The sequence below is a fragment of the Bradyrhizobium sp. 147 genome (assembly GCF_023073935.1).
Classification (GTDB): domain Bacteria; phylum Pseudomonadota; class Alphaproteobacteria; order Rhizobiales; family Xanthobacteraceae; genus Bradyrhizobium.
The window spans coordinates 1-230,686 of record NZ_JADPKL010000025.1 but is presented as its reverse complement, the minus strand read 5'-3'; the positions used below and the strand labels follow the sequence as shown (position 1 = coordinate 230,686).

Sequence of the window (230,686 nt, the reverse complement as noted above, 5' to 3'; positions counted from 1 at the left end):
GGCAGGATGTCGGGGCGTGATGTGATGTTCAGTATCGGGGTTGAGCGAACGATGGAGATGGAGAGCTCTCTGCCCGCGCCTAGATTTGGTGGCCCAACGCGTATCCTCATTGTAGATCTCCCAACTGTCGGCGGGTTCGATGACGGACAGGTCGCGTGTAACCAAAATATCCAAAATCATCTGAAGATGTCGGCGGCGAGAGCGAGCTCACGACGTCCACGATGACGCCGCCCGCTTCAGAAGAGAACGCTTGCAGATTTGGAATCAGAATAGAGAAAGCAAAAGCCGATAGTGATGTGCGAACGACAATCCGATTAGTGCCTGCGGCCGCTCGCCGCCGCATTCTCTTGGCGGTGAAGCCGACTGTCTCGAGCGGTTCAGAGACTGCGTTAGCGAATAACCTTCCGAACTCGGTCAAATCACTGCGCCGCCCACGCCGCTCAATGAGATCCGCACCAAGATAGTCCCGCAGGAAGGACAAATAGCGGCTGACCGAGCTCTGCGTCGTTCCCGGGCTGGCGGCGGCGCGCGTGACGCTGCCTTCGCGTGCGACGGTCACAAAAGCGCGGATGGCATTTAAAGGAACTTCATCGTCTTGAGCCGCCATTGTCTGCTCCGGCGCCAGAATGAACATCCATCACATTATTCGATGTCAACAGCGGGATTGCCGCATATCAAGGGCCGGCTGCGCACAAAATCGGCGTGGGAGCATTAATACTTGGTCACCGCACAAGATCGGCGTCAGCGGCTCGGTGCTGTCAGGGCGGCTAGGTCCTTTTGTGGCGTGTCGGCTTCGGCTTGCGACCTTTAGGTAAGGTCGCGGGTGGCGGCGCACCCTTGGATGGCCGAACAAAGAGCTCGGAGACAGCAACGTCGAGAGTCTCGGCAAGGCGATCGAGAAGATCGATTGTCCGGTTTGCCTGTTGGCGCTCGAGACCGCTCATATAGGAGCGATCAACACCTGCATCATAGGCCAATTGCTCTTGCGAATACCGCGCTGGACGCGGATCCGGCGTACATTGTAAGCCACAAGCGCACGAGCTCTCATGCGCGAAAGCAGCCATTTCGATGGTCATCAAACCAGGCTATAACCTACATAAAATGGTCAAGAAATTGGGGGGGCGATCGAATTATTCGATGAGTGTCACCGAATCATGCCTCGACGCTACTGGGCAGCCCGCATAGGCGCTGGTATGTCGCCCCTATCAATTGCGGCGGCGCAGGTTTGCTGCGCTGACCGGAGCTCAGCCGTTCCGCTGGCTCGGCAGCCGTTCGATTCCGCTGCCCCACTTGCGCGAACGGCCCCGAGCCAAGGACAAAGATACTAGACTAGCTGAGAGGGAGCCGATGGCCCTCCATTCAACGAAATGGAGTGCTGCCCTCAAGAATGAGCCGGCTCAAACCATCGAGATTGCAGCGACAGCGTGCGGAAAGGCGCGCGAATTGCCTCAGATGAACCCTGAATGTCGCGCGCCATGGAAAACTGCCCCCTCAGCGTCACGAGGAATTGCCCCCTCCTCGGATAGCTGAGGAGAGGCCGAATGAAGCGGGAACGAATCACTGAAGGCTCGCCGTGGAATGATCCACGGGGGCAGGTGATGAAGACGCCGGATGACGTGGCGGAGATGATGCGCCTGAGGGCGTGCGGGTGGGGCGTGAAGCGGATTGCGCGGCAGCTGGGCTGCAGCCATCACACGGTGAAGGACTATGTGGCGGCGGGCGGGGTGAAGCCGTTCAAGTCGCCTGAGCGGCCGAAGCGTCTCGACGGCCTTGAGGGTTGGCTGCGCGAAAGGCTCATTCGGCATCGCCGCAATGCCGACGTGGTGCGCCAAGACCTGTTGGCTGAGAAAGGCGTGGCCGTCAGCCGGCGGACACTGCAACGCGCCGTGCAACCCTATCGCCAAGCGCTGAAGGCGGAGGCGCTGGCGACGACGCGATTTGAGACGCCGCCGGGCCGGCAGCTGCAGATCGACTTCGGGGAGCGCCTGGTCGAGATCGGAGGGGCGAAAGTCAAGGCATTCGTGTTCGTGGCAACGCTTGGACACTCGCGACGGCTCCATGTGCGTGCGTTCCGGGCCGAGAGGCAGGAGCATTGGTTCGCCGGGCTCGAGAGCACATTCACGACCTTCAGCGGTGTGCCGGAGGAAGTGCTGATGGACAATCCACGCGCGCTTGTGGTGCGCCACGACGCGGTGAGCCGGTCGGTTCAGTTCAACGACAAGCTGATCGCCTTCGCAAAACATTGGGGCTTCCGCCCTCGCGCCTGCGCGCCATATCGGGCGCGCACGAAGGGCAAGACGGAGAACGGCGTCGGCTACGTGAAGAAGAACGCGATCGCCGGTCATTCCTTCCCAAGTTGGGAAGCATTCGAGGCGCATCTCGACAGATGGGAGCGTGAGGTTGCGAACGTTCGTATCCACGGCACGACCGGCGAGGCGCCGATCATCCGCTTCGCGCGTGACGAGATACATCGGTTGAAGCCGCTCGGCGGGCAGCCCTCGTTCGGATCCTTGCGTGAACTGACCCGCGTCGTCGGCAATGATTGCGCCGTCGAGATCGACACGAACAGCTACTCAGTACCGTGGCGCCTGATTGGCGAGCGCGTGGCGGTAACGATCTCGGCCGGCGAAGTGCGGATCCGCCATGGATTGCACCAGGTTGCGGTCCACAAGCAATCGGAGGGTCGCCGGCTGCGGATCATCGACTCCGCCCATCTCGATGGTGTTGCTGGTCGCAATGGCGCGGTCCGCCGAGCGGAGATCGCGGCGGCGGTGCTGGCGCCGTCCTCACCGCCGTCGTTGTTACGTCCTCTTGCCGAATACGAAGCCGTGGTCGGAGGAAGCTTTTGATGACGCGGGCAAAAAAGGTAATGGAAGCAACGACCGATCCGCTAGATGCCATGCTGGCGCGATTGCAGCTCTCCGGGATCCGCGATCAGCTCGACAGCCTGCTCGACGAGGCGGCGCGCGCGAACCTGTCGGCGCGTGAGACGCTGATCTTGCTGTGCGAGCGAGAGATCGCACGCAAGGACCATCGCCGCATCGAGATGGCGCTGAAGCTCGCACACTTCCCGGCCGTGAAGGAGCTTGCTGGCTTCGACTTCGAGGCGCAGCCGTCAATCGATCCAAAGCAGATCCGCGATCTTGCCGCGTCACGTTGGATCGCCAACGGCGAGAATGTGCTGCTGCTCGGGCCGCCAGGCGTCGGCAAGACGCACTTGTCGATCGCGCTGGGGCGAGAGGCAATCCTGGCCGGGTACACCGTGCAGTTCACCACGGCGACGACGCTGGTCGCAGGTCTTGCCAAGGCGCACGGCGAGCGACGCCTGGACGAGAAACTGCTCGCGCTGTCGAAACCAAAGCTGCTCATCGTCGACGAACTCGGCTACTTGCCACTTGAACCTGACGCGGCGCATCTGTTCTTCCAACTGGTCAGCCGGCGCTACGAAACCGGCGCCATGCTGATCACGTCGAACCGCAGCGTTGCCGAATGGGGCGCAGTGTTCGCCGATCCCGTGGTCGCCACCGCGATCCTCGACCGGCTCCTGCACCACAGCCATGTGCTGACGATCCGCGGCGACAGCTACCGGCTCCGCGCCAAGCGCAAAAGCGGCCTCATCAAGACGCCGACCGCCGGTGACGGCCCTCCGGTCGGCTCCGCCTCCCTCCGGCCCGTCACCGGCGGAAACAACCTTCAACCGAGATCATAATCCCGATGGTGGGGGCAGTTCTTCATGACGCAAAGGGGGCAGTTCCGGATGGCGTTTGACACCCTGAAGGCCGGACAGCGTCTCGACAGCTGCATATTGCGCGATCGAGCTCCTTTGGGAAAAGGTTCGACTCTGGACGAGATTGATTGGCCTCGACAAGGGTCAAAGGTCCTATGCCGTACAGAACGCACCAGCCGGTCATTGTTGCCCCAGTCCCGAGGCTTGCAAACGTCGCGTTGAAAACGACCTGCTTCGCGCCGCAAAAATATGGTCTAATCGATACTGGAATTGAGCCCGTGATCGCGACTGAAATCTCGCTGACTGGCCGGGGCAGCTGTCTGCTCCCTACGAGCGCGGTGCCTTTCGTCGGCCGACGTGGATTGCGCAGATGCCGGCCTCGCAGGCAGCAAATGAGGTTTCGAAATCGGATTCGCCCTGACCGAGTGTGATCACGTCCGCGGGCGCGGCGTCTGCATCTCATTGAGTAACGGCCGCGGTTCCGTTGCCGCTGATGCAGATCTAGCGAAATGTAAGGGGCGACTGTGGTTGCTGCGGCGGAATACGATGCGAATTACACGTCCGCAGCTGTATAGCCATAATACAGGCGTTGTTACTATGAATAGGGCGTGCTTCGATTTCGTCGCCGATCGGCATTGCGGGGCGCCGCGTACCACTAGGCGAGGTGAGATCATCGGCGCGTAACGCGCTTGAGAGCTTGACGTCTGGTCGGATCCCAATGTCAACGTTGTGATCGTTCCGTCCGCCCTGCGGCGGACGCGGCGGTTGTACACCCGTCGCAAATTGAAAGTGTGGTGATCCGAAGCGGCTTTGGTACTGAAGTCGTGGTCATCGGCGGCGTACACGGTGTGGGACGGACACGAAGACCGCAACTAGAGAAAGTAAACGCATTCCGAGAGTGGGTGCTGGTCGACGTTGCACGGTACTCTAGCGCTCTGCTCTGCGGGTTCAACCAAGTTCGGCGATCTTACGAAGCTTAGCTAGCTAAGAACTGCCATTCGCGGGACCACCAATGCCAAGGTTCCGTTCTTCGATGATCTAGCGGATTCGAGCCACGAGCTGAATATGTTTGCGGCGCACGCCGCGATCCGGGAGTTTCTGAGTATCGCTGCGAATGAGATGGCGTTAAGCCCGCGAACGCATTCCACCTCGAGATAGCCCGATGCAGGTGAAGCCGACTAGTTTCGTTGAGTCGTGCGCTATGCTTGCGTAATGAAGCACGTGCCAAATGGAACAGTCGATGGTTCCTCCTTCTCTCATCTTAAATCGTCGCACCGAACGAGACAGGACGGCTAAAGTTCAGGTTCATAATGATGGGACGCTCATTGAGCGGAAGCAATGATTGGCCGGTGATTGTCGGCCGAGAAAACCTCCGGCGGAAAGCCTGTGGGTTGCCTACTTGAAGGTTGAGGTGCGCACGTTCAAGAACATCGGTTAGCGAATGCAAGGCTTCGACGGCTCGGCGGATGCAGAAGGGCGGTCAATTCTTCGTGTTCTGCAGTTCACGGCCTAGGAGTATCGAGCTCGATCTCACGCGCGACTTCGATGATGCTCTGGATGGTGTCGGTTCTTGAAAGGAGCACATTTCAGAGCTTCAGCGCGGTTGATAAGAAGCCCGCCAAACGCGCCCCGCTTTCGCGGGCAACCCAGTTAGCGGTACGATTTCTGCCGGCAAAAACAATCGGCGGAGCGCAGGCGCTTGAACGGGAATCGAGGATCTCAATCACCATGCTCCTCGGTGGGCATGACAGCTCACACTCATGTGAAACAATCCATTGCGGAGGTGCTCCGGCTTGTGATCGTCATGCGACTGTCGATCCATCGTGCTGCCCACATCGCAGCTTTTGGAACGAGCATCAGCGACTTCAAAGTTCGGCTGTTGGCCAGCAGTTGGCTGTGTTCTTGGCTGGGCGGCTCAACCTGGAAGGAATAGCTCAAACGGAAACGGAGTTCTCCTATCAGTTCTGAGAAGAGGCGTTCGGCGAGTATGCGCCGTCGGAGCGCGTCACGGTGAAGCGTACCGTGTGTGTGCTTGCGGGGTGTCACTGTTGATTTTTGGGCGCGACGATGCAGTCGACGCTTAAGGTCTTGGGAGCGCATTGATACTTGGTCACCGCACAAGATGGGCACGGGGGTTTTGATCGAATTATCCATCGAGTGTCACTGAATCGTCTCCCCCGGCTCTAATAGGGCGGGCCGCAGAAGCGTTGGCATGTCGGCCATCTATCAAAGCGGCCGCACAGGCTCGCGCGCTGACTGGAGCTCAGCCGTTCAGCTGGTCAGCAGTGGCTCATGCTCAGCTGTGTAACGATGTAACACGCGCATCGAGCGGAAGCAATGATCGGCGGATGATTGTCGTCCGACACGGGCTCCGAAGAAAGCCTCTGGGCTGCCTAGTTGAAGGCTGAAGTGGGCTCGCTGAAGAAATCGGCTGGCCGCGGTTGAACCTGCGATGATGAACGAGTGACCCCGGCTTTGAGTGGTCAGCAGGTGCAGAAGAACGATCACATTGTTATATTCTGCAGTTCACGGGCTGGGAATATCAAGCTCGATCTCACGCGTCGCTTCGATGATGCTCTCTGGATGGTGTCCGTTCTTGAAGAGAGCGTATTTCAGAGCTTCAGCGCGGTTGATAAAAAACCCGCCAAACGCGCCCTGTTGTTCACGGGCAACCCAGTTACCGGCCCGATTTTTCCCGACGAACACAATCGGCGGAGCGCAGTCACTTGAATGGGAGGCGAGGACCTGAATCATCATGTCCTTTGCGATGACAGCTCACATTCATGTGGAACAATCCATTTCGGAGGTGCTCCGGCTAGGGATCGTAAAGCGATTGTTGAGCTTTGGTGCTACTCACATCGCGGCATTCGAGAACCAGCATCTACGACTTTAAAGTGTGGCTATTGGCCACCAGTCGGCTGTGGCCTTCGCTGCGTGGCCTGGAAGGAATAGCTCAAACGGGAACGGAGTTCTCCTATCAGATCTGATGACCTGCCACTGAGTATTTCCTCCAGAAGGAGTTAGAGTCCGGCCCGAAGAAGGACGGACAGATGAAGCGAGCACGGTTCACGGAAGAGCAGATTATTGCGGTGCTGAAGGAGCATGAGGCGGGGGCGAAGACGGCCGATCTGGCTCGCAAGCACGGGATCTCCGAGGCGACGATCTACAATTGGAAGGCAAAATTCGGCGGCATGGATGTTTCTGAGGCGAAGCGGTTGAGGGCCCTGGAGGAGGAGAACGGGAAGCTGAAGAAGCTTCTGGCCGAGCAGATGCTCGATGCAGCCGCACTTCGCGAGCTCCTTTCAAAAAAATGGTAGGGCCCGCCGCCAAGCGCGCTGCGGTCGCGCATCTGCAGGCCGTCATGAGCCTGTCGGAACGGCGGGCCTGCTCGATCGTGGATGCGGATCGGAAGATGATCCGCTATCGCTCCAGCCGCCCGCCGGACGCAGTTCTGCGTGGCCGATTGCGCGATCTCGCCAACGAGCGGCGGCGTTTCGGCTATCGCCGCCTGTTCGTCCTGCTGCGGCGGGAGGGCGAGCCATCGGGAATCAACCGGATCTACCGGCTTTATCGCGAGGAAGGGCTCACCGTCCGCAAGCGGCGTGCTCGCCGCAAGGCCGTGGGGACCCGGGGCCCGATCCTGGTCGAGGCCAAGCCAAATGCCCGCTGGTCGCTGGACTTCGTCCACGACCAGTTCGCCAATGGCCGACGCTTCCGCATCCTCAACATCGTCGACGACGTCACCAAGGATACCTGGGCGCCATTCCGGAGACGTCGATCTCGGGGCGGCGCGTGGCCCGCGAACTCACGACGATCGTCGAGCGACGCGGCAAGCCAGGAATGATCGTGTCCGACCATGGCACCGAGTTCACCTGCAACGCCATGCTGGCTTGGTGCAAGGACGCGGCCATCGACTGGCGCTTCATCGCACCGGGAAAGCCGATGCAGAACGGCTTCGTCGAGAGTTTCAACGGCCGGATGCGCGATGAGCTACTCAACGAGACCCTGTTCTTCGATCTCGACGACGCGCGCGCCAAGATCGCCAATTGGGTCGCCGGCTACAATCTCCAGCGGCCCCACTCGTCGCTGAAATACCTGAGCCCCGCGGCCTACGCCGCCCACCTCACCGCAACGGACGATCGGCTACGCAACCCCGACCAGCTCCGCCGATCGTCCGTTGCTCCACCCGCGCCACTTGGCGTACAAAACCCCGAGACTCTAACTGCCGCTGGATAAAAATTCAGTGGCAGGTCACTGAGGAGAGAGACCGGACGGATGAGGCGCATGCCTTCGGCGGCCAAATAGATTGGTCGAATGAATTGCTTAGATTAGGTGCGGAGGAGGTCATCGGACATCTCGTCAACACTGAACATAAAGCCTGCGGCACCGGGGCCCGATCCCGGTGGTCAGTTCATCGCTCAGCATATTCGCCGCTGAAGCCAAATCCTCCACAGTTTGCTCTGGGCAGATCAGATCCACCAAGCTGCCGGGCAGAGTCCAGCTTGTGGGCAGCTCCGTTACGTCGATGGTCATGAGGTCCATGGACACGAAGCCGACGATTGCCACACGAGTACCACGTATGAAGACGTGCCCCCGATTGCCCAGAATACGCGGAAATCCACCGGCATAACCGATAGATGCGGTGGCGACACGCATCCGTGTCTTCACCTTGTACGACATATGGTATCCGATAGCTTCCCCATGCGTCAGTTCACGGCATTGAATGATCTGCGTTCGCAGACTGACGACTTGCGAGGGCTTGAAGCAGGGGTGATCGGATGTGGAAAAGCCAAAAAGCCCCCCACCGGGCCTTATCAGGTCAAAATGAAATTGACGGCCGGCGAATAGTCTTGCCGAGTTCGAAAGAGAAAGAATAGCTTTCGGAAACAAATGGGTCAGTTTGCGAAAGCGACGTAATTGTTGACGACTGACCTCATTTTTCCACTCTGCGCAAGCAAGCTGACTCATGAATAGCGCTGTGGTTAGTTCGGACAACCCCATTTCTTTCTCGGCGAGTGCCTGCAACTCATCCATGGGAAAACCCAGCCGAGACAGGCCAGTATCAACATGGATACCCGCCGGCAACGCTCGATTGCGACGTCGGCAATGCCGCAGCCATGCATCCAACTGTTGCCTGCTGTTCAGGATGGGCAACAAATCATGCTGCTCGGCAGCCGGCTCCATACCTGGCATCACGCCGTGAAGCACGTAGATCTTGGCAGATGATGGTAGCACAGAGCGTATGGCAATGCCTTCCTCGACATTGGCTACGAAGAAATGCGTGCAGCCAAGGTCAGCAAGGAACGGCGCTATACGTCCCGCGCCGAGACCGTAGGCGTCTGCCTTGACAACTGCGCCGCAACTGCTGCGGGGCGCAAGCGCCTGAAGTTTCCGATAATTGGATCGAATGGCGCTCAGATCAACAATCATGGTCGATCTCGAGGTCTCGCCATAACCGATGTCCGCAAGATCATGAGGGAGGTTTGCTTCGATATTGATCGTATCAGGCATAAGCCTTCACATCATGTCGTGGTGACGACACCGCGATACGGGAAATACAGGGACCTTATTGCCTCTTCCGCACATCCGGGCCCAAAACGAAACCCATTGCCTGCACCACCGCCAATAATTTGCAGACCAGCGACAGTATTGGCTGGGCGGGAGAACGGGACCCCATCGTCGGAGTAGCAATCGCAGAACACACGTGCTGATGCCACCGCGGGCACGTCGCACGAGAACCACTTGGCCAAGATCGCGGTTGCACGCGCAAGATCAGCCGAGCTGACATGCAGCTCATCGGTGTCCGCCCTCACATCCCATTCCTGCGAGGTAAAGCTGAACAGCCAGTATCCTTCCTCAATCATGGGAATGAGGAAAGCGTAATCATCGAACAAGCCGATCATTGGACATTTGGGGGTAGGGCGTGCCGCGAGATGAAGCGCGACGACCTTCTTGACGCGCAATCGCGGTGTGTCTGTGAGATGCGCAAGCAACGGTGAATCGGGTAGCCATGGACCAATTGCGAGGACGGCCCGTCTCGCCAAAAGTTCTCTATTATCCAAGGTTTGAAGAAGAATATTGCTTGGTCCCTGCCGTATCCCTTTAATAGATGTCCGTTCGTACAGAGAGACCCCGGCTGCCTTGAGCCTTTGGGCCAGATCCTGAACAATGCGATCTACTGGACTGTAAGAACCCCGATCCAGTTCCACGGCGGTATCGCTGGGAACAAAGAAATGGGGCAGAGAGGAAAGCCTCTGCTTCAGTGCGGAAGAGGTTGATGGGGTCGTACCGCCCACGCTACTCAGACGCGCGAGCTCTTTGGGATTACGTGCCAGCCAAAACACATCACAGTTGCGACCGACGGGCCAAAGCCCATGGGGATAGATCCCTTGCCAGAATTTCGAACTATGATTGATGAGCTGTCTTTCCCTCTCGTTACGACAGATGTTGATTTGGATGCCGGGCGCAAACCGACTGGCGCCTGCCCCAACGATATCTCGTTCGAAGATGACGAGTCTGTCCCGTGGGCGATTACGCGCTGCGATGAAGGCAGCGCTGAGGCCCATGACGCCGGCGCCAATGATCGCGAGGTCGTAGGTCTCGTTCGTCATCGAGTTGCCATCCAGGAGATAGACAGAGCGCTTAGAATCTCGTTGGCGAGATTTTCCAAATGATGGATCCGATCTGGTCGCAGAAACACAAGGTCGCCTGCCTTGATTGGCAAAGCGGCATCCTCGGTTATGACCTGGCCGTAGCCGCTCGTGATGCGCCAGATCTCCGTGGCAGGATGGGAATGGGGTGTCGAGGCGGCGAACGGATCCAACCGGAATTCAATGAGGTCGACGGGGCAAGTGGTCTGGGGATCGCCTAATCCTTTGACAGTCTGCATCAGTACGCCAGGGCTGTAGACCGTGATGTCACCTAAGGTAATCAGCTGTGCATTCTTCATAGGGTCTCTCAATCGACATGGGCTGGATCGCGGCACGCTGGCTGCCTGCTCGCCGATGAATGGGAGTCCTCGATGCCCGAGCTATACCAGTCGACGACGCCCCGTGCAGGCCCGCAATCGTAAGCTATGCGGCCGATAATAGAATTGAGGACCGTCGAAGCGCGCCAAGGAGTCAAACTGAGATTTGTATCAGCGATGCCATGTTGAAAGCGCGCGCCATTTTGTACGTACAAATGACAGTTTTCGGGGCCATCGAAACGAGCTGAATAGTCCTTCTCAACCAGGATCTCTTGAGAGCCACCAGGCGCACTCACAACCGTGAGGCGGTTTGCGATTGGCTCCAAGAATGAGGGGATTTCGGTGCGATAGCCTGTGGCTAAGACGACAGTATCAGCAACATGTTCTGAACAAATGCCTGTCATCTGTTGACGCAAGCCCAGTAGAAAGGGAGACGCGCCGCTCAACTTGTCTGCGGTGGTGTCGACGCGTATTTGTACGTGAGTCGGGTAGGAACCTCGATGAAACTCGCGATCGTAAAGTGCGTTGTAGATGGCGCGAAGCGTCGAACAGTTGACGCCATCGCTCGCCAACGACTGTTGTTCGAGAAGCCGCGCCCGAGTGGAGCCGACTTGCTCAAAGAACCAGCCACCATATTGCGGAAAGAACCATTCATTGACGAAAGGACTGTCCTCGCGCGCAAATATGTTTGCGCGGCGCGTCACCCAAGTCAGGGATCCCAGCGCGCCGCATGCGCCCGTCAGGAGATGAAGAAAGATTTCGGCGCCGCTTTGGCCGCCACCTACGATCACAACGCGCTTGCTCGTAAGTTCGCGACGTTGAGTGAGAAAGGTGCTTGCGTGAAACACCTCGTTCGGCGGTGCATTCCTGCCCCAATCAGGAATAGAGGGCACTCTACCCACGCCGATGACGGTCGTATGCGTTTGATACTCGCGGCGGTTGGTTATGATGTTGAGGGACTTGCCACGCAATTCGACCGCAACAACCTGTTCGCCGAATTGAACGTTGCCGAGCTTTTCCGCTGCCCATCGCAAATAACCGCCAAATTCGCTCCGGCTAACATGCTCCAGCCCACGGACGATAGCTTGATAGAGTCGCCGCTTTTCATGCAGGTAGGCGAGGAAGCTGTATGCGCTCGTCGGGTCAGCCGGTGTCACCAAATCCTTTAGCGGGCTGGTTTGCATAACGGCGCCTTCTACGAGCAGACCGGGATGCCAGCTAACCGACTCTGACTTTTCGAGTATGTGCAGAGAAATTTCCGGAATCGGGGCCGAGAGTGCTGCCAAGCTTAGATTTGCCGGCCCTGCACCGATTGCGATGACGCCATAACTGTCGCTGTGCTTCAGCATCGCATGATCCCTACGAGGAGCCACTCAATGCTTCCGGTTGGTTGAGAACGTATGAACTGCAAGAAGGACGCCATTCGCTGCGATAAGCATCATCATGCCGATCAGAAGACAATCGAAATTGCTGGCTTTCACAATTTGCCCAGCGACGTATGGAAAGCCGAACAGGCCAATGAAGTAGGAGAGCGTGAATACCTGAGAGGAAATGGCGAAAGCTGTCTCATCAATGTCTGCAATGTGGACAATCATACTATTCAGCGTCGAATAGCTGAGGCCGTATCCCAGCGCGAAGAAGGCCGCCCCGAGAATGTAAATGGCCGTACTATCGACATTGAAGAAGAGAATGAATAGCCCTGCAACAGTGCATGCAAGGAGAAGTGCGGCTACGCGTTCAAGGCGAAATCTTCCAATTATCGGCGCAACCGCGAACCGGAAGAAGACGGCTGTCACCGTGAAGACTAAAAAGAATGTATCGGGAGACTGTGCTCGCGATGTGGCGTAGAGCGATTGAAACGTGGAGAGACCGGCGAAAACGCAGGCGCCAATGCCGATCATGATGATCGGATATCGCGCGTTCGACTTGAAGGCTCTTACCACGCCTTTAAACGTCAGTCGTACAGCAGGCATTTTGATCTGAGGAGCTTGCGCCAGTGCCCTCCCAGCGAAGTCCAAAAGCATCGTACCAAGGATACATGCAACGGCAAATAGAGCGTAAACTGCAATGTAGGATCCAATGGCCTCCGCAGCGGTTCGGGCGAGGGGGGCAGCGAGCCCGATGCCCAGCATTTGAGATCCTGAAAGTAAGGTGAGATACTTGATACGGGCTTCAGCTTGCACGTGACACATGACCTGAAGCGGCGCCAGGATATAGAATACAGACCATCCAATGCCGAGAAGAAGTCCGCCGATGTAGGCGAATAGCGGCGAAATCGATGCGGATGCGAAACATATCATCGCTGCTGCAATCATCGCCGCGGCAAAGGTGATGGTTCGCATCAAGCCTAGTAAATCCGCGATGCGACCAGCTACAAGGGAACTCAGGATTGTCGCGATCGTACCCGTTGAAATAACGGCCCCGGCGGTCGTGGCGCTTTGTCCAATGGACCGCAAAGCTTCAACGAGGAAGAAGCTCGAGCCATAGGAAGCGGCCAAGCTGGCACTGCCAAGCATGAAGGGGAGTGACACCTCCAATGAGACTGCGGTGGGCAGTTTCTCCACGAGGGCGGTTTCCGGGGAGGGTGTCATGCTACGACCTTTCCTGGAGGGCTTTGCTCAATTCTACAGTCACCAACCTGCGCCCATCGATCTTTGGTACTGGTCCGCTTCGCTGGGAGGAGGGCGTCGAAGCGCATGCGGCAAGGGGATGTCCCGCATGACCGAGCCAGCGCCACAAGGCTTCTGCTATTCTGGGCATCAGTGGCCAAGCCAGTATGCTGAATCCCATCAACCATGTATAAGCGGTCTGAAGGTCCGGCGTGGCGTCGAGATAATCGACCCATTCGAGTACCGACTTCGGAGCTCGCGATACTCGCAAGTTATCTATCGAAAGGGCGGCACATTGTTTGCAGTAGAGCCGATCCAACGTGGTCATCATCGTGCCATCGACGGAGCACTCCGTGAGTGCCGGCATTGCGTTTATGCACGCGGTGCAACGATCGATGGCTGCAGTTATCTTGTCCAGAAGTGCATTGTAGCGGTCGACCAACTGTCCTGGCACTAAATTGGTCTCGGTGTCTTCCGGGCAAATTTCGGACAGGTACACTCTAAGAATATCGATGGAAAGATTTGGAGTTCGAGCGATTGCACCCGCCCAGATCACGTGTCCCCGACTGGTGGAGAACTTCGATCCGTTCAGCCGAAGGAAGTGATTAAAGAAGATCCGATCAAATGGGCGAAACGAGTTCTGGCCCAATGCGCATCCGGCAACGCCGACAAGCATCGGAACCGTGTTATCGATGCCGGTAGCGCTAATGAGGAACGCATCGGAATCGCGAGAAAACGGGCTTGGCTTCCCGGAGCCCGCCGTATCTTTGTCGCCGCAATAAAGAGAATGCGCGTAGAGCAGAGAGGAGTAGCTAAACAATATCTGCCGAGTGTTGAAATGCCGCGAATTCCAAGCCAGCCCGTGCAATCCCGGTACAGTCACCCGGATTTGCTGCCCTTTGCGTGCTACATACCGCTTTCCTATCTCCAGAAAGCTGGATTCGACGGCCGCGTCGTGCCACGCCCGTAGAAGTCGGTCTGTTCCCGAAATCGAAAGATAGGCGGAAATGTTGTCCGTCCATTCTACGATCCGCCCTCGCCTCGATACTGGTTTCAGTGCTTCATCAGGTTCGAAATGATGGCCGCATTGTTCGCAGAAGAAGCTACCCGCAGATGCCCCGCAGATAGGACAAGTTGCACTAAGCCAGCCCCCAATGCAAAATCGCTCTTCTTTTGGTGTGGCAGCAGAACCCGCATCGTCCATTGGCAAGCGCACTGCGCGGAAATGTAGAGAGCCAGCTGCGTATAACGCATCCATCAGGGCGTTGCTGACATCCGCAAATCGCTGCAGATTGCTGCCATGCGCTGGATCGTCGAAATGATCGAAAACGATCCCGACCGAGGCGAGATCGTCAAGAATCTTGATATGGAAGCCATGTGCCATGTCCGACGGGTCAATGTTCTCACGAGCCGCTCGGACCAGAACATGGTTCTCGAAACCATCGGTCGTGAGCCCAGAACGGACATGATGCCCCGCCCGCTTCAGGTGTCTCTGTAAAACATCCATTCTGAGAAATGGTCCAGCGGCGTGCCCAAGATGTGCTCTGCCATTCGCTGTCAAGTTGACGGGGGAAATGTATACATCAGCAGGATGCGGATAGGCTACATCTATCCGTGGGATAGGTGGGCTTCTGCTCATGTTCATTCATCCCATAAATGACTCCACGAAGACATGGTGACGCGTGCCAACGGCGTGAGAGCCGTCACCATCATACGTCAGATGCTCGATGCAAATCGTTTCTTCGTAGCAGACGGCGTAACAGCGTAAATGGACCAGCGTTCGCTTTAAGATCAATTACCAGGGTTGGTAGTTGATCGGAGCGTATCTGGTGATGAAGGTGCAGTCGGGGCGGCGGCTTTCCCTCCCTCATAGGGCGCCTTCAGAACTGAAAGGCACCCATCGTCAAGAGTCGGTCAACTGCATGGTGCATCTTCAAAGACTCTCGGCGTCCTGAGATCGCCTGACGGGCTCGTTCTACCCGCCCAGCGGCTGCTAAGAGCGTTTGACAGGGAATTCGAGAGGATATTGTAGTCGCCGACCGGCATTGCGATGGCTCCTTACGACTGGAGGAATTGTGTTGTTGAATTCTATTTGTAGCCAAGATGGCTGAGTGTTTCGTCGTCAGAGCCAGGATTGCGTTGCTGATCAGCGGTCTGAGCCAATCGGCCAGCGGCTCCGAGTCCACCTCCACGCGCCTGCGAAGGCAGAGTGTTAACAGGTACAGTCAGCGCTCGCGCAATAAGCAGCACGAGACATCTTGGCTGTTCCTCCTCTCAAGAACAATGAACTCAATATGCCGCTTCGCAGCCACCTGGTGTCGTCGCCTTTAACCTGCAGGCGCGATACGTTTGGGGTAAGTGCAAATGCGCTTTAATGTATTCGATGTTGTGCGAGCGCTGAGCTGCTTTCTGCCATCGTGGGTGTCTCAGTCATTAGGCGCCTATGCTCAATATGCCGCGACGTGCCTATTGCTGGCGGGCATCATGGGAGGTTTGATCATCAGCGGCAAGCGCGTCGCTCATGCAATTGATGACAGAATGACAGCGCTTTGGCGCAGAGCCGTCGCGCCAACGCTTCGCGCACTCAATATTGCTCGAAGCTCAGCGTCCAATGGACGTGACCTCATCCTGAGGGGATTGCGTTCGGGATGGCCCCATTACATGTGTCCAGCGCTTCCGGTCGTTGCCATCGCTTATCTAGGAATCACCGTGGGCAACCGCCTTGTGTTCACAGCCGTGGATCAAGCTGGCTTTTTTGCAAGCCGACGAAGAACCGCCTGCATCCCGGATGCAGGTGCGCTGGTCTCGTTTGAGACCTCCAATATTTGCTTTGCCACGGGCTACAAGGTCGCTCGTCTTGAGCGATACTATGTCTGAACCAATCCCGATCCGGCAGCCCTTGCCAGGCAGTACAAGGATTATGCGACCAGCAAGGACACCTGCAAAGTCACCGCGGCGACCGCACCCTCGATTGTAGCGAACGGTGGCGTTGAGACGGACGCAAGAGGGTACTCGACCTTTCACAATCAAGATGACGGCACCGAGCTCTCCTGGAGAGAGAACTGTTCACATCCTCATATTGCCACTTCGGCGCTACTTATTCCACTCTTGGTTCCAGCCGGTGGCGCGCTACGGGCTGCTCGGCAGCGAAGTGGACTTCCTGGAGCCTGCCCCGGCGGGCGCGTAAAGAACATGTCTGCTTACGTCAGGCCCAAGGTGACAGGGAGCTGTTCTCTTACGTGAACGATGCAGTCCTCGCCCTCCCGCGTCAGTATCAGTGGCTCTACAAGGACAATGCGGGATGCATCTCATTCTTCATCAAGCCGTCGAAGTCGCCTTTACGGACGGACGTGGGGACCTGGTGGGCTCCGTAAATGGGAACTGGCCGCCCCTGGCGTAGCGACGATTGGCTGTCACCATGCGAACTATAACCTGAAGCTGCGCTGAACGAGGAAATTGCTCCTTTGAATGAGTCAGGTTCTTCTCTAGGCTTCAGGACGGTCGCCTTTAGCGGGCCCACGACGTCCGGCAAGCCCGCTCTCGATATCTATTCGCGAGAGCGTCTGGATCATCGACCTCGGCTTCTCGAACTGCAGGGCTTAGCTCGGTTGATACGCCTCGGAGAGCCGTAAGCGCAGTACTCACCTCGAACCGCTTGAGGTGATCGAGACTCGTCGCGGCGGTGCTGGTCGGATGACGAGAAGCTGCGAATCGTCATCGGATGGTTGTGATAATGCTCGAGCGGCAGGGTTTTAAGCCTGACGTGGCGATCTGTGAGCGAACGGCTCGTTACGGCTCACGCCAGCTTGCGCATCACCTTGGCTTTGAGGTCGGCGAGTCTGTGAAGTTCCTGCCAGTAACAGCGCGGGATGATTTGCACCGCCACTTTTCACCTTCGCCTTATCGCGCGGCTTGCGCGGACGCATAGGCAGGATAAAGGTGGCGTGATCTTGGCCAGCTCCTCGTTAGGTTGGCGAGCTCATAGCGACAGATGGCGGTTACGCCGATCTCAGAGCGTCCCAGCCGATCGCCGTCGCCCCGCCGATCGCCCGCCAAGCATTTAACGTGCATCGCAATCCGAATCAGCTACCGCTTGCGACCAGCGCGCCGTGGCAAACGTGCGGTTGGATGCTCCAGCAGGCGACGAAGACATGGGCCAGCTGCTGCGGGCCGGTCCCGGGCCTCGAACACCGGCACCTTGTGCCCGCGAAGCCGAAGAACAGCTTCTCTCCAGGCCCATGCGCCTGGCGCACTCGGCGAGGTCATCTCGCTCCACGCCGGTAGGGGTTGCAGGATCGGCTGTAGCCAGCGGTCGGGTGCTCCGCGCGATATTCATCCATACTGTAGATGCATCCCATCAAAACTATGCATTTTACAGCTCGTGGAGCCTCCATATAGGACACGTTGAGGGCGGCTGGGGCCAATCTAAGGGAGCGACTCTGGAATGAAAAAATTGGCTTTTGTAACGGCGAGCGTCGTGGCGCTTGCAACGGCGGTACCCACTTTCGTCCCTGACGTTGCCGCGCAACCGGTCGACACCAAGGCGCGGGTAGCCAATACACACTACCCTCAATGCGATGAGATGCCCTTGGAAGGGTTCTGCGACCTCATTTTCTGTATGGCCGACCCGGATTGTACGGCGCCAGGAATTGAGGACTGATCAGTGTTTTCGAGAAGGGATGCTCTGGTTCATCAGGCCTCGCCGTCACAGCGTCTGAGACAAATTGACGGTTTGGCCGATGAGGGATTTCTGGTTCATCGTAGCCACCAGAAGCATCGATGAAACAGAAATCCGGACCGGGCAAGTGCCAGCAGAACGAGTACCAAAAGACATTCGGCGCCAGAACATGCCGGAATATCCGTCGGCAGAGAAGATGCTGTCGTCCAATAAGGACTGCAGAGCGACGAGAATATGTTTAGAGCTCGGCCAGCCCAGGTATTGCCGCCTCAATGTACATGGCGGGTCCAAGGACTTCCTCGGGACCGATAGACATCGCCTGGCGGCGATACGGCGCGTGTGGCAACTTCTGGCGCGGTGAAGGATCTGCGTCGTGAGACGACGGCGCTGAAAGAAATGGTGGCCGACTTTTCGGGAAAGCGGTCGCTCAAAAACGTGAACGGGGATGGGGAGAACGAGGCATGAGATCTCCTGCGCCCGAGGAAAACCGAATGCTCTCGCTGGTGGAGCAATCGCATGTCTGGCCAGGCGGGACAGGCTTGGTATCCCACGTGCCACATTCTATCACTGGTATTGGGGGTACCGGGAGGGCGGCAGCGACATGCTGGCCGACCATCGATCTCAACCGGAGCAGGTCTCTGCGAAGTCGTGGACTGCTGTCAAACGCTGCTTTTAGAATGGACCCCGAGGACAGCCTCATCTGGTCTTCGGTCTCGGTGACCACGACATCATGGCTACGGCAGCGAGAACCTGGTGGAGCTCATCAGGATACACAAGGACAACCTGAACTCCTCAAGCGGCGAAATCGGTGGGTCCATTGTCCGCCCCCGGTGAGTTTGCGGCAGTTGCGAAATTGACGTGAGCGGCTTGGGCAGCAAGTACAACGCGCGTGCCTGAGGAGTGTTATTTCTTTCTGCTACGTGGGGGTACGGGCTTTCGACCCTTACGCAACGGCTTGGGAGGCGTCGCCCCTTTGGGCGGCTGAAGAAAGAATTCAGACAAATGAACCCCAAGCGTTTCCGCGATACGGTCGAGAAGATCGATCGTCGGGTTCTCCGATTGCTGCTCGATACCGCCCATATAGGAACGGTCGATCCTGGCATCGTATGCCAATCGCTCTTGCGAAACACCGCGATCTACGCGGATCCGGCGCACATTCCAGGCGACAAGCGCACGAGCTTTCATGCGCTAAAGCAGCCATTCCGACGGCCATCAAACCACTGGCTATAACCATACTATTGCGGTACGTTCGCCCAAAATGCAGATGAGCAGAGTCCGCGCGTAATCCGAATGAAGGAGCGGTACTGGATTCAGGTGGCGCACCGAATCAGCCTGTGCTGACGAGCTACGACGAGCTGCGTCCCATTTCGCCTCTTGATTCGAAAGGCTGGACGACAGTTCTGCTGATCGAGCGGAATGGACTGCGATCAGATGCATTCGGACGATGGTCGGAGCGAACGAATTGAAGGGAACGACGGCAGTTAGGTATTCATTGACTTTGGCAAGAATGCTCCCACAGGCCGCGACAATCGGCTCTCTACGAAAAGGTTCTGAATACGGCTACCGTCCCTAAAATCGAGGCTTCTCAATCTGTTAGGACTTTCAGGCCGTGCCGTCCGATCCCAAGATCGCAGATTTCGCGCCTAATGCGCCGCAGCTCACGCCATATGACGAGCAACATGCCGTCACGTATATGCGTCTGCTGGATGCCGAGGCCGATAACGCTGATTGGCGGGAAGTTGCGCGCATTGTGCTTGGTATTGATGCCACCCTGGAGCCGGATCGCGCCCGACGTACCTTTGAAAGCCATCTGGCTCGCGCCAAGTGGGCGGCACGTCATGGCTTTCGGCAGCTCCTGCAGCGCGGTTGGCCGAAGAGTGAGGAATAAGTGCGTTCGAATCGGACGTCCCTTCTGGTGATGACCGATCGCAAAATTAGATCGTCATATCGCGCAAACTGCATCAATCGCGAAGACCTGCATTGGGTCAACCAGAAATAGTCACATTCGTCGGGCTGCAATTCCTTGCATGCGCGTTATGAACATACGGGGAAAGTGGTGCGATGCCGGGTGCAGACTGGAGATCAGAGAAGGCCTATCCCGAAGCCAACAAAGCAGAAGCTGCGGACATAGCGTGGGAGTGGCTGCGCCGCAATGGCGAGTACCAACGGGACTATATGGCCCTCGCCATGAGCGAACGATTCGGCGCGATGGAGGACCATTTCCGGCAGCAGTGGGGACTGTGTTTTCGCAGCTGATCCGCAAAAGACCTTCGACCAACAAGCCATCTTCTGGGCGCCCGAAGTGCTCGCGACCGTGCTGCCCTTGCGCGCGGCTGTCCGCGCGGCAGCGTGGTACGATCTGGATTTCAGCAAACTGGCGGGTAGCGAGCTTCGTTATGCGCCGGATGGATGGCATGCCATCGTGGCGCTCGGAGGAGCGAAGCATCGCCTGTGGCTAACAGAACTTCCACCGAGCGGCTCATCCCTTGCCGTCGACCTGCCGTTCGACAGCGGTTTCGAGCTTCGTTTGCGGGCAGCACATCGTTTTTGGCTGGCGCTCGAACGGCGGCCCATCGGACCACCGCCTCTGACGCTGCCAATCTTGACCCGCCGTCGGCTCATCCTCTCCTTGCGTGCAGTCGATGGGTCTTTGGAAGGACACAGCTATCGCGAAATCGCGCAAGGCTTGTTCGGCAAGCATCGCATTCCCGATCGCGGCTGGAAAACGCACGATCTGCGCAGCCGGACCATTCGCCTGGTCAAGACCGGGCTGCATCTGGTGCGAGGCGGCTATCTGGCCTTGCTCCGTCGCAAGCGTAAAGGCGAGGACGACCCGTCCTGAGCTTTGGCTGATCGGCTAGCCCGTATCTGACAAAACCATCGTAGTCGGCCGTTTGAATGCGAAAAGAGGGTTTGGCAGGGCGCGATTAACGTCTTCACTTCGCGGGCTGGCCGCGGTGCTCGCTCAACGACGGGCTCGCCGGCGTTCGGAACAGTCTGCATGTGCAAATGGACGCGCTAAGATTCCAAAAATTGATCAAACGTCTGCCGTCACGCAAATACGCGATTAGGCGGCTTCCGGAATCGCGGCCTTCTTACAGAGCCGCGCGACCCATCGGCAAAAGGCGCGAGCGACTTCGAGATTGTCACTTCGGTCCACCGCATAGGCCCGATATTGCATGCCGCTTGAAGTACGCGATCCCGGTATGACATGGAGCGCCCCTGTACGCACGAGATCGCTGACAATGATTTCCGGCGCCACCAGCAGGCATTTCCCGGTTATGACGGCGGGCAAAGCAAGGTAATTATGATCGTATCGCGCCCCCGACTTGATGTCCTTCGCGGTCAAGTTCATGGCTCTGAGCCAGGTGGGCAGTATGTCGGGCCTCGATGTGATATTCAGAATCGGCATGGAGCGGGCAGTGGAGAGCGTTTTTCCCATGACGTGATTTGGAGCGCCTACGCATACGAGCATCTCATTGTAGATCGCCCAATCGTCGGCCGGTTCAGCGACACAAAGATCGCGAGTAAGCAGGATGTCGAAATTGTCGGAGGATCTCGGTGGAGACAATGAACTGATCACGTCGACGACGACGCCGCCCATCTCGGCAGAGAACGCCTGGAGATTGGGTATCAGGAAGGAGTAGGCGAAGGTGGAAAGAGAGGTGTGGACTACGATTCGATTGGCGTCCGTTCGGTTCCTCCGCCGCATTCTCTTCGCGGTGAAACACACTGTATCAAGCGGTTCGGCCACGGCGTTCGCAAAGAGCCTTCCAAATTCTGTCAATTCACTGCGTCGGCCCCGCCGTTGGACGAGATCCGTGCCAAAGTAGTCTTGCAACACAGCCAAATAGCGGCTGACCGAGCTCTGTGTCGTTCCCAATGTGCTCGCCGCACGCGTGACGCTTCCCTCGCGCGCAATGGTCACAAAGACCCGGATAGCATTGAGGGGCACTTCATTGTGTTCGGCAGCCATTTTCTGCTCCGGTAGCTTCTGGGCTCTGCGCTGATTGTCACGGCGGCCATTGCCAGAAGCTCCATCACATTATTCGATGTCTATAGCCGGATTGCCGCTTATAAGTGATATCTCGTGCACAAAATCTGCCTTCTCGAGGATTCGGGCGATCTGGCTCGGCGACTTCCATTGCTGTCGACGGCTTTCTAACAGGTGATCTCCAGGTGCCGGCAAGGGGGATGACTGCTGATATCGCGATCGACATCGAGGGCCGTTGAGATGACAGGCGCGAGACTTCTTAGGTGCGTTCAGGATTGCGTGCGAATCAGAGCTCGCTGCTGAGTGCCGTCTCAAAATCTCGCTGGCAGGCATCGGTTCAGCGTTTAGCGAAGGAAGCGAGCTTCAGCCGCCTTGGCCTCTTCCATCTTCTGGATTCTGAAGATCTCATCCACCGGCAGAATATCCTTGTGGACATTCTGGACGCCACCATCCGCGATGATCCGGCGGAAGGTCTCCTGCATGGCGGTTGCAGCAGCACGAATGCCGTAATTGCCATAAATCATCCTGCGGATGTTGCCGAGCATTTTGACCCGTTTGGCATAGAGGTCAGGGTAGGCGTTCGGCACGATGACCAGCGGCACCGTTCCGGTCCAGGCGCGCGCAAAGCTTTCGATCTCGCAAGGAGTCTTGCTTTTCGAATGGATCAGGATCATGTCCGCGCCAGCTTCCATATAAGCATGTGCCCGATGCAGAGCCTCCACTTCGACGAGGCCGGCGATCAGGGCTTCTGTGCGGGCGATGACGAGGAAATCCGGATCTGATCTTGCCGAGATGGCAGCCTCGATCTTCCCCTGGAATTCTTCAATGCGCAACAGGTCCTGGCGGCCCTCGGCAGCAAGGCTCGTCACTTTTGGAAAAGTCTTGTCCTCGTTGACAACGGAACTGGCGCCGGCCCGCTCATATTCCGTGATAGCGTGAATGACGTTAATCGCATTGCCATAGCGTGTATCAATGTCCGCGACGAGCTCAAGCCTCGTGCGCCCGGCGATCGCCCGCAGCATGTCGAGATGCTGTGTCATTGAGATCAGGCTCATATCCGGCAGCCCATAAAGCGCAGATAGCTCGAAGCCGGACGCCCACACTCCGTCGAATCCGGCTTCTTCAGCGAGCATCGCTGAGAATGGGCTGTGGGCGGCCATGATATGGACAAGGCCAGTCTCGGCCAATGCGGGCCCGGAGGCGTTTGGCAGAGGACATCGGAAAATCCTTCAGGACAGGCTCGCGCAGGCGGCGATGATCCGGTCGCAGGCGCGCGTGAGGTCCTCGAGCGAGGAAGCATAGGAGATGCGGATATAGGGCGAAGCCATGAAGCCGCTGCCAGGCACGACAGCCATGGCAAACGCGTCGAGCAGATACATGGCAAAATCACTGTCGGTCTCGATCATCTTGCCGTCGGGCGTGCGCTTGCCAATGACCCCCGCGCAGGAAGGGAAAACATAAAAGGCACCATCCGGCACACGGCAAGCAAGCCCCTTGGCCTTGTTCAGCTTGGCGATAACAAGATCGCGTCGCTGCATAAACGCGCGCGCGAACTCTGTGATATGGTCCCGTTTCCCTGACAGCGCCTCCAGCGCGGCATATTGAGAAACCGAGCTGGTGTGCGAAGAGGTCTGGCCCTGGATGAGGTTCATGGCCTTGATCAGCGCCAGAGGCCCGGCACCGTAGCCGACGCGCCAGCCGGTCGTCGCGTCTGCCTTGGACACCCCGTTGACCGTTAAGATACGCTCGCACAGGTCCGGCGCGATTGCGGCCATCGTTGCAAAGTCGGCGTCATAGGTGAGCTTTTCATAGATGACGTCGGATAGCACATGCACCTGGGCATGCTTGCGCAATACCGCCGCGAGCGCGAGCAAATCGCTTCGGCTGTAGACCGCACCGGTCGGATTGCATGGCGAATTCAACATCAACCATTTGGTGCGCGGCGTGATCGCCTGGTCTAGTGCCTCGGGGCGCAGCTTGAAGCCATCGCGTTCACTGCAGGCGACGAGCACCGGCTTGCCGCCGGCCAGAACCACCATGTCTGGGTAGGAGACCCAGCATGGCGTCGGGATCACAACCTCGTCGCCAGCATCGAGGCTGGCAAATAGTGCGTTGAACACAACAGCCCACCGTGATCTGGTCGATACCGTAGTTGAGGCCATGATCGCGACGGAGGCTCTCGCCAATTGCTGCCCGCAATTGCTTGTTCCGGCGACCGCCGTGTACTACGTCTGCCCGGCACGGATGGCCCGGATGCCAGTTTCACAGATGACGGACGGCGGATCGAAATCCGGCTCGCCTTGGCTGAGCGTGATCACATCGGTTCCCTGATCTCGCAGCTCGGCGGCGCCAGCCGTCATGACCTTGGTTTGAGAGGGACGCACGACCTTGAGCCGTTCTGAAACGAGAGACAAGACACAATATCCTACGCGTTCGAATGAGCGATTGGGGATCTATCCGAACTCGAACGGCCAGACGAGCCAGGTGATCGCGGCTTTGGATATAATCATCGAAGATTACGATAATTGTATCGCTTCTTCGTGCGGCTCTGTTGGGGCTCGCATGAGGCCTTTGCGTCTCAGCTCCTCCTCATCATCGGCCTGCCGATCATCGGATAGTTGCAAGCACACATCGACTTATTCGATGTGTGTCATTCTGGCGTAGCAGTTCAGGCTTTTAAGCTCGCGCACAATCGCGAAATTGAGCAACACAAGCGCTCGATTTCGGGGATCGAGAGTCTGTGCCGGTCGAACAAATCGCGGGCTGGCATTCGCATCAATGAACGTGGAAGGCGGAGGCGGTGATGACCCGTATCGATCTGACGCGACGGCAAGCCATCGCAGGTAGCCTTGCCGCAAGCGTGGTAGCCAGCACAGGCGCCGGCGCTGCGGAGAGGGAGCCTAAGACATTGCCGCGTCGCCGCCTCAAAGTCGGCATGTCCGGATTTCCGCGATCGTTCGACCCGGTTATCGCGACCGATACTGCCATTCGTCGGGTCGTGCCGCAGCTTTTTGATACGCTGATCAGAGTAGACCATGCTCACGACATGACGCTACGGCCGGGCTTGGCCGAGCGTTGGGAGCGGATCAACGCGCAGTCGTTGCGGCTGTTCTTGCGCAAGGAAGTCGTTTTCCACGATGGGGCGCCTTTGACGGCTGAAGATGTTGCCTTTAGCCTTGGTCCTGACCATCTGCTGGGACCTGGACGCAGCGGCATGTCCGAGGCGCTTCAGTCGCTTGATCGGCTCGAGAAGGTCGAAATCGTCGATCCTTACACCGTCATTGTGCATGCAAAGGGTAGCGACGCCCTCCTCGAGCAGCGTCTGGCTGCTTGGGGATCTGAGATCGTGAGCCAGCGCGCCTTTTTGGCCGCGGGCTCGTGGGCGCGCTGGACCACTGCCCCTGTCGGAAGCGGTCCCTATAAGCTCGTCGATCACAAGCTCGATATTCGTGTCTCATTGAGCGCCCACGATGCGTATTGGGGCGGGCGGCCGCCATTCGATGGCATCGAATACCGTATCATTCCCGAGCTTTCCGCGCGCGTGAACGGCCTGCTCGCCAGCGAGCTCGACATTGCCACTGACATTCCGCCCGACCAGTTCGCGGGCATCCAGAAGCGTGCTGATCTCGAGATCGTGGGTGGTGCCGTGCAGAATATCCGCTCGCTCGCCCTCGATCAGACTGATCCCATTCTGAAGGATGCGCGTGTTCGCCGTGCGATGAGCCTTGCGCTCGATCGCAAGCTGATCGTGCAAAGCTTGTGGGAGAACCGGGTCCCGATTCCGAACGGCTACCAGCTGCCGAGCTACGGGGAAGGCTACATCCACGAATTCCCCTCGCTTGCCTACGATCCCGGCAAGGCCAAGGAGTTGCTGGCTGATGCGGGCTACAAGGGAGAGCAGATCACCTATCGTCTGCTCAACAATTACTACCCCAATCAGGTCTCTGGCGCGCAAACGATGATCGAGATGTGGCGCGCGGTTGGCCTGAACGTCAAAATCCAGATGATGGAAAACTTCACGCAAGTTCAGCGCCAGCCGGTCCGTGCCATCTTCGATACGTCGAATACGGCGCTGTTCCTCGATCATCTCGGCCATCCCTGGCGTGAATTCGGACCCAGCGGCACTCTGCCAAGGTCGATCGGAGTCTGGAGGAACGAGGAATATTTTGCGCTCGGCGCCAAGCTCCTGGACACCGTGCAGAGCGAACAGCGCCGGCCGATCATCCGTCGCATGCTCGAGATCATCAACGAGGTCGATCCCCCTTGCGTGATCCTGCACGTCTCAGGCCAGTTCTATGGCAAGCGCCGCGATGTCCCATGGCTGCCGGGACTGACGCTCGACCTCAATTTCGGCCCATTCAACAGAGCTCTGATCCGGACCTGATCGCGATGACGCATACCTTGAATCGGATTAAAGCGGATGCGGCCAATATGATGGACGAGCAGGGGCCTTGCATGGAGGCGCTTCTTCATATCGCAGGTTTACGTGTCGCGTTCGACGGTGTGCCGACGCTGCGCGGAATCAATCTCACGCTCGCGCGCGGCGAGTCGCTGGGCATGGTCGGTGAAAGCGGTTGCGGCAAATCGGTGACATGGCTTGCTGCGCTTGGACTGTTGACGCGGCGCGCTAAAGTAACGGGCAGCGTACGCTTGGCCGGAGAGGAGCTGCTCCATGCACCAGCCTCCCGCCTGGACAAGATGCGAGGTGGGCAGATCGCCATGATTTTCCAGGACCCGGCGAGCGCGCTTAATCCTGTGCACAGGGTGGGCGATCAGATCATAGAATCCTTGCGGCTTCATCGTGGTATGGATCACCGCACGGCGCAGGCCGAAGCGCGACGTCTGCTCGACCAGGTCGGCATACCCGATGCAGCGCGCCGGCTTGGCGCCTATCCGCACGAACTCTCCGGTGGGCAGAACCAGCGCGTCATGATCGCCATGGCGCTTGCAGGACAGCCCGACATCTTGATCGCTGATGAGCCTACCACCGCCCTGGATGTCACTATTCAAGCGCAAATGCTTGAGCTTCTGCGGCAAATCCAGCGCGAGACGGGCATGGCGCTGGTCTTGATCTCGCACGATCTCGGTGTCGTCAGCGAGATCTGTGAACGTGTCATGGTCCTTTACGGGGGGCACATCGTCGAAGAATTGCCCGCCGACCGCCTCTTGAACCAACCTGCTCACCCATATACGAAAGGTCTTCTTGCGGCTCTTCCAAGCCTGGATGGGGCCGCGGCAACGCCTCTTCGCCATTCCCGGTGTCGTGCCAAACGCAGCCGCGTTTCCGCCAGGCTGTCCTTTCGCCCCTCGATGCGATCGGCGGATCGGACGCTGTCGTGAATGGGCGATTGAGCTCGCCTCGCTGGATGGCGACATCAGACACAGGGCTGCCTGCTTGCATGTCACGAGCGAACGGCCCGCGGGCGAGGTCGTGGCTGCATGACCGGGGCTGCTCCGCCGATCCTCCAAGCAGACGGGCTTGTCCGAAATTATCGATTGCGGCAGGGCCTTTTCCAACCTCCAGCGGTGGTCCACGCGGTCAATGGGCTCTCTCTGCAGCTGGCTCCCGGCGAAACTCTCGGACTGGTTGGCGAATCCGGCTGCGGTAAGTCGACTGCGGGCCGGCTCCTGATCGGCCTGGACCGGCCGGATGCCGGCAAGGTGACCTTCGGCGGAGAAGCTTTGCCCGCTATTGGCGATAGTCGATGGCGCCGGCTCAGGATGCGAATCCAAATGGTGTTCCAGGATCCGCTGGCTGCGCTCGATCCGCGCCTGACGATCGGCGCGCAAATGGCCGAGCCGCTCGAAATTCATCGGCTTGGCAGCAAGTCTGAACGAGAGGAGCGGGTCAATGCGCTTCTTACGGATGTGGAGCTCAGGACCGACCACCTCGGGCGCTTTCCGCACGAGCTTTCAGGCGGCCAGCGCCAGCGTGCCGTCCTGGCTCGTGCGCTGGCCACCGATCCGGATCTCCTTGTCTGCGATGAGCCAGTATCGGCACTCGACGTCTCGATCCAGGCGCAAGTGATCAATCTTCTGCGGGACCTGCAGGAGCGGCGGCGCATGGCGATGATCTTCATCAGCCATGATTTGCGAGTGGTCCGGCTGATCAGCAATCGGATTGCTGTGATGTATCTCGGCAGCATCGTCGAGGAAGGATCGTCTGAGGCGGTTCTTCTGGATCCTTTGCATCCTTATTCGCGGGCGCTCGTTTCCGCGGTGCCGAGGCCAGGACGACATCGCTCTCGCACCATCGTTCAAGGAGATCCGCCCAATCCGGCTGCGCGACCGGACGGCTGTGCATTTCATCCCCGCTGCCCGGTCGCTCTTCCGCTTTGCGCGCGGCTCGCTCCAGAGCTCAGATACGCTCCTGACAGGCGGCGCGTGGCCTGCCATCTGATCGGCGATCATGGTGCCGAACTCGACAAGGAGACATGATGGCTCGTTTTGTTCTGGTCCGCTTGGCGCGCGCGTTCCTGACCATCGCAATTGTGGTTACATTCGCATTCGTGGTGCTGCGCGCCTCTGGCGATCCCGCCCTGGCGTTGTTGTCGCCGGAAACGCCGGCGGAAGCGGTCGAGGCCTTCCGAAAGGCCTGGGGGCTCGATGCGCCACTCTGGGTTCAATACGTCAGATACCTCTTTGCCGTCGTGCATGGAGATCTTGGCCAATCGATGCGTGACGGACGTGCCGCGATCACCATCGTTGCCGAGCGCATTCCTATCACGCTGATGCTGACTGCGCCGGCGCTGATCCTCAAGCTGATGATCGGCATTCCGGCCGGCGTCTACGCGGCCCTCAAGCGGGATAGTCTAGCGGATCGCTTGGTGATGATGGTCGCCGTCATCGGCTTCACCGTGCCATCTTTCGTCCTTGGCCTCGGGCTCGTACTCGTTTTCGCAGTCGAGCTCCCCTGGTTCCCCTCGGGCGGCGCCGGCACTTGGCACCATGTGGTGCTGCCGGTCATCACGCTCGGTCTGGGCGGCGCGGCCGTTCTCGCCCGCTTCAGCCGCAGCGCCATGCTCGAGGTGCTTGGACAGCCCTATATTCGTGCGGCCAGCGCCAAGGGCGTGCCTTGGGCCAGGGTCGTGACCGGTCACGCTCTGCCCAACGCCGCGATAGCGGTGCTGACCATCGTCGGCTTCATGGTCGGCAATCTCATCGCGGGAACGGTGCTGGTTGAAAGCGTGTATTCGTGGCCAGGCATTGGCAGTCTGCTGGTCGTGTCAGTCGCCAGTCGCGATTTGGCTGTCGTCCAGTGCATCCTGCTCGTCGTGGCCGCCGCCATGATCACCACCAATCTTACGATCGATCTGCTCTATGGCATGCTCGATCCACGTTTGCGCCAGTTGCACTTTGGGAGGCGATAATTGAGCATTTTCGCAGACCAGGTTCTGCCGTCTTCAAAGATGCGAAAGGTGTGGTGGTGGCGCGACCGCGGGATCGGAATAGCAGTCGCCTGGCTGGTTTTCATGCTTCTTGTCGCGATATCTGCAGATCACCTCGGTCCGTATGACTATGCAGCCCTTGACCTTCATCATCGCCTTGCTGCACCTCTTGGCCTTGGCGGAACTATCGCGCATCCCTTCGGTTCAGATGAGCTCGGTCGGGACGTACTGGCACGCCTCGTCATATCCATTCGAATCAGCCTCCTTATTGCTTTCGGGGCGACGTTGATCGGCGCCATCCTTGGCATCACGCTCGGCTTTTTGGCCGCTCACTTCCGCGGCTGGGTAGAGCAGGTCATCCTCGGCTGTGTCGATTTTCAGGCAAGCATGCCGTTTCTCGTTCTGGCGCTCGCGGTGCTTGCCTTCTTCGGCAACTCTCTGCTCCTGTTCGTTGGGCTCATCGGTCTCCACGGATGGGAACGCTACGCCCGCGTCACCCGCGCGCTTGCGATGAGTGCCAACGAGCAAGCCTATGTGATCGCCGTACGGCAGCTTGGCGCAAGTCCATGGCGTCTCTACCTGCGCCACATCATGCCGAACATCGCTTCGACGTTGATCGTCACCATGACGCTTGCCTTTCCAGACATCATTCTGCTCGAGAGCGGCCTTAGCTTTCTTGGACTCGGGGTGCAGCCGCCGCTGACTTCCCTTGGCAATATGGTCAGCTATGGTCGTGACTATCTGACCCGTTCTCCCTGGATCCTTATTCTGCCTTCGCTGGTCATCTCGCTTACGACCTTGTCGATTTCCCTGGTCGGCGACTGGCTGCGCGACCGGATCGACAAAACATTGTCGTGAGACTTTGAAAAGCGAGATCGAAGATATCTCATTGCTCGCAGGGGAGACGATCGTACTCTTTCGGCACCATAGCAGACAAGTTAATGCCTTCGTCGGACCTTTCACGTCTCAAGGTGATTTGTTCTTGCAATGGCAAGGCAAGAGAAGCGCCGGGCGCCCGGTTCGGCTTGGACTTTCCTGGCTGGTAAACCTGAAGACGCGTGTTTCACCAGCCGGGCTTGTTCCTTTCCGTGCGTATCAGTTCGACAATGAATCTTCATCAACGATACCGCTCAGGTGGCTTGAACGTGCAGCAAAGCGCGTTTGCTTCGTGCCGACCTCGATCTCGATTTGCATGCTGTTGTAGCCTGATAGGGGTCGCACGCCGCGGCCTCGAGCGCGCAGTTTGGCTCAAGCTGATGTTGGATGCTGTAAAGCGGCTTGCTGTGCGCGGGTGCCCGCACGAGCCGTCCAGGTACTTCGCGGGATACTTATTCCAGTCGAGCCTCTCCCACTGTATGCCGCAGGGAAGCGTAGCAAGGCGATGTTGAAGGTTATTCAGAATTCGTAAGACGTCGCAAACCTCCGAAAGGAGCGGTGGTCCCTATGCGCAGGGCATGCTTTTTGGCAACCTTCACAAGGTGCGTCGGTCCTGTCTTTCAACAAGCTTTCGCATTATGAGTGGGGCTCGACGCGAAAGAACCAGTAAAGCCTTGCGCAAATTGCCGGTCGAGACCTGCACAATACCAGCCTTCTTAAGGCTTGGCGCGTGCCACGCGACTCGTGGCGCTCATCGCGCTCACTCGGTATTCTGGCCGGGCGCGCCTTTGCGTTGCTTTTCATGAGGCCTTCCTCAATGGCTGAATGGAGGTAATGGGTCAGTTTTAATATGACGCAGCCCTTACGAGGGGATGCCGTCAATTGCTGTTTCTATCGGGAGAAAAAACGTTCTTGATCCCATCGGACTCTCGATAAATTCGGCATCCGTCCAAAAGGCGGCGGCCTTTTCATCGATGGCATGCACCAGAATAGCGCGGATGCCGATCGTTTCTGATGCGTGTACGATTTGATGTAGCGCGTGCTGAAGCAGGTCTTGGCCAAGACCTTTACCCTTATAGGTAAGGTCGCGAGCCAACCGTCCTATGATGGCGACTGGCACTGGATTTGGCAGGCCATGTCTTTTCATCGGAGGCTTTGGGATCGCTGCCCGTTGAACGCTGCCAGATGCTATGCGGTATAGCCAATGATTACATTGTCCTCACACACCACGTATGTGCGAGCAGTTTTGCCCTCGCTTTCGAGAGAGCGGTTTTTGAGCCAATCGTTCAGCGCTTCATTGCCACAGCCAAAACGGCTGAAGTCGTGCGTAGGCTTGAGAAGCGTGGGGGCTGTCATGCCCGCACGCTTCCCCGGACCTTGGATTACTTCTGCCAAAGCGACTTACGCTTCATCAGTGCCTTCAGCTTGTGATCGGCCACAACGCAGCCGCCGCGCTCCGTGCCGCCAGGAATTTCAAATTCCTCCGGGAAAAGCGACTCGAATGGATAGCCCTTTACCTTGCTAGTGATCGGGAAAAGAAGGCAAAGGCGGGAGAATTGATTATATTTGCGGGGCGACACCACTAACGCGGAGTGTCGTCCCGCCATTTCACGACCAGCCTGCGGATCGAAGTTGAGCCAGATAATATCACCGACGTCTGGGCAATACGGCTCTTTAGGAGCCGAACTCTTCACCGACTGCAGCAGTCGTGTTATATTCCTCATGCAAGTTCTCGGGAGTCATGCCAGCTAGAAGCCCGTCTAACGTGTAAACGGGAGTCTTGCGCGGTTCTACGACTAATCTGCCGTTTTGAACCGTGATTTCGGCTTCCCGACCCGCGAACGCATGGATTTCCTTTGCGTAGGCGCTCGGAATGCGGAGAGCCAAGCTATTGCCCCACATTGCAAACTGAACGACCATCGCTACCTCCAAACGAGATACCCGGCAGATATCAACAACGAAGATACACGAATAAAGTTGCTGCGCAACTAGATAGTGTAGATACATTGTATCGACAGGAGGACCAAGGTTCGATGTAAATAAGACTATAACGAATAATTCAACTATGGAACCCACGAATGAAGGCCCAAAAGGCGAGAAGCGCCACGCCGACACCGTACATCGGCAGGATTGCGACCGGTGAGGTCGCGGACACGCCCAGCAAGGCGCCGGGACGGGCTGCCGGCGGCCGCGGGAGGTCCTAAGCGCGGCTTAGTTGGCTGGAAGGCTCCGGCCGCCAAAATGAGTGCTGCCGACCCGAAAACCCTCTGCGCTTAAGCTATTCGAGCGCGCTGGCCGGGCCAGGGGAGATAGGTTCGAGCCAGTCCTCGGCTTTGGGGCGTCCGACATCGCCTCCTTGTCCTCTTTCCAGTTCCGGCCCGATACCATTCCTTGAGCCCTGCAGACCATGCTTGGCCAGATTTGCCTGGGCGGCGAAACCAGCCGGCGTATGTCCCGTAGCCGGCGCATAGCGCTTCTGGGCAGCGCAGATATATCGGGAATTCCAAACCTCTATTGCCTCAAATCGGGCTTACAGGGTGATCTGTTTTAGCAGATCAAATGCCAGTCGCGATCTGTTTTACACCTCCGAACGGCCCGGGAGGCCATCGGCTTGAGTCAACGCGATCTGAGTGCCCGGATCACAGTACCGCAGAGCCACATTTCCAAAATCGAGAGCGGCGGCGCCGATCTGAGGCTCTCCAGCCTCGTCGAGCTCGCGCGCGCTCGACCATGAAGTGGTTCTGGTGCCGCGGAAGCTTTTGCGGGCGGTCGAGGCTATCGTCCGGAACGCTTCGTCTGCACTTTCCGATGACGCGCGCTTGCGCTCCAGCGTGCTGAGCCGCGCGCAGGCAGCCGTAACCAGGCTAAATCGACTGCATCAATGCGACGGGCCTAGAAGGCCTGAACCAAGCCTTACGCGAGCTCGCAAATTTGCAACTCGGAAGCTCAGAACTTGAAGCGATCCGGCGCATCACCGACCGGTTGATGAAGTTGCCGACGGGTCCGAACGCGCTACCTATGGTCCAGAGCGCCTCAAAACAACTGAGAGAGTTGCGCAACCGCATCGCCCACGCGTTGCCGGAAGCGCCGCGCCCGGCTTACGCACTCGACGAGGAGGAGGACGATGCCTGATGTTTCCGTCCTCGACGTTCTGCTGTATGGAGAGCAAATCGGACCCCTGACACTCGTCCAAGGCACTCAAACGCTATGCACCAATGAAGTCGATGGACATCATTGCAGCCCTAAAAGCCGACGGTTGGACGCAGGTAGCCCAGAAAGGCAGCCAGGTTCAGCTCAAGCATCCGACCAAACCGCGCGTGACGGTCCCTCGTAATTTTTTCCTGCTTATCGCGGCGGCAGAACTCGGTACCTCAGCTTCGTTTGGCTCGGGGCAAATGATCATCGCTCTCGCTTGCATAAGCTTGAGCTGATGCCATCGGGACAAAGCCGATTTGGAGGCCGAAGGCCTTACCAATTTTGGCAAGAGTCTCCGCAGTTGGCTTGGCTGTCCTTTTCCTCAAAGCCCTTCCACTTTTCGCGCTTGATCAACACCTTTAGCGCGGCGTCGACAATTGCGAAGTAAAGTGTCGCCGCTTCAGCAGGACCGTTGCCTTCGACGAAGTTCATCGGCAGGTACGCCATGGACGCTTCCTTCAAGCGATCGGTCGTGGCGGCGCAGCCGGCAACGGCAGTCTCTCATCGCCCAGCTGTCCCCTCGGCCTGTCCCTGGGGCTGTCCTTTCGTCACAGATTCATTGAGCTTCTCGGCGGCGCCAAGGACCTCAAGCCTCTCGAGGATCTTTCGTCCATGCGCAGTGATGATCCAATATCCTTCCTCCCGCTCGATCAGCCTTTGTCCAAAGATATCGAGGTTCGGCTCGCGGCTCGCGATGCGCTTCATGCGCGCTGGCCACGCGGGCCCACTGGTGTAAAAGATCGCCAAGTGCTGTTTGACGAGTTCAAGACTGGCTCGCCCGGTTGCCCGGCAAGTATCTTCAGGATGGACAGCTGAAAGCTCATGTGGGCACGTAATGATTCAACGAAAGCGAGACAATGCCGGCGTTACCAGAGGCACGTAGCGCACATCATCGGTTTTCAAACGGAAACCTTGCCGGCTAGGCCAGAGTACCGCATTGCATGTGCAGCTTTCGAGCGTTCATGTACCCTTGCAGCTCGGAATCGTGCTGCTTGTCGGAGCCGAGCTGCGCGTCGCCTCACGAGACTGCCGATCGGAGACCTGACTCTTCGTTCATAATTTGTTCTCATGGCCTCGGCGGTCGATCCGCAAGCTGGCGCATGGCATCGCCGACGGGCGCGAGATCGTCGTGGCGCGATGGAGCATGCCGCCATTGCACCAATCGCTACTGGACGCCACTCAGAAATAGAAGATCGCGAACGGCAAGACAGTCGATCCCAAGCAACTGCTTCGCATAGGCCCGGACAGTGGCCACCAATTTAGCGTCAACAGCGCGCATTGGAGGCGCTGACTTGGTCAGGAGCACCGGTGGCTCATGCCGTTCGCGAGCTTCAAGCCAATACGATGGGATTGACGACAGGAAGGTGCCGGTCTGATTCGCCCCAGACAAGACCCGTGCCGCGCTCGCCTTCGCCGGGCCGTCATCGAGGCCGCGCAGCTCATCGATATGACTACATATCGATATCTGTGATCCAGTCGAGCAAGCGCGAACATTCAGAGCTCGTGATGATCATCCCGGCAGGTCTTCATAACCGGTGAAAATCGCCACTCACTGTGGTCGCATTGGCGCCCACTCGGGCTGAACGTGCGATGCCGATCGTCTTATTCGCGACATGCTGTCGATCCCCCGACAGGTCGGTTTGGGATGAATGCAAGCATCCAGCTGTCGCAGTTGGCACGAGCTTTGAAGGATTGGGATCTCATCGATCGCTCAGGAATGCAGGAATGGCTTACGGGATGATGAGCCCTCAGTTCATCGGATTGATCAGGTCCAAGTTCGGTCCTCCAACCTTTGGCATCAACTCAGGACCTCGCGCATGAATTCGCCTCCCTGATCGAGCTCGCTCGATTCCGATGCGCGCCGTCACCATTGCGCGAGTGGTAATCGGCCAATCAGTTTGAGACGGCATCTGCAAGCTCTCCTCTACTTATCGCATGCGACAATCGCTGGCCGCGCTGGTCGAAGCCCAGCGCGAACGTATCGTCGACTGACCCACGAGTTCACGTCAGCACGTGGATGCTTTCGAGAAAGAGGCAGTGCTTCGCTCGCCGAGCCAAGCGGCGCCATGATGACATGGACAAAATAGCCGAGACAAAGCCGACATCGAATTTGCGCCCAGAAGTGACGAGACGGGCGGCCATGCATTGTCTCGCTGTCGAGCTCGGCGAAATCGCGAAACTCGCGTGGCCAATGGTGCTGACGCAGGTTGGGCAGATCGCGATGATGTCGACTGATCTTGCCTTGATCGGTCGGATCAGCGCCGAGGCGCTTGCTGCGGCCGCGCTGGCAGGCCGGTTCTATCTCATTAGCTTCGCCTTCGGCGCGGGGCTACTAAGTGCCATCGCGCCGATGGCGGCGCGGGCATTTGGGGCAAATAATCTAGCCGCAGTACGGGGTGCGCTGCGCATGGGGTTATGGGCCGCCATGATCCTGTCTTTCCCAATTATTGCTGTGGCGCTGCGAGCAGAGCAAATACTGCTTGCGTTGGGCCAAGCCCCAGATGTTGCGCGGCTCGCCCAGCAATACCTCTTTGGATTAGGATTCGGCGCCGCGCCGGCACTTTCGTTCTTGGCCATCCGCAGTTTCATGGGCGCGGTCAATCGGCCACAGCCGGTCTTGTGGATTACGCTATCAGCGACTCCCCTGAATGCTTTGCTGGTCTATATGCTGGCCTACGGAAAGCTTGGACTGCCTCGGCTGGAGCTGCTGGGGGCAGGTCTTGCGACCACGCTGGTGAACTGCAGCATGTTTTTAGCCGGCTTGTGGTTCGCTGCACTGCGTCGTCCGTTCCGTCACTACCATGTACTTGCACATCTCTGGCGTTTCGATTGGCGCACAATGCGACAGCTCATCGCAATCGGAGTGCCGATATCAATGGCTTCATGGATCGAGTCGGGACTATTTTGGGCCACATCGATTCTGGCGGGCTTGATCAGCACCAGTGCACTGGCCGCTCATCAGATCGCTGTACAGATCGCCGCGATCCTGTTCATGATTTATGTGGGCGTTGGCACGGCCGCAGCCGTGCGCGTTGGCTATGCGGCCGGCCGCAACGACATTGCAGGCGCCAAGCAGGCATATCTGGCAGCGATGCTGATCGGTATTGTCATAGCTGCTTCGTTAACGCTCGCACTGATCGCCGCGCGCTTTGAGATCGTCGAGCTGTTTCTGGGCAGATCGGCCGGTTCTGCGGCAACGATTAGCCTTGCTGCAGAGCTCCTCGTGGTCGGCGCAACGCTGTTTATCACTGACGCTGTCCAGTGCATTGCGGCGGGCGGCCTGCGCGGACTAAAGGACTCGCGAATGCCGCTTCTGTTTGCGATCATTGGTTGGTGGCTGATCGGCTTTTCCCTCAGCTATTGGCTCGGCTTGAAGGTCTGTCTTGGCGCCACTGGTATATGGATCGGCTTGTCGACCGGAACGACAATCTATGCGGCGCTTCTCGTCCTGCGATTCCGCAACTTGACAAGCCGCGCTCACTGATGCGGGCGTATCGCTGATGCCAAGCGGCGACGATATGCCAGGATACTTGCACTGGCCGATACGAGCGGGTCGAAACTCGAGATTGGCTGAAAAATTGGACGTTGCTCCTGATGGCGCGACTGCAAGCGTAAAGAGACGCCTAGCATCGCGTTATTTGATCATTCCGTTCCAAAAAAGCGATACGCAAAGTGGTTAGCTCGTTCGGGAGCCAGTAGGACTCCTCAAGGCGTCCTTCGCAATTCGCGAGCTTTCCAACTTGTCACCCCCGACAGAATGGCTCAACGGGTCCTCCCTTCGAAAGCGTTGCTGTGACAGGTAGCCACATGCACGACGCACTGACGCGATGACTCTCAATCAGGGCATATCGACTTTCCACACGCCGGCCGTTGACTGCGAGCTCCGCAGCCGCGGAATTCCTGCCAAGCACCCGCGATATATCGCAATCGCCGGAATCAAGCTGTCACACAATCCGCGGCAGCAGCAGTCACAACGCCGGGCTCAACCGCAATGTCGACCAGATCAGGATCGGCTACTGCGCCGAGCGAGCTTGATTCGACGAAGCATTTGTTATTTTTGTTTGCGAGGCAAGGCTACCCTTGGCTTGTTGGATGTCTCACCTGACGTCCTCGCTCAGAAGCCGCTAGCGATGCAGTCGCTGTCCAATCTCACCCGGTGCAGTCTACGACTGAGGAGAGCTGCTGGCGCTCGCACGCCACTGATCCCGGCACGGTGCCGGTCGGCACGCCGGCCAGGCGTTGGTCGGCATGACTGGGAGCTCCATACCGGCATCACCCTCGCGCAAGCGATCAGCGTCCATCCCGAAGACAATGGCGCTAGGCTGCGTCAGGTCAGCCAAGCCCCGGCCGATCCGCTACGTCCCAGCTAGACGAAAGCTTACGATCATGTTCAACCGACCGGACCGGTATCGGGTTCTCATCGTGCTATTTGATGGGCTTCGGCCGGATCTCATCAAATCATCGCTGACGCCGAATCTGGTCAGGCTTCAGCGCCGCGGTGCGGTGCTGGCCCGGCAGCGCACCGTTTATCCCAGCGAAACACGGACAGCGCTCACGAGCCTCATCACGGGCGTAACGCCGGATCGCCACGGCATTGTTGGCAATCAGTATCTCGACCGGCACTTTCCGGCACCGCGCTTGGTCGACACAAGTAATGCGCGTCTGATCGAGGACCTCGATGCCGCGAGCGACGGCCATCTACTCGGTGTGCCGTCACTTGGCGAGATCCTCGCGGCGAACGGCAGGACATTGTCAGTCCTGGCATCCAACTCGGCGGGAGCAACCCGTCTGCTGAACCATAAGGCCCGAAAGTTCGGCCAGGTGACGCTCTCCGGCCACTTCCCTTCTATCGCGACCTCGGCCGAGATGCTCAGACAGGTGGAGAGCCTGCTTGGGCCGACGCCTGCGACGCCACCCCCCGGCACCCCGGATCTTGCCTCTCAAGCCTTTCTGACTTCAGCGTTCCTCGACGTCATCTGGCCTCAAATTCGGCCCGACGTCGCAATCCTCTCGTTCGGCGAACCCGATAGTTCCTCCCACGATTGTGGAACCGGCGCGCCAAGAACTCTGGAAGCGATCAGCTTTGTCGATTGGCAGTTTGGCCGCGTGCTCGATTGGTGGGAAGCTGAAGGCGTGTGCCAGGGCGTGCACCTGATCGCAGCCTCCGATCACGGGCACCTGACGGTGCATGCGCGGGCCGATCTCTTGCAGACGCTCGAGGCTGCGGGGCTGCGCTGCGGCCCGGCACCGGCGGCTGGGATCGACGCCATCGTCATACCTGGGCAGGTCGGAGCAATTTACCTCGCCGAGCCCTCGCAGTCCGTTATCCGCCGCGCCGTCGGGGCAATGATCGAAAGGCCCTGGTGCGGTCCGGTGTTCACCGCTGGCGGCGCGGTCGACGGCATTGCACCCGGCAGCTTCGCCCGTCATCTCGTGTTCGCCGACCATGCCCGATCGGCAGATATCCTGTTCTCGTTTCGATCCGATGGCGGCCTTGATCGTTTTGGTCTTATCGGTCGCAGTTGGAGTGCGGATGGGCCAGTCGGCTTCGGAGTGCACGGCGGGTTGCATGCCAAGGAGATGTCGTCTGTCGGCATTTTGGCAGGACCGCTCGTCAAAGGCGGCTTCGTCTCAAAAGTCCCCTCAAGTATTTGCGATTTTGCGCCCACAGTGCTCGGTCTTCTGGGCATCTCGCGGCCAGCAACGATGACCGGCCGCGGCCTCACTGAGGTCTTCATCGACGAGGGAGGGGACGTGCCTCGGACGATCGAAAAGGTCTACGAGACCAGCAGCGGCGCATACCACCAGCACCTCCGTCATGTGCAGGTCGGTGAGGCAGTCTATCTTGATTCTGCTGACGTGGTGGGTCGTCCCAACAATCTCGCATAAACTGAGCGTCGATCCGCAGGCCTCATCAGGGCGATAACACGCAGAAATCTTTCTTTTTGCTGCGTAAGCGCATCGGTCGAACGTGATCGGCAGCCATGGCAAGCGTGGCGCGCAGGTGTCGCCATGTCACAGACGCGCAAGAAAGTGGCGTCGGGGAAGGGCAGCGCAAGCGGAGAGCCACGGCGGATCATGCGCTGACAGTGTACGCAAGAAGACGGGCAGGAGTGCCAGTCGCGGCCGCCGTTTAGCGTAGAAAAGCTGTATGCAGCAGCTTGGCTGCCTCGATCAAGCCGCCGGTGAAGTCATCGCTGCCTTGGGACGCGGCGGAACGACACCGGGCCGGTGGCCGCCAACGGTACGCCCGGCGCTCAGGGCGCCAAGCCAGCGCTATGCAGCAATCTTCCGCGAGCGATCCAAGTTGTGTCAGAGCGCCGCAGGGTTTTTGCCCGCCCCGCCGGCCTTCCTCTATTTCAAATCGATAAAATCAGTGGTTGTATACGGTGATTTCAGCGACCGCGCTCGCTCTATCGTTTTTTGGAGTTATCGATGAATTACACAGGCCTGAGGTGGATCAAGGACGACAAGCAGCGCCAGAGGATTGTTGCGGGGCTCAGCAAACTGCGCACCGGGCTTAAGAAGAAGGTGCCCGCCAAGAGTGACGGTACGCTGCTGCTGGCAACCTGGAATATCCGCGAGTTCGGCGGGACCAAGTATGGCGGCCGAACGACCGACGCAATGTACTACATCGCGGAGTGCATAAGCCGCTTCGACTCGATCGCGGTGCAGGAGGTACGGGCCGACCTCAAGGCGCTCAAGGAAATTCTACGCCTGCTTGGCCGGCAGTGGGACGTCATCTTCACAGACGTCAGTTTCGCCGACGGCGGCAATTTCGAGCGGCTCGCTTTTGTCTACAACACGGCCAAGGTCAGCTTCACCGGACTTGCCGGCGAACTGGTTCTGCCGAGCAAGACCGCCACCGAGCGAATGAGCCAGGTCGCCCGTACCCCCTTCGTCTGCGGTTTCCAGGTGGGCTGGGCCAAGTTCAACCTATGTACGGTCCACATCTACTACGGTACCGCCAAAGCGGAGGATCCGCGGCGTGTCGACGAGATCAACGCGCTTGCCAAGCTGCTTGCCACCAAGGCCAAGGATTACATCAACACAAGCGCCCCGGCCGACTACTCGCCCGAACACCTCGTACTGCTCGGCGACTTCAATATCTTTTCCCGCACGGATAAGACTTACGAGGCGATCACCAGAAACAGGTTCGAGGTCCCGGCCGAGCTGCAAAAGCTGCCAGGGAGTAACGTGGACCAGAACAAGTTCTACGACCAAATCGCATTTTTCAAGCAGAAGGTAGGTGTGAAAAGCACTAACGCAGGCGTTTTCAATTTCTTCGACTATGTCTTCGACGATCCGAAGGAATTCAGAGGCGGTAAAGGCGCGCCGACCGCTAACATGTTCAGGCAGTGGCGCACCTTCCAGATGTCGGACCACCTGATCATGTGGTGCGAGTTCAGCGTTGACCAAACAGATGCCTACCTGAAGGCGTTGGCCGGTTGGAACGGCAAGTAGGACGGCCGATCGCAGCTGGGTCTCTCGTTACGTTCGGCAGAAGAGGGCGTTGCGTGTCCCGCTGAAAAGACGATCGCGAAAATAGCGTCTTACCTCGGACGCTGCTGATGGACGACGGTATTTCTAGTTTCAGATCTGCCGAGTCTGCTGTTGGAGGCTGTGAAGAGGTACCGTCCGGTTCCGTGCGCGATAGGCGTTGCGGGCGTCGGTGCCGCCGCAGCTATGTCTATACTGCGTTAAAAGAGGACAGCAGAAGCGCCGCCAACAGCCCGGCTATCATGCTGGGCTTCATGATCGTGCTGCTTGTGTTCGCGAGCCTGATGCGAACAAAGAGCACCACATACGTTCTGCGGGCTTTCCTCATGATGTGGGTGATGGTGGCATGCTTCTGCACCATCTTTGTGCAACTGAGTTCATTCATTTTTCGGTGGCCAACGGTTAAATTTGGCGCCGGCGAGTCTTTGGAGTGCCAGGAAAGCAGAAGAAAAAGCTGCGGACATCGGCTTGTCGGACAGTTCAACAGATCAATGCGTCCTCACGTATAGGAGTTCCTCTTTCCTCAAAAGCGGCTCGCCTAATGACTGGCAAAGGCTGACCGAAAAGGCGAGGACCTACGTAAGATCGGTTAGCCAGCTCCCAGTCAGATGGCCAGCGAGCCTAACCTGTATGCAGCGCTGGCGGGCGCGCGTTTCACGCACTTCAATCAACTGCTGGATCGGAAGAGTGGGCTGGCCGTCGATTCACTATTGTGGAATGCGGTACCGCCGCTTGAACTCCGACGCTTAGAGAGATAGCGGATGAGCTGAGGAATAAAGCCGCTGTCATTTGACGAGACCCTCGCGCGTATCCTCGCGGCGGTAAGAGCGAGGAGGCGCTCGAGTCGACGATCCTTCGCTCAGACATGCCGATTGAGTACGAGTCGTGTGAGAAGAAACCGCCGAGGAACACGGAGAGCCGCTCACCGCTCACCGCACATCTGACAACGCCTAAAAGGCTTGCGGGTCGAGGCCCGAACCAGCAAGGTACTCTGCGGTCTTCCTGAGCGCCCTTGCGTCGCCGTCTCCGAGCTCGTCGCCTGCGATGTGGACGTCCTCATCGGCTTCCCCGGCGTCCGGGACGGCCGAGCCGTGCGACAGCCGAGGAGTGTGGAGCAAGAGAAAGGGCTCTTCGCGGGAGCATTCACCACCTATCCGAACGGCCGGAGCCGGCGTGCAGCATGCGTTTCGTGTCCGACCTCAGACGCTCGGCCCGTTTCAAAATCCACCGATCTTGTTGCGAAGACAACATCGAGGTCGAAAACCGCAGCGAATGCGCATTGCGTCCGCTGGCCTAGATCCTGCAAACCGCAACCGCTGTGGAAGCGGCGCTAACAACGTCGGCCATTTGGCTGTCGTTGCAAGGTGGCGCGCGTCTGTGTTCGTGAGGTGAAATGCGGTCCCAACTTCTTTTTTACGCTGTCGCAACAGCTGCGCTCATTGCAGGCGGCGCTGTGAATTCGGCCGATCTCAAGCCGGCAGTAAAGGTCCCACTCGCCGTCTGGAGCTGGACCGGAGGATATCTCGGCGGGCACGTCGGTGGGGGCTACGGGCGAACATCATTCAGCGACCCCTATGGCCAGTCACTCTATGGTGACGTTGTCGACACCTCTGTGTTCCTGGCCGGAGGTCAGATCGGCTACAACTGGCAGAGGGAACGCTGGGTTTTTGGCGTTGAACTGGACGCCAGTCGCGCTGTCTCAGACGGCAGAAACACCTGTCTTGCCGCCTCCAGCTCTGTCATCAGCGCAAACTGCAGCGCTGGTCCAAGCGTCTTTGCGACCGGGACGGGTCGCCTTGGGTATGCGTTCGGCCCGCATGGCCAAACACTTGTTTATCTCAAGGGGGGCGTGGTCTGGCAGCACAATAGCGGCGTTGTGGCCAATAATAACGAATTCCGTAGCAGAAGTCACCCATTTGGCTTGGCGCCACAGAATGCCACCGATTTCGATTATGGTCGAGTCGGTGGCACGATCGGCCTGGGCGTCGAGCAAGCACTCGCGAACGCATGGTCCGTGACGTTTGAGTACGATTATCTGGGATTCACCGGTCCAAGTGTCGCGACCCCTCCGACCCTACAGAGGCCGCCCTTGGCAACCATCCCCGCCAACACCACCAGCCTGTCCAGCAGCTATCACATCGTAAAGCTCCGTCTGAACTACCATTTCGACGCACACCCACGGACGCCAGGATGGTCAGATACGCCGCTATACGCAACGAAGCCGACCGTCAGCGCCTCGCCGATTGGCTTCGCTGATGGGTGGTCGCTGGAAAGCGGCACACGGCTGTGGTTAAGCCGCGGAAGCTTTCAATGGGACCACGGGAGTACTGATCTAGTATCAAAGCTCACCTACCATGGGCAGGATGGGATTTCCGGTGAGTTGTTCGAACGGCTGGACAGCCCCTGGGGAATCTTCCTGAAGGGCAATATCGGGTTTGGGCGCTTCAGCAATGGAAAGATGAACGATGAAGATTGGGGCGTGGACCCGCTCGCTTATCAAAACACACTATCGGGCCAGGGCAACGGAAGGTTCACGTACTTCACCGCGGATGCCGGTTACGATTTCCTGCATGGCAGCACCTACAAGGTTGGTGGGTTCATGGGCTGGAGCTACTACGGCCAGAAGTCTGACACGATCGGATGTGTGCAGACCGCCTCCCCCAACGTTGCACCTTGCCTTGTTCCGGGCGATAGAAGGATTGTCGGCAGCCAAGACACTGATTGGAATGCGCCGCGCATCGGCCTTAGCGCTGAGACCATGTTGTTCGATCGCTGGCGCGTAAGTGCCGACGTTGCTTACTTGCCGTGGACGGACTTCCGAGGGCGCGACAACCATCTGATGCGCCAATTCACGACCTTCCTTGATCAACGCGGGAGTGGTGGCGGTGGTGTGCAGGTTGAGGCAGCCCTATCCTACTTTATCACTAAGAACGTCAGCGTTGGCTTCGGTGGCCGCTATTCGGCTATGTGGACGCCAAACCAACGTAAGACGCTCGCTACCGGAGCCAACCAGGAGAACCGCCCTCCTGCTACTCTGGGCCCCTTCCGGGGGACTATCGCATGGAACGATGGGGCACGTTCTTACAGGTCTCCTACAAGTTTGACTGAACTGCTTGCTCCTTGCTCTAAGCGTCGAACGGCATTATGGCGCGGATACTGGTTACGCCTCCGTATTCTTCGCGGATGCGGAGGGCGTGATCACGAAGCCGATCTGGAATGCGAACGCGGGTCCGATTTTGTGAAGCGCCTCTGAGGTCGGATTGGCCACACGCGTTCGATCTCGGCTCGGATCCGACGCTCCAGTGTGCGACGGGTGCCGGCTCGGAGTTCGGCATGGCGCCGAAACATCTCCTCGAAGATCCCGACGGGCCGCAGCCCGGGATCGGCCTTCAGCATCGGCACCATCTCTGTCTCAAACACGCTGGCCAACGGGCTCAGCCGGCGACGGCCGCGGGGAGCCTTCTCTGCGATGGAAGCCGGGGATCCTTCTCGATCCGGTAAGCGGTCGAGGTGCTCAACGACGCCTTGCCGCGGCCGCTGGCGGGCTATCGGTCTACGGTACTTCATGTAGAGCCTCAGCGCTGTCTGGCTGTTTTGAGGGGCGAGCGCCGGAAGGCCACTAGCTTCGCTCCCTCGGAGCGGAGGCTGTGCCTTTCAATGGCGAAGGATGTCTCAAGTCTCGAATGCTCGGTGACTGAAGACAAGTTGCGCTAATCAGCAACTTCTTTCAATGCTTCCACCAAGAGTTTATTGTCTTCCTCAGTGCGGCATGCGATGCGCAAGAACCGCTTGCCATTTTGAAGCGTCTTTCCGCCACTGTGCCTGATCAATATGCGTCTATCTTTTAAAAGCGTTGAGGCGATCACGTCCCCATCCGGCCAGTGGGGCGGCAGTTCGCAGAACACGAAATTCGCGTCGGGCTTTAGAACTCTCATTCCGTCGATGCTGCGCAGGTCTGCGTATAGTTTGTCTCTGTCGCTGCCTACCCTCATCCAACTCTGCTGTGCCGCGTGCGCGAGGTGAGGGAGCCTGCTCAGAAAAAACTCGCCAACCGTATTGACATTCCACGTGGGGAGCGCCGCTCTAATTTCCTTCATCATCTGTTCATTTGCGGATGCCGCATACCCCATCCGCAAACCGCATGTCCCGTAAATCTTTCCGAGGCTTTTGAGAACGATCACATTGGGAAATTCGAGCAAGTGATTTTCCAGGCTAGCACTTCGTCCGAGCTCACTAAACTCTATAAATGACTCATCGATCAGTAGCAGTTGCTGTTGAGCTCGAAGCGCGGAAGCGAGATATAGTAAATCCGCATAGGGAACCATCCGCGAAGTGGGATTATTCGGCGATATCACGACTGCGCCGTTGACGCCATTTGTACGCGCAAATGCTGCGTAGCGGTGCACATCGAGTTCAAAATCTGGCGGTGACAGAAAAAAGCGTGACAACCGCCCGGGCAAGGCGGTGGTTTCATAAGGATTGAAGGTTGGGACCGGGACAGCAATCCTCATTCCCAGTCGACCAAGAAAGATGGGAATGAGTTCAGCCACGCCATTGCAAATGACAAGTTTATTCGCTGGCGTCTTCACCGCATCCGCAAGAAGCTGGACCATCTGCGCATTAGGAGAGGGATAGCAGGTAATTAGCCGCGGTAGCGCGTTCTTAAGTTCGTCAAGGAACGCCTGCGGCGGAAAATAAGGGTTTACCAGAAGGACGAAGTCCTTGATGTCATATTTCCAATAGCCGCCGGGGAATCCGTTGATCAGGTCAGAGACCTCGTCCGACCTAAGGGGTGGGTCCATTTGTGCTGCCCTCTTCATGCGTGCGACTAGCTCAACATTTCAGGACAAACGAAAATTGCAAGATGGTCGCCATCTCTCGACAAGCTCACGGCGAACAAGCATCGAGCAGTGCCGATTGGTGCGGAAATGCTCTCGGCAACAAGTCTGGTGCACGCCGCGGTTGGCGAGACTACACGTCATCATGTGACCTGCATGGAGGGAAGCCTGCAACACGAAGAAGGCAGTCGCTGGATCATACTTCCATCCGCAATCAAAAGGAGCGACTGGCTAAAACCACCGACGACGCGACGGCGAAGATGCTTATTGCCGTATACATTGTTGCGCCCAGTGGTGGCACGCGAACAGGCGCGACATGCGCTGTAGCGAGCAGCAAGAAGCCAATGTTTACGACGTCAGGAAATGCTTCAGCAGGAATAAGAGGCTTAAAAAGAAATAGGAGCGCCAGGAGCGGCACGTCGTATGACAAGGGGACGCCCAAGAAGCGTCCATCGCGCGATCTGCCGAAGTTCGCGAAGTAGCTAAGCCTTATTGCTCCCGTCACCAGTAGAGCGGTTGCGGTCGCAAGCGCGAGTTGTGAAGCTTGGCTGACTTGTACCACAACTACCGCAGGCACAACGGCTCCATAGACGATATCTGCAAACCCATCGAGGCTCGCTCCCATTCTTGCGACATCTGGATCGCGACCTTTCGTGCGACCTGCCACAACCCCGTCGAGGTGGTCCGATAGAACGGCCCAAAGCGCTGCTGCCACGGATAGCTCAAGGCGGTCAGAGAGAGCTAAAAACAGGCTGGCGGAGGAAAAGAGAAGACCTGTGATCGTTATGGCGTTCGCTGGATCCCAAAGGTATTTTAGCATTGCACTCTCACCTCGTTTGCAAATCACGTCTCGCCGTGTAGGCCTTCGTTCGGCCCTTGAAAATGCGCTCGGCAATCTCCAAATCGTCAGCGTTATCAATTTCGTACCAGCTGAGGCCATCGCATCGCGCCGCTGCGAGCTGGAGGCCTCGCCTCTCTATCAGATAACCCAAAAGTTCTTCGGTGTAGGTCTGCCGAGCTCCAGCGGCGATGACATCGTCCAGTGTCGGAACGATCGTTGCCTTGAGTGTCGGCGCCGAAAGCCGTAGAAGGTTCATCGTCTTGAAAAGCTGTGGGCCATCCGCAACAAGATTTGCCGCGGTTTGTTTCAATCGAAAACCTGAGATGAAGCCGTTCTGCGACAACAGAACGGCCGACCCTTCCATTGAATCATCGAAGGGAACGACTGCAGCTACGTCTGTCCCCCGGCAGACCATCAACTGTCGCAGCGCATCCTCTTCGAAAAAGACGTCGCCCTCGAGAAGAAAGCAGTCTCCGGAGAGAAGAGCGTCGCGCGCCAGCCACAAAGAATGGGCGCTTCCGGTCCGGTCGAAGACGGTCGACTCGACATATTTGATTTTGAGTTCGCCAAAGTGGCTACCGCAGGCATATTGAATGGCATCTTTGCGGTAGCCCACCACGATCGTCACCTCTTCCACGCCCACAGATTCCAGATTGCGCAGAGCGTTGTGAAGAATCGAAGTGCCGTTGACCTCGACCAGCGACTTCGGCCGCAGATCTGTCAGAGGACGCAGGCGAGAGCCGCAGCCAGCGGCGAGAATGACGGCGTTCTTGGGAGCATCGGTCACCGTTTAGTTCCTTTTTCGTCGCGCCTCTAGGGTGAAACACCGACAGCTTCTTCGTCGCCAGCGTAGGCATGCTGAAGCGACATCAGGTCTGCGGAGCCATCTGAAAATGGAGCCCAAGCGTGAAGACAGGCAAATGGTCCTGGTCGGTCCTTTCTCCAGAGAGAAGGAAGGCGCTGGATCCGGTGCCTCGAGCTGCCGAGATGGCAAAGTGCGCATTTCGGCTGAGTGAGGCGTGCTACGCCATCTAAGGACATCTCAGTGCAATGGTTAGGGATTTGAGATTGCAGTCGAACCTGGCCAGCTAGGAGGAAGTCCAGGACAGGAGGTCTTCGACCATGACTATGCGCTCCTGTGTCGACGAAACCCTATTTGCGCAGTTCAGCGTCGGGCCGCAAATATCGCGTTTCCGCACGGGCTAGTTCGTCGTACTTGAACAGTTCGAAGACTTCCTCGAGAGTAGCAATATGCGGCTCAATGCTCGCGGTGCTTTCCTCAGCGATGATGCGACCGCAGACTTGACGCATTGCCGCTGTTGCCGCTCGCATGGAGTGGTTGGCCCAGATCACCGTAGAGATGTTGGCTTTGCGGTATGCAGAGATCGGTGTTCGATAGTATTTCGTCGGAACGATCACGACCGGCAATCTGTTCTGCCAAGCGCGCGCGAACGAAAGGATTTCGTCCGCGGTTCTCTTTCGCGAATGAATAAGGATCGCATCGGCTCCCGCGTCGGCGTAGGCGTGAGCGCGCGAAAGTGCTTCGTCCATCTCATGCCCAGCGATCAATGCCTCGATCCTTGCCACCAAGATCAAGTCGTCCGCGACTGTATCCTTCACTGCCCGGAGGCGGCCAGAGAATTCGTCGATGTCGGCGAGGGGGTGCCGATCCCCAACAAACGAGTTCATCTTCGGAAAACAGCTGTCCTCGAGCGCGACGCCGGCTGCTCCACGCTGACGGAGCCTGCGTGTCACGAGGCGTGCATTGTTGAAATTCCCGAAGCCGCCATCTCCGTCAACGAGCACAGGCAGTTCGCTCGATTCCACGATCCGCTCGACTACGTCTACGAGTTGGCTCCACGACGCTTCGTTGGCATCGCGGTAGCCCAGGGAGCAGGCAATAGACAGGCCAGACGCCCAGAGGCCTTTGAACCCTGCGCGCTCAGCGATCGCGGCGGAGAGACCATCATGCGCTTCCATGAGGAACGATAGCTCTCTGCGGGAGCAGATTTCGGCGCGCAGGATTTCAGCACGTGAGGAACCGGCGGATTGATCAGGGCCGTTGGCGAGAACAGATGGTAATCGGTGTTGCATGCCAATTCCTTGTGATGACCGGCGTAACGTGGAGACCGGCCGATTTCATCAATCGATAGGTGACATGCTTCCGTCATCTAGATCAATTACGAGGGTTGGTAGTTGATCGGGCCCGCAAACCTGTTCCGTCTCGCAGTGCTCGAGGATCACTGCTAAGCTCCGCCGATCATTTGAGTGATGGCACAAATTGAAAGCACAGTTGTGCCCTGGTCGAGGCGCCGACCAACGGCATCATCGATCTTGCATTTGTCCACGCGGTTTTGAGACTGCACGATCTGCGCGAAGGCTTCTGAAGTCGATAGCATTCTAGAGAGTGCGGGCTCAAGCAAGTCAGGGCGCGAATTCATTGTGGACGCGCGCGCCTTTAAGGTTTGGGGAGGGCGCAGTGCGCCAAATTCTGATCCCCGCAGCGGCGGCATACCATGGCGACCGTCGCTTTCTAGGGGCGGGAGACGCCTCGGTGGCATACTGAGAAAATTGGTGGCTCAGTGCCCCGAACTTGAAGAGAGCTCTTCAGCCAGCTTTAATTCGAGGATCGGGATGATGTTCGCGCTGAGGGTATTATGGACTCGCTTCCTTCGGGGCATGGAAGCACGGCGCGGTTTACTTCAGCCGGAGATTCGGCGGTCGATCGGGCGGGCGAGGAAGGCCTTCACCTTGTCGTCGATCTCGCCACACAGCCGGCTGACCTGGCTTTGGAGATGCCAGTCATGCCCATCGCCTGCACCAGATCGCCCGCCGAACGGGTCGAGACGCCCTGCACATAAGCTTCCTGCATGCGGTGAGCGCCTTCTCGGCCATGCGGCGCGGCTCCAGGAAACCCGGAAAGTAGGAGCCTTTGCGCAGCTTTGGAATGCACAGTTCGACCGCGCCGGCGCGGGTCTCCCAGATCCGCTCCCGGTAACCGTTGCGCTGGGCCAGGCGCTCGGGCTCTTCTCGCCGTAGCTCGCCCCGGTCTGGCCCTCGACTTCCAACTCCATAGACGCTGGGCGGCAAAGCCGATCATCTCGCGCAGCAGATCGGCATCAGGGTTTTCTCTACGAGTGTGCGCAGGTTCATCATGCCGTCGGTCGCTCGGTTGGGTTGGCGTGTCGCAACCCGATCTTACCGGAGAACTGCCGGTGACCAGCGCACGACCGCCCGCCCGCTACGGCGCTATTGGGGGCGCGTCCGGGCGGCTTTGCTCTACCGAGCTACACCACCACCGGGAACACGACCCGGTGTTGCCCTGCTGAAGGAATTAAAGTCAATACCGTGGCCGTCGTCGAACCGCAATTCGGAAGTGCCTTCAACTGGTCTCACATTGTCCAAGATTGCCGAGTTCGAGAAGGCGCATGCGGGCGGCGATTGAGCAATGGCATTCGCATCTTTCAGCGCCCGGAGCCAATTCCCGAAGGTGTCTGTCTGGCAGACTCGAGCATGCGTCCTAATACACAGGGCAGCCGGGAAGTTGGCGGCTACAACACACAACCGAGAGGAGGGTCCTTCCATATTCCCAAATTTCTGAATCACCTTGGCGTTCCCCAACTCGACGCTCGATGGATCGGTCGTCCTTGAGAAGGCGAGGGTGCAGGCAGACCTAGCTTGCGCGAGAGAGCTGCGGCGTGCCTGACAGTCGCTTGGCGCTGAAACATTCCGTCGCCTTCCGGGCGCGTTGCCTTCGTCAGAGGGGGCGAAGGACAAAGCAAGTAGTAAGTCACTTCAGACATCAGTCGTATCCGCGAGCTAAGCGCGCCTCTTTCAGGGTACTCACTCGATAGTCCCTCCACATGGAGTCCAGCCGATCTGATAGGATGTGTATTGAGCCAAATCGTAGATCCCCCGGTTCATCCCGCCGCGCAGTTTGCAAAGAAAGCGATGGGATACCCCAGCCTACACTGCACGCGAACTCCAAAACCGTTGACGGCCCCTATGAGCTTCTGTTGATGATCGCGAGTTTCAAACCGTTTGATGAGTTGCGTCTCGAAATTGCCCACCAAAACAAGGGGGCGACAGCATACTTGGTGTAGGGCAAGTATGCTTTGCGAGCGTCCTCTGCTAGGCCGCTTGCAGAGAAGGACAGTCGGATGATTGCGCCGATTCGACGTAACTGGAATCCAAAAGACTTTTTCGATGAGTTGACGCCGGCGATGTTCACGGCCGGACCATCGACTGTGCGCGCACGTCGGGACAAGTTGTGGCCTGAGTTATATACTGAATACGACGCGAGGCACTTAAAACAAGAATTGTTCAACCGAAATCTGATCGCCACCAACGAAGCTGAGGCGTTCTTTAGTGCCTGGGCCGCGGATGAAGAGCGCCACACCGATGCTTTCATCCGGATCATGGAGCTTGTCGCTGGTGAATCCGAAAAAGATCTTCGAGACAGATTGGAAGCTCGATCGCATAGTTTTTCTGCAATCAATGAATACTTGAAGGACGAATTCTCTCTGATCGTTATGATCGCATTTGATGAGATGTGTACTTGCCGCGCCTATGCTGCGGATAGAGAGTTCTATGCCGGACTTGGCAGCAGCTTCCTTCGTTGCCTGAGAGAGGTGATTGCCGACGAGGCAGTTCACTCGATGAACGCTGTTAATGTTCTCCGTGCCCGTTACTGCGAGCGCATTCCCGAAATCGGCGAGATTCTCGACAGCATAATCTGCAGCGTGGGCGATGATCCGGATTATACCGGCACCTTCGTGCTGGATTACTTCGGCGGGAATTACACGAAGCAGATGTTTGTCAACTGCCGCGCCGCTGTCCTGAGAAACGTTGCTAAGCCGCTAAAAGCCGCAGTGACGGATTGAAGCGTCGGCGCGCAAGTGGACCAACGAGCGTCTGCGCCTCATCTCCTGTCGGTGCCTCAGAACTGCATGTATTGGTCGGTCAGAGCGGATCGGCTCATAGATGAGTCAGATAGCCTGCCTGCGCTGCCCTTGAACGTTTCCGCTTGTTTCAAGTTTCTTGGCAAGCCACAGGCAATAATGAGCGATCCAGCGGTGCCTTGCACAAGGGGTACCGATCAGACGTCAAGAGAAAATTCAGTCAGGCAATCATCACGAACAACCAAGCCAAATGGCGCTGTCGGCTTTCCTCCTGATGTCGCGAATACTTCAACGCACGCGCCCGCGGAATCTATCCAAATCCTCAAGTCATTGTCGTTAAATACGATTTTTTGGGCGGTGCAACTGGTACGACACTTGCTGTTCTCATCGCCAGGTTCTCGCCCTTCCGGAGATGCGTATGCAAAGTGCCCTCTGCACCAAGCAGAATTTTCATGCTCGCCGGCAAGCCGAACATCGGCGGTGACACCGGCCTCCTTGAGCTCGGGATCACGGAGCGGCTCGGCGACGGATTGGAACTTGCCTCCGCTCAAAACCAGCTCAATTGAGCGGCGCAATACCGACCTTTCGGGCCAGCCTGCTGAGGCGCCACAAATGGATCTTTTCAGCTTCACCGAATGCGCGACGCGAACACAATGCCTCAGACCGCTTTTCGAGCTTCTCGTGAGCTGTGCGAGCGACGAAGGCTTCAGCGAAGTCTCTTACGGAGCGCTCAATTTCGCGGAGCCACTTCGTCTACCGGAGTATCCGCCACCGGCGGTGGCCGTAAAGTGGCCGCCCGAATGGTGTGAACGATATTTTAAGCGAAAGTACCACAAAATCGATCCGGTAGTCCGGCGGACACCGACGCTTTCGCGGCCCTTTCTGTGGGATCAACTCGCCGAGCAATATCAACTACAGCCCGACGAACGGCGCGTACTTGATGAGGCCAGAGAGGCCGGTCTCAAGCACGGCATGAGTGTACCGTTGTTTGGGCCATTGGGTCGGTTATCCGTCGTATCCTTTGCATCTCGGTTCGACGATGCCGATCCTCAACATTCCAAAGGCCATCTCAACGCACTAGCCTGGCACTTTCACACCGCTTGTGTGGAGATCACACGTCCGGCCGAAGATAACTGCAATATGAGAGTTGCGCTATCGCAGCGGGAACTAGATTGCCTACGGTGGGTGGCAGAGGGCAAATCGTCATGGGAAATCGGGAGGATATTACAAATCAGCGAGAATACGGTGAACTTTCATCTTAAGAACGCGATGCGAAAGCTGGGCGCGACCAGCCGGATCCAAGCCGCCATTGTGGCGATCCGCCTCAACCTTATCTTTGACGTCCATGTTGCGTGAGCATCTTAATGGGACGATGATTGTATCGGAGCCAGTTTGCGTATGAAAACTGCTGTGAAGACAAAAAGCGATCCTATGGGCAATCGTTCGCCAAGGCATTGAGCAAGCTCGACCTGCCATGTGAGGAAGCCACTTGCTGCTAGCGCGCACGTTGTATACGGCAACTACGAGCTTAGTCTCGGGCATTCTTTGGAGCGGCAAGTTAGAATAGGTCTGGCCAGGGAGTCCAGCATTTGCAGGTGTTCGTAGGACGTGAGGGTTTCAGTCGATCGTAGCTAGGCGCCAATGAAGATCGGTAGTTTGATTCGAGCTGATCGGTTTGCTTCAGTTGATTTTTGTCATGAGTTTAAAACTGCTACTTCCTTGACTATCTTACAAGTATGAATCGATCAAAAGACCAGCTTCTAGACCTAGTCGACAAGCTCCTTCTGGAGGGCATTGCGCGCATCCGGTTTTTAGCCAAGCGCCGGGCAGCCGGCATCGGTGACGGCGGTACGAAATGAAGCAAGCAGCGTGCCGGTTGAAAAATGAAGGTTCTCTAGTCGCCTCATGTTGCGCGGGCGCGTCAGATTGGAAACATCGATATCTCGAACCTGACAATCGCGTCATTAGCCTTGACCGTACACACCACGCCGTCAAAGGTCGAAGGCTGGGATCTGGCGCGTACACACACTGTGCCGCTGCCGACGGGGCGCATGTCGCCGGCGCCAGTGCAGAAGATCATGTTCCTTGCGTAACTTGGAAAGGCGGCGCTTCGGCAAAAGCGGCCAGTTAGCGCTGCGCGAAAGAGCACTCCGAAGAAAAAGCCCCGACCGAAGGTCGGGGCTCCTCGATCCGCCGCAAACGTGTTGAGATCGCCATTTCCAACCACCGGAAACAGCTTGTAGTAAAGCCGAAGGGTCATCATATCGACATCCTGGTGAATGCGATCCGTCCCGACAGCGGGGAAGGTCACGTTGCTCTCCGGCATGAACAGGTGGTCATACTCGACGCCAACTGACCAGCTGGGCGCGAAGTTAACTTTCCAGGCCAGCCCCTACGGCGCGCCCCCAACGGACATTATCGCTTTTAGCAAGCTCCGCCCCAGTGACCGTCGGAGTTGGTCTGGTCTGTTTTGCTGGTCATCACAGGACCGCCTGGCCTAAAGCAGCACGGGAATGCGTAGCCGAGCTAGCCGGTGAGCAAGCCGAACGCATCCGTCTTGGTTCGATTGATGTTCGACGGGAAAGCGGTGCTGATATTTGGAGCCGCTGAAGTTTGCCCAGTTGCCCCGGCCTTCAACGCCGTAGACCACATTGAAGATCTGCCAGCGATAGCCAATCTGGCCACCGATAGTGCCGGCCGTCGTACCATGGCAGCCTTCGGGAGTAACGCCTGCGAAATCCTAGCAGTTATGGCTCGAACCCAGCCGCCGTTATGCCCATATATAGTAACCGGTCCAGTCACAGATCGCGGGAGCGACCGACAGCTGCGGCTCGTTGGTTTGGACAGGCTATGGAGCGAGATCCGCGCCAAGTGCGGGACCGCCGCGTTGATTGCGACGATGCTTGCAGAAGCAGAAAATTCTTCATTGGAGTGCTATTCCACACTTGAGCCCGGCTCTGCGCGTCTTGGCAACATCATCGTGAATTGCTGTAACTTCAGCACAACATTCCTCAGAAACGAAATCGCCCTAATCTCACGTTGGGTTAGGTGCTGGAGCTAGGATCCCGCCATTTCCAGAATTTTAGCGTTGATGCGCGTATTTGTTCAGGCACGTGGGAGTTAGCTGCCCAACTTGGGAAGGCGGCTCGCATCAAAAGAGCGCAGTTAGTGCAGATCTCGGCAAAGCGCCCGAGAACGAAATGCGCGTCCACGGTCCGTGAGCAGCGGGTTCCGATCTTGGGCATCGTCGACTAACTTCGGAAAGCGTTGAAGGCATCGACCCTTCCGAAGGTTGCCTGTCGGAACGACCACCGAGCTGCGCAATCATGGTCTTGACGCATCGATGATGGGCCATCAGTGATCATCGAATGCTGCCGCGCACAATGTCTGACGTCAAACAACCCTCAACTTCTTAAAGCTTTGCGGTATGTTGAGGGGATGTCTGATGCTCAGCTCCTTGAGCATCCGGCTAAACATGTCCATCGACATATTCCAAACGCCCGCTCAACAACCTCATCAGCCAGGACACGTTCGCGGTGCCATTCCGCTCCGGCGTCGTCAGAAAGTTATGCAACCGCTTTGCGGCCGGTGACGTCCTCGAGCACTTTCACTTCCGTATGTGGCTGTTGCGCCAAATCGCGGTCTCTCGTGATTGCCTGGTATTCTTCAAAGAGCTTGGAGAAAGCGGGAACGATGGCCGGCCCTGCGTGCTCAAAACAGCAGCCCGGGATCGAGCATCGCTTTGAAGTACAAAAGCATCTAGCCGATGCTTTCGCCATCCGTGTGAAGGCGACGCTGGAGAACAGGAAGACATGGATTGTAGAGATTTGTTTTGGGTGCGTCGCTGCTAATTCTGCCGTGATTCGTCATCCCTTGACGAAAGCGCAAGATGAGGCAAGGTCAATTCACCTTTGCCTTCGGCGAGACAGGTTTGGAACTTTTGCGCGGCGGCAGTCAGAACTGGCACCTTCAACGCGGTTTCGTTCGCTAATCGCACGCTGCAGTCAATATCCTTTTTGGCGTTTCTGATCGATATTGCCAAAGCATCCGGCTTTTCGTCCAACAAAAAGGCTGCAAAGTTTTGGAATATCCCGCTGTTGGTCGCGCCGCGACTGACCAAGGAGCGTAAGATTGCAAGGTCGACGTCAATGGCATCGGCAAGCTGGCAAGCTTCCGCTACCACCGCCGCCATGCCCATCGTCATGCTATTATAGACAAGTTTGAGCTTATGGCCCTGTCCAATATCACCCACATGGACGATGTTCTCGCAGAATGCGGTAAGAACACGAGCCGCCATAGGAAACGTGTTCTGATCAGATCCAACGATGGCGTTGAGACGCCCTTGCTCTGCTTGTTCAGGGCTTCGTGTTACGGGGGCATCTATGAAGTGCAATGCATGCTTTTTGGCCTGTTCGGCTAGAGTGAGGGTTGAAGCAGGATAGGACGTGGTGCAGTCAAGTATCAAACTCTGTCGGGGCAAATGTGCAAATAGCCCATGTTGCCCAAGGCAGACTTCCTCGACCTCGCAACTTGAGGGCAGGGATAAAACGACGGCACTTACATGCCGGGCCAATTCGGAAATTGCGGTGTGCTCATGAGCACCCATGCCAGTCAAGCGTTCCGCGCCAACACGGGTTCTGTTGACTTTGATATGCAGTTCAGTGCCATGACGCAAAAGACTGATTCCTATGCCTGTTCCCATGCGCCCTGCGCCGATTAGGCCGATTCGTTGTCCGACTTTCCCAGGCGCTTCAGTTGACGGAGTTTCAGTCATGCTCTGCGTCGTTATGAGTTCTGAAAAAGACCACGCTCCTGCAGAATGGGCAGCAGCTTATGATGGTCCTCGATGAGATAATCCGGCTGCGCCGCTCGCAGACGCGTCTCGGAAACAAATCCGCCCGTAATGGCTACGCTGATCAAGCCAAGTTCGCGTGCAATATCCGTTTCGACCGGCATGTCCCCGACGATGAAAGTTGAGCTGGGGTCCAGATTGTATGCTCGCATATACAGACGAAGCCGCTCTCCTTTGCTTATGCCTTTATATTGAGTAGCGCGGCTTTCAAACGCCAGAACCTCCGCGACACAATCTTCGATTCCATGTCTTCGCAATTGGGTAATAAGGGGGTCGACTATATGGTTACTGACAATAATGCTGGAAACGTGTTGTTGACGTGCCGTTTCCAAAATGCAACGCGCGCCGTCGCGCAGATCGGCTTTGCTCGCCAGTGGTTCGTAGGTGTCGTGAAAAATAGCACTGTCATGGCTATCCACCGTTTCTATTTCACTCTGCGACATTCCTAGATTGCGGAAAAAAACCGAAAGTGGAACATCGAAATGATCCCGAAACGTTTGCATATCAATGGCAGCCCGGCCTAAGCGACCCAAAATGGTGTTCGTCGTTTGTAGCAAGGCGTCGGCGTCGTCGAGGAGAGTGCCGTTCCAGTCGAATACAAGAGCAGGTTTCATTATGGCCTCATGCTGCAGACGTTTTCGTTGAGGTGAGCTCGTCGATCAATCTATTCAAATTGTCGTCTGCGCGTTTTTGCCCGCCAGGGGTCGGCATCTCGAACGTAAACGCAGAAAGATCGATTCCCTCATGTCCCCGCGGCAGCAAGGAAAGCAGATCTTCAAAGGGCAAATACGTAATGGTAGCAGCGTTGATCGATAGAGCAATTTTGCGTTCGATCACCCGAAGCGTTTGCGGCGCGATCCTATGAAAGCGCAGGCTATCCTGCCGCGTTTCGGGTGCCAGGCTTTTCCATATTTTCCAGAACGCTAGCTCATCTATGGTCTCGATACCCATGCCGTAGTAATTTGGTGCAACGATAGGCGGCGAACCGATTGCCCAATGCACAGCCTTTGCCCCAGCGGCAAGGAGCATCTCCGTCACTGCGCGGCTTGTATCGCCACGAATAAGAGCCTCATCGGCTACGACGATGATTCTATCCGTGACGTCGTTCGTTGCGACGCGGTACTTTTGCCAGATGAGGGAGTTGCGCTCGCCAAGAGACCCGATAAGTGTGCGCTGAGAGCGGTTGACTGCGATCACCTCGTGCCGTTGGACGAGCGCACTTTGCTGCTTGGCCAGCGATGCAAATAGACCGTCGGCATACGGTGTCCCGGTGCGCGGCATGGAAGAAACGATTATGGGAGCGGAGCTTGTTTCGACCGCTAATCGCGGCCAGACAATTCGGCCCAAGGTCATGCCTATATCATGACGAGTTGCTAGATGAGATTGCCCTTGCACCAACGTTCTTGTATTTCCCAGATAAAGCGTTTCGTAGGCGCAAAGCTTCGGACTGTGCCGAGCTTGGCCCACAAAGTGATCAAGGCAGTCTCCCGTTCTGCCGTTCACATGCTTGATGTGACTTGGCCGAATTTCGTCGACTCGGCCTTGTAGACCAGAGAAAGCACTGTTTTCTGAGGCAAAAAGTAGAAAACCATCTTCGGTTTGCATGAATTCCAAAGGCCGCAAACCCCTGCGATTGCGGAAAGCGGTCAGATTTCCTAGGCCATCCAACAAGAGTGCACTGACGGCTCCGTCAACACCCTTGTCAATGTCTTGGAAGACCTTCTCGTAGTTGACCGGCAGACCGTGCTGCCAATAATCTCTTTGACAAATGTTCTCGATAAGCTTGAGCAAGAGCTCCGCATCGGTGTTGCCGCTGATGGAATGACCTTCGGCGTGCAGTTCTTTCCTAAGTTCATCAGCGTTGACCAGAGCCCCGTTCAAACAAACCGTCAAACGGCGGCAGGAGGTTTTATGATTGTCAAAGGGCTGGAAGTCGGCGTCACTCTTCTCTCTGTGAGAGGGAGTGCGAACGTGTGCTATAGCTACATGCGGTCTGAAATGCGCGTCCTGCTCAGTGAAATCAACACCTGCTAGTGTGCCTGCTGGCCGGCATGACTTTGTATGTTGAAACCGTTCTTCATGCATAAACGCGGCAACGCCGAACCCCTCCTGTCCACGGTTTTCAAGCCTCGGCACCATGTGCTTGAGCTGATCGTAAACCGTCCTTTGTGAGCGGCTTGAAGGCAGCAGAAATGCGCCTGCAACACCGGACATGCTATGTCTCCTTGATCGACGATTATTGATATCGCCCATTGCGCGTTGTTGTTTTCCACCCTGTCCGGTTGCAGACATCCAATGTCTGGAACCGACACCGAGCGGAGGTAATCCGTCGGCTCGCGCGAAGCACATGGTTTCGCGCCTCAGCAAGCAAGGCTCGTACCAAGCCCTCTGTCGCGCGCATGAGGCTTCGCCGAGATTGGCAAACGAAGTGTGTGATTCGAAAAAGCCGCCCTGATCCGGCTGCCGGACTTCCGAGATGGCGGCCACCAAAAGTCAGCTTTGGTGGGCACGGTGCCTGATGGGGGCTATCCCGCGATGCTCCGCCTAGAAGCCGCAGCAAAGAGGGTTACGCGACTGTCGCCGCGGCGGGAATGTCTTTGTCCAATCCTCAAGCGGCCAGTCCCAACCGTACGCTGAAGGACGAAGACGTTCAGTGAACTGGACGCCCCACCGAGGGACCATCGGGCCCTGTTTGCTGTTTGAATTAGTGCGCGCTCCGATCTCCTTGATGTCACGGGGCGAACAGCGCTGTCCGCCGTTGTTGCCGCTTTGAAGGGGTAGACGCTCCGTGACGGCATCGATGCGCAAAGTGAAGGCTATTGAAGCGTCACATAAATGAGGAGGCGTTTGTGAACGAAGCTCGCACGATTGGGCTAGACTTCACAGAATGTAGTTTCAGGCACATGGCGCAGACGCGAGCGAGGTCGGCAAGGGGACCGTATCATGTTTTGACTCCCCTATGTTTGTTTTCAGCCGTGTCGTCTTGAAGACGTTCATGTCCGGCCCCTGACATCAGGGCGTAAAATGTTTCCGCGCGCGCTCGCAACGCACATGGTGTTGTTGTCTTGCAGCAAGACTAGCATAACGGTTTTCGGCATGTTGATTGCAGCGACGGTGAAGGACGCATTTCAAGAACAGCGGTCTCTCGCCGTCACGACTCAAGAGTTCAGATGAAAGCTATCTATTCTATCGAGCAACTCCGTCATTCTTCGAACGTTGGCGGCGCTACGCAGCACAATGGATGGCATCGCGCGACCGGCCATATTGCCGACACGGTGGAAATCTCGAAATCATCCAGGATCTCAAGGCCAGCGCGGCAGGTAATCGCAGATCAGGTGGCGACAAGCGGCCGTTCCGACGGCCAGGGGCATCATGTGGATTGCCGAAATGCAGAAGCGCCCGCAGATCAACTTGTTCGCGCAAGAGCGAAGCAAAGCGCCCGGCTAGGATATTTGATGAGCTCAACGCAAGCAATTCGTAAACGCCACGCCTGTATCGGGCAACCAGGCGCCCTGTGGATCTGGAAACGCGGAGCGTTCGCGGCGAGGCGAGACGACATGATTCGCAAGGCTGGAAGATCGCCGTTGCAAACCGCCGCGGATCGGAAGTCCTACGGGCTGTTCCGGCCGTGCACAAATGGCCCGTTGGCTCGATACCGGCACTGAGGCTGTCGTCGGAGTGCTCAGGCTGTTTCATTTCTATAGGAGAGATGGCCACCTTCTACACGTTGCCCTGCGAAGTCATCGCGCGTCCGGCCCCTTAATCAAACGAATCCAGATATCAAGGACGTGCCATGGCATTTAAAATTGCGTCCTATCTCGATCGGATCGGCCTTGCTCAAGTCCCGACAACGCTTGATGGCCTTCTTGCGCTACAGCAGGCTCAAATGCGTGCGATCCCCTATGAGAACTTTGATGTTTTGCTAGGCGATAACCCGATCTGGTGAAAAGTCGATCTGGGCCAAACTGATCGATGCCCGGCGAGGCGGCTATTGCTTCGAATTGAACAAGTTGTTTGGCTTGGCGCTCGAAGCACTCGATTTCACGGTCCGGCCCTTCTTTGCAGGGTGCGCATTGGGGGCTCCGTCGGCCTGCGCGATCTGCGCCCATCGCGCGATGAGCTCCGCCGCTCGATCCCCGCGATGTTGCGCGGCACCATCATCGGGAGCCTTTGCTCGCTCATTCCCGGAACGGGACCAACGATCGCGTCCTTTATCTCCTACGCGGCTGAGAAAAAGGTTTCGAAAACGCCAGAGAAGTTCGGCACCGGCATGATTGAAGGCGTCGCCTGCCCGGAGGCATCGAACGCATTCGTCCGTGCAGGGTGACTTCATCCCGACTATGAGCCTTGGCATTCCCGGGGACGCAGTCATGGCTCTGATTCTGGGTGCGCTGATGATCCAGGGCATCGCTGCCCGGTCCCCAACTGATCAAAGAGCACCCCACATCTTCTGGGGCCTGATCGCGAGCTTCTGGATCGGCAACACCATGCTGGTCCTGCTGAATGTCCCGCTGATCGGGCTCTGGGTGAAGCTCCTGATGATTCCCTACAAATATCTATATCCAAGTGCGGTGTTCTTCGTCGCGATCGGCGTTTACTCGACCGACAAAGACATGTTCCAGTCGGCAAGACCGTCGTCGTCGGGTTGACCGGCTATCTGCTGCTGTTGCTCGATTTCCACCCGGCCTCCATCCTGCTCGGCTACGTCCTGGGGCCACGCCTCGAAGAGAACTTCCGCCGTTCGCTGCTGGTCTCGCGCGGTGACGCCATGATTTTCGTCGAGCGGCCGATCAGCGCATTCTTTCTGTTCCTTTGCTTGACGCTTTTGGCGGCACAGGTCTACGTGCGCTTGCGCAAGCCGAAGGCCAGTTGCGGCGCTCGACGTCGCGGAGGAACGGCGTCGCGACCGCCCGACCCGCGGAGTGAGCTTTTAGTCGTTCAAGGGCCGGTCGCTTCGCGGCCCAGTAAAGACGAGAGACGGTCCAGGCAACAAGAGCTCCAAGCCAAGAAGTATTTCGACGAACGCGCCACCCGCGAGATGGCGCAGAATCGGCACGCCAGCAAACGCACGGTGCAGGGTAGCCTCGCCCACCCTGGGCGGATACTGGCCATGCGTGCGCGTTCGGCTGGCTTTCTGGCGGAGCGACGATCTGCGGGCTTGTCGGTGACGCCGCCGTACGATCTAGTCGGGTGTCACGCCATGGGGCTCGCTGGGATCGAATTGTCGGATTGCCCCGTAGACGAGGCCGCAGTGCTCTTTCCTCCGGGCGACGGCTTCAAACGTGCCATGGCCGGTGTCGACGTCGCCCGAACGCTCGTCGCAGCCCTGTGCTGTGGAATGATGGAGGCCTTGCTCGATCGCGCGCTGGCGGCCACGAACGACCGACGACATGGGTCACCGCCTTTGGTTCGAAAACCATCGATTTTCAGGGCTGCAATGGCTGCTGGCGGACGTCGCGACGGATCTTCACGCCGCGCGACTGTTGTTCTCTGCTGTGGCATCCAAGCTCGATCGCGGTGAACGCGCTAGCGTTGACGCCGCCCACGCAAAAAGTTCGCCACGAGAGCCGCAATGAACGGCATCATACAGTGTATGCAATCGATTGGCGCGAGAGCACTTTTGACCCAGATGCCGATAGCGCGTCATGTGACCGCGGCAAAGACGGCCCAATATCTGGACGGAACGATCGAAATTCAGTATGTCGTGATCTCTCGCTCACTGAAGAGTCGAGTGAGGGACCAGCAGGGAGCGGACGAGCGTCCGAACTCGGCCTCTCTAACTTCGGGGAAAACAAAGTTCAGGAAGCCGAGGGCAAGGCTCGAGATCTCGCCGATCTGTCGCTGAACTGGAGTATCATCGGCCACCTCCAGACAAACAAAGTGAATTCGATGATCAAATTCGCCAGCGAGTTTCACGCGCTGGACAGCATACGATTGGCCGATGCGCTCCAGGCCCGGCTCGGCGCCGAAGGTAGACGTCTCGACGTATTCGTCCAGGTCAACACCTCCGGTGAGGTGAGCAAATACGGTCTCTCGCCAAACGAAGTGGGCGACTTTGTGCGTCGGCTTCCCGACTATCCGGCCCTGATTGCTCGCGGCTTTATGACTCTCGCAATCTTCAGTCGTGACGCCGACAAGGTTCGCGGGTGTTTCAAGTTGCTGCGGCAGTTGCGAGACGCGCTACGCGACAGGATATCGCCGCGACTTAACCTGCTCTCTATGGGTATGACAAGCGACTTCGAGATGGCAATCGAAGAGGGGGCTGACGTCATTAGAGTTGGCCAGGCCATTTTTGGGCCGCGACCGACGAAAGACCGACACTACTGGCCCGGGCTCCTTAGAGGGAACGAAGGATCGTCTTAATGCATAGTGCTTCGCACGGCGCTAAAACGCGAGCGCGGCCTCCCTTGAAGCGGTCCGCCGCTCCATGAGCAGAATCCGAGCCACAATGGGTGCGGCGACTATCAATCCGGAGATGGCAGCCCGGTAAGGGGAAGCCCGCTTGCGGGGCTTCAGCGCAGCCGTAAGCTGGGTCCCACAGGGGCGACGCCAATTCTCGCTCTTTGAGCGGCTGGAAAATAGCCCGGAAATCTCCTGAAATTCGGTGAACGCGCCGCATTCGTTTGCTCGCTGGCATGAAATTTTGAATCGTTCGTCCTGATCGATTCAGTAGTTTATTTGGACGGCCGTTTCGGTGGCATGCGATTCTGGCACATGTCCGAACTCACGGTGCAATACTTCGTGCTCGAACCTTGCGATCCGGCCCGGAACATGGCCCGTTTCTATGTGCTCACGATCGAGCCACCCCTGTTTGGCGACACTGCATTGCTGCGGGAATGGGGTCGTCTCGGCCAGCGGCCGCCGGCGCCTCGATGTGTTCGTTGGGCCCGGGTGCAGGGCCGCCGAGGCGCTCGAGGCTTGGCTCGTGCGTAAAGCCCGTCGTGGCGGCTTCCGGCGAAGCCCCACAGCTGCAGTGAGCGGTTCCGTCCACCGCAACACCAAAGTCGCCAGCAAAGCTGCAGCTTATGCGAATCAAGTCATACGCGGACGCTCGAGCCTGCGTTTCAAGCTACTGATGGACAATTTGCTTCTCAGAAGGATTTTGAGCGGTAACACCGTCGTTTGCGTGCAGCCGACCTTCAGGTCGATGCCGGCGTCCTTGGCGGTCTTCTCGACCGGTGCGCTGCCGCCGAGAACGATCAGGTCCGCCAGCGAGACCTTCTTCACGCCGGACGAGGCATTGAACTCGTTCTGGCCACTCCCATATCTGGGAGGTGTGGCGTCTCCAATCGTTGTTCATTCCCGAATAACACATGGTGATCCCAGGCGGCGCTATTCAAAGGCAGACGCGGCCGCGGATCACGCGGGTAAACTCGCTCCAGCACTTGAGCATGTTGTCCATCGCCTTAGCCTCCATCACCTTCGCCGCTGGCAACAACGTCTTCTCGATGATCCGCGCCTTATCATCTTGCCACCAGCGCCGCCGCCACTCCAACCCTTCCAACAGCTCGACCCGGCCGCCTGACGAGCTCAATGCGAGACCTAAGGTCAGCAGCTTCACGGTATAGGTTGCAAACAGGCTTGCCTTCTTCGGCCGCTATTGATCAACGCTCTGCCCTCTTGCCTAACCACCCGAATGCTTCCTCATTGAGAAATGGCAAGGCTTTCTCATCAGAGTAGGTAGGTGCTCGCTTCAGGTTGTTGCCGCATGCTTTCACCATCTCGCCAGACACCATTCATAACGATAAGACGCGTGCAGCAATGAAGACTTTGCTCAATTCCTCGCACGTCTCGCGCTGCCGTCAACTGTATGAGGACGCTGCCGCCCAAACGGTATTAATGTTTCGATCGGATGATACGACTTCAACGAGTACGTCTCGATTTTGTCAGCATCTTCACCAATGAGGGCTTCATCATTCGCCTCGTCGGTGTGCTCATGCTGAGCGATGGATGGGCCGTCCAGCGGGCACGCAACATACCTGGAAACCGTCGCCCCGTTCAGCGAGGATCCGACGATCAGCCTCCCTGCTATCGCCAGGCAACCGGCCGGCTCTTTCCGATGAATCGCGGTCCGCCAGTTACATTACGGGGTGCGATACCAATTTGCAGTCAATCAGCTGTGCTACCCTCCACTCCTTGGCGGCAGTGGCAATCATCTTCCGCGAGATCACGCTCATCTCGATTTCTTCAATTCGGCAACGCGTCCTGATGCATGAAGATCAGGCGCGCCGGATGTTGCTTTGCCGCGAACAGCTGATCATTAGTGATGAGCCCGGTCTCGACGAGGGTGTCCAGAACCAGGTTTGCACGCGCACGCGCAATTCGGAAGAGCAACATGCGAAGGTAGATCTAGTGGCGCATTTATCAGGCCGGCAAGCAGGCTGATTCGCCAAGTTCGATATCCTGAACCTGCTTGTGGAAATAACTCTGCGCAGCTTCACTGACGCCGAAGATGCCGCGTCCGATCTGCACAGGGTTTAGGTAGACCTTCAGGATTTCATCCCTTGCTGAGCCGCCATTCGAGCCAAATTGCGACAAGCGCCTCCTGAATCCTGACCTCCAAATTGCGTTCATCTGAGGGGAATAGAATCTTCGCAACCTGCTGGGTAATGGACGAGCGCACGGCCTTTGTGCCCGGGCCGGCATGCAATGAGAGCGCGATCGCGGTAAGGTCAATGCCGAAATGGCTATAGAAGCGGCGATCCCCCAGTTGCCAGCGTCGCCTTGACTAGGACGTCCGGGCTCCTTCACTGAAATCGAGCTGTACGTCGCGCAAGCGCTGGTCAGACCCGTGCGGCATTCCGGCAGACAGAGTGTGGGATCGGCGCACTCGCTGCATTCCTGATCACCTGCTTTTCTGAAAAAGCGGGGTTTGCCACGATCATTGATAGTATGAGGCTGATGAGCCCGAATGTTAAGGCCTCCGAGAGCGGATCGACGATCGTACAGCGCAGTCGGCGAACAAGCCTCGCACCGCGCATAAGCTTCGTTAGCATGCAGGCAATCGAATAGGCACGCCTGGCTACAGCCATCATACGATCTTGGATTGGGGTTCTTCTTCGCGGTATAGTCTGACTCGCTTGCGTTTCAAATTATTTGAACTTAGCGCGTCGAAACGCGTGCCGCTTACGGACGTCGCTCCGTTCGGACGTCCCCGCCGAGAAACGCATCTGTCGTAGTTCTGGAGCCGCGACACGCCGCAGCACAACGTAAGAACTCGCGCATCAGCTGCACCTTGCCGAGGGGGCCGGCAGCGAATTCTGCAGATGAGAAGAGATCCCAGGCGCGTGAATTGTTTAGCCCTCGCGGGCTATTGTCGAGCGCTTCTGGTCCGCAAGATGTGGTTCTGGTTGCCAGCAGGCGGGTTGCTCGAGCGAGTTGCGCGACGGCGCTTGACTGCTGCAGCTCTCTGCGGAGCGGGCCGTAGCCATATGCAGCCGCGCGCGCTCTCGTCGGCTGCGAAAACGCCGAGTGCGGACGCCGTAGCTGGCCCCACCGGCGGCGACAATCGAAAGGACAATAAGAGCTGCCACCATCATCTCAAGCGCGCCTCGCAGATCCTCAATGTGCCGCGCCGGCACCTTGAGCCCGGAATGTGTCTCGGTTCGAAGAATCGAACCGCTAGTTGGTACAACTTGACGCTAGGTACGAGTCAAGTCTGCTAAGGGCCAGCCCTCGATTCAGTCAGGTGTCGGTTCTTGTTAGTTGTGATCATGCAGCGTAGTGGGGCTGCGAAATGCTCTTGCACCACGAACTTGCATGACGGCGCAAATCATGCTCCGCGCTTCGCTATAAGCAGTGCAGCAACTAGGCCTTCATTGGGAAGCTGCAAAAACAAACGCCAACGCGCGAGTTCATAGAAGTGCAATTGTCAACCCACATCAAGATCGTCCCGATTTAGCCGATTTGGCGAGGAGCCCACATGCAGCGTCTTTTGTCCGACAAGAAATCCGCCTGGTGGCCGAGGCATGCGACCAGTCCGGCTTAATCCGCCTGCAGCGCGTAGCCAGCGCGTCTGGCCCGCCCTTTGCTGTAGTGATGGACCCACTGAAGAGCTGAATGAAGCTGACCACCGATTTTCGGGGAGCTCGGTCCGGCGCGGTCTCACTGTGCGGTCGACAGCGCTTTCGATCTGGGAAGAGAGCTGCTCCAAGGTTGGGATACGATACAGAGTTCTCGAGTTGTCGCGCCTGAGACGAGTTGCAGATTTATAGTAGTGGGCATTCGCCGCGCATTTAAGCGACGCGAGTCCCAGATAGGAGAGGTATGGATCGCATCGCTTGGGATAAACTCTTGCCAGAGCCCAACACGCAATTGTCTCATCTCGGTCGCGCGCCCGCTAAACACGCCGGGATGGCCAATGTTCCTGTCTATCGAGGTTCCACGATCGTTTCGGAAACCCTCGAAGAGTGGGATAGGCGCAAGCAGAATCCAGTGACGAACTACGGACGATTCGGCTCACCGTTGTCTCGTGCTCTCGAGGCTGCCATTTGTGAACTGGAGGGCGGGTATCGTTCGATCTTGTTCCCTTCGGGGCTCTCTGCGTGCTCCCACGCACTTCTCGGGATCCTGAAGGCCGGGGATCATGTTTTGATCTGCGATAACGTCTATGAACCCGTGAGGATGTTCGCGAACCAGGTTCTAACTAGATTTGAGGTCAAGGTGGAGTACTTCCATCCCACTCAGCCTTCGGATCTACTGGCGAAGATTGGGACAAAAACGCGAGCCGTGTACCTGGAATCCCCGGGGTCCATGACGTTTGAGGTACAGGATCTGCCCGCGCTGTGCTCGATCGCACATCAATCGGGTGCGCTCGTGCTCATGGACAATACTTGGGCGACGCCGCTCTATTTCAAACCCTTTCTCCATGGCGTCGACATCTCGATCCATGCCGCGACCAAGTATATCGTTGGTCATTCCGACGCCCTTCTGGGCATTGCTACCGCTAACAAGGAAGCGTGGCCGCTCCTGCAGCAAAGCGCTCATCATTTCGGGGAGATTGCTGGGCCAGATGACATCTATTTAGCTCTTCGTGGACTGCGCACACTAGCCGTTCGCATGAGGCAGCATTACGAAAATGGCCTCAAGCTGGCTCAAAGCCTGGAAGACCACCCGGCAGTGGGCCGGGTTCTACACCCTGCGCTCCAAAACCATCCTGGCTACAATATTTGGAAGCGGGATTTCTTGGGTGCAAGTGGCCTATTCGGCGTCGTTCTGAAGCCTATCTCCAAGGCCCAGCTTTCGGTTTTCTTCCAGAAACTGCGCCTTTTTGGAATCGGATTGTCGTGGGGTGGGTACGAAAGCCTTGTGCTGCCTGTCGATGGTCCTCAACGAACGGAAGCAACGGTTTCATTTGATGGACCATTGATTCGTATTCACGCCGGCATCGAGGGGCCGAGTGATCTCATTGCGGACATGCATCAGGCGCTGCAAGCCGCCTGCGAACACTGCGTGAGCGACGCTGCTTACCAGGATGAGAGCAGAGACGGGTGATTTCAAGGGCAGTATTGATGGCGCGGAGGAGACCGATAAAAGCGACGCTTGGGGGTGCTATGCTTACCGCACAACGAGCCACTATCGTCGCGAGATCACGCCCGAACTCGTATCCGCCCGAAACGCGGCAACTGGAATCCGAGCAGATGTCAGTAGTGCAGACGGTCGCGAGTTCTGGGCATATTGGCCGAGCGGACCGATGATCTACCATTTGTAAAGCGGATTTATGGCCGTGCATCTCCGAGGTGGAGCACCAGCCCCGTGCAGGAAGACCATGCGCACGGCTTCTGTCTGTCAATGTGCGTGAACAGAACGCCCATGATGTGCGGTCAGGTGAATGTCATTTAAGCCGCAGGTGCCATTGCCGTATTCGGATGATTCGCTCGCCCAAACATGTCCGGGTGCTTTTGAACACGAGCGCTTGGCAATACGCGATCGCGCAACCGGGGATCTCCAGGGTTGCGTTCGGTACGGCGCGACCGCCATGGCAGACCGGTATCGCAGCGGATGCATGCCATTTCTGCGTCTAATTGCCTCTGCGCCCTATGACGCGGGCGCTGGGCCTAGCTAGCTCGGCTGGCCCCCGGGGCAGGGGCGGGAGGCTGACCAACGCGTAAACGATCGTTCGCGTACTTGCCGATGCAACATATATTTTTCAGCTAGCGCGAACAAGGTTGTCTCTCTTGCGACGAATGTCCGAATTCTAACAGTGAACGTTGCGTCCCCAGTTCTCCAGCACTCGTGCTTTTGCGGCACTGCTCCTGGGGCCTCAGCTGGTACGACATTTGCTGGACGCTTCAGGTCCGCCTCCTCCCGAAGAAGCGCATGCACAATGTTCTTTATCGAGCAACTATCCGATCTCAGCCAAGTCGATTGCAGCTCATGACGAGAAGTATGATTGTCGCGTTCGGTCGGGCACTTCGCAGAGAGGAGGCTGAAGTGGCGCAGGGCCCCTGCCCAAATCGATCCACTCAAAAGACGCAGCACCGGTTGCCTAAGTCGGTGGCGGAGGCACCAAATGGATCTATTTTGCTTCATCGAATGCGCAAAACAGAGTCGATCTCCCGAGGTGTTGTTCAATCTGCTTGTGAGCTGTTCGAGCGAACAGGGCTTCAGTCAAGTCGCTTACGGGACGCTGACGGACGCGGAGCCGACCCGCCGGCCAGAGTATCTGCCAGCCGCCGTGACAGTGAACTTTCCTTCCGCGTGGTGCGAGCGCAATGCTGAACGCCGATACAATGCCATCGATCCCGTGGTTCGGCGTACGACGATGCAGTCGGCTCCGTTTCTATGGGATCAACTTGCTCACAAACATCAATTGCAACCCGGCGAAATGCGTGTGTTGAACGAGGCCAAAGAGGCCGGTCTGAAGCACGGCGTAACCGTACCACTGTTCGGACCATTTGGACAACTATCTGTCGCATCCTTTGCATCCAGGTTCGACGATGTCGACCCTGAGTATCGCCTCAGTCGTCTCAACGCATTGGCTTAGCAGTTTCATCATGCATTTGCAGAAATCGCGCCGTCATCGGAGGGCAGATGCCATATCCAATCCAAGTGGCCCTATCCGAACGAGAAAAGGATTGCCTCCGCTGGGTGGAAGAGGGGAAATCATCCTGGGAAATCGGAGTCATCCTGAGAGTAAGTGAAAATACCGTGAACTTTCACCTGAAGAACGCGATGCGAAAGCTAGAGACGAACAGCCGTACCCATTGCGTTGCCAAGGCGATTCGCCTCGGTCTTATCTGACGTTTCGGCGCCGCTGCCTCGTATCGAGCTATGCCGGAGTCACGAGCGAGCGATCTGACCAGCGTGACAATATGACAATAGCAGCGAGGACGTTCAGCCCAAGGTGCAGAAGATGCCGTTGCCGCGAATAGCTGACAAGCCTGTCATCTCGATCGTCTTCGGGAGCCTCGATGCGCATCCCGCCGAGGGTTGGTCGCGTCTTCGATGAGTGAGAGGTTCGCACGATTGCCTAAATCCGACGTGGACTGGCCATGACGGGACACCATTCGCCGCATCGATGACACGCGTGCGACAGTGATCTTCGCAAGCTGGTTGGTTGTGGATGCCGCCACTCGTCCAATATGGGAGCAGTTTTTGGGCTTGAATTGCGACAACCTAGTCGCCTGGGACCCGCCCTCGCAAAAAACAAGCCCCGGCCATGGGCCGGGGCTTCCGCCGTTCGTACTGCGGATCAATATTTCAGAAGAAACGGGCCGCCGAACTTATAGTTGAGCCGTGCAGTCAGAAGATCGAGATCCTGGCGGATGCGATCGGTTCCGCCTGCGGGCGTGGGGAAGTGCACCGCTCCGGGCTGCATGAATAGGTGGTCGTACTCGAGACTGACCGACCAGTTCGGCGCGAAACCGTACTCAATCCCAGCTCCCAATGCACCACCCCAAAAAATGTGGTCGCTCTTCCCAAGCTGCGCGCCCGTGAGGGTCGAGCTAATCTGATAGGTATTGCTCGTCACTGCGGCACCAGCTTTGGCGTAAAATAATACGTTGTCCACCGCATAACCGAACTGCCCCGTTACCACGCCGAACGCATCAACCTTGGTCTTGTTGATATCCGCAAACGCGACGCTGTCATTCGAGCCAGTCAAATCAGCCCAGTTCCCCTGGCCTTCAACACCAAGCACGATCTGGCCCATCTGCCTTCGATAGCCGATCTGGCCACCCACAGTAGCGCCGGTCGCATCATGGCAGCCCTCAGGCGTGCCGCCATTGAAGTCCCAGCAATTCGAGCTTGAGCCCAAGCCGCCGTTCATACCGACGTAGTAGCCGCTCCAGTCGTAGATCGTAGCCGCAACAGGCTGCGGAGCTTTGGTATAGAGAGGCTGGACGGGCTGCGCAGCCAGATCCGCGCCGAATGCGGGCGCCACTGCGCCAAGCGCCACAATGCTTACAGTCGCAAGCAACAAGTTCTTCATTTCTACTCTCATGTCTTGAGTGCCCCGAGCCTCGCGCGTCTTAACAACATCCGCGCGAATAGCTGTAGCTGCATCGCAACATTTGGGCCGAAAGGCATGCTTGAACCGAACCCTGCGTCAGGTTGCGGCGTTGCGGATCATCTTCAACTGCCTCGCTATGCTCCTTCGCGTGCGAACGTAGATTGCGTAAGCGTGGGCGAAAAGCGGGTCGCTGATCTCAGCGGATGAAGCGCACCGCAAGCGACATGACGCCCAGCCACACCGCAACCGAAAAGAGCAAAGCGCTTTGCAACGCCCTTGCTCTGATCCTGTGGCGCCATCGAAGGAGCTGCGATGAGCAACCGGTGAAGCGCCGACCCCGTACAACAGCTGTCACTTCATCGTAATCTGCGAACCGGAAGTGAGAGCGATGCTTGCGAATATACGCCAGCCGCTCACTGGGTGAGAGGCACTGTGCCCACACCTCCCCTGCCTCATCATCAAAACACGCGCTATTCTCAAGGACCTCGGCTAGGCGCTCGTCAGGTTTCATGAGGCATCCGCTGTACTGACTATCGCGGATCGAGTTCTAGGAGGGAAGCCTCACCTTCGAAACCTCTCAGTTTAGGTAGGCGAGTTCAGGTGAATCGAACTCGGCCAGGAAGCATTTGTCACGGTCATGCGGTGCTGATCCTGCGCGAGATGAAGGTCGAAGTCGTGCGATAACTCTGGATCTCTCTTCTCGCCCAGTGCAGATAGCCACGGGCATCGAAGCGGCGTAGATGCCGCGGGAGATGAAAGGTGCTCCTTGTCGATGCTGTCGCAATCGTGCTCGCCGTAGCGTCACGTCGTAGGAACCAGGCGTCCGCCGCCTCGCGCCGACCAACTAGTCAACCACCGATGACGGGAGTGTGACGTCGAAAGGACCGCACTTTCGCTACGCTTCTCCTTCAGCTTGAATGACGGCTGAAGAAGTTGATGTAGCGAGCCGTGCCGCCGCATAGAGGCGGCCCATCATACGCGCCGTCTCGACGCCATCGAAGCGGCCATAGCCCATCAGGCGGCGGACGACGGCACCATTTTTCTGCTCGACAAAGGCTTGGTCGTTCTTCTTATAGGCGCGCGAGCGAGTGACTTCGAGCTTCTGTTCGCGACACCATGGCACGACGACATCGTTCATGAAGGCGCTGTCGTTGTCAAAGTCCACGCCGCGCAACAGCCAGGGGAACAGGCTCTGTGCGCGGTTGATCGCCTCGACGACCAGCGAACCTTCCCGCGTCAGCAACGGCAGGCACTCCGTCCAGCCGTTGGCAACATCGAGCATCGTGAGGGTTTGGATGAACGAGCCAGCCACCGACGTGCTGCCATGGGCGACCATGTCGACCTCGCAGAAGCCGGGCACCGGGCTGTTCCAGTCATTGAACGTGCGGATCGGGACCTCGCGCCGGATTGCCGAATAAAATACGGCACGGCGCCGCCTGCAGCCGCTCGCCGCGATCTTCACATCGACGAGCAGGCGATCGATGGTGGCGGCGCTGATAGCCAGAACACGATCACGGTCCGACTGGCCGAGCTGCAATCGGCCATGTTGCTCAAGGGCAGGCAGCAAGGTTGGGATCATCACCTTGAGCCACTTGCCGCACACCCGATCCGACGCGTCCCACCGCGCCGTCAACACGTCCTTGATTGTCGCGCGCGGACCATTAAAGATGGGCAGAGAAGCCTGCTTCGGGATGCTCGAGAAAAACAGCCTGCAGCATTTCGGCAGCTGCGCACCCAAGCTTGCTCCATTCCCATCAGCTTCATAGCTGCTCAGGAGCTCAATCGAAGCCGCTCGGCTAACCAACGCTGCACAGCAAAGTGTCCGGGCAAGGGCTCGCTGGAGCGGGGCATGGATCAATGCATCTTGGGATGAGCGCTGCAGATACCGACTTCCTTAAGAGGTCCTTAGGGCGGCGCGGTTCTGGTCATGAACATTTTCATTGCAAAGTCGAGCGACCTGTATGCTCGATCGCGGACCGCCTGAGGCAAACCAGGAGTTGCGTCAATCGCAGCGCGCGCGTCGCTCATAATCTTATCTTTTGCGGAAAGAAGCTTTGCATCTAGTATTACATGAAGCGTCTCTCGAACTTCAGGTGAGATCGAGCTATCGCCATCGATCAGTTCTCGAAGTTTCCAAAACATGCGCTCGACTGCTACCATTGACCCGAGGACTGATATCAGTCTTGGTGACATCATTGGCTATCTCCTTCTCCAGCCAGACTCTGGCGACCATCCCAGCGAAATCAGACCTGTCCCCTTTGACAGCGGCGCGCTAGGCGACCTTGAACAGGCGAATGACTTGGATACATGTCCGCTGCTACGCCCCAGCGGGCGTGAGACGGACGTTCAAGATATGCTCAGGGGAACTCACAAACTGTGCGATTTGCGAGCAAGGCATTTATCTTTCCTGTGCTCTAGGCCGTAACACGGTAGCGTGCGGCGGCTCACGTGCAAAACTGACATCGAGGGTGTGCGCCGCTTTCCATTTGCCACAATGCATGCAGCGGCATCGGAGTTGGACTTCTGCCACGCATCCGTGCTCTTCCGCTTTCTCACTCGGATCGCTCTGTTGACGAGGCCGAATTGAATGAGTGATCCCGGTCACGCAAAGGTGGTCATCCGATATCCCGGTGCTCGGGGCGCCCACCCGTTTTGTGATTGCGTGGGTGCATCGAGATCGAGCCTTCCGATTTGGCGATGGTGTGTTGGTCGTGCGCCACGTCGACCTCGATCGATCTCTCGAGTCTCCACCGGCTGTCCGGTCGAGCTCAAAAAAGTTAGCGACTTAAACGCGCAGATCATTTCCATGTCCTGGATTCCCGATCTCGGATTGGTTCATTTCGTCTGTCTTATTGTCCTCGCCACTGCACGGCCATGCTGTGCAAACCGTGCATTTCACCCACCAGCGGCCACCGCGCTTCTCCGCGCGCAACTTGCCGCGGCGGATCCGAGAGAGCACGCCTTCGGGGCTTATGTGGTTCATCGCTGCGAATCGCTGAACAGTGAGGTAGTCCTCATGCAGAGGTGGAGGGGTGCTAATTCCGTGCGCAGCCAGCAGAATGCGCAGCGAAGCCAACTCCGCCAGCACGATCTCGAGCTTACGCGCGATCTCCTCCGTCTGGTCGGAGCGCTGCCAGGACCGCGTCACGACAGGCCCGCCCGGGTTATAAGCCAAACCTTGGATTTGTGTGGAATGCAATTGACGAACTGGCGCGCCAAAGCGTGATGTAGTCGAAAGGGTCTCATGCGCGTAAGAGCCATTTGAACCATAAGAGCGGCTTGACAAATGCATCCGGCTGCGGTGCTCACGGCCCTCGGTGTTGCCATTTATTGCCTGGTCAAGGACGAACTTATTGGAATCGATGTTGGGTCACCGTCAGTGCTCTGCCGCTATGAGCTCGGAGTGAATCGCAGTTGCTGTGCTGAGGCAGGCATCCAGTGACAGAGATCCAAAGGCGAGCTGGCAAAGGAGATAGTTGGCGCCTGCCTCTTCCACATGATCGAGAAGAGTTTGGCGCACCGAAGCGCGCGTTCCGACAACGCACAGTTCACTCTCAATTGCGGCATCCAAGGTTAGGGGCAGGTTGGATGGAGGCGGGATGTCATTGAGCTCGTACAGGAACTTAAAGCTCTTGAGCCATGTTTCGTAGGCTGGCGCGGCGAGGGAGCGGGCGGCTGCTTCAGAGCTGGCAATTACGATCATGCGGAGTAATGCGAGAAATGGTGCTGAACCGTTGGCGTCATGCTTGGCGTTCTGATGAGCGCGGTAGCGATCTGTTACCTTGCGAACGGTAGAAGAGGGCCCCATGCACGCCAGATTAGCGCCATTCGCCGCCGCCCAATGCGCGGACTCTGGCCGATTTGTAGCAATCCATGTCGGGGGACAAGGACGCTGATGAGGTGAAAGCGTCAAAGGAACGTCGCTCAGCGCAAAATGTTGCCCTTCGTACGAGAGCGGGCCGCCATTCATCGCGTTAACGAAGATTTGGGAAGCTTCCTCGTAACGGCTTGAGGCAACATCGGCTCCAACTCCAAAATAACTCAGTTCGATCGGTAGGGAGCCGCGACCAAGACCGACCTCGACCCTGCCGCTGCTCAGGTGATCCAACATGCAGATCTCTTCGAATGCCCGCAACGGGTGGTAGAGGTTGAGCAGCATGACCAATGGACCAACGCGAAGTCGCCGTGTGCGTTGTATGACGCTTGACAGAAACAAGTTCGGCGATGGACCGCGTCCATGGGGGGTGCAATGATGCTCCGCCAGATGATAGGCATAGAAACCGAGCCGGTCGTAGGCCTCCGCCAGCGCGAGGCGGTCCGCGTATTGCCGCGCGATATCGGGGCCGTCCTCGTCAAGATGATCAAAGATGCCGCAGGTCAGGTTTGAGGGAAGAACGTTTCTCACTCAGTTATCTCCTATAGAGAGGACCGGAGTCCTCCGGGTCTTGGGGTGCAAGAGGCGCTCGCTGGCACTGCGGTGCATATGCTGCGAAGCCGTTCTCAACAGCTCGCAATGCGCCGATCGGACAAAAACTGACTCCGGCTGCGTCGCGAAGCTTCATCATGTGTGGGTCCGGATCGATGACGAACGGGGATCTGTGACCTGAGTGCAAGGGGTCACTAGCCACGGCATCCCATTTTCTTAAGAATGCGGCCGACAGCCGCAAGAAACTCATCCATCTGGCGCGTTGTACCGATGCTAACCCGAATGCACTCTTGCAGGCCGGCATCCGGAAAGAAGGCAACGAGGACGCTCTGGTCTTGCAACGCCGCCTGCCACCATCTGCCACCCTGGCCCACCGGCACACGGGCGAGGAGGAAGTTCGCGTGGGAAGGCGTTACGGAGAACCCAAATTCAGAGAGGGCGGCCGCTACGCGCTGACGCTGAAGCCTTACGTGGCGATGGTTCTCCTCGTAGGCGTCGCGATGCGCAAGGATGCTCATGCCAACGGCATGAGCGACCACATTCATGTTGAAAACATTCTGGATGTTGCGAAGCCGCCCAATCAGCTCGGGATGGCCGAAACCGAAGCCGACGCGAATGCCAGCGGCGGAATAACTCTTGGAAAACGTGCGCAAGACCAAAAGATTCGAATGGCGCTCAACGAGGCGTAGGCCGTCCTCAGGTGCGAAATCGACATAAGCTTCGTCCAATACGATCAATCGGTCAGATCGTATAACGAGGCGCTCGATCTCAGCGAGCGGAACAAAGCTTCCGGTCGGATTGTTCGGATTGGCCAGCAGAATGAACTTGGCATGTTTAGCCGGACCGAAAAGCAGCTCGTCCATCGGCAAGCAGTCGGGTTCAGACCAGGGAATTTCAATGAACCGGGCCCCTTGCAACATGGCAAGCTTGCGATTGAATGAGAAGCCGGGCGACATCATTGCGATGCCGTCGCCCGGGGCAAGAAAGGCTCTGTAAATGAGACTGAGGAGTTCAGACGATCCATTGCCAGCCATCACGCGATCAGTGGCAATCCCGTAGGCCGCTGCGGCCGCTTGTCTCAAGCTGACATTGTCGTCTTCTGGATAGCGGTATTGCACCTCAAGAGCTGCAATTGCGCTTCGCATCACGATGGCTGGCAAAGGAAATGGGTTCTCATTCGTGTTCAGTTTCACGCAAGTATTATCCGGGGTGGGTCGCCCGGACGGCAGAGCATCCAATTCGCGAGCCACCGGCGAGAGCGAGGAAAGCATAGTTTGCAGTTTTGCATCCAATTTGGTGTTCTCCCTTTTGTCGGCGAGAGCAGTTGACGGCCTTCATCGAGCCTACGTGATGCGCGCGCTGTGTTCGGAGCCGGGAAGCGCAAGGCGTGCATGAATGTGAGGGGTGGGGTGCCATAGGCGGGCTCAGATCTAAGCGCCGCACCGGATCAGAGCCCGTCTCAAAGTCCGGCAGCGATCAGCACGGATCAGGCGGCGCGCGGCGTTATTCCAGCGAATACCTGTTTCACGAGGGGAGGCAACGCCACGTCCACTCGGCCGAACAGCGCTGCTAACGCTTGGCTTGAACTCGCATAATCCGCAGACAGACTGCGCACGACTGACATCTTGCCACAAGCTACGTTCCTTCTAAAGAGGTCCTGGCAGCTCACTCCCGAGAGCGAGGTGCGCATCAGTTTCACTAGCTGGAAGAAGTCACCGATGTTTGTCGGCCTTACGAATGTGGAAGTGATGCTCACTCTAGTGGCACCAGGCGAATGGGAACGTACTCTTCGGGCGGCCGTTCGGGCGTGCACGACAGCTTTGATAGCATTGCCGCGAGGGCGAGAAATGCTGCGACTGCGGCGACTGCGACGCACGTGAGCAGCGCGTAATCGCTATGTCGAGGATGGTTCATCATTCGAACGCTCCGTGCGTGTTGGTGCGGGCGGTCAGGTCTGCGCGACCGCTTCGATGGTATTGTCGCGCCAGCGGTAAACGATGAACCCAGAAGCGGCATTGTCTCCCTTCGAGTCGAATCGAACCGTGGCAATGGCCGTGTCGATTGAGCCCGAAGTAGGACCGCAGCGACCCGCGCGGCATCGAAGTGCCCGTCCGTTTGACCGAGCCTGCCCATGCTTGAACTGCGGCATCTAGAGCGTGCAACCTGCGTTAGATAGGCTCGTACCCTTGAGCTTGGCGACAGCGGCTGCCCCTGCAGCATTCGTCGTCGAGGCCGGCATAAAGGTAAAGAGCGTGCCGTTTGCGCAGTCGCCAGCAATGGCCAAAGACGATCATCTACCGACTTGTTCTCGCCCAGCGCTCTCACCGGGAATTTCCGAAAGTGATGCCGATCATTGGAGTCTCCGTCGGCCTAGCCGGCGCTCTCGCTCGCCCCGCCGCTGCGTCGATGCTTTTAGAAGGTACAATGTGACGCTACGTGCGAATCAAGTACTTCGAAGGGTGCTCGTCGAGGTTGATTGCCAAAATCCACAGTGCGAAGAACCCCAAAGAGTGCCGACAACGCAGATTCGCAGGCGAATTGCTACGGGCCAACGATCCTCAGTCAGACAAGGATCAGCATCACTTCATTGGGTTTAGAGACATTGCAATAACCGAGTCGCGGGCAACCGCGTGCGTCAACTCTTTCCCAGCTGGTCCTCCAGCGCGGCGAGGGCGAGATCCAGGTATCGCATGAGGCTCGCATCCCAGCCGGCGAGATTGTGTGGTTCGGTCAATCGCGTCAGCACCTTAAGTATCATCGAGACAGTCGAGTCAACTCCTGCGATCTCAGTCAGCAGCGAACGGGCCTGACGCGCGACCGCATTTGCCCGCTCACTGCATGGAGGCTCGCCCCGATCCATGCAGCTACGTAGCTCGTCCCGAATCTTCCGCCACCGATCTTCGCGGCTAGCGTTAGAGGCGCACGTGCAGATGGCCGAGGGGGTACGCTCCTCAATCCGCGACATTGCATCTAACGTGGCCGGCAACTCGTCGACACTGACTTCTGTCTCACCTTGCGTCGTCATATTGCGCAATCGATCCCGTAATAGTGTCGCCCGCGCGACTTGAACTTCGATTCGCTCCAGATGGTTGCGCAATAGGTCCGTGAGAGATGTCCGCCCCTCGATGGCTTTGCGGATCTCAGGAAGCGAGAAGCCGAGCTCACGTAGCGCGCGAATCTGAGAGACGCGTTGTAGGCTTTCTCGATCGTACATGCGGTGACCGCCATCGGTACGTTCCGAGACCGTCAACAACCCGGTATGTTCGTAGTGATGCAGAGTGCGTACCGTTACGCCGGTCGCCTCTGCAAGTTCTCCAATGCGCCATCGGCGCCGTCGTGGTGTGGCGTTTGTCATGGTCCTCAATTTGCAAGCCTACAACCTGACGTCACGTGAGAATCAAGTTATTTCAATGATCTAGATGATGGTCTCTTGCTGCGAACCCCCGGGAGGACTGAGCGCATGCTGTTGATCAAGCGGCCGAGACAAGTGCAAGCATCAAGTTCGCCAGCGACGCCAATTCGTCCCTCGCTGCGCGTTGCATCACAAGTCTGGCGATCGCCACGCGATTCTCGCTGGTTCGCATGCATGTCGGTAAAGACGCGATTGCTCGATCAAAAAGGTTTCCCAAGCTCGCGAGATCCTCCGGATCGTAGACTCCGCTCGGCTTATCCAAGAGTAAGCTCCTTTGATTGTCGCACCGGCGCCGCACGTGACGAAGCCGTTTGGCTGTGGTGGGGCAAAAAGGAGACGGAGCGGCGACGTGCGCGAAAGAATGTGACAGGACGTTCGTGTGGTGCCGTTGTGCAACACGGCGTTTGCTTCCCTTTTGTCCAACACTGCCCTAACCGAAACTGTGCAATTTCTGCTGGATGCTGCCGCAGCAGTGGGCCATCTGCTGTCTGATCGCCACGCGAAGCGAAAGCGGATACATGCAGCCCCGCTTGCTCTTGAGACACGGCTTCGCGAACGGCGGCCCAGACACAGTACTGATCTGATCAGATGGGCCTCTTTCGGTCGTATCCTTGCTTTGATGTCTATCGTCGAGCCGGCGTTGATTGGTCAATCATCGCAGATCAGTCTTACCACCACATCGTGACGCGGCCGCCCGCTCGGCGCCTAACAGCATTTTCGACACGATGCTAGTCCTGTTGAGATGGCTTTGCCGGCGCGAAGGCGTTGTTCGCGCATGGCAACATCGGGTTTTGGAATGCCACAAAATGATGGCTGCTCTTCAACGGCGCAAGTCCGCGACCCAAAGCGTCGGTAGAATGAGAGAAGGCGGGCCGCAAAACCATTCCCGGCATGTATCTCAACGCAAGCGCACCTCGCGCGGCTGGCGAAACGTTACTCGCGATTGAGGACCGAGCCTTGAAGGATCGCTCCGTATCCGTTGGACCTGGAGGCGCTCAAAACAGGTCAACAGGCCCCGGGCGCCGCGCGGCCGCGCCGGGAAAACGATGACGTGCCATAGCTCCTACAGCAATAACTCGCATATCCAGACGTGAGCCGGATCAGTGTTGGGCAGCACAGTCCAGCTGTCGCGGGTAATGGCTTGCTCGTCCAGAAGCTCACTCACTTTCATCCTCGAACAGTATCGCTTTGGTCTGCGAGCGCTGGACATAGATGCTTTGGGTAAGATAGGCAAATCATGTTACCGCACCGAAGTAGCTCTTCAGGGACAGCGGTGAGGGGCCGCAACTCGGGGCTAACGGCGGCGGCATCCCGCGCGCCACGCGCCACGACACTTTCGAAAAGAACACGACTGTCGCGAGATCCGAAAGGATGACCCTGCACCCACGATCCGATGTGGCTGGATTGACCATGTCGCCCGAAACGAGCAAAAGCTGTAGGTGGAGCAGGGCTTGGCGAATGGGAGCGGCGAGCCCTTCCGTGCGCCGGACATTGGCACAGTTGCCGTCCTCTCATCATAAACACTCATCCCCCAAGCACGCGCGCAGCGGGACAATGCCGCGAGCTCACGGCGGGTGGATCCAGGTTGATCCTGCGGCCAGCGAGTTTGCGGTTGCGCTCCGTCATGCGGGATCGAGTATAAGAGTAAGACAAGCCGTTGAGATGACGTGTCTCAACCTCCATGCCAACCTTGCGCAGACCTCTCACTTGCAGGTTCCGCTCTCCCGAGTTACGCCAGCTCGCGTTGCGCTTTCCGGACGCGACTGTGGACAGCATTGGCGTTCGGCAGAACAAGTTGGTTCGACGCGAACGAGCCGGCATCGACCCTGTGGGGCGGCCCGCCAAGAGGCGTTTAGCTACTGACGAGCTTCGGCATTACTGCTGCGATCGCCGGGACAGTGCGGCAAGGAGAATGCCCAACGGCAGGCGAGGAGCGGTGCGGGTGCGCTAGCAGTGTCCACGTTTGCAGCCTCGATCGCAGGTCTTGGTCTACAACCTGACGCGGTGTACGATTCAAGGGATTTTAGTGCCGAGGCCGGATCTCGTTCACCTGACTGGCCGGATCATTTCGCGAGCTCTGAGCTCAGCTCATGTAGAACAGCGCGACGCAGCCCGTCGGATCAGCGGAAAGTCATTGCGGAGCGCCGCCGAACGAGCTGTATGACGCGCAAGATCGTCACGCCAGCGCGAGATCAATAGCGCCGCCGACCCGATCAAACTACGCTCAAGCGCGCCAATCCGAACACCAGCGAGGACCGGTGCTTCGAGCCTGGCGTAGATCTGGTTAACGAAGAGTAGGTCGCAAACGGCCGAACAATCCTAGAACGGGCCGTGACATTGGTTGGTCTCGGACGGAGAGACCATCATGGATGCCTCTTGCAAGAACATGTTGCGCATCCAAATGCTTGCGGGATCAGTATTATGAATGGCCGGCCATTGGACGGCCTCGGTGAATGTGAGAAGTCGCAGCGGAGGTTCGATGACCCGCAGGGGCATCGTGTTTGCGAAATGGCTGACCAATCTTGAGGGCATGCTCGCTATACGGTTGGTGCCCAATAACATAGGCGGAATCATACCAAAACCCTGCACAGCGACCTCAGTGCGTATCTTGAAACCATGCTCGAGCAAGAGCCATTCGTGGAAGGAGGGCCTCAGGGAGCGCCCGAACTGGGCTTCCACGTGCCCGATCGACATGTACTTCTCGAACGTAAGTCGCGGCGCCAGCTGCTTGTTCATCGGGCAGCCCACGCAAACGAAAGTGTCCTCGAACAGTGCCGCCTTGGGATGCGCACTCGACATGAACATCTCCGGGTACATGAGGAAATCGACTTCACCGCGCCGGAGAAGTTCATCGGGTTCCTCTACGGGCGGCAGCAACTCGAAATTGATTGTCGGAGCTTCCCGCGCGACGCGGTCCACGATTCGTCGAAGAAACACGACAGTCATGAAGTCGGACAGGATGATCCTGAATCGCCGATTCGATTGAGACGGAGTGAAGCCGTCCGGAGAAATGATGGAGAGCTGAATGTGAGCGAGAGCCTCGCGAATCGGGACTGCGAGCGCTTGAGCCCGCGGCGTTGGGACAAGCTTCCGGCCCCTCATCGTGAATAGCTCATCGCGAAAGTAAGTGCGAAGCCGCGCGACGGCAGCACTCATGGCAGGTTGACTGAGGTTGATGCTTCTTGCCGCCGCAGTGAGATTGCCTTGCGTCACCAGGGCGTCGAACGCGACGAGGAGATTCAGATCGAGTCCCTTGAAACGCATAATCTTGAGTGATCCACCGTATGAATGTGTTCTATCGATACAATCGATTTTACCATTTGTACCGAATGAGGATAGCAAAGGATAGTTTAGCGAGATGTCAGATCTATCAGAATGGTTACAAATCGTAGCGCGTCTCAGCCCAGCGCCAGGGATCGATCAAGACATCTGGACCGTGCGGTCGCAGTTTCGCGCGTGTTGCGCAAGTCATATCTCGGCGAGCTAGCACGGTGGGGATCCGCAGATGTGCGTGGGCGTATAGGACGAGCAAACCATCGTATGCCTTCGCCAACCCATTCTATACCGGCCGTGTACCGCCGTAGAATTGAGCGAACGCTCAACCTGGCCGTAGATTTCCCTCCAGTTGGACCCCTTCGGTTGCGGGTGCCAAATGTGTTTTGGTCGCATCCGATTGCGTCCTTGCTGCGGAGAAATCGTGCGGAACATGCAAGCGAAGGCGTCCCTGGCGAATCTGATGCGAGTTGCGCACACGCTCGACGTCGTATCCATTGTGAATGCAGATCGGTCAGTGCGTGAAGCTCTGACAGATATGGTGTTTTCCGCGGGTTACGTACCCGAACCCTTCGAGAGCGCAGACGAGTTCTTAAAATCGGGCCGCCGTTTGATCACGTCGTGCTTGATCGCGGACATGCAGCCGAGCGGGATGAGTGGCTTTGAGCTTTTCCATCATCTTGCTGCATCCGGAGGCGCGCTTCCCACCGTTCTGCTCACAGACAACTCCGAAGAGGATATGAGGCGAGTTCTGCAAGCTGGACTCCAGTTCTTGAGCAAGCCTTTCCAGCGTAGCGAACTGCTGGCCTGCGTCAGGAGTCAGATAATGAATAGGAATTTCTCTCTATGAAAATGATCGCGCCCGAATCCAGACGAGGCGTTTCGGCGCGCCCTCCAGTTCGTTGGAGGCTGTGCTGGGAGAATGAGCTTCAACTTGCTGACCATATTGAATTGTCCGACTTCTTCCGGAAGACCTATGGTCCGACCGGGGCATTCAATGCAAAGCCCTTTGAAGATCATCGAAGCTGGGCCGGCGCAAGGCCTGAGATTCGGGCAATCGGCTATGATGATCGTGGCGTCGCGATTCACATCGGCGCACTGCGCCGCTTCATAAAAGTTGGTGAGGTCGATCTGCTTGTGGCTGAACTCGGATTGTACGGGGTACGCCCGGATCTCGAGGGGCTCGGCATCAGCCACTCTATCCGCGTGATGTATCCGGTATTGCGAGATCTTGGGGTGCCATTCGGCTTTGGCACGGTCCGATCCGCCCTGCAGAAACATATTACCCGGCTGCTCGGGCGACAGGGATTGGCGACTGTTTTGCCAGGGCTCAGTGTCCGGTCCACTCGTTCGGATATCTATCTCACTGTGCCTCCGACGCGCGTGGAGGACGTGGTCGTCCTCGTTCTGCCGATTGCGAGGCCAATGAGCGAATGGCCGGCCGGTGAGATGATTGAACGAAACGGGCCGGAACTGTGACGTCCGTAGACGACGAGACTGAAGCGCGGAGCGACTACTCCGACGGAGAGCACTGCGTCTATCTGACATTTGATGATGGGCCCAACCCGCATTGCACGCCGGCCATCCTGGATGTGCTGGCGCAGCATCGGGCCCCCGCCACCTTCTGCGTGATCGGTGCATATGCAGCGGGTCAGCCGGAGCTGATCCAGCGCATCATTGCAGAAGGGCACGAAATCGCAAACCACACAATGACGCACCCGGATTTATCCAAATGCATGCCGGATGAGGTGGAATACGAGATCCTCACGACGAACAAGATGATCGGAATGGCCTGCCCCCGAGCCTCTGTGCGGCACATGCGTGCGCCGTATGGGACTTGGACCAAGGAGGCCCTCGCCGCGTCGGCGAAGGCCGAACTGGCAGCCCTGCACTGGTCAGTCGACCCGCAAGACTGGTCTCGTCCTGGCGCCGAGGCGATTGTTGCCGCGGTGCTAGCCTCGGTCCGGCCGGGGGCCATCGTGCTCCTGCACGACGGGTGCCCTCCCGACGAGTTGGAACGCTGCCCTCACTCTGGTCGGCGCGACCAGACTGTGACGGCGCTCGCCCAGCTCATTCCAGCACTGCATGACCGTGGATTTGCAATCCGGTCGATTCCTCAAACTCACTGAATAGATCAATTCCCATGAGCCTGCTTGCCACCATCAGCACCGTTGCTGTTGCCTCCTACGCGTTGCTCTCCAGCGTTCATAAGAGCGCGCAGGCGCTTTATGCGCTGCGAACCGACGCCTCACTGCCGCCGTACGACCCGGTCGACACCGGTGCTCTGCCCAGCGTGGATGTCATCGTGCCCTGCTTCAACGAGGACCCGCGCACGCTGGCGGCCTGCCTGAAGTCTCTCGCAAGCCAGGACTACCCAGGGCGATTGCAGGTCTATGTGGTCGATGACGGCTCGGCAAATGTCGCTGCAGTGGCCCCGGTCCATGGGAGCTACGCATATGACCCGAGGTTCAACGTCATTCTGCTGCCGAGCAACGTTGGAAAGCGTAAGGCGCAGATCGCAGCGATACGCCGGTCGTTCGGCGATCTCGTGCTCAATGTTGATTCCGACACGGAAATCGCCAGCGACGTGGTCAGCAAACTCGTACGCAAGATGCAGGATCCAGCCGTCGGCGCGGCCATGGGGCAATTGACAGCCAGCAACCGGAACGACAGCTGGCTGACCCGATTGATCGACATGGAGTACTGGTTGGCTTGCAACGAGGAGCGCGCGGCGCAGACGCGCTTTGGTGCCGTCATGTGCTGCTGCGGGCCGTGTGCCATGTACCGCCGCTCCGCGCTGCTGTTGCTGCTGGACCAGTACGAGACGCAGTTCTTCCGGGGAAAGCCGAGCGACTTCGGTGAGGACCGCCATCTAACCATCCTCATGCTCAAGGCAGGGTTTCGAACCGAGTACGTTCCGGACGCCATCGCCGCCACGGTGGTCCCGGACAGGCTCTTGCCGTATCTGCGGCAACAGCTCCGCTGGGCGCGGAGCACTTACCGCGACACGCTGCTGGGTTTGCACCTGTTGCCCGCCCTGGACCGGTACCTTACGCTCGACGTGCTCGGACAGAACCTCGGGCCGCTGCTGCTCGCCATCTCATCGATTGCCGCGCTCGCTCAGCTCGCGCTCACCGGCACCGTGCCCTGGTGGACCGGTCTGACCATCGTCGCGATGACCATGATTCGATGCGGCGTGGCGGCCCTTCGTGCCGGCGAGCTTCGATTTATCGGCTTCTCGCTCCACACCCCGATCAACATCTTCCTCCTGCTCCCGATGAAAGCCTATGCGCTCTGTACCTTGAGCAACAGCGACTGGCTCTCGCGCAAAGTAGCGAAATCATCACACGTTGACGAATCGAAGGCCTCGATCGAAGACGCGACAACTGGACCAAGCCTTAACCCGGTATCGGAAACGCCCGGCTCAATTCGCGGGGCCGGTCTTTCGCGCGCTCCCTCGCAGCTGACCGCGTCTGATGGCATTGCGGCCGAGACTGACTGACAGCTTTATAGGGGCATTTAGTGGTGAGCGTGGACAAGACATATCAATCGTTGCAACGGGAGCTGACTAACGATGACCCGTGGCGGCTTGACGACAATCCGTTCGAACGTGAGCGTCACACCCAATTGCTACGGCTATCGCTGTCGAACGGCGCCGTCTCAACCGGGCTCGAGATCGGGTGCGCGGCCGGTGCATTCACAGAGAAGCTTGCTCCTCACTGCAAACGGCTCACGGTCATCGATGTTATGCCGCGAGCGATCGGTCGAGCGGTCCAGCGGACCAAGAGGTGGTCGCATATCAGCTGGGCGGCGAGCGATATTCTGCAGTTCTCGACCGAAGAGCTGTTCGATCTGATCGTGGTCGCCGAAGTTCTCTACTATCTCGAAGACATGACACGGATGCGTACCGCAATCGACAAAATAGTGAAGATGCTTGCTCCAGGTGGGCATCTGGTCTTCGGATCTGCACGTGATGCCACCTGCAGGCGATGGGGGCATGTCGCTGGCGCCGAGACAGTCATCACGATCTTGACTGAAGCGCTCATCGAGGTCGAACGCGTGCAGTGCCAGGGGCAGTCGGCTGACGAAGACTGCTTGTTGGTCCGCTTTCGCAATCCGGAGCGATCTTCGATCCGTCCTAACGGCCGAGCTTGAAAGGAGCCACTATGCGTATCTGCGGTATCAAGCTGACGCATGACGGGGCAGTCGCTCTGATCGAGCACGGCCGGGTGGTGTTTTGTGTCGAACAGGAGAAGCTGAACAACAATCCGCGTTATCAAACCATCGACAACCTGGATGCCGTTGTTAGCGCCTTGGCGGAGCACGGGCTGCATCCGAGCGATGTTGATCAGTTCGTTATTGATGGCTGGGATGGAGAGTTCGAGTCGCAGTTTGAAGTCCTTAGTGGGACGACGACCATCAAGCTCAAGGGCGCGCCGTATGTCGAACGGCTAGGCGATAGCCCCCTGACGTCCCGCGATGGCATCGGCCTCATGCTTGATGGGAAGCTATATCCCTATCAAAGCTATCCCCATGTCACCGGGCACGTAGCATCCGCATATTGCGCCAGCTCGTTTGCCAAATCCGCGCAATCTGCTTTCTGCTTGGTGTGGGACGGCTGCATGTTTCCACGCCTCTACTATGTCGAGCCCCATGGCATCCGGTTCATCGAGTGCCTGTTTCCGATGATAGGTCACGCCTATGCGACGGCAGGACATCACTTTGGACCTTACAGGCGGGCAGACCGCACCAGCTGGGATCTCGGTATTGCCGGCAAGCTGATGGCCTATATCGCGCTGGGATCGCCCGACGAGGACAGTATTAAGACGTTTCATGAACTTTATGAGGCGCACTTTGCCACGGATGCTGAGGGCGCTTGTCCTGATCTTGGAGAGATCAACAGCTCACAAGCGCCGCTTGAAGCTCTGCACGACTTCTTCGACGCGTGCGCAATGCGATTGAAGGAAAAGCAAGCCGAAGACGTCCTTGCGTCATTTCACGTCTTTCTAGAGCGTCTGCTGGTTCGCACCATTGCTGATGTTGTGGAGCGGTATTCGGATCTTGCGGGGGCGCGTAACCTCTGCATAGCCGGCGGTTGTGGCCTGAATATTAAGTGGAATAGTGCATTTCGTGCGACCGGCCTGTTCGATGTCGTGTGGGTGCCGCCCTTTCCGAACGACAGCGGCTCAGCCATTGGTGCTGCTTGCTCTGCATTGGCGGCACAGCAAGGCTTTAGAGCTCTGGAATGGTCGGTCTACAGTGGACCGGCGGTGCGTCCCAGCGAAGTCCCGCCCGAATGGGAGGGCGCGCCCTGCACTATGCGTGAACTTGCGGCAATCCTCGCTTGCGACAAGCCCGTGGTCTTCCTTGCCGGGCGTGCCGAGCTCGGACCACGAGCCTTGGGTGGCAGAAGCATTCTCGCGGCTGCGAGCTGGGAAGGAATGAAAGATCATCTCAACGACATCAAACTTCGTGAGCATTTCAGGCCGGTAGCGCCGATATGCCTGGAGGATCGTGCGGCGGAGATTTTTAGCCCTGGAATACCCGATCCGTACATGCTGTTCGATCACCAGACGCGACCGGAATGGCGGGACAAAATTCCCGCCGTCGTGCATCTCGATGGATCTGCTCGTCTACAGACCGTTTCCAGAACCTCTCAGCATAAAGTGGCCGAGCTTCTCGTCGAATACGAGAAGCTCACAGCCATTCCGCTGCTTTGCAATACCAGCGCCAATCTGCATGGACGCGGCTTTTTCCCGGATGCTGCCGCCGCGTGCGAGTGGGGAGGCGTCGATCACGTATGGTGTGACGGCCTGCTTTGGACAAAAAAGCGCGCAAGCGAGGAAGCGGCGCGAACAACGTCCGTCGCGATAGCGTAAGCAAATGTCAACCGCGGCAGTCGACCTTTTCCAGGTGAGCAAGTTCTATGACGACAGGGTCGTCGTGGACGCTCTTTCGTTTACGGTCTCGCCGGGAGAGTGCTTCGGTCTGCTGGGACCAAATGGCGCGGGTAAAAGCACGCTTGCACGTTTGATCCTGGGCGTTGCATCGCCCGACGCAGGTAAGATATGCGTGCTCGGCGAGCCAGTGCCGGCAAGGGCGCGCTTGGCGCGCCGGGGGATCGGGGTTGTCCCACAGTTCGATAACCTTGATCTTCAGCTCACGGTGCGCGAAAACTTGCTCGTTTTCGGGCGCTACTTCGCCATGAGCGCGGCTGAGGTGAAAGCGGTCACGCCGTCACTGCTCGAATTCGCGCGCCTGGAGAACAAGGCGGATGCCCGCGTCTCCGAACTGTCCGGCGGCATGAGGCGACGCCTGACGTTGGCACGGGCCCTCATTAACGACCCGCAGCTCTTGGTGCTTGATGAGCCGACGACCGGCCTTGATCCGCACGGCCGTCACCTGATCTGGGAACGCTTGCGCTCGCTATTAGCGCGCGGCAAAACGATCCTTCTCACCACCCACTTCATGGAAGAGGCGGAGCGATTGTGCGACCGCCTGTGCGTGCTTGAGCACGGCCGTAAGATCGCCGAAGGTCAGCCTCACGCGCTGATCGAGCAGCAGATCGGCTGCCAAGTGATCGAGATTTACGGCGGTAATCCGCATGAACTGCTGCCGCTGGTCAGACCCCAAGTGCAGCGCGCTGAGGTGAGCGGGGAGACGCTCTTCTGCTATGTCACGGATCCAGAGCAGGTGCGCCTCCGGCTTGCCAACCGCACGGATCTGCGCTTTCTGCAGCGTCCTCCAAATCTGGAGGATGTCTTCTTGCGGCTAACCGGGCGAGAGATAAAGGACTGAACGATGTGGCAACGTTTTGCGCCGGCGCTCCCTGCTAATCCATGGAACTGGATCGCGGTATGGCGCCGCAATTTTTTGGTCTGGCGGAAAGTCGCTCTGGCATCGATTCTTGGGAATCTGGCCGAGCCGATGAGCTCTCTGTTCGGTCTCGGGTTTGGCCTTGGAATGATCATAGGTGGTGTTGAGGGGACCTCATACATCTCGTTTTTGGCGGCTGGCATGGTCGCCACAAGCGCGATGGTCTCCGCAACCTTCGAAACGATCTATGCGGCTTATGCTCGCATGCAGACAAATTGCACGTGGGAGGCAGTGCTCTGTACGCCCCTTACGCTCGGCGACATTGTTCTCGGTGAAGTGGCGTGGGCAGCGAGCAAGGCCTTGCTCGCCGGGACAGCGATCACGATTGTCGCCGTCGCGCTGGGTTACGCAGAGTGGTCATCCATCCCCTATGCGTTACCAGCCATCGCCCTCACTGGCGTGACTTTCGCGAGCCTCGCAATGGTCGTTTCAGCCCTTGCACCAAGCCACGACTATTTCATCTTCTACCAGTCGCTTATTCTCACGCCCATGATGTATTTGAGCGGGACCATCTTCCCAATGAGCCAGTTGCCCGGTTCATTTCAACGCATCGCGGCCTTATTGCCGCTGACTCATTCGGTCGATCTCATTCGTCCGGCAATGCTCGGTCGGCCGGTCGACAGCGTCGGATTGCATGTGGGCGCACTTTGCATCTACGCGGCATTTCCCTTCCTCGTCTCGGCCGTGCTGCTTCGGCAGCGCCTGATGCGGTGAGAGGAACAAGACCTAAAGCGAAGCATCGCGTGTGCGAGATGCGATATCGGGCGTAACGAACTGCCGATGCGTGCGACGCTTATGTGAGTCTCGTCACGCTAGCGATGCCTGATCGGCCCCGCGGCGACGTGCGGCCTACTCCCAAAGCAAGCGATACGAAATAGGCCAACAGGCCTCTCAGGATTAACGGAGAACAAGATGCTGTGTCTAGGATTGAGTGGCGGCCTCGACAGGGTCTATGAAAACCCCCTCGGACTACCGAACACGTTTCTGCACGACGGCGCCGCGGTACTTGTCAAGGACGGGCGCGTGCTCGCTGCCGTGGAAGAGGAGCGCCTCAACCGGATCAAACATTCAAACAAGCTCCCGAGCAGTGCGATTGAATACTGTCTTGCAGCCGCGGGTGTGGAGCTTCGCGACGTCGATCGTATTGCGTTCTACGCTACTGAAGCCTATTGCAATGCGATGCTCGAACGGTTGTTCATCTCACAACCGGAAATCTCAATTCCGCTAGATGCCAATCTGCTGTTACGGCACCTTCTAGCCACGGAGTTCGGTACCCAAGTTGATCCTTCGCGGGTGTCATTCGTAGGCCACCATCAGGCCCACGCCGTGAGCGCTCTGGCGATGTCGGGTTTTGAAGAAAGCCTGGTCCTCGCGATCGACGGTTGTGGCGACTTCCTGTCGGGTCTGTTGGCGGTCGGGTCGGGCACCGAAATGACCGAGCTTATGACCTTTCCAGAGAATAACTCTCTCGGACTGTTCTATCTGGAGACGATCCGATATCTCGGCTACGGCCTGTTCGACGAGTATAAGGTTATGGGGCTGGCTCCTTACGGAGATCCCGCACGCTATCGCGAGCTCTTTTCCCAATTCTATGAGCTCTCCGCAAACGGTGGCTACCGCGTTCACCTCGACCGTATCGGTCCGGCACTGCTGCGCAATATTGAGGTCCGGCGAAAGGGAATGCCGTTCACGCAACAGCATCGAGATGTGAGCGCATCGTTGCAGGAGGCGCTGGAGCAGATCGTGTTTCACATTCTTCGGCATTACCGTGAGTCGACTGGAATGAAACGGTTGTGCCTGGCTGGCGGGGTGGCTCACAACTGCACGCTGAACGGAAAACTCCTGTATTCAGGCCTGTTCGAAGACATCTTCGTGCAGCCGGCTGCGCATGACGCCGGATGCGCATTGGGCGCGGCACTGATGGTGTCGAACGAGGCCGGGCAGCCTGCGCCCCGCGAGCGACTACAGGCGGTTTATTGGGGGCCAGATGTCGGCAGCGACGACAGCATCGAACAGGAACTGAAGGGATGGGCTGCACACCTGGAGATTGAACGGACCGCTGACGTCGCAACCAGAGCAGCCGAGTGGATGGCTGATGGCGCCGTGATCGGCTGGGTACAGGGCCGATCGGAGTTCGGCCCTCGCGCGCTCGGCAACCGCAGTATTCTTGCAGACCCGAGACCCGCGGCGAACAAGGACCGGATCAATGCGATGGTCAAGAAGCGCGAGAGTTATCGACCATTTGCGCCATCGGTTCTGGAGGAGGATGCGGGCGCGTTCTTTGAGTTGCCGCATGGTCGCGCAGAATATCCCTTCATGAATTTCGTCGTTCGCGTGCACGAATCCAAGCGTGCTTTGCTAGGCGCGATCACGCATATCGATGGTACGGCTCGGCTGCAGACGGTTTCCCGCACGAACAATGCCGCCTATTGGGAACTCATCAATTCGTTCAAGAGCCGGACAGGCGTCCCGATTCTGCTTAATACGTCCTTCAACAACAATGCCGAACCGATCGTAGATTCCGTTGCCGATGCGATTACGGCGTTTTTATCGACCGAGCTGGATGGTCTTGTAGTCGGGTCATTCCTCGTCAAGAAGCGGGCAACAACGCTCGAAAGCTGGACTGCACTCGCCGTATCACTGCCGCCCCATGTATCTCTTTACCGGGTTCGCGCTCATGCGGGCCGAGAACGCCAGGAGACAGTCTGCGAGATCCGCATGGGTCATTCCACCCAGGACAGCGTGCGCGTCTCGCATGACCTGTTCGACATGCTGATGCAGATTGAGAAGGAAGCTGTTCTTGCCGATCTTCTCGCCAGGGTCACCTCTGACAGGACTAGGCGAGAAGCGCTCGTGAACGAACTGCGCGGGCTCTGGGATCTGCGCCGTATTCGGCTGCATCCGTCACAGACTGCGCGGTCGTAAAAGGTGGGCAATGCGGAAGAGGGCTCCTTGGACGCTCTTGCATGACCTGCCAATCGCGGTGCCGTGGAGGAGGGCTTGCGGGTTGATCGCCTTGCGTCGAGGTGACCAGCCGTCCATTGGCGTGGATCGGAATCGCAAGAGTTGGTGCGCCACACAAAACTAATCTTGCGCAACGAGAAGGGTTTATAACTTGACGAAGGAACGCTTTGTTATTTCGCGCAGGCGTACCGGCTTTGGTGACTGCCTCTGGTCGCTGGCGTCAGCATGGTCGTACGCGCAGCGGACCGGGCGGACGCTCGTCGTTGACTGGCGCGGTTCCTGCTACATCGACCAACCGTTCAGCAACGCCTTTCCGGTGTTCTTCGAGCCGCTTGAGGACATCGCTGGGGTGCCGGTGATTTGCGATGACCGGATCAACCAGCTCTCGTTTCCCGGACCGTTCTTCCCGCGGTGGTGGAATAGGCCGTCGATCGACTGCATCCATCGTCCGGATGAGCAGATCTTCAAAGAACGTGACGAACTGACCGAGCTGTTCCAGGCAAGAGAAGATAACGAAGCCAACACCATTGTCTGTGACGCCTGCCTGATGTGGCGTTGTGGCGAGGAAGCCGAACGACTGATCTTTCGGAACATCAAGCTCAGGTCTGAGATTCAAGCGCGGATCGACGCCTTGTATGAGGAACACTTTAGCGGCCATAGCATCATTGGCGTTCATGTTCGGCACGGCAATGGCGAAGATATCATGGAGCATGCTCCGTACTGGGCCGATTCGGAGCTCGCCCTCCGTCAGGTCTGCATGGCAATCCGTAAAGCCAAGGCTTTGCCATATCCAAAGCCTGTAAAGGTCTTCCTGTGCACGGACAGTGCACAGGTGCTCGATCGCCTATCGGGTCTGTTTCCCGATGTCTTCGCCGTACCAAAACGTTTCCAGGCCGATCGGGCAGGGCCGTTGCATAGTGCCGAAATGGGAATTGAAGGTGGAGCTTCCGCTCTCATGGACATGTATCTTCTTGCGCGATGCGCTACAGTGATCCGCTTTCCCCCCACCAGCGCCTTCACGCGCTATGCCCGTCTGTTCGTGCCACGGATTATTGAATTCGACAAGAGCAAGCCGGAGCACTTGACCATGATCGATAACCCATACGAACATTTCGCGGCTTCATGAAGCGCCAGAATGTGAGCCTGAGGAATGGCGGGCTACATCATCGGTTTGAGACTGCTGGCTCGACACCATCGCGTTTCGCAACGTCTCGCAGGATCGGTGGATGGCGACTTCCGTCCCGCAAGCGACGGCTGACCGGCGCACCACCACGGTGCGGTGGGAGGGCGAACGCCTGCGAAGCGTAAGGCCAATGCCCGCGGGCACCGGCGGCCTTGCCCCGCAATGCTTCAGGCCCTCCTGTGTAAGTCGAGTCGCGCGGAAAGGTTATGGTTCTGTCATCCACCGGCCAAATCCGCCATCGCGGGCCAGACGGTGAAAAGCACGGCAATGGCGGTTCGGGTCGCCGAGGAAAATCTGACGTAACAGACAGTCACGTCAGAATGTCCCAGCAGCAAGGAGGCGCGTCCGGTAGATGGATCGCCTTTGCTGGGCACCCCTTTTACGGTCAGCTCGTTTTCTGGACGACGGCCTTGTTCATGCGCCGCTCGCAGAGTCCTTTCGGACGGAGGTGGATGAACCGCGGGGCCGGCGGCCCGTCGATATTGCTCAAGAGCCGCATGTGCGGCCGCGCGTACCATGGCCGAGAGCAACTTGGACGAACTGGTCATTAAATCCTGATCTCCGCCAAAGGCAGCTTACCTATCTCGTCCAGCCCGCATGACCCACAGACCACTCATGGAGGACGACGCAGTCAGCTCGCGATGGAAACACCAGCCTCTCGGCTCGAAGGCTTAGCGCACGCAGTGGGCAGCACCCGGGAGCTCGACGACAGCCATTGCTGCGTGGTTGGTGTCGAAAAGCAAACAGGCCAGATGTTCGGAACCTGCCATTTGCGTCCTACAAGCGCGCCACCTGTGCCCTGCATCGCTCTGGCCCGGATCCTGCACCAGGTGCACAGGCGAGGGGAGCGGAGGGGAGTCGCGTGTGAATCTAGGTCTACCCGATGACAATGCGGTCACAGCTCAATCGTCGGAAACGGACGCTCGCGGTCCAATTCACGCCGATGGAGGGGGCCGTCCGCTGCGTGAGCGGAAAACGCTGGTATTGACCGGGGCATCGCGCGGTATCGGTCGCGCCACGGGAAGATTGTTTTCGGAAGCCGGTTGGCGCATCATTTCTTGCGCGCGCCAACCATTCGAGGCGGTGCGCTGCCCATGGGACTCAGAGGGGGATAGCTATATCGAAGTCGACCTGAGCGATCATCGGACGTTACCGCGCGTGATTGCCCAGATAAAGGAGCGCCTTGCCGGCGCACCGCTGCAGGGACTGATAAACAATGCCGGAAACTCACCAAAAACGCCAAACCGTGCCCGGCTTACGTCGCTGGCGACCTCAGTCGATACCTGGATGAGCGTGTTTCACCTCAATCTGGTGGCGCCGATCCTGCTCGCTCAGGGTCTGTTCGATGAGCTAAAAGCGGCTTCAGGCTCGATCGTCAATGTGACTTCGATCGCCGGAGCGCGGGTGCATCCATTTGCAGGAACGGCATATGCCACGTCGAAAGCTGCGCTCGCTTGTCTCACGCGCGAAATGGCGCACGATTACGCCTCACATGGCATTCGCGTCAATGCGATCGCGCCCGGCGAAATCAAGACGGACATTTTGTCGCCTGACACGGAAGCGTATCTTGTGCCAAAGATCCCACTACGCCGGGTGGGTACACCCGAAGAGGTCGCCAAGGTCATTTTCTTCCTATGTTCAGATGCGGCGAGTTATGTCACTGGCGCCGAAGTGCCGATCAATGGCGGGCAACACTTGTGAGTGAATTCGTCCCTGAACCCGGCTAACTGAGTTTCATCGGTGGAAGCCATGTTGGCCGGGGCGAATCCGCGCAGCGAGTTGGAAAGAATAAAGCGGCAAATCTAGCACTGTAAGTGCTGCCGGCGTGCCATGAAGAGGCGTCATCTCTCGCCCCGCCCTGAGAACCGGATGTCAGATCGAGGCAGGCATGCAACACGAGTCCAACAAGTCCGATCGAGGTGATGGGGAGGATCAAGAAAGGAACGGAGAAGTCATTATGCTGGACAGCGTTTCCCTGCGCGAAAGACCAAACTCAACCTCCGACGCGGGCCCTTCCGCTTCTGCGGACCCTTCCGCTTCTATTCTGCCGTCGCAAGAGAAATCGCTAAGCACGATCTTTGAAATAGCGCACACGCTCACCGGCCTATGCCGGCTCGAAGCCAAGCTGGCGAGCGTCATCGAGCGTCTGCCATCGCTCGTGCAGATGCGGCGCGGCATCGTATGTCTGTTCGAACATGACGGGGTGCCCCAGATCATCGTAGACGAGGGCCGGAGCGCAGGGCGCGACGCGCGTTGCGGGGGGCGCTTGCCGCAAGGAGCAATTGATCAAATTGTGGCGACGGGGCGGCCGCTCATCGTCGAGAACGTAGCGCTGCAGCCGATCTTCAGTTCTTCGGACGTCGAGATGCTAGACGCCGCCGATAATACGTGTGTTGCGTTCATCGGCGTTCCCATAGAGATCGACGAGAAGGTTGTGGGTACGCTGAGCATCGACCGCATCGCAGACAACGGGACGCACGCGCAGCTCGAGGACGACCTCCGCGTGCTGACGATGGTCGCAAGCCTTGTGGGCCAGACGGCGAAGCTGCATTGCGTTTTTGCGCGCGATCGCGGGCGGCCTATGGACGAGGAGTTCCGGCCGCAGAAGCAGCTGTCCGAACTCAAGCCTCATGGGTGGGAGCGTAAGAAGGTCCAAGTCGATGGAATTATCGGCGACAGCCCGGCTCTGCGCGCGATGCTTGAGAAGATCGAGCTGATCGCAAAATCAAATAGCACCGTTCTGTTGCGTGGCGAATCGGGTACCGGCAAAGAGCTGGTCGCGAAGGCTATTCACGAGCGTTCAGCGCGCGCCAAACGCCCCTTTATCAAGCTGAATTGCGCAGCCCTCACCGAGACAGTGCTGGAATCCGAATTGTTCGGTCACGAGAAGGGGGCGTTTACGGGCGCATTCAACGCGCGGAAGGGGCGCTTCGAACTCGCCGACAAGGGAACGTTGTTTCTGGATGAGATTGGCGAGATCTCGGCCTCGTTCCAGGCGAAACTCCTGCGCGTACTTCAGGAGCAGGAGTTCGAGCGGGTGGGCGGCAATCAGACGATCAAAGTCGACGTCCGCGTGATTGCAGCCACGAATAAGAATCTTGAAGAGGCGGTGGCAAGGAAGGAGTTTCGTGCCGATCTCTATTATCGCATCAGCGTGGTTCCTCTGCTACTGCCGCCGCTGCGCGATAGACGCACTGATATTCCGCTTCTCGCCACTCGATTCTTGAAGAACTTCAACAATGAGAACGGCCGTGCTCTGGTCTTCGAGTCAAGTGCGGTTGACGTTCTTATGAATTGCGGATTTCCCGGTAATGTCCGCGAGCTGGAGAACTGTGTGCAGCGGACCGCGACCCTGGCGCACGGATCATCGATCGGAAGAGACGATTTTGCCTGCTGGCACGGGCAATGCCTGTCGGCCACGCTATGGAAGTGCGGGCCGGAGCAAGTGGCGCGACAGCCGAGCCCGATAATCTCACTTCCCACAAGGCTGAGCATGCCGCCGACACATCCTGTGGCACACGATCAGCCGGTCGGTAGCGAACTGACGCCGCTAGAGCCACCCGGCCGACCTAGCATAGGTGCCGCCAAGGTCACAGATCGCGAGCGTGTAGTCGCGGCGATGGAAAGGTCCGGGTGGGTACAGGCCAAGGCGGCGCGCTTGCTTGGACTGACGCCGCGCCAGATTGGCTATGCCTTGAGAAGGCACGGTATCGAGATCAAGCGTTTCTGATTAAAAAGTCGGGCTCGCGTCTCTCTCGCTCGCCCGGGCGCGGTAGGAGAACGTGCAAGAGGCGGTACTCTGGTCCATGAAGCGGATACGAAACCGATGTGCTCTGCTTGGGGGTGGCCATGCCGGGAAGTGTAAGCCCTCTTCGCGTCAGCCGGTGCTGGTCATCGTCCGCTTGCAATGTATTCGCCCTATGAGAAGTGATTAGGTGTCGAACTAGCGCAAGATCGCGGCCGCGCCGTTTATGGCGCAGCTCAGATCAGAGAGATCACGTCCGCTTTACGCAGCCCGTCGCAGTCCCCAACGGTCTCACCGTCAGTCGCCAGCTATTGCATTCGTCTCTCATAGGCGAAATGCCTGGGGTGGTATGAGAGTTGCTATTCGTGGGGAGCCTGCTCAACATCTTAGGAGAAGCATATGCACAGCATCGTCTGCATCAAACAGGTCCCCGACTCCGCACAAATCCGCGTGCATCCTGTCACGAATACGATCATGCGTCAGGGCGTGCCGACAATCATCAACCCATATGATCTGTTCGCACTGGAAGCTGCGCTCGAGCTACGAGACAAGTTCGGCGGCGAAATCACTGTTCTCACAATGGGCCCGCCGTCGGCTGAAGAATCTCTCCGAAAGGCGCTGACATTTGGTGCCGATCGTGCTGTCCTGCTCACTGATCGTAGTTTCGCGGGCTCCGATACGCTGGCGACGAGTTACGCGCTGGCGTGCGCGATTCGCAACATCGGGAAGGAATATGGCCCACCAGACGTCATATTCACTGGCAAGCAGACTATCGACGGCGATACCGCGCAGGTGGGACCTGGCATTGCGAAGAGGCTCGGGGTCCAGCAGCTTACTTATGTTTCGACAATCAAAGCGTTGGACTTCAAAGCACGCACGATCGATGCGGAACGGCGCTGCGAAGGAGGACTCCAGGTGCTGCGTTCCAAGCTTCCTTGTCTCATCAGCATGTTAGAGGCAAGCAATCAAATTCGGCGCGGTGCAATGATCGATGCCTTGCGTGCGGCCCGTGCCTCAATCGTAAAATGGAGCGCTCAAACTGCCGGCGTGGATGACATGGCCAAATGCGGTCTGAGGGGGTCGCCGACCGTCGTCAAGCGTGTCTTCGCGCCCTCCGCACGAGCGGAGAAGGCGACGTGGGTGGAAGCGGCCGAGCAGCCGGCGCAAGCGTTGATCGACGCCATGTTCAAGCGCAACCCTACGCTCGAGACGGAGCTCGCACAGCTTGCGCGCGGTACCTCATCCGCGCAAACTAGCGGTGCGTGAAGTCGCGGCTGATCGAGCGGAGCCAGCGCCGGCCTGGGTCGTGGTCATGCATTGGCCCGTCGCTCGGTGCACCAGGCACGATTCAAGCTTTTCGAGCTCTCGCTAAGGTTTGGCGAGCTGCGATACACCAGTCCACTGGTATTCATGCAGCCTTAAGACTGCCCGTTTAGTTTGCTTGGCAGTGCACGTGGAGCTCGCGCGAGGGATGTGTCTCCCTCGCGCGAGCTCTGCCGTGTTTCAAGTAGCCGCAAAGTGCGAGCATTATCAGCGCGCCGCTCGACCACAGAACGAATCGAGCATGCCGATAGTGCTCAGCCATTCCCGGTCAACATCAGCCACGGCTCGTCCCGATACTGCTCGACATCGCATAGGAAGAACCGTGACCCGCAGAGTGGCACGCGGACCACCGCGAGATCACCGCAAGGACCGCCACGCACCCCGCTCAGTTCAGTCTTGGACGTGAAGGTCCCCCCGTGGGCGCGCTGCTAATGCGTGGTAAATTGCGCGCTTACGGCCCGGTTAGAGCGCTCGGGTCGCGACAGCTTCGCAACTCTCTTGGTGTTTCCTGGATAAATCGTGAGCGCGGCGATAATGCCGAGCAAAGCTGCAAACATCAACCAGAAGCCCGGCGAAGCCTTGTCGTCGGTCCGATCGATCAGCCAAGTCGATGCGAGCGGGGTAAAGGTGCCAAAGAGAGCTGCGGCGAGTGCGAAGGCCAAAGAAAAGCAGGTTGTGCGAACGTGCTTCGGTACGATTTCGACTAAAGCGCCCAACATGGCGCCGCTATAGGTGCCAAAGTAGAACGAGAACATCATCTCCACTACCAGCATCTTGCCAAAGCTTGGGTCGGTCACAAGCCAAGACAACGCCGGATATACAGTCACCAGGGCAAGGCCGGCAATGGTCAGCAAGACCGGCTTCCGACCGATTCTGTCAGAAATCGCGCCGCCAATTGGGTTCCAGATGAAGTTCGTCACGGCGACCAAAAGCGTCACCAAGAGCGTGTTCTGCGAGGACAGCTGCAATACGTGCTTGCCGAAGGTAGGCGTGTACACTGTGACGAAATAGAAGGTCGTGGTCGTCAGCATCGCGATCATCATGCCGAGAATGACAATGCGCCAGTTCGCAACTGTGGAGGCAAAGACCTCGCGGGCCGTTGGGTGGGTCTTCATGACCAGAAACTCCGGAGTTTCCTCCAGCGTCCGGCGCAGGAAGAAGATAAGCGGAACGATCAAGCAGCCAAGGAAGAATGGGATCCGCCAGCCCCAGGCCGCAACCATTTCGGCCGGAAGTGCTTCGCTCAAAAAATACCCGATAAGAGCCGCGACAAAGATCGCAACCTGCTGGCTCGACGACTGAAACGATGTGTAAAAGCCGCGGTTGCCCGGAGTGGCAATCTCGGAGAGGTAGACGGAAACGCCGCCAACCTCAACGCCGGCAGAAAAGCCCTGCAACAGCCGTCCGAACAGCACGATCGCGGGTGCGGCAATGCCGATTGTTGCATAGCCGGGACAAAAGGCGATGATGACGGTGCCAACAGCCATGATCGAAAGCGTGATGATCAGGCCTTGCCGACGGCCAATCTGGTCAATATAGGCTCCAAGCACAATCGCGCCAACCGGTCGCATCAAGGCCCCCAACCAGAACACACCGAAGGTGTTAAGCAGTGAAGCGGTTTCGCTTCCTGATGGAAAGAACGCGTTTCCGATGGCACTGGCGTAGAACCCGAACAAGAAGAAGTCGAACTGCTCGAGGAAGTTGCCGCTCGTCGCACGTAAGATGGCGCCAATGCGCGATTTGGCATTTGACGCATGCGCGATGGACGCTGGTGACATGGCGAGTTTCCTCTCGGTTTGAAATGGCCGGTTCCAGAGAAAATCTCACGCCAGCCCAGTGCAGTTTCATGGCCGCGAATCTGCCATCAGGGCACTATCGACCAACCCGTAAGCGCCTGACGTTTCCGGCATATTTTCGGCAATTGCCGCAAACTCGCACAGTTTTTCGGGCGTTATTCCGCTCGCACGGCAGGAGTGACTCTCAAGCTACTGAAACCTCGGGCAATTCTCGGTGACAAGGTTGTTGTCTGTGGCGTGGCCGAATTCGCTCATTGAGCGCACCGACATGCAATGAAAAGGAAGGACGAGATGCATGGCATTCGAGCGGCAGGGAAGAGCTCCGTGAGATGTCGTGCTAGAACAGCTCGCGAGCCTGCGATTGGGGCCGAGGTGCGTTAGCATCTCACCCCGACGTCCAGCGATTTGGCCTCGAGTTGCTCAAGTTAACCTGAGGTTTGACGGAAAACGTTTGGTGAGCGTGCTGGCGATCGAGCCCGTCCGATAGCGCCGATCGCCATGCTCGGCAAGTGTCACGTTGTCCTTCGAAGCGAGGCGCGCCTCGTACTTCGAGGGGCGCTGCGGTCCTAATGCACTCCAAAACCCGTTTTGAGGGGGAAGAACGTAGCGAGCCTCCTTAGCGATAACCGAGCATTCGTTTGGATCAATCGAACAGGTTCATCTGGCTTCCACGCCGTACGAAAAACCTAACGTTCGTCACGAATTATGACCAGGTCCAAGCAATCGGAATGCCGTGATAAGTCATACGCGACTCCTTGCTTGCCGGAGGCAACGCCACACCAGCCTCGTAACCTGATTGGCCGTAGATTTTGCACATGAGTCTCGGCCTCCGTAAGCAAGCGCTATGAACCGGCACAAACCATGCTGTGGCATCGGGCCAGGAGCCGGGCGGCACATCGTAATTCGATCTGACCGAGACTTGTGCGCATTCAGAATCTGACCACGACACTTCCAGGCCGCATCACCCTGCCTTATTCGACGGTTACCGATTTCGCGAGATTTCGGGGTTGGTCGACGTCCGTGCCCATCAGGATGGCCGTGTGGTAGGCCAGAAGCTGCACCGGAATCGCATAGACAATCGACGTAAACGTCGTACCCATCTCCGGCAGCACAATTGTCGCGAGTGAATCCATGGATACCTCTGCGGCTCCCCGAGCGTCCGTTATCAAAAGAATCTTGCCGCCGCGTGCGGCGACCTCCTGCATGTTCGAGATGGTCTTTTCGAACACCCGGTCGTAGGGAGCAATGACGATTACGGGAACGTTCTCGTCGATCAAGGCGATCGGGCCGTGCTTGAGCTCTCCGGCCGCATAACCCTCGGCGTGAATATAGGAGATCTCCTTTAGCTTCAGTGCCCCCTCCAAGGCCAGTGGAAACGACGTGCCGCGACCAAGATATAGCACGTCACGCGATTTGGCGATGTCGCGTGCGATCTTCTCGATCTGCGGCTCGCTGGCAAGCGCCGCTGTAACGAGCCGCGGAATTTCGATCAGCGCTCGCACGAGATCGACCTCGTCGCTCTCCGGCAATTCACCGCGCGCCTTGCCAGCAGCGACCGCAAGCGCCGCCAGGACAACGAGCTGGCATGTGAACGCCTTGGTCGAGGCAACGCCGATTTCAGGTCCGGCGAGTGTCTGCAACACTGTCCCGCTTTCGCGCGCAATGGTCGAACTCAGTACATTTACGATCGAGACGGTATGCAGGCCTTGCGATTTGGCATAGCGGAGCGCGGCCAGCGTATCGGCCGTCTCGCCGGACTGCGAGATGAAGATAGCAAGATCTCCCTTGCGCATCGGCGCCTCACGATAGCGAAATTCGGAGGCGACATCGAGCTCAACCGGAATACGAGCCAGCCGCTCGAACCAGTATTTGCCGATATGGCCGGCGTAGCCTGCCGTGCCGCAAGCCGTGATCGAGATGTGTCCGATCTCGTTGAAGTCGAACGGAAGCTCCTGCGGCAGTGCTACCCTTTCGTTGGCGATATCGACGTAATGCGCCAGCGTCTGCCCGATCACCCCTGGCTGTTCGTGGATTTCCTTCGCCATGAAGTGGCGGTAGTTTGCTTTGTCGACGACAACCGACGACGCGGCAGATTTCACCACCTGCCGGCGGACAACTGTGCCTTGTGCGTCGTAGACCACGCTGAAGTTGCGGTTGAGCACAGCCCAATCGCCGTCCTCAAGGTAGGTGATCAAGCCGGTAAGGGGCGCGAGCGCGATAGCATCCGATCCGAGATACATTTCGCCTTCGCCATGCCCGATCGCGAGTGGTGAGCCCTTGCGCGCACCGATCATGAGGTCGTGTTGACCCTTGAACAGGATTGCAAGCGCAAACGCGCCGACTAGCCGCGGCAGGGACGCTTTTACTGCCTCCTGCGGCGAGCAGCCATCTTTCAGATAAAAGTCGATGAGATGCGTCACCACCTCGGTGTCTGTTTCAGAGGCGAAACAGGCGCCATGCTGTTTTAGCTCCGCTCGCAGCTCGCGGAAATTCTCGATTATGCCGTTATGGACGACTGCAACATTGTCCGTTGCATGCGGATGAGCATTGTGCTCCGTCGGCTTGCCATGAGTAGCCCAGCGCGTGTGCCCAATCCCGACATGGCCTGAGAGCGGATGGCACTGAACGCGTGTCTCAAGGTTCCTCAGCTTGCCCTCGGCGCGTCGAAGCTCGATTTGGTTTCCTTTGAGCGTTCCGATGCCCGCTGAGTCGTAGCCGCGATATTCCAGTCGCTTCAGTGAATCGATGAGACGGTCCGCGACCGGACCGCGCCCCAAGATGCCGACAATTCCGCACATGCTAATCAGTTTACCTCAAGTTCAAAACAGAGCGTCCCGCAAGGCGCGCCTGACCAATTCGCTCGCTATAGTTATAGGCCAATCGAGCCGTGCCTGCCCTCCATCGGGCACGCGGCACCCGGAGGTGCGCGGAGCTCCAATCAACACAGTCGAATTCGCCGGAAGATCCTAAAGCAACTTTCTGGCAATCGGACAATGAGCGACGTCAGCAGTTAGCAGCTGCATGAGTCTCACGTTTTGTCCGATGTACCCGATACCGCCAAGAAGGCCTGGTAGGTCTGCCGCATTCCATCTACAAGCCTTGTCCTCGCGCGCCAGCCGAGCCTGGCGAGACGGCTGACGTCGAGCAGCTTGCGCGGCGTGCCATCGGGGCGCGACGTGTCGAAAGTGATCTCGCCGCCGTAACCGACGACCTCAGCCACGACCCGCGCGAACTCGGCGATGGTGATGTCCTCGCCGGTGCCGATATTGACAAGATCCGCGCTCGAATAGCTCTTCATCAGGTGCACGCAGGCATCCGCCATGTCGTCGACATAGAGGAACTCGCGCCGCGGCGTGCCGGTGCCCCACACGGCGACGCTCCTTGCGCCCGCGACCTTCGCCTCGTGGAAGCGGCGGATCAGCGCGGCAACGACATGGCTCAGTTCGGGATTATAATTGTCGCCGGGGCCATAGAGATTAGTCGGCATCACGCTGATGAAGTCGCTACCGTACTGGCTGCGATAGGCTTCCGCCATCTTGATGCCGGCGATCTTGGCGATCGCGTAGGGCTCGTTGGTCAGCTCGAGCGGGCCTGATAGCACCGAATCCTCGCGCAGCGGCTGTGGGGCCAGCTTCGGATAGATGCAGGACGAGCCCAAAAACATCAGCTTCTCGGCGCCGTTTTGATGCGCGGCCTGGATCACATTCGCGGCAATCGCGATGTTGTCGTAGATGAACTCGGCACGCAGCGTGTCGTTGGCGACGATGCCGCCGACTTTTGCGGCGGCGAGGAAGATCACTTGCGGCCGCGTTTTCGCGAACCAGTCGAACACGGCGGCCTGGTTGCAGAGATCGACCTCGCGCCGGTCGACCGTGACGAGCTGCACGTCCTCCCGCGCGAGCCGGCGCATCAGCGCGCTGCCGACCATGCCGCGATGACCTGCGACGTAGATGCTCTTGCCCTTCAGCTCAAACGGTGCGTTTGCCATGGGCCACCTCCCGTTTTGCTTCCGCCAGATCGCTTGCCATCATCTCCTCGACGAGCTGGACAAAGCTGCGCTTCGGCTTCCAGCCGAGCACCTGTTGCGCCTTGCTGGCGTCGCCGACGAGGAGATCGACCTCGGTCGGACGGAAGTAGCTCGGATCGATCCGCACCACGGACTTGCCGCTCTTGGCATCAACGCCCGTCTCGTCGACGCCCTCGCCGCGCCATTCGATGCGGCGGCCGACTTGCGCAAACGACAGCTCGACCATCTCGCGCACCGAGCGCATCTCACCAGTCGCCAGCACGAAATCGTCGGCCTTGTCCGCCTGGACGATCAGATGCATGCCCTCGACATAATCCCTGGCATGGCCCCAGTCGCGCTTGGCCGAGAGATTGCCGAGATAGAGCGTCTGTTCGAGCCCGACCTCGATACGCGCGACGCCGCGCGTGATCTTGCGGGTGACGAAGGTCTCGCCGCGGATCGGGCTCTCATGGTTGAACAGGATGCCGTTGCTCGCGAACATGCCGTAGGCCTCGCGGTAATTCACCGTGATCCAGTAGCCGTAGAGCTTCGCCACGCCGTAAGGCGAGCGCGGATAGAACGGCGTGGTCTCCTTCTGCGGGATCTCCTGCACGAGGCCGTAGAGCTCGGAGGTCGAGGCCTGGTAGAACCGGGTCTCCTTCTCCATGCCGAGGATCCGGATCGCCTCGAGCAGCCGCAGTACGCCGATCCCATCGGCATTGGCGGTGTATTCGGGGCTCTCGAAACTGACGGCGACGTGGCTCTGGGCTGCGAGATTGTAGATCTCGGTCGGCCGGATCTGCTGCACCAGGCGGATCAGATTGGTCGAGTCCGTCATGTCGCCGTAGTGCATCAGGAACGGCACGTCCCCGAGATGCGGGTCCTGGTAGAGATGGTCGACCCGCGCAGTGTTGAACGAAGACGAGCGCCGCTTGATGCCGTGCACGATATAGCCGAGCGACAGCAGATGTTCGGCGAGATAGGCGCCGTCCTGTCCAGTCACGCCGGTGATTAGAGCGACCCGCCGTTTGCTCTCTTGGTTTGACAAATCGTTGCTCTGCGCAGGCTAATGTCGGTCCCCGATCGACGACGTCAATCGGTCTGGCCTCTTCGAATGCGGAAGCGTCGCGCTCTCGAACCGCCGAGTTCTGGACTCTGTATAGGCATTGCATCAATTGCTCAACTGTACGGAGGTAACATTCCACATCGAAAGGGTTTTGAAGGACTATACGAAAGTTTGTAGCCCAGAAGATTTCGTTCGGCCTTCGTCAGGCGTTTCTCTATTGCGCGGGTGCAATTAATGAAATTGCGGACGCGGATAGGAGGTAAGCAGACCCGTTTGGCCGAGAAGCGTTCCACAGTCCCCTGCGTGGTCAACTCGCGCGTTGAGCCAGCGAGTGTCCCTCATTTCGTGTCCTTACCTGAGAGTTTTCCAGTCTGCTGTTCATCCAGTGCAACCGCGAGCAAGCCGGGCAAACAAGGCATTGAAATTCGTTCGCGCGCAGTACTTATCATCATCGATCCATTTCTGGACAATCAAGTTGGTGATCTGGCAAGCAAAAGTGAAGGCGCGCATATTGACTCTGTGCTGTTTGAGTTCACAGAAAAACGCTGCATGAATGAGGCCAGTGCTATATGGGACCTCAAAGGGGTTTATCGCGACGATCAGTGTGCCCTGCGCCACCGAATGACGAATTCAGTAGCGAAAAGAATCTGGCGGTTCATTGCTCGCGAGTGGCCACGGAATCAACAACAATCGTGCGTTTAGCGCGCGGACGATATGGCTCAGAAGGTCAGTGCTCGGTTCGGCGACCATTCGGCGCGGGGGTGTTTTCCGCGCTCGCAAGCATGTCTTTGGGCCGGCCGTAGTATGACTAGGCAAAGCCCGCATTGCGTGAATAGGCTCGCCTTGAGCACGTGCCGCTGCCATTGAAACTGGCGGTTTGCTGGTCCCGAGCGCCCCTTCTCTTATCGATGCCCGCGGCAAAGTCCCGGTTCTTGAGCAAGCATTCTGCGGACAGCAGCCTGAGCTGACGGATCAACTGCGTTCTACCTCAATTATCACATTTGATTAGCAGCCCCTCGGCAGAAAGAATTCGGATGAGCTGCTCGTGGAGAGGTCGACCCGGGCCTTTAAACCACGTGCCACCCGCTCGCATGCGCCGAAAGCAGCGTAAGCTTTAGAGGCGCGCCCTCGAAATGGATCGCCGGCTTATCGGCTTCGAACGCGGTGTTGCCCTCAATCAAGGTGCGAGATCAATCTTCAGTCCCTCGCGGGTATACACTTCCACATCATTTCTGATCCAAGGCGCTCACATGAGTTTTTACTCGTTCATCAGGTCTTGATGGGTCTCATTGCCTGGATCGGCGTTCGGCCCTGGGGCAATCGTCAGGCCTGCACGTCGCGCAGATCCAGCTCGCGGATCTATCGGCAGCTCTCTTGCTCCCGCGATGACCGCTGCCCATGCCTAGCAATTGCGCGCGCTCGTCTCGGATTACTGTTGGTCATCTAGTCTGCTTTCCTTCAACGACGCTGCGTCCGTCCGACCATGGCGTGACGTGCATTCGGGAATGGTGATAAGCGCACCATGATGACAGCTTTTGGCGAGGTCCCATCACAACAGGTTCGCCGCACATATATGCGGTTCCAGGATCGCCATTCTTGAAGCCAACAATGGCCCGGCATTGGCCCTCACAGTGATCGACGAGCAAGACCCTGTTGGATCCATCGGGTCCTCTCACATGTCCGCTCCGGGATAGCGCATCAATCTCGTAGCGGCTGGTTGGGCACTCAGTGCCCGCAAACGTATTTCGAAGCCCCCAAGGCTGGATTGGTCCTTCTTACATGTGGGCGATCTTGTCTTCATACGGGCCGGCGATCTGCGTGAACAGGACAGAAACAGCGTTCTTCGCAGTGAGCGCGATCCTCAGCCGCTTTGGCAGAAAAGCTCTCATCGCAAGCAACCGGCCTGCTCCGCTTTAGCACAGGAATTCTGAAGCAACCGAACATTGGTGCTCCCTAGGGGGCACTCTACAATCTGACGCTACGTACGATTCAATCCCGCTGCGGGCTTATCGCGTGAATATGTCGAAACCGTCTTCGTTCGCCAGGAGCCAGCCGCAAGACGAGGAGGGCGGGAGGCGCTTCACCAAGGCAGTTGGCTTTCTGTATTCGTCGTCTGCGGAACGCGCAGCTCGGGTCCGCTCGAGTGTGCGCGCATAGCTACGCCCAACTGTGAGGCTGCTCGTCGCCGGCCACGAGTGATCAAGCGAATCAGTCAAGCTTACTTGAATGTGTGGATAGGAGCTGCCTCGGCGCCGGAATCAATCGTCCATGGCTGAATGCTCTCTCGAGTCTGTGCGAATTGGTTTTGTCTATCCAGCCGAGCTCTCGCGCTGTCACCATCATAATAGGGCTGCTTCCCGGGAGTTGTCGGTGCCGTGGCGGCTGAGCAGAATAGGAACGAGATCAATCGGCAGCGCGTTAATCTGGTCAATGAGCCAAACTCCCGTCAAGGCACCTAACAGTGACTTCGCCGTTCTAGATAACTTTGAACTATGGACCGCGAAAGGCGGCGTCAGGTGCAGGCCACGCGGGGTTGATCATCGCGGGTTCGATACTTGTGGGAAGATCTGCCGGGCGTCACGTTGGAAGCCCGCGCCAAAGCGGTACTCAGCCCTGGTCCCGTTGAGAGCGTCGCGGCTCGGGTCCAGATTGGCGCGTTTGCTACAATCGTTGTTGGTATCAAAGAGTTGCTATGCCGACTACTCCAGGTCGGCCAGGGGACAGACGGCGTTTTGAAGGCAATCAAGTGGCTGTTGGAACGAGCGGCGCAGTTGGCCATGCTCTCTGATGGACGGGCGGGGCCTTGTAGCGGCGCCGATCGGTGTTCCTCCCATTCATCTTGAGGCGCGAGCGATTGTTAGGCCGGCATTCTCCAGCACATCCAAAATCCTGTCGGCAACCGCCCGCGGATCTCGCTGGTCCTCTTTGCTCACGTTACAGGCCAAGGTAGCTGCGATGATCGCGTGCGCTGCTTTGCGCTGGAGGCAATCGTACTCGGCATATTCACCGCAAGTATTGCAATTGATCACTGGTCGGCCGCTCCAGGGATCGTGCATTGCGATCTCGCACCAGTTATCTGTGTGACATTTCGGACAGGGCATAGATCGAGATTTCCTTGTGGTCTGACCTCGCGCGCTCCATGGCCGTCAATTGAACGACTGCTTGGTAGCCAAAGCTGCAGAAGTCATTGCTACTCCGGAGGCCGTGTTGCCCGTCTTTGGATACGAAAAACATGATGGAGGCGGCGGCGGAGTCAATCCAGGCACCCGAAGGGGGCTCCGGCATGAGCGACCAGTCGACGCATCTCTGGCGAGAATGCTGGCAACCGTGTATGCCTACAGCTACCTGTTTCGGCGTGAGCAAGCTATTGCAGGTTCGCCGCGGCCGCATCACGGCTATGTAAGATGAGTATGGCCTCCAACTTCCATTCCACTCTGAGCTGCGAGGCCCCGATCTCCGGACCGCGACCTCTGCGTGAGCAATCTATCAAAGCGGGCAATCGCCACGCGACGATGCTGCTGCGATCTTAGAATCCGGTTCTCCTGCAGCCTGGCTTCATCGCGACACGTTGCAATGATTCGCCGAGGCGGCTTCACTGCGGCGTCCGAGACAACGCGGGCCTTCTGCAATCTGGCTCGCCAAATGACACACTCGAAATTGTGTCGCCCGGAAGCTGTTGTACGGCCAAGCACGCTCGCCACCTGTAAGAAGACCCTACAATCTGACGCTACGTACGATTCAAGCCCTAATGTCGAGAGTCGCGCATTTCGCGCCCCTCGCCGCGCTTGCTGCGAGCGGCTTGTCGCATCTCAGACATCAACAGAGCGGTCGGCAGATAACGGCAAATGAGGTGCTTTTGCGACAGCCAACCTACGGGATCTTACGTAGGGCATGTGTCGCATTTTCTTGATCTAAAAACTGCATCGTCTTCCGCATGAAGCAAAAAAACCTGTTCTCAGACGCCAAACATTGGCGAAGCCGTGCTGAAGCGACCCGAAGAAAAGCGGAGTCGCTCGAGGACGACACATCCAGATGCAGGCTCATCAAGGTCGCTGAGGAATATGATAAGCTGGCTCGCCTCGCGGAGGGGCGGCAAAGAAATGAGGTTGACGGGCAGTTCTGATCGACCGGGCGGACGGTTGCACCGATCGTCAATGCTTGTGACCCCGGCGCGGGGTGTCTCTCCGTTGGAGCTCACAGCCCGCTAGGGCTGAACTGCGTCATGCGGTAAGGCCAATGAGCGAGGCTGCTGAACGAGTGCGGTCCGCGCGTGCGAGCCTCTGACCATGAATCCATTCTGAGTCACGGTGCCGGCCACATAGATGACGCATTGACGGTGTCTCAGGCGGCAAGCCGGCTAACCGCTAGACATGAGAAGGAATGAGATGAAAGCCCACCGTCAGATCGTCGAAGTCAAAGCCTCTCGCTCGATGAACTGGCGAGGCATTGGCGTCGCTTTGCATCATGTGCTGAAGCCAGCGACATTTGTTTGGGTGGCAAAGTAGCCGGTTCGCCGGATCATGCCACGCGAATTGGCTTCCGCCGCCATTAAGCGTTTCAGTCGAATTCTGGCATCTTGCACCAAGCACGGCGAGCTCAACGCCATACGTTGCGGACTTGTTCAGGCGACGAGGCGAGCAGAAGCTCCTGCGGGCACGGCTTGCCAAGACAAGCCATCGTAGATGTCTGCGCAGATTGTCTGCATGAGGCCTAGTTCGCAACGAACGCGCGAATGACGAGAAAGTTTAAGAGAGCTCAGATGTCGAAAGATAAACCCAAGAGAACTCCCCGGTGAACGATGCGGACAGAACCGATGTTCTTCATCCAAGTAAGTCGGTGCAGATGATCAGCGGCAGTTGGGGCCGCCCATGCCAGGGTACCAGCCGTTCGATGTACGAGTCGGACAACACGACTGGTGCCGGATGCAACTCTATCGGCCAAAAGAAGAAGGAGGACGCATGAGGAAGCAAAGTGTAGAAAGACTCGAAGCGGGGCGCGTCCGCGATGGCCGATTCGCCACCGCACCGGGGTCTGGTCCTTCCGGTCTCTTCTTCGTGCAGGGGCCTTGTGGCTGCCAACTCAAGATCGTCGGCTTCATCCGTCCGGGATGGGAGCATGTCTCTGTGTCGACGCCACGGCGATCTCCAAACTGGGAGGAGATGTGCTTCGCCAAAGATATGTTTTGGGATGAAGAGGAATGTGTGATGCAGCTGCATCCTCCTCATTCGCAGTATGTGAACAATAGTCGCTACTGCCTGCATCTCTGGAGGCCGACCCGTCAGGTCATTCCGATGCCTCCGGCAGCCTTCGTGGGCATCGTCGGGCTCGGGCCGTCTGAAGCGGCAATTCTGTTTGCGCAGATGAGTGCGACGTCTTAGCAGATCTCGCCGCGTCGTGCCAAGTCGGGCGGCGACGACGTGATCGAGAGTCCAGCGGAGTTGCTCACCACAGCCAGGGGCGGCGAGCAAGCCTAGGTGGCCACAGACCCGCCAAGGGCGCGCCGGGCCGCTACTCTGCGCCCCAGAGCCCAACCCGCTGCGCTTCTGGAGGCGGCGGGAGGTAACGCTCGCAGAGTCGGCTCGTCCGGGCCACCGTTTATTGTACGGGGATGTGACGCGCATAACCACACCATCGTGGAATCGGCCAGGTGAGCAGATTCGTGGATCCGTTGTACACGGCGCGCGGCCAAATACATTTGTATCAGGAGAGGCTCCTACGGGGCGCAACTACCGTACGCATCGGCTAGTTACCTGAGTGAGGCGCGTCGAGGAGCGTTGTTGCGCTTGTCTCGGCCTCGCGAGGAAATCCTGCATGAGGGAGCGGCGATTAGCCTGATACGAGCGCCATGCCCGCGCAACTCGGCGATATTTCTCGTCAATACCGGGCAAGAGTGTTGCTTTGCGAAGCTACGCACGACGGTGTCGCCTGTATGATCGACCGAAAATCTTGGGGGTGCTGTGGAAGTCGAAGGCAATAGCGGCCGCAACAGCGCGCCGGTCCGCCGCGACTGGGAACGTGCCGAGGCGGAAGGGGTTTACGCGCAGCCATTTGCCGAGCTCCTATTTCAGGCCCAGACCGTTCATCGCGGCAATTTTGACCCAAACCACGTCGAAACCGCAAGCCTGCTCAGCATCAAGACGGGCGGCTGTCCTGAAGACTGCACCTACTGCGCACAGAGCGTGCATTACGACACTGGCCTGAAGGCGACTCGCTTGATGGATCGCGCTGATGTGGTCGCCGCCGCGCAGCGCGCCAAGGCGGCCGGGGCGAGTCGCTTCTGCATGGCCGCGGCGTGGCGCAGTCCAAAGGACCGCGATCTCGATAAGGTCTGCGACATGATTGCCGCCGTTAAACGTGTCGGCATGGAGACGTGCGTAACGCTCGGCATGCTCACGCCAAAGCAAGCCGCGCGGCTCGCCGACGCCGGCCTCGACTTCTACAATCATAACGTGGACACTTCGCCGGAGTTCTACCGCAGCATCATCACTACGCGGACCTTGCAAGATCGGATCGACACTCTTACGCGCGTGCGCGAGGTGGGGGTCAAAGTCTGCTGCGGCGGCATTATTGGCATGGGTGAGCACGTCGATGACCGTCTCGGTATGCTGGTACTGCTCGCCAATCTTCCCAAGCATCCGGAAAGTATACCGATCAACCTGTGGAACGAGGTGGATGGCGTGCCGGTGAAGGTCACGGCGGAGCGTTCCGATCCGATTGCACTGGTGCGCCTGGTGGCGACCGCGCGGATCATGATGCCCAAGAGCGTCGTACGGTTGGCCGCCGGGCGCCAGTATATGACTGATGAACTCCAAGCCCTATGCTTCTTGGCGGGTGCGAATTCCATCTTTGTCGGCGATGTGTTGCTGACTACCAAAAACCCGCAACTTGACCGTGATGCAAGTTTGTTAGCCCGGCTCGGCATTACGTCTGGACTCGCTTAAGTCATCAGAACAACGGCGTGCTGCGTGCAAGCTATCAGCGTAGGTAAGAAATGCAGATTATCATGATGAAGGGAAAGATTCATTGCGCCTCGGTAACTGAATCCGACCTGCACTTTGAAGGCTCGATCTCGGTTGATCGCGCACTGCTGGACGCGGCCGGTATCCTGATTAACGAACGCGTCGAACTCTACAACCTCGAGACGGGGGCACGCTTTGCAACGTTTGTGACGGAAGCGCCACAAGGGTCCGGCACGGTAGACGTGAACGGTGCGGCGGCGCGACTGGCGATGCCCGGCGATAAAATAAGTATCGTTGCATACGCCTCACTTGACGAGGCGGATGCAAGAATCTTCAGGCCGCGCATTGTGCTGGTTGATCGACAAAATCGCATCGTTCCGGTTTGAATCCAACAAGCTAGCCGCCGTAAGACCCTGTCGTTGGCGACCAGTTGGGAGTTTTGCTGCGTCCATCCTTGCTCAGCGAGTGAAGAATGAATTCCATCATTGCGGGTAAAGTCGCCAGCTATGCGGCAGGCTTAGATGCGCTTAAAAACGACGACCGCCTGCGGAGTCTCAGGCCGCGCACCGGGATTGACTTTTCATCAAACGATTATCTGGCGTTGGCGAGCGCGCCGCGCATGAAAAAAGCCATCGTCACCGCGCTCGAAGGGGGTACTCCGATCGGAGCCGGCGGATCACGGCTTCTGCGCGGCAACTGCGAGGAGCACGAACGCCTCGAAGCAGCAGCGGCGCGGTTCTTCGGCGCGCAGACCGCGCTCTTCTTCGGCGGTGGTTATGTCGCAAATTTTGCGGTGCTGACAACGTTGCCGCAACGGGACGACCTGCTCGTCCTTGATTCCCTGGTTCACGCCAGCATTCACGAAGGAGCACGAGCTGGCCGAGCCGCGTTTCGAATCAGCGCCCATAACGACCCCCAGGTTATCGAAAGCGCAATTTGCGACTGGCGTGCCGCGGGCGGAGCGGGGCGGGTCTGGATCGTAGTCGAGAGCCTCTACAGCATGGATGGCGATTTCGCACCGCTTGAAGACCTGCTCGCGATCGCGGACCGGCACGATGCGTTCTTGGTTGTGGACGAAGCTCATGCCACCGGCGTTTACGGCGAGCAGGGGCGAGGGCTCACAGCGGCCTATGAAGGACGCGAAAATCTCCTGGTTATTCATACCTGCGGCAAGGCGCTGGGAGCCGCCGGCGCGCTTGTCACCGCCTCTGGCGTGCTGCGCGACTTCATAATCAATCGCTGTCGCCCGTTTATCTTCGCGACCGCCCCTTCGCCGTTAATGGCGGTAGCCGTACGGGAGGCTCTCGTGATCCTGCAGGAGGAGCCGGAGCGCCAACAGCGGCTGGCGAGGCTTGTCGCGTTCGCGCATCGGGAGATGGTTGCGCGAGGCGAGAGAAGTCCTTCGAACTCGCAGATCCTGCCCTATATCGTTGGCGAGAATGCCCGCGCCATGAGGCTAGCGTCCGCGCTACAGGCTCGCGGATTTGACATCCGAGGAATCAGACCGCCAACGGTGCCGGCCGGCACGGCCCGTTTACGAATTTCACTGACGCTCAACGTCGGAGAGAATGAGGTGCGTGCGATGCTCGATGCCCTCGCTGAGGAGACGAGGGGCGGATCTCGATGAGTCAGCGGATCGTGGTGACCGGCACAGATACAGGGATCGGCAAAACTGTCTTTTCGGCAGGCCTTGCCCATCTTCTCGGCGCGAATTACTGGAAACCAATTCAGGCCGGTGTTGAAGGAGAGACTGATAGCCAGCAGGTCGCACGACTGAGCGGTCTTCCGGCCGATCGGATCGTTCCGGAGCGTTACCGCCTTAAAACGCCCGCTTCCCCGCATCATGCCGCCGAAATAGATGGAATTCGCATCGACCCCGATTCGCTCGTCCTGCCGCATACCGGGGAGCGACCGCTCGTCATCGAAGGCGCTGGCGGGCTGATGGTGCCGCTGAATTCTAGCGCACTCTACATCGATATCTTCCAGCGGTGGCGACTTCCCGTCGTGCTTTGCGCGCGCACGCTACTCGGGACCATCAATCACTCGCTGCTCTCGATAGAGGCCTTGCGAAAGCGCCAGATCGACATTCTTGGGATCGCATTCATCGGGGAAAGAAATTCTGAAACTGAGAGCGCAATTTGTGACATCGCGCGGGTGCGTTGGTTAGGACGGCTGCCCTGGATTTCTCCTTTGACGGCAGACAGCCTACGGGATGTCTTCAAAGGCTCGTTTGTTCAAGGCGATTTCAAGCCATGAAGCCGAACAAGAGGTGGCCAATTTGGCATCCATTCACGCAGCATGCTCTTCACAACGAGATGACCAAGGTTGTGCGTGGCGATGGTGCTTATCTCTACACTGCGGATGATCATCGAATCATAGATGCAATCTCATCCTGGTGGGTCGTCACTCACGGCCATTGCCATCCGCAGATCGTGAGCGCGATTCAGGAGCAGGCCGGCAAGCTGAACCAAATCATTTTCGCCGGCTACACGCATGATCCGGCCGAGGAGGTCGCTCGGCTCCTTTTGAAACTCACACCCCAAGGCTTGGACCACGTGTTCTACTCGGACAGTGGCTCAGCCAGCGTGGAAGTCGCCTTGAAGATGGCGCTCGGCTATTGGCACAATATAGGCGAACAGCGAACACGCATCGTTGTCATGCAGCACTCCTATCACGGGGACACGTTCGGTGCGATGTCAGTTGGTGCCCGCGGTGTCTTCAACGTAGCGTACGGACCTCTCCTGTTCGACGTGACCTCAATCCCGTTCCCTGCGAGCGGTCGTGAGCGGGCGACGCTTGATGCGCTTGAGTCAGCATGTCGGAACGAAAATCCCGCAGCCTTTATTGTCGAGCCTCTGGTGTTAGGGGCAGGCGGAATGCTGATGTACCCAGCTTGGGTGCTAAGAGAGATGAAGCGGATCTGCGAGGCGTCGGACGTCCTGTTCATTGCCGATGAGGTCATGACGGGCTGGGGCCGCACCGGAACAATCTTCGCCTGTGAGCAGGCCAATGTTGTGCCAGACATAGCGTGCTATTCGAAGGGTCTCACGGGAGGGGCGCTGCCGCTCGCGGTGACACTCTGCCGGGCGGAGATTTTCGATGCCCATTATTCAAAAGACCGTACGCGCACATTCTTTCACTCGAGTTCGTACACGGCAAATCCGGTGGCCTGTGCCGCCGCTAAGGCTAACCTGGATCTGTGGAAAGACCAGGAATGTCACCGGCGCATCGCTGCGGTTGCAACCATGCAGGAGCACGCAATTGAAGCATTCCGCGCCGATCCGCGCTTTGCAAACGTTCGCCGTAGCGGCACCATCACAGCACTCGATCTGAAGACGAGAGATACCGGCTATCTCGCAGGCATCGGCCCGAGGCTTCACGCCTTCTTTAAAGACCGTAATCTCTTGCTGCGCCCACTCGGTAATACGATTTATGTGATGCCGCCATATTGTGTAACAGCAGGTGACCTGGACGAAATATATGCAGGCATTTGTGACGCTGCCGATACACTGGCCTGAAGACGCGCGCGGCAGCGCAAGATCAAGGATCCTGAGCTGTCGTCGGCTTCCCGAACGACTTGAGAGAGCCTTGCCATATACCTACGAAATGGACGATTGTGACCTCGCATCTGCAATGTGGGTGCTGCCGGCCGGGCGAGATCGCGGGCTTCGCCGGGCCGGTCCACAGTGTCATCGCGCGTTCGGTTTCAGTCCGATCGCGTTATCGCGATTGGTTGCGTGTTCATCTGTGTGGATGCCTGCGCGAAGTTTTTACAAAATCATGAAGTTATGCGTCCATTGGTGACGGCCTGTTGCGGAAGTTTCGCCGTTATTTCGATTAGATGAGATTGCCTGGACGGCAGGTCTTATCAAGCCTCTACGGACGCGGAGATGCTGGACACGTCATCCGCATTCCGGAGTTTGCGGCAGCCGCGCGAGCGCTGGTGCATCTTTCCTATTTCCCTCGCCTGGGTCGCGGTCGTTTGCGGAGCCTGCAGTCCGCCGAAGCCGCGGCTTTAAGCGCCAGCCCATCCTTGTCAGCAGCCAGAGGTAATGGACATGTCGCCTTAAGGGGCCGACAGCGGCTTTGACACGTAGATCGCAGCCTCATAAGCACATCCAATATTGCCGCTCGCGTGCGTCGTCTCCAGGCCGCCGTTTTTGACGCTCAGAATGTTCGGATGGTCAGTCCCAGGAACACCGCGCAGAGGACATGTTGAAAGACCTTATTTGCTGACCGCCCAATCATTGGAAACTTTGTGCTTCCGACTTCTCAGTGACGCGCCTTTTCGGGCTCCCTAATGACAGATACCTTTCGCTCTCCAAGGGGAAGGCCATTTCCAGAGACATGCGGGGCCGGATCAGATCGACATGAGCCACATTTCGCAGCTGCCGGTTGAACGCGTCACGATTCCAGTTCTGCAACGACGCAAGGAGGAAGGGCGCGCCATCGTGATGATCACGGCTTATGATGCGGGTAACGGCACGCATCATCGATCCTGTCGTCGACGTCATTCTTGTCGGCGATAGCGTCGGCAACGTATGCCTTGGGTTTGATGACCACTTTACCGGTCAGCATGGCGATGATGAATCACCACCTGGACGTGGTCGCGCAAACAAGGCCTGGCGCCCTGCTTGTAGCTGACATGCCGTTTCTCAGCTTTCATCTCAGTTCCGACGACACGATACGCAACGCTGGAGGCGTCCTGCAGCGTGGCGCAGACGCCGTCAAGCTTGAGGGAAGGGGTAAGCGTGTTGAGATTGATCCGAGCCTTGGTGAATTGCGAAATTTCCGTAGTGGGTCATCTTGGTCTCACGCCACAAAGCGTCAACGCGATGGGTGGCTTCAAGGTACAAGTTCGGAACGTGGACGATGCCCTACGCCTGCTTGACGATGCGCACCAGCTACAGCAGGCCGGATGCTTTGGCCTTGTCCTCGAAGGCGTCCCGGCCGAGCTCGCTGCGCGCGCGACTGAATCTCTGAGCACAACTGGCTCGCGATGAGCAATCGCCTCGCCATCTCATCGAACAAGAACGGCTTGTTCGTTGCTGAGGGCCTTTTACTTCGGGCAGCTGCGGGCCGAGACGGAGATTCGAACGACTGGACGTCTCGGGTTCAGTACGGCACTCGAAGAAACATCTCGCCGAGTGTGATTGGATTAGGTTCGATCGCCAGATCTGGGTCGAAACCCGGCGGCTAGACGACTGGTGCAGCGAAGCTAATCTCACGACAGTCGATCTTATTTGGACGGACGCAATGGGCTGAGTTCGCCGGTGCCATACAAACCCTGATCAATACACGCTTCGATGGGGTTGCTCTTATGCCGATCACCGGCTCGACCGGCGGCACGCCGTCGCCGCCGGATCTGGGCTCGAACGCCATTCCCGCGGCGTCACAAGCCGATGCTATCGCCATACCCTGCCGTACAAACGTCAAATGCATACAGCTAGTTCATTGCAGGTTTGGCTTGCGGAAGACCAGAGCGTGGCGGCATTCCAAGGACGAGCTGCGACAGATATGGAACGCCGCGAACAATCGAGCGCACCGTTAGCGCGATCGCAATAATCGCGGCCCCGAGCATACCCGCGATGATCAACCGGATCGTGAGATCCCAAAGTTCTCCGAACTGTACGAAATCCATGAGACGGAACACGGTACCCTGGACCAGGTAGAGTAGCAGCGTGGTCTGGCCCAACTCCACAGCGATAAACCGGGCAATTCGATTTGAATGGCCAACGCTCCAGCATTGCAGCAGGAGTTCGATAGCGATTGCTGAGGCAGCTGCAGAGCCAACAAACATCAGAAGCACGTTTTTAGCCGACCGAAAATCGTGAATTACCCCAAGATTATTGTAGACATAGGTATCCTTGCCCCAAGCTAGAAAGCATACGCAGGTCACTATCGAGAGAAGTAAAATTAGGAGCGGCTTGTGATGTCGCGATGTACGCGTCCATCGTTCTCTCGATTGAGCAAGCAAGAAGCCGAAGCAGAAGAACGGGTAAGTGAATCTGATCAGGGGTGATATGGAGAATGTCAGAGGCGCGAGTGCGACCAGTATGGCTAAGCCAGATATGACCCACGATTGGTGGTTTAGCCTGGTAGAAATCTTGAGGAGAAGGTAGGAAACAAACGTGGCCCAGATGAACCAGTATGTGCCAGCGAAATCGTCTACAAATTCCAAAAGTCCGCTCGTTAGGCTGGGCGCGCGCCACAATGCGGCCAGCTTAGCTGTCTCCATGAACGTCCACCAAAACAGCATCGGCAGCAAGAGCTGCTTCGCACGGTCGCTGGCGGCTCGAGTGAACGACTTTTGCAGCAGTGATCGAGAAGAAAGATATCCGCTTATCGCCATAAAGAGCGGCATGTGAAACATATAGATCGATTTGTAGTACGGCGAATACCAAAACCCGTCGTCTCGGTAGATGACATACTGAATTAGGTGCCCAACGATCACCAAAACAATGAGCGCACCTTTCGCGAAATCTAAGCTTAGATCTCGATCGTTTGCCTCTGTCGTGCGCGAGCTCGGGGCGATCGTTCCAGTCACGCGTAGCAATGTGTCAAACATCTAGATATCTGTTGTTGATGAGCCGGCGGCCCGTTGTCCGCTTCTTCTGCCTCATTTTTGATCCAAACGAAAGGTGATGGCGGGAGTTTTTGGAACGGGAATAGTCAGGCCTTGAAGATGGAGCTGGCTGAGCGTCTCTGAATGCCTCGCGGAACTTTGTGGCAGGGCAGATATCTAATTTGAGATACTGGTGTAGCAGTACGGGCACGGCATACTATTTGCAGACGCGGTTCTGGGAGGAAGACTGTCGCGCTCAGCCTTCCACTCAGCCCGACGCATCTCGGACCCGGCAGATGCGTCGGGCTTCTTCGGTTGGCCCAGCATAGTTGACCTTTGGTCCGTCAACTTCGCTTGCCGCCGAGGCGCTCACGCCAAATAGGGGCTTCTGATAGCTGAACTCGGGCACTCGCCCGCACTTCCGCAAATGCTTCGTCCACAGCGCCGGTCGCCGGCCAACCAGCCGGTGTGATATCTCTCGTGATGGCGTTGCTCTCCTTTGGAATCAGCACCCCGAGCCTACCGGCTCAAGGTGGCAACGCCGACCTCTTCAGAAATTCAACAGAACCCGGGACATCCCCCACCGCTCGTTCCTTGACGGCTTTCGTCGCAAAGCCGGCCGCCGGAGTGATTGTTGCTGCACCTGTGCTGTAAACGGCTCAGGCTGGATCGCTGCTGCACAATCTACGGTCCTAACAAAGTCCGCACCCGTGCGGCTGGGCACGTGGCCACCAAGAAGCCATACCACACCATTTGACTCCATTCCGCTGCGAGCTCACCTTCGGCAGACCTCAGAGTGGAAACTTAGATAAGCCACCTCGACCAGAGTCGCTCGCGACTGCGAGGTTCTATGGTCAAGGTGCTGCTCGCACTCACGTGTTGTGGATCAAGGAGGGCAGCAGGCGTTCTCCGCGCATCAGCCGACTCGGCGGGTCACAGATAGTGTTGGCCTTCAGGCTTCACCTTCATGATCATGGCGTCAAAACTCCTGACCATTTCGGTGTGTGCGGCGATGCGGTCGCTAGCAACAGTTTCTCTCGTGTGCCTACAAGTTTAGCTTGCTCGGGCTGAATTCAACGTTTCGGTCAATGACTCCTCGAATATGTCGAGGCCTTGTCCCAACGTTTCTTGCTCGATCGTAAGTGCAGGCAAGAACTTTACAACCTGATCGGTCGGTCCGCATCGCTCGATAATCAATCCCTTCTCAAACGCTCTATGTGACGTCGCCTCTGCGATTTCGGTCGTTTTGCAATCGAATCCGCATACCATGCCCCGTCCACGAACAGCAAACCTGTTTCCGTGCTGGTGCGCGATAGCATCGAGTCGACGCCGCATAAATGCGCCCAATCGTCGGAGCTGTTGCGAGAACGTCTGGTTGCGCCAATACAGATTCAAAGCCGCTTTGCCAGAGACGAGTGCAAGGTTGTTTCCTCGAAACGTCCCCGTGTGCTCGCCTGGTTCCCATGCGTCAATCGCTTCTTTGATCAGGAGCATCGATAGTGGCAAACCGTACCCACTCAGCGATTTCGACAGTACAACAATGTCTGGCGACAACGCAGCGAACTCGAAACTGAAGAACTCGCCTGTACGGCCACAGCCCATTTGGATATCGTCAACTATGAAAATAGCTCCGACCTCTTTTGCCAAAGCCTGAATTGACTGCAACCATTCCTCGCCGGCGACGTTAATGCCTCCCTCTCCTTGCACGGTTTCGACGAGAATGGCGGCTGGAAGATCAGTGCCACTGCTCTCGTCCATTAATACCTTTCGCACGTAATCCGCCGCACTGTGAGCGGAGCCAAGATACCCATCATAGGGCATGAACGTTGTGCCGGATAAGGGAATGCTGCTGCCTTTGCGGTAAAAGCGGTTACCGCTCGCGGCTATGGCTCCCAAACTTTGGCCGTGATATCCATTCGTGAAAGAAATGACGTTGTGACGTCCTGTGATCTTACGCGAGAGCTTTAGAGCTGCTTCAATAGCGTTAGCTCCCGTAGGCCCCGTAAACTGAAAGCAGTAGGAAAGATTCCGTTCACGAAGGATGACAGAGCTAAAGGTCTCCATGAATTCGATCTTTGCTGGAGTGGCCATGTCCAAGCCGTGGACGACCCCGTCCGACTCCAGATACTCGCTGATTGCCGATTTGATCTCCTGATTGTTGTGGCCATAATTTAGCGCTCCAGCGCCGGACAGAAAGTCAATGACCTTTCGGCCACCCTCTGCGAACATAATCGAGCCGCGCGCCCTGCTGAAGACAGCAGGAAAGGAACGTGAGTACGAGCGCACGTTGGACTCTAGCATTTCGACTGTCTTCATTCTGTGCGGCTCGTGTCCTCCAACCATGTGGTCGTCTCCTCGACAAGAAAATCTGCTCGACGAACAAGCGGGCGGCCAACATCGTACAGGATTGGCAGACCACGAGCGCACGGTTCCGGCGGCTCTCGGCGTCCTTTGGGCTACGTAGGGCGTCTGAAAATCAGCTCCAACGGCTTACCCGAGAACCAGGCGGAACAAAGCTACTATGTTTAGTAGTTTCGTCCCCATCCAGCGAGGGCCCCGGCTAAGTCGTCCTTCGCGGGCAAACTTGCTTAGCCGCGCGCGATTGAAGAATTTGCGCATACTGCGCGGTTAGCTTGGAAACGGGAAGTATGTGGGCCGAAAAATTTCATCGCGACCAGAGCGGCCGATGCGCTCCGGCGACGGCGGAGCCCGCCAGCCGGAAGCGTGTGTTGGATGCTCACGCTCACGGTCCCGGCGAGTAGAAGGGACACGGCCGCCGCAGATCTGGCCCGGCGCGCGGCTTATCGCGCGTCCAGAGCCCCGCTTTGGGCCTTGCGTTTGGCCGGGACCGGCGCGGAGAGGCGTGGATGCGTTCGGCAGCAAAGGCGTGGGCTTGAAATCGCTTCGACCAGTGGCATTTGTGTTGCCCCGCAGCGGATGCGTAGGTTTCCGGTGCTTCGGCCCGCCGAAGGGTTGCTGGGAGCGAATGCAAGTTGGCGAGTTTGGCGTACACCACTCGATCCTGCGAAAGCCAACATCGCCAAAATGCGATCTTTGTGGCTTTTGTGAATTCCGCACCGATCGTTTCGACCGACTGCGTGATTTTGGCCGCGATCGCCGCGCCTTTCCTCCCACAAACTCCGGTGCCCGACCTATCTGGAGCGGTCGCACAAGTTTTAGGTGAGTTCTTTGTTCTAACGAGGTACTGCCGGCAAGCCGGTGCCGTGGCACTTTCGCGCTAAGCTCAGTCGTAGCACTGAACGTAGGGCGCTCCTTCGTTAAAGCGAGGAGGGCCTCGCCTCGTCTGATTGCGTGATCATACCAGAGGCGCTTTGTCAGGAGCCCGACGAAGTGTTTCAACCACATGCCGAAAGTGCAACAACAACGACAGGAATGCGGCAAGATCGAAAGGCGAGGATCGCCACTGGCACGCGGTAGCACGGGCAATCGCGCATTGATCGACATCGTAAGCGCCGCGCGGGTGCGGCTTGGTCCAGACTGCTTCCCCATCTTTCACGCGTTCGTTCCACCACGATGCTCGCTAAGCGCTTCATCGACGCAGGCGATCAACTCCAGGCTGGCAAAGGGTTTGGCAAAAAAGCCGGTTACGCCGGCGCTCAACGCGCGGGCTCGCGTGCGATCATCTGCGAAGGCAGTCATCAGGATGAATGGCGCAGCGTGGCCCTGGGCCCGCATCTGTTCCAAAAGTTCAAAGCCGCTCATCATGGGCATCTGCACGTCTGCAATGACACAGGACGTATCGTTCAATTGAGATGACCGCAAGAATTCCTCAGCCGATGCAAACGTACGAACGTTGTGACCCTGCGATTTCAAAAGGTTGTTCAGTGCGGCACGAATCGAAGGATCGTCGTCGACAACGGAAACAGTTGAATACCTAGACAAGACGACCCGTTCTTAGTTGGGCGGAGGCGCTGGCGAAAGCATGACGGCCAGCAGAAGGATGCGCTTGCACGACGAAATTGTAAAATCATACCTAGGTTTGTACCCTGAAACGGTCGGTCCCAATTCCCAGCCTCTCAGTCATCCTGATCAAATCGGCCAGCGATCGAGCTCCCATCTTCTTCATCACGTGACCGCGATAGATTTTGACTGTAATCTCGGCGAGCCCGAGTTCCGCAGCTACCTGTTTGTTCAATAGGCCGGCGGCGACTAGTTTCAATACATCCTGCTCTCGTGGACTTAGGGCCTCAAACAAGGACTGCAGCCTCCTGACCACCTTGTCTACACCTCGTCTCTTCCGATCCTGTTCGATAGCTGCGACTACGCCATCGAGTAGTTCCTGATCGCGAAACGGCTTGCTGAGAAAATCGATTGCTCCACTCTTCATGGCTTTGACAGTCATCGGAATATCGCCATGAGCGGTGATGAAAATAATAGGAATGTGAATCTTCAGTTTGGCTAACTCACTCTGGAGCTCAAGGCCGCTCAATCCCGGCAGCCTGATGTCAAGCACAAGGCAGCTAGGAACATCAGGGAGCTCGCTCTGGAGCATTTCCCGGGCCGATCCGTAAGCAACGACATCCAGACCGATCGAACGAAATAGGTTGACCAGCGATTCGCGCATTGAGAGGTCATCGTCGACGAGGAAGACGCTCGGCCTGACCTCCGGCCCTACGACATTTGCGGCTTCCTTCCGCGGTTCAGAGCGCTTGGTCACGATCAGAGCCTCACTTGTACGATTTACAGTAGAATCGTCGCCTCACTACGACCTTTGATTGAACTTTCGAGGACTTTCGCGCAGTGCAAAGTTTGAGATTTTCCAGGTATGTGACGGGTCAGCCATTCGCGCCAGCGTCATACATTACAGGAAAGTCTAGCAAAAACCGCCCGACTGGTCGAGAACTGCCTTTCGCGTCTGTCCGCCGTCGCGTCGGATCGGCCCCGCGGCATCGATCAAACGATCAGCAGCGATCGAGAAGCACCGACTCCAGAACTTGAGGCGCTCGCTTTAGCATGGCGGCGCGTGTCGCCTGGGCCTCGCGAATGAGGCTGCAGCGGACGACCCATTATGCGGCTGAAGGATCAGAATGCCCGGCGCCTTGGTAGTTGAACGCGGGGGCGCGAGCTGAGCGAATTGGCGCTATGGTGCCTGTGCATGCGCCGATCCCGCCGGCGTTGAGATCGGCAAGCGGCGTAGACTATCGCACCCATACTAAGGAAAATAGACATCAGAACGAGTAGCAGCGGCATCAGCACATGAACTTTTCTTTTTCTCAGAGCGCCTGTGAGTTGCTCTTCGCGAGGTTGAGGAAAGCACCTTGCACCGACTTCGTACAACCTGACGCTAGGTCAGATTCAAGTCCTTTCCGTCATGTTTGTCGTAAAGATGCTCGAACTCGAGCTGCTGCAGGGGCGCTCACGTGCGTTCGTGCCGTTGCTTCCTTCACGAGGCTCGCACCCCAAGATGAGGCGGCGTAATCTGAATGGAGAGGCGGGACACACTCCATTCGGTGTCCAGCTGCGGACCAGTTCGCCAAAAGGCAGTAGTATTTGCTCTCCTGCTTCAGCCAAACAACCGATGATCCAGCGAAAGAATCATTCTCCTACCAGAATTGGCGGACATCACAGGTCCGTGCCGGGCACCTTGAAGATCCACTCTTTGACCTACATAGGAACGACAAAACGCGCCCCGAGCGTCAACCTGAAGCTGTTGTCAGATCTGCCAGTAGCTCATCGATTTGCTCAGGGCCTACGGCTCAGGCAGGGTCATTACGGGCGGCCCGATGCCCTCCGTTGAGCAGAAAGCGCGTCGGGCTCGCCCCACATCGCCAGGACATCCGTGGTGACGCTGCCTCGAATGGAGCAACCAGCGCGGCAAAACTGAGGCTCGCTCAGCAAGGCAGCGTAGGTAGTGACTGCCTGCTACTTCGCACCGGCCAGGAAGGGCTTGAATCGTTCGTAGCGTCAGGTTGTACGATGCCGGTGTACATCTATTGGCAAAGAAGGCGTTCCGCTGTTCTTCATTTTAATTGCAGTTCTCTTCACCGGTTTTGGGGTAGCTTACGCCTTTCTTGAACAGCGGTTCAAGCAGCGAACCGCAGCGAGCGGCATTCCGATCAGCGAGAGCCTATGCGGCGCCCGGTGAGCATCAGGGGTGCCTTTGTCGCGGGTCAGTTGCTCCATCAATGGGAGCAACAATGAAGAGAATAGTTATGAGCGCGGTTTCGCTCGCAGTGGCTCGCAGATTTGCCCTTGATGCTGTGGTTCAGAGTCGATCACTGCATGGCGCCTCCAACATGGAGCCAGGAGTGAACGTCGATCTCGAAAACGGCACCCCGCTTGTCGGCCGGATTTCTAGCCTGAGCGCCCTTGCGGCGTTTATGTTCAGCGATTCGACAAGCATATTGCTTCTCCTCGGGCCTTAGAAGCACGCCTTCATGGGCGATTGTGGAGCAAACTTCTTTGGCGACAGTGCTGTTAAGCGTGGGTGAATTCTCGGGACCAGCTTCTGTGAGAAAGGGTCGTTCGACATGCCAGATATCAGCAAGGCGATCGCCGAGCTCACTGATCGTCTGATCGCATTCAGAGCGGTTCGCACAATAGTCAACCAGGGAAGCGACATTCCGCCGGTCAGCGTAAGTGCCCTGCCGTCCGGTATTCCTCGGCCGGTATCGACCTCAGATCTAGGGACTGCCCGGAGATCGACAGCTTCGTGCCGGCCTCGAGGGGAATAGGCTGAGCTGATACCGCGCCAGTGCGGTTTCAGCTCGAAAAAGCAATATCGGCCGCTTATGTCCGCGGGGTAGCCATCGAAGCGGCGGAAAGGTCCAGCTGTGCGACTTGCTGCAATGGACCGAGCGCTCCCAGCCCTAGTACATCCGATTTCGAGGGGCTCATGCAACCAAGAAGCTGCTTCAGTTCTTTGGCCCAAGTCGCTCGATCAGGCGTTGTCGTTTATTGGTCAATGTCCAAACGCGCCGCCGCATCATTGGATGCGTCTCGTTGGAGCGAAGTCTCTGCTGCGATCGTGAATCAGGCTCGTGACTAGCGTCTGAGAGGCGTTGTCGAAGGGGCAGCCTTCCTCAAGTCCAATGTTGTGCACGGCGAGCTCCTTCAATATCGTGTCGGATACACAGGCTCTGTGCTTCCTTAGCTCGGTGGCGACCTCAGTGTCGCCGCGCTGCTTGTTTCATGGGGACAGCAGGATCGACATTTCACAGATAACGCCGGGACGGACCGGGCGCACGCTAAGGTCCTGATAGCGCGCGCCGGGTTGTGGCGCTCGGGGCTTCAGTTCTCGCCAGGAGATCTCGCAATTGGCTCATGGGATGGCGTTGCGCATCGCGGCCCGGACGCTCAGGCCGATGCAGCGCTCAGAAGCCGGCGTCCAATGGCCTCGCGCGTTGTGCCGATCATGGGCAAACCGATCAGGTTTCACATGTCATTGTCTGCTTGAGCGGTAACAGCGATCTGGGCGCTGCTGCACGTCGCGCAGTGGGCCGTGGTCGGGTAACGGGCCACGAGCCGCTCTATCGAATACAATCCTTCGCCCACATACTGCGCTAGTCGGCAGCGCCCGCCGCCGATGCTGTGCAGGCCCGGCCGGCGCGCACGACTGGGCTGGATCGACACGATCGGGCCACGCATTGGGTGTGTAAGTCGCATCTCGGCGTGCCGCGGTCCACTCTTTGGCGGCCTTAATCGGTACTCGCGCCGTTTTGCGAAGTCCCTTCACAAGCTCGCCCCATATGTGTCAGGTTTCGGCTCAGTCCTTATTGACCGGGCGGGCAAATGCCGCGGGACCCCCTCAGCCGAACTCTGTTCGGCTCAAATGTCGACAGTGACATCCAGCCCCTGTGGGAGGACGGTGATCGCGCGTTCTGCCGTGCGTGGCGCCGGCAAATCCACGGCAGCAGGGCTGTCGTGCTTGTCGTGCGGCCCATCACGGAAGACCCAACGACGCTCGACCGCCTCGCCCATGAGTATGAGCTGAGGGAGGAGCTAGACGAGGCATGGGCGGTGCGGCCGTTGGAACTGATCCGGGAAGCTGGTCGGACTATGCTGGTCCTGGAGGATCCATGCGGCGAGCCACTGCTAAATTTACTCGGGGTCCGTATGGAACCCAAGCGCTTCCTGCGCCTCGCTGTTGGTATCGCCAGGGCCGTGGGCAAGCTTCACCGGCACAGCTTAGTCCACAAGGACCTGAAACCCGCTCACATTCTGGTCAATTGTCCTGACGAACAGGTACGACTCACTGGTTTTGGTCTGGCTTCCCGTCTTTCCCGCGAGCGCGTGCCGCCTGAGCCTGCCGAGTTCATCGCCGGCTCGCTGCCCTACATGGCGCCCGAACAGACCGGACGAATGAATCGCTCGGTCGATTGTCGCAGTGATCTCTATTCACTTGGCGTGACATTCTACCAGATGCTGATCGGCGCGCTGCCGTTCACGGGCTCAGATCCCTTGGAGTGGATCCATTGTCATATTGCAAGAAAAGCAATACCGCCCGTCGAGAAATCACAAAACCTCCCCCAGCCGATATCTCAGATTGTGATGAAACTCCTCGCGAAAACCGCCGAGGAACGCTACCAGACTGCCGCTGGCCTTGAGCACGATCTGCAACACTGTCTCGCAGCATGGGCCACCCACGGTCGCATCGACCCGTTTGAGCTCGGCACAGACGACACACCTGATCGGTTGCTCATCCCCGAGAAGCTCTATGGCAGAGCCCTTCAGATCGAGGCTTTGCTTGCCTCTTTCGATCGCGCGGTGAAGAGCGGCACGCCGAGGTTGGTGCTCGTCGCCGGTTACTCCGGCGTCGGTAAGTCTTCGCTCGTCCAGGAGCTACACAAAGCACTGGTGCCCTCGCGCGGGCAGTTGGTGTCAGGCAAATTCGACCAACTGAAGCGCGACGTTCCCTATGTGACGCTAGTGCAGACGTTTCAGAGTCTTGTCCGTCCTCTTCTCAGCAAAAGTGAGGGCGAACTCGCCACCTGGCGGCAAGCGCTCCGGGAGGCGCTCGGCGCGAATGGACGACTGATGGCCGAATTGATTCCCGATCTGAGCCTGATCATTGGCGAGCAGCCCGCGGTTGCTGAGCTTCCAGCCCGGCAAGCGCAAATTCGTTTCCAGCTGGTGCTTCGTCGCTTTATTGGCGTGTTCGCCCGGCGAACCCATCCTTTGGTGCTCTTCCTCGACGATTTGCAGTGGCATGATGCCGCAACGCTCGACTTGATCGAGGATCTCCTGACCCAGTCGGATCTGCACCTGCTGCTCATTGGAGCTTACCGCGGCAACGAACTTGATGCAGGCCATCCACTCAAACGCAAGCTCGACTCCATCAGGGGAGCCGACGTAAATTTCGAGGAGATCACGCTCTCGCCGCTCACTGCAGACGATGTCGCGCAGTTAGTCGCGGATACCCTTCGCTGCGGACCAAAACGCGCTGCCCCGCTTGCAAAGTTGGTGCATCAGAAGACGATGGGTAATCCGTTCTTCGCCATTCAATTCCTTTCTGAACTGGCCGAAGAGCAGCTGTTGACGTTCGATCACGAGTCGGCGCGCTGGCGATGGGATCTCGAGCGTATTCACGCAAAAGCGTACACCGAGAACGTCGTGGATCTGATGCTCGGCAAGCTCATCCGCCTGCCCGAGGAAACGCAGGACGCGCTGCAACAGCTGGCCTGTTTCGGCAACATCGCCGGGACGGCGGAGCTTGCGATCGTGCTCGAAATTTCGCAGGAGCAGGTGCACGCGACCCTGTGGCCGGCGATCCGGCAGGAACTGATCGCGCGCCACGGAACAGCCTACCGCTTCCTCCACGATCGCGTTCAAGAGGCGGCCTACTTGCTGGTGCCAGAATCCTCGCGCGCTTCTGCCCATCTGCGGATCGGTAGGATGCTGGCGGCACACGTCCCTGCGCACAAACGCGAAGAGGCTATCTTCGACATCGTCAGCCAACTCAATCGAGCTGTCGCGCTAATTGCCTCCGGTCAGGAGCGTGAGCAGCTCGCAGAGCTGAATTTAGTCGCAGGGCAGCGTGCCAGGGCGTCGGCGGCCTACGCCTCGGCACTCACATATCTCACCGTCGGTGCTGCGCTGCTCGCGGAGCACTCTTGGCAAAGGCGCCACGAACTCGCGTTCGCACTGGAGACAGGCCGGGCCGAATGCGAATTCTTGGTAGGCCAGCTGGACATTGCAGAGAGCCTCCTGTCCGTACTGTCGAAGCGCGCCTTGAACGCGCCCCAGCGAGCAACGGTCGCATGTTTGCGGGTCGATCTTTACTTGACGCTCGGTCAGCACGGGCGGGCAGTGCTCACAGGGCTCGAATATCTTCACGACGTCGGGATCGAGTGGTCGCAGCATCCGACGGACCAGGAAACATTAGCCGAATATCAGCGGATGTGGTCACAACTGCCCGACGCAATCGAGGATCTTGCTAGTTTGCCTGCAATGACAGATCAGACCACGCTTGCCACGCTTGCCGTCTTGACCCGGATTCTTCCGCCCGCAGGTTTCACGGACGCCAATTTATCCGCTTTGGTCATCTGCAGAGCTGTCACCATCAGCCTCGAATACGGCAACACTGATGCTTCTTGCGCCCATTACGCATGGCTAGGCCGAATCTTGGCCGGGCGCTTCGGTGACTACCAAGCGGCTGACAAATTTGGTCGTCTTGCTTGCGACCTGGTTGATCGCGGTGAGTTCTCCCGTTTTCGGGCTCCCGTCTATTTGGCCTTCGGGTGCAACGTCATCCCGTGGACGAAGCCCCTAAGAGGTGGCCGGGTTTTGATTCGGCGAGCGCTCGCAGCTGCGGTCAGCAGCGGCGATGTCATCTATGAGGCGTACAGCTTGCTTCATCTAACCTCAAATATGATCATGGCCGGAGATCCCCTGAAAGAGGTACAGAACGAGATAGAGAAAAGCCTCGCTACGATACGGAATAGAAAGGTTCAGTTTGCTGCTGATACCGTAGCCGCTCAGCTCGCAATCATTCGAAGCATGCGCGGCCTCACGCGCTCATTCGGTTGCTTCGATGACCAACAATTTGACGAGCTAGACGTCGAGCGATCGTTGGCACGCAGTCCGGAGCTGTCACCTAGCGAAACCATCTACTGGATCCGCAAACTTCAGGCGCGATTTCTAGCCGGCGATTATGCTGCGGCTGTTGATGCTCGCTCCAAGGCGGAGCCCAAATTATGGACCATGCCGACAGAGCCCTTGATCGCGGAGTTTCACTTCTATGGTGCGCTGTCTCACTCATGTTATTGCGACAAGCCAGGCGAAAGCGAACAACACCAACATCGGGATATCATTGATGCCCATTACAGACAGCTGCAGATATGGGCGACGAATTGCCCCGAAAACTTTGAGAATCGGGCCGCCTTGGTCGGCGCTGAAATTGCAAGGCGGGAATACCGCGATACAGACGCAATGCGACTGTATGAACACTCAATCCAGACCGCAGCACGTAACGGTTTCGCCCACCACGAGGCAATCGCTTGCGAACTTGCAGCGCGCTTTCATGCTGCGCGCGGTTTTGACAGAATCTCCCGGGTTTACCTGCAGGACGCGCGGCGCGGCTACCTTCGTTGGGGAGCAGATGGCAAAGTGCGTCAGCTCGACGAGCTGAATCCCCATCTCAACCATGAGGAGACCACTCCTGCCGCGAATGGAATGAGGATCGGAGCTCCGGTTGAGCATCTTGATCTCGCGACGGTGACAAAAGTGTCGCAGGCGATTTCCGGCGAGATGGTTCTTCAAAAACTAATCGACACGCTTATGCGGACTGCCATTGAGCAGGCCGGCGCCGAACGAGGTTTGTTAATTCTGCTGCATGGAGGCGAGCCGCGGATCGAGGCGGAAGCCGCAACGGTAGCGGATGCGCTGCTTGTAAAGGTGAATGAAGAACCCGTAACTCCGATGGCACTTCCCGAGTCCGTGCTGCATTTCGTCCTACGTGTCCGCGAAAACGTCATTCTCGAAGATGCTGCCGCCGAGGCTTCATTTGCGGAAGATCCGTATATCCGTGAGCGCAAAGCGCGTTCTATTCTTTGCCTGCCACTGATCACGCAGGGCAAGCTGATCGGCGTACTTTATCTGGAGAATAATCTCGCCGCGCGCATATTCTCGGCTGCCCGCAACTCGGTGCTGAAAATGCTTGCCTCGCAAGCTGCAACAGCGCTGGAAAACAGCCGGTTGTACAGCGAAGTTCAGCAACGGGAGTCGAAAATCCGGCGCTTACTCGACGCTAACATCATCGGAATATTTATCATCCGCGAAGGAGGCGAGATCATCGAGGCAAATCAAACCTTCCTCACGATGGTTGGATACGACCGAGAGGATCTCGTCGCGGGGCGAGTGAACGGTCTCGACCTGACACCGCCAGAATGGCACGAGCGCACACTGGATGCTGGAACAGAAGCAAAACGGACCGGAGCTGTTCAGCAGTTCGAGAAAGAGTATGTCCGCAAGGATGGCAGCCGCGTGCCGGTGCTAATTGGCCTCGCCGTCTTCGATGCGCGCGACGACCAAGGTGTTGGCTTCGTCCTCGACCTGACAGAGCGAAAGAGAGCGGAAGCGGAAGCCCGTGAAAGCGAACGACGGTATCGCGAGACTCTGATGGGGCTGGCACACGCCAATCGGATCACGACAATGGGACAGCTGGCCGCCTCAATCGCCCATGAGGTCAACCAGCCGATTGCCGCGATCAGCAGTAATGCGGGGGCGGGGCTAAATTGGCTCGGTGCTCAGCCGCCAAATCTGGAAGAAGTTCGACAGACCTTCGGTTTGATTGTCCGTGACAGTATGCGTGCAGGGAACGTGATCCGTCGGATCCGCGCTCTTATGAATAAGGCTCCTATGCAAACGGAGCTTCTCGCAATTGACGAATTGATCTTAGAGGTGCTGGCGCTAGTTCGCGCGGAACTTGCGAAAAATGATGTATGGGTGCAAACGCGACGGGCTGAGGCGTTGCCGCTCGTCCGCGCGGATCGCGTCCAGCTCCGGCAGGTGATTCTCAATTTGATCACGAACGCCATCGAGGCCATGAGCGAGATCAACGAAGGTGACCGCGAGTTACTGATCAGTGCGCGGAGAGATGACTCGAATAACGTAGTGGTCACTTTTCGGGATACGGGTCCAGGACTCGATCCGAACAGCGCTGACCGCCTGTTCGAGGCGTTTTACACCACCAAGTCCGAAGGGATGGGCATGGGGCTCGCTATTTGCCATTCTATTATTGAGGCGCACGGAGGCCGGATGTGGGCGGGCGCCAATGATCCTCGCGGGGCCGTCTTTCAGTTCAGCATGCCGGTTGCGCCGGAGGGCGTGGATCGGTCGGAACAGGTCTCTTCAACGTCTTAGGCTCGAGTTCGATATCGAGCAGGGCGCTCCGGGAGCCCCGATCATCGTGACAGAAGCGAGCGGCGAGACCTCGAGGATTTGAGACATTCGCGTTTCTTACTGCCCATCGGGGAGTGTTGGAACGAGCGCAGATTGTCGCGAATTGTCAGAAGATCTACAGTCTGACCGTAACATCAGATTCAAGACGCTTTGACTGCTTCCTGCAAGTCTCTTGAGACTTGCAGGGCGTCAATCCGATCTCAATGCAGAGCATTCCTGTCATGCGCCGCCGAAGCAGGCCCCGGATTACAACCGGTGTACCGCTCTTCTTCTCCGGAGTTGGCTTGGGGCCTCGCGCCGCTGCTGCCGCTCGCAATAGCTGACGCGCAAGCGATGGCGTCGTGTATGGTTTTCTGTGCTCTGTAAAAGCGCCTGAGGCGAGCAGGAACCGACCGCCGCCGGCGCATCGCTGCGCAGAAGGAGAGCAGTCGAGGATATGGAGAAAATCCAGGTGATACCGCGTCGTTCACAATACGTCGTGCGAGTTCGTCATCCTTTCGCAATGAGGTGAGCCACACGACGGTCGTCGTCACGGTCGCTCTTCGATAACCCTTCGATGACGCCGGCGCGATCCGCCGCGTTGCGGTTCTGGCTCATCTTCCGCGTGCCATCGAGCCGTGTAATTTGCAATCGCAGACCGACAATCCCCTTAAGCTCCGTTTTGATGAAATCGGCAGGGGCGTCAGAAACCGCCCAGCGGTCTTTGCCCGAGCGCTCATGCACATCGGTCAGCCGCGTGACCACCGTTCGCAGCCGATCGGCATCATCGAAGAATTCGACCGGCCCGTAGGCATGCACAGCGACATAGTTCCACGTCGGTACGGCCTCGCCTCTCTCGTGCTTGGTCACGTACCAGGAGGGGCTGACATAGGCCTCCGCTCCAGCGAAAATGGCCATCGCCTCGCCAGTCGGTGTCAGCTTCCACTGCGGATTCGCACGCGCCACGTGGGCGTAAATCGTGCCCATGGAGCCTTCGCGCTCGTCGAGTACTACGGGCAGCATCGTTCTAACAAGCCCTTCGTGAGTAGCGGTGATCAGTGTCGCCGAGCGTGCCTGGCGCATCGTCCGATGAACGTCGGTGATATCGACAACTTGGAAGGAGGGCGGCGTGTACATCGACGAAGCTCCCCGGCAGCCCGAGGGAAAGCCGGGCGACTCATGATTCGGACTGGGGTACACCTCATGCTGGATCATAAAAACGATCAGTTTTGGTGGGTGGTTTCATTCCTCCGCGCGCGCTAGGCCCTGGGGGCAGCAAACCTATGATGCGTCAAAGGTGCAGGTGCACATCGGAGGGTGCGTTTGCACGCTGGTCAGCCGTTGCCTTCTATGCGCCCGCTTGCAGACGAATTCGGCTCTTCGTGCCGATGACTGCAGCACATGAGCAGCTTCACCTTAGGGCTGTGAGTGGGGACGACCAGAATTGCGGCTGAGCCCTGCCGCATCAGCTCGAAGCGCCGCGAGTCGCAGGTTGGCGGTGACTGGCTGTGCTAGATCCGCCCCTGGCACTGGACAGACAATCAAAAACAAGGAAATCGTAGCCATTCCGGCGGCGTGATGATTGCCGGTCATGAAATCGATAGGAGGCGTCCGTCCGTGTGATGTGTCTGGCACGCGACATACGGGGCCAATCTGGCCCATCTATATCGCAGAAGAAGGGGCCTGACATCCGACGTGCAATCCAGGAAGACGACGATCCCAGCCGCGCCGCCTATCTGTTTCCCGCGGATGCGAATTATCATGCATCACGCGTTCTGGCGCTGGTCGAAAATGCCGAAGAGCTCAAGCGCCTCCCGCCGGTCCAGCAAAACGTCAAGAGCGACGGCCCATCCTCCCAGGCCAGACGTGTTGCGCCTTAGTATTCCGCTGACGGGGCCTCGAAGCATCGACCGCTGCTTTCATCGGCCGTGATTGGCTCTATGGCTACCCAGATCCATCACAGCTGGCGCGGAGCCTGCGGCTGCACACTTCGGCTGTTGCGTAGCATGGTTCCGATCTTCCGATCCTGCCTTATTGAGGACGATCTGATCGCGTTAACGCCGCATGCTGATGGCCTATTCCAGTTCAGCATTTCAGTTCGAGAGTTCAAGTCCTCGTGCGGATTTTCCGGGTAAGAGAGAGCATATGCCTATGAAGGACACGATGAGCACATCAAGCGGTCGTTGCGCGTGCTCGGTGGACTTGCTGTCGTCGTCGGCGTCTCTTCCGTGCTCGGATCGAACAATGTGCGATCGGAAGCCCTCAAGGGCTTTGGCTCTGCAGCGACGGGCGCCCTTGGAGGCGAGGTAGTTCAGGTCAGATCAACCAAAGCTCTGAAGTATGTGTCGTTCGTACAGCTACGGGCACTGCAATGACAATAGTCCGCGCGAGATCCAGGTAGTCGGAAAGGTACGGAAGGGAAAGGCGAGGGGCAGGGTTGCCAATACGGCCGTGCTTGTTCGGCACCTTACAAGAGTGAGTCCCTTCTCCTTATAGACGGCAACGATGCGCATTGCGATGGCAAGGAGAAGACATTGGTCGGCTTCGACAGGGCCGGCAAGCGCCCGCTGGAGATTGGCTCAAACAAGACGGTGATCGGCGTTGGCCTGAGCGCTACAATCAAAGGGAAGGGGCTACGCCTAAATGGGGTCAGCAACGTCGTTATTCGCAACCTGACCATCAGTGATATCAATCAAGGCGTGATATTTGCCGGCGATGCTATTGCAATTGCACGAGCCGACCTGGTTAGGATCGATCACAACCGATTTCACAATATCGGGCGGCAGATGATTGCCGGCGGTTTTGGCCCTACGACGAATATTACGATTCCTGGAACGACTTCGATGGCAGCGATACCTATTCCTCCTATTGTAACGGGGAGCACCATTGGAATCTCCTGTTTCTTGGTGTCCCGCAGACGATCACCATCGCAAATAACTATTTCCATGAGATCTCAGGGCGGGCGCCGCACATTGACGGAGCGCAGGCTATTATTCATCTCCTTAGCAATTACTTCCGCAACACGAATGCGCAACAGAGCGGCGGATTCTTCCATGCAGTGGATGCTGGACCATCTGTGCAAGTACTGATCGAGGGCAACTACTTTGACAACATTGAAACACCTATCAAGACTGGTAGTGGACATATCTTTGGCTTGTTGAGCAAACCGAGCCGGACCGTGCAGAACATCTGCCTCGCCGTGCTCGGACGTCTGTGCATCGAGAACATCGCGATCCCAGTGCCGCGGATCAATGGCTTTCGCCTCAGCCGTAGTTCATCGTTTGGAGCTCTTCCAAGGTCATCTATTCCTCTTCCATTTCCAGCCGATGATGTTTCGGCAGTGATCACGGCCAGGGCAGGTCCCGGACACCTTGAGAGCCGGTGACGGCCCGTTCGCAGAGGCGGCTCGAGACTGGCCGACTTCCGCAAACTGTTGAGCGGAGGGCGCATACTGGACGAGAACAGCACGCACAGCTGGCTGCCCGACGTTGCACGAGGACCGTATGGCCTTTCTCTTCGGGTGCCGAGCGGTACATTTCTTGTCGATTATGTGCCCTATGCCTTTCGCCGCCAACCCGGGTGGCGTTGGCAAGAGGGTGGAGGTGGCATCGAGTTCCTGGCAAACTGTTTGACTCGAATCCGATCCTGTACCTGACGGACGTTCACAGCTCCGTTTTCCGACTGGCATGGTGCTTGCTCGAGAGTACCCGTAGCGCGAGGCTCGCCTTCGAAACCGAGTCACACGCGCCCTTGTCCGCTTGAAGAATCTGCAAAGCTTGGAAAAATTCGCAATGAAACAAACGGCTTCGACCGAGAGTGTCATTCCACTGACCGACGTCGTCAAGCGCGCACCGCGCATCGGTGTTGAAATCAGAAATATCACGCTCTCGGGTGATTTACCGAGCCAAACTATCGCTGGGATCAACAGCTTGCTGCTCGAACACAAGGTGATCTTCTTCCGTGATCAGGGGCATCTTGATGACGCGGAGCAGGAGCGCTTTGCTGCTTGTTTGGGAAGGCTGGTGCCGCATCCGACACTCGGTACGATCAATGGAACGACCTCGATCATCGAGCTTGATTCCGCGCGCGGAGGTAGCCGGGCTGATGTATGGCACGCCGATGGAACCTTTCTCGCGGCGTATCCTAGACTTGCGGTGCTGCGAGCCATTGTGGTCCCATCGTCCGGTGGCGATACGATTTGGTCAAACGCTGTGGCCGCCTATCTGGATCTGCCGCGGCCGCTCCAACGGCTTGCCGACGAACTCTGGACCGTTCACAGCAACGCCTTCGACTACGCCGGGACCTGCCGTGTTCGCGAAATCGACCAGAAGCATTTTGATGAGGTCTTTACCAAAACGATCTATGAGACGGAGCACCCGGTGGTCCGTGTACATCCCGAGACCAGCGAGCGCGCGCTGGTGCTCGGCGATCTGGTGCAAAGGTTTATTGATATCCCAAAACGCGACGGTCAGAAGCTGTTTGATCTATTCCAGTCTCATATCACGGCACCCGAAAACACCGTACGTTGGAGCTGGAAAGAAGGCGATGTCGCGATCTGGGATAACCGCGCAACGCAGCATTATGCGGTCAACGATTACGGTGACCAGCATCGCGTCGTTCATCGTGCCACAATCGATGGTGACGCGCCCGTCAGCGTCGACGGTCGATGCAGTGTAACGCGCCTCAAGACGACGAAGCACCCGTCCACGAAGGTTGCCTAGCAAGGCTCGGCAAATTCACCGATAATGCACTGCTCTTATCGCATGTTCGCGCGAATAGATGATTGAGAAGAGAAGGAACCCAGCAGAACGCCACGCGCAATTGGATGGGAGGGCTAACGCGCCGCAGACTCGGGAGGCGACCTCCTTGCTGGAGTAAGATGCTAAAGCTCGTCTCGACCGGCGAAAATGAGTCAGCATTCGAGTGGCGCACGTCATCCGGCCGCGTCCGGTCGATTTGCCGCCGAAGGGGGGCACGTGTCCGCCGACCTCGCGCATCGCCTTTCGGCCAGCGCCACGACCGTCGGACAGATATAGCGATTGCCGTAGTTGGGTAGCTTTGGCACCTGTGTCGCGGTTCCGCTTACCACACCTCTTCGGCGTGAACTAAGCTCCGAGGGCACGATTTCGGCTTGTCATGGCAGAGTACGAGCTCGGACGCGAGTCTGACGAACTGCACCAGCAATCATCCAAAAGCAATGTCGCTGCCGCAAGCTCAGCACTCAATTGAACAAATGAGCATCGAAGATCATTCCGCGGCCGGAGGGTATAGCTCTTGCGCAAGTACGATGTCGGCCTATCGCTCGTAGACCGAAGCAGCAGGCTCTAACCTACCATTCCCAACAGCATGCTACGTTGGATATCACGGCTCAATTTTACGGGGTACCCGGCTTCGCGTCAGGAGCACAGCGGATACCAAAATCGCCGTGATGGGTGGCCCACACCGTTGAAAAGGGCGAGTGGGGATATCGACTACATGACGGTCCGCGCAGTCCTGAGAGCCTAGAAGAATACCGACGTAGATACCAATATATTCAGGGCGTGTCCTGTTTGCGGCGTGTAGGTAATGCTTGTCGGGTGATTGATGTACGTCAGTCCTACGGTTGTATATATCCCGGGCGCCAGATGCGCCGTATACAGTCCCGAAATTGCTGTGCTGTCCCGGTGCGCCAGCTGCTCTTTCGCCAATGCAGCGTCCACCGCGAAATGGCTCCAGATGGTGTTGTTGACAACAAGACTCATCTGATCAGTGGGCCGGCTGTCAAACAGGCCCTTCGCATACAGGCGAAGCTCGTAGTACTGACTAGCCCTATTTAGGTCAGGCGGAGCGTACATCGCAGAGAACCCGCCATAGATTCCGCGAGATGCCGAGCCATGGACGGCAGACTGCCAGAATTGCCTATCCGCAGCTACATAGTAGACGCTGTTCGCCTTGGCTGTCGGTTGCGTCGGATGCTGTAGGTCCGTGTAGCTGCTGTTGTTAAAGCCCGCGCCAGCCCGCAGCCAAGTCTCGGGTACCCCGGGAGCAGGCTTGTTCTTATAGCAAACTTCATCAAGTAAAAGAATGCCCGCGTCGCGCGTGCTCCAGTTCAAGCCAGTGGGATTTTCGCTTACATGCGTATATTGACCGGCTGGACTAAGCGAGCGCTGGATTGAGAGCTTGTTATATAAGCGATCGTCAAAATTGTACTTCAGATTAAAAGCCGGCGTTGGCGCCCAATTGTTGCTCATGCCTGCTTGGAACAGCATCTTCGACGAGGGTCCAAAAACTTTTTCTCCGGCACCCGCAAACTCATGTTGGTTCCTGAGGTAACCCACTTTGAGTTCGATCTTCCTTTCGAAGAACGTTTGATAGTAGGAAACTGCATTAATTCCCAGTCGGTCTGGCCCGGCGCTCTTCCATGTCCAATATTGATGCTCGGCTCCCACGACGATCTGACCGTCGGGAATTCCAAACCGAGCGAGGTCATAGGTCACGATCATAGAGTTGACCGTACTAAATGTCGGATTCTGGCCGACATATTGTTGATTGGCGATGGTGCTTCTGGCGGCATTACCGAGTTGATTGTTGACGAACGTGTTTAGGGTCCAGCCGGCGAATCCAATCCCGAGATCCGAAAGCTCGGATCTGACAGAAGCTGTATCCTGATCTATGGTGTCCGCAGGACCAGGCCCAGTGAACGCCGCACCTTTTTCGCGGAGCTTCTCGAATTTTGCGAATGGGTCAATCTGCTTTTGACTTCTGCTCTTGGCGGTGACCTCCGCACTGTCGCGCGTTGTGGTAGACCTAGCTGCTTTTGGCAGCGAGTTCCCAGAAAGGCGCGCTGCTCCTTTGGGCCGGCCGCTTCGGAAGGTTACAGCCGGATTCGAGATTGTTTGGCTTCTTGCTTCGGCGAGCTCATCGGGGCTGTGACTTCTAGGGCCAGAGATATCACCAGGTTCTGCCTCCGCCGAACTGCAGGCGAGACTAGCTATCAGGGAAAGGAGAATACGCCCTCTTGACTTCGCACTTGGTCGAGAGATGAAAGCAACTTCGCCAGCCGAGTATGTCCGCATGGATACTGGCGCTATACCGCAACAATGCATCGTGATTTCCACGTCCGTCGATTTGAATAAGGTGCACGTCCATCTGACGGTCTAGACCGGTTCGGGATCCTAGTGCTCAAGGCGGACTAGGTGACGCTTGAGGCCAGGCGGCATCTCTATGCCAACGAGACCCGCTCAGCCTTCCGCGCTATCACCACTGCTGGCGCAGCTTGGCCAACGTGGTGGTACCCAGCGCGACGCAACCCAGCCGCTCGATCGCTAATCGAGTGCAAGCATCTGCTGCACCGTGTCGAGACGGGGTGTGGCCTGCTCGATGTGACGTTCGCTGGCAAGAGATTGGCGGCCAGCGCCGGAGCCCAGGGATTCTCGCGACAAATCCGCTGCCACGAGGATGTTCTTCAACAGAGAGCCGCGCTAGCTGAGCTCGCATAAGAACACGCCGGACCCTAGAAACGCCCGCAGCTCGGTCCATGGGATGAAGCACAGGCGGGCAGAAGGGGCTAACATCTTTTGACGCCCGTAAGCTCGCTGAGGCCGGCACGAGGCCTTGATTGGCTCTCATGGGAAGATGGAGAGCGCGATTGGAGGCGTTTTGATAGCTGCGGGACCAGACAGAACATCCATCAGCTCGATTGGAGTTACCGGATCTATATCGCATCGCGACTTCGTCCTTGATGTGGCCCGAGCGAGTTTCACCGGCACTGACTGGCATGTGTCCGTCATCTCCATCAATTGCTAGGTTTGGTAGGTTGACCGGGCGCGGGACGTCGGCCTCGCTGTGCGAATCTGTCGTGCCGCTCGGCGCGAGACCGTCCCGGCGTCAGGGACGAACTCCGGTATGGCAGCATCGAGGGGTGCCATTCGGGAAGGTCGCTTCGATTGCGGTTGCGCGAGGCTCTTACGGGAAACTTGTTTCGATCCCGCGGGATCCGGTTCTAACTGTCGTGCTCGATTATCGTTGGCGCCGTGTCGCGCCGGCGCCGGTCCTTTTGTGCTCTTTGGTCTAGCTCATCGCGTCGACCAGCTGCTGCTCTGGATTGCACGCAGCGATCCGTAGCGATTCCGGTCGAGCGGCGACCATGCACATCAATAGGATCCGTCGTGCATCACCACGAAGCGCTCCTCTTTGCTGGGAGTTCGTATCCAGCGTAGACCGCAGGCTGATTGCGGTATCCCGGGCTGCCAGCGCTTGAGGAGGTCGAAACATCCTCGTACATCCGGACGAGCTCGATCAGGTTTTCGATACCGAAGTCGCTGAACGCCTACATCTCATCTTCTCCGACGCGGTAGACCCAAATGAAGCGATCGCCATTTTGTTGGCGACGTCCCGCAGCCAGTCGTCGTCCTGGTCGAGGTCCGCGGCCACACGGGCAATGGTGGTGATGTGATGAACTTTGTCGGTCACGCCGCTTGAGCGGACTGCGTTGCAGTCGGGGGCGTCCAATTCCCGGCAGCAACTCGCCTAGCTGACTTCGCGGCTAGGGCCGGGCCGGCTCTCGTCGCACAGCTGCGCACGGCGTCCTTTACGAATTTGGCGCTGTACGTGAGTGCACCAGGTGAGCGAAACTCGTTACCCGGGCTTCTGGGCGCGTAACGGAAGGTAATGCATTCATACGATCAGCGCTCCTTGGCTGGCCTTAACAGAGCGGCGCGCCGAGATAAGCATCGAATGCGGCGGCCACAGCGCGAGTTAGAAAACGATGCTCCTGCCTCACGCGGATGAATCCCTTGTCCACCTCCACGATCCCATCCTCGGCGAGCATTGCCAAGCGTTCGGGTGAACCGAGGAACGGGACCGGGTCAAATCCATGAGCAATGCAAATTGCCGGCACGTCGACCTCGAAATCGCACATCAGCCGCTCGATGATTGCGGCCCGGACGCGGTCTTCGAGGCTGAGACAGTAGCCCTTTGACGTCGCCAGACGGCCGGCTTTGATTTGGCCGCTGTAAGAACCCGCTGCAACTTCATTCTGGACGTAACCATCGCCAACTCGGCCGATGGCCGACGGGCCGAAACCGATGACTTTATGGCAGGTGTCGGCCGAGTAACCCAGTGAGTTCCGCCGCAGGCGACCGGCTTTCTGCGCCAGCGCGAGCTCATCGTCCGGCAAGGCGAAATGGTCAAGTCCGATTTGGCGGTAGCCCGCAGCAATCAGTGTATTGGCCATTGCCGCGGCCTGTTCTGCACGGGCAGGGCTGTCTGGCAGCGCTGCCTCGTCGATCAGGCGCTGATTCTTCTTAAAGGAAGGAACGTGCGCGTAGCCAAATACCGCAAGCCGGTCTGGTCGCATGGCCACCGCCGTAGTCGCGGTCTGAACGCAGGACTGCACCGTCTGATTTGGCAGACCGTAGATGAGGTCGAAGTTGATGCGCATTACTCCATGCTGCCGCAGCATTTCGACAGCGCGCTCTGTTTGTGCCTCACTCTGAACGCGGTTAATGGCCTTTTGAACAATTGGATCGAAGCTCTGGACGCCCAGGCTCGCGCGGTTCACGCCGGCAGCCGCTAACGCTTCGGATGTGGCGAGCGTGAACGTGCGCGGGTCGATCTCAACAGCGATGGCGGCCGTTTTCGAAACCGCAAAGCGGCGGCGCAGAAGTTCCATCAGTGCCCCGAACTGCGCGGGCTCGATGAGGGTCGGCGTTCCACCGCCGAAGTGCACGTCGCTCACAGGCAGCCGTTGCGGCACCTGCGCGGCGACCAACTCGATCTCCTTACGAAGAACCGCCAAATATTCTAGGATGGGTGAATCCCGGCGAGTGATGCTTCGAGCGAAGCCGCAATACCAGCAAATCGATCGACAGAACGGAACGTGGAAATAGAGCGACACGGACTCATTAACCGGCAGGCGCTGCAGCCATTTCTCAGAGGCTTCGGCGCCGACCACCGTGGAGAACTGGGCTACAGTTGGATAGATGGTGTACCAAGGAAGGCGAGCATCGCAATACTTTTCCAGGACCGAGGTCTGCAACGATTGTTATCCTATGTTTACGAAGTTTGTGGTCGCAAGCGAAGTCTTTTGCATTCCTTTTTGCCGACAGTAGTCCGGAATGTCGCTAGACAATTGGAAGCTTGCGTGACGGCCGATCTGCTGACGAAACGCGGTGTGGGATAGCAAGCCGTTCCTCTCGAAGACAGAGAACAACTGCTGCAGGCGAGATACTCGAATCAACACGGCCACGGCGGGGCCCCAGATTCAACTCCGCTTCGCTAATCTCCGACGTTCGCCAACGAGACATCCACCGGGGCTGTTGACGCTGCTAGAGCTCGAACTGCTCCACGACCTGACTCGTGCGAGGTTCATCGATCAAAATTGATACGTCGCCTCGCAATCTTCATCAACTTACAAGGTTTGGTAGTTGACTTCTGCCTGGCGTATTCCCCATCCACCCAGGGATCCTGCGCCGCCTCGGGGACATCCCGGTACATAGTCGAACTTCACCAATGCGAGGATCGTCGGTGTCGCGCGGCGCCACGGCTGTTGGCGTGAGTGTGTTCTCGCAGTTGGTATGGAAAAAGTAATGAGCCGGGTAGGCGAGCGAGAAGTGATCGATGCAATTGAACAGCCGTTTCAGACTTGCCACCGGTTTTGCACAGATCGTCAAGGCACCTATGGTGGGTGGTGGTCGTCTTCGCGTGTCTGGGCACTGCAGGAGTCTATTTTTGACCGACGTCAGACAATATGTCGAGAGCTCGGCGGTCCGTGAAGTTGCTCCAAGGCTGAGCTTGTCACCGACGCCGGGGCGGTACCTGTCGGAGGTTCCATCGGGACAGGCTCACGGTCAAGCGGCTTCACCCGAGCTCGCGTCCTCGTCGGGCACGGAGTGTGCAGAAACTTCCAAACACGGCGCAACCAGGACGTCGGGCCCCGAAGACGCATAGCCGAAAACGAGGCTCAAGAACCAGAACGCATTCTTCTTCTAATTCAGTGCATCCAGCCTCTTGAGATTGGATGACTTGACCTACGATCGAGCCTCCGCCGCGAACATTCTACTCGACGCCACTGTTCGTCCCATAGCCACAAAGCGCGCAAACCAACAAGCAAATCGTCCGGATGGACCAAGTACGGCGCATAGCCCGGGAGATCGCGGCGCGCCTGATAGTTCTACGCGGTATTCCTGACTGCCTCAGCTAGCATCGCGTAAAGCTGCCGCTTGCTCATTTCCTGAGGCTGGCTATCTAGCGCCTTTTGCGACAGCTTCTTTCCGACGCAATCGCGACCAGCCGCCATCGCCGTCGGCCCTCGCTTCGGGGCGGGTCTAATCTTGGGTTTTGCTGTTGGTGGCTTGTGACCTCGAGTGAGGCCCAACCGAGCTAGCCTGCCGCAAACTGCGTTGCGACTGCACTCGAGATGACGCGCGATCTGCGCGGCACTCCGTCCCGCGGCCCAGAGCTTTTCCAGCTGTGCCAATTCTCTTTTATTCCAGCGCATGGACGCTACTTTAGTGCCAGTTGTGACGTCAGGTTAGTTTACTCTTCGTCCGGCTCGCGCACGATCGCCGGTTTGGTCTCCTGTTCATTCATTCTACGAAAGCCCGCATCGCGAGTGAAGGAAACGAGTGTCCTTGGCAAACCGCGCTCTCTTCTTAGTCCCTACCGTGATTAGGGTCCCATCTGCTCGCGCAATATAAGTAGTCGAGTGGCAACCGGGCGTGCCGCTGGGTGCCATCGCGGCGAGTGCTTGCGCCTGATGTTGACTACCACAAAAGCGAGTTCGCGCGCCTCCCCAATCTTGATAGGGGAGCTTCGCTCGCCTTTCCACTATTCTTTATCGACGGGGGCCGAACCAAGTTCCCAAGTAACTTCGGCCGTAAGGTAATTTCAGAGTTCTGACGATTGTGCGAGCTCTCGCGAAGCCGAGCCATGGACATGCGTCACACATTGTTACTGTAGGGCCCAGCTCGTTGTGTTTCGACCGAGCTTCCATGCGAGTGCAAATAGCGCATGAGCCGAGCTTTCAAAATTGCCGCCAATGTCCGCGAGACAATCATGACAGACTTATCGGCAGAGAACGCTTGCGAGGAGGCTGACATCCCGCTGAGCCGCCTTGATGTAAGCGAGCCCAAGCGCTTTGAAGATGATACCGTTTGGTCTTGTTTCGAGCGGCTGAGAAGGGAAGATCCCGTCCATTATTGCGAAGACAGCCCGTACGGTCCATATTGGTCGATAACGAAATACCGCGACATCGTAGCCGTGGATTCAAATCACACAATATTCTCGTCAGAGCGAAGCGTCACAATTGTGGACCCGCCGCAGAAGTATTGGAGTCCCAGTTTTATTAAGATGAGTCCTCCTGTCCATGCTCAGCAGCGTAAGACTGTCAGTCCGATCGCGGCATCGGAGAACCTGGCGAAGCTTGAAGGCTTGATCCGCTCGCGGGTTCAGAAGATCTTGGACGGTTTGCCGCGCAATGATACCTTCAACTGGGTCGATAGAGTCTCCATCGAGACGACCCAAATGCTGGCCACGCTGTTCGACTTTCCATTTCAAGATCGACGGCTGCTGACCTACTGGTCGGACGTAGCCGCCTTGAGTCCACAAATGGGCCACCAGATCGACAGCTGGGAAAAGCGAAAGGCGGTGCTGTCCGAGTGCTTGGACTATTTCACACGGCTTTGGAGCGAACGGGCAAAATCCGAGCCGCGCGCTGACCTAATCTCTATGATGGCGCATTCACCGGCGACCCGAAACATGGAGCCATGTGAGTTCCTGGGCAACCTCATTCTGCTGATTGTTGGAGGTAACGATACTACGCGCAACTCAATTACGGGTGGCGTCTTGTTCATGAGTCAAAATCCGTCCCAACTGCGAAAACTCCGCGATGATGCTTCGCTAATGCCGGGGGCGGTATCCGAGATTATACGATACCAAACGCCTATCGCGCATATGCGCCGGACCGCTGTGGACGATTTCACGATAGGGCACAAGCAAATCAGGCGAGGCGATAAAGTTGTGATGTGGTACATCTCTGGCAACCGAGACGACGACGCTATTGCTAGCCCCAACAGCTTCATCATCGATCGAGAACATGTACGGCAACATCTCTCTTTTGGCTTTGGGATTCATCGTTGCATGGGTAGGCATCTTGCAGAGCTGCAGCTGAAAGTCCTGTGGCAGGAGATGCTGAAGCGATCTCTGGAGGTAAAGGTGGTCGGCGAACCGGAGCGAGTTCAATCCAATTTTGTGCACGGTTATTCCGCACTGCCGGTGCAGATTCCAGGTTAGTCTCGGTTGCGAGCGACATTCAACACTGGTTATATCGTGCAGAACCAGTTAGGACCTCGTGGAGACCAGTTGTCTCGGTAAGTTCACCGGGGTTGCCTTGCGGGCTTCTGGGTGTTTTGACGATTGCCGGCAGGGCCACAGCGTCGCTATCCCGCCGAAGACCTGGCCGGGCGGTTGCGATATTCATCGCGCCACCCCCTGGTGCCACCTCCGACGGCCTCGCTTTCTGTGTCCTGGTTGTGCTCCGCCGAGCGGCCCTCTCGCCTTGTTCTGGGCGAAACGGTCGCTCGCGTTCACCTTGGAGGGATGGTGAGCGGATCGGCTCTCTCCGAGAAGCCCCAAGTGGCGGACCGATCCGTAATGGCTTTGTTTCCATGGGCGATCGCCTGCCGGAACTTTCCGCCCCGGTCGCTTGGCTTCAAAAAGCGCGTCCCACCCGACAGTTCTGTCATGCGATATCCCCTCGACATGCCTGAGCGGGCAAGGCCTTTTTGGCGGTAGGCTGATCGCGCTTAAGCGGCGTGAGCGGCGCTCTGAGGCTGTTCGATGCCCAGATTGACGACCGGGTGCTGATGGAAGCTTGCCGTGAGGCCGCGTCGTGGAACCGACTCTTGAGGATCGCCGTCAACGTCTCGGCCGCGCAATTCCGCAGGGAGAACCTCGATGCGCAAGTCCGAAAGGCGCTGGGCGAAAGCGGGCTGTCGCTGGCCGGCCTCGAGCTCGAGATCACCGAAGGCGTGCTGATCGAGGATGTCTTGCGCGCGAAGAAGACGATGCAATCGCTCAAGAGCCTCGGCATCCTGATCGCGCTGGACGACTTCGGGACCGGGTATTCCTCGTTGTCCTACCATCGAGGCCTTCCCTCTCGACCGGATCAAGATCTATCGGGCATCCGTTGCCTCGCTTGGACAGAACGAGCGATCGTTGGCCATCGTTCGCGCTGTCATCGGCTCGCTCAGGGTCTTGGCGTGCCGGTGCTTGCTGAAGGGATCGAAACGAAGGTCCAAATGTCGCTCCTTGTCCAGGAGGGCTCTGATGAGATGCAAGGCTACTTGATCGGACGCCCGTAGCGTCTTGCGGCGGAAAGTCGGTCCAAGCCGAGGGTCCCATCTGTCGTCCAGTCGGCCTCATAGGGGAGATTGCGGCGGGCTCGACAAAGTTGTCTTCAGGATTCGGCATTGAAGGACCCGGACTGAGATCCAGACCAGCGTCACTGGTGCGAGAGCTGCCAGCAGGCCCAGTACCGCGAAAATCAGGATGATCTAGAGGACGTCAACATCCGCGCCGCATTCGCCTGCGCGCACCGTAACGTCAGGCCGGCTGCTAGGCCACAACCTGATGGGAGAGGTCGAACCGGTTTGGTCGTTTTGGGCTTCAACTCCGCCGGAGCAGTTGGCACACGTTTTGGCAACTCTGATCCTCTTGGCCGGAAACGCAGCCCGCGGCTTGATTGCGGCAAGAAAGGCCCACCAAAATGCGTTCGGCGGGCCAAGTCGGAGAGGAGAAACGCGGCCGGGTGAAAGCGATCAGGCATCGAGATTGTGCAGGCGCTGGCGGTTGCGCAGTACGATCTGGCGGGCGCCGGAGAAGCCGAGTATGCGCTTTGCGTGAAGCTGCGAGAGCGCGCGCGACACGGTCTCGAGCGTGAGGCCGAGATAGTCGCCGATATCGCGCCGACACATCGGCAGTGCCATCATGCCGGCGACGGCGAGGCGGCGATCCATTTCGAGCAGGAAGGTTGCAACACGCTCCATCGCCGTCTTGCGCCCCAGCAGCAACATGTGATCTTCGGCGTGACGCAGCTCGCCCGCCGTCATGACCCAGAGCTTGCGCGCGACCTGTACGTCGGTGCTGGCGGACCTTTCGAGGCTGGCTCGCTCCACGAGGCGTACGCTGGTAGCGATAATCGCTTCGGCCGCAAGGCGATGCGTCTGGCCGGGTTCGAGGCCGAACACGTCACCGGGAAGATGGAACGCGCCGATCTGACGGCGGCCGTCGGAGAGCAGCTTGTAGCTGCGCACCGCGCCGGAGACGACCTGATAGACATATTCGGCGGGCTCATCCCCGCCATAGATCTCCTCGTCCTTGCGATAAGAGAACTCGGTGGCAACGAGGCCGGCATGTCCGGCGATCGCGCCGAATTGTTCGGAAACGGAACGCGCGGGAGCGATCTTACCGCCGGTTTGCGTCTTAATCGCCTGGGTCTTGAGCGTCTGGGTCAGCATCTGCGCCATCTCCGTTGTGATGGTGCATTGGTACGCGGGATCGCGCGATCCGGAAATTTCGAGCGATATCTTAAGGAGGTTTACCTACGGAGAATCCCGTAGGTCAGTGGCCGCGCCTGTCCTGGATGGCGTGGCGGATGCATTTCGCCAGGTTTTCATCGAGGAGCGGCTTCAAAATCACGTCCGTGATCCCTGCCGCCGCTGCCTTTACCGAGATATTTCCGTCGGGATAGCCGGTGATCAGGATCACGGGCCTGTCGGCGTCGGATTGGCGCAGCCGCCAGGCCAACTCGATGCCATTGATGTCAGGCATCTTGTAGTCGATCACGTAGCAGTCCGCGCCGGGCGGGGTCGTCGCATTGAGCAGCGCCGGAGCGCTCCTGAAGGTCCGCACGGCAAAGCCCTCGGTTTCCAGCAGGAAGCGCAGGGATCCCAGCACAGCGGCATCGTCGTCGACCACGTAGACGGTGGGCTTTGCCGATGCGCCTGGGGGCCGCTGATGGGGCGAGCCGATCTCGATCATGCCTGCGTGGCTACCACAGGCCCGCACACGTGCCTTGACCTGCCTCAATCCTTCAGCATGCCGGCGCGCATCGCCAGCCGGACCAGTTCCGAGAGGCTGTTGGCCTGCATCTTGGTCATCACATTGGCCCGGTAGACCTCGATCGTGCGCGGGCTGATGTCGTATTCGCGGGCGATCAGCTTATTGGAGAGACCTGCGATCAGCCCCTCCATGATCTGGTGCTCGCGCGGGCTCAACGAGGCCACACGGGCGGCCATATCCTGCGCGATAGCCTCGTTCTTGGCGACCGGTTCGGCCCGGCGGATCGCGGCCTCGATCATGGTGACGAGGCGGTCGTCCTCGAACGGCTTTTCCAGGAAGTCGACCGCACCAAGCTTCATCGCTTCGACTGCGAGCGGCACGTCGCCGTGACCGGTCATGATCACGATCGGGAACGGACTGTGCTGCGCCTTCATGCACTTGAGAAGCTCGATTCCGTCAACGCCCGGCATGCGGATGTCCGAGACCACGCAGCCGAAGGCGAGGCCGGGCAGGCCGCCGAGGAAGCCTTGCGCATTGTCGAATAGGGTGACGCCGAAGCCGCAGGAATCCAGCAGGAAGTTCAGCGAGTCCCGCATCGCCTCGTCGTCGTCGATGACGTAGACATGTCCCTTGGTTGTCATGAATCAGTTCTCGTCGGCTGCCGGGAGGGTGAAGCGGAATGTTGCGCCACCCGATGCGTTGCTCTCGGCCCACATGCGGCCGCCGTGAGCCTCGATGATGGAGCGGCTGATGGACAGTCCCACGCCCATGCCGGTCTCCTTGGTGGTGAAGAAGGTTTGAAACAGGTTTGAAATGACGTCGCCCTGGAAGCCGGACCCGCTGTCGGACACCTCCACTTCGATCACATCATCGGCGATGCGGCTGTTGCCAATAACGAGCTCGCGCCGCGGCGACTGCGCCATCGCTTCCAGCGCATTGCGAAACAGATTGACCAGGACTTGCTGGATCTGCACCCGGTCGGCGAGGACGAGATCGGCGTCCGGATCGAGATTGAAGCGGAGCTGCACGTTCTGCTCGCGGGCGCCGGCAAGCCCAAGCGCGCCGGCTTCCTCGATCAGCTTGGACAGGCTCTCGACCCGCTTCTCGGACTCGCCGCGAGACACGAAGTCGCGTAAGCGCCGGATGATCTGGCCGGCGCGCAACGCCTGTTCGGCGGCGCGGTCCAGCGCGCTTTCGATCTTCCGTGTGTTCGGATCGCTGCTGCCGGCGAGCAGCCGTCGTGAGCCCTTCATATAATTGCTGATCGCCGCCAGCGGCTGGTTGAGCTCGTGGGCGAGCGCAGAGGCCATCTCGCCCATCGCGGTCAGCCGCGAGACATGGACGAGCTCGGACTGCAATTCCTGGAGCCGCGCCTGGGTCTGTTGATGCTCGGTGAGGTCGCGGATGAATCCGGTGAAATAAGGCTCGGCGCCCGACTGCATCTCGCCGATCGCCAGATGCATCGGAAAGGTGATTCCGTCGCGGCGCTTGCCTGTCACGATACGCCCGATGCCGATGATATGCGGATCTCCGGTGGTGCGGTAGCGCGCGATGTAGCCGTCGTGGCGGGTGCAGTCGGGCTCAGGCATCAGGATGCTGACGTTCTGGCCGATGGCCTCCTGCTCGGGCCAGCCGAACAGGCGCTCGGCCGCCGTGCTGAAGAGCTGGATGATGCCGTGGCCGTCGATGACGATCATTGCATCGGGAATGGTCTGGAGGATCGACTGGAGGTGAGTCTCGCGGGTGCGCAGTGCCTCCTCAACCTGTTTCTCCTCGTTGACGTCGAGAAAGATGCCGCTGAGATGGCGGGCGGCACCGGCGTCGTCCCGGATGAGACCTGCCCGGGCGCGAATCCAGCGCCCCAGGCCTGAGGCATTGGCAACTCTGAAGGATACGTCGAAGCCGCCGCCGTGGTCGACGACATGCTCGATCGCGCTCTCCAGGCGCGCGCGGTCCGCGGGACCGAGGCGCGAGAGAAGGAGTTCATAGCTCGCCGGTTGATTCCGTTCGATGCCGAGCAGCATTCTCGCGGTTTCCGACCACTCCAGCTCGCGCATCCTGAGATCGAGATCCCAGGTGCCGACGCCAAAGCCTTCGATCCGGACGCCGAAATGCTCGCCGCGAGCGTCCTCTGGCGGATGCGTTACGCGGCTCAGCGACAAGCTATTGCTCCCATTCTCCCGCGGAGGGGTCCCGTGGCGGCAATTTCGCCCAAGGCCGGACCGGAGGCAAGTTCGGATGTCTGATCGGCGGATTTCTCCCAACTGGGCGCCGAAAATTGATCTACCTCATCCTGCCTTGCGTCGGCGCGGCTAGATTTCCACAGCAACGTACTGCCCGGAGGCTCCCGATGACATATCCGACCGTGGTGGTCAGCCTGGCGCTCGATCAGCCCAACGAGGCACGTCTTCAGGTCGCGGGCGAACTCGCCGAGCGGTTCGAGGCGACCATTGTCGGCGTTGCCGCGGCGCAGTTCGCTCCGCCGCTCTATTTCGCAGATGGCGCCGAGGCCCTAGGCTGATCGATCGGGAGCAGGCTTCCGTCAGGAACGCCTTGCCGAGCTGGAGGCGCAATCCGCGCCGCGACGAAGGCGCGCGGCGGACACTCGGAATGGCGCAGCGCCCTGGATTTTCCCAGGCGGTTTGTCCTGGCGCAGGTGCGGTGCGCCGACATCGTCGTCAGCGGCGGATATAGCCCGCTTTCTCCGATGCCTTTTCGCTTGCAAGCCTGAAGGATCTGGTAATGCAGGCTGGCCGGCCGCTCCTGATGATAACCGACGGAGTCAACTGGCTCGATGTGCGTAGCGTGCTCATAGTCTGGAAGGACACGCCCGAGGCACGGCGGGCGGTTGTCGATGCATTGCCGAGGCTGCGCAACGCGAAGGACATAACCATCGTCGAGCTTTCGGAATACGCTGGCGACGGCTCGGCCGCGATGGGGCGCGTCACGGACGTTGCCACATGGCTCGCTCGCCACGGCCTCGCTGCGATCGCGCGCATCCCGGAAGCCGCGAGAAACCAAACCGCCGCCGCGCAATTAGAGAAGATCGCCTATAACATCGGCGCCGGCTTGATCGTCGCCGGCGCCTACGGTCATTCGCGCTTCCGCGAGCTGATCCTCGGCGGCGCCACGCATCATCTGATGACGCAATCGGCCCGCTGCATGTTCCTGTCGCACCGACGGCCGGCGAACCCAGACCAATCCAGGAGGACGCGCCGTGTACAAGTCTCTTGAACAGACCGTCGGCGGCTACATGACACGCAACGTACGGACGGCTCAGTGCGATCTCGACCTGCTCGAACTCAGCGAGATGTTCGAGCGCGACGATTTCAACTCCTATCCAGTCGAGGATGACGGGCAGGTGGTCGGCATCGTCACCAAATTCGACATCCTGAAGTGTTTCGCCTTCACGCCGAGCCAGATGCTGCCGCGCTATCCCGACCTGATGAGCCGCAAGATCGGCGACGTCATGACGCCCGAGTTCATCTATGTCAGCCCCGACACAACGCTGACGCGCGTGCTCCAGATCATGGTCGAGCATCGCATCAGGAGCATCATCGTGCTCGACGGCGCAAGGAAGCTGGTCGGCATCATCGCCCGCGAGGACGTCATCGCGGCGCTCAAGGCGACGGCGCGGTACTGACGAAACTGCCTTGATTCCCGCGATTTCAAGCTCCGTGATCTCCCGGAGGCAATGCTTCGCGGTGTGCGCCGTGCCGTGCGCAAGCAATTGATACTACTCCCTGATCCGCATCGGTCTCACGTCAACGGAAATCCAGCTAGCTTGATTTCAATCAATTCCCCGCGAGGGCGGATGTGGTTTCTGGCGGCGTGTTCTTTCAGAGAGAATCCGCATGAGCCAGCCCGCCCTCTCCAAATCCATGACGTCAGGTGAAAGCGGCCTGGCTGTCGTGTTCGCAATCACCGCCTTCTTGTGCGTGATCGCCTCGGCCAAGGCGCTCGACGCGCCCTTCGCCTTCCACGCTGCGCTCAGCGCGGCGGCGAGCCTGGCGGCGGTGTTCTGCATAATCAACCGGTACTTCGATCGCCCGGCGGCATTGCCGCCGGCGGAGATCAACGGCCGCCCCAACTACAACATGGGCCCGATCAAGTTTTCCTCCTTCATGGCGATGTTCTGGGGCATCGCAGGCTTCCTCGTCGGCCTGATCATCGCCTCGCAACTGGCCTGGCCGGCGCTGAACTTCGATCTGCCCTGGACCAGCTTCGGCCGTCTGCGTCCTCTGCACACCTCCGCGGTGATCTTCGCCTTCGGCGGCAACGTGCTGATCGCGACGTCCTTCTACGTCGTCCAGAAGAGCTGCCGCGTGCGCTTGGCCGGCGACCTCGCGCCCTGGTTCGTCGTGATCGGCTACAATTTCTTCATCCTGACCGCCGGCACCGGCTATCTGCTCGGCGTCACCCAGTCGAAGGAATATGCCGAGCCGGAATGGTACGCCGATCTCTGGCTGACGATTGTGTGGGTAGCCTATCTGCTCGTCTTCCTTGCCACCATCATCAAGCGCAAGGAACCGCACATCTTCGTCGCAAACTGGTTCTATCTCGCCTTCATCGTGACGATCGCGGTCCTGCATCTCGGCAACAATCCGGCCCTCCCGGTCTCGGTGTTCGGCTCCAAATCCTACGTCGCCTGGGGCGGCATCCAGGACGCCATGTTCCAGTGGTGGTACGGCCATAACGCGGTCGGCTTCTTCCTGACCGCCGGCTTCCTCGCCATCATGTACTACTTCATCCCGAAGCGCGCCGAGCGGCCGATCTATTCCTATCGGCTGTCGATCATCCACTTCTGGGCGCTGATCTTCCTCTATATCTGGGCCGGTCCGCATCATCTGCACTATACGGCGCTGCCGGACTGGACGCAGACGCTGGGCATGACCTTCTCGATCATGCTGTGGATGCCCTCCTGGGGCGGCATGATCAACGGCCTTATGACGCTGTCGGGCGCCTGGGACAAGCTGCGCACCGACCCTGTGCTGCGCATGCTCGTCGTCTCCGTCGCCTTCTACGGCATGTCGACCTTCGAAGGCCCGATGATGTCGATCAAGGTGGTCAACTCGCTCAGCCACTACACCGACTGGACCATCGGTCACGTGCATTCCGGCGCGCTCGGCTGGGTCGGCTTCGTCTCCTTCGGCGCGCTCTACTGCCTGGTGCCGTGGGTCTGGAATCGCAAGGGCCTCTACAGCCTGAAGCTCGTCAACTGGCACTTCTGGATCGCAACCCTCGGCATCGTTCTCTACATCTCGGCGATGTGGGTGTCGGGCATCCTCCAGGGTCTGATGTGGCGCGCCTACACCTCGCTCGGCTTCCTCGAATATTCCTTCATTGAGACGGTCGAGGCGATGCATCCCTTCTACATCATCCGCGCCGCCGGCGGCGCCCTGTTCCTGATCGGCGCGATGATCATGGCCTACAATCTCTGGATGACGGTTCGCGTCGGCGAAGCGGAAGTCCAGAGGCCCGTCGCTCTTCAGCCGGCGGAATGAGGAGTTTTCCATGTCGTTCTGGACACGCCATCAAGTCTTCGAAAAGAACTCGATCATCCTGATCGTCGGCATCCTGCTGGTGATCGCGATCGGCGGTCTCGTCGAGATCACGCCGCTGTTCTACCTCAAGAGCACGATCGAGGCGGTCGACGGTGTCAGGCCCTATACGCCACTGGAGCTCGCAGGCCGCAACGTCTACGTCCGCGAAGGCTGTTATCTCTGCCACTCGCAGATGATCCGCCCCCTGCGCGACGAGGTCGAGCGCTACGGCCACTTCTCGCTCGCCGCCGAGAGCATGTTCGACCACCCGTTCCAGTGGGGCTCCAAGCGCACCGGTCCCGATCTTGCCCGCGTCGGCGCCAAATATTCCGACGACTGGCACGTCACCCATCTCACCAACCCGCGCGCGATCGTGCCGCAGTCGGTGATGCCGGGCTATCCGTTCCTCAGTCAGACGGAGGTCGATCCCGACATGATCGCCGACCACATGCGTACGCTGAGAACCGTCGGGGTGCCCTACACCGACGATCAGATCGCGAGCGCCGGCGCCGATATGAAGGCCCAGGCCGATCCGGACAATTCCGGCAGCGATGCCTTCAGCAAGCGCTACGCCAAGGCCGTCGTGCGCAATTTCGACGGCAAGACCGGCACGCCGACCGAGATGGACGCGCTGATCGCATATTTGCAGATGCTCGGCACGCTGGTCGACTTCAAGATCTACAACGAGAAAGCCAATTTTCGCTGAGAAGGCATCAACGATGAAAGCCATCCTGACACTCGACAATCTTGCGTCCGGTCTCGTGACCACGATCTGGACGCCGGTCTTCATCGCGATCTTTCTCGCGATCATCGCCTACGCATTTTGGCCTCGCAACAAGCCCGCTTTCGACGAAGCGGCACACCTGCCGTTGCGGGAGGAGTGAGAGATCATGACCGATCATCATAGCGACATCGATTCCGTCACCGGCAGGTCCACGACCGGGCACGAGTGGGACGGCATCAAGGAGCTCAACACGCCGCTGCCGCGCTGGTGGGTAGTCACCTTCTACCTCACCATCGTCTGGGCGATCGGCTACTGGCTCGTCTATCCGGCCTGGCCGCTGATCTCCAGCAACACCACGGGCATGTTCGGATTCTCGTCCCGCGCCGACGTCGCAGTCGAGCTCGCCAATCTCGAGAAGATCCGCGGCGACAAGATGGTGGCGCTCGGCGCGGCCTCACTCGCCGACATCGAAAAGGATCCGGCCTTGCTGGCGCTTGCCCGCGCCAAGGGGAAAACCGTGTTCGGCGACAATTGCGCACCGTGTCACGGCAGCGGCGGCGCCGGCGCGAAAGGCTATCCGAACCTGAACGACGACGACTGGCTGTGGGGCGGCACGCTCGACCAGATCATGCAGACCATCCAGTTCGGCGCGCGTTCCGGTCACGCCAAGGCGCATGAGGGCCAAATGCTCGCCTTCGGCAAGGACGGCGTGCTGAAGGGCGACGAGATCGTCACCGTCGCCAATTACGTGCGGTCGGTATCGGGCTTGTCGACCCGCAAGGGCTACGACGCGGCGAAGGGCGAAAAGATCTTCGCGGAGAATTGCGTCGCCTGCCATGGCGACGGCGGAAAGGGCAACCCCGAGATGGGCGCGCCGAATCTCACCGACAAGATCTGGCTCTATGGCTCGGACGAGGCGAGCCTGATCGAAACCATCAGCCTGGGCCGCGGCGGCGTCATGCCGGCCTGGGAGGGGCGGCTCGATCCGGCCACCATCAAGGCCATGGCGGTCTATGTCCACTCGCTGGGCGGTGGAAAATAGCCCATTGACGGAAGACGGGGGCGAACAAAACGCCCCCGTTTGCGCTGGATCAATGGACGGCGCCGCGTCGGGTCTAGGTTTAATCGCACCTGTCAAAAAGTACCAGGCGATGAACAAGATCGTGAACCCGAACGAACTCACATCGGACGACGATTACGGGCCGCTCTACGCTGCCCGGAAGAAGGTCTATCCCCAGAGCGTCTCCGGCACGTTCCGCCGGATCAAATGGGGCCTAATGGCGTTCTGTCTCGGCTTCTACTACTTGCTGCCCTTCGTGCGCTGGAACCGCGGTCTCGGCGCCCCCAGCCAGGCGGTGCTGATCGATCTGCCCAACAGCCGCTTCTACTTCTTCTTCATCGAGCTGTGGCCGCAGGAGGTCTACTACTTCACGGGCCTGTTGATCGTCGCCGCGGTGGCGTTGTTCCTGATGAACTCGGTCGGCGGCCGCATCTGGTGCGGCTATCTCTGTCCGCAGACGGTCTGGACCGACCTGTTCTACGCTGTCGAGCGCCTGATCCAAGGCGATCGGCGCGAGCGGATGAAGAAGGACAAATCGTCCGATCCGATGAGGCTCGAGCGCATCTTGGAGATCGTGCTCAAGCATTCGATCTGGCTCCTGATTGCCTGGTGGACCGGCGGCGCCTGGGTGCTCTACTTCAACGACGCGCCGACGCTGGTGAAGGAGCTCGTCACCTTTCAGGCGCCGATGATCGCCTACGCCTGGATCGGCATCCTCACCGCGACGACCAATGTGCTCGCCGGATTCATGCGCGAGCAGGTCTGCGTCTATATGTGCCCCTGGCCGCGGATCCAGGCGGCGCTCACCGACGAATGGGCGCTCAACGTCACCTACCGCTACGATTGCGGCGAGAAGCGTACCTCGGTCAAGAAGGCCGCCGAGCTGCGTGCGCTCGGCGAGCAGGTCGGAGATTGCATCGACTGCTACCAGTGCGTCGCGGTTTGCCCCACCGGCATCGACATCCGCAACGGACCGCAGATGGAATGCATCCAGTGCGGGCTCTGCATCGACGCCTGCGACAACGTGATGGCCAAGATCGGCCGGCCGAAGCGGCTGATCGGCTACGACAACGACATCAACATCCATCGCCGCCAGGAAGGCAAGGCGCCGGTCTACCGCATCGTCCGGCCCCGCACGGTCGCCTACAGCGCGATCATCGCGGGCGTCGGCGGCATCATGATCTACACCCTCGCGACCCGCAGCCTGCTCGATGTCAACGTGCTGCACGACCGCAATCCGGTCGCGGTCAGGCTCAGCGACGGCTCGATCCGCAACGCCTACACGGTCCGGCTGCTGAACAAGAGCGGCTATGACCGCGTCATCGCCATCGACGCCAACGGCCCAGTCAACGCGACCATTCACGTCATCGGCGTCGACTCCGTGACGCCGGACCGGCCGATGATCGTGATCCCCCGCGACTCCACCAGCGAGCTGCGCATGCTCGTGACCGCGCCGGCGCAGAGCAATCCGGAGAAGTCGATTCTCGTCCGCTTCCACGTCACCGATATCGGGCTCGGCGAGGCCGCATCCGCCACCGACAATTTCGTCGCGCCGTAAGTCCAGGAGACACCCATGGCATCCAAGCCGCTCACCGGGACCAAGGTGTTCCTGATGCTGGTCGCCTTCTTCGGCGTCGTGATCGGCGTCAACGTCACCATGATGAAGCTCGCGATCGCGACGCTGCCCGGCACCGACGTCGACAGCCCCTATGCCGCAGGCCTCACTTATGACCGCGAGATCTCGGCGGCGCAGGATCAAGCCGCGCGCAAATGGCAGGTTAACGCTCATATCGAGCGGCGCGCCGATGGCAATGCCGTGCTCCAGGTCGAAGCGCGCGACGCTGCCGGGCAGCCGGTGAGCGGGTTGAGGTTCGGCGGACGCCTGGAGCGGCCGACCGACAAGCGCGCTGATCTCGCCGTCGAGCTCACCGAGGCGGGCATCGGCCTCTATCGCGGCGATGCCGCGTCCCTCGCGCCGGGCCAGTGGGACCTGGTGATCGCGGGTGAGGCGCGGGGGACGCGCGTCTTCCTGTCACGCAACCGCGTGATTCTGAACTGAAGGATTTCGCCATGCGGATCACGCGGGACTTTTCGCACTACGTCCGGACCGCGGGCGAAGGCGTCCAGCACATCGATCTCGCCGTCGACGGCGTTCACTGCGCCGGATGCATGGCCAGGATCGAGCGCGGACTGTCGGCGATTCCCGACGTCACGCTGGCGCGGGTGAACCTCACCGACCGGCGCGTCGCGCTGGAATGGAAGCAGGGCACGCTCGACCCAAGCCGTCTCATCGATCGGCTGGAAGAGCTCGGCTACAAGGCCTACCCTTACGAGACCGAGAGCGCGGAGGCGACTGAAGTTGCCGAATCGCGCTTCCTGCTGCGCTGTCTCGGCGTCGCCGCGTTCGCCACCATGAACGTGATGATGCTGTCGATCCCGGTGTGGTCCGGCAATGTCTCGGACATGTTGCCGGAGCAGCGCGACTTCTTCCACTGGCTGTCGGCGCTGATCGCGCTGCCGGCGGCAGCCTATGCCGGCCAGCCGTTCTTCCGTTCGGCCTGGCGCGCGCTGTCGCACAAGACCACCAACATGGACGTGCCGATCTCGATCGGCGTGTGCCTCGCGCTGGGCATGTCCGTGGTCGAGACCATCCACCACGCCGAGCACGCCTATTTCGACGCGGCGATCATGCTGCTCACGTTTCTTTTGGTCGGCCGCTTCCTCGACCAGAACATGCGGCGGCGGACCCGCGCGGTCGCGGGCAATCTCGCCGCGCTGAAGGCGGAGACCGCGGCGAAGTTCGTCGGCCCCGATGAAATTTCGCAGGTACCGGCGGCGGCGATTCATCCCGGCGATATCGTGCTGTTGCGGCCCGGCGAGCGCTGCGCGGTCGACGGCACCGTGATCGAGGGGCGCTCCGAGATTGACCAGAGCCTGATCACCGGCGAGACGCTCTATGTCACCGCCGAGCAGGGCACGCCGGTCTATGCGGGATCGATGAACATCTCGGGCACGTTGCGGGTGCGGGTCTCGGCGGCCTCAGAGGCGACGCTGCTCGCGGAGATCACGCGGCTGCTCGACAACGCGCTCCAGGCCCGCTCGCGCTACATGCGGCTCGCCGACCGCGCCTCGCGGCTCTACGCGCCGGTGGTGCATGCAACTGCGCTCTTCACCATCCTCGGCTGGATCATCGCAGGCGCGGGCTGGCATGATGCGATCGTGACAGGCGTTGCCGTCTTGATCATCACCTGTCCCTGCGCGCTCGGCCTTGCGATTCCCACGGTGCAGACTGTCGCTTCCGGCGCCATGTTCAAATCCGGCGTGCTGCTCAATTCCGGCGACGCCATCGAGCGGCTGGCCGAAGCCGATCATGTCATCTTCGACAAGACCGGCACGCTCACCCTGCCCGATCTAGAGGTGACGAATGCGGCCGACATCCCCGCAGACATGTTCGACCTCGCCGGTCGACTTGCACTGTCGAGCCATCATCCGGTGGCCGCCGCGGTCGCGCAGGCCGCCGTCGCCAAATCGCCGATCGTGGGTGCAATCGAGGAGGCCGGGCAGGGCGTGCGGGCAACGGTCGACGGCGTCGAGATTCGTCTCGGCCGTCCGTCGTTCTGCGGCGCCGATGCCTTGGTCGGCGACGGTGCCGGTCTAGATCCCGAAGCCTCCAGCGTGGCTTTCTGCAAGGGGGCCGAAAAATTCATCCTTTCGGTGCGTCAGGGCCTCCGCCCGGATGCGCAAGCCGTGATCGCGGCGCTGAAGGCGCGCAACATCGGCGTCGAAATTCTCTCCGGCGATCGCGAGCCGGCGGTGAGGGCGGCGGCCTATTCTCTCGGCGTTCCCGAGTGGCGCGCCGGCGTCACGCCCGCTGACAAGATCGCGCGGATCGAGGAATTGAAGCGGCGCGGCGCCAAGGTGCTGATGGTCGGCGACGGCATGAACGATGCGCCGTCGCTAGCGGCCGCTCATGTCTCGATGTCGCCGATCTCGGCCGCGCATCTCAGCCAGGCGACCGCCGATCTCATCTTCCTCGGCCGGCCGCTGGCGCCGGTCGTCGCGGCCATCGATTCCGCGCGCAAGGCGCTGCGCCTGATGCTGCAAAACCTCTGGCTCGCGATCGCTTATAATGTCCTGGCGGTGCCGATCGCGATCAGCGGCGTCGTGACGCCCCTGATCGCAGCAGCCGCGATGAGCGGCTCGTCGATCCTGGTCATGCTGAATTCGCTGCGGGGGCGTAGCGCGTCGCGGGAGATTGCGTGATGGAAATCCTGGTGATCCTAGTCCCGCTGGCGCTGGCACTCGGAGGTGCAGGCCTCGTCGCCTTCCTCTGGTCGCTTCGGAGCGGTCAGTATGACGACTTCGACGGCGCAGCGTGGCGGGCAATTGCCGACGACGAGCCGCCGCAAGAGGCCCCGGCTAAGCCGTAAAGCGGTAGCCTTCCGCACGAGGTGCGGCGGACTTCCAGTGAATGGGAGAGCATCCCTGTCGTCGTTGATAGACAGGGCTCGCGAGACCGTCTCCAAGATGAGGCCGATATAGTCGCCGATGTCACGGCGGCACTCGGACGGCCATCAGGCCGGCGGCCGCGGTGCGGGATGTCCGTCTCGAGCAGGAAGGTCACGACCCTCCATGGCGTTCCTGCGGCCGAGCAGCAGCATGTGGTCCTCCGCGGTGGCCGCCGATCGGCAAGGAACCCGGTTATGCCTACGCTTACCGAGTCCTCCTGAACACATCGAGGCCCATCGGGCCGGATCCTGACGGGCGCGCCGGCGTTCCGAGCCAGGCGCCATGGCCAGGGCGTTGCGGCGGGCCCGCGCAATTGACCCTTCTCCTCAAGGATTCAAAATCGAGCTGCGTCATCGAAGGCGAGAAGCCGCCGCAGGATCTTATCCAGCGGTGGGATAGGGTCATCGGCGAAGCAGGATGGACGCCGCTCGATGAGACGGTGTTTCTTGCGGCTGCACCGCATTGTCATCGGTGATGAGCGTTTCGTGAAGCTCGGCTTTCGGAAGGAAGGCGGTTTCGTCGGTGAGCATGACCACGAGACGCAGAGACCCATTCCGGACCATATCAGCGCGCATCACGAAGATATCGCTTCCCTCGTCCACGGATTGATCGCGTTCGACCAGGCCTCGTCAATTGAGCTTGACCCCGTCGTGGCTGCCGCCGTGCTGGCCTTCGAGTTCGTCTACATCCATCCATTCGAGGACGGCAATGGCCGCACCGGGTACGACGGATTCAATCCGCCGGCATCCACTTTCCGGTTTTTCAGCCGCCATCCTAAGACAAAATCGCCGCACGCGGAGTTTCTGTACGAATGCGTGCAGAGGACCATCGAACAGGATCTTCCGAAGGAAATCCGGTTCTTGCGGAGCTTCGATACATTCCGGGCGGGCGTCGAAAACATGATCGACATGCCGGAGCGCACCCTCAACAATCTCTTCGGATTCTTGCAACAGAATGAAGGGCGACTCAAAGCGCGCCCGTGACAACGAATTCTCCCAATTAACGCCAGACGAACGAAGATTGAGGAGCTTTATCAAACGGCCTTCTCGAACGACTCCGGAACAGCGAGCTGAGCCTCTGTCATCCCCATTGGATCATAGCCTGGATGTCGAATCAGAATCCTCTTCAGCGGCCGCCACAAAATGATCCAAAGGCTCGCCGCGTGCGTGAGTTTTGATCCTAGACGAGACCGACGAGCTGGTCGATGCCCTCATCGTATTTTCCGACTACTCGTCGATCGTGCTCCAGAGCGAAAGCGATGAGTTCGAGAAGCTCTACGCATTGCCGCCCCCTCACGTTCGATCCGATGAGGTGCAGGCTCAGACAGCCGAAGAAATCGACCGCATCAGGCGCATGGCGGCGGATGGTCCGCGCGTCCCGAACAGATGAAGACTCAGATCGCCGAAACGGAAGCAAGCATTGTGGCCTTTGCTGAACAAGCGAAGTCTGGGGAGACATTCGCGGAGCGCGATGAAGGACGGATTGGTCTCTCACAGGCCAAAGAGCGTTGATCAATGAGCGTGCCGCTCTGAACCGCGAGCTTCCAAGCCGACAGGTCGGGTATCGCCGATCGATCTGTGGAGCAGGGCTGCTCCCATGAGACCAGCCAAGCTGGCGACCGGCATTGAACAGGCCGATGCCGGATGCGCGGTTGCGGTCATTGAGGTTGCTGAAGCGATCAGGGTGATCGACAGGAAAACGAAATGACCGATCGTCGACATGAGCGGCTTCGGGGTCGACAGATTGAACATCAGCCCGAACCGACCTTCGGGACCAGTCTTGTCCAGCTCGTCCATCAGCTCGTAGAGATCGATCCACTCGATGAACGAATGCTGAGAGAACTTCGCCAGCATCGCATCTAGGTTTGAGTTACAGGCCGACATCGAGGCAGACGTCGAGGTGTTGACGAAGGGTGCGTCGTAGATCTCGGCGCCGTTCATCTCATTGATGGCGACTGGAACGCCGTAGCTCGATAGCTTTGTGAACAGGTTGAAGTTGGGACGAACTCCGCCCCCAGTAGTTCGTCGGGTCCACGCCGGCATGCTCGTCTAGTGATAGCCGAGCACATCGATCTTGACGCCATTCGCCTTCATGAAGTCGATGTAGCTGAACATCGTCGATGTGGTGCCGACGATGCGCCGAAGGTTTCTGCCGGTGTCGCGGCGTACCTGCTCGATCGCGTCCGACATTCCCCGCAAGAGATTGGCGAAGTCGGCCATCGACGGATATGCAGCGAACTCGGCAGAGGTCCATCCCTTGCCGAACAATGGAGAGCCGTTGCCATCACGGAAGGTCAGATTGATCTCGTTACCAAGTTCTCAGTCGCCGACTGAAGATGCGAACTGGCGAACGAATGCCAGGGTCCGATTGTGGCCCTGGGAGTAGATCGCAGCAGCGTCGCCGGCAGGATACTTGCCAGCATCGGTCTTGTCGCCCCACGTTAGCGGAAGCGCCAGAACAGGTTCAAGAATGACGCCATAGTTGGCGGCAAGGCCTACGATCGAGGTGAAGCGCGTCGCTACCCATGGATCAGTGTCAGCCGCCAGAGGAATAGTCAGGCGGTATCGCTTGAGTTTATGTGCGGCGAGCGTCTTGAAGACGTCCTCTCATTGATCTGGCGGTACGCTGGTCGTGGCCGTCGGCCTTGCGCCAGCGTCGCCGCCTCGCTGTGCTACAATTTCTTCTTCCTGCCGTCGGTCTACACCTTCATGATCACCGAACCGACCAACGTCGCCGCCTTCTTCTTCTTCATGCTGATTGCGATCCTGGTCTCGAATGTCGCGGCGCGGGTCCGCACCCAGGCGGTTACGGCGATCGGCAGGCTCCGCACCACCGAATCCCTGTACGCCTTCAGCCGCAAGCTCGCGGGCACCGCAACACTGGACGACGTGCTGTGGGCGACCGCCTGTCAGACCGCGCTGATGCTGAAAGTACGCGTCGTGCTGCTGCTGCCGGAAGACGGCGTGCTCACCGTAAATCCGGCTATCCGCCCGAGGATGAACTCGACAGGGCCGACCTGCAGCGGCGAACTGGACCTGGTCCAACGATCGCCCGGCCGGACGCGGCTCGGATACGCTGCCGGGCGCCAAGCGGCTGTTTTTGCCGATGCGAACCGGCCGCGGGCTGATCGGCGTCATCGGCACCCTCGTCGACTGCGTCGAGCGGCCCGACCTGGCGGCGGGCACCGAAGAACTCTCTAACGCGCTACCGACCGTGCGCGCCCTCGACGTGACCAAGCTCGTCGAGTTGACGACAGCTCGCGAGAACCAGTCGCTCGCTGGTATCCTCGGTTGCTGGCTGGAGAGCCGTCGCGAAGACCTCTTCGTCGACGACGAGATGCTGAAGGATTTTGAAACGGTTGGCACCGTCGTCGCCGCGCGCGGTGCTAGGCACGACGTCCCAGGCCGGCGAGGCGCATCCGGAATGGAACGTGGTGCTGCCTAGCGAATTCCACATCCTTCGTTCGAAGGTGGCTCTCCGGAGATGGCGCCATGATCTCGGTAGAACCCCTGGAGAAGCTTTCCAATGAACTGTCGTTCGAAGCCGCGACAATCGAACGCGTGGTCCGCTCATAGACGTGCTCGACCGACTCACCAAGGACAGGGAGATCGGCCATCTGTTCGCTTTGAAAGGAGGTACGGCGCTCAACCTGTTCTATCTCGGTCTCGATCGTCTGTCGGTGGATATCGACTTGAACTACGTCGGTGCCGAAGATCGGAAAAACGATGCTCGCCGACAAGGCGCTCATCATGAAGCGTCTGCCACTCCTTATGGGGAACTACAGCTACGAACTTTTCCGAACCCCGCGCGACGAACACGGCGGCGAAAAGTGGCGCTTCAGGTACGTTTCGGCCCATCGGCGGCCCGGCACGATCGAGGTCGACGTCAACTACATGTACCGCACGCCGTTCTTCGGGACGTCGCTAATGAATTCCGTTCCTCTGGGCGGCTACACCGCGAAGAAAATCCCCGTTGTGGATCTGCGCGAGATCGCCGCCGGAAAAAGCGTCGCGATGGCCGCGCGCTGCGCATCGCGCGATCTCTAGGACGCATCGCGCCTGCTGCACGTCCGCGGGCTGGATTGGAAACAGGTCAAGCTCGCTACGCTCGCGATCGGGGCGGACCTGAACTGGCGGACGGCCTCGCTGAACGGATATAGCTACGACACCAACGAACTCCGCGGAAAATTGCTGACCGTCGTGAAGAGCGACATGTTCGACAAGGACGGCCGCCCGGAAGCCTGGTGCGAGCTCGTGCTGGCCGAATGGCAAGAACGACTGGCGCCCTTGTTCGAACATGATCGCGGCGAGATGTCGTTCCTTGATGCTCTCTACGAAGAGGGACGGATCGACGTCAGCAGTCTCCAAGGCGATGCCGCCGTCAAGCACGCGATAGGGAACTTCCCCCGCGCTGCAATGGAAGGCTCTGAACATCAGGAATCACAACGCCAGTCTTCCGCACTTGTGGGCAGGGTCCGACGTTACGCCAGAGGGAGAGTAGAATTTCTCCTTATTTGTCACACCAGGACGAAACGGGAGGGCGGGAGAACGGCGGCGGATGCCCGTTTCAGCCGTCAGCGGGTTCGTGCACCGTTAAACCGAGACGCCTCGCATGATCGAGCAGATGCTCGACCGACGAGGCCGCCCATTGCCAGCCGCCGCGCGGCGTCCGCTCCCGCATTGTCTCGAGCTGTGCCGCGATCGCCCGCAGACTGAGGTCCGGATCGGCAATGGCAATGCGGGCGACGAGTGTCATCAATCGATCCTCCGGCTGTCGTCGCGGCGCGCGCTGGACAAGTTCAGGCTTCGCGAGGCCTTCCCGCACAGCGATGCATCGGTCGAGCAGCCAGGCGTTGAGTTCCTCCAGGTTTTTGAAGCGGAGCCTCGGCGTGAAGAAGCGCTCGCGCACAGCCCGACCTGGTTCTCGACCTGGCCCTTCTCCCAGCCCGACGCCGGCGTGCAGGCCACCGGCTCGACAAGATAGTGGCGGCGCATCTGCTGGAAGCGGCGGTTGTATTGCCTCTCCTTCCCGATGAAGATCGTCTCCACAGCCGTCTTCATGTTGTCATAGATGCCGCGCGTGCAGGTGCCCCGGAAGAAGGCAAACGCCCGATCCTGCGCGTCGAACACCATCTCCTGGCTTTCGCGCAGATAGCCCTGACGAAGAACATCCGGCTATGGCACAGCCGCATATGCGCCAACTTCACCGTCGCGTCACCCCGTTCAGAACAACGATCTCGTGGCTCCAGTCGAACTGGTAGGCTTCGCCCGGCGCGAAGATTAGCGGAACATACGCATCGGCGGCGGCGCTGCCCCGTTCTTCCTCAAAGGCCCGCGTATGCCCCCAGACCGAGCTGTAGCTGCCGTCATAGCCCAGATCGCGAAGCTGCTCAAAAATCCGGATCAGCGTCAGCTGTTCCCGCGACGGCTTCGTCGCATTGGTCGCCAAAAGCCGCTCAAGCTCATCGCGCCATGCACCCACCCGAGGCAACGGCTGGTGCTTGCGCACGTAGCGGAACTCCGTTTGCCCCGAACGCAGGACCTTGCGGACCACCTCCCGAGAGACCTTCAATTCCCGGCAGATCTGCTTGATCGATTTGCGCTGAACCAGCGAAAGCCGGCGTATCTTTGCAATCGGCTTCACAACCAACATCAAAACAAATGCCTCCGATGAAACCGGAAGCAGTGTCGCGCCCCTGCGTTAAGGGGGGGTCCCGTTTGGATGAAAACGACCCCTCAAGCAGGGTCCCTATCCATGAACAATCACACTGCGGTCCTATTGAGCGGCGAAACGGCAGGTCATGCCGGATGCCGAGCACCGCGCACAGGGGCTTCAACAACAGGGCCGAGAATTCCCATGTGCCGCTGCGAAAGCGGGAGCGGACGATGCAGGGCTTCCGTTCGCCGGGGAAGCCTGCAGCGCTTCGTCTCGATATTCTCAACCTTCCGTAATCTCTTCGTCCCAGCCAGCTCAAGACGCTCCTCAGATAGACAGCGCCCGATCGCAGGCCCAGGCGGCCTGACCTGCGGCCTTCGCCGGCCGGTGTAGGCCGCAGCCCGATTCATCAACGCTTGAGCCAGGTCTCGGATTTTCTTTATCGGTCCGGGAGAACGCCTTCGTCAGCCAATCGTCAGCCAGGCGGTCTATCTAGGCCTGCCGCGCCTCATCAGCCCGAACCCAATGCAAACGCAGGAGTGCGAATCATCATGTATGGTCGAATTGGTGCCTCGTTCGATGTCCACTAGAGTGGCGAAGCTGACGAAGCGAATCAGTCGGGTGCCCGGATGCATTTAGCCGGAGTGGTACTACCGGCAATTCATCTTCGCGTACGTGGACGAAGAACGGTCCCGGTGAATGGCAGCGAAAACTGAGGATAGCGAGTGCGGCGCGATGCGATCGCGTGCCAGTCTCGGCCGATCTTGGGCTGCTGGCGTGTACTTTGGCCAGGATGTAGGCCACGCCGTCTTGGGTCCGGGCTGACCATGACGGTTGACGAAAACATGCCGCAGGTTCCTCAGACCTCATGCCATGCGCCATCTGGGCGATTGCACTTATGGGCCAAAGCCTTGATACGCCATGGCTGAGCGACATCAGCCCGCAACATCATAAGCAGCGATTCTCGCCTTTATCAGAGATGGAATATGACGGGCATTGGCCGATCTGGCAGATCGCGCATTGGGGATGCTGGAGCCGGATCGAGCAGTTCACGCTCGCACTCAAGTCTAGCCCCTGGGGAAGGCAGTCAATCGTTCGATTCCGTCGTGGAGCGGATGCGCTCTGGGCCTCAAGATAGAGGGACGCCCTCCGCTAGCATGGCGCGCGGTGCCGACGATGCTCTTGGCGACAGGTCTTCCGGTCTCTCGGTTGGCCCAGATCGAATCCTAGGCGCTGCGCCACGTGCAGCCGCTGCGCCACGTGCAGTCACTGCGCGGCGGCGCGGCTTTCCCTCAGTGTCGGAGGGTGGAGACACGACGCCGGTCGCCAGCCAGCCGCCAACTTTGGGTGTGGCAGTCTCCATTTCCTCATCAGAGGAAGAAATCAACGCAACCAAGCGACACAGGGATTGCCTGGTTGAGGAACTTGACGCTTGCCGTAATGCGGCCATGCACGCCCAGAACCCGGAGGAGGCGCAAGAGCTGACCGATCGGTTCGTCAAAGCAGGCTCAGCAGTTCTGGACTACTACGCGAGCCTGCGCCCGGCCGTGGCGCGGAGCATTCTGTCCGACGCTGAGGCCCGTGGATACCGCTATGCCGTGCTCGATGCGGCCCACCAATGCAACGCACTGGCCTCATCGACTATCGCCGCCTTGGAAGAGCGCAGAAAGAATTCGGCAGACCTGTTCCAGCGGATTTTCGAATCTAACGCTACCCCCGACCAGCTGAGCCGAGTGGCTTCCAGTGTGGCGAAGGAGCATGTGGCTTGCATGGAGTGGTGGGGAAAGAAGCTGTTGCGCTCGGAACGGATGGTGTCCGTCTGCGAGGCCACCGCCAACTTGCCAAGCACGACGCCCGAGATGCGGAAGCCCGAAGAGGCCGCACTACGCCTGAATACCGGGTTGGTACTTCATGCGAGGTACAAGTGTCTGCAATCGCGGATTGCGCTCGCGCGACTTATGATTGAGTCTCAGGCGAGCACGTTTGAACCAGCCGTGAGGGACGCCCTCATGGGTGACAACGGGGGGGTGCGTCTGCTCGGGACTTTTGTCGAGGATGTTTTTCCGGCATTCCTCTCGACGGAGGAAGCCGTTCTGCACAAGGACGGAGCGGCACTCGACGCAGAGCACTGCACCGTTCTGGAAGGAGTCATGGAACGGCTTTCGGAATTTGCGTTGTCGTTGCACGACGACATCCTTGCCAAGCTAAGCGATAACCGAACAGGTGCCAGCCTCCCATTGGAACTGTTGGGCCAGATCGTGGACGACTCACGGATCACTGCGCACGAGGTCATGCACTTCCTGGCACTGCAGCTGAAAACGTCAGCCATCATTGCACCGCCGGCCGACGCTGGCGCTACGATACCGGCCGACACTGCCGGCAAGGCAGCGGTGGCCAAAGGCACCGCTGCGCGCAGGGAGGGGAAAGGCAACCGCAAGCCGGCTGCTGACGCCGCGAGTTCGGCCGGGCGGCCCGAGCCGCAAGTCGCCGCGGGCGACAGCGACACGGCGCCAGCGGACAAGGTTCTCGTGCGCTCGGATCTAGGTACGAAGAAGCTTGTGAGCGCCAAGGAGGCGCATGCAAGTGCGTCGTCGGCGGCGGCACACTCGGCGGTCTGGCAGGCCCCGGCGTCGACGGAGGCGTTGGCGCCACTGATCAAGCGGTTGGACGAACTTTTGCAGTTCGATCTGGCTGGTCAGCAAAGGACCGTCTCGCAAGCGCGCCAGATGAAGCCCGAGGACGCCGATCACGTAGTGGGCATCGTGGTCGAGCGCCTGCAGACGCAGGCCGCCGAGATGCAGGCCTGTCTGGACGCGCTGGAAGAGCCTCGTCGACGCGCCCTGCTCACGCTTGCGCATGTGCACGAAGTGCACGAGAAAACAGTCCGGCTCAAGATGATGTTGTCCGAGGCGCAGGGACTGGCGAAGGCGGCGAACTCGGAATCAAGTCTTGCCCCTGGGGAAGGCAGCCAATCGTTCGATTCCGTCCTGGAGCGGATGCACTCTGGGCCTCAAGATAGAAGGACGTCCTTCGCTCGCATTGCGCGCGGTGCCGATGATGCCCTTGGCGACAGATCTTCCGGACCCTCCGTTGGCGCACATCGGATCCTGGGCGCTGCGCCACGTGAAGCCACTGCGCGACGGTGCGGTTTTCCCCCAGTGCCGGAGGGTGGAGCGCCAGGTCGAGAAGAAACCTCTTTAGGTTCTGATGACAAACCCTGGCTCGGCAATCAAGGATCCAGAAGCTCGCAACCAGACACCGTGCCACCCCATAGGCAAACGGAGTCCGACCCGGGTGCAGGACCGGGAAGGCGGCGTTTCGTCCATGTAGCCGAACAGAGCTTCAAGCGTGGATACTCGGAAAACCTACTTAATAACGCTTTACATGACATTTCTTTCGCTGGCGACATCACTAAATTCTCATGCGCTGTGGTGGAGTATGACAGGAAGCTGCAGGGTCGAGCGGACCACGCAACATTCCTGCAAAAGGCCGCTTCCGAGTTCAAACGCGAATTTGTCCCAAGATGGGAACAAGATATCCGCGCCCGGAATACATGGGGGTACGCCACCTCATGCAACACGATGAGCCGGGAGGCTGGAGGTCAGGCAGGCGTGGAAGCTTGCAGGGCCATGGCAGCTCAGGTGTCGAGCCTCGGCAATGCGCTAAACGACGTCGAAAGCAAAACGCTTTCCCTATTCGTATTGTCGTTCAGTCGATATCCCCGGGTGGCGGAATGTCGCAATGGAATGATCCGAATCGCCGGGTTTTTTCGTGAGCAACGCGGAGCGCTTTCGGAGCTCAACGCTCAAAGTCTCGCCCTGCTGGTCAACGGCTTCAGCAAGTGGCCGGAACAGGAGAACTCTCGTGAGGCCACAATAGCAGTTGCAGCTGAGATTCGCCGCCGCGCTCCCGGGCTCTCTGATTTTGGTCCGCAGAGCCTGGCTATCGTGGTGAACGGTTTGAGCAAGTGGCCGGAAGAGGCGGAGTGTCGCGGTGCTATAAGGGCAATCGCCAGCGAGGTCCGTCACCGCGCGGGCCGCCGCGATGTCTGGCTCTCTGACTTTGGTCCGCAGAACCTGGCTACCGTGGTGAACGGTTTGAGCAAGTGGCCGGAAGAGGCGGAGTGTCGCGGTGCGATGAGGGCAATCGCCGTCGAGGTCCGTCGCCGCGCGGGTCGCCGCGATGTCTGCCTCGCTGATTTTGATCCACAGGCGTTGGCGAACCTGGTGAACGGCTTCAGCAAGTGGCCGCAGGACTGCCGAGACGCTATAGTTCAAATCGCCGTCGAGGTGCGTTACCGCGCGGGCCGCCGCGATGTCGGGCTCTCTGATTTTGATCCACAGGCGTTGGGGAACTTGGTAAACGGCTTCAGCAAGTGGCCGCAGGACTGCCGAGACGCTATAGTTCAAATCGCCGACGAGGTCCATCACCGCGGCGACCGGCTCTCCAATTTTACTCCCCAGCACTTGTCGAACCTCGTGAACGGCTTCAGCAGGTGGCCCGAGGGGGCGAAGTGCAACGACGCTATACTTGCAATCGCCGACGAGGTTCGTCGCCGCGCTGGCCGAGCGGACCGGCTCTCCAGTTTTACTCCCCAGCACTTGTCGAGCTTGGTGAACGGCTTCAGCAGGTGGCCGGAAAGGACAGACTGCCGCAGCGCTATAGTTGAAATAGCCGACGAGGTCCGTCGCCGCGCCGACCGGCTGTCTGGGTTTGATCCGCAGGGTCTGGCGAACCTGGTGAACGGTTTCAGCAAGTGGCCTGACGAGACGGGCTGTGACGAGGCCACGCTGGCGATCGCCGGTGAGGTCTGTCGCCGCGCCGACCGGCTTTGTGGGTTTGATCCGCAGGGTCTGGCGAACCTGGTGAACGGTTTCAGCAAGTGGCCTGACGAGACGGGCTGTGGCGACGCCATGCTGGCGATCGCCGATGAGGTCCGTCGCCGCGCCGACCGGCTTTCTGGGTTTGATCCGCAGGGTCTGGCGAACCTGGTGAACGGTTTCAGCAAGTGGCCACAAGAGGAGAACTCACGTCACGCCATCGCTGTGATCGCCGGTGAGGTGCTTCGCCGCGCCGACCGGCTCTCCGATTTTACCTCTCAGCACCTAGCGAATCTGGTGAACGGCTTTAGCAAGTGCCCACAAGAGGAGAACTCACGTCAGGCCACCCTTGTAATCGCCCATGAGGTCCTTCGCGCCGACCGGCTGTCTGATTTCACTCCGCAGGGTCTAGCGAACCTGGTGAACGGTTTCAGCAAGTGGCTGCAAGAGCAGGACGCTCGCCAAGCCACAGTCGCGATTGCCAACGAGGTCTCTCGCCGTGACAACCGGCTCTCTGATTTTACTCCGCGGGAACTGGCGATCCTGGTGAACGGCTTTAGCAAGTGGCCGGAAGAGGCGGTGTGCCATGGGGCGATAATCGACATAGTGGGCAAACTCGGCTCGGGAGACCTCCGATTCGGAGCGTTCACCACAACTCAGCTCAGCATGATAGCCAATGCTCTGGGGCGAGGTGTCACGAGGGGAGAGGGCACTGGAGAGATTATAGAGACCGCTCTGCTGAAGAATCGGCTGCACGATCTGGCCCACTACCTTCACTATGCCAGTGATCGCCTGGAGCAGACCCAGGTTCTGAACATCGCCATGATTTTCAAAGCGCTGGCTAAGGCTCAATTGTTTGACGATCTCGGTTTGCTCGCACGCACCGGGTTAGACCGGCTGACGGAACTGCATCGTGGCCCTGATTTTGCCGCTGAGAACGACCTCGAAATCATGGGTACTCTCTGCATCGCTCTGCTGCCGCTGGCGCGCAGCCCGCACCTGCGCTGGCACCGGAGGCGGGCTTTAAACTTGCTGAACGACATTCAACCGATCGTCGAGCACAAGATCGAGGGGCATCTCAAAGCAAGCGATGCCGAGCGAGCCCGAGGGCCGTACTCGAGCCGTGGCCCCGCCTTGTCGATCTATCAAACGCTCAAGGCCCGTGCGGTTTTGGCGGCATTGTTCCGCCGGCCCTATGTCGAAGGCAAGAAGTCCGATTTGCGGGTGAGGCAGGAAGAGCTGCAGCGCAAGACTAAGGAGATTTTGGACAAAACGGGCGGCCTCGTCGAACGCGATCTTTCCAACATGAGCTGGAACCTGATGGCGGAGATCGCGGCGGAGAGTCCGGTGGATGCGCTGGACACGTTCTTGGCGCAGAATGCGGCGACGGTCCAGGCCCAACATCCAGCGTCCGTGTTCGACGTCCATCAAGTGTTGCGAACCATGGCCCACGAGCCCAGACCTCCGCAGGGTGACGCGGGACTGATGCAGTTGTCAGTGGTGGACATGCAGGGCCGGCCAGTGGCCACGGAGCCCGAGACACGCTATTCGATTTTTCATCGCCTGACCTCGGGGGTTTTGCCCGTCGTCGCGGTCCAGCTGCCAGGAAAGCCGAGCGCGTTCATGCTGGCGCGTACGGTCACCGTCGAGGGTGTGCCATACCGCATGGACCTGTTCGGCGGAAGCAAGTTAAAGCCGCCCAAAAAGCCCGTGTCGCAGATCGCCGCCCGCCTTCCAGGTGGGGCGAGGGCAGAGTCTTCCGGGGGAAAGCTGCTGGCGATTCCGTATGCCGAAACGGCGCCGGGCACAGCGTTCGAGCAGCTGTCGCGTGCCTGGGCCCCTTTCAAGGAGGCATACTATTACACTCAGCGCAGGGGTTTTGCCGCGCCGCCGGCAATCAAGGACCTAGGTCCTCGGGACTACGCGCTGGAGGGCGCCTTCAAACTGTCGCTGCTGCCGGACCGTCCTGCCGGCGAGGAGCATCCCTTTAAGCTGGCTGGGCCAGAAGGCCCGATCGCCTTGCGGCCGCATGATGGTTGCGGTTTCATCAAGGCCTCGTTGGCCAACCGTATGCCAGCTGTAAATCGCGCCCGCCGACAGGAAGGTCCTGATCGGGTGCCTGCCTTTGGTGAGGGAAGAAGAATGTCCGTTCCCGCATCGGCGCTGCAACACTATCCCCGAAGCGAGCCGGTGACCGATGAGGCGCGGGAGAAGGCCAAAACCTGGCTCGAGAGCAGACAAGGGCGAGAGTTGACGTCTGAAGAGTTGTTTCGCACCGTGACGGCCGGACACATCGACGGTCCCGGCGCGGTTGCCGTACCGTCCAGCGATGACTGTCTCCATGTGCCGACGCTCAAGAGCGAGACGTTGATGGGGGCGAGCGGCGTGCTGATCGGGCGCTCGCCCTACGACAAGCCCAATCTGCGCCCGTTTGCCGCCGAGCGAGTCAAGTCGGCCGTTAAAGGGGACCCGACCGCTGTGTTCCTCGAAAACTGCACAGCCATCCAATACAGCTTCAATGTCGCTCAGAAGTCGGGGAAGGAACTGGCGGGCGACGATCCGACTTTTTTTGCCAAAGGCATTCTGATGGTTGTGCCGGATAAGATGTGGCCGGCCGGCTACGCCGACCGTGGGCTGGTCATGTCTGCCGAGGACGTCAAATGCCATTCGAGCTGGACCTCGAGCAAGGACCGCGCCAAGCTGGACACGCCGCTCGAGTGCGTCGGCATCCTGCAGGCTACCGAGGTGTTCGCTCCGGGCTCGTTGGTTGCCGTCCCGATCGGTGAACAGAAAAAACTTGACGGGGACTTCGACGGGGACACCCTCGTCATCATCGGCGACCGGCCGCAGCTTTATGAGCATGTGCGCCAGTTCGATCGCAAGGAGCAAGCTCTCGGACTTCCGTCGCTGAAGCCGCCAAAGTCGCATACCCCGGCGCTTGACGGCGACAATTACCAGTTCGGTCGCGCCCGCCAGATCCTCGCCGCCACGCAGGATGTCCTGGAAACCTATAGCTGCCTGCAGCGAAACTTTCTGGCTCAATCCCATGAAGCACAACGCTGGTTTGCCGAGCGTGCTGTCTTTGGCACCTATGAGGGCGTTCACCACGAGCTCAGGCGAGAGATCCGTCAGCTGTTGGGCCAGGAAGAGGTGAGTAGCCAGGATATCCAGAACACGTTTGCGAGAGCGAGGAGCGAGATTGAGGTCGCCAAACATCTGGTTGCTCGCGAAATGGCCGAGTTGCTCGTCGACGACCTAGCGGCATGGGCAGTGAAGCCGAATGAGCAACCCCTGCCCGAAACAATCGAAAGCTCGAACGCCGCAAACCCGAGCCTCAGCGCAAGGCTCTGCAATCTTTTCCCGGATCTGGCGGAGACCTATCCGGCAACGCCTCAGCCACGAGACCGCATCCAGCTTTTACTCGACCACTATCCTCCCCGCATCGATCCCCGCCCGGATGGTTACAATGCGGACGATCTCGTAAAAAGCGCAAACAACTTGCTGAGCCTCGGCATCAAGGTCGGCACTGATGCCTATAAATCCGATACTGGCGCCAACCTCTTTTTCCAGAAAAGCAGTCACCTTCAGCGGCTCCTCTACGAGACGCCGGGCTTGAAGTCCGTGCCCTACGTCAAGGGCGTGGCGGCGACCCTCGCCCACGGAAGGTTTGATGTCGATGCGACCTTGGAGGATCTGAGGGACAACCCCACTCTGGCGGCTTCAATCATGGAGACCTCGATCAAACTCGCTGCGGAGCAGGGCATTTTGCGCAAACCCTCCGGCTTCCGGCCCGCCGCCGACGATGCTGAGATGATCACGCTGACCCGCGAGGAGGCCTCAGAACGCGCCCGAAATGAGGCTGACCGAGCTATAGCCGAAGAGAGGAAAATCACCGCAGCGGCACGCGAGATTGCCGGAATCCTTGCGGAAGCCGGCATCGAAGTGAAGATGCCCCATCTGGAGCGCCGCTTGAAATCGCATGCCTCCATGACAGATCAGCTCACCGGCATGAGCATCCCGCCCGGCAGCGCCCCACAGCTCTTCAGCAACGCCGTACGCCACGTCTTAGAAATTCCTGACAAGGATTTTACACGTGCCTTCAAGAAAGCCATGCTGGCCTTTGAGGAGCGGGACTACACCGAACGCCAGACAACCAACTGGTTCAGAATGCGCAGTCCGACTTTCGTCGGCATCAAGACAGTCCTCACCACGGCGGAAGCTTATCGCTTCGAAGTGGAGTTCCACACGCCAGGCAGCTATCAAGCCAAGCTTGCCAATCACGACACCTATAAAATTCTCGGCAGGCTGCGGCGGCAATCAAGCGAGGATGCTTTGGAGCAAGCTAAGGCCGAGAAACTGGTGCAGCGGACGAGAGAGGTCTGCACACACATTGCGATCCCCGACGGCGCCCTGGGCATACACCACTGGGGAGCCGAAGGAGATGCGGCATTTGGATTGCGAGCTTTCGAACAGTCAAGAATGCCCGAGATCGCCAGGTCAACGGAGGCAAGCGAGATTATCGCGGCCCTCGGCGTGCGGCCGATCGTGCTTGTCGGCATGCCGAGCGCCGGAAAATCCACCATTGGCCCGGCCATCGCCGAGCGACTGCGGCTGCCCTTCATCGATACCGACCAAAAGATCCAAAAAGAGGCCGGTAAAATGATACCGCAGATTTTCGATACCCATGGCGAGGAGTGGTTCAGGGAGCTCGAAGCGAGGGTAATCGCGCGTGTGCTCAAGGAAGGGCCCGCGGTGATCGCGACTGGTGGCGGCTCGATCATGCATGAGCCGACCCGGCGTCTCGTCGGGGAGAAAGCCGTCTCGATCTGGCTCAACACCGACTTCGACGTGATCCAACATCGCCTTAGGAAAGGTATCAACCGGCCGCTGCTGCAAGGCCCCGACCGGGATCAGACAATCAGCCGACTGATGCGCGAGCGCACGCCGCTTTATGCACAAGCCGATATCACGTTCGTGCCGCCCCGCAAACAAGACAAAAAGAATGCGGATCCCTGCGTGAAGGCGCTGCACGCCTATCTTCGCGGCGAGGCGGCCGCCACTCAGCCAGCCTCCAATACCAACGAGCTTGTTGGCTGACTCACTTGAGATTCCCAAAGCGGAAAAGGTCTAATTCGCTGCCCTGATAGGTGGTGGTTTGAGCGAGCTCCGGCTTATCCGCAGCAGGTTATGCCAACCAACCTCGCGCTCGGGTACCTCGAGCGCATCCTATGTGCTCGACGAGATCGTCCAGCTGCCCGCAAGGCCAAGGCTGCCAAGCGCCCGCCGACCCGGTTGCTGAAGAAGCGGGGCTGCGGGCCCAGGCGCATGACCACGACAAATTGCGGGCGCGGCAAAGACCCAGATGCCGCAAGTCGAGCATCGCTGGCACAAGGGGCTGACGATCGCGTTGAGCATTCGCATGTGCCGCTGCGAAAACGGGAACGAATCGTGCAGGGCTTCCGAACCACCGGTTTGCAACGGTTCGTGTCGCACTTCCCAGCCTCGCGAATCGAAGCATATCGCGGCCATCGCCACTGCGCGCAAGCCGAGAGGGCGGGAGCTGCATACACAGCAGCGACTTCCCCATGGCGGACTCGGCCCGGCAAGACGAAGGTTGTGGAAAAGGCGGCATTCTGAGCCGATAGGGCTATTCTACAACATCCGTCTGCATCGGCTTGCCTGGCGGGATGTAGTGCCATTCGATCCCGTGATCCTTCATGCAAGGATGGCGTTCGAGGTGAATTCGGTGCGTGGTCGGAGACGATGATGCCTGGCTTGCCGCGCTGGGCGATCAGTTCCGTCAGCTCGCGAGCAACCCGATGGCCGGAATCGAGGTGTCCGGGATCGCGGCATTCGCGCGTCACGTCGTCGACGATGTTGAGCAAAGCGTTGCTGCCGGCATTGTCAGCAGTGTTAGCATCCGCTCGTTCCACTTCTGCGGCCCAAAGGCGTCATTGAGCACCTTCTTCGCCGGCGCCCAATGAGCTGCAAGTATGACATGCGCCGAGCGAATCTCCTCTGAACCAATCCGAACGCCGCATACACCGCCCTCTTGAAGAATCAACGAGGTGACGGCCGCGCCCCGATCGACAACTCCGCCGCGCACGCGAATGCTTTGGGCGACCGGATTAGCCATGACCTCCGTCATTCTGCCCGAGAATGCAGCAAGACCAGAACTTGCGCGTGCACTGTTCGCCGCTGGGCACGTCGAGGTTATGGTCAGGGCTCTCCAAAAGAGGCTCAATGTTGACTAGCGCGAACTGGGTTCGGGAGCACAAAAGGCCCAACTGGCCTCGCTGGCGGGCTCCTGCACGCGGTTGTGATGAGCATTGAGGAAGCCGTGTGATGTAGTTCACAAGCGGCAGGTATCACCAGGGATAGCGTGCGCGCCTCAACTGGAGGGAATCGCCATGCAATTTAATTGGACAACCTCTCGAATGCTCGCTCTGACGGCCGTTGTTTTGGTGGCGGCTGGCACCACTATGGCAATCGGTACTCCTCGCGCACTCTTTGAGCCGACTTTGGGACAAGATTGGCAATGCAGCCGAACCATGCTGCTCGTGACCACTTGTTCACACAGCGCAAAACCAGGGTGAGCCGGCCGCTCCCTGTGCCGTTCCTGATCGGAACGGTATCGCCAATGTGCGGAAGCGAACAGAACAGCCGTTTGACCTGTGAGTAAGCTCGCGCTCGCTTGGCCTTCTAAGGTTCAAGCGCCTCCAGCGGCCCCGGCCTCCGCGACCCCAAAAGCCCCATGGCCAGGGCCGTCTTTAAGGCTACCGATGGCCCATGCCGCCGATGGACCCTTCGACATTCAAATGGAAATTTCCGAACCTCGGCGCCGAGCCGGCCACAGACGCCTCAAACGAACCGCGGCTCGATGTCCGACAGCCGCATGTCGTCGGGCCAGCGATCGACCGGAAGCGCCACGCTATGGCTGCACCAGTCCTCTACGGCCGCCTTAAGAAAGCTCTGCAAGCCGTAGGAAGTTTGCGAACAGTACGTCCCCTTGTGGGGTGAGTATCGACTCCGGATGGAACTGCACGCCATATGTTGGTTGATCGCGATGGGCGAGGGCCATGAGTTCTCCATCATCCGAGAGCGCTGTCACCGTGAGGTGACGGGCAGATGACGCATCCAATTCGACGATAAGCGAATGGTAGCGCCCCACACAAAGTGGAGACGGTAGTTCTTTGAAAAGCCCGCCGCCTTCATGTGTGACATACGAGGACCGACCGTGCATAGGACGACGTGCGCGCGTTACGCGTGCGCCGAATACGGTCCCAATACACTGGTGTCCGAGACAAATCCCGAGAATTGGCACCTGACCCGAAAGTTCACGAACGACGGCTGTCGATATTCCAGCCTCAATTGGAGTGCAAGGACCGGGGGAGATGACAACCGCGCGGGGCCTGAGGTCAGCAAGTTCGCTCACATCCATCGCGTCGTTCCGGACGACACGTGTTGCTGCACCAAGCTTGCGAAAATATCGCGCAATGTTGAAGACAAAAGAGTCGTAGTTGTCGATAATGACAATCAAGATGCACCGGCGTCTTCAGCAATGAATGCGCGAAAAATGCGCTCTGCTTTTGCAAGGCTCTCCTCATATTCGGCGGCCGGATCGGACATTGCCGTTATCCCGGCACCTGCATGGAAGACGGCCTGGCCGTCGTCGATCGTTACGGTGCGAATGGCAATATTTACATCCATAAGTCCATTGAATCCTATGTAGCCTATGGCCCCGCAATACACCTCTCGCGACACACGTTCGATATCCAGGATAATTTCCATCGAGCGTACCTTGGGAGCTCCGGTAACTGAGCCGCCGGGAAAGCAGGCCCTAAGTAGGCCCACGGCATCCTCTCCCTGTGCTAGCTCACCCGTAACGATGGACACGAGATGGTGCACCGAGGCATAGGACTCGAGATTGCACAAGGACAGGACGTGGACTGATTCAGGCCTGCAAACGCGCGAGAGATCATTGCGCAGGAGGTCGACGATCATGGTGTTCTCGGCGCGGTCTTTTTCCGAACCTAGCAGCGTCTCAGCGCGACGCCGGTCTTCCTCGCAATCAGCAGAACGCGCCACCGTCCCCTTGATAGGTCGCGTTTCGACCTGTCGCCCGTGAAGCTTTAGGAAACGCTCGGGCGAGCTCGATGCAATGGTGAGCTTGCCATACCGAAGAAGGGCGGCAAAGGGAGCCGGATTCATTTTCCGCAGCTGACAATAGAAGGCTATCGGATCGAACGAGTTCGCCAGGCGGGCGCTGAAGCGCTGCGCAATGTTGACCTGGAAGGCGTCACCCGACAGAATGAGATCAATCACGCGCTGTACCGCCGCGATGTATCCCTGGCGACTGAAGTTTGAATGCCATGAGCCGGCCTCGCCTGGTGTAAAATCAGGAGGAGGGGCTGAGACTGTAAGCAGCCCAACAAATTCTTCGGCTCTTTGGCGAGCTCTCTCACGCCGGCGAGCTGGATCCTGCTCCGGCCACCCGGTAGAAAGGATCCAGCATCTATTATGGCGGTGATCGAAGCTTATCACGACGTCGTAAAGATGTAGGAGTGCCTGAGGCAAGCGATGCCCCCCGATGGTCGGCACCGGCAATCGCTCCAGCGTCCTGTTCAGCTCGTATCCAAAAAAGCCGGCGGCGCCGCCCTGGAATGCCGGGAGATCGGCGCGATGTATTTGCGGATAGTTGGCTAGCAGAGCGCGAAGTGCCGCCCACGGATCGCCCACAATGGACTCTCCGTTGCAAATACCTCTCCCGTCCGCGATTATGTAAGTGCTGAAGGGATCGCACGTCACATACGAGTACTGCCCGAGCACCGCGTGTCTCGATGCGCTATCCAGGAACGTGAGGTGCCTCCGATGCGAGAGGCGTCGCATGGCTGTGACGGGCTCAATCCACTGCAGTTCCAATACGTGCATTAGTCTGTCGCTCAGCGATACATGGTCGATTGTAATCCCGTCCGGCGAAGGCGAGCCTCATGGGCACCCAAAAACCCCTACGTGCCTGCCAGGTTAATTACGCTTGCGGGTAGGGCCTGCCAAATGGCTCCGCATCTGTTGACATGCTGTAATCGGCCGCGAGACGTAGCTCTCGGAGCGGCCTGACCTGCCGGATCGATTCCTGGTAAAGCTCGTGCGCTTTATAGGCTTCGAGTTCGACTTCGTTGTCGAATTCACCGTAGACGATCACGTCAATTTCGTTGCCAAGCCGGTCACTCTTACGGTTGCGAGCGACCTCAAGCCGGCGTGCGTGCGGGATTTTGGCGAGAACGGAAAGGCCGTCGACTATTTTGTCGACATGCGCCTTATCTTTTGCGGTGAAGAATACGATGTGTCGAATCATAGATGACCGTCGGTAATCGCGAACATTGCGGTTTGACCTCGCACAAAGCGACAGAAGCCTCATCGCAAAGTCTGCAAGGCTCGCGCAGCCGCTCAGATGCCACTGCACGGCAGGCTCCCTGCACGATCGCGCTGGCCGGTGTTTAGCTCGAGTCTTCCTCCGCTATTACGCAAGGTAGACAGTCTCTGAGACGAATTTCTGCATCGAAGTAAGGAACCGCCTGATCATCAGTCGCTAGGACAACTTTCAGTGGATGTCCGACGGTCATTAGCTTCGCGCGGATCTCGTGCATGAAACGGTCTCACTTGCAGGATCGCCGCATAAGAACTGCAGCAAAATGCGTTCTTTCGTTGAATACAGGCTGGTCATAAAACAGAAGGGGGAAGGCCGCCGCCAGCCCCCGAAGCGTTGACATCGACACGTGACTTCAAGGTTGAATCCGCTCTTTGGCTGATCATCGCAGAGAGATCGATCGTGAAACTCTTTCATCGCGGAACGTGGCGATAGTCTCAGCCATACATGGCGCCTGGGAGGAGCTTATCGTCTCGGCCGGACGGCAAGCGCACCGGCGCCTCAGGTCAGCGACGCCTCTAAGCGGCTCGCCTGACAAGTCTGTACGCTCGGGTTATCCACACGCCATCGAATTAGCGGCGGCAGACGCGCGTCTGCATAGCTTTCACGATCTGCTGCGCTGGAAAGCACTCCCATGCTTGCATTTGACGAAGGCGAGGGCGGTCACTCCGAGCTCGTTTGAAGAATTTCATCGCGGAATTACGCCCAGACGCAATTTTCGGCCGACAGGCAGGTGTTCATCGAACCAACCGATCGCGATATGCCGCTACAACAGAGGGTGAGCGCGAGGCCTGTTTCGGGAGCTGGAAAATGCCGAGTATCCTGGAGAAGGGATTGGAGCAGGGCATGGTACGCAATTTCTATCAGCTCCGTATGGGGAAGTATGCCGGAGCGTTGATTCAGCGCAGCAGGTGTGAGCGGCAACAGATCCTCTGGCTACAGTTGAACTTGATGAGGCTCGGAAACGAACTTGCTCCGGTAGAGTATTGCCTCCGTGGCAAAGCCAGCCAGTCCGACACGCACGAGATGCGGTTAAGACAATGCCGCACGCAAATTGCGTCAGAATGATCCCATCGGCGCGTCCTGACGCCCAGCGTGACGCAAGGCGCTTCCAAATGACAATTTCAATCTGGGGAGTTCTTGCTTGATGGTCGCGCGACCATTGGATTCTTTATGCACGCGCCTGCTACTTTGGAGACGTATGTTTCCGTTTCACGGTTGACAGTTTTCATTCGTCCGCCATAGAAAAAGGGTGGTCCCGCGGGCTCAATGGCTTCGGTCGCAAGAATCGGATTACCGTTCGGCTAGCATATTCGGTGACGCGGGGACTTCGTGAGGGCGATGGCTTCAAAATCGTAGGCGACACAGGTGAGATCAAATCAGTATCGCTTCGAGCTGCGAAATCGACCTGAGGCCATCTGACGGAACGGATCGAAAATGAGCCACGCTTCGGAAGTGTCAGTTGAGCGGATCACGATTCCAATCCTGCAGCGATGGAAGCAGGAGCGGCGGCGTGTCGCCATGACCACCGCCTACGATGCGGTTACGGCAGGCATCGCTGACCCCATCGTCGACATCATTCTTGTCGGCGACAGTGTTGGCAATGTCTGCCTCGGTTTCGACAACACGTTGCCAGTCAGCATGGCGATGATGAACCATCATCTCGAAGCTGTTGCGCGCACAAGGCCCCGTGCCCTGCTCGTGGCCGATATGCCGTTTCTTAGCTTTCACCTCAGTCCGGAGGAGACGATACGCAACGCCGGAGGATTCCTGCAGCGAGGCGCAGATGCAGTGAAACTCGAGGGCGGAGCCAAGCGCGTGGAAATCGTGCGTGCCCTGGTCGATTGCGAAATTCCCGTCATGGGCCATCTCGGCCTCACCCCGCAGAGCGTCAATATCATGGGGGGATTCAAGGTGCAGGGCCGAAAAGCCGATGACGCTTTGCGGCTCCTTGATGACGCTCACCGTCTGCAGGAGGCCGGATGCTTCGCGTTGGTGCTTGAAGGCATTCCGGCCGAGCTAGCCCAGCGAGCGACCGAATCGCTGTCGATACCAACTATTGGAATCGGCGCGGGTCCCGGGTGCTCGGGCCAAGTGCTCGTATTCCATGACGTGCTGGGGCTGACCGAAGGTCATCGGCCCAAATTTGTTCGCGCCTATGCAGATGGTTTTCAGCTGTTGCAGGACGCGCTGTCGCGCTGGGCTACCGATGTCCGCAGTGGAGCGTTCCCGGCGCCGCAAGAGTCCTATCGGCTTCCTGAAAGCCTGGGTAACATCATCGCAAACTGGGCTCCTCCCAACCCAACCTGATGTAAGGTGCTACGATGCAGACGATTACGACGGTCGCTGAGCTTCGTAGTGAGCTCGCGAAGGCTTGCAGCGCGGGCAAACGCGTCGGGCTCGTGCCGACAATGGGCTATTTGCACGATGGCCATCTGGCCCTGGTTAAGGCGAGCCGAGCGCAATGCGACGTCACCGTCGTTAGCATCTTCGTCAATCCGACTCAGTTCGGACCAAACGAGGATCTCAGCAGCTATCCTCGCGATTTCCTGCGCGATGAAAAACTGTGCCGCGATGCCGGTGTTGCGATTGTCTTCGCGCCGGGTGCACAGGAAGTCTACCCGGCTCAATTCGAGACCTTCGTCGAACCGGGCGAATTGGCTAAGCCACTATGCGGGGCTTTCAGGCGTGGGCATTTTCGCGGCGTCGCAACCGTCGTATGCAAGCTGTTCAACATGGTGCATCCGGACGTCGTGTTTTTCGGGCAAAAGGATTTTCAGCAATGCGCGGTCGTGCGTCGCATGGCAACTGATCTCAATCTTCCCATCGAGATCGTCACCGTGCCAACCGTTCGGGAACCGGACGGGCTCGCGATGAGCAGTCGCAATCGGTATCTCAGCGAGGAAGAACGTCGACGAGCCGTTGCCATCAGTCGTGGGCTGTTCGCCGCGGCGGATGAGTTCCGCTCAGGAGTGCGCGAGGTGGACAAGCTGATTGCGATCGCCGAGCGGCATCTTGAGACAGTTGATCGGCTGCAATACCTTGAACTTGTCGATGGTGATACGCTCAAGCGCGCCGCGAGTCCGCTGCGGCTTCCGGCGGCGCTCTGTGCCGCAGCCTACGTCGGTTCGACCCGGCTGATCGACAACGTACTGCTCGCGTTGCCAACTCTGTAGCGCAATTCAGAACCAAATCGATAAACTGTTTTCTTTTTATCCGTTTCGCCCGCGTCGTCGGTGCCTGGGAGTTCCGACGCAGCCGCCCCTCGCGCTTCGCCGCGGCAAGATTTGTCGGCGGGGTAGGGCGAAGTGGTCGAAACTAATGCGCACGTAGCCCGCGTCGACAAGGGCTTCCGCAATCAATTCCGACTGAAAATGACGCACGACTTCTGGGGCAGGGCGTATTCGCCGATCTTGCACTGCTGCTTCTTGAAGTAGGGAATAGGCGCGTAACCGAACACCGGACAGGCGATCCGGACGGAGTTCGATGCATTTGGCGACCGTGTCTAGCACTACAGTCGCAATTTTCGGGGTGGTTCTGACTCTATGGGCGACCATGATTCGGCATTTGATGATTGGTGGAGCGCCGGCCGAAGATACGCGACGCCGTGGGCTTCTTTGTTGGAGTCGTCAATGGCGAGCCGTGAGTCTACCAGGCACATAAGCTGCGTGCCTTCCATGATCAAAGTGTTTATGTCGGCGTCTACACCGCGCTGTCGGTTGCCACAACGTTTTGGCAGGCTACGCAAGCCCAGAGTAACCGGGTTGCAAACCCATCGCCTCGCATTGAGACCGATTGCGATCGGCAGATGGAATTTCATCTTGTTGTCAGCTTTGCGACTGAGCCATATTGATTTGTCGCGGATATGACTACGGGAGGCGAGGCCGCGTTGAAGGGCGCCACGGCGCAGTCTCGGCGCGCACTCGGGTGGTTCGTGCTCCTTCAGTGCGCGACCGCGCTCATCAATCAGCAAGTAACAAGCTTGTTGAGAGCCCCCAACGCTCCATGCCTAGCCGGCACAGTTGCCCGATCGTATCGAGTTCGGATCGAGACGTCACGTGCGTTTTCGCGGTGGCATCGTATTTGCTATCAAAGATGTCGTCGCGGATCGAACTAGAAGAGTGACGATCGACGCGATCCGATATCACGCGCTGAACGTCCGGCATGGCGGATTGCGCCAACAAACGATGTCCTCTCGACCGCCGAACCTGCGCACTCTCTGTCGCTCGGGAGTCCGCCGCTGGTACAGCGCCCGCGGGTCGTCTATCAATAAGGTCCCTGTCATGGCGTCTGCTGGTCAACCATCCTCTCGGTTAGCAACGTGTCTTGCATTCTTCGTTCCCGGGGTCGGCTTCGGGGTCTGGGCCCCGCTCGTACCATTTGCAAAAGACCGGCTGGCGGTCGATGACGGCGTGCTTGGCCTACTACTGCTCTGCCTGGGTGCTGGATCCATCATCGCGATGCTTCTGACCGGTGTTTTGAGCGCCCGCTACGGCGTCAGGCTGATCATTCTTGTGGGTGGGCTTAGTCTCGCGATCGTCCTGCCGTGCCTCACGATAGCTAGCAAGTTGGCGCTCGGCGTCGCGCTATTCGCCTTAGGCGCCTCGATAGGCTCGATTAGCGTGGCCGCGAACATTCATGCGATCGAGGTGGAGCGCACGGCGGAGTGCCCGCTGATGTCCAGCTTCCACGCTCAATTCAGCATCGGGGGACTTGTGGGGTCTGCAGCCATGACCGCTTTTCTCTCGCTGCAGATTGATGCATTTGTTTCGACTGTGGTCTGCTCGGGATTGATAGTGATAGCGATCATGCTGGCGTGGCCGCGATTGGTGCCAACGGCGCAGGCGGACCAGGGACCGTCGTTCGTTCTGCCGCGTTCCATCGTGCTCCTTCTAGCCGCGATTGCGGCGATCGCCTTCCTTATCGAAGGCGCGATGCTCGATTGGGCTGCGTTGTTGGTCGTCGGCGCTGGTCTTGCTCCAAAGACGCAGAGCGGCTTAGCGTATGTACTGTTCTCCATAGCCATGACGGTGGGACGCCTTGCTGGCGACGCCGTCGTCGAACGCGCGGGGGACCGCGCGACACTTATGTTCGGAAGTCTACTGGCCTTGGCCGGTTTCGGAGCTCTGCTGGCCGCACCGGTAGCCGTCATCGCCATGGCCGGCTTGCTGCTCATTGGTCTTGGCCTATCGAATGTCGCCCCGATTCTGTTCCGGCGCGCCGGCACGCAGGAGGCGATGCCCGTTGGTCCGGCGATTGCCGCGATCATGACGGTTGGCTATGCCGGAATTCTCATTGGACCGGCTGGTATGGGGTTACTGGCCAAGTACGTGGGACTGCCGGCCGCATTTGGGGTCCTAGCCGGGCTCATGTGCCTCGTCGTGCTCTTGGCGCCCATCGTGACGGCGAACACACGGTGAATGCGTTTGAAAGGTGACAGAGCGGCACCTGGTGCGCAAGAGAAGCTTCGATCGCGGCTTGTCTCTGATCGAGCAGACGGCAATGAGTTGGCTAGCTGATATCTGCCTGGCGCCGATGATCGGCTACTTTTTGCTGGTCCCAAAGCGGTGCGCTTCTCCGGAAGTGATTCAGGCCCGGCGATTGGTGGTCCGCGCTCTTCCAGAGATCTGCCTTCATGCCTACGATGGGTCGCTTGCTGCGCTTGCTGTTCGCCCAATCATTGCTTCATCCCAGGCTTCTATACCTGAGTGAATGCGCGCTTTCGGCTGTTCGCAAGCTCGAGTTTTCAACCCGATTGCGCAAAGCGGATGTTCGCCGAGCAGACGTTGATGCCTAAGGGACTTGGAAACACCGGTGTCTGGTATCTCGCAGCCCATGGACAGGTTTGTGCGGTGGCCTCGGACGGCAGACTTTCGCCCGCTGGAAACCGCAGCAGTTCAAGGCGTAAGGTCGGCGGCAGCGGCGCAGAGCTTAGCGCCAGGATCAGAGCGCATGGCTGCTGTGGCTCAATTCGCTCGACATCTCTCCTGATTTGGTGTCTTCGACTTGGCCGAGACACCTTATCTCCCTCAGATTGGCGCATCAAACGGCGAAATCACTTCGGACCGGCCTGATGGTGAACATTGGTGCCTTGTTACTAAGCACCTCGCGGATCCAGTCGAATTGTCGGTTTCGCTCGGCTGAGGCTTGACCTTTTCCGCAGCGGTCCGTTTGCCTTCGCTCCTTGCTCCACCGCCTGCCCAAACACATGAATGCCAGCGGATCTGGGCATTACATGAAGTCACCATCCTCTTCGGAATCTGCTGCAACCTCAGTATCACTGTCGACCTTGGAGAGATAAAGCTGAGATTTAGTTGCGCGCTGCCATTCACCAAGGCTGTTTTTTGTCCACTGGGCGGACTGAGTGGGGTCAAGTACCATGTCGTCCTCATCCACTTCAACGAAGCCCATTGTCTTTGCGCGGGCCTTCGCTTCTGCATTAGCAGGACGCCAGTTCACCAATGGTCGTTCGCCGTCTTGCCGAAGTTGATGTTCGAGCAGAATATCGCCGGCGTTTGCGACAAGCGGATGAGCAACCTGAAAATCCACAATTGAGGTGACTTCACTTCGTCCAGGGAACTGTTCTCGCCACTTATCGCTTTCGAACTCAGTCATGTTGAATCCGGCCTCCGTTCTTTGGAGGCCGACGCTCACATTTCCTAATTGGTAGCTGTAATATCGGGCGTCTTCTGAATCTCTTCTGATACCGTATTCCTTAGCGACCTCTGCTGTGCGCTTAGCTCTTGCGGATACAAATTCCGAGTACTCGTGTGGATTGTTGGCGATGCGGTTGATTGCGTCGCCATGAAAGGTCCTCACTTCAGTCCTGAACGTAGCTCTGTCGATCTCGACCACAGGAGGTTTCCGAACGAGGGAATAACTCGGTTGCGAAGGTGAGCTGCCAGCAGACTCCTGCAATCGCGTTCTAGCGAACGCATCGGCGAAGCCCTGGCTTTCGGCACCCGCTTCCTCAGCGTTGGCTGCCCGATGATATCTTTCTTCGGCCGGAATATCGGGCCAATTGTTAACTCGACCGTACATGACGACTGCACCTGGATCATACATCTTGCATTGTTTCAGGTCGTTAGACCTTACCCGCTTGATAGACAGCTTAGCTGTCCGTGAGCTGACGCCAGCGCATAAAGGAAAAATCCCGCCACGCCTTTGGGCAGCTCGACCGCGTATCGTCGAGGCGTTGCGCGATGCAGGCTTCCACGTTATCCACCCAGAACGAGGCGCGGAGGTGCCGGACTGGTGCAAGCGGCGCGTGGCAAGGGGAACACGATGCGGGACACTCGGACCCGCCGAGGCGTCGAGCGCGCCGCGAGGAAAGCGACTTCCACCGCCCGAGCGTCTCGTGCGCTGGATGGCTTGCTCGACCTGGTGGCACTCCCAGTCCGAGGCAGCGAACTGCACGCAGTGTCGACCGGATATTCGGGTGGGCGCGTGGCGCGCAACGCGATCGCGAGAGTGACTCCGGATGACGTCACCTGCTACGTGGCACTGCCGTTCGACGAGCGCCTGATCGGCGGTTGGCGCAGGAAGGGGCGCGCCGCGCCCGAACTCATGGAAGCTCCGCCTTCCGAAGCCGAGTCGGAAAGACAGGCAGCCCGAGCTGAGCCATCGACTACATGCCCGCGGCTCGTCTTCCGGTCTCGAGCCAGCTCTGCTGGGATTATTGGCGGACGACGGTCTGGCCGCCGGCGAAGTGGTAGATTGCCTGAGCGCAAACGCAGCTCTTGTGCTCGCCGAAGCGCTCTCGCGGAAGCCGCGCATGCTCGTGGCGATCGCCTTCGCGACCAAGATGGCTCGGACGATTTGGGCATGGCCAATCGGAAGGTGGATTATCGGGAACCCAGCGCAGGCAGTGACGGCATCATGACGAATGCGGCACGAAAGAGCCTGATGTTGGTGAAGGGTGCGAGCAGGAGACGACCCTAATGGGCGGAACGATCGAACAGATCTGGATCAGGAAAACCAGTTAGAGCCGAAAGCGCCGAGGTGCTCGGAGATGAGAATTGGACTTGATCCGCGGATCACCATACCGGCCAGCGGCTTCTGAGAGCCTGACTCAAAAAGCGCGTGGACGCTATCAAGATCTGGCTAAACGGCGAATTAGGAGCCTTAGATGGGCGGCGAGCAGCCAAGCGAGCTCGGTAGCGGCAGAGCCTTCGAAGTCTTTGGACAGGCGCCGGCATCTTCCGAACCATGCAAAGGTGCGCTCGACGACCCAGCGCCTGGGCAGGAGCTGGAAACCTTTGACGCCGTGCGGTCGCTCGAGGATCTCGATTGTCCAGGGCCCGCAGTCTGAGAGTGCGTTGACGAGCTGTTTGCCGCGATAGATTCGGTCGGCAAAGACATGCTGAAGCCTCGGAAAGCGGCCTCGCAAATCTTCCAACAGGGGCACGGCGCCATGGACATCCTGAATGTTGGCGGGATGAACATATGCGGCCAACAAGAGACCGTTGGTGTCGGTCACGATATGGCGCTTGCGCCCATGGAGGCGCTTGCCGGCGTCGAATCCGCGTGGACCGCCGGCCTCCGTCGTCGAGGCGGTCTGGCTATCGATCACGGCCGCAGTCGGTTTGGGCTTTCGTCCCAGTTGCCGGCGCGCCTTCGGAACTAGAGATTCGACAATCTCCTGCCATCTGCCTGTGTCGCGCCAAGCGTAAAAATAGCCCTGCACTGTCGAGTATGGCGGGAACCCCTTCGGCAAGGCTCGCCATTGGCAGCCACTCCACAGGACATAGAAGATCGCCTGGACGATCTCGCGCAAATCGACCTCCCGCGGCCGACCCAATCGCCGTCGCGGCGGCATCTTCCGGGCGATCAGCGCCCATTCGGCATCGGTCAGATCGCTTGCGTAACGCAGTCCATCGCGCTGATACTGGATGCGAGCGGTTTTGGTCCACGGCATGGTGTCCTCCCTCGAATCTTTGCAAATCCGAAGGAATCACAAGCCGGCCAAAACCGCTCACCCTTTTTCGGTCAGGCTCTCAGAAGAGTGGCGCCAGGTGCTTGGGGTGCGCCTCGAGTGCAGCGCGCGTTCTTCCGCCGCCGTTTGCCAAGTGGCGGCTTCGCCCTGACGACCTGGCACATACCGAGTTTCTCGACGCCGTGCTGTCGAGCGGCGCTGAAGGTGCAAGCCTCCGTCCCTGAAAAGGTAGGTATCCATCCGCACCTTACCCGCAAAACTGGCCTTTCAGACCACCGTCTGAGACGACGACGGCGTAGCGACCTAACTCGGAACGCCTGCGGCCTGCATGGGCTCGGTAAGGCGTGCCTTCAGGTCGTCCAAATGGTCCTCGGCATAGGACTGCACTTTCGAGATCGCCGTATCGAGGCCGAACTGCACGGTCTGTTCGAGCATCTCCTTTGCGAGGCCCTCGCGCAGCGCGAATTTGACCTCGGGCCCAGCGACAAAGCTAATGGCCTGCCCCGCAAGATTAAGGCCAGCCTCTTTCAGGGCCTGTTTCATATCACCCCCACTAATGCCCGTATGCAGAAGGCACAATGCTTGCGACTCGAGCTCGAGCACCATCGATACGCCATCGGCCAACTCGCCCAGTCCCGGAATGACGCCGAGCAGGCCTACTGCCGTGGCCTCCCAGTCGAGCACCTTCGAGCCCACCTTGGCTACGTCATCGACCGCATGCATGAGAACCCCGCCATTCTTCTTCGGAGACGCGACATCGGGTTGGTCGGATACCCCCATCACCATATCTGTGACTGCATTTTGTTCAGCGGCGGTCTTGGGGACATGGGTCTTGATCTGCTGAACGGTATGGTTCGCAAGTGACATGTTGCTATAGAAGTGCCTGAAGTCGTTGTTGCTGATATTACCAGAGTCGACCGTATGCCCGCCGCCTAAGTCGAAGAACTCCTGATGGGTTTTGTAACCCGTAATCGAATTGTTTAGCAAACGGAACAAGAGCGGGTCCGAGAGCAGTTGCGATGCCGCTTCTCGTATCTTCGGGTCGAGAGTCTTGTCATCCACCATACTCGCCAACTTGTGTCGTGTCAGGTCGCCGTCCCCGAAGAAGGCATTCTGATTCTTGTTGATCGTGTCGAGCGTGTTCAGCTCGCTTTGCGTGGAATTCATCGACGACGAGGCGACTTGCAAGAAGTCTTCCTTGTGGATTTTATCAGTCGCACCACCGCACAACTGCTTCCAGGCGTCCGGGTGATCGAGGAAGTGTTGAGCCGCCGCGATCAGCTGAGGCGGACACTTACCGATGTCGGCGTTGCCGTCGACGATCCGCTTGAAATCGTCAAGGCTCAAACTCTTGGGCAGGTAGTCAGAATACTTGTAAAACTCGCGCAATGCATCATTCAAGGACATGACCGACGCTTGTCCATTCGAGGTGCCGTCGGATGGAATATAGTTCTGCTCGTAGCTATGCGCTTGCTGCTCCTGGAATGTAGCAACCTGCGAATGGCTGGCGGAAAACTCTGACAGATCCTTGGCCTTGATCTTGCCGCCGCAGCGGCCGTCCCCCTGGGAGCCAATCGCATAGAAGAGCTCTGGATCGCGTCGCAATCCGTCGATCGCCTCCTTCAGATCCGGCGGCGTCGAGGGATCGCTGGCCTTGGCTGCCAGCGAGTCCCAGCTGAGTGGGCATTGGTCCTTGTGCCGGTTCAGCACTGCCACGATCTGCAACTCGGCATTGGTCAGCGTGCCGCCGTCCCACGTGATCCTAGAGCTTGGCACCGGAGTGCTCGGAACGTCAGGCGATGGAGCAGCCGTCGCCGATGCGTCTGCACTAGGGGAGTCAACCGACGAGGAATCGACCGAGGAGGAATCGACCGAGGAAGAAAAAAACGGATCCTTCATCACCGCCTCGATCGCCGCCTTCGCGTGCGCTGACAACTGGTCCAGCGAATCCTGCGGGATCTGTAGCTCTGATTGCAGCAGATCCGGCGGCGTGGAGGGAACGTCGGATTTCTCTTCCCGCGAGCAGATGGACACCATTGCCTCGAACATCGAAGGTTCGCCTTGCCGAATCTGGCCGGGGGTCTGCGCGGATGATCCCAAGGCCGACGAAGCCCCCGGAACAAGCCCGAACTGAGCTGGATCTGCACTGGCGGGCAGCGAAACGCTGTTGAGCTGCATTAGGTTCATTCCATTCCATTGCGGTAAATACTTGGCGTCGGCGTCGTAAGATCGAGCTTTCATGTTAAGGGGGCGAGCTTTCGAGAAGCTGACGACTTTTAGACGGAGCAGGACGAGCCAATGTCGGTCGTCTTAACATCCCGGAGAGGCGTCATCGTGCTCATGAAACTCATCTCCGGCTCAGAGCATGTGCAAGCACGACGCTGTTCTGACGCTTTCGCAAAGCAGGTGCCTGCGGTCGTCAGTCCCGAGTGACGATCGCTGTGGAGCCACGAAACAACATCACCGCCGATTCCCGCGGCAGCATTTCCAACTGCGCGCGGTTTTGCCTCTGACTTGCCATCACACCATTGCTGATCGAGCAATGTGATGAGGTGCGTTGGGCAGGCGCCGCGATCTGGCGCTCGTCGGCATAATGTAGAGATTGAAAGTGGGGCCGAGAAATTCGCGCGGTGGCAGTCGCGGCATGTACCTGCGAATGCGCGCTCTCAGCTGGGTTGACGTTGACGATAGTGAGGTTGTTCTCATTCTCGTCAGCTTCTCGACAGCTAGTCCCAGTAGCGTAAGCAATGTGAATCGCTCGGTGGTGATACCACCGTTTTGGCGGAACTGAAGTGAGAGGCACCAGATGGCCGGGGCAATCGAAGGCGTCATCCATACCAATTCTGACAGTGGCAGCTCGCAGTCGGTAACTGATCGTCAGAAGTTCGAATCGGCTTTCGGTTCGGTTCTTGCCAGCGTCGCGATGCAGGCGATGGAGCGAAACATGTCAAATCTTCGCGAAGCTATAGCTGAAACAGAAGAGGATACCTGACGCCGGTTCTTCGACGTCAGTGGAGTGTTGCCATTGATGGCGGCAAAATAACGGAAGGTGAAGCGATATGACCAAAACAAGTTCTACTAGCTCTTCTACTGGTGGTACCCACGACACCCATGACAGCAAGGCAAATAGCAAGACTGATAGCAAGACTGATAGCAAGTCCACGAGTTCCAGCGTCGGTAGCTCGGCGGCCGATAACGTTGGTGGGACGGGTACTTTCGAGAAACTGATCGACGAATTGAAGGCGGTTAACCAGCAGGCCATGGTGCAGGACATACGGTTGCGTGCACTGACGACCGAGCTCTCGAGTGAGAGGAAGGCGGCCAGCGAGCGCGTCAACGGATAACGGTCAAAGGCGGGGCGAATCGTCGCTCCGCCTTTCCCGTCATCGGGTGATGTGAGTGGTGCGGCCTAGAATGAGTCGTGCGACCAATCGCCCTGCCGTGCTCGTCATGGTTCGGAGAATTGTCCGTGAATGAGGCCGCCTCCTTACATTTCGAGGTACTGTCGGGACCTTATGTCGGGCTAAGCGGGAAGGCGGCTGCCGGAACGAGCCTTATCGGTAGCGGCCTCGACGCGGATATGGTTTTCGTCGAACAAGGGCTTGAGCCGCATCACCTACGTATCACCCTCGTTGGCAATTCAATCGAGCTTGAGGCTCTTGCAGCCGTAAGCACCCCAGAGGGCGAAGGGGATATTGCCGCAGGTGAACGTGTTGTTCTTTTTCTTCCCGCCGTCATTCGTGCGGGCGCCATGTCTATTCGCTGGTCGATGCAGAATGCAGTTGAGGCTCGGTCGATCAGCCTCTCGCGCGTTTGGATCTCAGCTCTCGCCCTCGTGCTCCTCAGCTTTCTTGGTGTAGGCGGTCTCTCGACCATTTTCTTCAAAGCCACCGGAAGTGCACCGACCGGCATTGCGCCGCCTGCCGCAGAGCTTGTACCCAAGCTGGGCACGAACCGGCCTAACGATCGGCGAGCTCAGGCTGCAGCCGAAGTGCTGAAACAGGAAATTGATAAGGCGGGCCTGCTCGATATCAGGGTTGGTTCGGGGCCGGGTTTTGTTAGCGCTGAGGGAAAAGTCACGCCTGCAACCGTTGCGAAATGGCAGGAGCTCCAGCAATGGTTCGATGCTCGTACATACGGTGCGGTGACACTGGTGAACGGAGTGATCGTCAAGGAGGAAAAGCAGCCATCCTCAATCGCGATCGAAGCTGTTTCGCGCGGATCCCAGCCCTATCTGCTTGTCGGTGGGCAGAAGTATTTCGTCGGCGCTCTCTTGGCGGAGGGATGGGCGGTCACTCGAATCGAGGATGGGCGTGTGCTGCTAAGCCGCAATGGCCGCGTTGTTGCCGTTCCGTATTAGGCTTTCCGTGCCCGAAGGAAGGATAAGGAGATCGTCATGTCAAAGCTGTCCCGCCACGATGTCGGGCCTGGCACTGCTTCGCAGAGACTCAGCGAGCACCATCATCAACCAGTGATAGGGCCGACCATCCAACCCAATAAAGGTGAGGCGGACGGTGCTCGTGCAAATGGCGAGAAGGAGCTGGCGTCGATCTGGGGCGAGCTGAACACGCGTTATAAGCCGCTGGATGTAGCGATCGAAGCCGCATCGGAGGCCAAAGATATTGATGCAGTCGGGCGTGTCAGTCTCAACGAGATGCGCACTCGCATTTATGAGATCGAGCAGCCCGCTGGGGTGGGATCGCTCTACGGGCGCGATATCGCGCACGATCTACTCTCCTTCGTCACTCCAAGCCTACGTCATCCGGACATGCTGCGGGAAGAGGGGTATAGCATTGTTCTGGAACGTCTCGTTCATAAGCTGGCGGCCGCGCCTGCGGATTCGATGGCGGGGGACGGTATCGTCGTCCTACGGCAGGGACTGCACTGGCTAGCGCTGCTCCGCCAGAATCGGAATAGCTTAATCGAAGCCTAACAATGTTCAACTCCGATGGAGCGCAACGGACGACCAACGTTTCCGAATCCGATAACGTCTCACTGAGTTCCGGACAGGAGCGCGATTTGCTCTGTACACTTTCCTATCTTCACCTTGCATGTGGGCAGAGCGCAGAATGCGTGGCTCTCTTGCGACTCATCGTCGGCAACGACTCGCGAGATGTCGATCTATTACGGATTCTCGCCTATGCCCTCATCTTGGAAGGCCTCGGAGGTGAGGCGTTGCAGGTCCTAGATAGACTGAACGCACTTGATGACGAACCCTCGGCGCGTATCTCTTTGATGCTGTTGCGTAGCCACGCCCTACGGCGGGCCGGCCTCATAGACGAGGCGCTCGCCGCTTTCCAACGCTATGTCTCGTTGCGTGAGAGCACTGGCCTGATCAATCAACGATCGGAAGGTCCCCATGATCAGCGTCCTGCGTAAGATCATTGCGCGCGCGTCGGCCAGCTCCGATTTGATGGTCGCGTTGATGCTGCTTCTGACGGTCGGCATGATGATCATGCCGATCCCGATAGTGGCGATTGATACGCTCGTCGGCTTCAATCTGGGCTTCGCCATATTGCTGCTGATGGTCGCTCTCTATATTAGCACTCCACTTGATTTCTCGTCCTTGCCAGGCGTCATTCTGATTTCCACGGTATTCCGTCTGGCGCTCACCGTCTCAACGACGCGGCTGATCTTGGCTGAGGGGGATGCGGGCAGCATCATTCGCACGTTCGGTGATTTCGTCATATCGGGAAATATCGTCGTCGGCATTGTCATATTTTTAGTCGTGACCATGGTGCAGTTCATCGTCGTGGCCAAGGGGGCTGAACGCGTGGCCGAGGTGGCGGCGCGGTTCACGCTCGATGCTCTGCCAGGCAAGCAGATGGGAATCGATGCGGAATTGCGCAATGGCCATATCGATCAGAATGAAGCCCGCAGCCGGCGCGCTACATTGGAGAAAGAAAGTCAGCTTTACGGGGCTATGGATGGCGCCATGAAATTCGTGAAGGGCGACGCCATCGCAGGATTGGTGGTTATCTGCGTCAACATGCTGGGCGGGATCACCATCGGCCTGCTCTCCAAGGGAATGTCTTTCCAGGCGGCGCTGCATCAATATACCCTGCTGACCATAGGTGATGCGTTAATCTCACAAATTCCCTCGCTGCTGCTCTCGATTACAGCTGCGACAATCATCACTCGAGTAAATGGGGTTGTAAGGCTCAATCTTGGGACCGACATCGTTAACCAGCTCACAGCAAACTCGCACGCATTGCGGCTGTCTGCCGGCGTCCTCGTTGTAATGGGGGCTATTCCGGGTTTTCCGCTCCCTGTCTTTCTCGTCTTGGCTGCAGTCTTTGCGGCAGCGAGCTTTGCCGACGGTGGGACCCAAAGCGGCAAGAAAAGCGCTGATATCTCTCGCCCGGCTCCCACACAGTCTAACAAGGAAACCGTGCCTGCGGAGGCGCTTCCCATCGCATTGTTCCTTGCGTCAAGTCTGACACGGGCGATCGACAAAGAAGAATTGCAACAGCACATTGCACGCGTTTCGGGACTGATCTCGTCTGATCTCGGCATCACAATTCCGCGCATCCCCATCGAGGTCGACGAGCGCTTGCCAGACTTGCAGTACAGGGTGGATGTCGAGGGCGTGCCCGTCGAGCAGGAGTTAATTGATCCAACGCAGCTCGCACTCCGCGACGATCCGGCCAACATTGAATTGAGTGGCATCCCGTTTCGGCATGACCGGGAGACGGATCAAATCTGGATTGAACAGAGCAATGCACCGGCTCTCAAAGCAGCCGGCATCGGGCACCACCGTCCCATTGAAATCCTGGCCTTGCGCGTCCATTCGGCGTTAACCCGCTATGCACAGTGCTTGGTGGGTATCCAGGAGACGCGCCAGTTGCTGGCTCGCATGGAGACGGAATATTCCGATCTGGTCAAGGAGGTGTTGCGTACGACGCCGATCCCTAAAGTAGCCGACGTCTTGCGGCGCCTCCTGGAGGAGGGTATTCCGATCCGGAACACACGGCTGGTCTTGGAAGCATTGGCCGAATGGAGCGGACGTGAACAAAACGTCGTCTTGCTCACGGAACATGTTCGCTCCGGTCTGAGACGGCAAATCTGCCACCGGTATGCCAACGCACACCGCGTCGTTCCGGTCTTTATCATCGAACGTCAAACCGAGGATATCGTGCGCAGCGCGGTTCGAGAGACTGCCAAAGGACCCTACCTGGTTTTGAGCGACGGGCAAAGCGAGGCGCTGCTCTCAAAAATGCGTCAGATCCATTCGAACGTAGTTCGGGGGCAGATCCGGCCCGTTATCCTTGCTTCGATGGATATACGACGCTTTGTCCGCGGCTTTCTCACCCGTAATGGGATCGATCTTGCTGTTCTATCCTATCAGGACCTTGCCTCGGACTTCACAATCCAGCCTGTTGGATCCATTACACTCGCAGCTGCAAAGGACGACGACGCGCCGTCCGAGGAACTCAGCAACACGTTCCTTGCAGCCGATTCACAGGCGCAGCAGTCAATCCAAGAAGGACCGCATGAATTCACCTCGTAAGGCAGTGCGGTGGCGCTTGGGTTCATTTTGTTTGCTTTCGTGCTCGGCTCTCTTCGCTACTCTGGGGCTCTGCAGTTGCGCTAGCTGGGATAGACCAGCTCTTCAAATGCAAGAGCCGCCGGCGCCAAAGTTGCTCGGCGCCAGAGATATCGATCCAGCTATGCGCGAACGCATTGAGTGCGCGATCGGCCGGACTCCTGACCAGGAGCTTTGCGCGACGCGTTGAAGCAAAAATGCTCGGAAGATCAATGCAGCGGATCGGTGTTGCGTGTCGATGCGAAAGTGCCTCGCATTGAGTGCTCGCCAACGTCTGCCTGGACCTGCGATTTATATGCGCTCAAGACTAAATGCGTTAACTCGACAACGTGGGACGCTTGATGAGCCACAACTGCAATACAAGCAATGGCGACAGCGCAGCGTATTCCGATTGCGCGGACCAAATCACGTTGTCCGCAACGATCGGTGCACGATATCGCGCAATGCAAGCACCCGCCCGCTGCGCTGGCGTGCCGCCCTACAGAAGTGACCCGGCATAGCTAATAGTAGCGGACGTAGTGGTTCTGTTGTCTCGATTACCAACTAGGTGAGCAGGGCCTTTTTGGGAACCCCCCGTGGGTGCTAAGTGCGGCAGGGAACTGCTGGGGCATAAGAGAAATGTGATACAGTTTGATTTGCGACGCGCCTCTCTTGCGCTAGCCCCGTTGCGTGCGGCAAGCCTGGTGCTTGGAAAAGGGGTGTCGAAACCCGCTCGTAAGATCCCTGTGTTCGTCTCCTGGCTTGCTCGTGGGCAGGAAGTCTCACGTCACGCTTTATCCGGCATAGCACTCAGCGTGAACTCCAATTCATCGGCTGATTGGGGTTTTCCTGCATACGCCATGGCCGATACCAGGTGTGATGCAGGGATTTGCCGCATCGTTATGCCGCCGAGCGACTCGGCACCCGCTGGGCTCGTCAGGAGGTACAAAGGAAGTTCCGAACGCCTATGCGATGAGCCAGTCAACCAGTCCTCGTCTCACCCCGGATGGAATAGCCTGATTGCCTGGCGGCAGATTACGTAAACGATGGCGGCAGTCGGTCGATGTTGCGAAAGGTGATGAAGCACCTGCGCCGCTGCCGGGCGCGCCCGCCGCGGCAATCGTTCGAAAAAAGATCGAGCGCCGCCGTGCGGTTAGATCGTGCCGGCCGAGCACTACATTTTCACAGATGGTCCCTCCGCGCCTCCGCGCGGGCGTCTGGAGCCGACCATGACGCGCCGACGCCTGAGTGAAAACAGGATTGACAGCTCCTTGCAACGCGATGGCCGCTTCACAGCTCAAGCGCATGGTCCGCGAGCACTTGACGCGTCAGCGCGCCCTTGATCTCGCGGACGATCTCATCGCGGATCTGCGCTCCGAACTGCCGCTCGGCATCGCTGTTCCCGATTAGCTCATGACCGGCGAGCCGTTGCTGGAGTCGGCTGTCGAACTCCTCCCCCATCGCCTCGAGCAGCCGATGCTGCATCTGTGCATGGGGTTCGGGTGCGATCCGGCTCAGCACCGTCTCCCAGGGTTGCCACCGAGTTGCCAGATAGTCGGCCAACCCCGTCTCCTCCTCGTCGCGCACCCGCATCTCAGCCGTGCTGAGGTCGTACTCAGTGACCCAGGACACGCCGAAGAAGCGCATGTCCGGGGCGATGTGCCGTAACTCAAGCCGCTCGCGCAGCTTGACCTGATAGGCCAGATAGACTTCGATCTCATCGACAAAGCGGAGCGAGTTGACCTTCTCCCTGGCGATCTGCTCGAGCGCGTCCAGGCGGAACAGGACGCGGCCCTGCTGAACGAGATCGTCAAGCCGATTGTCATAGGCGCCATCCTCGACTTCAGCGTTCAAGCGTGCGGTCTGCATGCCGTTCCAGGTTAAAGTGATGCGATCCTCGCAGCTCTCGCTCGCTTCGAAAGCCAGCTGAAAGTACTGCTGGCGCAATTGCGGCCTGGTCGCCGCCTGCCGCAGATCCTCAATCACGGCCTGCCGGAACTGGGGATTGCCAGAATTTACGGTGTCCCGCAGCCTGTCGAGGAAGCGCGCGTATTCCGGCGCACCCGCCTCGTCAGCGAAGTTCTGCCAGGCGGCCAGAACCTCCGGCTCCCCCTCGACCCAGTCGGCCACAGCCTGCGCCAGCGGCCGCTCATGATTCACCGCCGGTTCCCGGCCCATTGAGAAGAAGACCCGAGGGCCGGTATAGCCTCGCGCATTCAGGGCCGTCGCCAGATTCGTCTGCACCCGCTCGGGCAGCGGATTATCCTCCAGATAAACCATACACCCAGAATCTAGCTGCGTTAGCAGGGTCTCCGGCAGGCTGGCTAACCGGTTGTCTCGCACCTCGAGCACCTGAAGCTCGGCCGGGAGGGTCTCGGGCAAGCTGGTCAGCCTGTTGCCGCCGGCATGAAGCCTCTGGAGCTCAGGCGGGAGCGTCTCGGGCAGGCTAGTCAGTCGGTTGTCACGGACGAAGAGCAACTGGAGCTCGGCGGGGAGGCTGTCGGGCAGGCGGGTCAGCCAGTTGCCGTCGGCTTCGAGCTCTTGGAGTTCGGGCGGTAGAGTGTCGGGCAGGCTGGTCAGCCTGTTGCCGCCGACCTCAAGTAACTGAAGTCCGGTCGGAAGGGTCTCCGGCAGGCTGGTCAGCCGGTTACTGCGAACATCGAGCTGCTGGAGCTCGGCCGGCAGGGTTTCAGGCAGGCTGGCCAACCGGTTGCTGGCGACGGCGAGTGTCTGAAGGCCATCCGGAAGTGTTACGGGCAGGCTGGTTAGCTCATTGCTGCCGATGGCGAGTAACTGAAGTGCCGCCGGCAAGGTCTCAGGCAGGCTTGTCATGCGATTGCCGCGGGCGTCGAGCGTCCGGAGTTCGGCCGGTAGGTTGTCGGGTAGGTGCATCAACTCGTTTTCGCTGACGTCGAGCGTCCGGAGATCGGGCGGAAAGGCGGGGGGCAAGGTCGTTAGGCACAGGTATGGTAGCTCCAGCCGTGCATAGACGTCGCCGGCCTCTCCCCAGGCTTTGATTCGTCTTACCGCCTCTTGCCGGTCCTCGTCTTCTGTCTGCTCCTCCTCGCCAGCCCAACTGTTCAGGATTTCATCAAGCTGCGATTGCTGGAGGACGGGGCCTTCAACGTTCGTCGGACCGCCAGCGGCGGGGGAGACCCGCCCGTCGCTCAATGCTTGGACCCACTGCGCCTCTGCCGGGGCTAACCAGTGCCCTTCTTCTGAAGTATTGCCATCGCCGAGCCATGGCCGCGGGTCGAGGAAGGATCCCCCGTGATGTTGCTCCCAAGGAACAGTGGAGGTCGTTGGCCAATCATCATCGGCGTTCGCCCACGAATACTCCTGCTGGTCGACACTATGCGTCGGCAAGTGGACCGCTGAATCCAGGCCGTGCCAAACGTCCGCCGGACTGAAACTGCCGGCTGGCAACTGGCCACCGCGACTTGCGGCCGCAAAAAGCACATGCTGATTGCTCCCCTGTTCAGATTCGGTGGGCGGATTCCACGTCGACCGCGAGATGCCTTCCCCGTGGTCCAACCAGTCCGCATCCCTGTTCGACACATTATAAGGATAAGGGTCGCCGCGACGATTTGCATTGCGGGGCGGGCGCTCGCGCAGGTGCAACTCGTTTAGGTGCTGTTGAAACCCCGCTTGGTCAACTGGGAGCTGTTGCAGCTCGTCGTAGTCCGTCCGGGCGAAATCCGGAGGCTCGAATTGGCCGAGATTGTGGAACGGATCCATCGGATTCTCCTTTGGCAGATCCAACAGCTAACGCCGGGCCCAGATCGACACCTTCTGCCTAGGAGGCTTAGCTTTCGAGAAGCTGACGGTGCGCAGCTACGCGAACCTCCTCCGAATGAGTGGACACCTGTAGTAGGCTCAGAGAGCCAGGACGCGTCGAATGGAAGTACGTCAACGTCGATTGTTTACCGAGGAGTACAAGCGACAGGCGGCTAAGCTTCTGGTGTCGAGTGGCCGATCGATCAGAACCGTTGGCAAGGAACTCGGTCTGCGCGGTTCGGTGTTGCGGCGCTGCGTTGAGAAGCTCCGGCAGGAGCCGGCATCGGCGACGCGGCGCCACAGCACGCAGACGGCGCCGATGTCGGCGGACCAGGCTCCCCAGATCGCCCGTTTGCCGAGGAGAACGAGCGGATGCCCATCGAGCGGGACATTCTAAAAAGTCGATCGCGATCTTTGCCGGAACGCGGACACGAGCTTCCGCTTCATCGAGGACCATCGCGATACCTGCCCGGCGGCTGATGTGGGCCGCGGTCGAGGTCTCGCGGGCCGGCTATGACGCCTGGCGCGAGCGTCCGGACAGAGCACGCACGACCACCAATGCTGCGCTCTTTACTGACATTCGAGTTCATCAGGACAGCGGCGCGCGGGGACGGCAACCCACGGGTCCATGCCGCGCTGCGGGCACAGGGACTTGGCGCCAGCGGGGCCGGATCGAATGCCTAATGCATCGGCACGGTATCGGCGCCATCATGGCCCGGCCGCACCGAGTTGCCGACAGCCGTCATGGCCTGCCGATCGCGCCAAACCTCATCGATCGTAACTTTAGGGCCGCAGCAGCGAACCGGATCTGGCTCGCCGACATCACTTACGTTCGATTGCAGATGGCTGCTGTACCTGGCGGAGATCATGGACATCTGTCAACGGCAGCGAACTTTGCGTGAGAATGTCCAGATTTCCCTGGGTGACGGCGATTGTGGTTCCGGGACCAGCCGCTATCGGAATCGTCGTTGGTCCTTCCAGGCGGGCGGCCGCGGCGCTTGGGCTGCGGCGGGTTGGCAAGCGGACGTTTTCCGGGACGAGAGCGGCGTGCTGGCGGAGCCGATAGCTCGATCCCTCGATTTTGATAACAATTGTGTGGTGAAGCAGTCGATCAAGCAATTGCTGTGGCCGGTTCGAAGTGAGGATCACCGCGCCCTTGTCATAGCGGGCGTTCACCAACTGGAAGACAGATTGCCGCCGCCAGGTACGACCTGGAGGTAACCGATCTCGTCGACGACAAGGAGGGAGGCGCGGGCGAGGAACCGCAGGTGCTCGCGCAAAGTGGTGATGACGATGTCCGCGAGCGTGGCGAACGCGACGCTCTTTCCCGCCTTCACGGCCTCGACCGCGAGTGCCGTCGCGAGATGGCTCTTGCCGGTGTCGCAAGCAGATGAATTCAATTCGGCAAGCTCCAGAATGCGATTGCGATCGAGCGAGGGCTGGATGCGAAGTCGAAGCCAGCGAGGGTTTTGACGGTGGTCAGGCGAGACATTCTCAGCGCGGTGCTGACACGGCGACTGTCGCGGACCGTCAGCTCCTCGATGCGTGATCGAGCGCCTCAATCCAGGTGACCTCACCCTCTTTCAATTCGCCGCAGGTGGTGTCCAGCATTCTGAGCGCACGTGGCATCTTGAGTGCGACTAGGCCTTTCCTGACGTTGTCGGTCGCTGCCGGCTGCGCGTGCATGGTTATGGCCGGCCTTCCGATTGGGGAGCCGTTTGCAACACCTTGGTAAAACCCCAGCGACCGGCTTGGCATGTGATCGCCGGCCCGATCGACGAGGGTTTCGGATACGCCAGGTCGCGACCTGGACCGGTTGGCCGCCTGTCGATGCTCGGGCGCGACGCGAGTTCGCCGGCGGCCTTCTCCAGAACGGGATGGACGGCAACGATTGCGCCTTGATCGAGAATGGGATTACATCGGGCAATTGCTGCACCTCGACAATGCGCCGCGTATGGTCGGGTATGCTGTAATAGTTCCCACTGATCCACACCAGCCCGTCGTGGCTGACACGGGTCTCGATCGGCATTGGACTGGGACTCCCGATCGGCATCCAAAAGGGGCTCTGACTCATATGTGGAACGGCCCGGGCTGCAAGATCTTTCTCTGGTTGAACAAGGGACGACGGTGCGGTCATATGTTCGACCTGTAAACGCGGCGCCTGGCCGCTGGCCACGATGATATCCGCGGAAGCAATCGCCCAATCAATTTCTCGCGCTCGAAGCGCAGTGAGTCAGGCGGTCCTGATTGCTACCGGGAATGTCGTCATTCGGGGTCCATCCAGATTTGCACCTTGCCTCCTTGGCAGCTTTCTTCTTCCGCCGGAGAGTTCTTAAGATTAGGTTTTCAGCATTGCAGGCGGCGCATGATAGATGCCGCCTCTGACAGCGAGGCCCAGATGGTGCGCGCAAGTTATTGGCGAACGCCACCGCTATGAGCTTGACGGCCGTCTTTGCAGCATGATCCGAATCCAGAGCGGGACTTTCAAGCCTCGCTTGCCAAGCTTGATGATTGAGGTCGCACCAAGGATCAAGAGCGTCCGTAGTTGCCGATTTCCACGCTTTGATACCGCCCCGAACCTTTCTTTCCCGCCGCTCGACTGTGCCCTCGGTGTTAACCCCGTCCAAGCCGCAAAATGTGGTGCAGTCGCAAAACCGCGAGCATTCAAGACTGATGTCCGAACGCCAGCGCCGCTACCAGTGCCTTCTCCGAGCGCTGACAGCGTTGAAGCTCGGTCGAGAACCGCCCCTGACGGTCCTGCGGCACCTTCACCCCGGGTGATAAGCGAGCGGGTATAGTAGCCGGAGCGATAGCCCAGCCGCGCCTCGCCGCGCCCAGCGCCTCCGCCATCGCGGCTTCGATAGCTTCCTGCACCGCACCCTGGATCAGGGGTTTCAGGATCCCTGTCCGACGCAATAAGCTGTTTGACGGCAGAGCCATCCGTCCTAATCTTCGTCACGGTCGTGATGGTCCTTGCTCCGCTATGGGCGGTGATCTTCGCAAATACCGGATTTACTGTGACCGCTTCAGCCGCTCAGGTTTTGCAGAACCTCCCGCACACTACCACCGGACATCCGGATACTGGTGGACAAGGTGGCGCAGCGGCAATTCTCGTGTTCTGGAGCCGATTTACGGCACGCACGTCTCGCCGTGCTTGTGCGGCGTCTGACCGGACGATCGGTCCAGGCTCCTTGCACAACCCGCGTAACGGCTGATTGAGCTGTATCATCTTGGGCCCGGCCCTTGCGCAGGCAAGGCACCCTCCTGGCGCGGCATGTCTGAAGAGTACGGGCCTTCAGTTCGCCCATCCCGAACGATCGTCGCGGAGGCGCCGCGATATAACATCAGCACAGATTCCCGGGACGGCATCTCGACGGAGCGAGGTCGCGCCTGCGCCTCCGCCACAAGACCATTGAGCGTCTGATCCACGAGTGCGATGAAGCGTGGTGGACCGGACGCAAGGACTAGGCCATTTCCCGGAGCCGATCTCATGATGTAGCGTTCGTCGGAAATGGCGAGCGCATCGAGGGTTGCCTTGAGCGCGTCGCAGCTGATTGAAGTTAGGACAAGCAGACGAGTTTGCGCTTCCTTTGCGGTAGAGACGTAAAGCACGAGCCCATCGTAATACCATTGAAGATTGTAGAGTTGAGTCAGATGATCAAGGAAGTCGCGCGGTGGCAGGTCCGGCATGTGCCCGCGAATCCGACCCTTCACCTCGGCGCTGATGGTGACTTTAATATTGAGGTTGTTGCCGAATTCCTGCAGCGCGGCAGAAAGCTCCTGATCCAGAACCGTATACCGATAAGGGGTCGAGGGCAGCGACAGGGGAGCGCCGCGCGCGATCTGTGTTCCGCCGAAAACGGCGACACACAGAACTCCGTTCAAAACGTGCGGGATTATGGATCGGATGAGCATTCATGGTTCTCGTTGACTTAAACTAACAGGAGTACGTTCGGTACGTGAACGCGAAACGTGATCTTTAGATGGCGATGTTGCGGGCGAACTCGTCAGCTTGTCGTCAGCTGGCCTGTCTAGGACATTGAGCCGCTAATCGGCTTGAACGGCTGGTCGTATCACATCTCGATGAGAGCGAGTCTTTCCATGATGATGTTAGGCGCTGCGCCGATCTCTCACAATCTAGAAGGCCTGTCCAAGGCCTGTTCGGCAACAGCGGTCGACGAGCAGGTCCAGTTTCAGCAGAGCCTCTTGCAAGCGGCTTCGGTTCCAGACCTTGCGCCTCCAGTAACGGGAGCGGCGCCCGTTCCGCCGATATCCGAGGTATCGCGTGCAACAACACAGGCGAGCCCGCTGGGCGATCGCATCCTCCAGAACCTTTCTGCGATGTATCCGGTCAATGCAGTTCCAAAAGGTGCGGAGACCGGGTCGACGTCGGAGCCCCTATTGCTGCAGCCGGGCAAAGCGGGAGCGGGTGTGCCGGGCGCCCCCAGTGGCGCAGGTGACTTCGAGGCGATGTTGGCGAATCTGAAGGATGTTTCTGACAGCGTCATCCAGGTAACACTCATTTCAAATGGCATCGGTAGCCTCGGTTCATCTCTGAATAAGCTGATATCGGCGGGCTGAGTGGGGCGAATGATTGGTTTAATCGATCGCGAAAGCGGTCAGGCGTGCCCATTCCGCAAGCGGCTTCAACTTCTGGCTCTGCTGCCGCTCCTGCTTGCCCTGGTTGGTTGCAAAGCCGATCTCTACACGAAAGTTCAGGAGCGTGAGGCCAATGAGATGCTTGCGGTCCTCCTCAAGAACGGGGTCGATGCGGTCCGCGTTGCTGCTAAGGACGGGACTATCACGATCCAGGTCGAGCAGACTCAGATTGCTTCCGCAATCGACCTGCTGAATGGCGAAGGGTTGCCGCGCCACGCTTTCAAGAGTCTAGGCGAAGTGTTCAGCGCGGCGGGTCTGATTGCTTCGCCAATCGAGGAGCGCGCCCGTTACGTCTATGCGCTGAGCGAGGAATTATCTCGCACGATCAGTGATATCGATGGTGTCCTCTCGGCGCGCGTCCACGTTGTTCTGCCAAAGAACGACCTGTTGCGACGTGACACCACGCCATCTTCGGCGTCGGTTTTCATCCGACATGACTCGAGGGCAAATCTCTCAATCTTGCTGCCGCAGATTAAAATGCTCGTCGCCAACAGCATCGAGGGCTTATCCTATGACAAGGTGGCTGTTGTTTTCGTCTCAGTCGAGCGGCCCGCACTAGAGCCGCGACCGGCGGCTGCGGCTGGTTTCGTCCAAGCATCTGGAGTCATTTCGACGCCATTGGTTGCGGTTGGCATGGGTCTCGGCGGGTCTGTATTCGGCGTGCTGTCCTGCGTCTTGCTGAGCGCTCGTGGGCGCCAGCGCAGGCAATCATCTCAGAAAGTTAGCGCTGTTGGTGGGCGCTCGGCTGTCTCTGCTATGGAGATGATTCGCAAAGCGATTAAGCCTAATGCGGCGTAGTGTGGTATCCGACATGACGAGACCGAATCCGTCTGCCGAGCGGCATGATCCGCTGAAACTAGCCTCTGTAGGTATTCGTAAGCTTGCTGCCACGATTCATCCGACCCGCCTTGCCGCGCGTCTTGACGCGAACCTCTCGGCCGCGACTTTGGTGCGACTGCAGAAGAGTCCTAGGCTGCAGGTAAGACTGCAAGCGTTGCTGCTTGAAGATGAAATGGGCTTGAACGGAAGTGACTTCGGGCCAGACCTTCTCCTCGGGCATGATCCGAGCAGGGCTGCCCTGCTCGCCGGCGGCATTTGGCATGCCCGTTCGCTGACAAGGCTGATTTCAAAGCATGATGTCGCCGTTCTGGTCGAGCACGTCGGCACCGAGGTGCAGGCTTTCGGGATCCGACATGCAGCGCATGCGGTTTCGACCAGATTAATTGCTGATCCTCAAGAACTCGCGCTAGGGATTGAAGACGATGGACATGCCTGCCTCGGCGCTTGGCTCGATGAAGCGTCAACGCTTGATTGCCGCCGCGTGCTTCTACGCCTAGCTGTCGGAACGGCCGCCGACAATCCGGGGACTGAACACCGCGATGCCGCGGGCCAATTGTTTTCACCGGTGTTGGCCCATTTGACGAGGGAGGCCCCAGCGGGATGACAGCCGACGAAACTGCGCCGCCCGTCGCTCCGCACATCCGCCCGCTTGGGCCACTCATAGAGGCGAGGGATCTCGAGATTTGGCAGAGCGCCCTCGAGGCGCGTGCCGTGGCCGAGCGAAATCTGAAGCGCGCTCGCGGCTGGACGCGCAGAGCTTTTCAGAAGGAGCGTGCGCGCGGCCATGCCGAGGGGGTGAGGGCCGGCGCCGAGGAAATGGCACAGCTGGTGGCGCAGGCTGCCTCGGAAGTGGCACGACGAAAGGCCGTTTTGGAGGAGGAACTGTCAGCGCTCGTGATGGACATCGTAACTGATCTACTGGGCGATTTCGATCCCGGCGAGATGTTGGTGAGGACGGTTCGTCACACGATTTCGCACAGATATGGCGGGGCGAAACTGTCCCTTCATGCGTCCCCCATGGATGCTGATGCGCTTACGCGCGAATTTGCTGCCTGTGACGGACGGGAGGACCGGCCGGCGGTCCGAATTATTCCGGACCCGGCGCTGTCAGCGAACGAATGCGTGCTGTGGAGCGAATTTGGCAATATCCATCTCGGACTTGACGCGCAGCTCCGCGCACTGCGTTTGGGCTTTGGTTTAGATCATGAGGCAGACGAATAGTGACGGCGCCGAGACCAGACCATAGCTGTCCTGATGGAGACGGGACTCTGCACGCGGCGCTGGCGCGTCTGCGAACTACGGCAAGCCATGTGGACACGCGTGCCGTACGCGGGCGGATCACGCGGGCGCTCGGCACGTTAATCCATGCAGTTTTGCCGGATGCTCGTATTGGAGAAGTTTGTGTGCTCAAGGATCCGCGCACCGGATGGTCGCTTGAGGCCGAGGTGATCGGTCTCTTGCAGGACGGCGTGTTGCTGACGCCGATCGGTGACCTGCAAGGCATGTCCGGCCGCGCAGAAGTCGTTGCCACTGGCCGAATGCACGAAGTGCCGGTCGGCCCCAATTTGCTTGGGCGGGTGATCGACAGCTTCGGCCGTCCTCTCGATGGCAGGGGCGCAGTCAAAACCGTGGAGACGCGTCCGCTGCGCGGCAAGGCGCCAAATCCAATGACAAGGTGCATCATCGATCGCCCTCTACCACTCGGTGTTCGCGCCTTGGATGGTCTTCTGACATGCGGCGAGGGCCAGCGCATCGGCATTTATGGAGAGCCTGGTGGCGGCAAGTCGACGTTACTGTCGCAGATCGTAAAAGGCGCGGTCGCTGACGTGACCGTGGTTGCGCTGATAGGCGAGCGTGGACGCGAAGTGCGTGAATTCATCGAGCGGCATCTTGGGGAGACTGCCCTCCGCCGCACGGTCGTCGTCGTTGAGACCTCCGATCGCTCAGCGACGGAGCGGGCGCAATGTGCTTATACGGCAACCGCGCTCGCCGAATATTTTCGCGATCAAGGCCTGCGCGTCGTTCTGATGATGGATTCATTGACGCGATTTAGCCGCGCTATGCGCGAGATCGGGCTTGCTGCCGGTGAGCCACCGACCCGCCGGGGCTTTCCTCCCTCTGTCTTTGCAATGTTGCCAGGTTTGCTGGAGCGCGCTGGTATGAGTGAGCGTGGCTCAATCACGGCCTTCTATACCGTGCTTGTGGAAGGTGACGGCACGGGCGATCCAATCGCCGAGGAAACGCGTGGCATTCTCGATGGTCATATCGTTCTTTCACGCTCTCTCGCGGCGCGGGCGCATTTCCCCGCCATCGATGTACTGTCGAGCCGCAGCCGCGTCATGGATGCCGTCGTATCTGCACCGCATCGCAAGGCAGCATCCCTCTTCCGTGATCTTATCTCCCGTCATGCAGAGGCCGAATTTTTGATCAAGGTTGGTGAATACAAGCAAGGCAGCGATCCGCTGACGGACCGAGCTGTCGCTTCGATCGATGATCTGCGCGAGTTTTTACGCCAAGGTGAAAACGATGCGTCCACTTTTGAGGAAACCGTCACATGGATGTGCCATCTGACCGCATGAGTTGCATACACGTTTCGAGCTTGCGGCAAGTAAAGGATATGCGCGAGCGTAGTGCTCGTAGTGAGTTGTCCAATATGCAAGCCAAGCTTCATATCGCGACCTCGGCCGCGGAGCACGCATGGCAGGAACTTGCAATTGCTGAAAAGCATCATACAGAGGCCCAGGCGGAGGTTTACCAACAGTTGATGTCGGCCGGTACCTTGTCCGTCGTTGAACTCGATCATTGCCAGCTCACCCTTGAGAGGCTCGCGATCGAGATCACCTCGAAACGCCGCACACTTGAGGAGGCGCGTATCGCTCAAAAGCAGGCCGAGACAGCCGCATCCGAGAGGCGTGCGCACTGGGCGAAGCGTTCCGCAGCGACTCATAAATGGCGACAAATCGAGACCGACGTCCGGCGTGCGGCCGATACCCATTCGGAAGTAACAGCCGAGCTAGAGGCCGATGATGAAGTCTTGCTTCGCCATGGGAGGGGTTTGCCCATGCCGGTGGCGGGCGGTTCAATTTGATTACAGCTAGTCCAGTTGGGAAGCAAATGCGCTGCCCTGTACAGCCGCCTCCTGCAACTCGCGCGGACGCATACGCGAAGTACGAGCCAACCCAGCGTTTAACGCAGAGTCTCGTAACGTGGCTCAACAGAAACGTGCGGCCCTCCGCCTCTTCGCGGAGTAACCTTTGCGACAAGCCGCTGTCGGTGCGATTGGAACGACTTGTGTGGCAGGAGGAACCTCCGGCTCTGTCGATGCTCGATTGCGTTTGGGGCCTCGGCGATGATGAGCTCGTGTTGTCGATACCGCATGCGCTTGCCGAGGCCTTGATCTCGACAGTACAGAGTGGCCTAGCTTTACTTTCCGAGCCAAGTCGTTCGCTGGTTCTCGAACTTGCACTTGAACCGTTGCTCGCGCACGTGGAGACTGAGACAGAGCAGCAACTGCGACTCCTTCATGTTGGAAAGGCCGAGAAGAACGGGCCTTATATCGAACTCGACATCATCTACGGTCCGGTCAGGGGCAAAGGTCGCCTATTTCTTTTCTCGCCTCTTGATGGACCGATACCGCCGGCGTTCCGCGCCTTAGGCAAGCTGCTCGGCCAATTGCCGCGACAGTTGTGTGAGGTCCCCGCACAGTTACCCGTTACAGTTGCAGGAGAGGTCGGCTCCCTCCGGGCGTCAGCCTCGCTTCTTCGCAAAACGCGTAAGGGCGACGCTTTGTTGCCGGATGTAATGCCATTCGCCCGCGGTCAGATCATCCTCACTGCGGGCCGGTTATGGACCGCGGCAGATGTCACTGGCAACCACCTGATCCTGCACGGACCGTTTCGCTTGCGGCCGCGCCCTCTGGAGTATGCGCACATGACGACACTACCCGGTTCACAGCAGCCGCCTTCGGAAGCCGATCTCGACGATATTGAGATTTCGCTTGTCTTTGAATGCGGCCGCTGGCCCATCACGCTGGGAGCCTTGAGAAGCATCAGCAAAGGATATGTATTCGAACTTGGCCGGCCGGTCGATGGCCCGGTCGATATCCTTGCAAACGGCGTACGTATCGGGAGTGGCGACATAGTACGTATTGGGGACGAGCTCGGCGTTAGACTGCGTGGCGGGTTAGCGGGAAATGACTAACATTGAACCAGCAATACTGCCGCTTCTTGCGGTCACGGCCGCGCTCGGCTTGTTGGTCTTCGCTGTCGTCACGACCACGGCGTTCGTAAAGGTATCTGTCGTTCTCTTCCTCGTTCGCAATGCGCTTGGGACCCAGTCGATTCCACCGAACATCGTTCTATACGGCGCGGCATTGATGCTCACCGCTTTCACGAGCGCCCCCGTCTTTGAGCAGAGCTACAATCGAGTCGCCGATCTGCAGCTCCGCTATCAAACGCTCGAGGATTGGGTAGCCGCTGCGAAAGAGGGACAGGAGCCGCTGCGAGCCTATCTCAAGAACTTCACCAATGAAGAACAGCGAGGCTTCTTCCTGTCCTCGACCGAACGTGTCTGGCCGGAAGAGATGCGCGGCAGAGCCACAGCCGATGATTTTGTCATTCTCGTCCCATCTTTTCTAATCTCAGAACTCAAGCGTGCCTTCGAAATCGGGTTTTTGCTATACCTTCCGTTTATCACTATCGATCTGATCGTAACGACCATTCTGATGGCCATGGGCATGTCAATGGTGTCTCCGACAGTGATCTCAGTTCCTTTCAAGCTGTTCCTATTCGTGGCGATTGACGGCTGGTCGCGGCTTATGCACGGGCTAGTGCTGAGCTATACAACACCTGGAGGGTGAGCATGGATGAGGCCACTATTCTCCCTTATATGAGCCGATCACTGGTGCTTTTCATGACCTGGGTTCTGCCGCCGCTCATTGCAGCGGCGGTCGCCGAAACCGTCATCGGCATCATCCAGGCGGCAACGCAGATCCAGGATCAGACATTGCCACTGACTGTGAAGCTTTTGGTTATTGTTGGGATTATAGGTTTGTTTGCTCCGGTGCTGAGCGCCCCGCTCATCGAACAAGCCAAGCAGATCTTCACTGATTTTCCCGCGCTCACGACCGGCTACTAGCAGCCGCCCGTCATGTATGATCTGTCAACCACCAACACGCAAAGTCTGATCCAGGCAACCATCGAACTCGTCGTTGCTGCCAGCCTTGGTGCGGCCCGCCCCGTGGGCATTATGCTGGTGCTTCCGGTATTTACGCGTCCGCAGATCGGCGGCCTGATCCGCGGTTGCCTGGCCGTTGCACTCGAACTACCATACTTGGCGCACATCGCCGATGGGCTGAAGGAGCTAGATCCGGACACCCGTCTGCTCAAGATCCCGCTACTCGGTCTTAAGGAGACGTGTGTCGGCCTGCTGATCGGCGCCCTGCTCAGTATTCCCCTCTGGAGTCTTCAGGCCGTCGGCGAGTTCATCGACACGCAACGGGGCATCAGCAGCGTAGTCACTCCCGCGGATCCCGCGACACGCAGTCAGGCTTCGGCGACGGGACTGCTTATCGGTACCACCGCGATCACGATCTTCGTCGTCACGGGCGGGCTGCAAACCATGATCAGTGGGCTTTACGGCAGCTATCTGGTTTGGCCGGCTTATCAGCTTGGACCCACGCTGAGCATGCAAGGGACACTGGAGTTGTGGGGCGTGCTCGACAGCATCATACGTACCGCCGTCCTGGTCTCTGGACCTGTGGTAGCGTTCCTCTTGCTGGCCGACATATCCGCGCTCCTGCTCGGGCGCTTTGCGCCGCAATTCAACCCGCGGGACCTATCGTTGACGATCAAGAATATAGGCTTTGCGATCGTCATGGTCACTTATACGATCTATCTCATCGAATACATGCAATCCGAAATCATACAGTCGAGCCGAGAGCTGGAGAGGCTTGAAAGGAAACTGAAGTGAGCGACACGAGCGAAGAGAAAACGCTCGCCCCCACTGAAAAGAAGCTAAGCGATTCGCGCAAGAAAGGCATGGTTCCGCATAGCACGGATCTAGTCAGGGCCCTCAGCGCTTGCGCCGGTCTCGGCTATCTCTGGATAGAAGCGAGTTCCATCTACGACAAATGTCGTGAAGCGCTCATGCTGACTGACAAGCTGCTTGATAAGCCGTTCAATATTGCGGTCGATCTTGCGCTCGGCGTCTTGCCCGAACTTGCACTGAGAATTGTTGGCCCGCTTCTTGGGAGTATGGTCATCTGCGCAATTCTGACGACGGTCCTGGCCAATGGTGGACTAGTGTTCTCCTCCGAGCCGATGAAGCCGAAATTCGAGAACATTGATCCCATCAACGGACTGAAGCGCATCGCCTCTTTGCGTTCGCTCATCGAGCTTGGGAAGACCTTGGTCAAGGTCTTCTGCCTCGGCGCGATCTTTGTCCTCGTCGTTGTCGGCGCGTGGAAGACACTGGTCTATCTGCCGGTTTGCGGCACGGGCTGCTTCGAGTTCGTGTTCATTCAAGTGAAACTGTTGATCGGGATTGCAAGTGGTGCATTTCTGATCGGCGGATTGGTCGATCTCCTCGTCCAGCGCTGGTTGTTTTTGCGCGGCATGCGCATGACTAAGAGCGATATGAAGCGCGAGGACAAGGAGCAGCAAGGCAGTCCGGAGGTGAAACGCGAACACCGACGCCTTCGGCGGGAGCAGGCGAGCGAGTCTCCACTCGGCGTGCGTCGCGCGACATTGATCTTGACTGGGCGCGAGCTGCTGGTCGGGGTACGCTACATCCGTGGCGAAACGGGCGTCCCGGTCCTGGTTTGCCGCGGCGATGGGGAGGCGGCTTCACGGCTCTTTGATGAAGCGAGGCGCCTTCGTCTCAGTATCGTCGATGATCACGTCCTGGTCCGTGAGCTAATCTGCAACGCTAGCCTTGGCAATTCCATTCCTGTCCAGTATTTCGAGGCTGTCGCAAAAGCACTCTTTGCCGCCGGCCAAGTCTAGTTCGTGTTGTGAATGAGGTCGCATCGAATGACTGATGTTCTCGCTATCGAGACGGCTGCACGGTCTGGGTGCCGGCAGACGTGGGATCTGATGGCAGCTTGTTGTTAGCTATACCCAAGTTGCTGTTATTGCCGGTCGCGAAGGTTTTGTATGTGGCAACGGGAATGGCCGCACGATTGCCATCACTCGGCACAACGGCCTGATTGTCAATCAAGTCGCGCGGATCGTTGACCATGCCGGCCAAGTTGTTGCGGATCGAGCAGCCAAGCGTCGGATCGAAAGAATTGTCGTTCACTGAAGGGCCGACGATCGCAATCGACGGACAAACGGGAGGGCGCGCCTCGTACGTAATCGCCTCGATTCGGGCGGAAGAGCCATCACGCCTATCGATGAATGGACTGTACAGGCGGATGTTGAGAGCGTCGACGCCCATTGCGCGGGCCTCAGCTGCTATCTGCGCCCCGAGCCGACGTGAGCCGACGATATCAAGATGCAGCGCGTCATACCGACCGCGACCGGTACTTGCTATGAAATAACGCAGACGCTGCCGTTCGGGCCCTCCAAGGGTCTGTAACAGTAAGACGTTCTTCTCCTGTTCAACCAGGATCGCTTGCGCGGTCGGCTCGAGGTAGGTCGGCGCGGTGCTAGCGCAGCCACCTAGACTGGCCGTCAGACCGATGAGGGGGCGCACGAATCGTAATCTCATTGGTCGATCCTCATTCGATGATGTGGCCGGTGCCCCTTGTCGCGCCTGGTACGCTTATCGGGGGAGCACTGCGAACAGGCGAGCGCGTTGCCAATGTGTTCGTCAGACTGCGCGCGAGGTCTGAGGGCGGAGCGATGCGGTCGGTGGGCGCACTCATCTGCTTCGAGTTCGATCTTGGCCGCACGACGTAAGGCGTGACGATGATCACGAGTTCCGTCTCATCCTGTTGAAATGACGATGAGCGAAATAGCGCACCAAGTATCGGAACGTCGCCGAGCCAGGGGAAAGTCGTGATCTCAGTGCTGAAGTTGCGCCGGATAAGCCCACCAATTGCAAAGCTTTGGCCGCTGGCGAGCTCGACAACCGTGTTCGCACGCCGGGTGGAGAGAGCCGGCACGGAGATGCCGTTGATGTTGACAGCACCTTGTGACGATAGTTCGCTGACTTCAGGCTTCACGCGGATATTGATCTGATTGTTACTGAGAACGGTCGGTACAAACTCCAGGCTGACGCCGAAGTGACGGAACTCGACAGAGACCTGCCGATTGTCCTGCAACACCGGAATGGGAAATTCGCCGCCGGCGAGGAAGCTGGCGGATTCGCCTGACATTGCGGTGAGGTTCGGTTCAGCAAGTACGGAAGCGAGGCGCTCGTGAGCCAGTGCATCGAGCATAGCGCTGACGTTCACATGGCCAGTGTTGACTCCTATCTTCGCCGTACCGCCGCCCTGCGCCGCGCCGTATCCACCACCACTGCCACTGACCATGCCGAGAGTGAAAGGGCCAGCTTGACCGGAAGCGGAGAGGTTGACGCCGAGCTCCTTCATGGCGCTCCGGGAGACCTCCGCCACCCGCACGCTCAGATTCACCTGCAATGACCCCGCCACCTGAATCTTGTTGACGACGAGCGCACCAGACCCAAGAAACTGCTCGGTCACTTTCATCGCTATGTCGACGATCTCCGCATTGGGCGCCGTACCGCTAAGGATGGCCCCGCGCGGGGTGTAGCTTACCTGGATGGGATAGTCGCCGACCTGGGCTTTCAGCGTGGCGCGCAGATCCTCGATCGGTTGCGTGACGACAACACGCAGTTCAGCGAGAGCCTCCCCGCCCTCGTTCAGTGCGAACAAGGTGGTCCGCCCGGATTTTTTGCCGAAAACGAAGATGGTCTTGTTCGAAGGTGCCTGATAGTCCGCGACCGTAGGATCTGCGATAAAGATGCTCGCAGCTGGCGCTGGCAGATGAATCGTCTTACCCAGCGAAGAGGAAAGGGTCAGCGTTCCGCTAATGCCGTCGGCAGCCGTACGCTGCGGCCCACCTCCATCATCCCGCTTGATCTGAGCTACGGCAGCAGCCGGGAATAGCAGGACGACCACGCACAAAAGCTGCGAAAGACAAGGAAGAAAGGTGGACGAAAGGCCGTTGGCTGCGATCGATCTTCGAGTGACGCCGGCATGCTTGTCAAGAATGATGCTCAAGATGGTCGTTTCTTTCAAGTTCGATTGGCTGCGCGGTCGATGCCGCGCATTTCAATTCAAGGACGTAGCCGATCCCGCGCGCGGTTTTGATCCGTAGCGACGCACCGGACTGACTCAAATGACCGCGCAAACGATAGATTCCGACCTCAAGCGCATTGGTGGAGACCTCGTCGTCAAATGCATAGAGGCTATCCTGCAATGACGCGCGAGCCACGGTGCGGCCGGCGCGGCTGAGCAGATGTTCGAGAATGCACACCTCGCGGCGGGCAATCTTCAGCGGTCGACCATTGACCGACGCTTGCCGACCGATCGAATCGAATCGCAGATTGCCAAAGGTAACGATGGGGGCCATCATTTGCGTTGATCGGCGCAGAGTAGCGCGCATCCGTGCGATGAGTTCATCAGTAGATACGGGCTTGGGCAGGAAGTCGTCCGCACCGCCATTAAATAGCGCTATGCGCCTACCGAGCTCGTTGAAGTTACTCATCATCACGGCAGGCATCGAATGTCCGTCACGTCTCAACTGCTTCAGCCAATCCAAGCCGTCCCCATCCGGTAGAACCAACTCGAGCAAGAGAATGTCATAGCTGGCGCAACAAAAAGCGGCGGCCGCCTCGTCCAGGGTGCACGCTACGTCAACGGCAAAACCGCAATCGGAGAGCGCTTCTTGTACAACGCGCGCTGGGTCTGTCTCATGATCAACGAGTAGCGTTCGCATTCCGCGACCTCCTATTAAGTCACGCCAAGACACCCACCACGTCAGGTTCGAGCATGCGCGGAATTGAACAGTCCGGCCTCCGCGTAAGCGTTGGAATCCGGAATAGACGAAGAGCAGCGGTGCTGGCGAATCGCATACTGGATCGGGATTCCATTGTAAGCTCGACTGGCGTTGTTCACTGTCTCACGTGGCGCGCATGCATCTTGGTGACGTCGAATGTGCTCTCGCCACCGGGACATAGGCGGCAATCAATCAAATGCATCGATAGGCGGGCAGCACCCCGCTCAGCGCCGGAACAATCCCGGTAGTTGTCGCCGAGATCCTGAGGCCGAGATGATTGCCGAGAACACATTGATTGGTGAAATCGATGGTTTGGATCGATGCATTCACATGGCGGAGCAGTGACAATGCCGTTCCATGGTCTGGATCTAAATCTCCTCATCACGATCGATGCTCCCGATGGCGAGCGCAGCCGCACGGCCGCAGGTTTGATGGGGAGCAGCGATGATAGGCAATTTGCATCGCGGCCCTCAATTTGCAAAGCCTCACACGCCGGCAGACGTTCCGTGCTTGAGCAACGAACTTCCTCATTCGGCCTGGAAGGTGAGTCTCCTTCGTGCTCCGATCACTGGAGCGACAGTGATGGCCAAGCGCGGCTACGCTCAGCTGGAGAACGCCATAACGAGGCCGTCCTGCCGCGCCTTCCTTTTTCGAACTTTTATAAAATCACCGAGACGCTGCGGAATGAACTGCTCAACGGCCGCACAATCCAAAGACGGGGGGTGACATGAAGTTGGCCGCACCGGGCAAAACCGTGCCTACAATCCGATCGCGGCGTCCATGATCACGTACTCATCGCAGCTTTACCGACAGCAAACCTACCATGTTGCGTGATGCACGGCGCTTTCCCTACCCGGCAGCACATGAAGTGTGAAATCAATTCTTTGGATGGATTGCATTCGCATCCTGGATAGTGACAACACGTCTGAGGTCTGTGTCTCAGTCTCCTAGCCGCACCTGATGCCCTGATGACCGAACGCAATCTGTCGCTGGCAATTTGGTGGGGCGAGCGATAATTTTGGTGATTTGCATGGCGGCGTCTTCCTGCAAGGCTCACATTGGGCGCCGACTCTTCTGGACTAGCAAACCCACGTGATGGTCACTCGCCAAGCAATGTCGGTTCTGCTCCATCCGGACGCGGGAAAAAATGTTGTTGTCATTCTACGTCTGATCAGAATGGTGCATCATCTCGGAATCGGTGGGCGACTTGCTCCGGAATCGCATGGTGCATGACCGCGCGTCAGCAAGTTGTTCCGTCTCAGCCGAAGCGCCCCGATCCTAGAGAGCTTGACGGCCAATAAGTCTTCCGCAGAGTGCTTGGCAGTCGCATCGGAGTGCGGACAGATGCTTTGGTCAGGTTGTGGTCAGCTAGGTTGTATATCCTCCTCGGCAAAGCTTGTCGCGGCACGACTCAATCGCGTGCATCTTGCCGACCGGGAGCGATCTGATGTATGGCAGAATCGGTGGCTCCGTTTTGCGGAAGCGGTTGCCGGCCTGGAGCGAGGTGGGTCGTCGTCGGCGGGCGCGACGCCATACTCCCTGCGTTCCAATCCGCCCATTATCAAGATCGTCGACTGAGAATCTTTCATGCGCAAAGTGAAGAGATTCTTGTCCAGTGAAATCATGCACATCGCCAGTAACCCGCACGAGTACTCGGATTTTGATCGGAGAAAGCCGAGCGGGCTGCAACTGTCGGTGGGAGGAGGCTATTCCAGTACTTACGATGATCCGGATAAGCCCGCGCGATTTTTCAGCTATCAGGTTGGGTAACGAAACTGTAGGGTTTTTAGGAGCCGGAGGCTCGGTCCGGATCAAGGGAGACCATTTTCGCCAACAGTTCGGGCGTAACGATATCACGTCCGTGGTAGACCTACGCGTTACTTATCCGCTCGCCGAGAACGCGGGCGATATCCTGCTGGAGCATGAACTGCGAATGGACGGCGATCATCCGCTGGTCTTATCACGTCCTGGCGTAGGAGGTATGGAACCCCATCTAGCGGAAATGGGTTTTGTTCGTGGGTCGCAATAACTGGGTGCTTGATCCTCAACAGCATCCAAAAGTGTGGACGAAGAACGAGAACGACCAGTGGCACCGAGTAGACAGGCCTACAAAGTATCTTTCCAAAGTCGAGGATAGCGATAGTCAAGAGAGCTGCGAGACGGATTCGTCTGACGATGATCCGTCGTATTACCTGGAGCGCGCTGTTCGAAGATTGCCTGTGGGACAAGACGATTCGAATGATAAGAGCGGGCTGGGACCGACTGGTATTTCGCTATTGCAGGGGCCGGTTCAGAAGTGAACTTGAAGGAAGCGCTCGCGCCGGACGTGCTCCTCGCGCGTGACATATGCCCGGTTTCGAACGTCAAGTTTGACTTCCTCGGCTACTGCTTCCGGCCGCGACAGGCAAAGAGCTCTCAAAACGCCTCGGTGTTTTGCAGTTTTCTGCCTCGGCTCAGCGCTTCGGCGCTGAAGTTTATGCGGGCGGCAATCCGGGATTTAACCTCCGAAAACGGACCCATGTGTCAATGGCTGACATCGCTCGGCAGCTCAATCCCCTCCTGCGGGGGATTGTGTATTACGGTCGATTCAGGCGGGCGCCTCTGGGTCAATCCTTCGATACGTCAATCAGACAATCGAGGCTTGGATGATGCGGAAGTTCAAACGCTTTATGGGGTCGCAAGGCCAAGACCGGCCGCGTTCTCGAACGACTATCTCGCGAACGTCCCGGGTTGTTCGCACAATGGAAGATCGGCATACGCGGCTCGTTCGCCTGATGGGAGCCTAGTGACGCGAGAGTCTCACGCTGGGATCCTTGAGAGGCCGGCGGTGAGATTCCGCCGGCCTACTCGCCAAAGCCGTCTGCCCGGATGTGTGGGGGCAACGCCAAATGGCCGAGCTACTCGACCACGATCCACGGCGGTGTGGGTTTCCTGTGCAACCGGAAAAACGCCCTTCGTCAGCTACTCGTCAGCCAGCCTGTCTATCCAGACAGGCTGCGCATTCTCGACTTGATTGGAGATGGAATATGACGGGCATTGGCCGATCTGGAAGATCGCGCACTGGAGATGCTGGAGCCGGATCGAGCAGTTCACGCTCGCACTCAAGTCTAGCCCCTGGGGAAGGCAGTCAATCGTTCGATTCCGTTGTGGAGCGGATGCGCTCTGGGCCCCAAGATAGAGGGACGCCCTCCGCTAGCACGGCGCGCGGTGCCGACGATGCCCTTGGCGACAGGTCTTCCGGTCCCTCCGTTGGCCCAGATCGAATCCTAGGCGCTGCGGCACGTGCAGCCGCTGCGCCACGTGCAGTCACTGCGCGGCGGCGCGGCTTTACCTCAGTGTCGGAGGGTGGAGACACGGCGCCGGTCGCCAGCCAGCCAACTTCCGGTGTGGCAGTCTCCATTTCCTCGTCAGAGGAAGAAATCAACGCAGCAAGGCGACACATGGACCGCCTGCGTGAGGAACTTGCCGCTTGCGGTAATGCGGGCATGCAAGCCCAGAACTCGAAGGAGGCGCTAGAGCTGGCCGATCGGTTCGTCAAAGCAGGCTCGGCAGTTCTGGAGTACTACGCGAGCCTGCGCCCGGCCGTCGCGCCGATCATTCTGTCCGACGCTAAGGCCCGTCAATGCTGCTCTGCCGTGCTCGATGCGGGGCGTCAAGGCAAGATTGTGGGCAGAGCGATTATCTCCGACTTGCAAGAGCGCAGAAAGAATTCGGCAGACCTGTTCCAGCGGATCAAATCCAACGCTACACCCGACCAGTTGAGCCGAGTGGCTTCCAGTATGGTGAAGGACCATGTGCCTGTCATCGAGTGGTGGGGAAAGAAGCTGTTACGCTCGGAACGGATGGTGTCCGTCTGCGAGACCACTGCCAAGTTGCCAAGCACGACGCCCGAGATGCGGAAGCCCATCGAGGCCGCACTACGCCTGCATACCGGCTCGGCACTTTATGATGGGTGCTTGTATCTGGAAGCGCGGATTAAGCTCGCGAAGCTTCTGATTGAGTCTCAGGCGAGCACGTTTGAACCAACCGTGAGGGACGCCCTCATGGATGAGAACGGGCGGGTGCGTCTGCTCGGGACCTATATCCAGGATGCTTTTCCGGCATTCAACTCGACGTACAAAGCCGTTCTGAACGAGCACGGAGAGCCACTCGACGCAGAGCACTGCACCGTTCTGGAAGGAGTCATGGAACGGCATTCGGAATTGGCCTCAGGGGTGGAACGCATCGGTGCCACGCTAAGGGATGCTGGAACGGATGCCGACCTTCTATTGGAACAGTTGGACCAGATCATGGAAGGTGCATGGGTCACCGCGCATCAAGTCACGCGACTATTGGCAGTGCAGCCAAAGACGCAAGTGGAGCCGCCTGCCCAGACTGCGATATCGGAAAAGACCGACTTAGCGGCTGAGAGCCACGCGGCGCGTAGGAAGGGGAAAGGCAAGCGCGCACCGGCCGCAGGCGAGCGGAGTTCGACGGCCGGGCTGCGCGAGCCGCAGCTCGCCAGGCCCGACGCTGCCACGGTTATCGTACTCTCGGATCTGGGTACGAAGAAACTCGCGAGTGCGGAGGAGGCACGCGCGAGGGCGTCATCATCGGCGACCGGGCACCTGGCGATGTGGCAGGCTCCGCCCTCCAGGAACGCACTGACGGGATTACTCAAGCGATTGGACGAGCTGCTGCAGTTCGATCTGCCGGCTCAGCAAAGCGCCGTCTCGCAAGCGCGCCAGATGAAGCCCGAGGACGCCGACCACGTCGTGGATCTCGTCCTTAAGCGCCTGCAGACGCAGGCCACCGAGATTAAGACCTGTGTAGCCGCGCTGGAGGAGCCCCGCCGACGTGGCCTACTCAAGCCTGCGCAATTGACCGAAGTGCACAACAAAATAGTCCGGCTTAAGGCGATGTTGTCCGAGGTTCAGGGACAGGCAAACTCAGTGAACGCGCAAAAGGCGGGGATCACGATCGATTGCATGAAGACCTATGCGTTTCCGTCGCAGAAGTACCTTGAACAGTTGCGGGCGGCCGAAGAACTTGCGTCTGTGTATTCACCCCAAGCCTTGAAGAAGATCGAGCCAGCGACGCTGTTCGAGATCGAGCTGCAGCCCAAGGCGCTGCGCAGTGGTAGGACGCCAAATCCGATGTGGGTGCACATCCATACCAAGCTGCCGGTACGTGCCTCGCAGTTGGCCACGCTGGGCGTCGCCGACTTCGCCGCTTGCCACGTGAAGTCCCATGAACAGCGCGGCTACAATCGGCAATGGCAGAGCGCTCAAGCCGCCAAGGGGCACGAGAACGTCGTGATCCACCGCGGCAAGCTCACGCCTGCGTTCTGTAAGTCGTTGTTGAGCATCGCCTCAGGCTACTCCCTTCCCGAGGCGGAGCACGCGTCGATGCAGTTCGCGCGCCTCAGGATGTAGTTACCTGAGTGTCTCGCGCCAGAGCGTCGCTGTGGTGACACCATCAAGCAGACCGCCACCGAGAGGAAATCCTCGATGAACTCGAAGCCGGCGCGGGCTCCTCGAACAGATCGACAACGGGGTCCGACTGAAATTCGATCGCGAGCGTGGAGACCCCGACTTCCTTTCGCTTGAAAAACAGCATCGCGGCGCTTGTCGCCGCGCTTGCGATGGCCGGGTCCGAATAGCCTAAGACCCGGCTATGCTTCAGATCGTGAATGAAGCAGTTTTGCGCATTTGTGTTCGAGATCCCATCGCCGATCGCTTCGGTAAGTGTCTGCGGCGCCGTGCTTAGCGCCCCACAACGATTGGGCTTCCCGGCCCGGAGCACCAAAATGCGGTGTAAAGGGCCAAACGCGTGCGGGCCAGCCGCACCGGGCTCTCGTGCTGGGGTGGACGGCCCTTTCCGCTACTCCGGGGGCAAGATGAGGAGTCGTCGCTGACCTCAAAGAAAGGAGACGCCCGCGAAAACAATTGTTCGCATCGGTTTGAAGACGTGAAGAGTGTAGTGCTTCAGCTGCATGGCGTTGACAGGACGGAGCAGCCGAGGGTTGAGGGCAGAAGGCACGGTCAAATTAACGAATTGGAGCGGCCGAGCGGGCAGACGAGCGGCATGCCAACCGCCCGGGGTTCTTTTTCGCCGTCATGGTTTCCCACTGGAAGGGATCTGCTATGCCGTTTGGATGTATTTCCCGTTTCCTTAAGCTCGCGCATGGTCGAGGAAATGCTGGCGGCGCGCGGCATTGTCGTGACCTATTAAACCGTGCGCCAGCGGGGAACCAATTCGGCAAGGCGTTCTCCTTTTGGATCCGCCAGCGCGCTCCGCGCGCGGCGACAAATGGCATCTGAACGAAATCGCTATCTCGACGCGGCCGAACAACATTGGCTCTGGCGCGCTGTTGACCAGAAAGGGCTCGTTCTCGAGGTCTTAATCCAGCGCCGAAGAGACTCGCGCGCTGCGCAGCGGCTTGTCAAGAAGGCCTTGAAATTCGGCGCCACGCCGCCGCGCGTCATGATCGCGTACAAACCCCGTTCGTACGGCGCTGCAAGGGCGAGATGGGCTTTCACACCGACCGACCATCGCCACCACAAAGCTCTCAACCACCGCGCTGAGAATTCTCACCCGCCGACCCGGCGACGCGAGCGGATCATAAAGCGGCTTAAATCGTCCCGTCAGACTCAGCGGTTTCTGTCAGTTCACGATCCGGTCGCAAACCTTTTCCACGTCCCCTATTCCGGAGCCGTCACTGCCGACTTCCGTCGTGCTTCGCGCGAGCCAGCCTTTGCGATTTCCTGCGAGATCTCCGCGATAGGCGCTATCGCCGATTCTCAAACCCTGAGAAGTGCCTTCTTCGGTTCAGTGCCAGCTCGCGCATGGGCTATCTCCAAAAATGGAAGCGGCAAGAGGAGAAGAAGTCCAGCGCGGGAGGATCGTGAAGATGGCTCGCCTCACCCCGCCGAGCAGATCGAGCAGAGCTACGACGACGCCATGAAGGCGCTGGCCGACTATCTCACGCGCGAGCGCGACGCGGCAACCACCATTGAAATCCAGATCCTTGATCGGGACAGCCTCCGCGACGCCATCACGGAGGTCCTGGTTGACGCGCGCGTGCATCCAAGACCAAGAGCGGACGTCCCGGAGCGCGAATTATGACCGTTTGGACTTACGATCAGGGCGAGGTTCTGAAGGTCTTCGCGACCGAAGAGGTTGCGCAGGCATGGCTCGATGAGAACGATCCCGAGGGCGTCACCTTTGAGCACGACGTGATAGGCCCGCCAGCGCGAACCTGCACCCGCAGAACAGGCCCGCCAACTGAGGCGGCGTTACTCTCTGTCCATTTCGGAGATTTACGGGCGCCTTAGAGGCTCAGCACCAGCATATACGCGAGGACCGTGGATAGAGCGCCCAATCCAACCATGGTGATTATGAAAACGAGGTCTGGCGCCGTCACGCTGCCCCCCATTTGGTTTCGCAAATCACCTGAATCTTACGCTTTACTCCGGCGGCTGCAAGCCGGGCGACATAAGCCATTCGGTCATGTGAGCGCCAACCTCGTTTTGTCGGGCTCTACGCAGTAAGGCTTCCCGCTGCGGTCCATGCGGGAGCTTCTTGGCTTGCTCGCGTAGGCTTTTCGCTTCTTCGGCAAGTCGTTCTTCCAAGGGCGAAGACTGGCTAAATCGGCGGCGCGCTCCCATGGCCTTCCTCCATGACGTAACAAACGCGAAAGTTCCGGGCCGGTTCCTCAAATCAGGCCACTGTGATTTTCAAACTAGGCCACCGCGCTCGGAAACAGGCCAGTACCCGAGGCAGCATGAGAACATTCCGCAAAACGAGAACAACGGGCTTCCATCAGGTGCGGCGGCGTCCGAGCCCCCGCGGATATGTAGGCCGCAGGTGCTACCTTATGACAGCTCCTGCGGCCGGTGCCGCGACGTTCCGCACGATCCGCGCGGCACGCCAAGTTGCTAGCACACAGGCCCGCTAGCGCGAACCGGCGGGGCTTTTGCTCTCCCGAAACGGGCTCGCGTCAGTCGAGATTGAACTTGTTTTGGAGAGCCCTGATCATGTCCTCGACGCTCCCTTGCCGCCAGTGCGTGGAACTAGTTTGATCTGCAAGCCCATGGCGGTGAGCACACTGAGAATTGTTGAAAAATTCGGAAGCCGTTGGTCGCCGAACGCGCGATAGATGCTTGTACGCTGCAGTCCAGTTTTTTTTGAGAGTTCTGAAATGTTGAAATGTCTGAGTGCCTGCCCGATGCTCCGCAAATTGTGTGAGGTTCACCCGAAGCGAGTGCCTCGTTGAGCTCACGGCGAGCTGCGAAGGGACGTTTGGCCTGAAGGTCTTTGTCATTCGAGCCTTCCAAAGAAGATGGCCGGCTCTAAGAGCCGGCCCCTGTTCTTTTATGAAGCTGCTCAGTACCTCGCGATCGTCGGACCGCCGAACTTGTAGTTCAGGCGGACCAAGCCGATGTCAACGTCTTGGCGGATGCGGTCGCTACCTGCGAAGGCTCCAGCCGGCGTGGTGAAGTCGATCGTGCGATCGCCCAGGAAGATGTGGTTGTACTCGATGCCAACCGACCAGTTCGGAGCAAAGCCATACTCGAGACCCGCGCCAACGGTGCCACCCCAACGGGTTTCACGCGCCGACGACAAGAGCGCGCCAGTCGGAATATCAAACACATCATACTTGTCGCCGACGACCGCGGCGCCGCCCTTGACGTAGAACAAAACATTGTTCCATGCGTAACCGACCTGCCCGGTAATCAGACCAAAAGAGTCGATGCGAGAGCGATTGCGATCAGTGCCAAACGCCAAGCTCGTGTTGTCGCCTCTGAAGTCAGCCCAGTTGCCTTGGCCTTCGAAACCGAACACCCAATTTGCCGACTGCCAGCGATAGCCAATCTGGCCACCGACCGTGCCCCCGACAGCATTGTGGCAACCCTCGCCGACCAGAGCGCCTGGGACACCGAAAATGCCGGCTGCATCCACAAAATCCCAGCACTTGTGGCTTGAACCGCCGCCGCCGTTGATGCCGATGTAAAAGCCGCTCCAGTCGTAAACAGCAGCAATCATCGGAGGCGCCTTCGTATATGGCCGCGCGGCCAGATCCGCCGCACTGGCGGGAGCGACCAGCCCCAGAGTTAGTGTTCCGGCTGCAGCCGCTAAAAGCCTTTTCATGCGAGTGTCTCCCCAGAAATACGAGTTCAATGAATCGGATGCGTTTGGCTCCGGGCCCGATTAAGAGTACGTCGTTCGCCTCTACGTTGCTGTAGCCGGCATGCAACACTCGCGGTCAAAGACGGGCGGGATTCTTCATAGTTATTAGATAGTTGCGGAAGTAAAATCCCGGTGGCGTGCACATCGGGGGCGGGCGGGCAAAAACGCCCCGCAGCGAATCGGGTTCTTCGTTTCCATGCCCACGACACGCAGTAGCTTGCTCTCCGACCGAGCTACTAGGAATCGATAATCTGCGAGGTACTTAGGATGCCGGTGATCGCGGTATGGCTGACGATCCCCCCTCGGTAATTTTGTCTCCAATTGGAGACAATCCTCATCCAGTCGAGCGCCCACACGCTTACCCATCCAGACGGACTGCCGATCCGCCTGAAGCTCGCCACCACGTCCTCGCTCTGTTGAGGATCACATTTTTAAAATCGAAATGGGCACATGGTGTTTCGTGCCTGGTCGCGTCGGCATTGAGCACCTCCGCCAGTGCAGTCCGCCTCGACGAGGACCTTTATGGCCCGGACATTTCTGCGGCGAGCGATCAGCTGGGCCAGTCGCGCCTGGCTTGGCTTCATCTTCTGCTCGAGGCCGCAGACCTTCTTCGAAAGTTGGCGGCGAGCGATGCCGGCGAGTCGCTGAAGGCTGTGCTTCGCAGATTAAGCCGCAGGCTCGATAGTTGGTCCGAAAACCGCATTCGAGATGTCTGGCACCGGGACCCCCGAGTGAAGATCCGGGCCGATGAGGTCAGCCAGCTGCGTGCGCTCGCAGAACCCAAACGCAAATCAGAGACTGTCCATGATTCTGAAGAGCTTCGAGCTACTACGCGGCGGCCTGCGTCGCCGCTCGGTGAGGTTTTTGAGGGGCGGAAAGTGTATACTTTCAACTTGTCTGCCGTCGCCATCGGTCTTACGGACGACGTCGAACGAAGCCGCTAAGATCGTGAGCGGTAATCCAACGTCAACCGTTATGGCTGCACGATGCGCCATCGCGGATGGGTGACGAGTACCGCGGATACGCACTGGCAAACGAGAACCCGTCAGCCCTATGTGGCTGGCGGGATTTTCTTTAGGCGCGCAGCCGAAGTCCTGCTGCTCGGCAGAGTGATCGCTCACCGCCTGAGAAGCACTAAGGGCAAAGAGAAACAGTGCAGGAACGTCGCAGACAAGAGCGCATCGAGACAAACGAGGTCGCCTACACCGGTTGGGTGGCGAGAACATCGGACGGTTGCACGATGAGCAGCCGAGCCGCTCCGAGGCCGTCGCGCCATCATTGCTCGCTTCGTGCCCCTGTTGTGCCCCAGCTTTTTTGGGGCACATACTCGGAGAACCGGGTCGCTAAGTGGCTGATTCCAAGGCATTAATGGTGGCGCACAATGGGTCGCTAAGTGGCTGATTCCAAGGCATTAATGGTGGGCGCACAAGGGATCGAACCTTGGACCTCTCCCGTGTGAAGGGAACGCTCTCCCGCTGAGCTATGCGCCCGGGACCATCATGCAGGCGGCCGGACTTGCGGCCGGCCGGCACATTGGAGCCCGCGATTTAGAAGTGCGGGGCGAAGGTGTCAAGTTTCCAGGCGCCGGAGGGCCGGAAAACCGATCGCAAGCCATCCCACTCGCTGGTAGGCCGGGTTTCGGCCCGGTTAAGCGCCCTGCTGGCGGGCGCGGGAGGCGTGGGCCTGGAGGGCGCGGATGCGCTCGGCGAGCGTTCCACCGCCCTCGGGCAGGGTGGCCGCGCCGTTGGTCGCAGCATCGTTGGCCGGGCGCGGCGCTTGCTTGGCCGGCTGGCTGGCGTCGGCCGCGAGCAGCGCCTCGATCGGCGAGTTCGGGCCTTCGAGCTGCATCGCCAGCTTGGCGACCTCAGCGGCGATGTCGTTGATGCGCTCGCGCAGCAGCGCGTTCTCCATCCGCTCGGTCGCCCAGGAGCTTTCCGCCTGCTGCTGGATCGCGTTGATGTCGCGCTGGAGTCTGGCGCGCTCGTCGCGCGCGCTGCGGAGCTGCTCCTCCAGCGCGGTCTTTTCCGCGCGCAGCGCTTCGAACGGGGCCGACGACTTGCCGCCGCTCAAGGCGGCGATCTCGACGCGCAGCTCCTTGATGATGCGCTCATTGCTCTCGTTGGCCTGGCGCAGCTGGTTGTTCTCATAGTCGCGCTCGGCGAGCAGCTTGCCTTGGGTGGCGAGGCGCCCCTCGAGGTCGGCGACGCGGCTCGATAGCATCTCGGCCTCCTTGACCTGCACGATGAGCTGGCGATCGAGCTCGGTGACACGCTGGCTCAGATTCTCGACGCGGCCCCGGGCATCCGCGAGTTCGCGCGAGGCGGTCTCGGATTCGGTCCGCTCCTGCGCCAGGCGCGCTTGCGTCGCGGCAAATTCCTTTTCGGCATCGCCGACGCGGTTCTTCAATTCCTCGATCTGCGCGCGCACGGCGACCAACTCGACCTGGCGGCTCTCCGCCATCATCGAGCGGTCCGACAGTTCAGAGTTGATCTTTGCAAGCTCGGCCTGCTTGTCAGCCAGCGCAATCCCGGCGGCGCGCAGCGCCTCGGTCTTGGCGTTGAACTCCTCCTCAGTGGCGCGAAGCTGCTCCTTCATCGCCTTCTCGCGCGCCTCCAGTGCGAAGATCGTGGCGTTCTTCTCCCCTAACTCGATCTTCATGCGGTTGATGGCATCGCTCTTCTTGCCGAGTTCGGCGAGCTGGCTGGTGGTCTTGTTCTTGAGCTGCTCGACGCTCATCTCGAGCCGCCGCGCCGACATGGCGAATTCGGCGCGGAGCTGGTCCTTGTCGGCCTGGATCTCGGCCATCGAGAGCGGGGTGGCGGCCTCGAGCCGGCGCGTCGTCAGGCGCACCGCGCGGTTGTGCACCAGCGGCACGATGGCAAGCCCGCACAGCATCGAGAGCAGGAAACCGATCGCCAGGTACATGATCGGTTCGACCATGGGCCAGAACTCCCAGAGCTAAGGAAAAATTTACCAACGACAATGGCATGGGGCGCCGGCAAAAAGCCAGTCCCGCTCCGTCGTTAACCTTGATCCGTACCCAGTTGGGAGAAGAGACCTAGAACGGGTTCCAGGTCGCATTCGGCGTGAATTTGAGATAGCCGATATTGGCTCCGAGCCGCAGGCCGAGGCCGGACCGGATCGGCACCAGCACAATGTTGTTGGCGGTGAGCGCCGTCATGCCGAAGCCGCCGATGATATAGGCCGAGCCGTCGAGGCCGGCGAAGCGCTGGTAGATCGCGTTGGTGGCGGGCAGGTTATAGACCAGCGTCATGGTGCGGGCGCCGTCGCCGCCCCAATCGAAACCAAGCGAGGGGCCCTGCCAGTAGACGCGCAGATCGCCGGCATTCTTGGTGTAGAGCGTGCCTTCGCCGTAGCGCAGGCCGGCGACGAAAGCGCCGGAACCTTCCTCACCCAGAATGTAGCCGTTCGGCAGACCCCATTGGCTGACCGCTTTCTCGATGATCGAGGCGAGCCCGCGCGAGACGTTGCCGAAGAAGCGGTGGCCCGCGGTCACGAGCTCGTCCGGCCCATAGGTGTTGGGCGTCGGGGCGCGCTGCGGCGGCGGCAGGTTGGGCGGGGGCGCCTGCTGGGCGGCGGCCGGCACGATCCAGCCGACCATCGCGGCGAGCGCGAGCGCAGCAAGGCGTGATGCGAAAGTCATAAAAGAACCCCTGGTATCGAAACCGATCGCTTCCTTAACCTGACGCCAACAGGCACGGCTCTAGGTTGCGCCGGATGTCCCCTCGACTCGGATGTTATCCGCAGCAACTATGACGGCACAACGGCAGGAAGATAGCCCTTTGCGCCCCGGAATTGCCTTGATCGGCCGCCGCGTTTGCCTCGTCTGCCTGCTGGCGGGCATTTGGATCATCTGCCCGAGGTTGCCTGCAGAGGCAGCCACCACCGAGCGGATCGTCGTCAACCGCTTCAGCGGCGTCGCCATGGAGGGCTTCGATCCCGTCGCCTATTTCGTCGATGGCGCGGCCGCGCGAGGGACGGCGCAGTTCGAGGCGAACCTCTGGGGCGCGGTCTGGCGCTTCCGGAACGAGGGCAACCGGGCCTCCTTCCTGTCCCATCCCGAGATCTACGGGCCACAATTCGGTGGCTATGATCCGGCCGATATCGCCCGCGGCGTCGTCGTCGCCGGCAATCCCCGCTTCTTCGCGATCGTGGCGCAGCGGCTCTATTTGTTCAGCCGGGAAGCCAATCGCGACGCCTTCGTCACCAACCCGGAGCGCTTTCTCTATGAGGTCGGCAAGCGCTGGCCCGCCCTCCAAGATAAGCTTGGCCAGTAACAAGCGGTCAGTAGCGATCTACCGCCTGCGGGTCGCCCCAGGCAATGAACTCCGGGATGATGAAGCCGCTGTCGCTGCGCTGGCCGAAGCGGAGCTCGCCGCCCTTGCCGTCCGTCACCCTGCCGCCGGCCGCGGTTACCACCGCCGCGCCGGCCCCGACGTCCCATTCCGAGGTCGGTCCGAAGCGGGGATAGATGTCGGCGCTGCCTTCCGCGATCCGGCCGAATTTCACGGCCGAGCCGACCGTTTTTCGGACGGCATTGGGTCTGGCATCGATGAACGCCTCGCTCCTGGGATCGCCGTGCGAGCGGCTCACCGCCGCGATCCAGGGCGCGCCCTGCGCCGGAAACTTGCGGGTGTGAATTGGCTCGGCCGCGCCGACGGTCGTGCCGTCGAAGCTCACGCGCTCGGCGCCGCGGCCGATGACGCCGCGCCAGAGCAGGCCGAGCGCGGGCGCGGAGACGATGCCGAGCAGCGGCACGCCTTCGGTCACGAGGGCGAGGTTGACGGTGAATTCGTCGCGGCCGGCAACGAATTCCTTGGTGCCGTCGAGCGGATCGATCAGGAAGAAGCTGCCCTGAAACGGCGGCGAGGCGAGCTGGGTCCGTTCTTCCGATAGGGCCGGCACGTTGGCCGCAAGCTGCGCCAGTCCCTCCGCAATGATGCCATCGGCGGCAAGGTCGGCCTCGGTGACCGGTGAGCCGTCCTGCTTGCCCTCGACCCGCATCGCCGCACGGTTGACGGCGAGGATCGCTTCGCCCGCCTTCACCACCAGTGCGGTGAGCGGCTCTAGCAGGCCGGTTGCGGCTGCGCCGTCGATGATCCGCTTCACCTGGATGCCTCATTCATCGGCAATTTCGTCCTCCTCGACTGATTCGCCCCGATTGATTTGGTTGGGGCTTTATGGCCACCTCTCATCGATCGCAAGCTAGCTGCCGCGGGCATGCGAATGTTAGAACCCGCAGCATCCGTCAAGCATGCGTGATTCGCGGCTCCAGCGCCGTGCATTCCAGGAACCCTCCAGGACCCCATTATATGTCTGACGCCTCGTCGCCTGCGACCGCTACTGCTCCCGATATGCTCGAACTCGCAGCACTGCTGTGCTCGCGGGTCTGCCACGATCTCATCAGCCCCGTCGGCGCTATCGTCAACGGGCTCGAAGTGCTCGACGATGATCCCAAGCCCGAGGACCGCGAGTTCGCGCTCGACCTCATTCGCAAGAGCGCCAAGACGGCCTCGGCCCGGCTCCAGTTCTGCCGCCTTGCCTTCGGCGCGGCCGGCTCCTCCGGCGCACAGATCGATCTCGGTGATGCCCAGACCATGGCGCGCGGCCATATCGAGGACGGCAAGTGCTCGATCACCTGGAATCTGCCGCGGCTGCTGCTGGCGAAGAATCGCGTCAAGCTGCTGCTCAATATGCTGGTGGTTGCCCAGCACACGATCCCGCGCGGCGGCATGCTGACGATCGATCCGATCGGCGAGGGCGAGACGATGAGCTTCCGCATCACCGCGACCGGACATAATGCGCGCCTGCCGCAGAACATCTCCGAGCTCCTGAGCGGCGAGCGCGGGCCGGCCGCGGATGCGCATGCGATCCAGCCTTATTATACGCGGCTGTTGGCGCAGGCCTGCGGGCTCACCGTGAAGCTCGCGCCGGAAGGCGAAGCCATCACCGTTACCGCTTCGTAAACGCGCCCTTCGCGCTCGGAATATTAATCCAGTCTTGATGAGGCGCTTCGGCTTGTCCGGAGCGCCTTATCTCTTTGTTGGTTCCGTTCTTTTGCACATACTCAACCAATATTAAACGCTTTGCGGTGAAGCTGGCCCCATTCCGAAATGGCGCATCACGCCTCGTGCGCGCCCTTCCTGTATGAAGGCCTGTTTTTCATGGATGATCTGTTGCGGGAGTTTTTGACGGAGACCAGCGAGAGCCTGGACACCGTCGACAATCAATTGGTGAAGTTCGAGCAGGAGCCGAACAACG

At 58.8% G+C, this 230,686-nt stretch carries 162 protein-coding genes, 1 tRNA gene and 19 pseudogenes (1 of these 182 cut by a window edge); 101 read left to right on the top strand and 81 right to left on the bottom strand.

Going from position 1 to position 230,686, the window contains the following annotated elements:
• Both IVA87_RS07880 and IVA87_RS07875 read right to left on the bottom strand, forming a co-directional pair.
• Positions 1-634, bottom strand: a pseudogene (locus tag IVA87_RS07880) (LysR family transcriptional regulator); it reaches 304 nt to the left of the window's first position.
• Positions 635-767: 133 nt separating this feature from the next.
• Positions 768-1,048, bottom strand: a pseudogene (locus IVA87_RS07875) (helix-turn-helix transcriptional regulator).
• Positions 1,049-1,541: 493 nt separating this feature from the next.
• Here IVA87_RS07875 and istA (IVA87_RS07870) point away from each other — a divergent pair.
• The 3 genes from istA (IVA87_RS07870) (at position 1,542) to IVA87_RS07860 (ending at position 5,695) form a co-directional block, all read left to right on the top strand.
• Positions 1,542-2,849 (top strand): IS21 family transposase, encoded by a 1,308-nt coding sequence (istA, locus tag IVA87_RS07870; protein WP_247333254.1) that lies wholly within the window; start codon positions 1,542-1,544, stop codon positions 2,847-2,849.
• Positions 2,849-3,709, top strand: a complete 861-nt coding sequence (gene istB, locus IVA87_RS07865) for an IS21-like element helper ATPase IstB (protein ID WP_276576806.1) — start codon at positions 2,849-2,851, stop codon at positions 3,707-3,709. Before istA (IVA87_RS07870) ends, istB begins: the two co-directional genes overlap by 1 nt.
• Positions 3,710-5,272: 1,563 nt before the next feature.
• Positions 5,273-5,695 (top strand): hypothetical protein, encoded by a 423-nt coding sequence (locus IVA87_RS07860; protein WP_247333252.1) that lies wholly within the window; start codon positions 5,273-5,275, stop codon positions 5,693-5,695.
• Positions 5,696-6,253: 558 nt separating this feature from the next.
• Here the strand turns inward: IVA87_RS07860 and IVA87_RS07855 are convergent.
• Positions 6,254-6,484 carry a hypothetical protein gene (locus IVA87_RS07855; RefSeq protein WP_247333250.1) on the bottom strand — a complete coding sequence of 77 codons (231 nt, stop codon included), beginning with the start codon at positions 6,482-6,484 and terminating at the stop codon, positions 6,254-6,256.
• Positions 6,485-6,777: 293 nt separating this feature from the next.
• On the opposite strand from IVA87_RS07855, the pseudogene IVA87_RS07850 reads away from it, so the two are divergent.
• Positions 6,778-7,963: pseudogene (locus IVA87_RS07850) on the top strand (IS3 family transposase).
• Between the two features lie 123 nt (positions 7,964-8,086).
• Here the strand turns inward: IVA87_RS07850 and alr are convergent.
• Genes alr through IVA87_RS07820 form a run of 6 tightly spaced genes read right to left on the bottom strand, consistent with a single transcriptional unit; the run spans position 8,087 to position 14,942 of the window.
• Positions 8,087-9,238: an alanine racemase gene (gene alr, locus IVA87_RS07845; protein WP_247333247.1), complete on the bottom strand. Its 1,152-nt coding sequence runs from the start codon at positions 9,236-9,238 to the stop codon at positions 8,087-8,089.
• Between the two features lie 11 nt (positions 9,239-9,249).
• Positions 9,250-10,338, bottom strand: a complete 1,089-nt coding sequence (locus tag IVA87_RS07840; RefSeq protein ID WP_247333245.1) for an FAD-dependent oxidoreductase — start codon at positions 10,336-10,338, stop codon at positions 9,250-9,252.
• Positions 10,335-10,676 carry a cupin domain-containing protein gene (locus tag IVA87_RS07835; RefSeq protein WP_247333243.1) on the bottom strand — a complete coding sequence of 114 codons (342 nt, stop codon included), beginning with the start codon at positions 10,674-10,676 and terminating at the stop codon, positions 10,335-10,337. Before IVA87_RS07835 ends, IVA87_RS07840 begins: the two co-directional genes overlap by 4 nt.
• An 8-nt stretch (positions 10,677-10,684) precedes the next feature.
• Positions 10,685-12,043: a SidA/IucD/PvdA family monooxygenase gene (locus tag IVA87_RS07830; protein ID WP_247333241.1), complete on the bottom strand. Its 1,359-nt coding sequence runs from the start codon at positions 12,041-12,043 to the stop codon at positions 10,685-10,687.
• A gap of 24 nt (positions 12,044-12,067) precedes the next feature.
• Entirely contained in the window at positions 12,068-13,285 is a 1,218-nt protein-coding gene (locus tag IVA87_RS07825; RefSeq protein WP_247333238.1) for an MFS transporter, read from the bottom strand.
• 1 nt (position 13,286) lies between these two features.
• Positions 13,287-14,942 carry a class I tRNA ligase family protein gene (locus IVA87_RS07820; RefSeq protein ID WP_256466458.1) on the bottom strand — a complete coding sequence of 552 codons (1,656 nt, stop codon included), beginning with the start codon at positions 14,940-14,942 and terminating at the stop codon, positions 13,287-13,289.
• 725 nt (positions 14,943-15,667) lie between these two features.
• On the opposite strand from IVA87_RS07820, the gene IVA87_RS07815 reads away from it, so the two are divergent.
• The gene (locus tag IVA87_RS07815) at positions 15,668-16,180 is read left to right on the top strand and encodes a hypothetical protein (protein ID WP_247333234.1); all 513 of its coding nucleotides are present in this window, start codon (positions 15,668-15,670) and stop codon (positions 16,178-16,180) included.
• A 1,567-nt stretch (positions 16,181-17,747) separates the two neighbouring features.
• Positions 17,748-17,963, top strand: coding sequence for a hypothetical protein (locus tag IVA87_RS07810; protein ID WP_247333232.1), 216 nt, complete (start codon positions 17,748-17,750; stop codon positions 17,961-17,963).
• Positions 17,964-18,008: 45 nt separating this feature from the next.
• Here the strand turns inward: IVA87_RS07810 and IVA87_RS07805 are convergent, their stop codons facing one another.
• Both IVA87_RS07805 and IVA87_RS07800 read right to left on the bottom strand, forming a co-directional pair.
• Positions 18,009-18,191 carry a hypothetical protein gene (locus IVA87_RS07805; RefSeq protein WP_247333230.1) on the bottom strand — a complete coding sequence of 61 codons (183 nt, stop codon included), beginning with the start codon at positions 18,189-18,191 and terminating at the stop codon, positions 18,009-18,011.
• Positions 18,192-18,884: 693 nt separating this feature from the next.
• A complete protein-coding gene (locus IVA87_RS07800) occupies positions 18,885-19,166 on the bottom strand; it encodes a helix-turn-helix transcriptional regulator (RefSeq protein WP_247333228.1) in 282 nt (93 codons plus the stop codon).
• A gap of 424 nt (positions 19,167-19,590) precedes the next feature.
• Between IVA87_RS07800 and IVA87_RS07795 the strand changes: the two genes are divergently transcribed.
• The 3 genes from IVA87_RS07795 (at position 19,591) to IVA87_RS07785 (ending at position 20,823) form a co-directional block, all read left to right on the top strand.
• Positions 19,591-19,869, top strand: a complete 279-nt coding sequence (locus IVA87_RS07795; protein ID WP_247333226.1) for a DUF2285 domain-containing protein — start codon at positions 19,591-19,593, stop codon at positions 19,867-19,869.
• A 173-nt stretch (positions 19,870-20,042) separates the two neighbouring features.
• On the top strand, positions 20,043-20,237 hold the full coding sequence (locus IVA87_RS07790) for a DUF6499 domain-containing protein (RefSeq protein ID WP_247333224.1): 195 nt from the start codon (positions 20,043-20,045) through the stop codon (positions 20,235-20,237).
• Between the two features lie 46 nt (positions 20,238-20,283).
• Entirely contained in the window at positions 20,284-20,823 is a 540-nt protein-coding gene (locus IVA87_RS07785; protein ID WP_247333222.1) for a DUF2285 domain-containing protein, read from the top strand.
• Positions 20,824-21,048: 225 nt separating this feature from the next.
• Here the strand turns inward: IVA87_RS07785 and IVA87_RS07780 are convergent, their stop codons facing one another.
• The 3 genes and pseudogenes from IVA87_RS07780 to IVA87_RS07770 form a co-directional block, all read right to left on the bottom strand.
• Positions 21,049-21,957, bottom strand: coding sequence for a LysR family transcriptional regulator (locus IVA87_RS07780; RefSeq protein ID WP_247293801.1), 909 nt, complete (start codon positions 21,955-21,957; stop codon positions 21,049-21,051).
• A 362-nt stretch (positions 21,958-22,319) separates the two neighbouring features.
• On the bottom strand, positions 22,320-23,162 hold the full coding sequence (locus IVA87_RS07775; RefSeq protein ID WP_247333219.1) for an isocitrate lyase/phosphoenolpyruvate mutase family protein: 843 nt from the start codon (positions 23,160-23,162) through the stop codon (positions 22,320-22,322).
• Positions 23,163-23,204: 42 nt separating this feature from the next.
• Positions 23,205-24,389: pseudogene (locus IVA87_RS07770) on the bottom strand (pyridoxal phosphate-dependent aminotransferase).
• 389 nt (positions 24,390-24,778) lie between these two features.
• Between IVA87_RS07770 and IVA87_RS07765 the strand changes: the two are divergent.
• The 5 genes and pseudogenes from IVA87_RS07765 to IVA87_RS07745 all read left to right on the top strand — a co-directional run bounded on the left by IVA87_RS07765 (position 24,779) and on the right by IVA87_RS07745 (position 30,221).
• On the top strand, positions 24,779-26,359 hold the full coding sequence (locus IVA87_RS07765) for an ABC transporter substrate-binding protein (RefSeq protein ID WP_247333217.1): 1,581 nt from the start codon (positions 24,779-24,781) through the stop codon (positions 26,357-26,359).
• Positions 26,360-26,430: 71 nt separating this feature from the next.
• Positions 26,431-27,289: pseudogene (locus tag IVA87_RS07760) on the top strand (ABC transporter ATP-binding protein); the annotation flags it as partial.
• A 125-nt stretch (positions 27,290-27,414) separates the two neighbouring features.
• Positions 27,415-28,413, top strand: coding sequence for an oligopeptide/dipeptide ABC transporter ATP-binding protein (locus IVA87_RS07755; protein ID WP_247333216.1), 999 nt, complete (start codon positions 27,415-27,417; stop codon positions 28,411-28,413).
• Positions 28,413-29,345, top strand: a complete 933-nt coding sequence (locus IVA87_RS07750; protein WP_247333215.1) for an ABC transporter permease — start codon at positions 28,413-28,415, stop codon at positions 29,343-29,345. The genes IVA87_RS07755 and IVA87_RS07750 overlap by 1 nt, the downstream gene beginning before the upstream one ends.
• A 39-nt stretch (positions 29,346-29,384) precedes the next feature.
• Positions 29,385-30,221 carry an ABC transporter permease gene (locus tag IVA87_RS07745; protein ID WP_247333284.1) on the top strand — a complete coding sequence of 279 codons (837 nt, stop codon included), beginning with the start codon at positions 29,385-29,387 and terminating at the stop codon, positions 30,219-30,221.
• Positions 30,222-31,101: 880 nt separating this feature from the next.
• On the opposite strand, the gene IVA87_RS07740 is transcribed toward IVA87_RS07745, so the two are convergent.
• Together IVA87_RS07740 and IVA87_RS07735 are read right to left on the bottom strand one after the other, a co-directional pair.
• Positions 31,102-31,386, bottom strand: a complete 285-nt coding sequence (locus IVA87_RS07740; protein ID WP_247333214.1) for a hypothetical protein — start codon at positions 31,384-31,386, stop codon at positions 31,102-31,104.
• A 235-nt stretch (positions 31,387-31,621) separates the two neighbouring features.
• Positions 31,622-31,963, bottom strand: coding sequence for a type II toxin-antitoxin system PemK/MazF family toxin (locus IVA87_RS07735; RefSeq protein ID WP_247333213.1), 342 nt, complete (start codon positions 31,961-31,963; stop codon positions 31,622-31,624).
• A gap of 887 nt (positions 31,964-32,850) precedes the next feature.
• Between IVA87_RS07735 and IVA87_RS35310 the strand changes: the two genes are divergently transcribed.
• From IVA87_RS35310 to IVA87_RS07725, 3 genes are all read left to right on the top strand, one after another.
• Positions 32,851-32,973 (top strand): helix-turn-helix transcriptional regulator, encoded by a 123-nt coding sequence (locus tag IVA87_RS35310; RefSeq protein WP_346658343.1) that lies wholly within the window; start codon positions 32,851-32,853, stop codon positions 32,971-32,973.
• Between the two features lie 197 nt (positions 32,974-33,170).
• Positions 33,171-33,371: a hypothetical protein gene (locus IVA87_RS07730; RefSeq protein ID WP_247333212.1), complete on the top strand. Its 201-nt coding sequence runs from the start codon at positions 33,171-33,173 to the stop codon at positions 33,369-33,371.
• 83 nt (positions 33,372-33,454) lie between these two features.
• Positions 33,455-33,670, top strand: coding sequence for a type II toxin-antitoxin system HicA family toxin (locus IVA87_RS07725; RefSeq protein WP_247281281.1), 216 nt, complete (start codon positions 33,455-33,457; stop codon positions 33,668-33,670).
• Between the two features lie 37 nt (positions 33,671-33,707).
• Here IVA87_RS07725 and IVA87_RS07720 read toward each other — a convergent pair whose 3' ends face one another.
• Entirely contained in the window at positions 33,708-33,881 is a 174-nt protein-coding gene (locus IVA87_RS07720; RefSeq protein ID WP_247333211.1) for a hypothetical protein, read from the bottom strand.
• A gap of 54 nt (positions 33,882-33,935) precedes the next feature.
• Positions 33,936-34,139: a hypothetical protein gene (locus IVA87_RS07715; RefSeq protein WP_247333210.1), complete on the bottom strand. Its 204-nt coding sequence runs from the start codon at positions 34,137-34,139 to the stop codon at positions 33,936-33,938.
• A 1,369-nt stretch (positions 34,140-35,508) separates the two neighbouring features.
• Between IVA87_RS07715 and IVA87_RS07710 the strand changes: the two genes are divergently transcribed.
• The 4 genes from IVA87_RS07710 (at position 35,509) to IVA87_RS07695 (ending at position 44,187) form a co-directional block, all read left to right on the top strand.
• Positions 35,509-36,918 carry an MATE family efflux transporter gene (locus tag IVA87_RS07710; RefSeq protein WP_247333209.1) on the top strand — a complete coding sequence of 470 codons (1,410 nt, stop codon included), beginning with the start codon at positions 35,509-35,511 and terminating at the stop codon, positions 36,916-36,918.
• A gap of 902 nt (positions 36,919-37,820) precedes the next feature.
• A complete protein-coding gene (locus tag IVA87_RS07705) occupies positions 37,821-39,323 on the top strand; it encodes an alkaline phosphatase family protein (protein ID WP_247333208.1) in 1,503 nt (500 codons plus the stop codon).
• Between the two features lie 546 nt (positions 39,324-39,869).
• Entirely contained in the window at positions 39,870-40,898 is a 1,029-nt protein-coding gene (locus IVA87_RS07700) for an endonuclease/exonuclease/phosphatase family protein (protein WP_247333207.1), read from the top strand.
• Positions 40,899-42,327: 1,429 nt separating this feature from the next.
• Positions 42,328-44,187, top strand: a complete 1,860-nt coding sequence (locus IVA87_RS07695) for an outer membrane beta-barrel protein (RefSeq protein WP_247333206.1) — start codon at positions 42,328-42,330, stop codon at positions 44,185-44,187.
• Between the two features lie 29 nt (positions 44,188-44,216).
• Here the strand turns inward: IVA87_RS07695 and IVA87_RS07690 are convergent.
• The 6 genes and pseudogenes from IVA87_RS07690 to IVA87_RS07665 form a co-directional block, all read right to left on the bottom strand.
• Positions 44,217-44,513 (bottom strand): annotated as a pseudogene (locus tag IVA87_RS07690) (IS21 family transposase); the annotation flags it as partial.
• 131 nt (positions 44,514-44,644) lie between these two features.
• Positions 44,645-45,736: a histidinol-phosphate transaminase gene (locus IVA87_RS07685; RefSeq protein WP_247333205.1), complete on the bottom strand. Its 1,092-nt coding sequence runs from the start codon at positions 45,734-45,736 to the stop codon at positions 44,645-44,647.
• A 250-nt stretch (positions 45,737-45,986) separates the two neighbouring features.
• A complete protein-coding gene (locus IVA87_RS07680) occupies positions 45,987-46,592 on the bottom strand; it encodes a CDP-alcohol phosphatidyltransferase family protein (RefSeq protein ID WP_247333203.1) in 606 nt (201 codons plus the stop codon).
• A 7-nt stretch (positions 46,593-46,599) separates the two neighbouring features.
• Positions 46,600-47,400, bottom strand: a complete 801-nt coding sequence (locus tag IVA87_RS07675) for a phosphocholine cytidylyltransferase family protein (RefSeq protein ID WP_247333202.1) — start codon at positions 47,398-47,400, stop codon at positions 46,600-46,602.
• Positions 47,401-47,765: 365 nt separating this feature from the next.
• Positions 47,766-48,638 carry a phosphoenolpyruvate mutase gene (gene aepX / locus IVA87_RS07670; RefSeq protein ID WP_247296248.1) on the bottom strand — a complete coding sequence of 291 codons (873 nt, stop codon included), beginning with the start codon at positions 48,636-48,638 and terminating at the stop codon, positions 47,766-47,768.
• Between the two features lie 695 nt (positions 48,639-49,333).
• A pseudogene (locus IVA87_RS07665) lies at positions 49,334-49,769 on the bottom strand (transposase); the annotation flags it as partial.
• Between the two features lie 1,004 nt (positions 49,770-50,773).
• Between IVA87_RS07665 and IVA87_RS07660 the strand changes: the two are divergent.
• Positions 50,774-51,496 carry a hypothetical protein gene (locus tag IVA87_RS07660; protein ID WP_247333201.1) on the top strand — a complete coding sequence of 241 codons (723 nt, stop codon included), beginning with the start codon at positions 50,774-50,776 and terminating at the stop codon, positions 51,494-51,496.
• Between the two features lie 630 nt (positions 51,497-52,126).
• Entirely contained in the window at positions 52,127-52,870 is a 744-nt protein-coding gene (locus IVA87_RS07655) for a LuxR family transcriptional regulator (protein WP_247281335.1), read from the top strand.
• Between the two features lie 565 nt (positions 52,871-53,435).
• Here IVA87_RS07655 and IVA87_RS07650 read toward each other — a convergent pair.
• The 4 genes from IVA87_RS07650 to IVA87_RS07635 form a co-directional block, all read right to left on the bottom strand.
• Positions 53,436-53,825: a hypothetical protein gene (locus tag IVA87_RS07650; protein WP_247333200.1), complete on the bottom strand. Its 390-nt coding sequence runs from the start codon at positions 53,823-53,825 to the stop codon at positions 53,436-53,438.
• 1,536 nt (positions 53,826-55,361) lie between these two features.
• The gene (locus tag IVA87_RS07645) at positions 55,362-56,288 is read right to left on the bottom strand and encodes an NAD(P)-dependent oxidoreductase (protein WP_247333199.1); all 927 of its coding nucleotides are present in this window, start codon (positions 56,286-56,288) and stop codon (positions 55,362-55,364) included.
• Between the two features lie 11 nt (positions 56,289-56,299).
• On the bottom strand, positions 56,300-56,980 hold the full coding sequence (locus IVA87_RS07640; RefSeq protein WP_247333198.1) for an HAD hydrolase-like protein: 681 nt from the start codon (positions 56,978-56,980) through the stop codon (positions 56,300-56,302).
• Between the two features lie 7 nt (positions 56,981-56,987).
• The gene (locus IVA87_RS07635; protein WP_247333197.1) at positions 56,988-58,580 is read right to left on the bottom strand and encodes a class II glutamine amidotransferase; all 1,593 of its coding nucleotides are present in this window, start codon (positions 58,578-58,580) and stop codon (positions 56,988-56,990) included.
• Between the two features lie 1,579 nt (positions 58,581-60,159).
• Here IVA87_RS07635 and IVA87_RS07630 point away from each other — a divergent pair.
• From IVA87_RS07630 to IVA87_RS07610, 5 genes and pseudogenes are all read left to right on the top strand, one after another.
• Positions 60,160-60,312, top strand: a complete 153-nt coding sequence (locus IVA87_RS07630) for a hypothetical protein (RefSeq protein ID WP_247333196.1) — start codon at positions 60,160-60,162, stop codon at positions 60,310-60,312.
• 120 nt (positions 60,313-60,432) lie between these two features.
• Positions 60,433-60,693 carry a tripartite tricarboxylate transporter permease gene (locus tag IVA87_RS35030; RefSeq protein WP_346658346.1) on the top strand — a complete coding sequence of 87 codons (261 nt, stop codon included), beginning with the start codon at positions 60,433-60,435 and terminating at the stop codon, positions 60,691-60,693.
• A 13-nt stretch (positions 60,694-60,706) separates the two neighbouring features.
• The gene (locus IVA87_RS35025; protein ID WP_346658345.1) at positions 60,707-61,015 is read left to right on the top strand and encodes a tripartite tricarboxylate transporter permease; all 309 of its coding nucleotides are present in this window, start codon (positions 60,707-60,709) and stop codon (positions 61,013-61,015) included.
• Positions 61,016-61,134: 119 nt separating this feature from the next.
• Positions 61,135-62,028, top strand: a pseudogene (locus IVA87_RS35305) (acyl-CoA dehydrogenase family protein); the annotation flags it as partial.
• Positions 61,956-62,729: a YggS family pyridoxal phosphate-dependent enzyme gene (locus IVA87_RS07610; RefSeq protein WP_247333195.1), complete on the top strand. Its 774-nt coding sequence runs from the start codon at positions 61,956-61,958 to the stop codon at positions 62,727-62,729. The pseudogene IVA87_RS35305 and the gene IVA87_RS07610, both read left to right, overlap by 73 nt.
• A gap of 669 nt (positions 62,730-63,398) precedes the next feature.
• Here IVA87_RS07610 and IVA87_RS07600 read toward each other — a convergent pair.
• Complete coding sequence (locus tag IVA87_RS07600; RefSeq protein WP_247333192.1) at positions 63,399-63,593, bottom strand: hypothetical protein; 195 nt, start codon at positions 63,591-63,593, stop codon at positions 63,399-63,401.
• 109 nt (positions 63,594-63,702) lie between these two features.
• Positions 63,703-63,927 (bottom strand): hypothetical protein, encoded by a 225-nt coding sequence (locus tag IVA87_RS07595; RefSeq protein ID WP_247333190.1) that lies wholly within the window; start codon positions 63,925-63,927, stop codon positions 63,703-63,705.
• 584 nt (positions 63,928-64,511) lie between these two features.
• Between IVA87_RS07595 and IVA87_RS07590 the strand changes: the two genes are divergently transcribed.
• Positions 64,512-64,751, top strand: coding sequence for a hypothetical protein (locus IVA87_RS07590; RefSeq protein WP_247333188.1), 240 nt, complete (start codon positions 64,512-64,514; stop codon positions 64,749-64,751).
• Here IVA87_RS07590 and IVA87_RS07585 read toward each other — a convergent pair.
• Positions 64,731-64,904 carry a transglycosylase domain-containing protein gene (locus tag IVA87_RS07585; protein WP_247333186.1) on the bottom strand — a complete coding sequence of 58 codons (174 nt, stop codon included), beginning with the start codon at positions 64,902-64,904 and terminating at the stop codon, positions 64,731-64,733. The genes IVA87_RS07590 and IVA87_RS07585 overlap by 21 nt on opposite strands.
• Positions 64,905-66,632: 1,728 nt before the next feature.
• Here IVA87_RS07585 and metC point away from each other — a divergent pair.
• The 3 genes from metC to IVA87_RS07570 all read left to right on the top strand — a co-directional run bounded on the left by metC (position 66,633) and on the right by IVA87_RS07570 (position 69,608).
• Complete coding sequence (gene metC / locus IVA87_RS07580) at positions 66,633-67,859, top strand: cystathionine beta-lyase (RefSeq protein WP_247333185.1); 1,227 nt, start codon at positions 66,633-66,635, stop codon at positions 67,857-67,859.
• Positions 67,860-68,877: 1,018 nt separating this feature from the next.
• Positions 68,878-69,351: an autoinducer binding domain-containing protein gene (locus tag IVA87_RS07575; RefSeq protein ID WP_247333184.1), complete on the top strand. Its 474-nt coding sequence runs from the start codon at positions 68,878-68,880 to the stop codon at positions 69,349-69,351.
• Between the two features lie 47 nt (positions 69,352-69,398).
• Positions 69,399-69,608 (top strand): helix-turn-helix domain-containing protein, encoded by a 210-nt coding sequence (locus IVA87_RS07570; protein WP_247281301.1) that lies wholly within the window; start codon positions 69,399-69,401, stop codon positions 69,606-69,608.
• 451 nt (positions 69,609-70,059) lie between these two features.
• On the opposite strand, the gene IVA87_RS07565 is transcribed toward IVA87_RS07570, so the two are convergent.
• The 7 genes from IVA87_RS07565 to IVA87_RS07535 all read right to left on the bottom strand — a co-directional run bounded on the left by IVA87_RS07565 (position 70,060) and on the right by IVA87_RS07535 (position 81,920).
• A complete protein-coding gene (locus IVA87_RS07565) occupies positions 70,060-70,797 on the bottom strand; it encodes an outer membrane beta-barrel protein (RefSeq protein WP_247333183.1) in 738 nt (245 codons plus the stop codon).
• A gap of 916 nt (positions 70,798-71,713) precedes the next feature.
• On the bottom strand, positions 71,714-72,556 hold the full coding sequence (locus tag IVA87_RS07560) for a transposase family protein (protein ID WP_247333182.1): 843 nt from the start codon (positions 72,554-72,556) through the stop codon (positions 71,714-71,716).
• 1,047 nt (positions 72,557-73,603) lie between these two features.
• Positions 73,604-73,966, bottom strand: coding sequence for a helix-turn-helix domain-containing protein (locus IVA87_RS07555; protein ID WP_247302370.1), 363 nt, complete (start codon positions 73,964-73,966; stop codon positions 73,604-73,606).
• A gap of 228 nt (positions 73,967-74,194) precedes the next feature.
• Positions 74,195-75,223: an LLM class flavin-dependent oxidoreductase gene (locus IVA87_RS07550; RefSeq protein WP_247333181.1), complete on the bottom strand. Its 1,029-nt coding sequence runs from the start codon at positions 75,221-75,223 to the stop codon at positions 74,195-74,197.
• A gap of 215 nt (positions 75,224-75,438) precedes the next feature.
• Positions 75,439-76,515 (bottom strand): histidinol-phosphate transaminase, encoded by a 1,077-nt coding sequence (hisC, locus tag IVA87_RS07545; RefSeq protein ID WP_247333281.1) that lies wholly within the window; start codon positions 76,513-76,515, stop codon positions 75,439-75,441.
• Between the two features lie 1,364 nt (positions 76,516-77,879).
• Entirely contained in the window at positions 77,880-78,599 is a 720-nt protein-coding gene (locus tag IVA87_RS07540) for a MerR family transcriptional regulator (RefSeq protein ID WP_247333180.1), read from the bottom strand.
• Positions 78,600-80,975: 2,376 nt separating this feature from the next.
• Complete coding sequence (locus tag IVA87_RS07535; protein ID WP_247281308.1) at positions 80,976-81,920, bottom strand: LysR family transcriptional regulator; 945 nt, start codon at positions 81,918-81,920, stop codon at positions 80,976-80,978.
• 442 nt (positions 81,921-82,362) lie between these two features.
• Here IVA87_RS07535 and IVA87_RS07530 point away from each other — a divergent pair, with 442 nt between their 5' ends.
• From IVA87_RS07530 to IVA87_RS07470, 13 genes are all read left to right on the top strand, one after another.
• A complete protein-coding gene (locus IVA87_RS07530) occupies positions 82,363-82,779 on the top strand; it encodes a response regulator (protein ID WP_247333280.1) in 417 nt (138 codons plus the stop codon).
• The gene (locus tag IVA87_RS07525; RefSeq protein WP_247333179.1) at positions 82,776-83,408 is read left to right on the top strand and encodes a NodA family N-acyltransferase; all 633 of its coding nucleotides are present in this window, start codon (positions 82,776-82,778) and stop codon (positions 83,406-83,408) included. Before IVA87_RS07530 ends, IVA87_RS07525 begins: the two co-directional genes overlap by 4 nt.
• On the top strand, positions 83,405-84,058 hold the full coding sequence (gene nodB, locus IVA87_RS07520; protein ID WP_247333177.1) for a chitooligosaccharide deacetylase NodB: 654 nt from the start codon (positions 83,405-83,407) through the stop codon (positions 84,056-84,058). The genes IVA87_RS07525 and nodB overlap by 4 nt, the downstream gene beginning before the upstream one ends.
• Positions 84,059-84,072: 14 nt before the next feature.
• Positions 84,073-85,431 (top strand): chitooligosaccharide synthase NodC, encoded by a 1,359-nt coding sequence (gene nodC, locus IVA87_RS07515; RefSeq protein WP_247333175.1) that lies wholly within the window; start codon positions 84,073-84,075, stop codon positions 85,429-85,431.
• Positions 85,432-85,454: 23 nt separating this feature from the next.
• On the top strand, positions 85,455-86,084 hold the full coding sequence (gene nodS / locus IVA87_RS07510; protein WP_247333174.1) for a nodulation methyltransferase NodS: 630 nt from the start codon (positions 85,455-85,457) through the stop codon (positions 86,082-86,084).
• An 11-nt stretch (positions 86,085-86,095) separates the two neighbouring features.
• Complete coding sequence (nodU, locus tag IVA87_RS07505; RefSeq protein WP_247333173.1) at positions 86,096-87,808, top strand: nodulation protein NodU; 1,713 nt, start codon at positions 86,096-86,098, stop codon at positions 87,806-87,808.
• Between the two features lie 4 nt (positions 87,809-87,812).
• Entirely contained in the window at positions 87,813-88,727 is a 915-nt protein-coding gene (gene nodI / locus IVA87_RS07500; protein ID WP_247333172.1) for a nodulation factor ABC transporter ATP-binding protein NodI, read from the top strand.
• Positions 88,728-88,730: 3 nt separating this feature from the next.
• Positions 88,731-89,519, top strand: a complete 789-nt coding sequence (locus tag IVA87_RS07495) for an ABC transporter permease (protein ID WP_247311328.1) — start codon at positions 88,731-88,733, stop codon at positions 89,517-89,519.
• Between the two features lie 198 nt (positions 89,520-89,717).
• Positions 89,718-91,730 (top strand): carbamoyltransferase, encoded by a 2,013-nt coding sequence (locus IVA87_RS07490; protein ID WP_247333171.1) that lies wholly within the window; start codon positions 89,718-89,720, stop codon positions 91,728-91,730.
• Between the two features lie 190 nt (positions 91,731-91,920).
• Positions 91,921-92,895: a nodulation protein NodZ gene (locus IVA87_RS07485; protein WP_247333170.1), complete on the top strand. Its 975-nt coding sequence runs from the start codon at positions 91,921-91,923 to the stop codon at positions 92,893-92,895.
• 990 nt (positions 92,896-93,885) lie between these two features.
• Entirely contained in the window at positions 93,886-94,653 is a 768-nt protein-coding gene (locus IVA87_RS07480) for an SDR family oxidoreductase (protein WP_247333279.1), read from the top strand.
• A gap of 256 nt (positions 94,654-94,909) precedes the next feature.
• A complete protein-coding gene (gene nifA, locus IVA87_RS07475; RefSeq protein WP_247333169.1) occupies positions 94,910-96,682 on the top strand; it encodes a nif-specific transcriptional activator NifA in 1,773 nt (590 codons plus the stop codon).
• Positions 96,683-97,096: 414 nt separating this feature from the next.
• A complete protein-coding gene (locus tag IVA87_RS07470; RefSeq protein ID WP_247333168.1) occupies positions 97,097-97,963 on the top strand; it encodes an electron transfer flavoprotein subunit beta/FixA family protein in 867 nt (288 codons plus the stop codon).
• 485 nt (positions 97,964-98,448) lie between these two features.
• Here IVA87_RS07470 and IVA87_RS07465 read toward each other — a convergent pair whose 3' ends face one another.
• The 4 genes from IVA87_RS07465 to gmd all read right to left on the bottom strand — a co-directional run bounded on the left by IVA87_RS07465 (position 98,449) and on the right by gmd (position 104,870).
• The gene (locus IVA87_RS07465) at positions 98,449-99,798 is read right to left on the bottom strand and encodes an MFS transporter (RefSeq protein ID WP_247281320.1); all 1,350 of its coding nucleotides are present in this window, start codon (positions 99,796-99,798) and stop codon (positions 98,449-98,451) included.
• A 989-nt stretch (positions 99,799-100,787) separates the two neighbouring features.
• On the bottom strand, positions 100,788-102,614 hold the full coding sequence (glmS, locus tag IVA87_RS07460; protein ID WP_247333167.1) for a glutamine--fructose-6-phosphate transaminase (isomerizing): 1,827 nt from the start codon (positions 102,612-102,614) through the stop codon (positions 100,788-100,790).
• A 230-nt stretch (positions 102,615-102,844) separates the two neighbouring features.
• The gene (locus IVA87_RS07455; RefSeq protein ID WP_276576805.1) at positions 102,845-103,804 is read right to left on the bottom strand and encodes a GDP-L-fucose synthase; all 960 of its coding nucleotides are present in this window, start codon (positions 103,802-103,804) and stop codon (positions 102,845-102,847) included.
• Positions 103,785-104,870, bottom strand: a complete 1,086-nt coding sequence (gene gmd, locus IVA87_RS07450; RefSeq protein WP_247333165.1) for a GDP-mannose 4,6-dehydratase — start codon at positions 104,868-104,870, stop codon at positions 103,785-103,787. The genes IVA87_RS07455 and gmd overlap by 20 nt, the downstream gene beginning before the upstream one ends.
• Positions 104,871-105,161: 291 nt before the next feature.
• Here gmd and IVA87_RS07445 point away from each other — a divergent pair, with 291 nt between their 5' ends.
• The 8 genes and pseudogenes from IVA87_RS07445 to IVA87_RS07410 all read left to right on the top strand — a co-directional run.
• Entirely contained in the window at positions 105,162-105,590 is a 429-nt protein-coding gene (locus IVA87_RS07445) for a hypothetical protein (protein ID WP_247333163.1), read from the top strand.
• 4,256 nt (positions 105,591-109,846) lie between these two features.
• Positions 109,847-110,266, top strand: coding sequence for a hypothetical protein (locus IVA87_RS07440; RefSeq protein WP_247333160.1), 420 nt, complete (start codon positions 109,847-109,849; stop codon positions 110,264-110,266).
• Between the two features lie 579 nt (positions 110,267-110,845).
• Positions 110,846-111,829, top strand: a complete 984-nt coding sequence (bioB, locus tag IVA87_RS07435; protein ID WP_247333158.1) for a biotin synthase BioB — start codon at positions 110,846-110,848, stop codon at positions 111,827-111,829.
• Between the two features lie 50 nt (positions 111,830-111,879).
• A complete protein-coding gene (gene panD, locus IVA87_RS07430) occupies positions 111,880-112,233 on the top strand; it encodes an aspartate 1-decarboxylase (RefSeq protein ID WP_247333154.1) in 354 nt (117 codons plus the stop codon).
• Positions 112,234-112,319: 86 nt separating this feature from the next.
• On the top strand, positions 112,320-113,474 hold the full coding sequence (locus IVA87_RS07425; protein ID WP_247333152.1) for an 8-amino-7-oxononanoate synthase: 1,155 nt from the start codon (positions 112,320-112,322) through the stop codon (positions 113,472-113,474).
• On the top strand, positions 113,471-114,103 hold the full coding sequence (gene bioD / locus IVA87_RS07420) for a dethiobiotin synthase (RefSeq protein WP_247333150.1): 633 nt from the start codon (positions 113,471-113,473) through the stop codon (positions 114,101-114,103). The genes IVA87_RS07425 and bioD overlap by 4 nt, the downstream gene beginning before the upstream one ends.
• Positions 114,100-115,365: an adenosylmethionine--8-amino-7-oxononanoate transaminase gene (locus tag IVA87_RS07415; RefSeq protein WP_247333148.1), complete on the top strand. Its 1,266-nt coding sequence runs from the start codon at positions 114,100-114,102 to the stop codon at positions 115,363-115,365. Before bioD ends, IVA87_RS07415 begins: the two co-directional genes overlap by 4 nt.
• Before the next feature lie 852 nt (positions 115,366-116,217).
• Positions 116,218-116,832: pseudogene (locus IVA87_RS07410) on the top strand (3-methyl-2-oxobutanoate hydroxymethyltransferase); the annotation flags it as partial.
• Between the two features lie 461 nt (positions 116,833-117,293).
• On the opposite strand, the gene nolL reads toward IVA87_RS07410, so the two are convergent.
• The 4 genes from nolL to IVA87_RS07385 form a co-directional block, all read right to left on the bottom strand.
• Positions 117,294-118,415 carry a nodulation factor fucose acetyltransferase NolL gene (gene nolL / locus IVA87_RS07400; RefSeq protein ID WP_247333146.1) on the bottom strand — a complete coding sequence of 374 codons (1,122 nt, stop codon included), beginning with the start codon at positions 118,413-118,415 and terminating at the stop codon, positions 117,294-117,296.
• Positions 118,416-119,465: 1,050 nt separating this feature from the next.
• On the bottom strand, positions 119,466-120,728 hold the full coding sequence (gene ectB / locus IVA87_RS07395; protein WP_247333145.1) for a diaminobutyrate--2-oxoglutarate transaminase: 1,263 nt from the start codon (positions 120,726-120,728) through the stop codon (positions 119,466-119,468).
• Positions 120,729-121,925: 1,197 nt separating this feature from the next.
• Positions 121,926-122,315 carry a response regulator gene (locus IVA87_RS07390; protein WP_247333144.1) on the bottom strand — a complete coding sequence of 130 codons (390 nt, stop codon included), beginning with the start codon at positions 122,313-122,315 and terminating at the stop codon, positions 121,926-121,928.
• Between the two features lie 91 nt (positions 122,316-122,406).
• Positions 122,407-123,090 carry a response regulator transcription factor gene (locus tag IVA87_RS07385; RefSeq protein WP_247333143.1) on the bottom strand — a complete coding sequence of 228 codons (684 nt, stop codon included), beginning with the start codon at positions 123,088-123,090 and terminating at the stop codon, positions 122,407-122,409.
• A gap of 3,074 nt (positions 123,091-126,164) precedes the next feature.
• Here IVA87_RS07385 and IVA87_RS07380 point away from each other — a divergent pair.
• Entirely contained in the window at positions 126,165-131,735 is a 5,571-nt protein-coding gene (locus IVA87_RS07380) for an ATP-binding sensor histidine kinase (RefSeq protein ID WP_247333142.1), read from the top strand.
• Between the two features lie 528 nt (positions 131,736-132,263).
• Here the strand turns inward: IVA87_RS07380 and IVA87_RS07375 are convergent.
• Complete coding sequence (locus IVA87_RS07375; RefSeq protein WP_247333141.1) at positions 132,264-132,890, bottom strand: FMN-binding negative transcriptional regulator; 627 nt, start codon at positions 132,888-132,890, stop codon at positions 132,264-132,266.
• Positions 132,891-134,287: 1,397 nt separating this feature from the next.
• Between IVA87_RS07375 and IVA87_RS07370 the strand changes: the two genes are divergently transcribed.
• Positions 134,288-134,842 carry a hypothetical protein gene (locus tag IVA87_RS07370; protein WP_247333140.1) on the top strand — a complete coding sequence of 185 codons (555 nt, stop codon included), beginning with the start codon at positions 134,288-134,290 and terminating at the stop codon, positions 134,840-134,842.
• 702 nt (positions 134,843-135,544) lie between these two features.
• On the top strand, positions 135,545-136,474 hold the full coding sequence (locus IVA87_RS07365; protein ID WP_247333277.1) for a TauD/TfdA family dioxygenase: 930 nt from the start codon (positions 135,545-135,547) through the stop codon (positions 136,472-136,474).
• Between the two features lie 780 nt (positions 136,475-137,254).
• On the opposite strand, the gene IVA87_RS07360 is transcribed toward IVA87_RS07365, so the two are convergent.
• The 4 genes from IVA87_RS07360 to IVA87_RS07345 form a co-directional block, all read right to left on the bottom strand.
• The gene (locus IVA87_RS07360; protein ID WP_247333139.1) at positions 137,255-138,808 is read right to left on the bottom strand and encodes a carbohydrate porin; all 1,554 of its coding nucleotides are present in this window, start codon (positions 138,806-138,808) and stop codon (positions 137,255-137,257) included.
• A gap of 249 nt (positions 138,809-139,057) precedes the next feature.
• Entirely contained in the window at positions 139,058-139,201 is a 144-nt protein-coding gene (locus IVA87_RS07355; protein ID WP_247333138.1) for a hypothetical protein, read from the bottom strand.
• A 1,235-nt stretch (positions 139,202-140,436) separates the two neighbouring features.
• Positions 140,437-141,771 (bottom strand): oxygen-independent coproporphyrinogen III oxidase, encoded by a 1,335-nt coding sequence (gene hemN / locus IVA87_RS07350; RefSeq protein ID WP_247333137.1) that lies wholly within the window; start codon positions 141,769-141,771, stop codon positions 140,437-140,439.
• Positions 141,772-142,905: 1,134 nt separating this feature from the next.
• Positions 142,906-143,232 (bottom strand): GcrA family cell cycle regulator, encoded by a 327-nt coding sequence (locus IVA87_RS07345; RefSeq protein ID WP_247333135.1) that lies wholly within the window; start codon positions 143,230-143,232, stop codon positions 142,906-142,908.
• 557 nt (positions 143,233-143,789) lie between these two features.
• On the opposite strand from IVA87_RS07345, the gene IVA87_RS07340 reads away from it, so the two are divergent.
• Together IVA87_RS07340 and IVA87_RS07335 are read left to right on the top strand one after the other, a co-directional pair.
• On the top strand, positions 143,790-145,025 hold the full coding sequence (locus IVA87_RS07340) for a cytochrome P450 (RefSeq protein WP_247333276.1): 1,236 nt from the start codon (positions 143,790-143,792) through the stop codon (positions 145,023-145,025).
• A 521-nt stretch (positions 145,026-145,546) separates the two neighbouring features.
• The gene (locus IVA87_RS07335; protein WP_346658342.1) at positions 145,547-146,095 is read left to right on the top strand and encodes an EAL domain-containing protein; all 549 of its coding nucleotides are present in this window, start codon (positions 145,547-145,549) and stop codon (positions 146,093-146,095) included.
• A gap of 456 nt (positions 146,096-146,551) precedes the next feature.
• Here the strand turns inward: IVA87_RS07335 and IVA87_RS07330 are convergent, their stop codons facing one another.
• The 4 genes from IVA87_RS07330 to fixL form a co-directional block, all read right to left on the bottom strand.
• The gene (locus IVA87_RS07330) at positions 146,552-147,250 is read right to left on the bottom strand and encodes a helix-turn-helix domain-containing protein (protein ID WP_247333133.1); all 699 of its coding nucleotides are present in this window, start codon (positions 147,248-147,250) and stop codon (positions 146,552-146,554) included.
• Positions 147,251-147,353: 103 nt separating this feature from the next.
• On the bottom strand, positions 147,354-147,773 hold the full coding sequence (locus tag IVA87_RS07325) for a response regulator (protein ID WP_247278990.1): 420 nt from the start codon (positions 147,771-147,773) through the stop codon (positions 147,354-147,356).
• Positions 147,774-147,817: 44 nt separating this feature from the next.
• On the bottom strand, positions 147,818-148,435 hold the full coding sequence (gene fixJ / locus IVA87_RS07320; RefSeq protein ID WP_247333131.1) for a response regulator FixJ: 618 nt from the start codon (positions 148,433-148,435) through the stop codon (positions 147,818-147,820).
• 3 nt (positions 148,436-148,438) lie between these two features.
• A complete protein-coding gene (gene fixL, locus IVA87_RS07315; RefSeq protein ID WP_247333129.1) occupies positions 148,439-149,956 on the bottom strand; it encodes a sensor protein FixL in 1,518 nt (505 codons plus the stop codon).
• Between the two features lie 188 nt (positions 149,957-150,144).
• Between fixL and IVA87_RS07310 the strand changes: the two are divergent.
• The 10 genes and pseudogenes from IVA87_RS07310 to ccoS all read left to right on the top strand — a co-directional run bounded on the left by IVA87_RS07310 (position 150,145) and on the right by ccoS (position 159,551).
• Positions 150,145-151,028 (top strand): annotated as a pseudogene (locus IVA87_RS07310) (universal stress protein).
• Positions 151,012-151,437, top strand: a complete 426-nt coding sequence (locus IVA87_RS07305) for a CBS domain-containing protein (RefSeq protein WP_247302481.1) — start codon at positions 151,012-151,014, stop codon at positions 151,435-151,437. Before IVA87_RS07310 ends, IVA87_RS07305 begins: the two are co-directional and overlap by 17 nt.
• Before the next feature lie 211 nt (positions 151,438-151,648).
• Positions 151,649-153,298: a cytochrome-c oxidase, cbb3-type subunit I gene (gene ccoN, locus IVA87_RS07300; RefSeq protein ID WP_247333127.1), complete on the top strand. Its 1,650-nt coding sequence runs from the start codon at positions 151,649-151,651 to the stop codon at positions 153,296-153,298.
• Positions 153,299-153,308: 10 nt separating this feature from the next.
• Positions 153,309-154,043: a cytochrome-c oxidase, cbb3-type subunit II gene (ccoO, locus tag IVA87_RS07295; RefSeq protein ID WP_247333124.1), complete on the top strand. Its 735-nt coding sequence runs from the start codon at positions 153,309-153,311 to the stop codon at positions 154,041-154,043.
• A gap of 13 nt (positions 154,044-154,056) precedes the next feature.
• A complete protein-coding gene (locus tag IVA87_RS07290) occupies positions 154,057-154,221 on the top strand; it encodes a cbb3-type cytochrome c oxidase subunit 3 (RefSeq protein ID WP_247278982.1) in 165 nt (54 codons plus the stop codon).
• A gap of 6 nt (positions 154,222-154,227) precedes the next feature.
• Entirely contained in the window at positions 154,228-155,103 is an 876-nt protein-coding gene (ccoP, locus tag IVA87_RS07285) for a cytochrome-c oxidase, cbb3-type subunit III (protein WP_247333122.1), read from the top strand.
• Between the two features lie 109 nt (positions 155,104-155,212).
• Complete coding sequence (gene ccoG / locus IVA87_RS07280; RefSeq protein ID WP_247333119.1) at positions 155,213-156,679, top strand: cytochrome c oxidase accessory protein CcoG; 1,467 nt, start codon at positions 155,213-155,215, stop codon at positions 156,677-156,679.
• Positions 156,680-156,694: 15 nt separating this feature from the next.
• Positions 156,695-157,180 (top strand): FixH family protein, encoded by a 486-nt coding sequence (locus tag IVA87_RS07275; protein ID WP_247278979.1) that lies wholly within the window; start codon positions 156,695-156,697, stop codon positions 157,178-157,180.
• An 11-nt stretch (positions 157,181-157,191) separates the two neighbouring features.
• Positions 157,192-159,384: a cation-translocating P-type ATPase gene (locus IVA87_RS07270; protein WP_247333118.1), complete on the top strand. Its 2,193-nt coding sequence runs from the start codon at positions 157,192-157,194 to the stop codon at positions 159,382-159,384.
• Positions 159,384-159,551 (top strand): cbb3-type cytochrome oxidase assembly protein CcoS, encoded by a 168-nt coding sequence (gene ccoS, locus IVA87_RS07265; RefSeq protein WP_247279006.1) that lies wholly within the window; start codon positions 159,384-159,386, stop codon positions 159,549-159,551. Before IVA87_RS07270 ends, ccoS begins: the two co-directional genes overlap by 1 nt.
• 69 nt (positions 159,552-159,620) lie before the next feature.
• Here ccoS and fixK read toward each other — a convergent pair.
• Positions 159,621-159,794, bottom strand: a pseudogene (fixK, locus tag IVA87_RS07260) (nitrogen fixation protein FixK); the annotation flags it as partial.
• A gap of 282 nt (positions 159,795-160,076) precedes the next feature.
• On the opposite strand from fixK, the gene IVA87_RS07255 reads away from it, so the two are divergent.
• Positions 160,077-160,613 carry a Fic family protein gene (locus tag IVA87_RS07255; protein WP_247333117.1) on the top strand — a complete coding sequence of 179 codons (537 nt, stop codon included), beginning with the start codon at positions 160,077-160,079 and terminating at the stop codon, positions 160,611-160,613.
• Between the two features lie 190 nt (positions 160,614-160,803).
• A complete protein-coding gene (locus IVA87_RS07250; protein WP_247333116.1) occupies positions 160,804-161,019 on the top strand; it encodes a hypothetical protein in 216 nt (71 codons plus the stop codon).
• Positions 161,020-161,141: 122 nt separating this feature from the next.
• Here the strand turns inward: IVA87_RS07250 and IVA87_RS07245 are convergent, their stop codons facing one another.
• The gene (locus IVA87_RS07245) at positions 161,142-161,570 is read right to left on the bottom strand and encodes a hypothetical protein (protein ID WP_247333115.1); all 429 of its coding nucleotides are present in this window, start codon (positions 161,568-161,570) and stop codon (positions 161,142-161,144) included.
• Between the two features lie 108 nt (positions 161,571-161,678).
• On the bottom strand, positions 161,679-161,849 hold the full coding sequence (locus IVA87_RS07240) for a hypothetical protein (RefSeq protein ID WP_247333114.1): 171 nt from the start codon (positions 161,847-161,849) through the stop codon (positions 161,679-161,681).
• Between the two features lie 429 nt (positions 161,850-162,278).
• Here IVA87_RS07240 and IVA87_RS07235 point away from each other — a divergent pair.
• From IVA87_RS07235 to IVA87_RS35300, 3 genes and pseudogenes are all read left to right on the top strand, one after another.
• Positions 162,279-162,771 (top strand): annotated as a pseudogene (locus IVA87_RS07235) (DUF4118 domain-containing protein); the annotation flags it as partial.
• An 87-nt stretch (positions 162,772-162,858) separates the two neighbouring features.
• Complete coding sequence (locus IVA87_RS07230; RefSeq protein WP_247333287.1) at positions 162,859-163,074, top strand: hypothetical protein; 216 nt, start codon at positions 162,859-162,861, stop codon at positions 163,072-163,074.
• A 127-nt stretch (positions 163,075-163,201) separates the two neighbouring features.
• The gene (locus IVA87_RS35300; protein ID WP_346658344.1) at positions 163,202-163,789 is read left to right on the top strand and encodes a nucleotidyl transferase AbiEii/AbiGii toxin family protein; all 588 of its coding nucleotides are present in this window, start codon (positions 163,202-163,204) and stop codon (positions 163,787-163,789) included.
• Positions 163,790-164,196: 407 nt separating this feature from the next.
• Here IVA87_RS35300 and IVA87_RS07215 read toward each other — a convergent pair.
• Together IVA87_RS07215 and istA (IVA87_RS07210) are read right to left on the bottom strand one after the other, a co-directional pair.
• Positions 164,197-164,454 (bottom strand): annotated as a pseudogene (locus IVA87_RS07215) (recombinase family protein); the annotation flags it as partial.
• Between the two features lie 12 nt (positions 164,455-164,466).
• Positions 164,467-165,282, bottom strand: a pseudogene (gene istA, locus IVA87_RS07210) (IS21 family transposase); the annotation flags it as partial.
• Between the two features lie 115 nt (positions 165,283-165,397).
• Between istA (IVA87_RS07210) and IVA87_RS07205 the strand changes: the two are divergent.
• Positions 165,398-165,561, top strand: a pseudogene (locus IVA87_RS07205) (DDE-type integrase/transposase/recombinase); the annotation flags it as partial.
• A gap of 1,172 nt (positions 165,562-166,733) precedes the next feature.
• Positions 166,734-175,202 (top strand): shikimate kinase, encoded by an 8,469-nt coding sequence (locus IVA87_RS07200; RefSeq protein WP_247333113.1) that lies wholly within the window; start codon positions 166,734-166,736, stop codon positions 175,200-175,202.
• A gap of 568 nt (positions 175,203-175,770) precedes the next feature.
• Here the strand turns inward: IVA87_RS07200 and IVA87_RS07195 are convergent.
• The 5 genes and pseudogenes from IVA87_RS07195 to IVA87_RS07175 all read right to left on the bottom strand — a co-directional run.
• Positions 175,771-175,990: pseudogene (locus IVA87_RS07195) on the bottom strand (DDE-type integrase/transposase/recombinase); the annotation flags it as partial.
• Positions 175,966-176,241: a hypothetical protein gene (locus IVA87_RS07190; RefSeq protein WP_247333111.1), complete on the bottom strand. Its 276-nt coding sequence runs from the start codon at positions 176,239-176,241 to the stop codon at positions 175,966-175,968. The gene IVA87_RS07190 and the pseudogene IVA87_RS07195, both read right to left, overlap by 25 nt.
• An 825-nt stretch (positions 176,242-177,066) precedes the next feature.
• Entirely contained in the window at positions 177,067-177,645 is a 579-nt protein-coding gene (locus IVA87_RS07185) for an aminodeoxychorismate/anthranilate synthase component II (RefSeq protein ID WP_247333108.1), read from the bottom strand.
• The gene (pabB, locus tag IVA87_RS07180; protein ID WP_247333106.1) at positions 177,642-179,036 is read right to left on the bottom strand and encodes an aminodeoxychorismate synthase component I; all 1,395 of its coding nucleotides are present in this window, start codon (positions 179,034-179,036) and stop codon (positions 177,642-177,644) included. The genes IVA87_RS07185 and pabB overlap by 4 nt, the downstream gene beginning before the upstream one ends.
• A gap of 97 nt (positions 179,037-179,133) precedes the next feature.
• The gene (locus IVA87_RS07175) at positions 179,134-179,460 is read right to left on the bottom strand and encodes a Dabb family protein (RefSeq protein ID WP_247333274.1); all 327 of its coding nucleotides are present in this window, start codon (positions 179,458-179,460) and stop codon (positions 179,134-179,136) included.
• A 1,509-nt stretch (positions 179,461-180,969) separates the two neighbouring features.
• Here IVA87_RS07175 and panB point away from each other — a divergent pair.
• The 3 genes from panB to IVA87_RS07160 all read left to right on the top strand — a co-directional run bounded on the left by panB (position 180,970) and on the right by IVA87_RS07160 (position 184,952).
• The gene (panB, locus tag IVA87_RS07170; RefSeq protein WP_247302516.1) at positions 180,970-181,842 is read left to right on the top strand and encodes a 3-methyl-2-oxobutanoate hydroxymethyltransferase; all 873 of its coding nucleotides are present in this window, start codon (positions 180,970-180,972) and stop codon (positions 181,840-181,842) included.
• A gap of 14 nt (positions 181,843-181,856) precedes the next feature.
• Entirely contained in the window at positions 181,857-182,708 is an 852-nt protein-coding gene (gene panC / locus IVA87_RS07165) for a pantoate--beta-alanine ligase (protein ID WP_247333104.1), read from the top strand.
• 1,107 nt (positions 182,709-183,815) lie between these two features.
• Positions 183,816-184,952 (top strand): MFS transporter, encoded by a 1,137-nt coding sequence (locus IVA87_RS07160; RefSeq protein ID WP_247302590.1) that lies wholly within the window; start codon positions 183,816-183,818, stop codon positions 184,950-184,952.
• A gap of 811 nt (positions 184,953-185,763) precedes the next feature.
• Here the strand turns inward: IVA87_RS07160 and IVA87_RS07155 are convergent.
• The 3 genes from IVA87_RS07155 to IVA87_RS07145 form a co-directional block, all read right to left on the bottom strand.
• Positions 185,764-186,573: an effector protein NopP gene (locus IVA87_RS07155; RefSeq protein ID WP_247333102.1), complete on the bottom strand. Its 810-nt coding sequence runs from the start codon at positions 186,571-186,573 to the stop codon at positions 185,764-185,766.
• Positions 186,574-187,624: 1,051 nt separating this feature from the next.
• The gene (locus IVA87_RS07150; protein ID WP_247333100.1) at positions 187,625-188,449 is read right to left on the bottom strand and encodes an IS5 family transposase; all 825 of its coding nucleotides are present in this window, start codon (positions 188,447-188,449) and stop codon (positions 187,625-187,627) included.
• 321 nt (positions 188,450-188,770) lie between these two features.
• Positions 188,771-190,645 (bottom strand): HrpF/NolX family T3SS translocon protein, encoded by a 1,875-nt coding sequence (locus tag IVA87_RS07145; protein WP_247333098.1) that lies wholly within the window; start codon positions 190,643-190,645, stop codon positions 188,771-188,773.
• 628 nt (positions 190,646-191,273) lie between these two features.
• On the opposite strand from IVA87_RS07145, the gene IVA87_RS07140 reads away from it, so the two are divergent.
• The 6 genes from IVA87_RS07140 to sctV all read left to right on the top strand — a co-directional run bounded on the left by IVA87_RS07140 (position 191,274) and on the right by sctV (position 195,977).
• Positions 191,274-191,459 (top strand): hypothetical protein, encoded by a 186-nt coding sequence (locus IVA87_RS07140; RefSeq protein WP_247275818.1) that lies wholly within the window; start codon positions 191,274-191,276, stop codon positions 191,457-191,459.
• 67 nt (positions 191,460-191,526) lie between these two features.
• Positions 191,527-191,811: a hypothetical protein gene (locus IVA87_RS07135; RefSeq protein ID WP_247275817.1), complete on the top strand. Its 285-nt coding sequence runs from the start codon at positions 191,527-191,529 to the stop codon at positions 191,809-191,811.
• Between the two features lie 125 nt (positions 191,812-191,936).
• Positions 191,937-192,827 (top strand): hypothetical protein, encoded by an 891-nt coding sequence (locus IVA87_RS07130; protein ID WP_247333096.1) that lies wholly within the window; start codon positions 191,937-191,939, stop codon positions 192,825-192,827.
• Between the two features lie 36 nt (positions 192,828-192,863).
• On the top strand, positions 192,864-193,400 hold the full coding sequence (locus IVA87_RS07125) for a hypothetical protein (protein ID WP_247333093.1): 537 nt from the start codon (positions 192,864-192,866) through the stop codon (positions 193,398-193,400).
• Positions 193,401-193,402: 2 nt separating this feature from the next.
• Positions 193,403-193,846: a histidine kinase gene (locus IVA87_RS07120; RefSeq protein ID WP_247333091.1), complete on the top strand. Its 444-nt coding sequence runs from the start codon at positions 193,403-193,405 to the stop codon at positions 193,844-193,846.
• Entirely contained in the window at positions 193,827-195,977 is a 2,151-nt protein-coding gene (gene sctV / locus IVA87_RS07115; RefSeq protein WP_247333089.1) for a type III secretion system export apparatus subunit SctV, read from the top strand. The genes IVA87_RS07120 and sctV overlap by 20 nt, the downstream gene beginning before the upstream one ends.
• Positions 195,978-197,282: 1,305 nt before the next feature.
• On the opposite strand, the gene IVA87_RS07110 is transcribed toward sctV, so the two are convergent.
• Complete coding sequence (locus IVA87_RS07110; protein WP_247333086.1) at positions 197,283-199,730, bottom strand: NEL-type E3 ubiquitin ligase domain-containing protein; 2,448 nt, start codon at positions 199,728-199,730, stop codon at positions 197,283-197,285.
• 160 nt (positions 199,731-199,890) lie between these two features.
• Here IVA87_RS07110 and IVA87_RS35095 point away from each other — a divergent pair, with 160 nt between their 5' ends.
• On the top strand, positions 199,891-200,166 hold the full coding sequence (locus tag IVA87_RS35095; protein ID WP_256466457.1) for a transposase: 276 nt from the start codon (positions 199,891-199,893) through the stop codon (positions 200,164-200,166).
• A 468-nt stretch (positions 200,167-200,634) separates the two neighbouring features.
• On the opposite strand, the pseudogene IVA87_RS07100 reads toward IVA87_RS35095, so the two are convergent.
• The 3 genes and pseudogenes from IVA87_RS07100 to IVA87_RS07090 form a co-directional block, all read right to left on the bottom strand.
• Positions 200,635-201,455 (bottom strand): annotated as a pseudogene (locus tag IVA87_RS07100) (ATP-binding protein).
• A 745-nt stretch (positions 201,456-202,200) separates the two neighbouring features.
• Positions 202,201-202,407 (bottom strand): annotated as a pseudogene (locus IVA87_RS07095) (transposase); the annotation flags it as partial.
• A 587-nt stretch (positions 202,408-202,994) separates the two neighbouring features.
• A complete protein-coding gene (locus IVA87_RS07090; RefSeq protein ID WP_247333084.1) occupies positions 202,995-203,684 on the bottom strand; it encodes a nodulation protein NolW in 690 nt (229 codons plus the stop codon).
• Between the two features lie 186 nt (positions 203,685-203,870).
• On the opposite strand from IVA87_RS07090, the gene IVA87_RS07085 reads away from it, so the two are divergent.
• The 11 genes from IVA87_RS07085 to IVA87_RS07035 all read left to right on the top strand — a co-directional run bounded on the left by IVA87_RS07085 (position 203,871) and on the right by IVA87_RS07035 (position 212,272).
• The gene (locus IVA87_RS07085) at positions 203,871-204,350 is read left to right on the top strand and encodes a nodulation protein NolB (RefSeq protein WP_247275810.1); all 480 of its coding nucleotides are present in this window, start codon (positions 203,871-203,873) and stop codon (positions 204,348-204,350) included.
• Between the two features lie 9 nt (positions 204,351-204,359).
• Positions 204,360-205,226, top strand: coding sequence for a type III secretion inner membrane ring lipoprotein SctJ (gene sctJ / locus IVA87_RS07080; RefSeq protein WP_247333083.1), 867 nt, complete (start codon positions 204,360-204,362; stop codon positions 205,224-205,226).
• Between the two features lie 13 nt (positions 205,227-205,239).
• Positions 205,240-205,872: a nodulation protein NolU gene (locus IVA87_RS07075; RefSeq protein ID WP_247333082.1), complete on the top strand. Its 633-nt coding sequence runs from the start codon at positions 205,240-205,242 to the stop codon at positions 205,870-205,872.
• A complete protein-coding gene (gene sctL / locus IVA87_RS07070; protein ID WP_247333081.1) occupies positions 205,869-206,489 on the top strand; it encodes a type III secretion system stator protein SctL in 621 nt (206 codons plus the stop codon). Before IVA87_RS07075 ends, sctL begins: the two co-directional genes overlap by 4 nt.
• An 89-nt stretch (positions 206,490-206,578) precedes the next feature.
• A complete protein-coding gene (sctN, locus tag IVA87_RS07065; protein WP_247333080.1) occupies positions 206,579-207,847 on the top strand; it encodes a type III secretion system ATPase SctN in 1,269 nt (422 codons plus the stop codon).
• Positions 207,823-208,356, top strand: a complete 534-nt coding sequence (locus IVA87_RS07060) for a hypothetical protein (RefSeq protein ID WP_247333079.1) — start codon at positions 207,823-207,825, stop codon at positions 208,354-208,356. The genes sctN and IVA87_RS07060 overlap by 25 nt, the downstream gene beginning before the upstream one ends.
• 233 nt (positions 208,357-208,589) lie before the next feature.
• Positions 208,590-209,468 carry a type III secretion system cytoplasmic ring protein SctQ gene (sctQ, locus tag IVA87_RS07055; protein ID WP_346015856.1) on the top strand — a complete coding sequence of 293 codons (879 nt, stop codon included), beginning with the start codon at positions 208,590-208,592 and terminating at the stop codon, positions 209,466-209,468.
• On the top strand, positions 209,461-210,126 hold the full coding sequence (gene sctR / locus IVA87_RS07050; RefSeq protein WP_247302560.1) for a type III secretion system export apparatus subunit SctR: 666 nt from the start codon (positions 209,461-209,463) through the stop codon (positions 210,124-210,126). Before sctQ ends, sctR begins: the two co-directional genes overlap by 8 nt.
• Positions 210,127-210,128: 2 nt before the next feature.
• Positions 210,129-210,404, top strand: coding sequence for an EscS/YscS/HrcS family type III secretion system export apparatus protein (locus IVA87_RS07045; RefSeq protein ID WP_247275802.1), 276 nt, complete (start codon positions 210,129-210,131; stop codon positions 210,402-210,404).
• Between the two features lie 12 nt (positions 210,405-210,416).
• Complete coding sequence (gene sctT / locus IVA87_RS07040) at positions 210,417-211,238, top strand: type III secretion system export apparatus subunit SctT (protein ID WP_247302562.1); 822 nt, start codon at positions 210,417-210,419, stop codon at positions 211,236-211,238.
• The gene (locus IVA87_RS07035) at positions 211,235-212,272 is read left to right on the top strand and encodes an EscU/YscU/HrcU family type III secretion system export apparatus switch protein (protein WP_247333077.1); all 1,038 of its coding nucleotides are present in this window, start codon (positions 211,235-211,237) and stop codon (positions 212,270-212,272) included. The genes sctT and IVA87_RS07035 overlap by 4 nt, the downstream gene beginning before the upstream one ends.
• A gap of 43 nt (positions 212,273-212,315) precedes the next feature.
• On the opposite strand, the gene IVA87_RS07030 is transcribed toward IVA87_RS07035, so the two are convergent.
• Genes IVA87_RS07030 through IVA87_RS07020 form a run of 3 tightly spaced genes read right to left on the bottom strand, consistent with a single transcriptional unit; the run spans position 212,316 to position 215,173 of the window.
• A complete protein-coding gene (locus IVA87_RS07030; RefSeq protein ID WP_247333075.1) occupies positions 212,316-212,978 on the bottom strand; it encodes a CpaD family pilus assembly lipoprotein in 663 nt (220 codons plus the stop codon).
• Between the two features lie 10 nt (positions 212,979-212,988).
• The gene (locus IVA87_RS07025; protein ID WP_247333273.1) at positions 212,989-214,410 is read right to left on the bottom strand and encodes a type II and III secretion system protein family protein; all 1,422 of its coding nucleotides are present in this window, start codon (positions 214,408-214,410) and stop codon (positions 212,989-212,991) included.
• Between the two features lie 28 nt (positions 214,411-214,438).
• Complete coding sequence (locus IVA87_RS07020; protein WP_247333073.1) at positions 214,439-215,173, bottom strand: response regulator transcription factor; 735 nt, start codon at positions 215,171-215,173, stop codon at positions 214,439-214,441.
• 3,086 nt (positions 215,174-218,259) lie between these two features.
• Between IVA87_RS07020 and IVA87_RS07015 the strand changes: the two genes are divergently transcribed.
• Positions 218,260-220,647 (top strand): hypothetical protein, encoded by a 2,388-nt coding sequence (locus IVA87_RS07015; RefSeq protein ID WP_346658341.1) that lies wholly within the window; start codon positions 218,260-218,262, stop codon positions 220,645-220,647.
• A gap of 652 nt (positions 220,648-221,299) precedes the next feature.
• Positions 221,300-222,046: pseudogene (locus IVA87_RS07010) on the top strand (IS6 family transposase); the annotation flags it as partial.
• Positions 222,047-223,249: 1,203 nt separating this feature from the next.
• Here IVA87_RS07010 and IVA87_RS35295 read toward each other — a convergent pair.
• Both IVA87_RS35295 and IVA87_RS07000 read right to left on the bottom strand, forming a co-directional pair.
• A complete protein-coding gene (locus IVA87_RS35295) occupies positions 223,250-223,453 on the bottom strand; it encodes a hypothetical protein (RefSeq protein WP_346015858.1) in 204 nt (67 codons plus the stop codon).
• A gap of 147 nt (positions 223,454-223,600) precedes the next feature.
• The gene (locus IVA87_RS07000) at positions 223,601-224,365 is read right to left on the bottom strand and encodes an outer membrane beta-barrel protein (protein WP_247333068.1); all 765 of its coding nucleotides are present in this window, start codon (positions 224,363-224,365) and stop codon (positions 223,601-223,603) included.
• A gap of 518 nt (positions 224,366-224,883) precedes the next feature.
• Between IVA87_RS07000 and IVA87_RS06995 the strand changes: the two genes are divergently transcribed.
• Positions 224,884-225,348: a hypothetical protein gene (locus IVA87_RS06995; RefSeq protein ID WP_247333066.1), complete on the top strand. Its 465-nt coding sequence runs from the start codon at positions 224,884-224,886 to the stop codon at positions 225,346-225,348.
• Positions 225,349-225,819: 471 nt separating this feature from the next.
• Here the strand turns inward: IVA87_RS06995 and IVA87_RS06990 are convergent.
• From IVA87_RS06990 to IVA87_RS06980, 3 genes are all read right to left on the bottom strand, one after another.
• Positions 225,820-225,894 (bottom strand) — tRNA-Val (locus IVA87_RS06990).
• A gap of 157 nt (positions 225,895-226,051) precedes the next feature.
• Positions 226,052-227,344, bottom strand: a complete 1,293-nt coding sequence (locus IVA87_RS06985; protein ID WP_247302576.1) for a hypothetical protein — start codon at positions 227,342-227,344, stop codon at positions 226,052-226,054.
• 118 nt (positions 227,345-227,462) lie between these two features.
• Positions 227,463-228,068: a DUF1134 domain-containing protein gene (locus IVA87_RS06980; protein WP_247333064.1), complete on the bottom strand. Its 606-nt coding sequence runs from the start codon at positions 228,066-228,068 to the stop codon at positions 227,463-227,465.
• Positions 228,069-228,207: 139 nt separating this feature from the next.
• On the opposite strand from IVA87_RS06980, the gene IVA87_RS06975 reads away from it, so the two are divergent.
• The gene (locus IVA87_RS06975; RefSeq protein ID WP_247302580.1) at positions 228,208-228,702 is read left to right on the top strand and encodes a YHS domain-containing (seleno)protein; all 495 of its coding nucleotides are present in this window, start codon (positions 228,208-228,210) and stop codon (positions 228,700-228,702) included.
• Between the two features lie 7 nt (positions 228,703-228,709).
• On the opposite strand, the gene IVA87_RS06970 is transcribed toward IVA87_RS06975, so the two are convergent.
• On the bottom strand, positions 228,710-229,540 hold the full coding sequence (locus IVA87_RS06970) for a 3'(2'),5'-bisphosphate nucleotidase CysQ (RefSeq protein ID WP_247302592.1): 831 nt from the start codon (positions 229,538-229,540) through the stop codon (positions 228,710-228,712).
• A 197-nt stretch (positions 229,541-229,737) separates the two neighbouring features.
• On the opposite strand from IVA87_RS06970, the gene IVA87_RS06965 reads away from it, so the two are divergent.
• The gene (locus tag IVA87_RS06965) at positions 229,738-230,391 is read left to right on the top strand and encodes a histidine phosphotransferase family protein (RefSeq protein ID WP_247302581.1); all 654 of its coding nucleotides are present in this window, start codon (positions 229,738-229,740) and stop codon (positions 230,389-230,391) included.
• Positions 230,392-230,686: the final 295 nt, after the last annotated feature.

Excerpts from the sequence above, each read along its gene's own strand:
- istA (WP_247333254.1), top strand. The coding sequence starts at position 1,542 with ATGAAGCGGGAACGAATCACTGAAGGCTCGCCGTGGAATGATCCACGG.
- istB (WP_276576806.1), top strand. The coding sequence starts at position 2,849 with ATGACGCGGGCAAAAAAGGTAATGGAAGCAACGACCGATCCGCTAGAT.
- IVA87_RS07860 (WP_247333252.1), top strand. The coding sequence starts at position 5,273 with ATGATGCTCTGGATGGTGTCGGTTCTTGAAAGGAGCACATTTCAGAGC.
- IVA87_RS07855 (WP_247333250.1), bottom strand. The coding sequence starts at position 6,484 with ATGATGATTCAGGTCCTCGCCTCCCATTCAAGTGACTGCGCTCCGCCG.
- alr (WP_247333247.1), bottom strand. The coding sequence starts at position 9,238 with ATGCCTGATACGATCAATATCGAAGCAAACCTCCCTCATGATCTTGCG.
- IVA87_RS07840 (WP_247333245.1), bottom strand. The coding sequence starts at position 10,338 with ATGACGAACGAGACCTACGACCTCGCGATCATTGGCGCCGGCGTCATG.
- IVA87_RS07835 (WP_247333243.1), bottom strand. The coding sequence starts at position 10,676 with ATGAAGAATGCACAGCTGATTACCTTAGGTGACATCACGGTCTACAGC.
- IVA87_RS07830 (WP_247333241.1), bottom strand. The coding sequence starts at position 12,043 with ATGCTGAAGCACAGCGACAGTTATGGCGTCATCGCAATCGGTGCAGGG.
- IVA87_RS07825 (WP_247333238.1), bottom strand. The coding sequence starts at position 13,285 with ATGACACCCTCCCCGGAAACCGCCCTCGTGGAGAAACTGCCCACCGCA.
- IVA87_RS07820 (WP_256466458.1), bottom strand. The coding sequence starts at position 14,942 with ATGAGCAGAAGCCCACCTATCCCACGGATAGATGTAGCCTATCCGCAT.
- IVA87_RS07815 (WP_247333234.1), top strand. The coding sequence starts at position 15,668 with ATGCGCTTTAATGTATTCGATGTTGTGCGAGCGCTGAGCTGCTTTCTG.
- IVA87_RS07810 (WP_247333232.1), top strand. The coding sequence starts at position 17,748 with ATGAAAAAATTGGCTTTTGTAACGGCGAGCGTCGTGGCGCTTGCAACG.
- IVA87_RS07800 (WP_247333228.1), bottom strand. The coding sequence starts at position 19,166 with ATGAAAGCTCGTGCGCTTGTCGCCTGGAATGTGCGCCGGATCCGCGTA.
- IVA87_RS07790 (WP_247333224.1), top strand. The coding sequence starts at position 20,043 with ATGCCGGGTGCAGACTGGAGATCAGAGAAGGCCTATCCCGAAGCCAAC.
- IVA87_RS07780 (WP_247293801.1), bottom strand. The coding sequence starts at position 21,957 with ATGGCTGCCGAACACAATGAAGTGCCCCTCAATGCTATCCGGGTCTTT.
- IVA87_RS07765 (WP_247333217.1), top strand. The coding sequence starts at position 24,779 with ATGACCCGTATCGATCTGACGCGACGGCAAGCCATCGCAGGTAGCCTT.
- IVA87_RS07755 (WP_247333216.1), top strand. The coding sequence starts at position 27,415 with ATGACCGGGGCTGCTCCGCCGATCCTCCAAGCAGACGGGCTTGTCCGA.
- IVA87_RS07750 (WP_247333215.1), top strand. The coding sequence starts at position 28,413 with ATGGCTCGTTTTGTTCTGGTCCGCTTGGCGCGCGCGTTCCTGACCATC.
- IVA87_RS07745 (WP_247333284.1), top strand. The coding sequence starts at position 29,385 with ATGCGAAAGGTGTGGTGGTGGCGCGACCGCGGGATCGGAATAGCAGTC.
- IVA87_RS07740 (WP_247333214.1), bottom strand. The coding sequence starts at position 31,386 with ATGAAAAGACATGGCCTGCCAAATCCAGTGCCAGTCGCCATCATAGGA.
- IVA87_RS07735 (WP_247333213.1), bottom strand. The coding sequence starts at position 31,963 with ATGAGGAATATAACACGACTGCTGCAGTCGGTGAAGAGTTCGGCTCCT.
- IVA87_RS07725 (WP_247281281.1), top strand. The coding sequence starts at position 33,455 with ATGAAGTCGATGGACATCATTGCAGCCCTAAAAGCCGACGGTTGGACG.
- IVA87_RS07720 (WP_247333211.1), bottom strand. The coding sequence starts at position 33,881 with ATGGCGTACCTGCCGATGAACTTCGTCGAAGGCAACGGTCCTGCTGAA.
- IVA87_RS07715 (WP_247333210.1), bottom strand. The coding sequence starts at position 34,139 with ATGAAGCGCATCGCGAGCCGCGAGCCGAACCTCGATATCTTTGGACAA.
- IVA87_RS07710 (WP_247333209.1), top strand. The coding sequence starts at position 35,509 with ATGGACAAAATAGCCGAGACAAAGCCGACATCGAATTTGCGCCCAGAA.
- IVA87_RS07705 (WP_247333208.1), top strand. The coding sequence starts at position 37,821 with ATGTTCAACCGACCGGACCGGTATCGGGTTCTCATCGTGCTATTTGAT.
- IVA87_RS07700 (WP_247333207.1), top strand. The coding sequence starts at position 39,870 with ATGAATTACACAGGCCTGAGGTGGATCAAGGACGACAAGCAGCGCCAG.
- IVA87_RS07695 (WP_247333206.1), top strand. The coding sequence starts at position 42,328 with ATGCGGTCCCAACTTCTTTTTTACGCTGTCGCAACAGCTGCGCTCATT.
- IVA87_RS07685 (WP_247333205.1), bottom strand. The coding sequence starts at position 45,736 with ATGGACCCACCCCTTAGGTCGGACGAGGTCTCTGACCTGATCAACGGA.
- IVA87_RS07680 (WP_247333203.1), bottom strand. The coding sequence starts at position 46,592 with ATGCTAAAATACCTTTGGGATCCAGCGAACGCCATAACGATCACAGGT.
- IVA87_RS07660 (WP_247333201.1), top strand. The coding sequence starts at position 50,774 with ATGATTGCGCCGATTCGACGTAACTGGAATCCAAAAGACTTTTTCGAT.
- IVA87_RS07655 (WP_247281335.1), top strand. The coding sequence starts at position 52,127 with ATGGATCTTTTCAGCTTCACCGAATGCGCGACGCGAACACAATGCCTC.
- IVA87_RS07645 (WP_247333199.1), bottom strand. The coding sequence starts at position 56,288 with ATGACTGAAACTCCGTCAACTGAAGCGCCTGGGAAAGTCGGACAACGA.
- IVA87_RS07640 (WP_247333198.1), bottom strand. The coding sequence starts at position 56,980 with ATGAAACCTGCTCTTGTATTCGACTGGAACGGCACTCTCCTCGACGAC.
- IVA87_RS07635 (WP_247333197.1), bottom strand. The coding sequence starts at position 58,580 with ATGTCCGGTGTTGCAGGCGCATTTCTGCTGCCTTCAAGCCGCTCACAA.
- IVA87_RS07630 (WP_247333196.1), top strand. The coding sequence starts at position 60,160 with ATGGCATTTAAAATTGCGTCCTATCTCGATCGGATCGGCCTTGCTCAA.
- IVA87_RS35025 (WP_346658345.1), top strand. The coding sequence starts at position 60,707 with ATGAGCCTTGGCATTCCCGGGGACGCAGTCATGGCTCTGATTCTGGGT.
- metC (WP_247333185.1), top strand. The coding sequence starts at position 66,633 with ATGGATCGCATCGCTTGGGATAAACTCTTGCCAGAGCCCAACACGCAA.
- IVA87_RS07575 (WP_247333184.1), top strand. The coding sequence starts at position 68,878 with ATGGATCTATTTTGCTTCATCGAATGCGCAAAACAGAGTCGATCTCCC.
- IVA87_RS07570 (WP_247281301.1), top strand. The coding sequence starts at position 69,399 with ATGCCATATCCAATCCAAGTGGCCCTATCCGAACGAGAAAAGGATTGC.
- IVA87_RS07565 (WP_247333183.1), bottom strand. The coding sequence starts at position 70,797 with ATGAAGAACTTGTTGCTTGCGACTGTAAGCATTGTGGCGCTTGGCGCA.
- hisC (WP_247333281.1), bottom strand. The coding sequence starts at position 76,515 with ATGCTTTCCTCGCTCTCGCCGGTGGCTCGCGAATTGGATGCTCTGCCG.
- IVA87_RS07540 (WP_247333180.1), bottom strand. The coding sequence starts at position 78,599 with ATGACAAACGCCACACCACGACGGCGCCGATGGCGCATTGGAGAACTT.
- IVA87_RS07535 (WP_247281308.1), bottom strand. The coding sequence starts at position 81,920 with ATGCGTTTCAAGGGACTCGATCTGAATCTCCTCGTCGCGTTCGACGCC.
- IVA87_RS07530 (WP_247333280.1), top strand. The coding sequence starts at position 82,363 with ATGCAAGCGAAGGCGTCCCTGGCGAATCTGATGCGAGTTGCGCACACG.
- IVA87_RS07525 (WP_247333179.1), top strand. The coding sequence starts at position 82,776 with ATGAAAATGATCGCGCCCGAATCCAGACGAGGCGTTTCGGCGCGCCCT.
- nodC (WP_247333175.1), top strand. The coding sequence starts at position 84,073 with ATGAGCCTGCTTGCCACCATCAGCACCGTTGCTGTTGCCTCCTACGCG.
- nodU (WP_247333173.1), top strand. The coding sequence starts at position 86,096 with ATGCGTATCTGCGGTATCAAGCTGACGCATGACGGGGCAGTCGCTCTG.
- nodI (WP_247333172.1), top strand. The coding sequence starts at position 87,813 with ATGTCAACCGCGGCAGTCGACCTTTTCCAGGTGAGCAAGTTCTATGAC.
- IVA87_RS07495 (WP_247311328.1), top strand. The coding sequence starts at position 88,731 with ATGTGGCAACGTTTTGCGCCGGCGCTCCCTGCTAATCCATGGAACTGG.
- IVA87_RS07490 (WP_247333171.1), top strand. The coding sequence starts at position 89,718 with ATGCTGTGTCTAGGATTGAGTGGCGGCCTCGACAGGGTCTATGAAAAC.
- nifA (WP_247333169.1), top strand. The coding sequence starts at position 94,910 with ATGCTGGACAGCGTTTCCCTGCGCGAAAGACCAAACTCAACCTCCGAC.
- IVA87_RS07470 (WP_247333168.1), top strand. The coding sequence starts at position 97,097 with ATGCACAGCATCGTCTGCATCAAACAGGTCCCCGACTCCGCACAAATC.
- IVA87_RS07465 (WP_247281320.1), bottom strand. The coding sequence starts at position 99,798 with ATGTCACCAGCGTCCATCGCGCATGCGTCAAATGCCAAATCGCGCATT.
- glmS (WP_247333167.1), bottom strand. The coding sequence starts at position 102,614 with ATGTGCGGAATTGTCGGCATCTTGGGGCGCGGTCCGGTCGCGGACCGT.
- IVA87_RS07455 (WP_276576805.1), bottom strand. The coding sequence starts at position 103,804 with ATGGCAAACGCACCGTTTGAGCTGAAGGGCAAGAGCATCTACGTCGCA.
- IVA87_RS07440 (WP_247333160.1), top strand. The coding sequence starts at position 109,847 with ATGAGGAAGCAAAGTGTAGAAAGACTCGAAGCGGGGCGCGTCCGCGAT.
- panD (WP_247333154.1), top strand. The coding sequence starts at position 111,880 with ATGCAGATTATCATGATGAAGGGAAAGATTCATTGCGCCTCGGTAACT.
- IVA87_RS07425 (WP_247333152.1), top strand. The coding sequence starts at position 112,320 with ATGAATTCCATCATTGCGGGTAAAGTCGCCAGCTATGCGGCAGGCTTA.
- bioD (WP_247333150.1), top strand. The coding sequence starts at position 113,471 with ATGAGTCAGCGGATCGTGGTGACCGGCACAGATACAGGGATCGGCAAA.
- IVA87_RS07415 (WP_247333148.1), top strand. The coding sequence starts at position 114,100 with ATGAAGCCGAACAAGAGGTGGCCAATTTGGCATCCATTCACGCAGCAT.
- nolL (WP_247333146.1), bottom strand. The coding sequence starts at position 118,415 with ATGTTTGACACATTGCTACGCGTGACTGGAACGATCGCCCCGAGCTCG.
- ectB (WP_247333145.1), bottom strand. The coding sequence starts at position 120,728 with ATGAAGACAGTCGAAATGCTAGAGTCCAACGTGCGCTCGTACTCACGT.
- IVA87_RS07380 (WP_247333142.1), top strand. The coding sequence starts at position 126,165 with ATGCCGCGGGACCCCCTCAGCCGAACTCTGTTCGGCTCAAATGTCGAC.
- IVA87_RS07375 (WP_247333141.1), bottom strand. The coding sequence starts at position 132,890 with ATGTACACGCCGCCCTCCTTCCAAGTTGTCGATATCACCGACGTTCAT.
- IVA87_RS07365 (WP_247333277.1), top strand. The coding sequence starts at position 135,545 with ATGAAACAAACGGCTTCGACCGAGAGTGTCATTCCACTGACCGACGTC.
- IVA87_RS07360 (WP_247333139.1), bottom strand. The coding sequence starts at position 138,808 with ATGCGGACATACTCGGCTGGCGAAGTTGCTTTCATCTCTCGACCAAGT.
- IVA87_RS07345 (WP_247333135.1), bottom strand. The coding sequence starts at position 143,232 with ATGCGCTGGAATAAAAGAGAATTGGCACAGCTGGAAAAGCTCTGGGCC.
- IVA87_RS07340 (WP_247333276.1), top strand. The coding sequence starts at position 143,790 with ATGACAGACTTATCGGCAGAGAACGCTTGCGAGGAGGCTGACATCCCG.
- IVA87_RS07330 (WP_247333133.1), bottom strand. The coding sequence starts at position 147,250 with ATGCTGACCCAGACGCTCAAGACCCAGGCGATTAAGACGCAAACCGGC.
- IVA87_RS07325 (WP_247278990.1), bottom strand. The coding sequence starts at position 147,773 with ATGATCGAGATCGGCTCGCCCCATCAGCGGCCCCCAGGCGCATCGGCA.
- fixJ (WP_247333131.1), bottom strand. The coding sequence starts at position 148,435 with ATGACAACCAAGGGACATGTCTACGTCATCGACGACGACGAGGCGATG.
- ccoN (WP_247333127.1), top strand. The coding sequence starts at position 151,649 with ATGAGCCAGCCCGCCCTCTCCAAATCCATGACGTCAGGTGAAAGCGGC.
- ccoO (WP_247333124.1), top strand. The coding sequence starts at position 153,309 with ATGTCGTTCTGGACACGCCATCAAGTCTTCGAAAAGAACTCGATCATC.
- IVA87_RS07290 (WP_247278982.1), top strand. The coding sequence starts at position 154,057 with ATGAAAGCCATCCTGACACTCGACAATCTTGCGTCCGGTCTCGTGACC.
- ccoP (WP_247333122.1), top strand. The coding sequence starts at position 154,228 with ATGACCGATCATCATAGCGACATCGATTCCGTCACCGGCAGGTCCACG.
- ccoG (WP_247333119.1), top strand. The coding sequence starts at position 155,213 with ATGAACAAGATCGTGAACCCGAACGAACTCACATCGGACGACGATTAC.
- IVA87_RS07275 (WP_247278979.1), top strand. The coding sequence starts at position 156,695 with ATGGCATCCAAGCCGCTCACCGGGACCAAGGTGTTCCTGATGCTGGTC.
- IVA87_RS07270 (WP_247333118.1), top strand. The coding sequence starts at position 157,192 with ATGCGGATCACGCGGGACTTTTCGCACTACGTCCGGACCGCGGGCGAA.
- ccoS (WP_247279006.1), top strand. The coding sequence starts at position 159,384 with ATGGAAATCCTGGTGATCCTAGTCCCGCTGGCGCTGGCACTCGGAGGT.
- IVA87_RS07245 (WP_247333115.1), bottom strand. The coding sequence starts at position 161,570 with ATGAACGGCGCCGAGATCTACGACGCACCCTTCGTCAACACCTCGACG.
- IVA87_RS07240 (WP_247333114.1), bottom strand. The coding sequence starts at position 161,849 with ATGGCCGACTTCGCCAATCTCTTGCGGGGAATGTCGGACGCGATCGAG.
- IVA87_RS07200 (WP_247333113.1), top strand. The coding sequence starts at position 166,734 with ATGCACGCCCAGAACCCGGAGGAGGCGCAAGAGCTGACCGATCGGTTC.
- IVA87_RS07190 (WP_247333111.1), bottom strand. The coding sequence starts at position 176,241 with ATGGCTAATCCGGTCGCCCAAAGCATTCGCGTGCGCGGCGGAGTTGTC.
- pabB (WP_247333106.1), bottom strand. The coding sequence starts at position 179,036 with ATGCACGTATTGGAACTGCAGTGGATTGAGCCCGTCACAGCCATGCGA.
- IVA87_RS07175 (WP_247333274.1), bottom strand. The coding sequence starts at position 179,460 with ATGATTCGACACATCGTATTCTTCACCGCAAAAGATAAGGCGCATGTC.
- panB (WP_247302516.1), top strand. The coding sequence starts at position 180,970 with ATGAGCCACGCTTCGGAAGTGTCAGTTGAGCGGATCACGATTCCAATC.
- panC (WP_247333104.1), top strand. The coding sequence starts at position 181,857 with ATGCAGACGATTACGACGGTCGCTGAGCTTCGTAGTGAGCTCGCGAAG.
- IVA87_RS07160 (WP_247302590.1), top strand. The coding sequence starts at position 183,816 with ATGGCGTCTGCTGGTCAACCATCCTCTCGGTTAGCAACGTGTCTTGCA.
- IVA87_RS07155 (WP_247333102.1), bottom strand. The coding sequence starts at position 186,573 with ATGTACGGTCGAGTTAACAATTGGCCCGATATTCCGGCCGAAGAAAGA.
- IVA87_RS07150 (WP_247333100.1), bottom strand. The coding sequence starts at position 188,449 with ATGCCGTGGACCAAAACCGCTCGCATCCAGTATCAGCGCGATGGACTG.
- IVA87_RS07145 (WP_247333098.1), bottom strand. The coding sequence starts at position 190,645 with ATGCAGCTCAACAGCGTTTCGCTGCCCGCCAGTGCAGATCCAGCTCAG.
- IVA87_RS07140 (WP_247275818.1), top strand. The coding sequence starts at position 191,274 with ATGGCCGGGGCAATCGAAGGCGTCATCCATACCAATTCTGACAGTGGC.
- IVA87_RS07135 (WP_247275817.1), top strand. The coding sequence starts at position 191,527 with ATGACCAAAACAAGTTCTACTAGCTCTTCTACTGGTGGTACCCACGAC.
- IVA87_RS07125 (WP_247333093.1), top strand. The coding sequence starts at position 192,864 with ATGTCAAAGCTGTCCCGCCACGATGTCGGGCCTGGCACTGCTTCGCAG.
- IVA87_RS07120 (WP_247333091.1), top strand. The coding sequence starts at position 193,403 with ATGTTCAACTCCGATGGAGCGCAACGGACGACCAACGTTTCCGAATCC.
- sctV (WP_247333089.1), top strand. The coding sequence starts at position 193,827 with ATGATCAGCGTCCTGCGTAAGATCATTGCGCGCGCGTCGGCCAGCTCC.
- IVA87_RS07110 (WP_247333086.1), bottom strand. The coding sequence starts at position 199,730 with ATGGATCCGTTCCACAATCTCGGCCAATTCGAGCCTCCGGATTTCGCC.
- IVA87_RS35095 (WP_256466457.1), top strand. The coding sequence starts at position 199,891 with ATGGAAGTACGTCAACGTCGATTGTTTACCGAGGAGTACAAGCGACAG.
- IVA87_RS07090 (WP_247333084.1), bottom strand. The coding sequence starts at position 203,684 with ATGCTCATCCGATCCATAATCCCGCACGTTTTGAACGGAGTTCTGTGT.
- IVA87_RS07085 (WP_247275810.1), top strand. The coding sequence starts at position 203,871 with ATGATGATGTTAGGCGCTGCGCCGATCTCTCACAATCTAGAAGGCCTG.
- sctJ (WP_247333083.1), top strand. The coding sequence starts at position 204,360 with ATGATTGGTTTAATCGATCGCGAAAGCGGTCAGGCGTGCCCATTCCGC.
- IVA87_RS07075 (WP_247333082.1), top strand. The coding sequence starts at position 205,240 with ATGACGAGACCGAATCCGTCTGCCGAGCGGCATGATCCGCTGAAACTA.
- sctL (WP_247333081.1), top strand. The coding sequence starts at position 205,869 with ATGACAGCCGACGAAACTGCGCCGCCCGTCGCTCCGCACATCCGCCCG.
- IVA87_RS07060 (WP_247333079.1), top strand. The coding sequence starts at position 207,823 with ATGGATGTGCCATCTGACCGCATGAGTTGCATACACGTTTCGAGCTTG.
- sctQ (WP_346015856.1), top strand. The coding sequence starts at position 208,590 with ATGCTCGATTGCGTTTGGGGCCTCGGCGATGATGAGCTCGTGTTGTCG.
- sctR (WP_247302560.1), top strand. The coding sequence starts at position 209,461 with ATGACTAACATTGAACCAGCAATACTGCCGCTTCTTGCGGTCACGGCC.
- IVA87_RS07045 (WP_247275802.1), top strand. The coding sequence starts at position 210,129 with ATGGATGAGGCCACTATTCTCCCTTATATGAGCCGATCACTGGTGCTT.
- sctT (WP_247302562.1), top strand. The coding sequence starts at position 210,417 with ATGTATGATCTGTCAACCACCAACACGCAAAGTCTGATCCAGGCAACC.
- IVA87_RS07030 (WP_247333075.1), bottom strand. The coding sequence starts at position 212,978 with ATGAGATTACGATTCGTGCGCCCCCTCATCGGTCTGACGGCCAGTCTA.
- IVA87_RS07020 (WP_247333073.1), bottom strand. The coding sequence starts at position 215,173 with ATGCGAACGCTACTCGTTGATCATGAGACAGACCCAGCGCGCGTTGTA.
- IVA87_RS07015 (WP_346658341.1), top strand. The coding sequence starts at position 218,260 with ATGACGGGCATTGGCCGATCTGGAAGATCGCGCACTGGAGATGCTGGA.
- IVA87_RS07000 (WP_247333068.1), bottom strand. The coding sequence starts at position 224,365 with ATGAAAAGGCTTTTAGCGGCTGCAGCCGGAACACTAACTCTGGGGCTG.
- IVA87_RS06985 (WP_247302576.1), bottom strand. The coding sequence starts at position 227,344 with ATGGTCGAACCGATCATGTACCTGGCGATCGGTTTCCTGCTCTCGATG.
- IVA87_RS06980 (WP_247333064.1), bottom strand. The coding sequence starts at position 228,068 with ATGACTTTCGCATCACGCCTTGCTGCGCTCGCGCTCGCCGCGATGGTC.
- IVA87_RS06965 (WP_247302581.1), top strand. The coding sequence starts at position 229,738 with ATGTCTGACGCCTCGTCGCCTGCGACCGCTACTGCTCCCGATATGCTC.